This is a genomic window from Streptomyces sp. CWNU-52B (genome assembly GCF_047444975.1).
GTDB lineage: Bacteria > Actinomycetota > Actinomycetes > Streptomycetales > Streptomycetaceae > Streptomyces.
Window position 1 is genome coordinate 113,231 of record NZ_JBLFJV010000007.1, and the last position, 169,455, is coordinate 282,685.

142 protein-coding genes, 2 tRNA genes and 7 pseudogenes (1 of these 151 running past the window's edge) are annotated in these 169,455 nt (G+C 70.1%); 70 read left to right on the plus strand and 81 right to left on the minus strand.

What is annotated here, in order from left to right; all coding sequences use genetic code 11:
- The 6 genes from ACLVWQ_RS10005 to ACLVWQ_RS10030 form a co-directional block, all read left to right on the plus strand.
- Positions 1-158: the 3' portion of a YybH family protein gene (locus ACLVWQ_RS10005; protein WP_414107952.1), read on the plus strand. Its footprint begins 247 nt before the window's first position; the window shows 158 of its 405 coding nt (coding positions 248-405); its start codon lies off the left edge, out of view; its stop codon occupies positions 156-158.
- A 9-nt stretch (positions 159-167) separates the two neighbouring features.
- Complete coding sequence (locus tag ACLVWQ_RS10010; RefSeq protein ID WP_414107953.1) at positions 168-1,310, plus strand: amidohydrolase family protein; 1,143 nt, start codon at positions 168-170, stop codon at positions 1,308-1,310.
- Between the two features lie 6 nt (positions 1,311-1,316).
- On the plus strand, positions 1,317-2,126 hold the full coding sequence (locus ACLVWQ_RS10015; protein WP_414107954.1) for an arylamine N-acetyltransferase family protein: 810 nt from the start codon (positions 1,317-1,319) through the stop codon (positions 2,124-2,126).
- Between the two features lie 28 nt (positions 2,127-2,154).
- Positions 2,155-2,967, plus strand: coding sequence for an arylamine N-acetyltransferase family protein (locus tag ACLVWQ_RS10020; protein ID WP_414107955.1), 813 nt, complete (start codon positions 2,155-2,157; stop codon positions 2,965-2,967).
- Between the two features lie 94 nt (positions 2,968-3,061).
- Positions 3,062-4,087, plus strand: coding sequence for a 3-oxoacyl-ACP synthase III family protein (locus ACLVWQ_RS10025; RefSeq protein WP_414107956.1), 1,026 nt, complete (start codon positions 3,062-3,064; stop codon positions 4,085-4,087).
- Positions 4,088-4,221: 134 nt separating this feature from the next.
- Positions 4,222-4,437 (plus strand): DUF6059 family protein, encoded by a 216-nt coding sequence (locus ACLVWQ_RS10030; RefSeq protein ID WP_414107957.1) that lies wholly within the window; start codon positions 4,222-4,224, stop codon positions 4,435-4,437.
- A 61-nt stretch (positions 4,438-4,498) separates the two neighbouring features.
- Here the strand turns inward: ACLVWQ_RS10030 and ACLVWQ_RS10035 are convergent, their stop codons facing one another.
- Entirely contained in the window at positions 4,499-5,503 is a 1,005-nt protein-coding gene (locus ACLVWQ_RS10035; RefSeq protein WP_414107958.1) for a hypothetical protein, read from the minus strand.
- 381 nt (positions 5,504-5,884) lie between these two features.
- Between ACLVWQ_RS10035 and ACLVWQ_RS10040 the strand changes: the two genes are divergently transcribed.
- The 8 genes from ACLVWQ_RS10040 to ACLVWQ_RS10075 all read left to right on the plus strand — a co-directional run bounded on the left by ACLVWQ_RS10040 (position 5,885) and on the right by ACLVWQ_RS10075 (position 11,779).
- On the plus strand, positions 5,885-6,139 hold the full coding sequence (locus ACLVWQ_RS10040) for a type II toxin-antitoxin system VapB family antitoxin (protein WP_414107959.1): 255 nt from the start codon (positions 5,885-5,887) through the stop codon (positions 6,137-6,139).
- Positions 6,139-6,558 carry a PIN domain nuclease gene (locus ACLVWQ_RS10045; RefSeq protein ID WP_414107960.1) on the plus strand — a complete coding sequence of 140 codons (420 nt, stop codon included), beginning with the start codon at positions 6,139-6,141 and terminating at the stop codon, positions 6,556-6,558. Before ACLVWQ_RS10040 ends, ACLVWQ_RS10045 begins: the two co-directional genes overlap by 1 nt.
- 1,665 nt (positions 6,559-8,223) lie before the next feature.
- Positions 8,224-8,415, plus strand: coding sequence for a hypothetical protein (locus tag ACLVWQ_RS10050; RefSeq protein ID WP_414107961.1), 192 nt, complete (start codon positions 8,224-8,226; stop codon positions 8,413-8,415).
- Positions 8,412-8,618 (plus strand): hypothetical protein, encoded by a 207-nt coding sequence (locus tag ACLVWQ_RS10055; RefSeq protein ID WP_414107963.1) that lies wholly within the window; start codon positions 8,412-8,414, stop codon positions 8,616-8,618. Before ACLVWQ_RS10050 ends, ACLVWQ_RS10055 begins: the two co-directional genes overlap by 4 nt.
- Positions 8,619-9,438: 820 nt before the next feature.
- Positions 9,439-10,179: a DUF6879 family protein gene (locus tag ACLVWQ_RS10060; RefSeq protein ID WP_414107964.1), complete on the plus strand. Its 741-nt coding sequence runs from the start codon at positions 9,439-9,441 to the stop codon at positions 10,177-10,179.
- Positions 10,176-11,024, plus strand: coding sequence for a helix-turn-helix domain-containing protein (locus ACLVWQ_RS10065; protein WP_414107965.1), 849 nt, complete (start codon positions 10,176-10,178; stop codon positions 11,022-11,024). Before ACLVWQ_RS10060 ends, ACLVWQ_RS10065 begins: the two co-directional genes overlap by 4 nt.
- 87 nt (positions 11,025-11,111) lie before the next feature.
- On the plus strand, positions 11,112-11,573 hold the full coding sequence (locus ACLVWQ_RS10070) for a hypothetical protein (protein WP_414107967.1): 462 nt from the start codon (positions 11,112-11,114) through the stop codon (positions 11,571-11,573).
- Positions 11,570-11,779 carry a hypothetical protein gene (locus ACLVWQ_RS10075; RefSeq protein WP_414107968.1) on the plus strand — a complete coding sequence of 70 codons (210 nt, stop codon included), beginning with the start codon at positions 11,570-11,572 and terminating at the stop codon, positions 11,777-11,779. Before ACLVWQ_RS10070 ends, ACLVWQ_RS10075 begins: the two co-directional genes overlap by 4 nt.
- Positions 11,780-12,711: 932 nt before the next feature.
- On the opposite strand, the gene ACLVWQ_RS10080 is transcribed toward ACLVWQ_RS10075, so the two are convergent.
- The 12 genes from ACLVWQ_RS10080 to bldG form a co-directional block, all read right to left on the minus strand.
- Positions 12,712-12,785 (minus strand) — tRNA-Thr (locus ACLVWQ_RS10080).
- A 112-nt stretch (positions 12,786-12,897) separates the two neighbouring features.
- The gene (locus tag ACLVWQ_RS10085; protein ID WP_414107969.1) at positions 12,898-14,499 is read right to left on the minus strand and encodes an alpha/beta hydrolase; all 1,602 of its coding nucleotides are present in this window, start codon (positions 14,497-14,499) and stop codon (positions 12,898-12,900) included.
- 135 nt (positions 14,500-14,634) lie between these two features.
- Positions 14,635-15,840: a DNA polymerase III subunit delta' gene (locus ACLVWQ_RS10090; RefSeq protein WP_414107970.1), complete on the minus strand. Its 1,206-nt coding sequence runs from the start codon at positions 15,838-15,840 to the stop codon at positions 14,635-14,637.
- Between the two features lie 202 nt (positions 15,841-16,042).
- Positions 16,043-19,234, minus strand: coding sequence for a dTMP kinase (tmk, locus tag ACLVWQ_RS10095; protein ID WP_414107971.1), 3,192 nt, complete (start codon positions 19,232-19,234; stop codon positions 16,043-16,045).
- 137 nt (positions 19,235-19,371) lie between these two features.
- Entirely contained in the window at positions 19,372-22,209 is a 2,838-nt protein-coding gene (topA, locus tag ACLVWQ_RS10100; RefSeq protein WP_414107972.1) for a type I DNA topoisomerase, read from the minus strand.
- Between the two features lie 380 nt (positions 22,210-22,589).
- On the minus strand, positions 22,590-22,787 hold the full coding sequence (locus tag ACLVWQ_RS10105; protein ID WP_414107973.1) for a hypothetical protein: 198 nt from the start codon (positions 22,785-22,787) through the stop codon (positions 22,590-22,592).
- Between the two features lie 438 nt (positions 22,788-23,225).
- On the minus strand, positions 23,226-24,749 hold the full coding sequence (locus ACLVWQ_RS10110; protein WP_414107974.1) for a methyltransferase: 1,524 nt from the start codon (positions 24,747-24,749) through the stop codon (positions 23,226-23,228).
- Positions 24,750-24,911: 162 nt separating this feature from the next.
- Positions 24,912-25,502 (minus strand): small secreted protein, encoded by a 591-nt coding sequence (locus ACLVWQ_RS10115; protein WP_414107975.1) that lies wholly within the window; start codon positions 25,500-25,502, stop codon positions 24,912-24,914.
- 225 nt (positions 25,503-25,727) lie between these two features.
- Positions 25,728-28,133: a sodium-translocating pyrophosphatase gene (locus ACLVWQ_RS10120; RefSeq protein ID WP_414107976.1), complete on the minus strand. Its 2,406-nt coding sequence runs from the start codon at positions 28,131-28,133 to the stop codon at positions 25,728-25,730.
- Between the two features lie 63 nt (positions 28,134-28,196).
- On the minus strand, positions 28,197-28,388 hold the full coding sequence (locus ACLVWQ_RS10125; protein WP_414107977.1) for a hypothetical protein: 192 nt from the start codon (positions 28,386-28,388) through the stop codon (positions 28,197-28,199).
- A gap of 287 nt (positions 28,389-28,675) precedes the next feature.
- Entirely contained in the window at positions 28,676-29,119 is a 444-nt protein-coding gene (locus ACLVWQ_RS10130; RefSeq protein WP_414107978.1) for an ATP-binding protein, read from the minus strand.
- Between the two features lie 150 nt (positions 29,120-29,269).
- Positions 29,270-29,611 carry an anti-sigma factor antagonist BldG gene (gene bldG / locus ACLVWQ_RS10135; RefSeq protein WP_003975386.1) on the minus strand — a complete coding sequence of 114 codons (342 nt, stop codon included), beginning with the start codon at positions 29,609-29,611 and terminating at the stop codon, positions 29,270-29,272.
- A gap of 81 nt (positions 29,612-29,692) precedes the next feature.
- Between bldG and ACLVWQ_RS10140 the strand changes: the two genes are divergently transcribed.
- Positions 29,693-32,224, plus strand: coding sequence for a DEAD/DEAH box helicase (locus tag ACLVWQ_RS10140; RefSeq protein WP_414107980.1), 2,532 nt, complete (start codon positions 29,693-29,695; stop codon positions 32,222-32,224).
- Positions 32,225-32,426: 202 nt separating this feature from the next.
- Here ACLVWQ_RS10140 and ACLVWQ_RS10145 read toward each other — a convergent pair whose 3' ends face one another.
- The 7 genes from ACLVWQ_RS10145 to ssd all read right to left on the minus strand — a co-directional run bounded on the left by ACLVWQ_RS10145 (position 32,427) and on the right by ssd (position 37,878).
- Positions 32,427-32,900, minus strand: a complete 474-nt coding sequence (locus ACLVWQ_RS10145) for an Rv3654c family TadE-like protein (RefSeq protein ID WP_414107981.1) — start codon at positions 32,898-32,900, stop codon at positions 32,427-32,429.
- Positions 32,897-33,247, minus strand: a complete 351-nt coding sequence (locus tag ACLVWQ_RS10150) for a TadE family type IV pilus minor pilin (protein ID WP_414107983.1) — start codon at positions 33,245-33,247, stop codon at positions 32,897-32,899. Before ACLVWQ_RS10150 ends, ACLVWQ_RS10145 begins: the two co-directional genes overlap by 4 nt.
- Before the next feature lie 76 nt (positions 33,248-33,323).
- Complete coding sequence (locus ACLVWQ_RS10155) at positions 33,324-33,566, minus strand: DUF4244 domain-containing protein (protein WP_414107984.1); 243 nt, start codon at positions 33,564-33,566, stop codon at positions 33,324-33,326.
- Between the two features lie 76 nt (positions 33,567-33,642).
- Entirely contained in the window at positions 33,643-34,494 is an 852-nt protein-coding gene (locus tag ACLVWQ_RS10160) for a type II secretion system F family protein (RefSeq protein ID WP_414107985.1), read from the minus strand.
- Between the two features lie 14 nt (positions 34,495-34,508).
- A complete protein-coding gene (locus ACLVWQ_RS10165) occupies positions 34,509-35,393 on the minus strand; it encodes a type II secretion system F family protein (protein ID WP_414107986.1) in 885 nt (294 codons plus the stop codon).
- Positions 35,390-36,748 carry a TadA family conjugal transfer-associated ATPase gene (locus ACLVWQ_RS10170; protein WP_414107987.1) on the minus strand — a complete coding sequence of 453 codons (1,359 nt, stop codon included), beginning with the start codon at positions 36,746-36,748 and terminating at the stop codon, positions 35,390-35,392. The genes ACLVWQ_RS10165 and ACLVWQ_RS10170 overlap by 4 nt, the downstream gene beginning before the upstream one ends.
- Before the next feature lie 26 nt (positions 36,749-36,774).
- Positions 36,775-37,878, minus strand: a complete 1,104-nt coding sequence (ssd, locus tag ACLVWQ_RS10175; protein WP_414107988.1) for a septum site-determining protein Ssd — start codon at positions 37,876-37,878, stop codon at positions 36,775-36,777.
- A gap of 572 nt (positions 37,879-38,450) precedes the next feature.
- On the opposite strand from ssd, the gene ACLVWQ_RS10180 reads away from it, so the two are divergent.
- On the plus strand, positions 38,451-39,275 hold the full coding sequence (locus tag ACLVWQ_RS10180) for an HAD family hydrolase (RefSeq protein WP_414107989.1): 825 nt from the start codon (positions 38,451-38,453) through the stop codon (positions 39,273-39,275).
- A 384-nt stretch (positions 39,276-39,659) separates the two neighbouring features.
- Here the strand turns inward: ACLVWQ_RS10180 and ACLVWQ_RS10185 are convergent, their stop codons facing one another.
- Entirely contained in the window at positions 39,660-40,511 is an 852-nt protein-coding gene (locus tag ACLVWQ_RS10185; RefSeq protein WP_414107990.1) for an oxidoreductase, read from the minus strand.
- 95 nt (positions 40,512-40,606) lie between these two features.
- Here ACLVWQ_RS10185 and ACLVWQ_RS10190 point away from each other — a divergent pair, with 95 nt between their 5' ends.
- Entirely contained in the window at positions 40,607-41,593 is a 987-nt protein-coding gene (locus ACLVWQ_RS10190) for an ATP-binding protein (protein ID WP_414107991.1), read from the plus strand.
- Positions 41,594-41,689: 96 nt separating this feature from the next.
- On the opposite strand, the gene ACLVWQ_RS10195 is transcribed toward ACLVWQ_RS10190, so the two are convergent.
- Positions 41,690-43,003 carry a hypothetical protein gene (locus tag ACLVWQ_RS10195; RefSeq protein WP_414107993.1) on the minus strand — a complete coding sequence of 438 codons (1,314 nt, stop codon included), beginning with the start codon at positions 43,001-43,003 and terminating at the stop codon, positions 41,690-41,692.
- A gap of 270 nt (positions 43,004-43,273) precedes the next feature.
- On the opposite strand from ACLVWQ_RS10195, the gene ACLVWQ_RS10200 reads away from it, so the two are divergent.
- From ACLVWQ_RS10200 to ACLVWQ_RS10225, 6 genes are all read left to right on the plus strand, one after another.
- Positions 43,274-45,667, plus strand: coding sequence for a bifunctional SulP family inorganic anion transporter/carbonic anhydrase (locus tag ACLVWQ_RS10200; RefSeq protein ID WP_414107994.1), 2,394 nt, complete (start codon positions 43,274-43,276; stop codon positions 45,665-45,667).
- 285 nt (positions 45,668-45,952) lie between these two features.
- Positions 45,953-47,950, plus strand: coding sequence for an acetate--CoA ligase (gene acs, locus ACLVWQ_RS10205; protein ID WP_414107995.1), 1,998 nt, complete (start codon positions 45,953-45,955; stop codon positions 47,948-47,950).
- Between the two features lie 372 nt (positions 47,951-48,322).
- Positions 48,323-49,780: a Na+/H+ antiporter NhaA gene (gene nhaA / locus ACLVWQ_RS10210; protein ID WP_414107996.1), complete on the plus strand. Its 1,458-nt coding sequence runs from the start codon at positions 48,323-48,325 to the stop codon at positions 49,778-49,780.
- Between the two features lie 186 nt (positions 49,781-49,966).
- Complete coding sequence (locus ACLVWQ_RS10215; RefSeq protein ID WP_414107997.1) at positions 49,967-50,491, plus strand: phage holin family protein; 525 nt, start codon at positions 49,967-49,969, stop codon at positions 50,489-50,491.
- Positions 50,488-51,435: an alpha/beta fold hydrolase gene (locus tag ACLVWQ_RS10220; protein WP_414107998.1), complete on the plus strand. Its 948-nt coding sequence runs from the start codon at positions 50,488-50,490 to the stop codon at positions 51,433-51,435. The genes ACLVWQ_RS10215 and ACLVWQ_RS10220 overlap by 4 nt, the downstream gene beginning before the upstream one ends.
- Before the next feature lie 197 nt (positions 51,436-51,632).
- Positions 51,633-51,812: a hypothetical protein gene (locus tag ACLVWQ_RS10225; protein WP_414107999.1), complete on the plus strand. Its 180-nt coding sequence runs from the start codon at positions 51,633-51,635 to the stop codon at positions 51,810-51,812.
- Between the two features lie 62 nt (positions 51,813-51,874).
- Here ACLVWQ_RS10225 and ACLVWQ_RS10230 read toward each other — a convergent pair whose 3' ends face one another.
- The 3 genes from ACLVWQ_RS10230 to nth form a co-directional block, all read right to left on the minus strand.
- Positions 51,875-53,074 carry a MarP family serine protease gene (locus tag ACLVWQ_RS10230; RefSeq protein WP_414108000.1) on the minus strand — a complete coding sequence of 400 codons (1,200 nt, stop codon included), beginning with the start codon at positions 53,072-53,074 and terminating at the stop codon, positions 51,875-51,877.
- Between the two features lie 120 nt (positions 53,075-53,194).
- Positions 53,195-53,944, minus strand: coding sequence for an NUDIX hydrolase (locus ACLVWQ_RS10235; protein ID WP_414108101.1), 750 nt, complete (start codon positions 53,942-53,944; stop codon positions 53,195-53,197).
- A gap of 130 nt (positions 53,945-54,074) precedes the next feature.
- Positions 54,075-55,211, minus strand: a complete 1,137-nt coding sequence (gene nth / locus ACLVWQ_RS10240) for an endonuclease III (RefSeq protein WP_414108102.1) — start codon at positions 55,209-55,211, stop codon at positions 54,075-54,077.
- A gap of 389 nt (positions 55,212-55,600) precedes the next feature.
- Between nth and ACLVWQ_RS10245 the strand changes: the two genes are divergently transcribed.
- Together ACLVWQ_RS10245 and ACLVWQ_RS10250 are read left to right on the plus strand one after the other, a co-directional pair.
- Positions 55,601-56,275 carry a Crp/Fnr family transcriptional regulator gene (locus ACLVWQ_RS10245; protein ID WP_055515728.1) on the plus strand — a complete coding sequence of 225 codons (675 nt, stop codon included), beginning with the start codon at positions 55,601-55,603 and terminating at the stop codon, positions 56,273-56,275.
- Between the two features lie 197 nt (positions 56,276-56,472).
- Positions 56,473-57,321 (plus strand): nucleotidyltransferase domain-containing protein, encoded by an 849-nt coding sequence (locus ACLVWQ_RS10250; RefSeq protein WP_414108002.1) that lies wholly within the window; start codon positions 56,473-56,475, stop codon positions 57,319-57,321.
- Between the two features lie 51 nt (positions 57,322-57,372).
- On the opposite strand, the gene ACLVWQ_RS10255 is transcribed toward ACLVWQ_RS10250, so the two are convergent.
- From ACLVWQ_RS10255 to ACLVWQ_RS10270, 4 genes are all read right to left on the minus strand, one after another.
- On the minus strand, positions 57,373-58,212 hold the full coding sequence (locus ACLVWQ_RS10255) for an MBL fold metallo-hydrolase (protein ID WP_414108003.1): 840 nt from the start codon (positions 58,210-58,212) through the stop codon (positions 57,373-57,375).
- Positions 58,209-59,216: an NUDIX hydrolase gene (locus tag ACLVWQ_RS10260; protein WP_414108005.1), complete on the minus strand. Its 1,008-nt coding sequence runs from the start codon at positions 59,214-59,216 to the stop codon at positions 58,209-58,211. Before ACLVWQ_RS10260 ends, ACLVWQ_RS10255 begins: the two co-directional genes overlap by 4 nt.
- An 87-nt stretch (positions 59,217-59,303) precedes the next feature.
- Positions 59,304-59,771, minus strand: a complete 468-nt coding sequence (locus ACLVWQ_RS10265; RefSeq protein WP_414108006.1) for a RidA family protein — start codon at positions 59,769-59,771, stop codon at positions 59,304-59,306.
- Entirely contained in the window at positions 59,768-59,929 is a 162-nt protein-coding gene (locus tag ACLVWQ_RS10270; RefSeq protein WP_356054600.1) for a DUF4177 domain-containing protein, read from the minus strand. Before ACLVWQ_RS10270 ends, ACLVWQ_RS10265 begins: the two co-directional genes overlap by 4 nt.
- 196 nt (positions 59,930-60,125) lie before the next feature.
- On the opposite strand from ACLVWQ_RS10270, the gene ACLVWQ_RS10275 reads away from it, so the two are divergent.
- Both ACLVWQ_RS10275 and ACLVWQ_RS10280 read left to right on the plus strand, forming a co-directional pair.
- Positions 60,126-61,103: an ArsA family ATPase gene (locus tag ACLVWQ_RS10275; protein ID WP_414108008.1), complete on the plus strand. Its 978-nt coding sequence runs from the start codon at positions 60,126-60,128 to the stop codon at positions 61,101-61,103.
- A complete protein-coding gene (locus ACLVWQ_RS10280) occupies positions 61,100-62,530 on the plus strand; it encodes an ArsA family ATPase (protein ID WP_414108009.1) in 1,431 nt (476 codons plus the stop codon). The genes ACLVWQ_RS10275 and ACLVWQ_RS10280 overlap by 4 nt, the downstream gene beginning before the upstream one ends.
- A gap of 292 nt (positions 62,531-62,822) precedes the next feature.
- On the opposite strand, the gene wblA is transcribed toward ACLVWQ_RS10280, so the two are convergent.
- The gene (wblA, locus tag ACLVWQ_RS10285) at positions 62,823-63,161 is read right to left on the minus strand and encodes a transcriptional regulator WblA (protein ID WP_055515737.1); all 339 of its coding nucleotides are present in this window, start codon (positions 63,159-63,161) and stop codon (positions 62,823-62,825) included.
- A 407-nt stretch (positions 63,162-63,568) separates the two neighbouring features.
- Between wblA and ACLVWQ_RS10290 the strand changes: the two genes are divergently transcribed.
- Entirely contained in the window at positions 63,569-65,869 is a 2,301-nt protein-coding gene (locus ACLVWQ_RS10290) for a transglycosylase domain-containing protein (RefSeq protein ID WP_414108010.1), read from the plus strand.
- A 247-nt stretch (positions 65,870-66,116) separates the two neighbouring features.
- Here the strand turns inward: ACLVWQ_RS10290 and ACLVWQ_RS10295 are convergent, their stop codons facing one another.
- Positions 66,117-66,581, minus strand: a complete 465-nt coding sequence (locus ACLVWQ_RS10295) for a GatB/YqeY domain-containing protein (protein WP_414108012.1) — start codon at positions 66,579-66,581, stop codon at positions 66,117-66,119.
- Between the two features lie 141 nt (positions 66,582-66,722).
- Between ACLVWQ_RS10295 and ACLVWQ_RS10300 the strand changes: the two genes are divergently transcribed.
- The 4 genes from ACLVWQ_RS10300 to ACLVWQ_RS10315 all read left to right on the plus strand — a co-directional run bounded on the left by ACLVWQ_RS10300 (position 66,723) and on the right by ACLVWQ_RS10315 (position 70,240).
- A complete protein-coding gene (locus tag ACLVWQ_RS10300) occupies positions 66,723-67,661 on the plus strand; it encodes a metallophosphoesterase (protein ID WP_414108013.1) in 939 nt (312 codons plus the stop codon).
- 151 nt (positions 67,662-67,812) lie between these two features.
- The gene (locus ACLVWQ_RS10305) at positions 67,813-68,613 is read left to right on the plus strand and encodes a Pr6Pr family membrane protein (protein ID WP_414108014.1); all 801 of its coding nucleotides are present in this window, start codon (positions 67,813-67,815) and stop codon (positions 68,611-68,613) included.
- A 50-nt stretch (positions 68,614-68,663) separates the two neighbouring features.
- Positions 68,664-68,737, plus strand: a tRNA-Pro gene (locus tag ACLVWQ_RS10310).
- A 210-nt stretch (positions 68,738-68,947) separates the two neighbouring features.
- A complete protein-coding gene (locus tag ACLVWQ_RS10315; protein WP_079185256.1) occupies positions 68,948-70,240 on the plus strand; it encodes an HNH endonuclease in 1,293 nt (430 codons plus the stop codon).
- Positions 70,241-70,266: 26 nt separating this feature from the next.
- Here the strand turns inward: ACLVWQ_RS10315 and ACLVWQ_RS10320 are convergent, their stop codons facing one another.
- The 3 genes from ACLVWQ_RS10320 to ACLVWQ_RS10330 form a co-directional block, all read right to left on the minus strand.
- Entirely contained in the window at positions 70,267-71,772 is a 1,506-nt protein-coding gene (locus tag ACLVWQ_RS10320) for a LacI family DNA-binding transcriptional regulator (protein ID WP_414108016.1), read from the minus strand.
- A gap of 32 nt (positions 71,773-71,804) precedes the next feature.
- The gene (locus tag ACLVWQ_RS10325) at positions 71,805-72,179 is read right to left on the minus strand and encodes a helix-turn-helix domain-containing protein (protein WP_414108017.1); all 375 of its coding nucleotides are present in this window, start codon (positions 72,177-72,179) and stop codon (positions 71,805-71,807) included.
- Positions 72,180-72,305: 126 nt separating this feature from the next.
- Entirely contained in the window at positions 72,306-72,815 is a 510-nt protein-coding gene (locus ACLVWQ_RS10330) for a helix-turn-helix domain-containing protein (RefSeq protein WP_073958116.1), read from the minus strand.
- 292 nt (positions 72,816-73,107) lie between these two features.
- Between ACLVWQ_RS10330 and ACLVWQ_RS10335 the strand changes: the two genes are divergently transcribed.
- The 4 genes from ACLVWQ_RS10335 (at position 73,108) to ACLVWQ_RS10350 (ending at position 78,074) form a co-directional block, all read left to right on the plus strand.
- The gene (locus tag ACLVWQ_RS10335) at positions 73,108-74,385 is read left to right on the plus strand and encodes a DUF3631 domain-containing protein (protein WP_073958117.1); all 1,278 of its coding nucleotides are present in this window, start codon (positions 73,108-73,110) and stop codon (positions 74,383-74,385) included.
- 310 nt (positions 74,386-74,695) lie between these two features.
- Positions 74,696-75,670, plus strand: a complete 975-nt coding sequence (locus ACLVWQ_RS10340) for a DUF2637 domain-containing protein (RefSeq protein WP_414108103.1) — start codon at positions 74,696-74,698, stop codon at positions 75,668-75,670.
- Positions 75,671-75,937: 267 nt separating this feature from the next.
- Positions 75,938-76,369, plus strand: a complete 432-nt coding sequence (locus ACLVWQ_RS10345; RefSeq protein ID WP_238442208.1) for a plasmid mobilization protein — start codon at positions 75,938-75,940, stop codon at positions 76,367-76,369.
- 4 nt (positions 76,370-76,373) lie between these two features.
- A complete protein-coding gene (locus ACLVWQ_RS10350; protein WP_414108020.1) occupies positions 76,374-78,074 on the plus strand; it encodes a mobilization protein in 1,701 nt (566 codons plus the stop codon).
- Between the two features lie 153 nt (positions 78,075-78,227).
- Here ACLVWQ_RS10350 and ACLVWQ_RS10355 read toward each other — a convergent pair whose 3' ends face one another.
- From ACLVWQ_RS10355 to ACLVWQ_RS10365, 3 genes are read right to left on the minus strand one after another with little or no spacing between them, the layout of a single operon-like run.
- Entirely contained in the window at positions 78,228-79,022 is a 795-nt protein-coding gene (locus ACLVWQ_RS10355) for a WbqC family protein (RefSeq protein ID WP_079185259.1), read from the minus strand.
- Positions 78,964-79,632 carry a YdcF family protein gene (locus ACLVWQ_RS10360; RefSeq protein WP_073958505.1) on the minus strand — a complete coding sequence of 223 codons (669 nt, stop codon included), beginning with the start codon at positions 79,630-79,632 and terminating at the stop codon, positions 78,964-78,966. Before ACLVWQ_RS10360 ends, ACLVWQ_RS10355 begins: the two co-directional genes overlap by 59 nt.
- A gap of 14 nt (positions 79,633-79,646) precedes the next feature.
- A complete protein-coding gene (locus ACLVWQ_RS10365; RefSeq protein WP_414108022.1) occupies positions 79,647-80,747 on the minus strand; it encodes a helix-turn-helix domain-containing protein in 1,101 nt (366 codons plus the stop codon).
- Between the two features lie 155 nt (positions 80,748-80,902).
- On the opposite strand from ACLVWQ_RS10365, the gene ACLVWQ_RS10370 reads away from it, so the two are divergent.
- The 3 genes from ACLVWQ_RS10370 to ACLVWQ_RS10380 are packed head-to-tail and all read left to right on the plus strand — an operon-like array spanning position 80,903 to position 82,208.
- Entirely contained in the window at positions 80,903-81,331 is a 429-nt protein-coding gene (locus ACLVWQ_RS10370; RefSeq protein ID WP_073958121.1) for a hypothetical protein, read from the plus strand.
- Positions 81,332-81,339: 8 nt separating this feature from the next.
- A complete protein-coding gene (locus ACLVWQ_RS10375; RefSeq protein ID WP_073958122.1) occupies positions 81,340-81,741 on the plus strand; it encodes an ATP-binding protein in 402 nt (133 codons plus the stop codon).
- Positions 81,738-82,208 carry a hypothetical protein gene (locus tag ACLVWQ_RS10380; RefSeq protein ID WP_073958123.1) on the plus strand — a complete coding sequence of 157 codons (471 nt, stop codon included), beginning with the start codon at positions 81,738-81,740 and terminating at the stop codon, positions 82,206-82,208. The genes ACLVWQ_RS10375 and ACLVWQ_RS10380 overlap by 4 nt, the downstream gene beginning before the upstream one ends.
- A 139-nt stretch (positions 82,209-82,347) precedes the next feature.
- Here ACLVWQ_RS10380 and ACLVWQ_RS10385 read toward each other — a convergent pair.
- Positions 82,348-82,990, minus strand: a pseudogene (locus ACLVWQ_RS10385) (IS21 family transposase); the annotation flags it as partial.
- Between the two features lie 259 nt (positions 82,991-83,249).
- Here ACLVWQ_RS10385 and ACLVWQ_RS10390 point away from each other — a divergent pair.
- Positions 83,250-83,804, plus strand: a complete 555-nt coding sequence (locus ACLVWQ_RS10390) for a TIGR03086 family metal-binding protein (RefSeq protein ID WP_073958124.1) — start codon at positions 83,250-83,252, stop codon at positions 83,802-83,804.
- 154 nt (positions 83,805-83,958) lie between these two features.
- Here the strand turns inward: ACLVWQ_RS10390 and ACLVWQ_RS10395 are convergent, their stop codons facing one another.
- Complete coding sequence (locus ACLVWQ_RS10395; protein ID WP_198958465.1) at positions 83,959-84,957, minus strand: GlxA family transcriptional regulator; 999 nt, start codon at positions 84,955-84,957, stop codon at positions 83,959-83,961.
- 53 nt (positions 84,958-85,010) lie between these two features.
- Here ACLVWQ_RS10395 and ACLVWQ_RS10400 point away from each other — a divergent pair, with 53 nt between their 5' ends.
- The 8 genes from ACLVWQ_RS10400 to ACLVWQ_RS10435 all read left to right on the plus strand — a co-directional run bounded on the left by ACLVWQ_RS10400 (position 85,011) and on the right by ACLVWQ_RS10435 (position 92,668).
- A complete protein-coding gene (locus ACLVWQ_RS10400; protein ID WP_414108023.1) occupies positions 85,011-85,895 on the plus strand; it encodes a dienelactone hydrolase family protein in 885 nt (294 codons plus the stop codon).
- On the plus strand, positions 85,892-86,239 hold the full coding sequence (locus ACLVWQ_RS10405; RefSeq protein ID WP_073958126.1) for a DUF1330 domain-containing protein: 348 nt from the start codon (positions 85,892-85,894) through the stop codon (positions 86,237-86,239). Before ACLVWQ_RS10400 ends, ACLVWQ_RS10405 begins: the two co-directional genes overlap by 4 nt.
- Before the next feature lie 25 nt (positions 86,240-86,264).
- Complete coding sequence (locus ACLVWQ_RS10410; protein WP_079185260.1) at positions 86,265-86,888, plus strand: TetR/AcrR family transcriptional regulator; 624 nt, start codon at positions 86,265-86,267, stop codon at positions 86,886-86,888.
- Positions 86,885-89,206, plus strand: a complete 2,322-nt coding sequence (locus ACLVWQ_RS10415; RefSeq protein WP_241846414.1) for an ABC transporter ATP-binding protein — start codon at positions 86,885-86,887, stop codon at positions 89,204-89,206. The genes ACLVWQ_RS10410 and ACLVWQ_RS10415 overlap by 4 nt, the downstream gene beginning before the upstream one ends.
- Positions 89,203-90,975 carry an ABC transporter ATP-binding protein gene (locus tag ACLVWQ_RS10420; protein WP_414108025.1) on the plus strand — a complete coding sequence of 591 codons (1,773 nt, stop codon included), beginning with the start codon at positions 89,203-89,205 and terminating at the stop codon, positions 90,973-90,975. The genes ACLVWQ_RS10415 and ACLVWQ_RS10420 overlap by 4 nt, the downstream gene beginning before the upstream one ends.
- A gap of 25 nt (positions 90,976-91,000) precedes the next feature.
- On the plus strand, positions 91,001-91,756 hold the full coding sequence (locus ACLVWQ_RS10425) for an SDR family oxidoreductase (protein ID WP_073958128.1): 756 nt from the start codon (positions 91,001-91,003) through the stop codon (positions 91,754-91,756).
- Positions 91,757-91,844: 88 nt separating this feature from the next.
- A complete protein-coding gene (locus ACLVWQ_RS10430) occupies positions 91,845-92,219 on the plus strand; it encodes a nuclear transport factor 2 family protein (RefSeq protein WP_414108026.1) in 375 nt (124 codons plus the stop codon).
- 179 nt (positions 92,220-92,398) lie between these two features.
- Complete coding sequence (locus ACLVWQ_RS10435; RefSeq protein WP_073958129.1) at positions 92,399-92,668, plus strand: hypothetical protein; 270 nt, start codon at positions 92,399-92,401, stop codon at positions 92,666-92,668.
- 111 nt (positions 92,669-92,779) lie between these two features.
- Here the strand turns inward: ACLVWQ_RS10435 and ACLVWQ_RS10440 are convergent, their stop codons facing one another.
- The 6 genes and pseudogenes from ACLVWQ_RS10440 to ACLVWQ_RS10465 all read right to left on the minus strand — a co-directional run.
- Positions 92,780-93,298, minus strand: a complete 519-nt coding sequence (locus ACLVWQ_RS10440; RefSeq protein WP_073958130.1) for a hypothetical protein — start codon at positions 93,296-93,298, stop codon at positions 92,780-92,782.
- Between the two features lie 439 nt (positions 93,299-93,737).
- Positions 93,738-94,126 (minus strand): annotated as a pseudogene (locus ACLVWQ_RS10445) (transposase); the annotation flags it as partial.
- A 49-nt stretch (positions 94,127-94,175) separates the two neighbouring features.
- A pseudogene (locus ACLVWQ_RS10450) lies at positions 94,176-94,694 on the minus strand (transposase); the annotation flags it as partial.
- A gap of 383 nt (positions 94,695-95,077) precedes the next feature.
- Entirely contained in the window at positions 95,078-96,283 is a 1,206-nt protein-coding gene (xerC, locus tag ACLVWQ_RS10455) for a site-specific integrase (RefSeq protein WP_414108027.1), read from the minus strand.
- Positions 96,284-96,356: 73 nt separating this feature from the next.
- Positions 96,357-96,566, minus strand: coding sequence for a helix-turn-helix domain-containing protein (locus tag ACLVWQ_RS10460; RefSeq protein ID WP_414108028.1), 210 nt, complete (start codon positions 96,564-96,566; stop codon positions 96,357-96,359).
- Between the two features lie 454 nt (positions 96,567-97,020).
- Positions 97,021-97,708: pseudogene (locus ACLVWQ_RS10465) on the minus strand (ATP-binding protein); the annotation flags it as partial.
- 417 nt (positions 97,709-98,125) lie between these two features.
- Here ACLVWQ_RS10465 and ACLVWQ_RS10470 point away from each other — a divergent pair.
- Positions 98,126-98,899, plus strand: coding sequence for a DUF4231 domain-containing protein (locus ACLVWQ_RS10470; RefSeq protein WP_414108030.1), 774 nt, complete (start codon positions 98,126-98,128; stop codon positions 98,897-98,899).
- Between the two features lie 535 nt (positions 98,900-99,434).
- On the opposite strand, the pseudogene ACLVWQ_RS10475 reads toward ACLVWQ_RS10470, so the two are convergent.
- A pseudogene (locus ACLVWQ_RS10475) lies at positions 99,435-100,799 on the minus strand (IS1380 family transposase); the annotation flags it as partial.
- Positions 100,800-101,355: 556 nt separating this feature from the next.
- Between ACLVWQ_RS10475 and ACLVWQ_RS10480 the strand changes: the two are divergent.
- Positions 101,356-102,108: a hypothetical protein gene (locus ACLVWQ_RS10480; RefSeq protein WP_414108031.1), complete on the plus strand. Its 753-nt coding sequence runs from the start codon at positions 101,356-101,358 to the stop codon at positions 102,106-102,108.
- An 88-nt stretch (positions 102,109-102,196) separates the two neighbouring features.
- Here ACLVWQ_RS10480 and ACLVWQ_RS10485 read toward each other — a convergent pair whose 3' ends face one another.
- Both ACLVWQ_RS10485 and ACLVWQ_RS10490 read right to left on the minus strand, forming a co-directional pair.
- Positions 102,197-102,667, minus strand: a complete 471-nt coding sequence (locus ACLVWQ_RS10485) for a DUF5615 family PIN-like protein (protein ID WP_414108033.1) — start codon at positions 102,665-102,667, stop codon at positions 102,197-102,199.
- Positions 102,664-103,308 (minus strand): DUF433 domain-containing protein, encoded by a 645-nt coding sequence (locus ACLVWQ_RS10490; RefSeq protein ID WP_414108034.1) that lies wholly within the window; start codon positions 103,306-103,308, stop codon positions 102,664-102,666. Before ACLVWQ_RS10490 ends, ACLVWQ_RS10485 begins: the two co-directional genes overlap by 4 nt.
- Before the next feature lie 165 nt (positions 103,309-103,473).
- On the opposite strand from ACLVWQ_RS10490, the gene ACLVWQ_RS10495 reads away from it, so the two are divergent.
- The 5 genes from ACLVWQ_RS10495 (at position 103,474) to ACLVWQ_RS10515 (ending at position 112,739) form a co-directional block, all read left to right on the plus strand.
- Entirely contained in the window at positions 103,474-105,114 is a 1,641-nt protein-coding gene (locus ACLVWQ_RS10495; protein ID WP_414108035.1) for a TIGR02677 family protein, read from the plus strand.
- Entirely contained in the window at positions 105,111-106,436 is a 1,326-nt protein-coding gene (locus tag ACLVWQ_RS10500) for a TIGR02678 family protein (RefSeq protein ID WP_414108036.1), read from the plus strand. Before ACLVWQ_RS10495 ends, ACLVWQ_RS10500 begins: the two co-directional genes overlap by 4 nt.
- Positions 106,433-110,689 (plus strand): TIGR02680 family protein, encoded by a 4,257-nt coding sequence (locus ACLVWQ_RS10505; RefSeq protein ID WP_414108038.1) that lies wholly within the window; start codon positions 106,433-106,435, stop codon positions 110,687-110,689. Before ACLVWQ_RS10500 ends, ACLVWQ_RS10505 begins: the two co-directional genes overlap by 4 nt.
- On the plus strand, positions 110,686-111,957 hold the full coding sequence (locus ACLVWQ_RS10510; RefSeq protein ID WP_414108039.1) for a TIGR02679 family protein: 1,272 nt from the start codon (positions 110,686-110,688) through the stop codon (positions 111,955-111,957). The genes ACLVWQ_RS10505 and ACLVWQ_RS10510 overlap by 4 nt, the downstream gene beginning before the upstream one ends.
- 533 nt (positions 111,958-112,490) lie before the next feature.
- Entirely contained in the window at positions 112,491-112,739 is a 249-nt protein-coding gene (locus ACLVWQ_RS10515) for a hypothetical protein (RefSeq protein WP_414108040.1), read from the plus strand.
- 277 nt (positions 112,740-113,016) lie between these two features.
- On the opposite strand, the pseudogene ACLVWQ_RS10520 reads toward ACLVWQ_RS10515, so the two are convergent.
- A pseudogene (locus ACLVWQ_RS10520) lies at positions 113,017-113,386 on the minus strand (6-pyruvoyl trahydropterin synthase family protein).
- 55 nt (positions 113,387-113,441) lie between these two features.
- Positions 113,442-116,135, minus strand: coding sequence for an AAA family ATPase (locus ACLVWQ_RS10525; RefSeq protein ID WP_414108041.1), 2,694 nt, complete (start codon positions 116,133-116,135; stop codon positions 113,442-113,444).
- A 383-nt stretch (positions 116,136-116,518) separates the two neighbouring features.
- Between ACLVWQ_RS10525 and ACLVWQ_RS10530 the strand changes: the two are divergent.
- A pseudogene (locus ACLVWQ_RS10530) lies at positions 116,519-116,945 on the plus strand (hypothetical protein).
- Positions 116,946-117,142: 197 nt separating this feature from the next.
- On the opposite strand, the gene ACLVWQ_RS10535 reads toward ACLVWQ_RS10530, so the two are convergent.
- Complete coding sequence (locus tag ACLVWQ_RS10535; RefSeq protein ID WP_414108042.1) at positions 117,143-117,697, minus strand: hypothetical protein; 555 nt, start codon at positions 117,695-117,697, stop codon at positions 117,143-117,145.
- Positions 117,698-118,194: 497 nt separating this feature from the next.
- Here ACLVWQ_RS10535 and ACLVWQ_RS10540 point away from each other — a divergent pair, with 497 nt between their 5' ends.
- Both ACLVWQ_RS10540 and ACLVWQ_RS10545 read left to right on the plus strand, forming a co-directional pair.
- Positions 118,195-119,028 carry a PIG-L family deacetylase gene (locus ACLVWQ_RS10540; RefSeq protein ID WP_414108043.1) on the plus strand — a complete coding sequence of 278 codons (834 nt, stop codon included), beginning with the start codon at positions 118,195-118,197 and terminating at the stop codon, positions 119,026-119,028.
- A 569-nt stretch (positions 119,029-119,597) separates the two neighbouring features.
- Positions 119,598-120,251, plus strand: coding sequence for a DUF4232 domain-containing protein (locus ACLVWQ_RS10545; RefSeq protein ID WP_414108045.1), 654 nt, complete (start codon positions 119,598-119,600; stop codon positions 120,249-120,251).
- Positions 120,252-120,364: 113 nt separating this feature from the next.
- Here the strand turns inward: ACLVWQ_RS10545 and ACLVWQ_RS10550 are convergent, their stop codons facing one another.
- From ACLVWQ_RS10550 to ACLVWQ_RS10565, 4 genes are all read right to left on the minus strand, one after another.
- Positions 120,365-121,009: a dihydrofolate reductase family protein gene (locus ACLVWQ_RS10550; protein WP_414108046.1), complete on the minus strand. Its 645-nt coding sequence runs from the start codon at positions 121,007-121,009 to the stop codon at positions 120,365-120,367.
- Positions 121,010-121,268: 259 nt separating this feature from the next.
- Positions 121,269-122,252, minus strand: a complete 984-nt coding sequence (locus tag ACLVWQ_RS10555; protein ID WP_414108047.1) for an SMP-30/gluconolactonase/LRE family protein — start codon at positions 122,250-122,252, stop codon at positions 121,269-121,271.
- Between the two features lie 221 nt (positions 122,253-122,473).
- The gene (locus tag ACLVWQ_RS10560; protein ID WP_414108048.1) at positions 122,474-123,208 is read right to left on the minus strand and encodes a TIGR03943 family putative permease subunit; all 735 of its coding nucleotides are present in this window, start codon (positions 123,206-123,208) and stop codon (positions 122,474-122,476) included.
- The gene (locus tag ACLVWQ_RS10565) at positions 123,205-124,275 is read right to left on the minus strand and encodes a permease (RefSeq protein ID WP_414108049.1); all 1,071 of its coding nucleotides are present in this window, start codon (positions 124,273-124,275) and stop codon (positions 123,205-123,207) included. Before ACLVWQ_RS10565 ends, ACLVWQ_RS10560 begins: the two co-directional genes overlap by 4 nt.
- A gap of 240 nt (positions 124,276-124,515) precedes the next feature.
- On the opposite strand from ACLVWQ_RS10565, the gene ACLVWQ_RS10570 reads away from it, so the two are divergent.
- From ACLVWQ_RS10570 to ACLVWQ_RS10580, 3 genes are all read left to right on the plus strand, one after another.
- Positions 124,516-126,732 carry an NAD-binding protein gene (locus ACLVWQ_RS10570; protein ID WP_414108104.1) on the plus strand — a complete coding sequence of 739 codons (2,217 nt, stop codon included), beginning with the start codon at positions 124,516-124,518 and terminating at the stop codon, positions 126,730-126,732.
- A gap of 45 nt (positions 126,733-126,777) precedes the next feature.
- Positions 126,778-128,661, plus strand: coding sequence for a S9 family peptidase (locus ACLVWQ_RS10575; RefSeq protein WP_414108051.1), 1,884 nt, complete (start codon positions 126,778-126,780; stop codon positions 128,659-128,661).
- 146 nt (positions 128,662-128,807) lie between these two features.
- Positions 128,808-129,659: an SURF1 family protein gene (locus ACLVWQ_RS10580; protein WP_414108052.1), complete on the plus strand. Its 852-nt coding sequence runs from the start codon at positions 128,808-128,810 to the stop codon at positions 129,657-129,659.
- A 58-nt stretch (positions 129,660-129,717) separates the two neighbouring features.
- Here ACLVWQ_RS10580 and ACLVWQ_RS10585 read toward each other — a convergent pair whose 3' ends face one another.
- The 7 genes from ACLVWQ_RS10585 to ACLVWQ_RS10615 all read right to left on the minus strand — a co-directional run bounded on the left by ACLVWQ_RS10585 (position 129,718) and on the right by ACLVWQ_RS10615 (position 136,904).
- Positions 129,718-131,055 carry a hypothetical protein gene (locus ACLVWQ_RS10585; protein WP_414108054.1) on the minus strand — a complete coding sequence of 446 codons (1,338 nt, stop codon included), beginning with the start codon at positions 131,053-131,055 and terminating at the stop codon, positions 129,718-129,720.
- A complete protein-coding gene (locus tag ACLVWQ_RS10590) occupies positions 131,052-131,627 on the minus strand; it encodes a SigE family RNA polymerase sigma factor (RefSeq protein ID WP_414108055.1) in 576 nt (191 codons plus the stop codon). Before ACLVWQ_RS10590 ends, ACLVWQ_RS10585 begins: the two co-directional genes overlap by 4 nt.
- 488 nt (positions 131,628-132,115) lie before the next feature.
- Positions 132,116-133,165, minus strand: a complete 1,050-nt coding sequence (locus ACLVWQ_RS10595) for an aspartate-semialdehyde dehydrogenase (protein WP_414108056.1) — start codon at positions 133,163-133,165, stop codon at positions 132,116-132,118.
- A gap of 28 nt (positions 133,166-133,193) precedes the next feature.
- A complete protein-coding gene (locus tag ACLVWQ_RS10600) occupies positions 133,194-134,468 on the minus strand; it encodes an aspartate kinase (RefSeq protein WP_414108057.1) in 1,275 nt (424 codons plus the stop codon).
- Positions 134,469-135,063: 595 nt separating this feature from the next.
- On the minus strand, positions 135,064-135,723 hold the full coding sequence (locus tag ACLVWQ_RS10605; protein WP_414108059.1) for a DUF5063 domain-containing protein: 660 nt from the start codon (positions 135,721-135,723) through the stop codon (positions 135,064-135,066).
- A 74-nt stretch (positions 135,724-135,797) separates the two neighbouring features.
- Positions 135,798-136,397 (minus strand): recombination mediator RecR, encoded by a 600-nt coding sequence (recR, locus tag ACLVWQ_RS10610; RefSeq protein ID WP_055518210.1) that lies wholly within the window; start codon positions 136,395-136,397, stop codon positions 135,798-135,800.
- Positions 136,398-136,550: 153 nt separating this feature from the next.
- Positions 136,551-136,904 (minus strand): YbaB/EbfC family nucleoid-associated protein, encoded by a 354-nt coding sequence (locus tag ACLVWQ_RS10615; protein WP_414108060.1) that lies wholly within the window; start codon positions 136,902-136,904, stop codon positions 136,551-136,553.
- Between the two features lie 337 nt (positions 136,905-137,241).
- Between ACLVWQ_RS10615 and ACLVWQ_RS10620 the strand changes: the two genes are divergently transcribed.
- The gene (locus tag ACLVWQ_RS10620) at positions 137,242-137,991 is read left to right on the plus strand and encodes an SLATT domain-containing protein (RefSeq protein WP_414108061.1); all 750 of its coding nucleotides are present in this window, start codon (positions 137,242-137,244) and stop codon (positions 137,989-137,991) included.
- A gap of 179 nt (positions 137,992-138,170) precedes the next feature.
- Here the strand turns inward: ACLVWQ_RS10620 and ACLVWQ_RS10625 are convergent, their stop codons facing one another.
- Together ACLVWQ_RS10625 and ACLVWQ_RS10630 are read right to left on the minus strand one after the other, a co-directional pair.
- Entirely contained in the window at positions 138,171-139,703 is a 1,533-nt protein-coding gene (locus tag ACLVWQ_RS10625; protein WP_414108063.1) for a substrate-binding domain-containing protein, read from the minus strand.
- A 104-nt stretch (positions 139,704-139,807) separates the two neighbouring features.
- On the minus strand, positions 139,808-141,781 hold the full coding sequence (locus ACLVWQ_RS10630) for a serine/threonine-protein kinase (protein ID WP_414108065.1): 1,974 nt from the start codon (positions 141,779-141,781) through the stop codon (positions 139,808-139,810).
- 231 nt (positions 141,782-142,012) lie between these two features.
- On the opposite strand from ACLVWQ_RS10630, the gene ACLVWQ_RS10635 reads away from it, so the two are divergent.
- The 4 genes from ACLVWQ_RS10635 to ACLVWQ_RS10650 all read left to right on the plus strand — a co-directional run bounded on the left by ACLVWQ_RS10635 (position 142,013) and on the right by ACLVWQ_RS10650 (position 145,565).
- Positions 142,013-143,380 carry an aspartate aminotransferase family protein gene (locus tag ACLVWQ_RS10635; protein WP_414108066.1) on the plus strand — a complete coding sequence of 456 codons (1,368 nt, stop codon included), beginning with the start codon at positions 142,013-142,015 and terminating at the stop codon, positions 143,378-143,380.
- A gap of 124 nt (positions 143,381-143,504) precedes the next feature.
- Positions 143,505-144,236, plus strand: a complete 732-nt coding sequence (locus ACLVWQ_RS10640) for a GntR family transcriptional regulator (protein ID WP_414108067.1) — start codon at positions 143,505-143,507, stop codon at positions 144,234-144,236.
- Positions 144,237-144,389: 153 nt separating this feature from the next.
- The gene (locus ACLVWQ_RS10645) at positions 144,390-145,040 is read left to right on the plus strand and encodes a hypothetical protein (RefSeq protein ID WP_414108068.1); all 651 of its coding nucleotides are present in this window, start codon (positions 144,390-144,392) and stop codon (positions 145,038-145,040) included.
- Positions 145,041-145,073: 33 nt separating this feature from the next.
- Positions 145,074-145,565, plus strand: coding sequence for a MarR family winged helix-turn-helix transcriptional regulator (locus ACLVWQ_RS10650; RefSeq protein WP_414108069.1), 492 nt, complete (start codon positions 145,074-145,076; stop codon positions 145,563-145,565).
- A 135-nt stretch (positions 145,566-145,700) separates the two neighbouring features.
- Here ACLVWQ_RS10650 and ACLVWQ_RS10655 read toward each other — a convergent pair whose 3' ends face one another.
- The gene (locus tag ACLVWQ_RS10655; protein ID WP_414108070.1) at positions 145,701-146,987 is read right to left on the minus strand and encodes an adenylosuccinate synthase; all 1,287 of its coding nucleotides are present in this window, start codon (positions 146,985-146,987) and stop codon (positions 145,701-145,703) included.
- A gap of 190 nt (positions 146,988-147,177) precedes the next feature.
- On the opposite strand from ACLVWQ_RS10655, the gene ACLVWQ_RS10660 reads away from it, so the two are divergent.
- Complete coding sequence (locus ACLVWQ_RS10660; RefSeq protein WP_414108071.1) at positions 147,178-148,107, plus strand: diacylglycerol kinase; 930 nt, start codon at positions 147,178-147,180, stop codon at positions 148,105-148,107.
- Between the two features lie 191 nt (positions 148,108-148,298).
- Here the strand turns inward: ACLVWQ_RS10660 and ACLVWQ_RS10665 are convergent, their stop codons facing one another.
- Complete coding sequence (locus tag ACLVWQ_RS10665) at positions 148,299-148,823, minus strand: GbsR/MarR family transcriptional regulator (RefSeq protein ID WP_414108072.1); 525 nt, start codon at positions 148,821-148,823, stop codon at positions 148,299-148,301.
- Positions 148,824-148,922: 99 nt separating this feature from the next.
- On the opposite strand from ACLVWQ_RS10665, the gene ACLVWQ_RS10670 reads away from it, so the two are divergent.
- Both ACLVWQ_RS10670 and ACLVWQ_RS10675 read left to right on the plus strand, forming a co-directional pair.
- Positions 148,923-149,867: an ATP-binding cassette domain-containing protein gene (locus tag ACLVWQ_RS10670; RefSeq protein ID WP_414108073.1), complete on the plus strand. Its 945-nt coding sequence runs from the start codon at positions 148,923-148,925 to the stop codon at positions 149,865-149,867.
- Positions 149,864-151,483, plus strand: coding sequence for an ABC transporter permease (locus ACLVWQ_RS10675; protein ID WP_414108074.1), 1,620 nt, complete (start codon positions 149,864-149,866; stop codon positions 151,481-151,483). Before ACLVWQ_RS10670 ends, ACLVWQ_RS10675 begins: the two co-directional genes overlap by 4 nt.
- A 121-nt stretch (positions 151,484-151,604) precedes the next feature.
- Here the strand turns inward: ACLVWQ_RS10675 and ACLVWQ_RS10680 are convergent, their stop codons facing one another.
- The 8 genes from ACLVWQ_RS10680 to ACLVWQ_RS10715 all read right to left on the minus strand — a co-directional run bounded on the left by ACLVWQ_RS10680 (position 151,605) and on the right by ACLVWQ_RS10715 (position 160,808).
- Entirely contained in the window at positions 151,605-152,825 is a 1,221-nt protein-coding gene (locus tag ACLVWQ_RS10680) for a cytochrome P450 (protein ID WP_414108075.1), read from the minus strand.
- A 164-nt stretch (positions 152,826-152,989) separates the two neighbouring features.
- Positions 152,990-153,655 (minus strand): response regulator, encoded by a 666-nt coding sequence (locus ACLVWQ_RS10685; RefSeq protein WP_414108076.1) that lies wholly within the window; start codon positions 153,653-153,655, stop codon positions 152,990-152,992.
- Positions 153,652-155,040 carry a sensor histidine kinase gene (locus ACLVWQ_RS10690; RefSeq protein ID WP_414108077.1) on the minus strand — a complete coding sequence of 463 codons (1,389 nt, stop codon included), beginning with the start codon at positions 155,038-155,040 and terminating at the stop codon, positions 153,652-153,654. Before ACLVWQ_RS10690 ends, ACLVWQ_RS10685 begins: the two co-directional genes overlap by 4 nt.
- A gap of 118 nt (positions 155,041-155,158) precedes the next feature.
- On the minus strand, positions 155,159-155,836 hold the full coding sequence (locus ACLVWQ_RS10695; RefSeq protein WP_414108078.1) for a response regulator: 678 nt from the start codon (positions 155,834-155,836) through the stop codon (positions 155,159-155,161).
- A complete protein-coding gene (locus tag ACLVWQ_RS10700) occupies positions 155,833-157,236 on the minus strand; it encodes a sensor histidine kinase (protein WP_414108079.1) in 1,404 nt (467 codons plus the stop codon). The genes ACLVWQ_RS10695 and ACLVWQ_RS10700 overlap by 4 nt, the downstream gene beginning before the upstream one ends.
- A 10-nt stretch (positions 157,237-157,246) precedes the next feature.
- Positions 157,247-158,641 carry an acyltransferase family protein gene (locus ACLVWQ_RS10705; RefSeq protein ID WP_414108080.1) on the minus strand — a complete coding sequence of 465 codons (1,395 nt, stop codon included), beginning with the start codon at positions 158,639-158,641 and terminating at the stop codon, positions 157,247-157,249.
- Entirely contained in the window at positions 158,634-159,605 is a 972-nt protein-coding gene (locus ACLVWQ_RS10710) for an alpha/beta hydrolase (protein ID WP_414108082.1), read from the minus strand. The genes ACLVWQ_RS10705 and ACLVWQ_RS10710 overlap by 8 nt, the downstream gene beginning before the upstream one ends.
- Before the next feature lie 336 nt (positions 159,606-159,941).
- Positions 159,942-160,808 carry an alpha/beta hydrolase gene (locus ACLVWQ_RS10715; protein WP_414108083.1) on the minus strand — a complete coding sequence of 289 codons (867 nt, stop codon included), beginning with the start codon at positions 160,806-160,808 and terminating at the stop codon, positions 159,942-159,944.
- Between the two features lie 345 nt (positions 160,809-161,153).
- On the opposite strand from ACLVWQ_RS10715, the gene ACLVWQ_RS10720 reads away from it, so the two are divergent.
- The gene (locus ACLVWQ_RS10720) at positions 161,154-161,762 is read left to right on the plus strand and encodes a TetR/AcrR family transcriptional regulator (RefSeq protein WP_414108084.1); all 609 of its coding nucleotides are present in this window, start codon (positions 161,154-161,156) and stop codon (positions 161,760-161,762) included.
- Between the two features lie 252 nt (positions 161,763-162,014).
- Here the strand turns inward: ACLVWQ_RS10720 and kynU are convergent, their stop codons facing one another.
- The 7 genes from kynU to ACLVWQ_RS10755 all read right to left on the minus strand — a co-directional run bounded on the left by kynU (position 162,015) and on the right by ACLVWQ_RS10755 (position 169,074).
- Entirely contained in the window at positions 162,015-163,262 is a 1,248-nt protein-coding gene (kynU, locus tag ACLVWQ_RS10725) for a kynureninase (RefSeq protein WP_414108085.1), read from the minus strand.
- On the minus strand, positions 163,255-164,100 hold the full coding sequence (locus tag ACLVWQ_RS10730; protein ID WP_414108086.1) for a tryptophan 2,3-dioxygenase family protein: 846 nt from the start codon (positions 164,098-164,100) through the stop codon (positions 163,255-163,257). Before ACLVWQ_RS10730 ends, kynU begins: the two co-directional genes overlap by 8 nt.
- A gap of 252 nt (positions 164,101-164,352) precedes the next feature.
- Complete coding sequence (locus ACLVWQ_RS10735) at positions 164,353-164,766, minus strand: DUF3151 domain-containing protein (RefSeq protein WP_414108087.1); 414 nt, start codon at positions 164,764-164,766, stop codon at positions 164,353-164,355.
- 106 nt (positions 164,767-164,872) lie between these two features.
- Positions 164,873-166,330, minus strand: coding sequence for an MFS transporter (locus ACLVWQ_RS10740; protein ID WP_414108088.1), 1,458 nt, complete (start codon positions 166,328-166,330; stop codon positions 164,873-164,875).
- Positions 166,331-166,565: 235 nt separating this feature from the next.
- On the minus strand, positions 166,566-167,588 hold the full coding sequence (gene fbaA, locus ACLVWQ_RS10745; RefSeq protein ID WP_414108090.1) for a class II fructose-bisphosphate aldolase: 1,023 nt from the start codon (positions 167,586-167,588) through the stop codon (positions 166,566-166,568).
- A gap of 135 nt (positions 167,589-167,723) precedes the next feature.
- Entirely contained in the window at positions 167,724-168,275 is a 552-nt protein-coding gene (pyrE, locus tag ACLVWQ_RS10750; RefSeq protein WP_414108091.1) for an orotate phosphoribosyltransferase, read from the minus strand.
- 10 nt (positions 168,276-168,285) lie between these two features.
- Positions 168,286-169,074, minus strand: a complete 789-nt coding sequence (locus tag ACLVWQ_RS10755) for an aldose 1-epimerase (RefSeq protein WP_414108092.1) — start codon at positions 169,072-169,074, stop codon at positions 168,286-168,288.
- Positions 169,075-169,455: the final 381 nt, after the last annotated feature.

Genomic DNA, 169,455 nt, shown 5'->3' on the forward strand with positions numbered 1-169,455 from the left:
ACACGGCGCTGATGATCATCGACTACGTGCACGAGGGCCCCGGACCGGACGGCGAGCACGTCAGGATCGAGGGAACGGCCGCCGACGTCGCCCGGCGCGGCACCGACGGAGTCTGGCGCTGCCTGATCAGCAACCCCTCCGGCACGAGCAGGGACTGAGGACCGGGCATGCACGACAACACTCGGACACCCTCGGAGAACCCCCGGACACCCGCGGAGAACACCCGAGCACCCGCGGAGAACACCCGGCCCCCCGCGGGGGAACCCCAGCAACTCGCGGGGAAAACCCAGGCACTCGCCGGAGAGACCCGGACACCCGCCGGAAATGCACAGGCGCCCGTGGGAAAACCGTGGCTGCGCGCGATCGACGTGCACCACCACATCCTCCCGGACTTCTACCGCGACGAACTCCAGTCCCTGGGGATTCCGATCGTGCTGCCCGGCATCGACAAACCCACGTGGGATGTCGGATCCAGCCTGTCCATGATGGACCGCCATGGAATCCGGGCCGCCGTGGCGAGTGTCTGGCCGGGCGTTCCGACCTCCCTGGAGGCCAAACCGGCCGCGGAGTTCGCCCGCCGTGTCAATGAATACCTGGCCGGCCTGGTATCCGATCACCCGCACCGGTTCGGCGCGTACGCCGTGCTTCCCTTTCCCCACATGGACGCGGTGCTGGACGAGTTCACGTACGCCGTCGACGTGCTCGGCCTCGACGGGGTGGGCCTGCTCAGCAACTACGACGGCCTGTACGTCGGGGACCGCTCGATGGACCCGCTCTTCGCGGAATCGGCTCGGCGGCGCATGCCGCTGTTCGTGCATCCCACGGTGCCGGCCGGCGCCCGGCCGCTGCCGGAGCTGCCCGCGCCGTGGTACGAGTTCCCCTTCGAGACCGTCCGGGTGGCCGCCCAACTCCTCTGCAACCGGACGCTGGAGAACTTCCCGGAGCTGTCGGTGATCCTGCCGCACGGCGGGGGTGGTGTCCCCGCCCTCGCCGGACGGCTCGCCGCCGGGGCGCTCATCAGCCCGGCACTGGCCCGGCGGCTGCCCGCGGACCCGATGGACTCGCTGCGCCGGCTGTACGTCGACATCGCGATGACCGGCGACCCGCACTCCCTGGCGGCCCTGCGGTCGCTCATCCCGGCGAGCCGGATCCTCGTCGGCTCGGACTTCCCCCTCATGCCCGAGGCCGCGACGCTCGGCACCGGTCACCGCGTGCTGGCGCACGGGAGGTTCGACGCCGAGGAACGACTCCTTCTCGACCACCGAAACGCCGAGGGGCTCTTCCCGAGGCTCAGTGGAAAGGACGTGTGAGACATCGTGCTCGACGAACGGACCGTGTCCGCCTACCTGGACCGCATCTCCGCCGACGCGCCGAAGCGCCTCGACATCACCGCGCTGCGCCATCTCCACGAACGCCACGTGCTGTCGGTGCCGTTCGACAGTCTCGACTACCACTCCGGTGACGAGATCTACCTGGACGAGCGCGTCATCGACAAGATCGTGCACCAGCGCCGCGGCGGTGGGTGCTACGAGATCAACTCCGCGTTCTACCTGCTTCTCCAGGCGCTCGGCTTCGAGGTGACGGTGCATCAGGGCCGGATCCGCTTCGGCGACCGGGCCACTCCCCCGTACCACCACATGATGCTGACCGTCGCTCTCGACGGCGTCCGGTGGATCGCGGACGTCGGCTTCGGCAAGGGGAGCCGGCACCCCCTGCTCGTCGACTCCGACGACCTCTGGGACGAGGCGCACGGCGTGTTCTCCACCCGGCGGGTGGACCCCCGCAGCGTCGAGGTGGCACGGAACGGCGTACCCCAGTACCTGTTCTACGAGGAGCCCGCGGAACTGACCGATTTCGCCCAGACGATGTGGTGGTACCGGACCTTTCCGGGCTCCCCCTTCCTCCAGAACATCTTCTGTTCGCTGCCCTTGGAGAACGGCTGGGTCAGCCTGCGGGACGACCGGTTGACCGTCACCTCGGGCGAGGAGAGGACGACGGAGACGCTCGCGGACGACGACGCCGTCGTGGCCGCCTACCGGAAATGGTTCGGAATGAACCTGGACAAGCGGCCCGTGCCCAGTCCGCACACCACGAACGCGATCCGTTTCTCGTTCGAGCAAGACTGACGCATCCACTCCGCCCAAGGGACCTTCCATGCTGGACGCATCAACGACGGCCGCGTACCTGGAGCGCATCTCAGCCGCCCGACCGGACCGCCCCGACCTCGCCGCGCTGCGCCATCTCCACGAACGCCACGCGCTGTCCGTACCGTTCGAGAGCCTCGACTACCACCTGGGCAGGGAGGTCGAGTACACGGACGAGCACGTCATCGACAAGATCGTGCGCCAGGGCCGCGGCGGTGGCTGCGGCGAGATCAACATGTCGTTCTTCCTCCTGCTCCAGGCCCTGAGCTATCCGACGCGGCTGCACCACGGGCGGGTCTGGATCGGCGGCCGGCTCAACGCCCCGTACAACCACCTGGTGGTCACGGCGGAGGCCGAGGGCCGACGGTGGCTCGCCGACGTGGGGTTCGGCAAGGGCAGCAGGTACCCGCTGGCGCTGGACACCGCGGACGCACAGCCCGATCCGCACGGCGAGTTCGCCCTCCGTGCCGTGGACGACCGCTCCACCGACGTCCTGTGCGACGGGAAACCGCTGTACCGCTTCTACGACGACCCGGTGTCCCTCTCGGACTTCGACCAGGTCATCTGGTGGTACCGGACCAGTCCCGAGTCCCTGCTCCTGCAGAACATGTTCTGCCGGCTTCCCCTCGACGACGGCTGGGTCCTCCTGAAGGACGACGTGCTGACGGTCGCCAGGGGCACGGAGACGACGACCGAGAAACTCGCCGACGACGCCGCCGTCCTGGCCGCCTACGAGAACTGGTTCGGCATCAAGTTCGAGAAGAGGCCCACGCCCAGCCCCCATCGGAGCTCCTCCGTGCGCATGGCGTTCGAGGAGAAGTAGGTACCACGGCACCCCAACACCCGACACCCAACACCGCAGCGCCGGAGCCTCGGAGCACCTGAGCACCTGAGCCCCGGAGGAATGAGGAGGACGCATGCCCACCTGGGCACTCACCCCGGTCAGCCCGCGCAGTGTCGCCCTGGCACTGCCCCGACGGGTGGTCACCAACGAGGAGTTGTGCGCGTCGCTCGACACCACACCCGAGTGGATCGAGCAGCGGACCGGCATCAGGGAACGCCGCTTCCTCGAACCGCACGAGACCGTGGCCGACCTCGCGGTCGAGGCCGCGGAGAAGGCCCTGGCGGCGGCCGAGGTCCAGGCCGCGGGGATCGACGTACTCGTCGTGGCGTGCACGTCGCCCGACTGGGTCATGCCCTCGCTCGGCGTGACCATCGCCGCGCGCCTGGGCATCGCGACCCCGCGGATCGTCGACTTCACCCAGCACGCGTGCGCGTCCACCGTGTACGGCATGTACACGGCCGCGTCTCTCCTCCAGGAGCCGGGCCTGGAAACGGCGTTGATCGTCTGTGCCGAGCGCGGCTCCGGCGGCACCGATCCGCAGGACCGCGTCACACGCATCTTCTTCGGCGACGCCGCCGGGGCCACCGTGCTGCGCAAGTCGGACGGCCCTGACGGGCTGCTCAGTTACGACCTGGGCAACACCTATTCGGACGCCGTCCGGATGCCCGCGCCCTGGCGCCTGAACCAGGAGGTGCCGGGCTCTCCGACCGAGACACCGCGGACCCCGTATCTGCACATGGACGGCGCCGTGGTGCTGCGGGAGGCGATGACCCGGCTCCCGAAGTCCCTGAACGAGTCGCTGGCGTCGGCCGGCGTCACGGTCGACGAGGTGGGCGGCTTCGCCCTGCACCAGGCCAGCGCCAAACTCGTACGGCAGATCGGACGCATGGTCGGCGCCGACCCCGAACTCGTCCCCGTCACCGCGGACACGCTCGGCAACACCGCCTCGGTGTCGCCGCTGACGTCCCTCTGGCGGCTGGCCCACGAGGGCCACGCCCGGCGCTCGGACCTGCTCGTCATCGCGGCGATCGGAGCCGGCTTCCTCTTCGGCTCGCTCTGCTTCCGCCTCCCCGAGGACATCGTCGCCGCCGAGCTCTGACGGTGCCCGACGGCACGGAAAAGGTGACGGCGCCAGCGGACACCACTGGCGCCGTCCCCACCCCGACCGCCAGCCCGATCACGACTCACCCGCTCACCCGCTCACCCGCTCACTCGCTCGGAGGAACGGACCGCATGAAGTCCTTCGTACGACGCTGTGCCAGAGCAGCCTGGCGCACCCTGGTGGCCTACGGAGCCACGCAGACGGCCCTGCCCTTCCCCGCGGACCCCCTGTTCTCCAGCCCGCCGCCCGCAAACGGACCCGAACGACTGCTCCCCGACCAGCCGCTGACCGACCTCGAACGGTTCCTCACCCAGGAACTCGCGGGGCGGGGCAGGTCGGGCGCCTGAAGCGCACACCCCGCGCCCGGTCCCGCGTCCTCCCGGCAGCACCGACCAGCCGTCTCCGGCGCTACTTTCCGCCGCCGCTCCCGCTGCTGTTGTTGTTGTGCTTCTTGATGCCGGCGTGCAGGTCGTTGGGGTTGTTCGGGAACAGCAGATTGCGGCCGGGAGGACTGTGGCCGGTGGCGGCCTTGTGCACCCCGATCACGAAGTCGGAGCAGTTGTAGAGAAACACGTTGTATTCGTGGTTCAGATTCTTCTGAACGTACTTCTGTGCTTTCGCGAACTGCTTCGGGTCGAGGTCGACCGACAGCTCGGTGGTCGCCTCTGCCGGGTCGTCATAGTCCTTCCGCACCTGGCCGGGCACGCTCCGGTGCGGCGCGTCCGCATTGATCTGCCCGTTCTTGGGATAAAAGCCCGCGGAGGACTGGAACTTGTCGCCCTTGTAGAACGCAACCCAGGAGTGACCGACCCGGTTGAGGTAGTCCTCGTCACGGAAACTGGCGTTCTTCCGCACCATGACGCGAAGCGTGACGGCCTCGTCCTCACCAGCCGCCTGCCCTTGATCCTGCTGCTCCCGCCCCGCGGGCTCGGGCCGCCGGCCACCGGCCGACTCCCCGGTCTCCGGCACCGGGCCCCTGGTGTACCCGCCGTCCTCGTCCACCCGCCAGCCCTGCTGGAGTATGCGCCGGTGGGCCGCAGCGGGGTCGGGCGGCCAGGGCATCCGCTGAACGACCCGAGCGGCAGCGGGCACGCCGGCACCCGCTCGCCTCCCGGCCACAGGGACTTGGGCCCCGACGCCGACTTCCGTGGCGGGACTGCGCTGAACGGGCACTTCGGCACCCCGGGCCACCCGCCCGGCAACACCCTGCCGATGCCCGCGCTGAGCCAGCAGCCTGGCGGTACCGGAGTTACCGACCAACCGCTGGAGCGCCATCACCTCGCGCGGAGCGGGGGCAGCCCCGGCTTCGACCCCGGCGAAACTCTCGACCGCCGACGCACCACGGGCCACGACAGGCCGGACCAACCGGGCCGCTGCCCGCCCGTCCCCCTGTTGCCGCTCCTGCTCCCTCACCCACGGGCCCTTCCACTCGCACCTCAAGCCACCGCCTCGCCGTGCGGTCAGTCGCCGGAGAGAGGAAGCACCGAGTCATTCTCGACCCTCGGCACGGTCACAGACGCTGCCGCAGCACGAACACCGGACGAAAGACCAAAACCATGCACACACGGGCAGCGCCAAGGTGCCCACAGGTACCTCACCGCCGAAACCCCCGACAGGGGCGGAGCCGGCATGAAGACGACTGTCCATTTCTCACAAGGAGCGACCGCGCGACACGTCACCGTGATCACCGCAGCCTCCATCCACGACTGGACCTTCAATCAAAACGATATCTACCATCGCCAATAAATGGTATCGTTTCACTGGGGCGAAAGTATCTCCGAAAGGATCATCCACATGGCCAGAACCGTCATCGACCTTGATGAAGACATGGTCACCGAGGCCATGCGCATCTTCGGGACCAAAACGAAGGCCAAAGCCGTCCGCCTCGCCATGGAAGATGCCGTCAAGAGGCACCTGCGGCAGGAGGGCTTCGACGCCATGGAGGTCGGCGAACTCGACTTCAGTGAGATCGTCGAGAACACCGGGCCCCGCAACGCAGACGGCTCCCTCAAGCACAACGGCGACCGCGACGGAGGCCGGGCCGCCTGATGCAGGACCACTACCTGATCGACAAGTCCGCCCTCGCCCGCTGGACGAAGCCGAGCGTCAAGGAGGTGCTCAAGCCTCTGCACGAGCGCTACCTCCTCGCCGTATGCCAGCCCACCGAGTTCGAGATGATCCACTCTGCACGGGACAGCTCAGAAGCAACACGGATCAGCACCTGGCTCCACGCCTTCGACTACCTCCGCACCGACGACGACACCTTCCTACGCGCTCTCGAGATCCAGCGCCATGCCCTCAACGCGGGCTTCCACCGCACTCTGTCCCTTCCTGGCCTGCTGATCGCCGCCACGGCGGAACTGAACCGGCGAACGGTCCTCCACTACGACGGCGACTTCGACATGATCGCCTCCCTCACCGGCCAACCCGCCGAATGGGTCGTTCCGCCGGGTAGTGCCGACCGCTGAGCATGTCGGCCTTCCCCGCCTCCGATGCGTGTCCGGTGTCACTCTGGGCGATCGCTTGAGGTGTGGCAGCCGGCCTCCGTCAACGCGCCGTCGCCCCGCACAGCCTGACTCTGCGCGGATCCCTGCAGGGCCTGGTCCGGGCTCCGGGTGAGCCTCGTCGAACTGGCCTTCGCCGTCTTCTGATCGCGAGCGCTCCCTCGGCCTGTTCTACCTGCTCGGGACGGCGACGGGGGCTGTCGCCACCGGCCTGACGCTCCATACCCGGCGGACGTCCCCGACGGTGCTGGTACCGGGCCGCCCGCCTGGAGACAGAACGCGCCCAGCGCGTCCGGCTCACCGCGGCGATGGGGCGCTCACGGGCCGCACGAGAGATGCGCAACACATCGTTGGCTCAACCTCTCGGTCATGGTAGGTCTCGCCGACGGCGCCACGGACCTCGCTGCCCAGCGCGACAAGCGGTCCGCCGGGGCCCTGCGCGTCATGGCCGATTCCGGCCTCCAGCCCATGGGCGAAACTACGTCGTGCCCTCAGCGGAGTGCGCGCGGAGCAGGAGGGAGAGGGGCTCCTCAGCCCGCCTCCCAGGGCCCGTTCCTGGCCCCGTTGGGCGCAGATCGGCTGGTTGCCAGGCGGCCAGGGAAGTGTGCTGTCCGCCTGGTCGTCGCGGAGCAATTCCGCGTTCCCCATGGGGACGTCCTTGAACTTCAGCCTGGGGAATTACGTGGGGAATTACGCGAAGTTCCACGACTGGTCCTTGCCGTGTACCAGCATCGCGTGCGGCTCAGCCCGCAGCCGGGTCGCAGCGGGGGAGCCCGAGAGCGTCCGGGAAGTACTCCAGCGTGCTACTCAGAGCCGCGCTTTTGGAGTTCGCCGATAAACGAGGCCGCCATCTCCGCAGCCCCCGGCAGGCCCCGGCAGGCCCCGCGCCGCGGCCCCGGCCACACCATCGCCGGCCAGCTGCAGTACCTCACGCACGGTTCCACGCTGCAACACAGCAAGCAGCGCCACCCAGTCCTGAACGGCGAGCGAGCCAGCCCGTCCTCGTCCCATCCCTCGGCCACGGCTACGGCTACGGCCGTGACGCGCGCCACCGGGGACGTATGGCACCGGTCCGGTTTCCCCCGCCCGACGCCGTGGCCGGTGCCGGTCTCACCTGGCGCCTTCATGCGCAGGCAGTCATGCCCTGGTCAACGGTGCCGCTTGCCCAAAAGTCCGGGCCGGCACCTCGCCACTCGACCAACCCGGACTCGGCGCATACGCCTCGGCGATGTCCCGCAGCCCGTGCGCCCGGCCGAGGACCTCCCCGTCGATCCGGACGCGTCGGCCGCCTTGTTCGTCGGGCGGGTACACGACCACGGGCATCACGGAAGCCGTACAGCCGGTCTCATCCGCGAGGAAAGCTCGCGCCAGCACCCATCCGTTGAGGCGTCGGTTTCGGATCAAGGGCAAGGGATGCTGAGCGGCCTCCCCTGCTCGCTGCCCGGCCGCTGCTCAGGCTCCGGTTGGGCAGCGAGAGACACGGACGGAGGCGCTGCTGTCTGATCAAGAGACGATCCGCGTTGGGTAAAGTCGTGATCAAGAGCGGCAGTCTCCGGCGCAGGCGGGGCACGCAGCTCGTATGAAGATCACAACCCACTCCCCGAAGCACGTACCCATCGAGGTCGCCGCGTGACCCCCGAAGAGCGCCGGGAAATCCTCGGCGACGAGGTCATCGAGCAGATCCGCCAGCGCGTCGCTCTGGCCCCGGACCCGAGTCCGGAGCTGGTCGAGAAGCTTCGCAGGATCTTCGCCCGGCCCGGCGGCCCCATTCCGGCCCCGGCTGAGTCGGAGCCTGAGCACCTCACCGCGGTGCCGGCATGAGCGCCGGTGCGCTCTTCAACCGCGAAGAGATCGAACGTCGGCTCGGCCCGGCCGCAGTCGCGGCGGCGAAGCGTAATGCGGCTGCCGCGCCGCCGTTCCGGCCGGAGCAGATCGCTTTCCTACGGGCCCTGTTCGCATCGGTCCGTATCGCGGGGCCCAAGCAGGGCGCCGCAGCCGACGCCCCCTGCGGTGAGGAATCGTGAACAGCGAGCCGTTCTCCATCGCCGACTGCGAAGCCATCTTCGGGCCTGAGGCTGCGGCTCGTAAGAAGCGCGAGGCCGGCGAGGCCCCCCGGTTCACGCCGGAGCAGATCCTTGAAGGCCGACGTATCTTCGCCACGTTCCGCGTGCCAGAGGATCGGCTTACGGGTCGCGCGGGCCCGTAACAGCTATGCAGGTAACGGATATGCACTGCCGCTGAGCGCGAGAGAACGCGCCTCTCCACGACTGGGTTACTTCAAGTCGTTTCGCCACATAGCGCCAATGTCACATGGAAAGCTGACGCCCCAAACCCACAGTGAGAGGGCGAATGCACCCGCAACCACAACGCCACGTCCAGAAGCGTGGCGCGAACCACGGACTCCACATCTTCCTATCCGTGATCACCTGCGGCTTCTGGGCGATCACCGGCTGGCCGATCGCAGCCGCCATGGGCCGCAAGACCGTCACCACGTCATACGCACCGCTGCCACCCCAGCAGTACGGCTACCCGCCGCAACAGCATGGGCAGCAGCCACCTCAACAGTACGGGCCCCCACTCGGCGCCCCGTACAGCCACCAGCCGCCCCCTGGGCACAGCCCGAATACGCCCCAACCGTAGCGACCTGCCTGTGGGCGTCGCGGACAAGCACGGAAGGGGCACACGTATGGCCCCCGGTCACCTCAGCCGGGGGCCGTTCTGCGTTGCAGCAGTTGCGCACAATCGGCCCACACCAGGGAACACGCGCAATCTGCTGCAATCCTCGGGCGGAGTCCGCAAATCCTGCGCATGCTGAACCCCCAGCCAGCGCAGACGGAGGACACGATGACGCTCAGGTTCCTCGGCACGACCAGCGACGACGGAGACTGCCCCACCCTGTACGACATCGAGGGCACGGACGAGATCCTTGTGCAGGGCGACCGAGAGACCGCGCCCGAGCATCTCGCCCAGCTGCGCGACGTGAAGTCGAGCGAGACGTTCGTCCGCGTGCCCCGCAGCCTGCTGACCCGGTACGCGCCCCGCACGGAGGCCCCCGAACTTCAGCCGTTCGCGTCCGTCTCGCACCTTTTCAGCGAGTTCCGGCACACGGCCTGGCGGCTGGAGACCCGCCGCGGCTACGCCTCGGACCGCCGCTCTCCGCTCTGGCCCCGGTTCCTCGCGGGCGAGGACGTCGCCAACGGACCGGCCAACGCGTGGCGCCAGAACGTGGCCGAGCAGACCGCAGCAGGAAAGCGGTTCGAGCGTGTACGGATCGTCGACGAGCCCCTGACTCAGGGGCAGGCATTCCTCATGGCCCGAGCCCCCAGCAACGTCTCCGCGGGCGAGGACATCCGCAACCTGCCCCGCGCCCTCGCCGAGGAACTGCGGCTCCCGGATCACGACTTCTGGGTCCTCGACTCCAAGACCGTCATCCGCTTCGCTCACGACGACGAGGGCACCACCCTCGGGGTGTACGTCACCGAGGACCCGGCGGAAGTCCTCGCCACCTGCCAGGCCCGGGACGCCGCATGGCACCACGCAGTACGTACCGAAGAGTTCGCCGCGCAGGTACGTTCCACCGTGTGACCACAGACTTCCAAACCGCCAGGGAGGCCCTCGGCGCACGGCTGCGCGAACTGCGCGCCGAGGCCGGCCTGGAAGGCAAAGACCTCGCCGTTGCGCTCGGCTGGCAGCCTTCGAAGGTCTCCCGGCTCCAGAGCGGCAAACAGACCCCCACCGCCGCCGACATGACCGCATGGGCCCGCGGCGTCGGCCGTCCGGACGTCGAGGCCGAGTTGCGGGGGCTGCTCGCCGGGCTGGAGATGAAGCAGCGACACCGGTCCTGGCGTAGGCAGCTGGCCGGAGGGCACCGCGGCCGCCAAGAGATCGCCGTCCGGCAGACCGAGAACACGCGCATACTCCGAGGCCTTGAGGTCTCCCGGGTGCCCGGCCTGTTCCAGACGCCGGAGTATGCACGGACCATCTTCGACGCCAATGCGGAGTTCCGCGGTATCCCGCCGACGACCGAAGCGTCCGTCGAAGCGCGCATGCGCCGCCAAGCAGCGCTGTACGACCCGGAGAAGACCTTTCACTTCCTCGCGTGCGAGGCAGCGCTGTACCACCGCTCGTGCCCTGAAGACGTGATGGCCGAGCAGCTGGATCGGCTGTATAACCTCGTCGGGCAGCGCCGCATCGAACTCGGCATCCTGCCGTTCGGAGCGCAGCTACGCCGTACGGCCCCACACGCCTTCTGGATCTATGACCGTCGGCTGGTCATCGTCGAGACGATCAGTGAAGAGCTGTGGCTGACCGGCGAGGAGGACCTGGAACTGTACGAGCGGGCCTTCGAGTGGTTGGCCGAGTCCGCCGAGTACGGGGCGCCGGCCCGCCGCCTGATCGGGCGCGCGCGGGCGTCCCTGGACCTCGCCTGAGCAACCGTACGCAACTGCTGTGACCGCGTGCGCAATCGGGCGCAATCGGCAAGCAGATGCGCAATCGGCGGGCCTACGGTCCCGGTCATGGCCACACGGACACACAACCCGGACGCACGCCATGCGGGCCGCGACTGGCTCGCCAACTGCACCCCCACCCCGGATGCCGTGCACCGAGCCTGGTCCTCCGGCGAACTCGCGCTCGTCCCCTCCGGCGAACGCTGGCTCGCCGTCGAAGCCCCGTTCCTGCGCACCCTGGACGCGATGCAGCGGATAGCACCCGACGCTCTCGGGCCCGTGCTCGCTTATCCGGCCGCTGAGCGCGCCTGGTTGCTGGTCCCGCTCGATGCCGCCGAGCAGTTGGACGACGTCCAGCGGCTCACCGTGCACCCGCCCAAGTGGCCGCTGTACTGCCCGCCCGTCAACCGCCCGGTGCTTGGCCGCGTATGGATCGCACGGCCGCACGGGAGCGGACGCCTGACGGATCCCCTGCTGCTCGGCGCCTGCTTCGGGCCGGGCGGACGACTCCCTGCGGAGGCATTCGGATGACGCAACAGACGACTCAGGGGCGGCCTGTCACGCTGCCGGACCCGACGCGGCCACCACCGCCGGCACCCGGCTGTGACGTGTGCGCAGCGCTCGACAAGCAGCGCGTCCAGTACGAGCGTGCCCAGAACATCCGCCGCGCCACCGAGTGCGAAGTCGAGATCCGCAATCACCCTCACTCCAAGAAGGCCAGGGAGCCGAGGTCATGAGCGAAACGGCAAACGCTTCTGCTGCTGCCGCTCAGCGAGCCGACGGGGCTCCGGTCGGGTACGGATTCTGCGCATGGCATCAGGAGTTCACACGTGGCGTCCGGCTAGTCCGCGTGGAAGAAGCAGGGTCCGGGCCGAACACCGCGGGCAACAAGTTCGCGTGCGCACCGTGCCGTGAGAAGTACAGCCTGGTCCCGTTCGCAGACCGGCCGTTATGAAGGCCTACCTACGCCACGCCCCGCCACGGAGTTGAACGGGGAGCGGTACGCAGGCCGGGCCTGCTGCTACTGCGTCGCTCCACTGATGAGCGGCGCGGTGTCCGCCGGTATCTCCAAGGGGAGCATCGGCGCCCATGTCCTCGATATCGAGGTCAATGCTTGCCCTGCCTGCGCGTACCGGACATGGCGGTCCGAGGCATCATCTGGCTCCCGCCCGCCCTCTCGCACCCCAGGCACGAGAGGGCGGGCGGGACTGAGTGACATGAGGTCACTAAGTGGCCCACACGGGTGGGCGATGCACGTTTTGGCAGGTCAGTCCGCCCTAAACTCCAGGGCCCGAATCACGCGCTCGTGGGCAGCCAGGGTTCGCCCTGGCCGAAACCCCCGTCGGCCGAAACCCCCCGCGCGCAGGCTGCACGGTCGTTACGACCGTGCAGCCCCCCAGCGTTCCGCGTCAGCGCCTGGACACCTGCGTGGTCTGCTGGGCAACGCAGCTGTGGGGGACAGCCTGTCCTCCACAAATCCGTCGGGGATCGCGACGGAAACAGGGGGTGTGCCCGGCCGGCAGCCCTGCGTCTGCGGATCCTCGACGCGGACGAGCAACTGGCGCTGCAACTAGGCGGCCGACAAAATCCGAAACTCACCGGCGAATCGGGGTCACGAAAAAGCAAAAGCCCCAGGTCACGGCGAGTGAGAATCCTGGGGCTTCCACAGAGCCGCCTTCGGGATTCGAACCCGAGACCTACGCATTACGAGTGCGTTGCTCTGGCCAGCTGAGCTAAGGCGGCGCGTTGCCAGAACTATGGTGCGATCGGCAACGTCGGCAAGTCTACACAGTTTCCGGGGGTGCTCCGTACCTGCCCTGGAGGCACCCCCGGCGGGCCGGCCGTGGGGCGGGGATCAGGTCGTCGAGCAGCGCTTTCCGTTCTTGGGAGGGGTGCCTTCCAGGAGGTAGCTGTTGATCGCGGAGTCGATGCACGCGCTGCCGCGCCCGTACGCGGTGTGGCCGTCGCCCTCGTAGGTGAGGAGCGTGCCCGAGGAGAGCTGGGCGGCGAGGGACCGTGCCCAGGAGTAGGGGGTCGCGGGGTCCCGGGTCGTGCCGACGACCACGATCGGCGCCGCGCCCTTCGCCTCGATCCGGCGGGGCTCACCCGTCGGCTTCACCGGCCAGTAGGCGCAGTTCAGGGAGGCCCAGGCGAGCCCCCTGCCGAAGACCGGGGAGGCCTTCTCGAAGTCCGGGACGCCCTTCTCGACCTCCTCCGGGGACTCGAAGGCGGCCGGCAGGTCCAGGCAGTTGACCGCCGCGTTGGCGGCCATCAGGTTCGCGTACGAACCGTCCGCCTCGCGCTCGTAGTAGCTGTCGGACAGGACGAGCAGGCCCGCGCCGTCCTTCTCCTTCATGGCCATGGTGAGGGCCTCGCGCAGTTGCGGCCACGCCCCCTCGTCGTACATCGCGGCGATGACCCCCGTCGTGGCCAGCGACTCGCCGACCTTCCGGCCGTCCGCGTCACCCGCGTCGATGGGGCCCGCGTCCAGCTTCTGGAAGAAGGCCTTCAGGTTCTTGCCGACCTGCTCCGGCGACGTGCCCGCGTCGCCCAGCGGGCAGTCGGACTCACCCACGCAGTCCTTCGCGAAGGACCGGAACGCCGTCTCGAAGCCGGCCGTCTGGTCCCGGTTCATCTTCCGCGCGGGCAGGGACGGGTCCATCGCGCCGTCCAGGACCAGCCTGCCGACACGGTCCGGGTACAGCCCCGCGTAGGTCGCCCCGAGGAACGTGCCGTACGAGGCACCCACGTACGTCAGCTTCTCGTCGCCCAGCGCCGCCCGCGCGATGTCCATGTCACGGGCCGCCTCGACCGTGGACACATGGCGCAGCACCTTCGCCGAGCGCTCCCCGCAGCCCGCCGCGAACTCCTTGAAGGCGTCGACCAGTTCACCGGTCTCACGCGTGTCGTCGGGGGTCGTGTCGGTCTGCGTGTACGCGTCCATCCGCTGCCCGGTGAGGCATTCGACGGGCTCGCTGCGGGCGACGCCGCGCGGGTCCACCGCGACCATGTCGTACCGGGCACGGACCTTCGCCGGGTAGCCGATTCCCGCGTACGACTGGAGGTAGTCGACCGCCGAGCCGCCCGGCCCGCCGGGGTTGACCAGCAGCGAGCCGATCCGCTTGCCGGGGCCGGTGGCCTTCTTGCGGGCCACGGCCAGCCGGATGTCGCCCTTGGCCGGGGCCGCGTAGTCGAGCGGAGCCTTCAGCGTGCCGCACTCGAAGCCGGAGACACCGCAGGCCCGCCAGACCGGCCGCTGCTCGTAGTACGGGGCCAGCTCGGACGGGGTGGCCGCGGGCAGCGCACGCAGCGCCACCGATCCGGCCGGGCTCGCGGAACTCGTCGAACTCCCCGCGGAGCAGGCGGAGACAAGGAGTCCGGCGGCGGCGAGCAGCGTGCCGTACGCGCGGAGGGATCGGTGGGCCCGGGACGACCCGGGCCGGCGCCTGATGTACATCGGCCGAGCGTAACCCTGCGCGATGCTTCGATAGCTCAGAGTGGCAAGCGCGCCTCGTACGAGTGATGGCGTCAACTCACGGACCGCGGTCCGGACCAGCCGGGTCCGGACCGGCCGGACCGGGCCGGAGCCCCGTCACCCCGCCCGCAGCGCCATCGTCATCGCCTCCACCGCCAGCAGCGGTGCCACGTTCCGGTCGAGGGCCTCTCGGCAGGCGGCGATCGCCTCTATCCGGCGCAGCGTGGCCTCGGGCGACGACCCGCGGGCCAGCTGGTCCAGCGTGTCCTGCATCTGCGTGTTGGACAGGGCGAGATCCGTGCCGAACTGGAGCGCCAGCACATCGCGGTAGAACGTCGTGAGGTCGATCAGGGCCAGGTCCAGGCTGTCGCGCTGCGTACGCGTCTTGCGGCGCTTCTGCTTGTCCTCCAGCTCCTTCATCACGCCCGCGGTGCCACGCGGCATCCGACCGCCCTGCCCGGCGCCGAGGGCCGCCTTCATGTCCTCGGTCTCCTTGACGTCGGTCTCCTCGGCGACCTGCTTGGCGTCCTCGGAGGCCGCGTCGATCAGCTCCTGGGCCGCTCTGAGGCAGGCACCCACGTCGTCGACGCGGAGCGGCAGCTTGAGGACGGCGGCGCGGCGCGCGCGGGCCCGCTCGTCCGTGGCGAGGCGGCGGGCCCGCCCGATGTGTCCCTGCGTGGCACGGGAGACGGCGGCCGCGATGTCCGGCTCGATGCCGTCGCGGCGTACGAGGACGTCGGCGACCGCGGCCACCGGGGGCGTCCGGAGCGTGAGGTGGCGGCACCGGGAGCGGATCGTGGGCAGCACGTCCTCCAGGGAGGGCGCGCACAGGAGCCAGACCGTACGCGGGGCGGGCTCCTCCACCGCCTTCAGCAGGACGTTGCCCGCGCCCTCGGTGAGGCGGTCGGCGTCCTCCATGACGATGACCTGCCAACGGCCGACCGCCGGGGACAGCTGGGCCCGGCGGACCAGGTCGCGGGTCTCCTTCACACCGATGGAGAGGAGGTCGGTGCGGATGATCTGCACGTCCGCGTGCGTACCGATCAGGCTCGTGTGGCAGCCGTCGCAGAATCCGCAGCCGGGGATTCCCCCGAGGGCCCGGTCGGGGCTCGTGCACTGCAAGGCCGCCGCGAAGGCCCGCGCCGTGGTGGAACGGCCCGACCCCGGCGGCCCGGTGAAGAGCCAGGCGTGCGTCATCTTCGAGGCCTCGGGCGGCGGGGTGCCCGCCACGACCGCGGTGACCTGGGCGTCGGCGTCCCGCGCGGCAGCCGCCAGCTGCTCGCTCACCTTCTCCTGGCCCACCAGGTCGTCCCATACGGTCATGGGGTGCCGCCCTTTCGTCGCACCTGTGCCTGACGCGTCCCATTGTGCGGGAGGGCACTGACAACGCGAACGCGGACAGCCCTGGAGGCTGTCCGCGTTCGGCGTTCGGCGTTCTCGTTCGGCGTTCTCGTTCGGCGTTCTCGTTCGGCGTTCTCGTTCGCGTTGTCTCTACGTCAGCTCATCAGCAGTCGCAGCAGCAACGTCAGCGTCGCCTGCGCCCGCCGCCGCGTCCCTCGTCCTGCTCGTCGTCGCGCGGACCCAGCAGTTCGTCGGCCAGCGTCGGCAGATCGTCCAGCGGGGTCTCCTCCGCCCAGTCCGAACGGGGACGCCGCCGCGGCACGCCGTCCGCGTCGACCTGGGGCAGCTCACGCGTACTGTCACGGCCGTCACGGCTGTCGCGGCCGTCCGAGTGCCCATGTCCCGGCCGCTCGTCGCGGTAGTACCCGGGCGGCACCCGGTCCTCGGACCCGTTCCCCCGCTCACCGTCACGGTCGTCCCGTACCTGAGGCAGCACAGCCGTCTCGTCGACCGCTCCGCGCGGGGCCGGGGGCTGCGGCAGCACGGTCGTCTCCTCGGAGTCCGACCCCGACCCCGCACCCGCACCCGCACCACTGTGTGCCGGACCACCGGACACCGAACCACCGGGCGCGTTCGGAGGCACCACCATGGGCGTCTGCACGGTGCTCTCGTTGTCGCTCTCGGCCTCCGCGGAGGCCGCCGCCTCGGCTGCCGCTGCGGCCGCCGCCTCCGACGCGGCCGCCGCCTCGTGCGCCGCCGTCGTAGCGGCCGCCGAAGCCGCGGCCTCGGCCGCCCGCCGCGCCGTCTCGGCCTTGACCAGCGCCTCCTCGGCCTTGCGCTGCTTCTCCAGGCGCCGCTCCTCGGCCTCGGCCCGCAGCCGGGCCTCCTCCTCGGCCTGCTGGCGCCGGCGCTCCTCCTCCGCCGCGCGGACCTTCTCCTCGGCCGCGCGCACCTTCTCCTCCGCGAGCTGCCGCGCCCGTTCCTGCTCGGCACGCACGCGTGCGGCCTCGGCACGCTGACGGGCCTCCTCGGCCTGCCGCTCCGCCTCGCGCCGCTGGGCCTCCTCCAGTTCGCGCTGCTTGCGCTCTTCCTCCTCGGCGCGCACCCGCGCGAGCTCCTCCTGGCGCTCGCGCTCCAGGCGCTCCTCCTCGGCCTTGCGGGCGGCCTCCTCCTCGGCGCGCCGGCGCGCCTCTTCCTCGGCGGCCTTGCGTGCCTCCTCCTTGGCCTTGATCTCGGCCTCGGAGAGCGGCAGCACCACGTCGAGCCGGTGCCGGATCACGGTCGTGACGGCTTCGGGCTCCTGCCCGGCGTCGACGACCAGGTACCGGCCCGGATCGGCGGCGGCCAGCGTCAGGAAACCGGACCGCACGCGCGTGTGGAACGCGGCGGGCTCCGACTCCAGCCGGTCCGGCGCCTCCGTGAACCGTTCGCGCGCGGTCTCCGGCGACACGTCCAGCAGAACCGTCAGATGCGGTACGAGCCCGTCCGTGGCCCAGCGGTTGATGCGGGAGACCTCGGTCGGGGACAGGTCGCGCCCCGCTCCCTGGTAGGCCACCGAGGAGTCGATGTACCGGTCCGAGACCACGACCGCGCCCCGCTCCAGGGCGGGCCGCACCACGGTGTCCACGTGCTCCGCGCGGTCGGCGGCGTACAGCAGTGCCTCCGCGCGGTGCGAGAGCCCGGCCGACGACACGTCGAGCAGGATCGACCGCAGCCGCTTCCCGACGGGGGTGGCGCCCGGCTCCCGGGTCACCACGACCTCGTGTCCCTTGGCGCGGATCCACTCCGCGAGGGCCTCGGCCTGGGTCGACTTGCCGGCCCCGTCGCCGCCCTCCAGGGCGATGAAGAACCCGGCGTCGGTGGGCGCCTGCACCGGGTCGTCCCCGCCGCGCAGCGCGTCCCGCAGGTCGTGCCGCAGGGGCACTCCGGAGCGGTCGTCGGCCTTGGCGAGGACCAGTGCGGCCACCGGCAGCAGCAGCGCGCCGACCAGCATCAGGGTGAAGGCGGCGCCGCCGTGCGCGAACACGAACTTGCCGTTCTCCAGGCGGTGCGGGCCGATGGCGGCCGCCACCAGCGGCGCCACCAGGACGCCCACGGCCACGAGGACCCGTACGACCGCGTGCAGGTGTTCCGTCGTGCGCGTACGCCGGTAGTCCTCGGCCTCCTGGTCGAGGAGCGCGTGCCCGGTGTTCGCGGCGACGCCCGCGCCGACGCCCGCGAGACCGACGATCAGCAGCACGGTGGTGACGTCCGGGACGAGCCCGGCGGCGAGCAGCGCGATGCCCGTGAAGGCGATCGCCAGGGCGAGCAGCCGCCGGCGCGACAGGGAGGGCAGCAGCCTGGCCGCCGTACGGATGCCGATCACGACACCGCCGGTCACCGCGAGCACCAGCAGCCCGTACGTCACCGGGCCGCCGCCGAGGTCCTTGGCGTGCAGCACGGACACGGCCACGGAGGCCGCGATCGCTCCGGCGACGGCGGCGCAGGCGAGCACCAGGAGCGGGATGGCCCCCGTACGGCCCTTGTCGATGCCCGAGCCCGTCCTGGGGCGGCGCAGTCCTTCGAGCGGCGACCGCGGGCGCGGGGTGCGCGCGTCGGGCAGTTCGAGGAAGGTGAGCAGCGAGAGGGACGCGGCGAACAGGCCCGCGGCGACGTACGAGGCGAGCGCCCCCTGATGCTGGTCGAACCACGCGAGTCCGGCGCCCAGCAGGTTGTTGACGAGCCCGGCGACGACGAGCGCCGCCGCGGCGAGGGGCGCCGTGCTGAATCCCGTACGCAGCGCGAGGCGCCGCAGGGCGTCGATGTGGTCCGGGAGCGGCCGTATCGTCGCGCCCTCCAGCGGCGGCGCGGGCAGCAGCGCGGGTGCCGCGCTCTCGCGGCACACCGTCCAGAAGCGCTCGGCGACCCCGATGACGAAGGCCGTCACCAGGAGCACGGCCAGCGCGTTCTCAGGTGTCCAGTCGATCCACAGGGGCGCGATGATCAGCAGTACGGCCCGGACGCCGTCCGCGCCGACCATGGTCCAGCGGCGGTCCAGCGGGCCGTCCTGGGCGGTGAGAGTGGTGAGTGGGCCCAGCAGTACCGCCCCGAAGAGCAGCGTCGCGAGGATCCGTGCCCCGAAGACCGCCGAGACGGCGAGGGCCACTCCGCGGTAGCCGCCTCCGAAACTGCCGTCGGCCACCGCCGTCTGAAGGGCGAGCAGCACCAGGACGAGCAGTGCGAGGGCGTCACCGACGCCACCCACCAGCTGGGCGCTCCACAGCCGCCTCAGTTGGGGTACGCGCAGCAGTGCCCGCACCGCTCGCTCCCGTGAGTCTGCGACCAGAAGGTCGTCGGGGGCCGGATGGTGGGCCGTCGGCTGCTCGGCTCGCGTCATTCGGCCAGCCTATCCGGCCACGCGCCGTCCTCGAATAGGGCCCCGAACAAGCGAACGCCCTCGACACCAAGTGGTGCCGGGGCGTTCGTTCCGCACACCCAAGTGGTCCGGGACGACCACGCAGGACGGAGGGGTGGTCAGTCCTCGGCCGTCGCCTTGGCGGCCGTGGTCTTCTTGGCGGCCGTCTTCTTGGCGGTGGCGGTGGTGGCCTTCTTGGCGGTGGTGGCCTTCTTCGCCGCCGTCTTGGTGGCCGCCGCCTTCTTCGTCGCGGTCTTCTTGGCCGGTGCCTTCTTGGCGGCCTTCTTCGCCGTCTTCTTGGCCGGCGCCTTCGCCCGCTTCTCCACGAGCAGTTCGAAGCCCCGCTCGGGGGTGAGCTCCTCGACGCTGTCGCCGGACCGCAGGGTCGCGTTGGTCTCGCCGTCGGTGACGTACGCGCCGAAGCGGCCGTCCTTGACGACGACGGGCTGTCCGCTGACCGGGTCGGTGCCCAGTTCCTTCAGCGGCGGCTTGGCGGCCGCGCGGCCACGCTGCTTGGGCTGCGCGTAGATCGCCAGGGCCTCGTCGAGGGTGATGGTGAAGAGCTGGTCCTCGCTCGTCAGGGAACGCGAGTCGGTGCCCTTCTTCAGATACGGGCCGTAGCGGCCGTTCTGTGCGGTGATCTCCACGCCCTCGGCGTCCTTGCCGACGACACGCGGCAGCGACATCAGTTTGAGGGCGTCCTGGAGCGTCACCGTGTCCAGGGACATCGCCTTGAAGAGTGAGGCCGTACGCGGCTTCACGGCGTTCTTGCCGGTCTTCGGGGTGCCCTCGGGGAGCACCTCGGTGACGTACGGGCCGTAACGGCCGTCCCTGGCGATGATCTGATGACCCGACTCCGGGTCGGCGCCCAGTTCGAAGTCGCCGCTCGGCTTGGCGAGCAGCTCCTCCGCCAGTTCGACGGTCAGCTCGTCGGGGGCCAGGTCCTCGGGCACGTCGGCACGCTGGTGGTCCTCGGAGTCCTTCTCACCACGCTCGACGTACGGCCCGTAGCGGCCGACGCGCAGCATGATGTCGCTGCCGTCCACGCGGTACGACGACACCTCGCGGGCGTCGATGGCGCCGAGGTCGGTGACGAGCTCCTTGAGACCGCCGAGGTGGTCCCCGTCGCCGTTGCCCGCCTCCGCGGCGCCCCTCGCCTCGCCCACGCCGAAGTAGAAACGCCTGAGCCACGGGACGGACTGGGCCTCGCCCCGCGCGATGCGGTCGAGGTCGTCCTCCATCCTGGCCGTGAAGTCGTAGTCGACGAGCCGCCCGAAGTGCTTCTCCAGGAGGTTGACCACGGCGAAGGACAGGAAGGAGGGCACGAGGGCCGTCCCCTTCTTGAACACGTAGCCGCGGTCGAGGATCGTGCCGATGATCGACGCGTACGTCGACGGGCGGCCGATCTCGCGCTCCTCCAGCTCCTTGACCAGGCTGGCCTCGGTGTAGCGGGCCGGGGGCTTGGTCGCGTGGCCGTCGACCGAGATCTCCTCGGCGGACAGCGGGTCGCCCTCGCCGACCTGCGGAAGGCGGCGCTCACGGTCGTCCAGCTCGGCGTTCGGGTCGTCCGCGCCCTCGACGTACGCCTTCAGGAAGCCGTGGAAGGTGATCGTCTTGCCGGACGCGCTGAACTCGGCGTCCCGGCCGTCGGAGGCCGTGCCCGCGATCTTCACGGTGACGGAGTTCCCGACCGCGTCCTTCATCTGGGAGGCGACGGTCCGCTTCCAGATCAGCTCGTACAGCCGGAACTGGTCACCGGTCAGACCCGTCTCGGCCGGGGTGCGGAAGCGGTCGCCCGAGGGGCGGATCGCCTCGTGCGCCTCCTGCGCGTTCTTGACCTTCCCGGCGTACGTACGCGGCTTGTCCGGCAGGTAACTGGCGCCGTAGAGCTGCGTGACCTGAGCGCGGGCCGCGGTGATCGCGGTGTCCGAGAGGGTCGTGGAGTCCGTACGCATGTAGGTGATGAAGCCGTTCTCGTACAGCTTCTGGGCCACCTGCATCGTGGCCTTCGCGCCGAAACCGAGCTTGCGGCTCGCCTCCTGCTGGAGCGTCGTCGTACGGAACGGCGCGTACGGCGAGCGTCGGTACGGCTTCGACTCGACGGACCGTACGGAGAAGTCCGTGTTCTCCAGGGCGGTGGCGAGCGACCGGGCGTTCGCCTCGTCCAGGTGGAGCGTGTTGGCGCCCTTGATCTGGCCGACCGAGTCGAAGTCGCGGCCCTGGGCGACGCGCTTGCCGTCGACCGTGGTCAGACGGGCGATCAGGTTCGACGGGTCGCTCTGGTCGCCGGCGCGGCCGGTGCCGAAGGTGCCCGTGAGGTCCCAGTACTCGGCGGAGCGGAAGGCGATGCGCTCGCGCTCCCGCTCGACGACGAGGCGGGTCGCCACGGACTGGACACGGCCCGCCGACAGGCGCGGCATGACCTTCTTCCAGAGGACCGGCGAGACCTCGTAGCCGTAGAGACGGTCGAGGATGCGGCGGGTCTCCTGGGCGTCGACCATGCGCTGGTTGAGCTCGCGCGGGTTGGCGACGGCGCTGCGGATCGCGTCCTTGGTGATCTCGTGGAAGACCATCCGGTGGACGGGGACCTTGGGCTTGAGGACCTCCAGGAGGTGCCACGCGATGGCCTCGCCCTCGCGGTCCTCATCGGTTGCGAGGAAGAGCTCGTCGGAGTCCTTCAACAGGTCCTTGAGCTTCTTTACCTGGGCCCTTTTGTCAGCGTTGACCACATAGATCGGCTGGAAGTCGTTGTCGACGTCCACACCGAGGCGGCGGACCTCGCCGGTGTACTTCTCGGGCACCTCCGCGGCACCGTTGGGGAGGTCGCGGATGTGCCCGACACTCGCTTCGACGACGTATCCGGGGCCGAGATAGCCCTTGATCGTCTTCGCCTTGGCAGGCGACTCGACGATGACGAGTCGGCGGCCGCCGTGTGCGGTCTCGCTGGTCGGGGACAACTTCGCTCTTCTCTCCGGTCGACGCAGGGGGTCTCGCCCCAAGCCTGGGATTCGGGGGTCGGTCATGCTGACGCTGCGGAGTGTGACGGTACATCCCGCCCCCGTGTCAAACGGGAAAAGCCCGCAACGGCCACTCGAACGGTAACCCGACTCCCGCCATTCCTGCCGCCCGGAGTGCCGACCTGCCGTTTCCGGGCCATCCGGAGCGTGACTTCTCAGTTACCGGAGAGAGGGGGCAGGGCCACCGGAAGGAGAGGGTCCGGCGAGCGCCCTTCCTGCCCCACGCCCGCCGTGCGGCGGCGATTTACGGACAGCGGGGGCGGCGTTTCCCGGACAGCGGGGGCAGGCCCGCGCGCTGCCGGCGTCCGGCGCCCGCACGCTCAGAGGCGAGTGAAACACCACACGGCGAGGGACACGGCGGCCGTCCCGGCGAAGGCCGCGACCGTCAGCGAGGCGACGGGGTTCACTCCGTGGGCGACGGGTGCGCGCTGCCGCAGCCGGACCGCGGTCCACAGCAGCAGCCCGCCTCCGAACAGGGCGAAGACCGATCCCGTGAAGATCGCCGGTCCGCTCTCCATGGCTCGCCCCTTCGCGCTCGTGTGTCCTGGATCGGGACACTGGCACGTCCGGGAAACCGGGATCCCAACCCGGGGTGAACGCGAGACGGCCGGTTCTGTGCGTCCGGGCGCGGCGCACCCCACGAACCCTCCGACCACGACCGGCCCTACGCCGTGCCTGGCCGTCAGTCACACCGGCCCCACGCCGTGACTGACCCACGCCATGACTGCCGACGTCGCGCCGGCCCACGCCACGGCCGGCCCACGCCACGGCCGGCCCATGTGCGGTACGAGACATGCCGTACCGCCGCCGGCCACTTCGACCCCGCTTCGGTCCCCGCTCCGTCGACAGCGGCTCCCGCTCGCCCCGGCACCGACACCGGCACCGGCACCCCGCGCCCCGCACCGCACCGCACCGCACCGCACCGCACCGCACCCGCAAGTGCGCGGCGCCGCAGGCTACGGCGTCGCGGCAGGCTCGATGAAGCCCTGCTCGACCAGCAGCCGGATCTGCGCGGGGGTCCGGTCGCGCAGCAGCACCGGGTCCTCTCCGACCAGTTGGGCGATGGCGTCCAGGATGCGTCCCGCGCTCAGCGTGCCGTCGCAGACACCCGCGAAGCCCGCGCCGACCGTGTCCACCTTGGTGGCCCGCCGCATCCCCCGGTGCTGGCGCAGCACGACGTGCTCCGGGTCCTCGGCGCCGGGCAGTCCGACCTGCTCCTGCACGATCTCCGCGGAGAGCCTGAAGTGCCCCGCGAGCAGGGCCGCGTCATCGTGCGTCCGCAGATAGTCGACCCGCTCGAAGTGCGCGCGCACGCTGTCGCCGAGCGGCTGCTCGACGGGGTGCGGCCACTCCTCGAGGACGACCGAGGGCAGCTCGGCCGCCGTCCTGCGCAGGGTGATCCAGCCGAAGCCGACCGCCTTCACCTTCCGCGCCTCGAACTCGTCCAGCCATGCGTCGTACCGCGCCTGGTACTCCACGGGGTCGCCGTGGTGGTCGCCCGCGTCGCGCAGCCACAGTTCCGCGTACTGCGTGACGTCCTGGACCTCGCGCTGCACGATCCACGCGTCGCAGCCGCGCGGCACCCAGGAGCGCAGCCGGTCCTGCCAGTCCTCGCCCTCCACGTGCTGCCAGTTGGCCAGGAACTGTGCGTATCCCCCTTCGTTCAGCCGGTCCCCCGCTCCCTGAACGAGCGTGCGGCACAGATCGTCCCCGCCCATCCCACCGTCGCGGTAGGTGAGCCGGGCGCCCGGCGAGATCACGAAGGGCGGGTTCGAGACGATCAGGTCGAACGTCTCGTCGGCCACCGGTTCGAAGAGGGAGCCCTCGCGCAGGTCGGCCGCCGGGGCCCCGGACAGGGCGAGGGTGAGCGCGGTGATGTGCAGCGCGCGGGGGTTGAGGTCGGTCGCGCTCACGCGCGTGACGTGCTGTGCGGCGTGCAGGGCCTGGATGCCGGAGCCGGTACCGAGGTCGAGCGCGGAGGCGGCGGGGGAGCGCACGGTCATGCCCGCGAGCGTGGTGGACGCGCCGCCCACTCCGAGTACGACACCTTCGTCATGGCTGCCGATGCCGCCGGCCCCGCCGACCGCGCAGCCCAGGTCCGAGACGATGAACCAGTCCTCGCCGCCCGGTCCCCCGTACGGCCGTACGTCGACCACCGCCGCGACCTCGTCCCCACCGACGCGGGTCAGCCAGCCGGCCTCCAGGCAGTCCGCCACGGGCAGAACGTCCGCCACGCGCGCGTGCGGCACGGGCTGCTGCAGAAGAAAGAGCCGTACGAGTGACTCCAGCGGCGAGTCGCCCCGGGTGGCCCGGAGCGCGGGCACGGTCTCGCTGCGGGCCAGCGCCGCGTACGCGGGGGCGCCGAGCAGATCGAGCAGCCCGTCGGCGCTGAAGGACGCGTTCAGGAGGGCGTCCCGCAGCCGTGCGGTGACGTCGGTGCGGTCGGACGAGGGCAGCGGTGCCAGGCTGGTGTTACTCACCCGCCCATTGTGACGCGCGGCCGGTGACAGGCCACCCGCCGAGTCGTCGAGAAGCCTCACCACGGCGTGCCGCCCGCCCCGTCGTCCGGCCCGCCCCGTCGCGTCATCGGGGCGGCATCGGCCGTCGTCGGGGCGGGTTCGAGAGCCCTGAGGGGCCGGGGGTCAGCTCTTCGTCGCCGAGGCGGAGGAGGACGCGCTCTTGCAGCTCTCCTGCTCGGCCATCGCCTTGCCCACGTCACCCTCCTCCAGCTTCGCGAGGGCGTCGTTGCCGCTCTGGCTCAGCTTGTCCAGCTGGGTGGCGATCCCCTTGAGACCGTCGGCGAACTTCGCCTGGTCCTTCGTGTCGAGGTCGTCGACCTGCTTCTTGAGGTCGCCGTACGACGACGAGATGGTGTTGAGCTCCTTGACGGCGTCCTTCTGCTTCTTCTCGCCGTCGTCCACGTCCGGCGCCCCGGCCTTGTCCACGGCGCCGCCGATCGCCTTGTAGGCGTCGGACATGTCCTGGAAGGCCTGGGAGTCGGTCTTCTGGACGTCCGCCGGAGTGCTGTTGTCCGAGGTCTGCTTCTGGATGGCGGTGTTGGCGGCCGAGATCTTCCTGGCCTGGGGCTGCACGGCGTCACAGACGTCCTTGGCCCAGGAGTTGAGCTTGTCGCTGCTGTCGTCACCGCCGCATCCCGACAACGCCAGCACCAGTACCGCACCGCCGGACAGCGCGGCCGCGAGCTTCTTGTTCACCGGATTGGTCCCTTCCATGGCTCTCGGCCCCGGAACATACACGCCAAGTGGGCGACACCACCGTGACGAACATCCGTTTGGACCGTTATTGAAGCCATTTGCACCAAGCGAGATAAGGCTCACGAACAGGGCATACACACGAGCGGGCGGGCGTACGGCGCGTCAAGACGCGTCGTACGCCCGCCCGTTGGGCGGAACCCGCTCATCCGTCGAGCGGGGCCCGTTCAGGCGATCGTCCGTCGGTCACGAAACCACCGCCGGATCCGCCGACTTGGCCACCCGCTCGGAGTTGCCCTCGTCGCCCACGGCGATGCCGCGCCGCTTGGACACGTACACGGCACCCACGATGACGACGAGCGAGAGCGCCGCGATGAGGATCCGCATGCCCACACTCTTGTCCGCGCCGTAGCTGAACTTGACCACGGCCGGCGCGATGAGCAGCGCCACCAGGTTCATCACCTTCAGGAGCGGGTTGATCGCGGGGCCCGCGGTGTCCTTGAAGGGGTCGCCGATCGTGTCGCCGATCACCGTCGCGGCATGGGCCTCGCTGCCCTTGCCGCCGTGGTGGCCGTCCTCGACGAGTTTCTTGGCGTTGTCCCACGCGCCTCCGGAGTTCGCGAGGAAGACCGCCATCAGCGTGCCGGTGCCGATGGCGCCCGCGAGGAACGAGCCGAGCGCGCCGACCCCGAGCGTGAACCCGATCGCGATCGGCGTCAGTACGGCGAGCAGACCCGGTGTGGTCAGCTCGCGCAGCGCGTCCTTGGTGCAGATGTCGACGACGCGCCCGTACTCGGGCTTCTCGCTGTAGTCCATGATCCCGGGGTGCTCGCGGAACTGCCGCCGCACCTCGTAGACCACGGCTCCGGCCGACCGGGACACCGCGTTGATCGCCAGCCCCGAGAAGAGGAAGACGACCGCGGCGCCCGCGATGAGCCCGACCAGGTTGTTGGGCTGCGAGATGTCCATCATCAGGTTCATCGGAGCGCCCGGACCCGAGACCTTCTGCCCCACGTCGTTCGCGGCCGTGAGGATGGCGTCCCGGTACGAGCCGAAGAGCGCCGAGGCCGCCAGTACCGCGGTGGCGATGGCGATGCCCTTGGTGATGGCCTTGGTGGTGTTGCCGACGGCGTCCAGGTCGGTGAGCACCTGCGCGCCCGCGCCCTCGACGTCGCCGGACATCTCCGCGATGCCCTGCGCGTTGTCGGAGACCGGCCCGAAGGTGTCCATGGCGACGATGACGCCGACCGTGGTGAGCAGACCGGTTCCGGCGAGGGCCACCGCGAACAGGGCCAGCATGATCGACGTACCGCCGAGCAGGAAGGCCCCGTAGACGCCGAGACCGATCAGCAGAGCGGTGTAGACGGCCGATTCGAGACCGAGCGAGATACCGGCGAGGACGACGGTGGCCGGGCCGGTGAGCGAGGTCTTGCCGATGTCCTTCACCGGGCGCCGGGTGGTCTCGGTGAAGTAGCCGGTCAGTTGCTGGATCAGCGCGGCCAGGACGATGCCGATGGCGACCGCGATGAGCGCGAGGATCCGCGGGTCGCCGGACTTGCCGAGGATGGCCTCGTCGGTGACACCGTCCAGGTCGGCGTACGAGGACGGCAGATAGACGAAGACGGCCACGGCCACCAGCACCAGTGAGAACACCGCGGAGATGAAGAAGCCACGGTTGATGGCGCTCATCCCGCTGCGGTCCGCCCGGCGCGGAGCGACCGCGAAGATGCCGATCATCGCGGTGAGTACGCCGATCGCGGGCACGATCAGCGGGAAGGCGAGCCCGGAGTCGCCGAACGCCGCCTTGCCGAGGATCAGCGCGGCGACGAGCGTGACGGCGTACGACTCGAAGAGGTCGGCGGCCATACCGGCGCAGTCCCCGACGTTGTCGCCCACGTTGTCCGCGATGGTCGCGGCGTTGCGCGGGTCGTCCTCCGGGATGCCCTGCTCGACCTTGCCGACCAGGTCGGCGCCGACGTCGGCGGCCTTGGTGAAGATGCCGCCGCCGACACGCATGAACATGGCGATCAGCGCGGCACCGAGGCCGAAGCCCTCCAGGACCTTCGGCGCGTCGGCCGCGTACACCAGCACCACACAGGAGGCGCCGAGCAGACCGAGCCCCACCGTGAACATGCCGACGACGCCGCCCGTGCGGAAAGCGATCTTCATTGCTTTGTGCGAGACGGCGGTGAGATCCTTTTCGGGCTCACCCTCCGCCGGAGTCGCTTCCCGTGCCGCGGCGGCCACGCGAACATTGCTGCGTACGGCGAGCCACATACCGATATATCCGGTGGTGGCCGAGAACGCCGCGCCGATCAAGAAGAAGACCGATCGGCCCGCCCGCTGATTCCAGTCGTCCGCGGGCAGCAGCATGAGCAGGAAGAACACCACGACGGCGAATACCCCGAGGGTGCGCATCTGCCGCCCCAGGTAGGCATTCGCGCCCTCCTGGATCGCCACCGCGATCTTCTTCATGCTGTCGGTGCCCTCGCCGGCCGCGAGCACCTGGCGGACCAGGACACCGGCGACGACAAGCGCCGCAAGGGCGACGGCCGCGATGACCATCACGATGAGGCGGTTGTCGTCGGTGAGTACTGCGGCTGCGAAGGTAGTGGGCTGGTCAAACTGATGAGGGGTAGAAAGCCCCGCCATTCGTCCTCCTTGACGCTTGGACCGAGCTCAAGATGTGGACGGATTGTAGGTACCGGAACCTGATCAAAACAGTGCGCGGTAAGTGGAATCGGCCTTCACAGGCCCTTCAGCAAATGATCCGGGGTTCCGCACGGAACCCGAAAGTAGTAATGCCTCAAAAGCATTGACGGCAGATGACAGCAGGTCCATTGCGGTACGACGCCGTGTAAAGCTGATCGTATTGTTGATCGTCATTCGGATCGTGAATTCGTTCACGAATTACGTGTGGCTTGATCCGAAGCGGCCGGGGAGCCGACCTGGCGGTCGACGAGCCCGCGGGGCGGCCGACGCGGCCACTGCCGCACCCCGGGGGCGTACGGGGAAACGGGCCCCCGGAGACGGCGCACGGGCGGCACGACGCGGCACAGAGGCGCCAGGAGCGACCAGGGGCGACCGGGGTGGCAGAGGGTGGCAGCAGGGGGAGAGTGCGGCGGCCGGACATGCGAAAGGGCCCTGTTGAGCAGGGCCCTTTCGCACATGGTGAGGCAGTACCTAGGGGTTGATCAGGAAATGAGCGTGGCCGGCGGCGTGGTGGGCCAGCTCATCCTGATCAGTCCGCCGTTCTCACCGGCGGTCACTTCCACGTCGTCGACGAGGCCGCTGATGACCGCGAGGCCCATCTCGTCCTCTTCGGTCTCGACGTCCGCGCCGTCGGCTCCGCCCTGGGCGCCCGGCGACTTCTCACCGGGAACCGCGTGCGGCGCCTCATCGCCGACCTCGATGGAGAACTGCTTCTCCTCCTCGATCAGCGAGACCCGCACCGGAGCCGAGATTCCGGCGTTCTGGTGCAGGCCGACGGCCCGGGTGCAGGCTTCGCCCACGGCGAGCCTGACCTCGTCGAGGACGGCCTCGTCCACTCCGGCCCTGCGCGCCACCGCTGCCGCCACCAGTCGGGCGGTCCTGACGTGCTCGGGCAGCGCGCTGAAGCGGAGTTCAACGGTGGCCATGCATCCCCCTCGGAACTACGGGCGTGCGGTCGGGGGGTCGGATCGCCGAGACCCGACCCCCCTCCATTGACTTCTGCCTCCCGGGCCATTCCCGGGATCCGGCTGTGTGCGACTGACCGGCCGGTCGGGGACCGGCCGGACCACAGCCGCTCAGTCGGTGGCCGCCACCGCTTCTTCGACCGAGGTGTGGATCGGGAACACCTTGGTGAGACCGGTGATGCGGAAGATCTTCAGAATGCGCTCCTGGTTGCAGACCAGCCGGAGCGAACCCTCATGGGCACGCACCCGCTTCAGGCCACCCACCAGCACGCCGAGACCGGTGGAGTCGAGGAAGTCCACGCCCTCCATGTCGACGACAAGGTGGAAACTGCCGTCGTTCACCAGCTCGACCAGCTGTTCGCGCAACTTGGGCGCGGTATATACATCGATTTCGCCACCGACCTCGACGACCGTACGATCGCCGACGGTACGGGTCGACAGGGACAGGTCCACGGATCCTCCAGCACCTTGCTAATCGAGCGGTCATCCCAAGGGACACCTCGGCGGAGCCCCCGGGACGGTTCGCCAGCCGCGATGGCATTCAATCACTTACCGGCAGGCGTGCACGACGCCTTGGGCCTATTGTCCGTCACGCCAGTGACACACTCGATGCCGATGGCCAATAATCTCCGACCCGATCGAACCTCGACGGACACCGGATCCCGCCCCACACCGGGCCAGATCCTGGACCGGCTCGCCTCCGGGCCGAGCCGGTCTTCGCGCATCACTCATACGGAGCACTTGCCCCCACGTGAGGGTCGTCATGCCGTGTGGCCCGACCGGATCCGCCCCGAGGTCATCGCGGCCGTACAGTCCGCCGGTATCGAACACCCCTGGGCCCACCAGGCACTCGCGGCCGAGCACGCCCTGGACGGCGAGTCGGTGATCGTCTCCACGGGCACGGCCTCCGGCAAGTCCCTGGCGTACCTCGTGCCGGTCCTGTCGACCCTCCTCGACGGTTCCGAGGCACCGAACGGCCGCGGGGCGACCGCCCTGTACCTCGCCCCGACCAAGGCCCTCGCCGCGGACCAGCGCCGATCCGTGAGGGAACTCTCACATCCGCTGGGCCACGCCGTGCGTTCCGCGGTCTACGACGGGGACACCCCGGTCGAGGAACGCGAGTGGGTACGCCAGTACGCCAACTACGTCCTCACCAACCCCGACATGCTGCACCGCGGGATACTTCCCTCCCACCCCCGGTGGGCCTCCTTCCTGCGCGCCCTGCGCTATGTCGTCATCGACGAGTCCCACACCTACCGGGGCGTCTTCGGGTCGCACGTCGCCCAGGTGCTCCGCCGGCTGCGCCGACTGTGCGCCCGCTACGGCTCCTCCCCCGTCTTCCTCCTGGCCTCGGCGACCGCCGCCGAGCCCTCGGTCGCCGCCTCCCGCCTCACGGGCCTGCCCGTGGTGGAGGTCGCCGACGACGCCTCACCCCGCGGTGAAGTGGTGTTCGCCCTCTGGGAACCACCCCTCACCGACCTGCGCGGCGAGAAGGGGGCCCCCGTCCGCCGTACCGCCACCGCCGAGACCGCGGACCTCCTCACCGACCTGACCCTGCAGGGTGTCCGCTCGGTCGCCTTCGTACGGTCCCGCCGCGGGGCCGAGCTGATCTCGGTGATCGCCCAGGAACGCCTCGCCGAGATCGACCGTTCCCTGGTCCGGCGCGTGGCCGCCTACCGCGGCGGCTACCTCCCCGAGGAACGCCGCGCCCTCGAACGCGCCCTGCACTCCGGGGAACTCCTCGGCCTCGCCGCCACCACCGCCCTGGAACTCGGCATCGACGTCTCCGGTCTGGACGCCGTCGTCATCTCCGGCTACCCGGGCACCCGGGCGTCCCTGTGGCAGCAGGCCGGCCGCGCGGGCCGCTCCGGGCAGGGGGCGCTCGCGGTACTGGTCGCCCGTGACGACCCGCTGGACACCTATCTCGTCCATCACCCCGAGGCCCTGTTCGACCAGCCCGTCGAATCCACCGTCCTCGATCCGGACAACCCGTACGTCCTCGCACCCCACCTGTGCGCCGCGGCGGCCGAGCTCCCGCTGACGGAGGAGGACTTCGCCCTCTTCGGACCGGCCACCGCCGAGCTGCTGCCGCAGTTGGAGACCGCGAAGCTGCTGCGCCGCCGTACGAAGGCCTGGCACTGGACGCGCCGGGAGCGGGCCGCCGACCTGGCCGACATCCGCGGCGGAGGCGGCAACCCGGTGCAGATCGTGGAGACCGGCTCCGGACGGCTGCTGGGCACGGTCGACGCCGGTGCCTCGCACACCACCGTCCACGAAGGCGCGGTCCACCTCCACCAGGGCCGTACGTATCTGGTGGACGAGCTGCACCTGGACGACTCGGTGGCCCTGGTCAAGGAGGCCAACCCGCCGTATTCGACGGTCGCCCGCGACACCACCGCCATCTCCGTCCTGGAGACGGACGTCGAAATCCCGTGGGGCGGCGGCCGGTTGTGCTACGGCTCCGTCGAAGTCACCCATCAGGTCGTCTCCTTCCTGCGTCGTCGTCTCATCACCGGCGAGGTGCTCGGCGAGACGAAACTCGATCTTCCGCCGCGCACGCTCCGGACGCGCGCCGTGTGGTGGACCGTCACCGAGGACCAGCTCGACGCCGCCCGGGTGAACCCCGAGATCCTCGGCGGCGCCCTGCACGCCGCCGAGCACGCCTCGATCGGCATGCTTCCGCTCTTCGCCACCTGCGACCGCTGGGACATCGGCGGCGTCTCCGTCCCGCTGCATCCGGACACCCTCCTGCCCACGGTCTTCGTGTACGACGGCCACCCCGGCGGCGCGGGCTTCGCGGAGCGCGCCTTCCACACCGCCCGCGAGTGGCTCACCGCCACCCGCCAGGCCATCGCGTCCTGCGAGTGCGACGCCGGCTGCCCGTCCTGCATCCAGTCCCCCAAGTGCGGCAACGGCAACGAGCCGTTGCACAAGCGGGGCGCCGTCCGGCTGCTGACGGTGCTGCTGCAAGGGGCTCCGGAGCCCCTGCCAGGGGAGGCCCCGCCGGAGAAGGTCCCGCCGGGGGACCCGCGTCCCGAAGCCGCGGAAACCTCGGAAGCCCCCTAGGGTCCGTCGGTGGACGTGGGCCAGACCCCCGCACCCCCGCGCATCCTGAGCCCCTCCGGCACGACCGACACCGGCACCTCAGAACCACCCGGAACCACAGGCCCGGCCGAGCCCTCGGGCCTACCCGGAGCCGCATGCCTGGCCGGAGCCTCAGGTCCGGCCGAAACCACAGGCCCGTCCGAAGTCGCAGGCCCACCCGAAGTCACGGGCCCGGCCAGCTCTCGGGCGTCCCCGGCGCCGCAGGTCTGCCCGAAGCCGCGGGCTCGCCCGGAGCTGGAGGCCCGCCCGGAGCCGGAGGAACGGGTCCTGCCGAAGGCACGGGTCCTGCCGGGCCGGCCCGGGACCGCACCTCGGCCGTCAGCGGTCCCCGGCCCGCCTCGACCGTGACGTCCGCGGTATCGCCCAGGACCGCGCAGCGCACGATCCGGGTGTCCTGCGCCCGTGCCACACGGTCCGCCCCGGCGCACGCCCGCGTCTCGCCGTCCATCCAGTGGTCGGCCGCCGCGAGGGCCGCCAAATCCGCCGCACCGCCGGCTCTGTGACGGACCACCACCGCCTGCCCCATCGCGAGCACGGCGCCGAAGACCACGCACAGCACCGCGAGCGCACCCACGGTCCAGACGGTGGCCGACCCCCGGTCCCGGACCGGCCCTGCCGCTCTCCTCCACCCGCTCACCGGACCGCCCCCACCGTCTCCTCGGCCAGGGCGACGGCCTCCTGCGACACGGCGAGCGCCAGCCCGTCCGGGCCCGGTGTGTCGGCCTCGACCCGCACACGCACCAGGTCGCCCGCACGCCGGACGAAGACCCGGGCCCCGCTCGGCGCCACCTGCCGGGCGGCCTCCGTCACCGTGCCCGGCGGTTCCTGCCGGGCCGCCGCACGTGCGCCCGCCCTGGCCGCGTCCACGCACTGGATCAACGCGGCCGCGGCCAGCAACGCCCAGACGAGCACCATCGTGAACGCGACCAGCACCGGCAGCACCACAGCCGCCTCCGCTGTCACGAAGCCGCGGTCCCCGGCCATGTCACGGTCACGGCCCCCGGCCACCTCGGGCGGGCCCGGCCCCTGGCCTTCCCCCGTCCCCTCCGTCACCCCTGCCTCAGAACTGCCCATCGAGCGCCCGCCCCACGATGTCCTGGAGCGCGCCGCGCACCTGCCCGCTGGTCAGCACCTCGTAGAGCAGCGCCGCGAACCCCACCGCCGCGATCAGCCCCATCGCGTACTCGGAGGTGACCATCCCGGCGTCCCGCCGCGGCAGCCGAGCGCCGCTCACCCGCGCCCAGCCCGCCAGGGCCGATGCCCGCGCCCACACCCGCACTCGTACCCGCACTGCCTTGCCCATCCGAACCCCCGTACAGCTCTGTCCTGTTGATCTCGGTCACACGTCGCTCGTCACACGTCACTCGTCGCTCAGTCCGTCATCCGCCGCCTCCTCCCAGCACCCCGCTCGCGAGCCCGAGCACCACCGGCAGCACACCGATCGCGATGAACGCGGGCAGAAAGCACAGCCCCACGGGCGCCGTGATCAGGACGCCCGCCCGACGCGCACGCGCCGTGGCGTCCCGCCCCCGCTCCGCGCGGGCCTCGGCCGCGAGGCGCGCGATCGGTACCGCCGCCGGTACGCCCGACTCACCGGCCCGCTCCAGCAGCCGGGCCAGGCCCCGCGCCCCGGGCAGCGCGGCCAGTCCCCGCCACGCCTCCGCCGGTTCGCCACCGAGCCGCACCTCGGCGGCGCCCCGCTCCAGCCGCTCCCCCACGGGCCCTTCCAGGGCCTCTCCCACCGCCCGGGCGGCCACCACCGGGCTCGCCCCCGCAGCGACGCAGGCGGCCAGCAGATCGGCGGCAAGGGGCAGTTGCCGCGCGACCCGCGCCGTGTCGAACTCCGCCACCGGCGCCGGCCTGCGCTGCCACCGCCACATCCCGAACGCGGCCACGAGCCCCGTCACGCCACCGGCCACTCCGCCCACGACCACCCAACAGGCGCTCAGGGCCCCGATCACCGGCAACCAGCGCCGCACGACACCGGCACCGACACGGGCACGAGCACGAGCACCGGGGATCTTCGAGTCGTGTCCGACGACGGCCGGCTCCACAGTCGGCCCGAGCTCGCCGGCCGAGAGCCCCGACGACATCGACGACACCGTCAGCGCCGCCAACCGCCCGCGCGCCCTCCGCCTCCGCCGCGCCGCGCCCAGGAACCGGGCCGGCACCCACACCCCCGCCACCACGCACACCACCACCCCCAGCCTGTGGACAACCTCCGCGCTCATCCCGCTCACTCCGCTCATCCCGACTCCGCTCCCCGTACGATCCGCAGGGCCCAGCACAGGCCGGCACCCTCCAGGGCCCCGCCGACCAGCAGGCAGCCGAGGCCCGCTCCGGTGTGCAGCAGGACACGCAGCGGGGCGGCCCCGAGCGCGGTGCCCAGGAGCACCCCGAGCACCGGCAACCCCGCGAGCAGCACCGCGGTCGACCGCGCTCCCGCCAACTGGGCCCGCAGATCCGCACGCTGGTCCCGCTCCGCGCGCAACGCCCCCTCCAGCCGGTCGAGCCCGGCCGCGAGTCCGGCGCCCCGGTCCACGGCGACACGCCAGCACGCGGCGAGGCCCAGCAGTCCTTCGGCCCCGGGCCGCCGGGCCGCTTCGGTGAGCGCGCCCGGCACATCCCCGCCGAACCGTGCCGCCGCCAGGACCACCGCCCGCGCCTCCCCGAGCCCTCCCGAGTCCCGGGCGGCGCCCAACAGGGCCTCCCCCGGCTGCCGACCGGCCCGGACCTCCCCCGCGAGCACCCCGCACAGCGCGATGACCTCGGTGGCCCGCCGTTCACTCGCCCGCCGCGCCGCTCCGGACCGCCGGGCCCGCCGGACCAGCGGAACTCCGAGCGCGCCCAGGACGACCGGCAGCACGGAGGCCCCCAGCAGACCGACCACGCCCCCGGCGACCAGCGCCCACCACTCACCTCTCGTCCGGTGCGACCGCCGCAGCCACTCCCAGGCCCGCACCGCCTGCCACGACGGCGGCCCGACCCCCGCAGCCCCGTCACGCGCGCCGGCGCCCGCACACACCAACCCCGCCCGCCGCGCCCCGGGCCCCGGCCCGCGCAGCAGCCAGGCCGCCGCCCCGGCGCACGCCGCCACCGCGCCCACCGGCACCTCCGCGATCCCCGTCACAGCCCCTCCCTCCGCTCGCCCACTCGGTCACCCAGGCCACCGAGCAGCTCCCGCAGCCGCTCCCACCCGGGCCCGTACGCGAAGGCCTCCGTGCCCCACCGCAGCGCGGGAACCGTCACGACGAGCCCCGCGGGGTTCCGCTCCAGCACATGCGCCTCGGCGATCCGCCGCCGCCCGGCCCGATCGCGTACGAGGTGGAGCACCACCGACAGCGCGGCCGCCACCTGGCTGTGCAGTGCCGCCCGGTCGAGTCCGGCGGCCGTGCCCAGCGCCTCCAACCGGGCCGGCACCACCGAGGCGGCGTTGGCGTGCACGGTTCCGCAGCCCTGGTGACCCGTGTTCAACGCGGCCAGCAGCGCGACCACTTCGGGCCCTCTCACCTCACCGACGACCAGCCGGTCCGGTCGCATGCGCAGGGCCTGGCGCACCAGGTCCTGGAGCGTGACGAGTCCGGCGCCCTCCTGGTTGGGAGGTCTCGATTCCAGCCGTACGACATGGGGATGCTCTGGGCGCAGCTCCGCCGAGTCCTCGGCGAGCACGATCCGCTCGCCCGGTCCGACGAGGCCCAGCAGAGCGCTCAGGAGCGTTGTCTTGCCGCTGCCCGTGCCGCCGCTGACCAGGAACGAGAGCCTGGCGTCGAGCAGCGCCCGCAGCAGCCGGTCGCCGCCCGGCGGCACCGTCCCCGCGGCCACCAGTTCGTCGAGCGTGAACGCCCTCGGCCGTACGACCCGCAGCGACAGGCAGGTCGAGCCGACGGCGACCGGTGGCAGCACCGCGTGCAGTCGGGTGCCGTCGGGGAGCCGGGCGTCCACCCAGGGGTGCGCGTCGTCCAGCCGCCGCCCGGCCACGGCCGCGAGGCGCTGCGCGAGGCGTCGTACGGCCGCCGCGTCCGGGAAGGACACGGCCGTCAGCTCCAGGCCGCCGCCGCGGTCCACCCACACCCGGTCGGGCGCCGAGACCAGTACGTCGGTGACCGACGGGTCGTCGAGCAGCGGCTCCAGCGGGCCGCTCCCGACCAACTCCGACCGCAGCCGCTCGGCCGCACCAAGGACTTCGGCGTCCCCGAGCACCCTGCCCTGTGCCCGCAGGGCCTGCGCCACGCGCGCGGGAGTCGGTTCTCCTCCGCTCTGCGCCAGCCATTGCCGGACTCCGTCCAGCAGCCCCGGGTCGGCGGGTGGGCTCGTACCCGGCGGCCGCCCCACGAGCGAGCCGCGGACCGGGAGACGCCCACCCGGCGGCCCCGCGTGCACGGGCCCCGGGTGCACGGCCACCCCGCCACGCGGGCCCGTGCCCCTGGCCGTACCGCCGCTCGTACCTGACGGGCCGCTCGTCCTCGGACGACCACTCGTGCTCATACGGTCCCTCGAACTCGTACGGTTCCTCATACGGAGCCTCCGGCGACCGCGGCCCGCGCCCAGAACGCCGAGCAGAAGCGCGCGAGCGGTCCGCGGCCGTCCGCCCCCGGCGGCGCGCCCCGGTCCTGGGCCGCCAGCAGCCCTGACTCCATCGGCACTTCGCCCATCAGGAGCAGTCCGAGAAGCCGGGCGACCTCCTGGTCGTCCAGACCTGGTGCGTACGGCCCGCGCACCGCGACGCGCAGGTCTCTCAGGACCATGCCGACCGCGGACGCCACCCGCCCGGCCGCCGCGACGGCGCGCAGTTCGGCGGGGACCACGAGCAGTCCCATGTCGACCTGGGCGAGGGCCTCCGCACCCCCTTCGTCGATCCGGCGCGGCAGATCCACGACCACCGCCCCGCCGCGCCGCCGCGCCGCGGCCAGGACCGCCCGGACGGCCTCGGGTGCGATGGTGACACGGTCGCCCCGGTCCCAGCTGAGGACCCGCAGGGCGTGCAGCGAGGGAAGCGACTCCTCCAGGGCTCCGCCGCCGACCCGCCCGTGCGAGGCGGCGAAGGCCGGCCAGCGGAGCCCCTCGACGGCCTCGGCGCCGAGCAGGACGTCGAGTCCGCCGCCCAGGGGGTCCGCGTCCACAAGGAGGGTGCGCCTGCCCTGGCGCGCCGAGGTGACCGCGAGCGCGCAGGCGAGGGTGGACGATCCGGCGCCGCCGCGGCCGCCGATCACGCCGACGGTGAGGGCGGGTGGTCCCACCCCCTCGGCCACGTCGGCGATCCGGTCGACCAACCATTGTTCGCCATCCGGCAGCATCAGGACATGGTCGGCGCCGATCTCCAGGGCCCTTCGCCAGACCCCTGGATCGTCCTGATCCCGCCCCACGAGCACCACTCCGCGTCTGCGCGTGGCGCTCCGCACCCGTCGCGCGGCGTCGTCGCCGACGAGCACCAGCGGTGCCGTGTCCCAGCCGCCGCCGCGCTCCGGCACCCCGTGGTGGACTTCGGGCCGGGCGCCGGCGGCGGCGCACAGCCGCAGCAGGTCGTCCAGCAGATTCGCGTCCTCCGTGACGATCAACGGTCCGCTCTGCCGCCCCTCGGCGTCCGGCGGACGGTCGTGTGTGATGGCTCCCGCCACGCTCTCCAGCCCCTTCGCTGCTTCCTCGCCAAGCCCTTGTGGCCCCGCGATTCCCACCCAGCGCAAGAACCGGCAACCCGGCCCTCCATATGAACCGCCGATACGAACCGGCCATAGCCGCCGAACAATCGGAACCGGCCATGAACTTCCGCGAGCGGTACGCGCTGGAATCACGGTGCAGCGATCCCGGAAATCGTGTGGATCTTGGTCGATAACTGTGGACATCTCGATGGTTGTGAATATCGCCTTCACCCAAACCGGTGACCGATGGGCGACTTCCACAGAGCAGCAAGGCGGCTACGCACGGTGACCAATCCTGTGCGGACACAGAGAAACGCCTGGCCCCGCTGAGCGGGGCCAGGCGTTCTCAACAACGGAGGGGAAAACCCATCCGGACATGCGACGACCCCCGCCGGGGGGGAGAGCGGGGGTCGTCCCCACGGTTTGACTCGGGGGGGGAGGAGCCAAACCGGGTTGGCACGGTCGCGAACGATCCGTGACTTCCATGGTGTACCCGAGAGCCCTCTCAGGCAAACCCACACGCCCCACACTAGCCCGAATGGCGGGCGCATATGCTCAACCTTGTGGAAAACCACTCCCTGCCTCGTACAGCGGCCTTCTTCGACCTGGACAAGACGGTCATTGCGAAGTCGAGCACTCTCACGTTCAGCAAGTCGTTCTACCAAGGCGGCCTGATCAATCGCCGGGCGGTCTTGCGTACCGCATATGCCCAGTTCGTCTTCCTCGCGGGCGGCGCCGACCACGACCAGATGGAACGGATGCGGGAGTACCTGTCCGCACTGTGCCGCGGCTGGAACGTGCAGCAGGTGAAGGAGATAGTCGCCGAGACCCTGCACGACCTGATCGACCCGATCATCTACGACGAGGCGGCGTCCCTCATCGAGGAGCACCACACCGCCGGGCGCGACGTCGTGATCGTCTCCACCTCCGGAGCGGAGGTCGTCGAGCCCATCGGTGAGCTCCTGGGCGCGGACCGGGTGGTGGCGACCCGCATGGTCGTGGGCGACGACGGCTGCTTCACGGGCGAGGTGGAGTACTACGCGTACGGGCCGACGAAGGCCGAGGCGGTCAAGGAGCTGGCCGCGTCCGAGGGGTACGACCTCTCGCGCTGCTACGCGTACAGCGACTCGGCGACCGACATCCCGATGCTCTCGGCGGTCGGCCACCCGCACGCCGTGAACCCGGATCGCGCGCTGCGCCGCGAGGCCGTCGCGCGCGGCTGGCCCGTCCTCGACTTCAACCACCCGGTACGGCTGAAGCAGCGCGTGTCCGCACCGCCCCGGCCGGCCATCGTCGCGGCCGCGGCGATAGGAGCGGCGGCGGCCACGGCGGGGCTCGTCTGGTACGCCAACCGACGCCGCGCGACGGTGAACTGAGACCCTTCGGGCCGGGCGCCCGATTGATCCGCCTTTGAACCCAAAAGTAAAGAAGTACAGCGAGGGGTTCCGCTTCCTCCGGACCTGGAGTACAAAGGAATCAACGGCCCGCGAGACCAAGGACATCCGAAAGGATCACCTTCAAACGCAACCGAGGCCCCACGGACCGCGCATGGACACCGAGCACCCACGCGACGTCGACCCGTCGATTACGGGCCAGCCGCACCAGGTGACGGGCACAGTTCCCGACCTGATGGGCAACACTCCGAGGACGCTTGGTAACCCGGTGAACATGCCAGCGGCGGTACGGAACTCCGTACCGCCGCAACCCTGTTCCGGGCGCCGGGCCGCGCGGACCCACCCGGTCCACCCGATCCACCCGGCCTACGCGGCGCCCCGCTGCAGCGCCTCGCACACCGCCGTCGACTCCCTGGCGCCGAGCCCGACCGCCGTACCGCAGTGGGCGATCCAGGCCGCCATCCCCTCCGGGGTCCCCGACGCGTAGCCGTCCAGGGCGGCGGCGTAGGCCGCTCGGCCCAGTTCCGCGTGACCGACCTCCGGCGGACAGACCGACTTGGGGTCGAGCCCACTGCCGATGAGGACGATCCGCTCCGCCGCGCGCGCGACCAGACCGTTGTGGGAGCCGAAGGGGCGCAACGCGAGAAGTTCGCCGTGCACCACGGCGGCGGTCACCAGGGCGGGCGCCGAACTCCCCGCGATCACCAGCCGCGCCAGCCCGTCCAGCCGGCCCTCGACCTCGGCGGCGTCCGGCAGCGGAAGCCCGATCAGCGGCGGCCCCGCGGCGCCTGCCGCCGCGGTCTCCGCCACGGGCTCCCCGTCCCGGCGCGGACGTCCGACCGCGTCCCCCTTGTCGGCCGCGGCCACCAGATGCAGCCTGGCCAGCACCCGAAGGGGTGACTGCCGCCAGATCGACAGGAGTTCGCCCGCCTCGGCGGTCAGCCGGAGCGCCGCGCCCACCGCCCTGGCCTCGTCGTCACCGCTGAAGTCGGTCCTGCGGCGGACCTCTTCGAGGGCCCAGTCGGCGCCGGACAGCGCCGCGGACCCGCGGGAGCCGCGCAGCGCTGCCTCCCCGGTGATCTCGTTGCTGCGGCGCCGCATGATGCGGTGCCCGTAGACCCGGTCCACGGCCTTGCGGACGGACTCGACGGATTCCGCCACGCCGGGCAGCGAGCCCAGCGCCGCGAGGGGGTCGGCGTTCGCACCTGTCGTACTCATGAGTACGACCCTACGCACACCTGGCGCGCGCCCCACGAACGAGTGGTCTTCTTCACGTCTGACGGCCCTCGGACCCTGTCGCGCGACTACGCTACATGAACATGAAAATTGCTTTCGTTGGGAAGGGCGGCAGCGGCAAGACGACGCTGTCCTCGCTCTTCGTCCGTCATCTCGCGACCACCGGATCGCCCGTCGTCGCGGTGGACGCCGACATCAACCAGCACCTCGGCCCGGCGCTCGGCCTCACCGACGCCCAGGCACAGGGCCTGCCCGCCATGGGCGACCGCCTGGGCCTCATCAAGGACTACCTGCGCGGCACCAACCCGCGCATCGCCTCCGCCGAGACGATGATCAAGACCACCCCGCCCGGCGAGGGCTCGCGCCTCCTGCGGGTGTGCGAGGACAACCCGGTGTACGAGGCCTGCGCGCGACCGGTGGAACTCGACGGCGGCACCGTCCGTTTGATGGTCACCGGCCCGTTCACCGAGGCCGACCTGGGAGTAGCCTGCTACCACTCCAAGACCGGTGCGGTGGAGCTCTGCCTGAACCACCTCGTCGACGGGCGCAGCGAGTACGTCGTCGTCGACATGACGGCGGGCTCGGACTCCTTCGCGTCCGGCATGTTCACCCGCTTCGACATCACGTTCCTCGTCGCCGAGCCCACCAGGAAGGGGATCTCCGTCTACCGCCAGTACAAGGAGTACGCACGCGACTTCGGCGTCACCCTGAAGGTCGTGGGCAACAAGGTGCAGGGCCAGGACGACATCGACTTCCTCCGGGGCGAGGTCGGCGACGACCTGCTGCTGACGGTCGGCCACTCGGACTGGGTACGCGCCATGGAGAAGGGCCGCCCTCCCCGGTTCGACCAGCTGGAGGACGGCAACCGCCGTGCGCTGAGCGCCCTCCAGGACGCCGCGGACGCGACCTACGGACAGCGCGACTGGGAGCGCTACACCCAGCAGATGGTCCACTTCCACCTGAAGAACGCGCAGTCCTGGGGCAATGAGCGCACGGGCGCCGACCTGGCCGCCCAGGTCGACCCCGCCTTCGTCCTGCGGGAGGCCGAGGCCGCCACGGCGTGACCCCGTGCGTCGCGGCATGAGCCCTCATACGTGCCTGCCCCCGCCGCGCGCGGGGGCAGGCACGGACAGGGGGGCGGACAGGGGCGGGGACAGGGCTTACGGCTTCGCCGCCGGTGCGCCGGGCACTCCCTTCGGGGCCGGGGCCGGCCGGTCGGAGAGGAACGACGCCCAGTCCTGCTTCGGGCTCTGGCCCACCTTGAGGGTGCGGAGCTTGTCGAGGGTCTTCGGGTCCTGGGCGTCGAGCCAGTCCGCGAGCTGCCGGAAGGAGACGCAGCGCACCTCACGCTTGGTGCAGACCCGCTCGATGGTCTCCTCGACGGCCCGCATGTACGCGCCGCCGTTCCAGGACTCGAAGTGGTTGCCGATGACCAGGGGAGCGCGGTTGCCCTCGTAGGCGCGGGAGAAGCCCTTGAGCAGGCCGTCACGCATCTGGTCGCCCCAGTACTCGTGCTTGGCGGGATCGCCCTGGGTCGCGGTGCCCGACTGGTTGACCATGAAGTTGTAGTCCATGGTCAGCGTCTCGAACGCGCGGCCGGGCACCGGCACCAGCTGCATCGACAGATCCCACAGCCCCCCCTTCTTCTTGGGCCAGACCTGGTCGTTGACGCCACTGGTGTCGTAGCGGAAGCCGAGCTCGTCGGCGGCCCTCATGAAGTTCTTCTGCCCCTCCAGGCAGGGCGTGCGGGCGCCGATGAGCTCCTTGTCGTAGTCGAAGGGCAGCGGCGACCCCTTCGCCGTGCCCGTGTTGGTCTTCCAGGACTTGACGAAGGACTTGGCCTGGGCGATCTCGTTCTTCCAGTCCTCGACCGACCACTCCCCCACTCCGCCGCCGCTGCCGCAGAAGTGGCCGTTGAAGTGCGTGCCGATCTCGTTGCCCTCCAGCCAGGCGCCGCGCAGCTGCTTCACGGTGTCCTTGATGCCCTGCTCGTCGTTGAAGCCGATGTCGGAGCGGCCGGGCGAGTGCTGCGGCGGCCGGTACAGATCGCGCTTCTCCGCGGGAAGCATGTACACGCCGCTGAGGAAGTACGTCATGGTCGCCTTGTTGTCCTTGGCCACCTTGCGGAAGTGCGAGAACAGCCGCTGACTGTCCTCACCGGCCCCGTCCCACGAGAACACCACGAACTGCGGCGGTCTCTGACCGGGTTTCAGCCGCTCGGCCCGCGGCAGGTGCGGCTGCGCACCGGTGAACGCGGTGGAGCCGTCGCCGATCAGCCGGACCGGGCTCTTGGGCACCGAAGCACCCCCGGCCTTCTTGGCGCCGTGCGCGCCCTCGCCCTGCTCACCCTGCTCGCCCTTCTCGACACCGGCGCCCCCGGCGTGCCCGGCGTCGCCGGTTCCGCAGCCGGCGAGCGCCGCGGCACAGATCGCTGCGACGGCGACGCCCGTGGTGATCCTCTGAGTGGCGGCCATGTTCCGCCCACCTTCTTCCTTCAATCGGGACAAAACAGACGGCGAGCCCAAGATCGCAGGGGCCGAAGGAAGGGGTGGTACGACAAGCCGATCAAAATGATTAATCACTCTCTGGAATGAACTATTGCCCCATTTGCGCTATTTGTTAGCACGCATCCTTTACTCTCCATTACGATTCGTTTACCGAGCGTTGAAAGTCCCGCCGCTGTACGCCGTGACCCACGGCCGCGCCCTTGAAGCGACCGCGTAGCCCCGGAGGAGACGGGAACCATGCCTGCCTGCGTCCCCACACACACCGACGACTCTTCGCACACACCGGACGAGGGGCGGCCGCACAGCCCGCCCCGCCCCGGCCGCCGAGCGCCTCGAATCCCCCGGGTCCCACGGATCCCCCGACTCCCTCAGCCGTCCCGGATCGCGGCCGCGGACGTGTCCGCCTCGATCGCCGTCTTCCTGATCGCCCTGCCCCTGTCCCTGGGCATCGCCCTCGCCACCGGCGCGCCGCTGCAGGCGGGACTCGTCGCCGCCGCCGTGGGCGGGCTCGTGGTCGGCCGGTTCGGTGGTGCGCCGCTCCAGGTGAGCGGGCCCGCCGCGGGGCTCACCGTGGTCACCGCCGACCTCATCCAGAAGTACGGATGGCGGACGACCTGCGCCGTCACCGTCCTCGCCGGACTGGTCCAACTCGGCCTGGGGTTCCTGCGGGTGGCCCGGACCGCCCTGGCCGTCAGCCCCGCGATCGTGCACGGCATGCTGGCCGGCATCGGCATCACCATCGCCGTCGCCCAGCTGCACATCGTGCTGGGCGGCTCCCCGAGCAGCTCGGTCGTCGACAACATGAGGGCGCTGCCCGCCCAGCTGGCCCACTCCCAGGTGGCCGCGGTGGCGATCAGCGCCCTGACCCTGACCGTCCTCCTGGCCTGCTCCCGGCTCCCCGGCCGGGCCGGACGGCTGCTGCGTACCGTCCCGGCGGCGCTCGTCGCCGTCACCGCGGCCACCCTGACGGCGACCCTCGCCGGGCTCACCCTGCCCAAGGTCGATCTGCCGTCCTGGCGCAGTCACGCCCTGGCCGGGCTGCCCGAGGGTCCGGCGCTCGGGCTCGTCGCCGCCGTGCTCACCACCACGCTGGTGTGCAGTGTCCAATCGCTCCTGGGCGCCGTGGCCGTGGACAAACTCACGGCCGGGGTGCCCGTCCAGCAAGGGCGTTCCGACCTCGACCGTGAGCTGCTCGGACAGGGCGCCGCCAACATCGTCTCCGGCTCGCTCGGCGGGCTCCCCGTGGCGGGCGTGGCCGTGCGCAGCTCGGCGAACGTACGCGCCGGCGCCGTCAGCCGGAACTCCACGATGCTGCACGGCGTCTGGGTCGTGATCGTCGCCCTCCTGATGGTCCCGCTCCTGGAGCTGATCCCCCTCGCGGCGCTGGCCGCCCTGGTGATGGCCGTCGGCGTCCAGATGGTGTCCCTGCACCACATCCGCACGGTCACCCGCCACCGGGAGATGCTGGTGTACGCCGTCACCACCCTCGGCGTCGTCGTCCTCGGCGTCCTGGAGGGCGTCGCACTCGGGATCGCGATGGCCGTCGGCGTCGCCCTGCACCGCCTGACCCGCACCCGGATCATCCGCGAGGTGGGCCCGGACGGCGTCCACCACGTCCGGGTGCGCGGGCAGTTGACGTTCCTCGCGGTGCCCCGCCTCAGCAGGGCCCTGCACCAGATCCCGCCGAAGGCCGACGCGGTGATCGAGCTGGACGGCTCCTTCATGGACCACGCGGCGTACGAGTCGCTGCACGACTGGCAGAACGCGCACACCAGCCAGGGCGGCTCCGTCGAGCTGACCGGGCGCACCGGGGCCCGGCTCGCCGAACCGCACACCAAGGACGCCGACGGGCAGACGTCCCCCTGCCACTGCCGGCCCTGGACTCCCTGGCTGAACCACCACTGCGAGAGCCCCGAGGCACCGCCGCCCGGCGGGCACCCCAGCGGGCATCAACTGGCCAGCGGCATCAGCACGTTCCAGCGCAACACCGCACCCCTGGTGCGCGGTGAACTGGCCCGGCTCGCGCGGGAGGGACAGCGGCCCTCACAGCTCTTCCTCACCTGCGCCGACTCCCGGCTGGTCACCTCGATGATCACGTCGAGCGGCCCCGGCGACCTCTTCGTCGTACGCAATGTCGGCAATCTCGTACCGCCACCGGGTCAGGAGAGCGGCGACGACTCGGTGGCGGCCGCGATCGAGTACGCGGTGGAGGTGCTGCAGGTGCGGTCCATCACCGTGTGCGGGCACTCCGGATGCGGGGCGATGCAGGCGCTGATGAGCACCGAACCGGGCGGCGCCCCGACGCCGTTGAAGCGGTGGCTGCGGCACGGGCTGCCGAGCGTGGCGCGGATGGCCGCGAAGGACCGGCCCTGGACGCGGATCGCCGGACGCGCGCCGGCCGACGCCACCGAGCAGCTCTGCCTCACCAACGTCGTGCAGCAGTTGGAGCATCTGCGGGCGTACGAGGTCGTGGCGCGAGCCCTGGCGGCGGGCGCGCTCGAACTGCACGGGATGTACTTCCACGTGGGCGAGGCCCAGGCGTACCTCCTCACGGACGGCCCGTCCCCCCAGGAAGAGGGCGAGCTCTTCGACCGGGTCGCGGCGAGAGCCCTGACCCGCACACCGGTCTGACCCGCACCGCCCGCACCGCCCGCGACACCCGGACCGCCCACAGCCCCCGCATCGAACGGGTCTCGCCGGCACCGATCGGGGTGTCGCGCCGGTCGTGCACGCCCTCCCAGCAGGGCTCTCGGTCGGCGGGTCCCGCCGCGTGCCTGAACCGGCGGCCTCCGCCATCCGTGAGAACGTGTGGCCGCCCGTGTCCGCGGGCAGGCCACACGGACGCATGATCCCGCACACAGGTCTAAACCAATTGTCGGACGGCCCTTGTCACCAGGGGTCCCCGTCTGATGAGCTGTGGCCTGGGACACAACGGACACCCTGGGAAAGGGAGATGTCGTGAGCAACGAAAGCCTGGCCAACCTGCTCAAGGAAGAACGCAGGTTCGCGCCGCCCGCCGACCTGGCCGGACACGCCAACGTCACCGCGGAGGCGTACGAGCAGGCCAAGGCTGACAGGCTCGGCTTCTGGGCCGAGCAGGCCCGTCGGCTGACCTGGGCCACCGAGCCGACCGAGACCTTGGACTGGTCGAACCCTCCGTTCGCGAAGTGGTTCAAGGACGGCAAGCTCAACGTCGCGTACAACTGCGTGGACCGGCACGTCGAGGCCGGTCACGGCGACCGGGTCGCCATCCACTTCGAGGGCGAGCCCGGGGACAGCCGCGCCATCACCTACGCCGAGCTCAAGGACGAGGTCTCCCGGGCCGCCAACGCCCTGATCGAGCTGGGAGTGGAGAAGGGCGACCGGGTCGCCATCTATCTCCCGATGATCCCCGAGGCCGTCGTCTCGATGCTGGCCTGCGCCCGCATCGGCGCCGCGCACTCGGTCGTCTTCGGCGGTTTCTCCGCCGACGCCATCGCCACCCGCATCCAGGACGCCGACGCCAAACTGGTCATCACCTCGGACGGCGGCTACCGCCGCGGCAAGCCCGCCGCGCTCAAGCCGGCCGTGGACGAGGCGGTCTCCCGGGTCGACGGCGTGGCCAAGGTCCTCGTCGTACGCCGGACGGGCCAGGACGTCGCGTGGACCGAGGGCCGCGACATCTGGTGGCACGAGATCACGCAGAAGCAGTCCGCTGAGCACACCCCCGAGGCGTTCGACGCCGAGCACCCGCTCTTCATCCTCTACACCTCGGGCACGACGGGTAAGCCGAAGGGCATCCTGCACACCTCCGGCGGCTACCTCACCCAGACCGCGTACACGCACCACGCCGTCTTCGACCTCAAGCCGGAGACCGACGTCTACTGGTGCACGGCCGACATCGGCTGGGTCACCGGGCACTCGTACATCACGTACGGCCCGCTGGCGAACGGCGCGACCCAGGTGATGTACGAGGGCACACCCGACACCCCGCACCAGGGGCGCTTCTGGGAGATCATCCAGAAGTACGGCGTGACGCTCCTCTACACGGCCCCGACGGCGATCCGTACGTTCATGAAGTGGGGCGACGACATCCCCGCGAAGTTCGACCTGTCGAGCCTGCGCGTCCTGGGATCCGTCGGTGAGCCGATCAACCCCGAGGCGTGGGTCTGGTACCGCAAGCACATCGGCGGCGACCGCACCCCGATCGTGGACACCTGGTGGCAGACCGAGACCGGCGCGATGATGATCTCGCCGCTGCCGGGCGTCACCGACACCAAGCCCGGATCCGCGCAGCGGGCGCTGCCCGGTATCTCCGCGACGGTCGTCGACGACGAGGCGCGGGAGGTGCCCGACGGGGGCGGCGGTTATCTCGTCCTGACCGAGCCGTGGCCGTCGATGCTGCGCACCATCTGGGGCGACGACCAGCGGTTCATCGACACGTACTGGTCGCGCTTCGAGGGCAGGTACTTCGCGGGCGACGGCGCCAAGAAGGACGACGACGGCGACATCTGGCTGCTCGGCCGGGTGGACGACGTGATGCTCGTGTCCGGGCACAACATCTCGACCACCGAGGTCGAGTCGGCGCTCGTCTCCCACCCGTCGGTCGCCGAGGCGGCCGTCGTGGGTGCGGCCGACGAGACGACCGGGCAGGCGATCGTGGCCTTCGTGATCCTGCGCGGTTCCGCGTCGGAGACCGAGACCCTCGTGGGCGAGCTGCGCGACCACGTCGGCAAGGTCCTCGGCCCGATCGCCAAGCCGAAGCGGATCCTGCCGGTGGCGGAGCTGCCCAAGACCCGTTCCGGCAAGATCATGCGCCGGCTGCTGCGCGATGTCGCGGAGAACCGCCAGCTCGGTGACGTCACCACGCTCACCGACTCCACGGTGATGGACCTCATCCAGACGAAGCTCCCGGCGGCGGCCAGCGAGGACTGACGCGCGGCACGGCGACAAGGGCCGCACGGCGACAGCGCCACGCAACCACGCGGCCACACCGTCACCACCGTCACCACCGTCACCACCGTCACCACCGTCACCGAGAAGGGGCACCCGGCAGCGAACGCGCCGGGTGCCCCTTTCGCGTCTACCGTGAAGATCACCGGACGGGATCACCGGACGGGCCCGACGGCATCTTGGGCAGACGGAGTCATGGGTAAGCTGAGGAGCGCGTCAGACGCGACAGCGTCGACACGCGACAAGTGAGTCCGAGGACTCTGAGACCCCGGCGAACCGGGAGATCTCCATAGGTGCGCCGGGAAGTCTGGTCGGCATGTGCTCCGTCCTGCCCACCGACCGGAGGTCGTCCCCGTGTCCGCGCCCACCCCCTCACCCCCCTCCCCGTCGCCCTCCCCCGCCGGCGACCCCGGCCGCCGGGACCCCAAGGACCGCAAAGTGCTCGGGCGGCTCTCGCTGCCGGAGCGGACCTTCGTCGCGGACGCGCTGCGCACGGAGACCGTCGGCGGCATCCTCCTGCTCGTCGCCGCCGTCGCCGCGCTGATCTGGGCGAACACCCCCATCCGGGAGAGTTACGAGTCCGTCCGGGACTTCCATGTCGGGCCCGCCGCACTCGGTCTGGACCTCTCCGTCGAGCACTGGGCCGCCGACGGACTCCTCGCGGTCTTCTTCTTCGTCGCCGGCATCGAACTCAAGCGCGAACTGGTCGCCGGTGACCTCAAGGACCCACGGGCCGCCGCGCTCCCCGTCGTCGCCGCGCTCTGCGGAATGGCCGTACCGGCGCTGGTCTACACCCTGGTCGGCGTCACCGGCGGCGGCTCGCTCGCCGGCTGGGCCGTACCCACCGCGACCGACATCGCCTTCGCGCTCGCCGTCCTCGCCGTCATCGGCACCTCGCTGCCGAGCGCCCTGCGCGCCTTCCTGCTGACGCTCGCCGTCGTCGACGACCTCTTCGCGATCCTGATCATCGCGGTCTTCTTCACCGACGACCTGGACTTCGTCGCGCTCGGCGGCGCCGTCGTCGGCCTCGTCGTCTTCTGGTTCCTGCTCAGGAAGGGCGTACGCGGCTGGTACGTGTACGTGCCGCTCGCCCTGGTCGTCTGGGCGCTGATGTACAACAGCGGCATCCACGCCACCGTCGCCGGCGTCGCGATGGGCCTGATGCTGCGCTGCACCACCCGCACGGGCGAAGGTGAGGAACACTCACCCGGCGAACGCGTCGAACATCTCGTGCACCCCCTGTCCGCGGGCCTCGCCGTACCGCTGTTCGCGCTGTTCAGTGCCGGGGTCGGGGTGTCGGGCGGCGCACTCGGCGAGGTGTTCACCCAGCCCGAGACCCTCGGTGTCGTACTCGGTCTCGTCGTCGGCAAGGCGGTCGGGATCTTCGGCGGTACGTGGCTGACGGCCCGCTTCACCAGCGCGTCGCTCTCCGACGACCTGGCCTGGCCGGACGTCTTCGCGGTGGCCTCGCTCGCCGGCATCGGCTTCACCGTGTCGCTGCTCATCGGCGAACTCGCCTTCACCGACGACCCGGCGCTCGCCGACGAGGTCAAGGCGTCCGTCCTGACGGGCTCCCTGATCGCGACCGTCCTGGCGTGCGTGCTGCTGAAGATACGGAACGCCAAGTACCGCAGGCTGTGGGACGACGAGGAGCGCGACGAGGACCTGTCCGGCATCCCCGACGTGTACGAGCAGGACGACCCCGCCTACCACCTGCGCATGGCCGAGATCTACGAGCGCAAGGCCGCCGAACACCGAAGGCTTGCCGAAGTGACGGGCGGGGCAGGCGTGGAGCACGACGGTCCGGCATGATCTGACACACACGGTCCGAAACGCGCGGGTCCGGACCGGACGGGTCGGACAGGTCGAACGGGTCGGACATCGGACCTTACGCAGTACGACCAAAGCAACTAGAACAACAAAAAAGCCGGACAGCCAAATCGGCTAAACCAACTGAATCAACTAAATCAACGGCGACAAGACAACAGGGAGAACGCGATGAGCGCACCCGACGGCAGCCCGGTCGGCGCCGAACGCAGCATCGGCCAGCTGTTCGCCTCGGCGACGACCGAGATGTCCGCGCTGGTGCATGACGAGATCGCACTGGCGAAGGCGCAGCTCAAGCAGGACGTCAAGCGCGGAGCGATCGGCGGCGGCGCGTTCGGCCTGGCCGGCGCCGTACTGATCTTCTCCCTGCCGATGCTGAGCTTCGCCCTGGCCTACGGCATCCACACCTGGAGCGACTGGAACCTCGCCGTCTGCTTCCTGCTCTCGTTCGCCGCGAACGTGCTGGTCGCCCTGGTCCTCGCGCTGATCGGCCTGGTCTTCGCGAAGAAGGCCAAGAAGGGGAAGGGCCCGCAGAAGACGGCGGCCTCGGTCAAGGAGTCGGCGGCCGTCCTGGGGAACGTGAAGCCGCACCCCCGCGAGGTGTCCCCGGCGGACCGGATCGGCGACGGGGTGGGCGACCGGGCCGGTGTTCGAGTCGATGACCGAGTCAAGGCTGTGGCACGCTCGTCCTCATGACGGACCCCGCCACATCTGCCCAACCCACCTCGGTCGTACGACTCGACGTGCCCGGCGCGAAAGAGGTGATCCACCGGGACGTCGCCGCGAACGGAGCCCGCTTCCACATCGCCGAGATGGGCGACGGACCCCTGGTCCTGCTGCTGCACGGCTTCCCGCAGTTCTGGTGGACCTGGCGGCACCAGCTGACGGCGCTCGCCGACGCGGGTTTCCGCGCGGTCGCGATGGACCTGCGGGGCGTCGGCGGCAGCGACCGCACCCCGCGCGGCTACGACCCCGCGAACCTCGCACTCGACATCACCGGGGTCGTACGGTCCCTCGGTGAGCCGGACGCCGCCCTGGTCGGCCACGACCTCGGCGGCTATCTGGCGTGGACGGCCGCCGTGATGCGCCCCAAGCTGGTGCGCCGGCTCGTGGTCTCCTCGATGCCGCACCCTCGGCGCTGGCGCTCGGCGATGCTCTCGGACATGAAGCAGACCGCGGCCGGTTCGTACATCTGGGGCTTCCAGCGGCCCTGGATCCCGGAGCGCCGGCTGATCGCCGACGAGGGGGCCCTGGTCGGCCGCCTCATCCGCGACTGGTCGGGGCCGCGGCTGCCGGAGGACGACGTCGTGGAGACGTACCGGCGGGCGATGCTCATCCCCTCGACCGCGCACTGTGCCCTTGAGCCCTACCGGTGGATGGTCCGCTCGATGGCCCGCCCCGACGGCATCCAGTTCAACCGGCGTATGAAGCGGCCGGTGCGGGTGCCGACGCTGCATCTGCACGGATCGCTCGACCCGGTGATGCGTACCCGGAGCGCGGCGGGGTCCGGGGAGTACGTCGAAGCGCCGTACCGCTGGCGGCTGTTCGACGGGCTCGGGCACTTCCCGCACGAGGAGGACCCGGTGGCGTTCTCCACCGAACTGGTGAACTGGCTGAAGGACCCCGAGCCGGACCGCTGAGCAATCCCGGTCCTGGCGTCCCGGCCGCCGGGCCCGTCGCATCGCAGGTCCCACGGCTGCCCCGCAGGACCTCTCGCACCATGCGCCACACGGGCCCAGGGAACGCCTGTTCTACGAACGCCAATTGCCTCACGCATAGGCCAATTGGGAGGCGTGGGGGTGGTTATGGACCTTGGGGCAGGGGCAGACGTCGGGGTATGGGCTGGACGCACGACTACAGTGACGCAGCACGCAACCGCCGCTCGATCGGCGGGCTGAGTTCCCATCGGAGGGGCACCCCGCAGCTGCAGGGCATGGATCCCCGGCTGGGAATCCCGCACATTCTGAGGCGCAGGGCCCGCTGGGTATCGGCCCGTCTGCGCCATCCCCGCGGCTGAGCCGCTCTCGGCCACCCGCCCGACCTTCACCCGCGGACCCGGGCCGATCCGGACGAAACGCCCTAGAGAGCGCAGCTGTCGCTCTCCACCTGCTGGTTCGCGGTGCGGCCCTTGACGATGTCGTCCTGGATCTCGCCCACGGTGAGCGCGTAACCGGTCTCGGCGTCGTCGAGGGACTTCGCGAACACCACTCCGTACACCCGGCCGTCCGGGGTGAGCAGCGGGCCGCCGGAGTTTCCTTGGCGCACGATCGCGCGGAGCGAGTACACCTGCCGCTTCACGGTGCCCCGGTGGTAGATGTCCGGGCCGTTGGCGGTGATGGCGCCGCGCACCCGCGCCGCGTTGACCGTGTACGAGCCGTTCTCCGGGAAGCCCGCGACGATCGCGCCGTCGTCCCTGACCGCCTCCCGGGTGTCGAACTGCAGAACGGGCGCCCGCAGTTCGGGTACGTCGAGTACGGCGATGTCGCGCTCCCAGTCGTAGAGGACGACCTTCGCCGCGTACCGCTTCCCCTCGCCGCCTATCTGGACGTACGGCTCGTCCACGCCGCCCACCACATGGGCGTTGGTCATCACACGGCGCTGGCCGAAGACGAAGCCGGTGCCTTCGAGGACCTTTCCGCAGCTCTGGGCGGTGCCGGTGACCTTGACGATGGAGCGCTGGGAGCGGGAGGCGACCGGGCTCGTCGCGAGGGCCGGGTCGGGGGGATCCACGTCTTCGATCTTCTCGTCCGCGAAGGGGCTGAAGACCGGCGGGAAGCCGTTCTGCGCGAGGACCGAGGAGAAGCCGGCGAACCAGATGTCCGCCTGTGCGGGCAGCACCCGTGCCACCCCGAGCAGCACCCTGGAGTCGCGGACCTCCTTGCCGAGCGTGGGCAGCGTCGTACCGGCCAGGGCCGAGCCGATCAGCCAGGCGACGAGGAGCATCGCCACGACGTTGACGAGGGCGCCGCCCGTGGCGTCCAGGGCGCGGGCCGGGGACCAGGTGATGTACCGGCGGAGCTTGTTCCCGAGATGGGTGGTGAGCGCCTGGCCTACCGAGGCGCAGACGATGACCACGACCACGGCGACGACGGCGGCGGTCGTACTCACCTCGGCGTCGTCCGTCACCACGCCCCAGACGACCGGAAGGAGGTAGACAGCGACGAGGCCACCACCCAGGAAACCGATCACCGACAGGATGCCGACGACGAACCCCTGGCGGTAGCCGACGATCGCGAACCACACGGCGGCGACCAGCAACAGGATGTCCAGCACGTTCACTGCTTCAAGCCTCGCCTCATCACTTCGCGGTAGCCACGTCCTGGCCGGGGAGCCGGCCCGCCGCGCAGCGGCAGGGGGACACGGAGCCTCCCGGAAAGACACAGCACAGACGCCACCCTGTCATGCACGCCAGTCGAGCGGGACCTGCTTGTCGCGGTCCCAAGGTCGCTCCCAGTCGGCGTAGTGCAGCAGGCGGTCGATGATTCCGGCCGTGAAGCCCCACACCAGGGCGGATTCGACCAGGAATGCCGGACCTCGGTGGCCTCTGGGGTGGACCGCGGTCGCCCGGTTGGCCGGATCCGTGAGATCCGCCACGGGGACGGTGAAGACCCTCGCGGTCTCGTTCGGATCGACCGCGTCGACCGGTGACGGCTCGCGCCACCAGCCGAGAACCGGGGTGACCACGAAGCCGCTCACCGGGATGTAGAGCTTCGGGAGCACACCGAAGAGCTGGACGCCCCGGGGATCGAGCCCGGTCTCCTCCTCGGCCTCGCGGAGAGCGGCGCGCAGCGGCCCGTCGGCCGTCGGGTCGCCGTCCTCGGGGTCGAGGGCGCCACCGGGGAAGGACGGCTGTCCCGCGTGCGATCTGAGCGAGGTGGCGCGCTCCATGAGCAGCAGCTCGGGGCCGCGCGCGCCCTCGCCGAAGAGGATCAGTACGGCCGACTGCCGTCCCGCGCCGTCCTCCGGCGGCAGGAAGCGGCTCAACTGGAGCGGCTGGACCGTCTCGACGGCGTGCACCACCGGATCCAGCCAGCCCGGCAGCCCGGCCTTGGTCACGGCCGGATCGCCGCCCCGTATGTCCTGGGCGCGGCCGCTCGTCGTGTCCTGGGCGCGATCACCCGTCGCGTCCTGTGTGCGGCCGTCCGGCATGCCGTGCGTGTCGCCGCTCGGCATGTCGTGCGTGTGGTGCATGTCCTGCGTGTCGTGCGTACGGCTCGCGCGCGTCATCGCCACCCCCGTTCTGCTGCTGTCAACGCCCGCGACGCCGCAGATCGTTCCGTCATTCGGTGCCCTGAACGGGTGAGCCGGCCCCGGTGGCCCCGAGCGGCGGGGCGGGGATGCCGCCCGCGTCCAGATAGGACTGCGGAGGGTTGAGGCGCTGGCCCGGGAAGCCGCCCTTCTCGTACTTCAGGAGCTTCTTCGCCTTCTCCGGGTCGGTCTCGCCCTCCCCGTACGCCGGGCAGAGCGGGGCGATGGGGCAGGCGCCGCAGGCGGGTTTGCGGGCGTGGCAGATACGGCGGCCGTGGAAGATCACGTGGTGCGACAGCATCGTCCAGTCGCTCTTCGGGAAGAGCGCGCCGACGGCCGCCTCGATCTTGTCCGGCTCTTTCTCGGCGGTCCACTGCCAGCGTCGTACGAGTCGCTGGAAGTGGGTGTCCACGGTGATGCCGGGGCGGCCGAAGGCGTTCCCGAGGACGACGAAGGCGGTCTTGCGGCCGACGCCGGGCAGCTTGACGAGGTCTTCGAGACGGCCGGGCACCTCGCCGCCGAAGTCGTCCCGCAGAGCCTTGGAGAGGCCCATCACCGACTTGGTCTTGGCCCGGAAGAAACCGGTGGGCCGGAGGATCTCCTCGACCTCTTCCGGGTTCGCCTCCGCCAGGTCATCGGGCGTGGGGTACTTCGCGAAGAGCGCCGGTGTCGTCTGGTTCACCCTCAGGTCGGTGGTCTGCGCCGACAGGACGGTGGCGACCACCAGCTGGAACGGGTTCTCGAAGTCCAACTCCGGGTGGGCGTACGGATACACCTCGGCGAGTTCGCGGTTGACGCGGCGGGCCCGCCGGACGAGAGCGGTGTGCGACTCGTTCCGAGGGGGTGCCGCGGGGGCGACTCGGACAGGGGCCGCTTCGGCAGGCACGGCCTTCTTCACGGCCGCCTTGACCGGCGCCTTGACCGGCGCTTTCACGGGCGCCTTCGCAGGCGTGCGGCCGGCCGCGACGGCTCCGGCCGCAGGAGTCTTCTTGACGGCCTTCTTCACGGCCTTCTTGACGGGTTTCTCAGCGGTCTTCTCAGCGGTCTTCTTGGCTGCCTTCTTGGCGGTCGCCCCGGCCGGTGCGCTCTTGCGCGCGCTCTCCTTGGCGGTCCGCTTCGCGGCGGCGGCCTTCTTGGCGACCGCAGCCTTCTTCGCGGCCGCGGCCATCTCCGAGGCAGCGACCCCCGCGGCCTTGCCGGCAGCTCCCGCCGAACTCCTCACCGGACCCGAGCCTGCCTCTTTTGTCGTTTTCTTCGCTCCACCAGAGCCTTGTTCGCCCACAGCGGAATCGCGACGTACATCCACCCGCCCAGCCCCCTTGGCCTGTGCTCTCACCGGCGATTTGGACACCCGACCAGCGTAGAGCCCACCGCCGACATCTACCCCGGCCACCATAGATCGGCCCCCAATTGGCCCCCTGCCGCACTGTCGGACACGCCGGTACGGCAGACTTGTGACTGATCACACTGTTTGGACCGTCCAGCAAAACGGGGAACACGGACCCCTGGTACACCGGGGAGAAAGACCCCCTGAGCAGGTCGACAAGGAGAGAACTCGTGGACGACGTTCTGCGGCGCGCCCCGCTCTTCGCGGCGCTCGATGACGAGCAGGCCGCGGAGCTCCGCGCCTCCATGAGTGAGGTGACCCTCGCACGCGGTGACGCCCTCTTTCACGAAGGGGACCCCGGAGACCGCCTGTACGTGGTCACCGAGGGCAAGGTGAAGCTCCACCGCACATCACCCGACGGCCGCGAGAACATGCTGGCGGTCCTCGGCCCCGGCGAGCTCATCGGCGAGCTGTCGCTGTTCGACCCCGGCCCGCGGACGGCGACCGCCTCCGCGCTGACCGAGGTGAAGCTGCTCGGCCTCGGCCACGGCGACCTCCAGCCCTGGCTGAACGTACGGCCCGAGGTGGCCGCCGCGCTGCTGCGCGCCGTCGCCCGACGGCTGCGCAAGACCAACGACCAGATGTCCGACCTGGTCTTCTCCGACGTGCCGGGCCGGGTCGCCCGCGCGCTCCTGGACCTCTCGCGCCGGTTCGGCGTGCAGTCCGAGGAGGGCATCCACGTCGTGCACGACCTGACACAGGAGGAGCTGGCCCAGCTGGTCGGCGCCTCCCGCGAGACGGTCAACAAGGCGCTCGCGGACTTCGCGGGCCGCGGATGGCTCCGCCTGGAGGCCCGCGCGGTGATCCTGCTGGACGTGGAGCGCCTCGCGAAGCGCTCGCGCTAGCCGTCGCGCTGTAGCTGTGCGGCTTGTGCCGCCGTGCACAGCCGTGCAGCCGCTGTAGCTGTAGCTGAGGGGGTCCCGCCGTGGTGGGGCCCCCTCAGTCGTGCGCTTCGGCATCGTGTCAACGGCCTCGTGTCGCCGCGCCGTGTTCCGCCGGAAAAGGCATGACCGTGCGGCCCTGTCCGGGCACAGTGGTCCCCATGCCGAACAAAGGCCTCGACGCCCTGGGGTACATCGAGCGCGAAGGTTCCCCCGGGCGGGTCCCGCGGGTGTTCCGGCCCGTCGTGGCCGCGGCCCGTGACCGGGTGCTGGACGTCTTCGGGGCGCGGCTGCACAGCGCGTACCTGTACGGGTCGATTCCGCGCGGCACCGCGCGCGTGGGCCGCTCCGACCTCGATCTGCTGCTCGTCCTGCGCGAGGAGCCCACGGACGCGGACCGGGCGGACGCGCGCACCCTCGACGAGGCGCTCGACAAGGAGTTCGCCCAGATCGACGGGGCCGGGACCCTGCTGGCCGGCCGGGCACAGGTGCTGAGCGAGCTGGAGCGGCACGATCTCGGGTGGTTCGTCGCGTGCCTCTGCACGCCCCTGCTCGGCGAGGACCTCGCCGAGGAACTGCCGCGCTACCGGCCCGACACGCTCCTCGCCCGCGAGACGAACGGCGACCTCGCGCTGCTCCTGCCGCGCTGGCGCGAGCGGATCGCCGCGGCGGAGTCAGAGGCGGAGGCAGAGGCCGGGGCCGGGGCAGAGGCGGAAGCCGCTGAGAGGGCCGGACGGCCCCTGGTGCGCTACATGGCCCGTCACCTCGTCCGGACGGCCTTCACGCTCGTCATGCCCCGCTGGGAGGGCTGGACGAGCGATCTGACGGAGATGGCCGAGGTGTTCGGCGCGTACTACCCGGAGCGGGCCGCCCAGCTTCGGGAGGCGGCGGTCCTCGGGTACGAGCCGAACGGCGACCCCGCCGTCCTGCGGTCCTACGTCGACGACCTCGGGCCGTGGCTCGCCGAGGAGTACGCGCGCGTGCACGGCGTCAAGAGACCGCGTCCCTAGGAGAGACGGCGGCCCCTGCCGGTCGCTCCCCGGGAACCGGCCGGCTCGGGCTCAGTCCCGGCCGATGAGCCCGTGCTCGCGGAGGTAGTCCAGCTGCGCCCGTACCGACAGCTCCGCCGCCGGCCACAGGGAGCGGTCGACGTCCGCGTAGACGTGCGCGACGACCTGGGACGGTTCCGAGTAGCCGTCCTCGACGGCCGTCTCGACCTGGGCGAGGCGGTGGGCACGGTGCGCGAGGTAGAACTCGACGGCTCCCTGGGCGTCCTCCAGAACGGGCCCGTGGCCCGGCAGGACCGTGTGGACGCCGTCGTCGACCGTCAGGGACCTGAGCCGCCGCAGGGAGTCCAGGTAGTCGCCGAGCCGCCCGTCGGGGTGCGCGACGACCGTGGTGCCCCGGCCCAGGATCGTGTCGCCGGTCAGTACGGCCAGGTCCGCGGGCAGATGGAAGCAGAGCGAGTCGGCGGTGTGGCCGGGCGTCGGTACGACCCGCAGTTCCAGGCCGCCCGTCGTGATGACGTTCCCGGCGGCCAGGCCCTCGTCGCCGAGCCGCAGCGCCGGGTCGAGCGCCCGCACCTTCGTGCCCGTCAGCTGCGCGAACCACGCGGCGCCCTCGGCGTGGTCCGGGTGCCCGTGCGTCAGAAGGGTCAGCGCGACCCGCTTGCCCGTCTTCTCGACGGTGTCGACGACGTTCCGCAGGTGTACGTCGTCCAGGGGGCCCGGATCGATCACCACCGCCAGTTCGGAGTCGGGCTCGGCCACGATCCAGGTGTTCGTGCCGTCCAGGGTCATCGCGGACGCGTTCGGCGCCAGGACGTTGACGGCGCGCGCGGTGGCGGGGCCGGAGAGCACCCCGCCGCGCGGCTGGCCGGGGAGTGCTGCGGCGTCGGTCATGCGGAGGCTCCACCGGTCGGCTGGTTCGGGACGTGCCGGTCCAGGATCTGCTCGGGCTGGTCCGGTGTCTGCTCGTTCGGGATCGGTTTCTGCTCGTTCGGGGTCTGCTCGTTCGGGATGTGTTTGGTGAACTCGTCGTGGCCCGGCCAGCTGAGCACCAGCTCGCCGTCCTCCAGCCTGGCCTGCGCCAGCACGGGTGTCATGTCCCGCTCGGGCGCCGCCGCGAGCGCCCCGGCGGCGGTCCCGTACGCGCCGATCTGGCGCAGGGTCGCGATGGTGGGCGGCATCATCAGGAGTTCGCCCTTGCCGTAGCCGTCCAACGCGTCCGCGGGGTGGATCCAGACGGTGCGGTCCGCCTCCGTGGAGGCGTTGCGGGTGCGCTGGCCCTCGGGGAGGACGGCCACGAAGAACCAGGTGTCGTAGCGGCGCGGCTCGAACTCCGGGGTGATCCATCGCGTCCAGGCGCCCAGGAGGTCGGAGCGCAGAACGAGCCCCCGGCGGTCGAGGAACTCCGCGAAGGAGAGATCACGGGCGACCAGGGCCGCCCGGTCGCTCTCCCAGTCGTCCCCGGTGGTGTCGCCGACCACGGTGTCCGGGGCCGGACCCGCGAGCAGGACGCCCGCCTCCTCGTACGTCTCGCGGACCGCCGCGCAGACGATCGCCTGGGCGGAGGTCTCGTCGACGCCGAGCCGGGACGCCCACCACGCGCGCGTGGGGCCCGCCCAGCGGACGTGACGGTCGTCGTCCCGCGGGTCCACACCGCCGCCCGGGTACGCGTACGCGCCTCCGGCGAAGGCCATGGAGGCGCGTCTGCGCAGCATGTGCACGGCGGGCGCGCCAGCGGACGTGGACGCGGACGCCGAGGCGGAGACGGGGGCGGAACCGGTGTCCTTGAGCAGCATGACGGTGGCCGCCCGTCTGGGGGGCACCGGTGTCAGCGTGCCGTCCGCGAGCGCGCGGATCCTCTCGGGCCACTCCGGGGGGTACCACTGACCGTTCGCCATGGGCGGAGGCTATCCCGGAGTGCGCTGATGTTCGAGAGGCAACAATCGGTCCCTCCGGAGTGCCCCGCTCGCGCGACGCAGGCGGGCCTACGCCTCCGTCAGCTCCACCTGGATCTCGACCTCCACGGGTGCGTCGAGCGGCAGCACCGCCACGCCGACCGCGCTGCGCGCGTGCACCCCCTTGTCGCCGAGGACCTCGCCGAGCAGCTCGCTGGCGCCGTTCAGGACGGCGGGCTGACCGGTGAAGTCGGCGGCCGAGGCGACGAAGCCGACGACCTTCACCACGCGCGCGACGCGGTCGAGGTCACCCACGACCGACTTGACCGCCGCGAGGGCGTTCAGCGCGCAGGTGCGGGCCAGGTCCTTGGCCTCCTCCGGGGTGACCTCCGCGCCGACCTTGCCGGTCAGCGGAAGCTTGCCGTCCACCATCGGGAGCTGGCCGGCCGTGTACACGTACACGCCCGACCGCACCGCGGGCTGGTACGCGGCGAGCGGCGGCACGACGTCCGGCAGGGTCAGCCCCAGTTCCGCGAGCCTCGCCTCCACAGCACTCACGCGGTCTTCTCCCGCTTCAGGTAGGCGACGAGCTGCTCGGGGTTGTTCGGCCCGGGTACGACCTGGACGAGCTCCCAGCCGTCCTCGCCCCAGGTGTCCAGGATCTGCTTCGTGGCGTGGACGAGCAGCGGCACAGTCGAGTATTCCCACTTGGTCATGGGGCGACTGTATCCGTTGGCGCGGCACGCCCTCGGCGCAGCGGGTGCACAGCGGCGATGACTGGGCGAGGGGGTCCCTGGGCACCCGTATCCGGAACAGGGCCGACGGGTTCCCTGGTCCGGGGCCGGTGGCCGGGGCGGGGGCAACCCCACCCACGGCCGCCGCACCGTCCAGTGAGGAATTAGGCTCGAAGACGTGAGCAGGCTTCAGGTCGTCAGTGGCAAGGGCGGTACCGGAAAGACCACGGTCGCCGCAGCACTCGCGCTCGCCCTCGCGACGGAGGGCAAGCGCACCCTTCTGGTCGAGGTCGAGGGCAGACAGGGCATCGCGCAGGTCTTCGAGACCCAGGCTCTGCCCTATGAGGAGCGGAAGATCGCCGTCGCTCCCGGTGGCGGGGAGGTGTACGCCCTCGCCATCGACCCCGAGCTGGCCCTTCTGGACTACCTCCAGATGTTCTACAAGCTCGGCGGTGCCGGCCGCGCCCTGAAGAAACTGGGCGCCATCGACTTCGCGACCACGATCGCGCCCGGCCTCAGGGACGTACTCCTCACGGGGAAGGCCTGCGAGGCCGTACGCCGCAAGGACAAGCGGGGGCGTTACGCGTACGACTACGTCGTGATGGACGCGCCGCCGACCGGGCGGATCACCCGGTTCCTCAATGTGAACGACGAGGTGGCGGGGCTCGCCAAGATCGGTCCGATACACAATCAGGCGCAGGCCGTCATGCGGGTGCTCAAGTCGCCCGAGACCGCCGTGCACCTGGTGACGCTCCTCGAGGAGATGCCCGTCCAGGAGACCGCCGACGGCATCGCGGAGCTGCGGGCCGCGCGGCTGCCCGTGGGGCGGACCATCGTGAACATGGTGCGGCCCGCGATCCTCGACGAGGCCGACCTGGAGCTCACGCGCGCGGCGCCGCGTGCGGCGATCGCCAAGTCGCTGTCGGCCGCGGGGCTCGGTGGCGCGCGGCGCGGCGGGGTCGCCGAGCGGCTGGTGGAACCCCTCCTCGACCAGGCCGCCGAGTACGCCGAGCGGTACGCGCTGGAGCGCGAGCAGCGGGCGGTCCTCCAGGACCTGGGGCTTCCGCTGCACGAACTCCCGTTGCTCGCCGAGGGAATGGACCTCGCGGGCCTGTACGGACTCGCCAAGGAACTGCGTCAGCAAGGGATCTCATGAGCCAGGACCCGGCCCGCGCACACGACCCGGCCCACGTTTCCGACCCTGCCCACGTCTCCGACCCCTCCCGTGCGATCGGCTCCGCGGCCGACCTCGGCGTCGACGCGCTGATCGACGACCTCGGGACCCGCATCGTGGTCTGCTGCGGTTCGGGCGGTGTCGGGAAGACCACGACCGCGGCGGCGCTGGGGCTGCGGGCCGCCGAGCGCGGCCGCAAGGTGGTCGTCCTCACCATCGACCCGGCGCGCAGGCTCGCCCAGTCGATGGGCATCGACGCGCTCGACAACACACCGCGCCGGGTGAAGGGCGTCGACGACTCCGCGGGCGGCGACCTGCACGCGATGATGCTCGACATGAAGCGCACCTTCGACGAGATCGTCGAGGCGCACGCGGACCGCGAACGGGCGGCCACGATCCTCAACAACCCCTTCTACCAGTCGCTCTCCGCGGGCTTCGCCGGCACGCAGGAGTACATGGCGATGGAGAAGCTGGGGCAGCTGCGGGCGCGCGACGAGTGGGACCTCATCGTCGTCGACACGCCGCCCTCGCGCTCGGCCCTCGACTTCCTGGACGCCCCGACGCGCCTGGGGTCGTTCCTCGACGGCAAGCTGATCCGGCTGCTGACCGCGCCGGCGAAGCTGGGCGGCCGGGCCGGGATGAAGTTCCTGAACGTCGGGATGTCGATGATGACCGGCACCCTCGGCAAGCTGCTGGGCGGCCAGCTCCTCAAGGACGTACAGACGTTCGTGTCCGCCATGGACACCACCTTCGGCGGCTTCCGTACCCGCGCGGACGCCACGTACAAGCTGCTCCAGGCACCCGGTACGGCGTTCCTCGTGGTGGCGGCCCCGGAACGGGACGCGCTGCGCGAGGCCGCGTACTTCGTGGAGCGGCTGGCCGCCGAGGACATGCCGCTCGCCGGTCTCGTGCTGAACCGGGTCCATGGCAGCGGCGCCACCCGGCTGTCGGCCGAGCGCGCGCTCACCGCCGCGGAAAATCTTGACGAGGCCCGCATTGTGGATCAGGTGGGCGGGAAAGCTGGACTTCGTAACTCTCCCGACACGTACGGCAGTTCAGAACCACCCGCTACCCGGACCACCGCGCCCACCCGGACCAGCGCTCCCGAGACTCCCGCATCCGACGCAGGCTCCCCCGCCGCGGACCGGACCAGCACCGAAGGAGCCGGGACGGACGATCGCACCGCCGCCCACGCCGACCACCGCACCGTCGAACAACTCACCGCGGGCTTGCTGAGGTTGCACGCCGAGCGTATGCAACTGCTCTCCCGCGAGCAGCGCACACGTGACCGTTTCGCCGCGCTCCACCCCGAGGTGGCGGTGGCCGAAGTGGCCGCGCTGCCCGGCGATGTGCACGACCTCGCGGGCCTCCGTGACATCGGGGACCGCCTCGCGGCCGGACCTTCTTGAGCAGCCCGCTCAAGCGGCCCACCTGAGCAGCCGACACCGACACATACCGACGCATACGAACACGAGCGAACACAGGCGGACGCATACGGAACCACGGTGACTCCGCAGAGCCACTGTGGCTCTGGGGAACCACGGTGAGTCCGGGCGTGTGCGGTGCGTGCGAGAGCGTCCGGTGCGTTGCGTTGCGTTGCGCGAAAGCCCGGTGCCCGATCGGCCGGCTCAGTCCGCGACTCAGCCCACGCTTCGGCTCAGCCCACGGCTGCTTCGACTCGACCACGACTTCGGCTTCGACTCATCCCACCGCTGCGTAGTTCTCGTACACCTCTTCCTCGTCGAGAGGCAGGATCCCGGCCCCTCGCTCGTACTCGGTACGCGCGGTTTCGAGCAGCCTGCGCCAAGAGGTGACGGTTGGCCGCCTGCGCAGCAGTGCGCGGCGCTCCCGCTCCGTCATGCCTCCCCACACGCCGAACTCGACGCGGTTGTCCAGCGCGTCGGCCAGGCACTCCGTGCGCACCGGGCATCCGGTGCACACCGCCTTGGCCCTGTTCTGCGCTGCTCCTTGAACGAACAGTTCATCCGGATCGGTAGTGCGGCAGGCCGCCTGCGCACTCCAGTCGGTTACCCAGCCCATACCGGCGCCGTCCTCTCCCGAATCGAGGCTCCCCCACGGCGGCAGCGGCATATTCACCGCCGCCAGTTGAGGACGTTACGGAAGGTGGGCACAGTCAACCAGCCCCTTCGGGCCCAATCTTGAATGGCCCGAATGGACTATGGGTACGCGACAGATCACCCAACGGAGTGACCCGACGACATACGTGACTTTCCCGGCGAAGCGGGGCAGTTGAGTAACGTCACAACGGACGCCAGGTGACACATGAGGCGGATTCGGGCACGCCCTCAACAAAAAAGTCGAGTGGGGTCGAGACGATTCGGGGTCGCCGGACGTATTGATACGTGGCCCTACTGCTGTGACAGTTGAGAGCAGCTTAGGCCAATGCCTATACGCGTGTCCGGCGAATGAGAACGTAGGCTGCCCTCATGCCAAACAAGCGCTCGGGCGGTGGTCTGTCTCCCACGCAGCAGGCCGCCAAGTTCCTCGGTGTCAGTGTGCTCGCGGGGGCCGTCATGGCCGGTATCGCGGTGCCGGCGTTCGGTGCGCTCGGTCTCGCGGCCAAGGGTTCGGTCGAGGGGTTCGACGAGATCCCGGCCAACCTGAAGCGGCCGCCGCTGAGCCAGCGCACCACGATCCTGGACAACCAGGGCGGCCAGATCGCCACGGTCTACTCACGTGACCGCACCGTGGTCGACCTCAAGGACATCTCGCCGTACATGCAGAAGGCGATCGTCGCGATCGAGGACGACCGGTTCTACGAGCACGGCGCGGTCGACCTCAAGGGTGTCCTGCGCGCCCTCAACAAGAACGCGCAGAGCGGCGGTGTCTCGGAGGGCGCCTCGACGCTCACGCAGCAGTACGTGAAGAACGTCTTCGTGGAGGAGGCCGGCAACGACCCGACCAAGGTCGCCCAGGCCACCCAGCAGACGCTCGGCCGGAAGGTCCGCGAGCTGAAGTTCGCGATCCAGGTCGAGGAGGAGCTGGGCAAGAAGAAGATCCTGGAGAACTATCTCAACATCACGTTCTTCGGCCAGCAGGCCTACGGCGTCGAGGCGGCGGCCCAGCGCTACTTCTCCAAGCACGCCAAGGACCTGGAGGTCCAGGAGGCCGCGCTGCTCGCCGGCATCGTCCAGTCGCCGAGCCGGTACGACCCGGTCAACGACGAGGCCGAGGCCACGAAGCGGCGCAACATCGTGCTGCAGCGGATGGCCGAGGTGCACGACATCTCGCAGGCGGAGGCCGCCGCGGCCAAGAAGAAGCCGCTCGGCCTGAAGGTCAGCAAGCCGAACAACGGCTGCATCACGGCCGTCAAGGACGCCAGCTTCTTCTGCGACTACGTGCGTGAGGTGTTCCTGACCGACCCGGTCTTCGGCAAGACCCAGAAGGCGCGGGCCAAGGTCTGGAACCAGGGCGGCCTGACGATCCGTACGACGCTCGACCCGCAGGCACAGGCCTCGGTCCAGACGTCGCTCAAGGACCACGTCAACAAGTCGGACAAGGTCGCGGCGGCGTCGACGCTCGTCGAGCCCGGCTCCGGCAAGATCCTGGCGATGGGCCAGTCGAAGCCGTACGGCTACGGGAAGAACGAGACCGAGATCAACTACTCGGTGGACCACAAGATGGGCGGCTCGAACTTCGGCTTCCCGACCGGTTCGACGTTCAAGCCCTTCCTCGCCGCGGCGGCCCTGGAGCAGGGCAAGCCGCCCACGCAGGTCTACCCCGCGCCGTACGAGATGCCGTACCCCGAATCCGTACAGGCGTGCGACGGCAAGACCTGGCACAACAGCGAGAACGCGAAGGTCGAGAACGAGGACGAGAAGGAAGTCGGCCCGTACCCGCTCAAGAAGGCCATGGCGCTTTCGGTCAACACCTACTTCGTGCAGATGCTCGAAGACACCGGGATGTGCCCGGTCGCGGAGATCACCGACAAGCTGGGCGTCGTCCAGGGCAACGGCACCAAGCTCCCGCAGGTGCCCTCGTCGCTCACCCTGGGCTCCACCGGCCTCTCCCCGCTGACCATGGCGAGCGCGTACGCGGCCTTCGCCAACCGGGGTACGTACTGCACGCCGATCGCGATCGAGTCGATCAGCCAGCAGCTCGGCGGTGAGAAGAAGTCGCTGGGCGTTCCGAAGTCGTCGTGCTCACGCGCGATGTCGGAGACCACCGCGGACACGATCAACACGCTGCTCAGCGGTGTGGTCGACTCCGGTACGGGTCAGGAGGCCGGCCTCACCGACCGCGCCAACGCGGGTAAGACCGGTACCACGGACTTCCGCAAGAACGCCTGGTTCGTGGGCTACACGCCGAACCTGTCCGGCGCGGTCTGGGTCGGCAGCGCCACCCAGAAGGTCAAGATGGTGAACATCACCATCGGCGGGACATGGCACGAGAAGGTCTTCGGCGGCGCGGTACCGGGTCCGATCTGGAAGGACGCCATGACTGGCGCCCTGTCGGGCAAGGACTCCCCGGACTTCAACCTCGTCGACATCCCCGACGAGAAGAAGGACCGCGACAAGGGCCGCGACGACGACCACAACGGCGACGACCGCGGTAACGGGAACGGGGAGAACCGGGGAAATGACAATGGGGGCGGGAACAACGGCGGCCCCGGTCAGCCCGACATCCCTGCCCCGACCTTCTCGATCCCCGACGACTGGACGATCGGCGGGAACAACGGCAACAACGGCGGCGGGAACGGGAACGGTGGCGGCGGCAACTGGCCGTAGACCGCCCGTCTGACGTGCGCTTGACGCGTCGCGTGTACGCCGATGGGGGCGCCCCTTGATGCAGGGGGCGCCCCCATCGGCGTACGGCTGACTGGCTAGCTGGCTGACTACGGCGGTTGACCGCGGCGGCGGCCGGTCGCAGCGCTTGTGCGGCTCTCGGCGCGGGGTCTCTGTGCCGGTCTCCGCGCGGGCCTCCGTACAGGCCTTCCCTACGGGTCTCCTTAAGGGCCTCCGTACGGGTCTCGGGTCAGCCCGCGAGGAGCTTCTTGACCGCTGCGGCCACGCGACCGCCGTCGGCCAGGCCGGCCACCTTCGGGTTCACGATCTTCATGACCTGGCCCATGGCACGGGGGCCCTCCGCGCCGGCCGCCCTCGCCTCCTCGACCGCCTGCGCGACGATCTGCTGGAGCTCGTCGTCGGAGAGCTGCTTGGGCAGGTACTCGGCGAGGACCACGCCCTCCGCCTTCTCCCGCTCGGCCGACTCCGCCCGGCCGCCCTGCGCGAAGGCGTCAGCCGCCTCGCGGCGCTTCTTCGCCTCCTTGGCGATCACCTTCTGGACCTCGTCGTCGGAGAGCTCGCGCTTCTGCGTCCCCGCGACCTCCTCCTTCTGGATCGCGGCGATGGTCAGCCGGAGCGTCGAGGAGCGGAGCTCGTCGCGCTCCTTGATAGCGGCGTTGAGGTCTGCCTGCAGCTTCGACTTGAGCGTGGTCATGGGGTGATTGTCGCAGGTGTGATGCCACGGACGCTTATGGATTTCGGCAGGGGGATCCCACCTGGGCTCCCGTGGGATCCCGTGAGCCCCCGGGGGGATCCCGCGAGGCTCGGGACGGCCGGGGTCTGACACGATGGGCGTATGCGCGCGCGATACGGAGTACCTCTGGGAATCGCGGCGGCTGGCGCCGCCGGTCTGCTCTACTCGGCGGGGTTCGAAGCCCGCTCCTTCCGGTTGCGGCGGGTGACGGTCCCGGTGCTGCCTCCCGGGATGCGACCGCTGCGCGTGCTCCAGGTCTCCGACATCCACATGGTGAGCGGCCAGCGCAAGAAGCAGCGCTGGCTGCGCTCGCTGGCCGGACTGCGCCCCGACTTCGTCGTCAACACCGGGGACAACCTCTCCGACCCGGAGGGCGTACCGGAGGTCATGGACGCCCTCGGCCCGCTGATGGAGTTCCCCGGTGCGTACGTCTTCGGCTCGAACGACTACTACGGGCCCACGCTGCGCAACCCCGCCCGCTACCTGTTCGAGAAGACGCAGGGCAGGCACGGGCTGAACGGCAACGCGCCGGCCGTGGACGTGGCCCACAACCCGTGGGAGGCGCTGCGCGACGGCTTCGACGCGGCGGGCTGGCTGAACCTGACGAACATCCGGGGCACGCTGAAGATCGACGGGTTCGAGATCGAGCTGACCGGGCTCGACGACCCGCACATCAAGCGTGACCGGTACGCGCGCGTGGCCGGCGGTCCGTCCGACGCGGCCGACCTCTCGATGGGCATCGTGCACGCGCCGTACCTGCGGGCGCTGGACGCGTTCACTGCGGACGGCTACCCGCTCGTCCTGGCCGGCCACACCCACGGCGGACAGCTGTGCATCCCCTTCTACGGGGCTCTGGTCACCAACTGCGACCTGGACACCAAGCGTGTGAAGGGCCTGTCCACGTACACGGAGGCGGAGTCCGAGCGGACGGCGTACCTGCATGTGTCGGCGGGCTGCGGCACAAGCAGGTACACGCCGGTACGGTTCGCGTGCCCGCCGGAGGCGACACTGCTGACGCTCACGGGACGGGCCCCGGCTTAGCCCCACCGTTCCGCCCCCACCGTTCCGTCGGCTGCTCCTACTCGGGTGCTCCCGCATGGGCGCTCCTGTAGGGGCGCCCTCGGGAGGACGCGACCCCTCGTCCGGTTCAACCCGCCTCGCCCCTTTCGGGGTGGCTGCTTAGCGTGAGGGCATGACCGCCCCCATACCCGCGGACATCCCGGACATACCCAGGATCCCCGGCATCGCCGCGAGCACCGCCGCCGCCACCGCCTCCGTCGTGCCCGCGTACGCGGTGGTCCCGCGGGTACGCCGTCCCCGGGTCGCGGTGTTCCGCCTCGCCGTCGCACTGACGGCGGCCGCGGGCGTGACACTGGCCCTGCTCCTGGGCAACAGCCCGACGCGAGCACTGAGCCACTTCACGGTCCAGAGCGGCATCCTGGTGACCGCCGTGTTCACGGTCACGGCCTGGCGGGCGTGGGCGGCCCGGCACCCACTGCCGCCGTCCGTCACCGCGTGCACGCTGCTGTACGTGGTCGGCTCGGCCCTGGTCCACCACCTGGCCCCGGCGGACAACGCGACGATGTTCGCCACACCGGCCGCCACCGGAACCCTCACCGCCCAACTGCTGCACACGGTGATCCCCGTCGCGGTCGCGCTGGACTGGCTCCTGCTGACGCGCCCGGGCCCACTGCGCCTGCACAGCGCGGCCGCCTGGATGATTTTGCCGGTGGCGTATCTGGCCTTCACGGTGGCGAGGGGCGCGCTGACGGCACCGGGATCGCCGGGCACACCGGCCCGCCCCCCGTACCCCTTCCTGGACGTGTCCCGGCACGGCTGGGTCGAGGTCCTGGGCAACGTCGCGATCCTCGGCCTCGCCTGCTACGCCCTGGCCGTCCTGATCATCACCCTGGACCACATCAGACCGGGCCCACGCCGCCCCCGCCCCCCGGAAAACCGGATTTCGTCTCCGGCCACCGGTGGGCTAAAGTAAACGACGTCGCCACGGCACAACCACGAGAGTGGCCCACCGTTCAGCGACATCGGGGTGTAGCGCAGCTTGGCAGCGCGCTTCGTTCGGGACGAAGAGGTCGTGGGTTCAAATCCCGCCACCCCGACAGCTGAAACACCAGGTCAGGGGCCTGATCCACTTAGTGGATCAGGCCCCTGACTCGTTCCTGGAGATCGTTTGGGAGAAAACTGGGAGAAGATCTTGGTCGGCTTCTCCCAGCGGCCGATCGCCCGGCAAGGGAGGCACGCCTCCCACGTGTCCGCTCGCACCTGCGCGGTCGCGAACTTCAGTCGACCACTCGACCTGAGGACAGCCTGTGGACTACAGCCTCAGCAGCACCGACGACGCCGACAACAGCGCCTCTGAACGAGCGGGTCGCCCGTGCTCGGTCTGCGGCACGGTGATGGAATATTGGCGCCCGCGCAGCCAGAAGTACTGCTCCGATCCTTGCCGTAACTCGGCTGCCAAGAGGCAGCGGGTCGAACGCCCGAAGGACGCGCCGAAGGTGCGGCGCCCGATGCAGACGCTCACACCGGGGACGCCTCCGGTGCCCGACCCCGCCAGGACCCGCAAGGTTCCTGGTGATCCTTACTGGAACCCCATCCTCGCGGCTGCGGAACGTGCCACGGGCGGCGAACCTTGCCGGATCTGCGGAGTGCCCGTGCCAAAGAGCGCGCACTGGGAGCACCGCGATCGGCACGTCTGCTCGGGTCGGTGCAACACCACTCTCAAGCGGCGCACGAGGACGCGGATCGCGAAGGGTGAGATCGACTTGGCCGCCATACCTGATCGAGGTGACCGATCCTCCGCCGATGCCGACCAGCGTGTCCGGTTCGCGGCTGCACGGGAACCGCAGGTCTTCGGCACCAGGGCGGCCGACGACGACTTCCCCTACGCGTTCTACGGGCTGAGCCCCATCGAAGGCGATGTCATCGAGCGGCACGACTCCGTCACGGCGTACGCCACCGCAACGTCCCTGGGCGCTGACGAGATCGTCGCGCTGGTCCGGGCAAACTCCGAACCCCACGCAGAGCCGATGGTCGCGATCCACCAGCAGACCGGCGCGCTTCTGGCCTACACGGACCGCATCCTGTGGTGGACCAAGGTGCCCGGCCAAGAACACCCCCTCGTCCAGCAGACTTCGTTCGAGGGAGACGACGGCCGGCAGTGGCACTGGCAGAACGAGATCTTCCGTGACGTGGACGAAGGCGGGAAGACCTACGACTGGGAAGCCTGGGTCTGCGTCACCGAACCGACACCCACCCTCTGGACTCCGGCATATGCCGCCCGCTCGGAAAAGCAGCGGCGCTCCACCCGGGCCCGCAACAGCTACCAGGCCCGCATGCGCGGCTATGGCACTCTCAACGCAGGCGCTGATCAGGTGGACCCGGTCGACATCTACGATCGCGATCAATGGGTATGCAAGCTGTGCCACCGCGCCATGAACCCTTTCGCTGAGTGGCCCGACCCGTGGTCCGCCACCCTCGACCACATCCAGCCGGTCGCGGAGAGCGGCGCGCACACAGCCGAGAACCTGCAGGCAGCCCACTGGATCTGCAACATCCGCAAGGGAGACACCTGGGGACCTGGCGAGGCCCAGCCCTCCTAGGGAGGGCTGGGCCTGCCTCTGCCTCCTCAGCCGCCACCCTGCAGGAGCCGGTCCAGCGCAGATACCGGGGAACGCGGGTGCAGAGCACACCTGGCGGCGAGTGCCGCCTCCCACTGCTCGGTGAGGCCGAGCATGAGGCGTCGGCGCATTCCAGGCGTGACGTGGGCGTAGCGCGCGGAGACCGAGCCGTCGATGTGGCCCATGCGCTCGTCCATGAGGACCTTCTCCGTGCCGAGGTCCTCCATCATCGTCCTGTGCGTGTGGCGCAGGCCGTGCGGCGTGAGGCCCTTCGCGATCGGTAGCCAGCAGGCGTCAGCCCGAGCGGCTGCCCCTCGGCCTCGGGCTGGGATGCCGGGCCACGGGTCGCCGAGGATCGGCACCGGGCGGGCCTCCTGGGGCGCCTTCTTCGGGTACCAGCCGGAGGACGCCGGGGTGAAAAGCCAGGTGGCGAAGCCGTTTCGGCGCCAGTGAGCAGCATGCGCAGACGTAGCACCGCCACGTACGAACCCGAGCTCTGCGATGGCGAGCTCGACTCGTATGCGGGTCTCCTCGCGTACACGGTCGGGATGGTTGAGGACGTTCGAGACCGTGCCTGTGGAGACTTCGGCACGGCGGGCGACATCGACGAGCTTCGCGCCCTGGTGTCCGCCGGTACGCGCCACACCCTGGCCCCGGAAGACGTACGTCCTGCCGTGGCAGGGGCAGGGCATCGGCTTCGTGCGGGCAATGTGGTTGAAGACCAGGGCCGACAGCCAGTCCGCCGAGTCGATGACGCGGTAGCTGTCGTCCTTGGGCGGGCAGCGCACCAGCTCTCCGGTGTCGAGTTCGTACAGCTGCCACTCGACCCGGAAGGCATTGGGCCGCACGAACTCCGTTTCCAGGCCGACGATTTCGCCCCAGCGCTTGCCGGTGTAGCCCTTGAGGACCGTAGCGACGAACTCGTCGTCGCGGCCGGACAGTAGGGCGGCCCGCTCTGCGGTGAGCAGGATGCCGAGTGCGTCGGTGACGACCTTCTCCGGGCCGCGGTCACGGGAACGGCCGGCTCGCTTGCCTCGCCCGCGCCGACGGGCCGCCGGGTTGGACGTGAGCAGACCCTCGTCGATCGCGTCCTCGAAGATCAGGTGGAGTGTCGAGCGCCAGGTCTTGACGCTGGAGGCCGCGTACTCGGCCCGCTCCTTCTTCTCCCATGCGTCGACGTCCGTGCGCAGGATGCCCGCGAGTGCCTTGTCCTCGAAGTCGGGGAGCAGGTGCTCCTCGATGTGGCGCTTGTAGTTCTGCATGGTCGAGGCGGCCAGGTCCTGGCGGGCGTACCAGCGGTTGGCGTATGCGCCGAAGGTCTCGTGGCCAAGGCCCGGGTCGCGCCACTCACCGCGCCGAACGGTCACCTCTTCCGCGTCTGCAGCCTGCTTGGCCTCGCGCTTGGTGGCGAACTTGACCACGACGCCCGTGGAATCGGCGACGGTGCCGTACTTGCCGTCCTCGATCTTGTAGCGGCCGCGCCAGTAGCCGCCACGCTTTTCTGCGTAACCCACAGATTTCCCTCCCTTCTGCTGTGTGGGGTGCGTTAAGCCGCGGTCCCGTACTGGGGCTTGGTCGTCCGGCGTGGCGGCCGGGCCTTGAGGCGGACAGTGGGCACGGTCGTATCGGGCTGCTGCCGAGCGCGAGGCTTCCGGGGCGGCGCAGGGGTACCAGAACGCTGCGGAGTCTGGACCGGGCGCTCTTCGTGCATGCGGATGATCTCCGCGAGGTGGTCGTCCGAGAAGCGGTACGCGCGGCCGACGCGGGTGAACGGGATGAGTCGCCGACGAGCACGGTCTTTGACCCACCAGGCGGAGCAGCCGAGTACGGCGGCGACCTCCTCGGGGGCATAGAGGCACGGCAGGGCGGCCTCGGCATGCGAAGTCAGTGCGGAGGCAGGGGCTATCGCGGGTTGGCGCAAGGGATGGGTCCTCTTCTGGCGGGTATGGGGCGCGGCAACGCCGACCCGCCGGTCGATCGCTAGGGATGAGAGTGGACTGCCCGTACTGGGGGTTTGCGGGTCCAGTACGGGAGAGGGAGCAGGGGGCTATACCTCGTCAGCAGGCTCGACGTCGCCGCCAGGCGGAGGGCCGTGCATCTTCAGCATGGTCCTGCTGGCCTCCTCCGCCATGGCGTTGGAGACCATCACGTCGGCCTCCTCGCGGATATCGGGATACTCGGCGAGGTAGGCGTCGAGGGCGTCGCGCGCCTCGGTGAAAGCCAAATTGGCTCTCTGGGTCGCGCGGAACGCGTCAATGATCTCGTCGATGAGCTCCATGGCGCGGGCCTTGGCGGCCAGCTGTGGGGGGCCGACGAGGTTGCGCAGGTCGAGACCGAAGACCTCGGCGAAGCCGATGGTCTCGTCGAGGTTGATGCGACGCTTGCCGTTTTCGATCCGCCAGACCGCGGACGGATTCATCTCGAAGCCGGCCTCGTTCATGCGGTCGGACAGGGCGTTGGTGCTCCACCCGCGCGCCTCACGTTCCAGTTTGATGCGCACCGCGACGTTGCCCTCGCCGCTGAGCAGTACGCCCTGCGGCGGGTCTTCATCCGCCATGGCCACCTCCTTCCGTACGTAGCACTCCCCTGCCATTCGCAAGGACTCCACAAGAGTAGCACGTCTACTGCGAAATGCAGAACACTTCTGCGATCCGCAATTCATGTGGCATAGTGGTGGTCCCACCCGATCAACCCGAGGAGCCCGCACGACCGCACGTGACATGAAAGAAGCCCCCGGCGATGCCGGGGGCTCAAGCGCAAACCTCTCAACCGCCATCCCTAGCGATCAACCTGCGGAGACCGGGATTGCCGTCCCATATGGCCCGCAAGCAGAGGAGCTGATGCCCAGTATGACCGATCCCCAGCCGAATGCGCCATCCCGTCCCAACGGCTCCGGCACCTCATGGCCTCCAGTCGCTGTGCCCGGCCAACCGGCCGGCCCCGTTGCGCCTTCGCCAGAGGAGGACAGCGACGACTGCCCCTCGCCGCCGCCGCTGTCCGAAGGAGCGCAGATCCTGGATGCCCTTCGAGCGCAGGTCAAGCGGTACGTAGCGATGCCGAGCGAGGAGGCCGTCACGGCGGTGGCCTTGTGGGTCGCGGCGACGCATCTGCAGCGCGCGTGGCAGCACGCGCCGCGCCTGGCGATCGTCGCCCCGGAGAAGCGGTGCGGCAAGTCCAGGCTGCTGGACGTGGTGACCGAGACCGTGCACAACCGCCTGATCACGGTCAACGCCAGCGCAGCGGCGATCTTCCGGTCGATCGACGGAGACGACCCGCCGGCCCTCCTGGTAGACGAGGCCGACACCATGTTCAGCACCACCAAGGCCGCAGAGAAGAACGAGGAGGTCCGCGGCCTCATCAACGCGGGGCACCAGCGTGGTCGGCCCACTCTGCGAGTATCCGGGCCCGAGCACCTGGTGCAAGAGTTCCCCACCTTCGCCATGGCCGCGCTCGCCGGGATCGGTGACCTGCCGGACACGATCATGGACCGGGCAGTGGTGATCCGGATGCGCCGCCGTGCGGCCGGGGAGAAGGTGGCGTCCTTCCGCACCAACCGGGACACCCCTGCCCTGAACGCGATCCGCGACCGCCTCCACGCCTGGCTGCAACCCTTGTACGAGCAGGCGATGGCCACGGAGCCCCCCATGCCGGTCGAGGACCGCGCGGCAGACACCTGGGAACCGCTGGTCATCATCGCCGACCTCGCCGGGGGCGACTGGCCCGCGCTCGCCCGCACCGCCTGCCGAACCATGACCGACTACGAGGCCGGCCAGGACGAGGAGGGCGGTCTACGCACCCGCCTCCTGGTCGGGATCCGCCGCGCCTTCGCCGCTGTGGGCGACCCGGCCGTGCTGAGCACGAAGCATCTGCTGGAATCCCTGAACGCGGATCGGGAAGCTCCCTGGGCCGAGTACGGCGCCAACGGGCTGACTCCACGGGGACTGCAGCTGCTCCTGAAGCCGTACGGCATCGGCTCAGCCAACCGCCGCTTCCCCGACGGCACCCAGGCCAAGGGCTTCGCGCGGAACCAATTCCTCGACACCTGGGCCCGCTACTGCCCCGAGCCCAGGGCTGTGGCCGAGGCTGCCCGGCCGGCGGATGAGCCGCTGCCCGACACCGCAGCCTGACCCGACTCCACTCGCATCACTCGTCCCCGCGCAGGTCAGCGCGGGGACGAGTGGGAGAGCCGCAACGAGTCGAGTCGACATCACCACGCCACCCGTACCTGTCCTGACCAGGCACGCGACGAGTGGTACGAGACATCGCACCTCACGGCGGCCCCCCCTGCCCTCCCCTGCGCCAAGGCCGCCGCCCCCGAGCCCACCTGGAGTACCCCGCTTGCCTGCCCGCATCACCGCCCTCCTCGGCCGAGGCGATTCGCATCGGCATCACCCTGCTACTGCTCCACGAGATGCTCGCCGGACAGGCGCACGTACCATCCTGGTCCTCGGGCTGGTAGCCGTGGTCCTCATGGCCTTTCGGGTCTCGTGGAACGCACTGTCCGACGTGGCCCGCACCATCGGCGCGGACACCACCGCCGCCCTGCTCTACCCGATCGTGGTGGACGGCCTGATGGCCCTCGCACTGGTCGCCACGCTCGTGCTCACGGGTACGGACCGGAAGTTCGCGCTCCGGGTCCTTGCGACCTACACGCTCGCCAGCCTCCTGCTGAACTACGTGCACGGCCTCATACCGACCCTGCACACCGAGTCGACGCGGTGGGGCCGACTGGCCGACTGGGACCCCGCGAACTGGGCCCTCGTGCTGCTGGCCACCTCGCTCCCGGTCGGGTCGATCTACTTCGGATCGGACCTCGTGGCAAAGGTGCTGCACCACAACCCCGAGTCGGCCGACTCTGCCGAAATGGCCTCTGCCCAGTCGGCCGGCCGTCCAGCCATCGAGTCGGACGGCGAACGAGCCGACGTGCACGCCACTGACCAGGCCAAATCCGGCCCGGCGCAGGTACCTGAGCCGACTCCCACGAAGGTCGTGGAGGGGCTCGTGACAGGGCCGACTGAGGCCGACATGTCGGCCACCTCTAGCCGATCACGACAGTCGGCCGCCGTGTCGGCGTCGACCGGGGCTTCGCCGCGTCGGGCGGCCGGTCGGGGTCGAGCCACCGCCAAGTCGACCGCCGACCGTCCCCGCACCGACGCCGAAGTCCTGGATGAGGCACGGCTCCTGACCGCCGGCTGGAGTGACGACCGACTGACAGCCATGCGTCTGCGCAGCGCACTGGAGATCGGCCAGAAGCGAGCCCGCATCGTGCGTGACCAGCTGAGGGCCGAGCGCACGACCAACACCGAGCCCATCACGTACGGCGGCGTCGAGGCCGAGCCTCTCGGCGGACTCGACGATGCCGACCAACAGCAGGAGCAGAACCCAGCTACAGCCCTTTCCGGCGGCGCCTGATCTCTGCGCTTGCCCCGTGCCCTCCTGTGCCGACGAGCACGAGGACACGGGGCCCAGCGATCACTCCGCTCCCAGCCACCCTCGGAGAACCAGCCCGTGCACGACCAGCATCACGAACTCCCATCCCAACAGCAGGAGATGACCACCGACCCCGACAGCGCAGCAAGTTGTCGGGTAAGGAGTCCTTACCCGGCCTCCGCCCCACGGGAGGCGGAGGCGTCCGGCGCCGAGGCGGCACCGGAGTCGGCCGGCCTGGGGAGGCCGACCGTGATCGGGACCAGCAAGCAGTCGTCGACCCCGTCATCTAAGCCCGCGCATCGCCGCCGCCTGCGCGACAAGCAGCTGCGCGAGCGCCGCGTCCACCCGCGCTACAACGACGACGAGTTCACCCTCGTGAAGAACGCCGCCGCTCTGAGCCACATGGCGCTCGGCGGCTACGTGGCCGAGTGCTCGCTCGCCGCCGCCCGCGCCGAGGATCCCACCGCTTCAGTCGCCGACTACCGCACCATGATCAAGGCACTCATGGCCGCCAACGGCCAGCTCGGGAAGATCGGCAACAACCTCAATCAGCTCACCTGGCACCTCCACAAGGACGGCTCCTGGCCCCACCCCGCCGCCGTCCAACGTCTCCTCGACCGCATCGACGCGTCCGTCGCCGCACTGGACACCGCCATTGCCCAGGTAACCGAGGGGCGGTGAGCGGGTGATACCGAAGATCATCCTCAGCTCTGGCCCGAAGGCCACCCGCCGTACGATCGGCTACCTCTTCGGCAAGGGCCGCGCCAACGAACATGTCGACCCGCACCTCGTGGCCTCCTGGAACGGCTTCGCCCCTGACCCCGGCCGCAGTGCCCACCGCGATCCGAAGGACGCGATGGCCCAGCTCGTCGCGCAGCTCGACCAGCCCGTGCGGATGCTCGGCGACAAAGCGCCCAGGGACACCGTGTGGCACTGTCCCGTCCGCGCCGCTCCCGAGGACCCGATCCTCACCGACGCCCAGTGGGCCGACATCGCCCGCCGCATCGTGGCCGCCGCGGGCATCGCACCCGCCGGGGACGACGAAGCCTGCCGATGGGTGGCCGTCCGCCACGCCGACGACCACATCCACATCGCCGCGACCCTCGTACGCCAGGACGGCCGGCGTCCCGAGCGCGGCTACGACCAGCGTGCCGTCCAGCGGGAGGCCCGCAAGATCGAGGTCGACTACGGTCTCAGGCGGTTGCAGCAGGGCGACGGCACCGGCGCCAAACGCCACAGCAGCAAGGAGCACTTCAAGGCCAAGCGTCTGGGCCAGGACGCCACCTCCCGAGATCTTCTACGCCTACGGGTTCGCCGGGCCGTCGCGGCGGCATCCGACGAGGCCGAGTTCTTCGCCCTGCTGGAGGCGACGGGCGTGACCGTGCGCCTCAAGCTCGGTCCCTCCGGCGACGCGCTCGGCTGCAACTTCGCCCTGCCCGAGGACACCAACGACAAGGCCGAGCCAGTGTTCTACGCCGGCTCTACCCTCGCCCCCGACCTGTCCCTGCCCAAGATCCGCAAGAGCTTCGCCGTCACCAGCTCTGCGCCGGTCGCTGCCCGACCGGGTGACCCGTGGCATCAGGCGACAGCCGCCGCCGAACGCATCCCCCACTACCTCATACGCGGCGACGATCCGACCGCCCAGGGGCAGCTGGTCGCGCTCGGCACAACACTGGACATCCTGGCGATCACCGCGCCTGCCGCGGTGAGGGCTGAACTCGGCAAGGCTGCCCTCGCTTTCGAGCGCGCCACCCGCTCCCGCATCGCCGCCGACCTGAACAGCACCCGCGTCCTGCGTCGCAGCGTCCAAGCGATCTTGCGCGAGAAGCCCGCAAGCCGCGACGGGGCCACGTTCACCATGCTTGTGGACACCGTGCTCACGGCGGTGGTGTTCGCGATGCACTGGCATCGCACGCGCCAGCACGCCCAGCAAGAGGCAGGAGCCGAGCAGGCCCTCGTCCACCTGCAGATCGCGTACGGACAGATCGCCGAGCCGGTCCTGGCAAGCCTCGCACAACGCGCCCCCAGCCCCCAGATGCAGCAGCGCTTCGCCCGCCACGTCCAGCAGGCGGCCCCCGATCACGCCGAGCGCATCCTGAACGACCCCGCCTGGGACGCGCTCACCACCGTGCTTGCCGAAGCGGAAGCCGTCGGGCACAATGCGGCCACCGTTCTTGACCAGGCACTCGGCCAACGCCCGTTGGATGACGCCCACAGCCCCGCCCGTGCCCTGACCTGGCGTGTCCGCCGCCTCGGCGAGCGTCACGCCCCAAGCCCCCGGGCCCAGGCAGCCAACGCCCGTAGCGCGGCACAAGCGCACGGCGCTCCAGTCATTCCAGCGGCCGTCGCTCCACCTCTACCGCGGTCACCGTCGCACCGGCGCTGACCAAAGAGCGAGCGGGACATGGCCGACGGTCCCCGGTTTCCGATGCCGGGATCATCCGGAGTATTTGCGCCGCACCCCCTAGCTCCGGACGAAACCCATGTATGGCTCAGATCCAAGTCGGCTGGGTGTTTCGTGGTCGAGGAGACATCGTGGTCAAGCTGCGGGCTGCAGGACGGCATGGTCGGCGGCGAGCGCCCGGAGGCGGGCAGCCATGGCGTCCGGCCCGAGCGCGGCGAGGGCCCACAGGGCACTGATGCGGCGGCCGGAGGCCCAGATATTACAGGTCGGGGGCCGGAACGGTGTCACGTCGATGCCCTGGACAGCGAAGGGGGTCTGGTCGAGATATCCCATGCCGCCGGTCCCGCACAGATACGAGCGGGCTCCGGTTGCGGTTGCGAGGTCCGCGAGCCGCTGGGACCGGCCCGGCCGGGAGGGCAGTCGGCTGCTGGTGAGGATCTTGCCCTTCCAGCCGAGCAGGTCCAGCAGTACGCGGGTGGACGTCTCGGCGGCGGCAGCGGTCCGGCCGGTGGTGAAGGCATCCAGCACCGGGTCCAGAGCCTGGGCGAGGGCGGGCCAGTGCGGGCTGGCGCCATAGTGCTGCCGGAGCATCCCCGCGGTCCGGCGGCGGGTCCGCTCCGGCTCGGCGATCACCGCGTCCCTGATGAGGGTCGAACGTCCCTGGGGCAGGTGAGTGGGGAGAGTGAGCCACTGGTGTCGGGCCGGGTCGCCGAGGTCGGCGAGGCGGGCTCGATGCTGGTAGTCGCGGCGGGTGAACTGCACGTCGTCCAGGACGATCCAGTAGTCCGCCGCGAACAGCTTGGCCAGCGTGGTCAGCCGAGGCAGGAAATTCGGCTGGTGAACGGCACACAGCCCGCCCGGCCGGGGCAGGTCACGAGGTGATGAGGCGACTGGTGAAGCCGTCGTGGATGAGAAATTCGTACGCGGCATGCACGTCCTCCGGCACCTCCTGCTCGATGGCGAAACCGAGCTTCGGATACTCGATCACCCGCTGGAGGTCACCGACGAGCATGTCCAGGACGAGCTTCTCGTCGCCGATGGACTTTACGTAATCGTCGAACTCCAGCGGCTCCGACGCGCAGAGGATCTCGACGTCGGGCCACAGCTTGCGGGCGGTCGCGAACGACCGCCGTTCCATGTAGGGCTTGGAGACCAGCAGCACCGTCGTCGGGGTGATGCCGGCGGCGGCGAGGACCTCCCGGGAGAAGGTGATGTTCTGTCCCGTGTTGCCGGCGTTCGGTTCCAGCAGGATCGCCTCGGCGGGGACGCCGAGGTCGACAGCGTGCTCGCGGAAGTGGACGGCCTCGCCGCGCGGGAAGACCTGGGCGGTGGTCGGGCTGTTGCCGCCGGTGAACACCAGGGTCGGAAAGAGCCCGGCCTGATACAGCTCGGCGGAGTGGGCAGCGACACCGAGGTCGTGGCTGCCCAACCCGATCGCCACATTGACGGGCCGCAGCTCGTGCTGCATCTGGTGGTAGTCCCAGATCAGCTTGGCCTGGCGCCACTGGTCCTCGGTGATGCTCTGCTGGTTGTCGCTCACGCGCTTCTCCCTGGTCACCGTTGCCGGGGGCCGGTCGGCCCCTCGCTCATGGCCTTGATGCCCTCGATACTGCGCAGTTGGTGCACGAGTCCGTACTGCGCGGCCACCTTGGCGGCCTGGTCGAGGACGAGGTGTCCATCATCCCGGGTCGCCGTGTCGGAGAGCAGGATGTGGCCATGAGCGGTGTCCAGTCGCACGCGTTGCATCGGTGATTCGGTGGTCCCGCAGTGGCGGGCGATGTCGATGAAATGTAGGGCCTGGGTGAGGTCGCCGGCGCCGCGGGCGGCGAGGGCAAGCTTTTGGTGGGCCACCGACCAGTCGTCGGGTTCCTGGAGGTCTTCGAAGTCGCGGGTCGCGGCCTGCATGACGCGGCTCGCATATTCGTGGTTGCCGTCCTTGCTCAGCGCGGTACCCACCCACAGCCTCGCGCGGGCCCGGTCACGCCGCGATAGCCGGTCGTCGACGGCGAGGGTTTCGTAGTTGCGGGCGGCGCTCTCCAGCTCCCCGGACATCTCGATGACCACCGCGAGAGACAGGTCGAGCTGGGCGACCCGGCGGGGGATGTCGAGCTGGGTGAAGACGGATCGGGCGCCTGCGTAGGAGTGCTGGGCCGACAGTGGGCCCAGGACAACGCCCTGGTCGCGCTTGAGGTCGCCGAGCAGGGCGGTCGAACGGGCGAACAGATACAGGCCCTTCTCGTCCAGCTCGGGCGCCTTGAACCGGCCCAGCCACCGCGCAAGGAGGCTGTTGGCGAAGGTGAAGTTCTGCCGGGACAGGGCGACCACGACCCGGTCGAGGTCGTCGGCCCACGACTCGTACTCCCAGGCCCGGGGCCCGGAGGGGGCAATACGTCGCCGAGCGGAGGCCAAGGGGCTGGTCATCTCGGACAGGAGCGTCTCGAAGCGCAGGTGGACGGCGGCGTCCGCGCGGCCGAGCGCGGTGTCGAGGATGGCCTGGGTGTCGGGTCTGGGCTCGGTGCCGGCGAGTTTGGACTCCCACTTGGAGACCGTCGCGACGGCCAGGCCGAGCTGCTGGGCGAAGGCACGCACGCTCAGTCGCAGGGCGAGACGCAGGGCCTTGGCCTCCAGGCCGGTCCACTGGTGCACGGTCGCCACACGTCGCTCCCTTCCGCCAGCCATCGAAGCACGCTCCGTGCAGTCGGCGGGACGGAAGTGGAACGGAAGTAGAACGGGCGGCGATTGGCCCGGGGTTGGCGGGCAGCCACGCTGAAGGGGTCATCAGTTGTCGAGTATTCTGGACGGTCCTCAGCATGGAACCCCTCACGGAGCATCGCCAGGTCAACGGTCCGGTCGTCTACGGCCTCCTGCGGCTGGTGAAGGTGCCCGCGGCCCGGCATGCGGCGTTGGCCGCGTCGCTGGCCGAGTACTGCCGCAGCCACGAGTTGCAACTTTCCGGCGTCTTCACCGACCGTGACGTGAGTTCTGGGCCCGACTCGGCGGCGTTCACCGGGCTGCTGGACGTGCTGGCCCTGCCGGACGTCTATGGCGTGATCGCCCCGGCCATGTCGCACCTGGGGCCGAAGGCCATAGCCGCCCAGCGCAGACACCGGATCGAGACGGCCGGCTCCCGATTGCTGCTGGTCCGCCGCCCCCGCACCGCACACCTGCCGGTCTCCCACCACGGTCCCGTTCGCCGACGCAGCGCAGGGAATGCCCGCGTTCTGGACGCCGAGTCATGAGGACGGCAATGACCGAGACGACCCGGCGGTTCTTCACGGCCCGGCCCGAATCGATCCGCCAGGCCCGAAAGTTCGTTACGGATGCCCTGGCCGGATGGGGCCTGCACGACCGCGCCGAGGACATCCGGCTCTGCGTCTCCGAGCTCGCCACGAACGCCCTGGTCCACGGCACCGTCGCCGACCACGGCTTCCTGGTCAAGCTGGATGCCGACGAGGGAGAAGTACGGCTGGAAGTGCACGACAGCCGCCGCCGGCTCCCCGAGGTCCGCCAGGCCGCCGACACGGACCTGTCCGGACGCGGCCTGACGCTGGTGAGCGTGCTCGCCGACGACTGGGGCGTTCTGGACCGCACCCCGGTCGGGAAAGTCGTCTGGTCCTGTTTCAAAGCTGAGGGAGGGACGACGTCATGACCGTCATCCTCACCCCGTCCGGTCCGGAACTGCGGCTGTTGGTCTCGCTCGCTTCCTGGACCTGGCCGGGCACCAGTCCGGACGGCCGCGAGGTCGCACACATCCTGATCACCCACAACCCGGCCTTCACGGGCCCTGACGCTGCCGAGGCGGTCGAGGCCCGGATGCGTCGGCTCTCCGACTGCCTCGGCGGCCTGGCCAGCTCCCGGGCACCCGTTCGCGAGCTCGCCCGATGCCTGCAGGTCGTCGGCGGGCAAGTGCTGATGAGCTTTCCCGGCACCGCCCGCAAGCTACGGCTGCCCACCCGCCGGCCCTGGACCGAACTGGTCGCCCGCAACAGCGGGGCCGTCCTCCTGCTCGGATTGGACCCACTGCCGCAGACCGCTGACGCCGCCCGCCTCGACACCTACTTGGACGACGCGCTCGCCGCCGACCGGCTGCTGTTCGGACGCGCCCGCACACGCTGACCACCTGGACTTCCCCGCACGGCCCCGGACGGAACGGATGAGAGGGAACTGCCATGGAAACCTTCGAACGCGCCTGGCTGGAGGCCCACTTCGCCCGAATCGCCTCCCAGTTCACCCCGGGCGAGCAGACCGCATCGTGGGGATGCGCCTCACCCGGGGCGACGTGACGGCGCACGACTGTCTTGGTGCGGTCGTAGACGATCGTCATCGACACTCCGTTGAGGTGCGCGAATGCCCGCCGGTGGTACTCGAAGAACGTCTGCAGGTCCAGGCTGGTGGTGAAGCAGCAGAACAGATCACGAGAGTACGACAGCACCATGTGGAAGGAGTGCACCTTCGGGATGCCCAGGTGGGCGAGGAGCTTGCCCTCATCGCCCCAGTCCACCTGAGCCTGAGCACCCGGGGTCACCTCGAACCTGCGATGCATCCCTGCCAGCTCTCGCGGGTGATCCCCAGTTCCTCCGCGATCCTTGGGCGGGCTTCCTGCACGTAGAGTTTGACCCGCTGGTAGTTTCCGGGTGAACCCGTACTCCATGGCCAGCCGCTCGTGAATCACCGCGTCCTTCATCAGGACCTCGGCCCGCAGCATCGCGTCGATCAGCGGAGCGACCTCGTCGACCACTCGCTTGCGCGGCTGACCACTTGCCACCCGGCGCGGACGAGTCAGCGGACAGGTACTTGCTGACCGTCCGCCAGTTCAGTCCGGTTTCCTTGGAGACCTCCGACAGGCTCATCGCCCCGGTCTCCACCAGGCCACGGAAACGCCGAAGCTCCAGCCCCAGCGGGGTGGTCCACCACCTACTCTGGAGACGTTGACCGACCGATCGCGCTGCTCGACGGCTCCACCGAACTGCGTCCCGCTGATCGATCCTGTTGCACGCTCAGCGTGCGCCCGATAGTCACCAGAGCGTGACCAGTACGGGATTCCCTCGCGAGACGCAGCTGGTGGAGTGGAACCGGCCGAACCCTTGCCGGGGGTATGCAGGCAATTCGGGTTGGTCGCCTCCCGGACGAGCGGCTCGTGCCGCTAGCCTGTAGCACATGGAGTTGATCAGGGCAGCTTCGGCAGAGTTCGAACGAGTTGTGCGCCAATTGCCCGCAGACTCGTCGGAGCAACCGACGCCGTCGGGAGTCTCGGTACGCGAAATGATTGAGCACGTGGTGGTGGGGAATCGCTTCACCGCACTTCTGCTGGCAGGCGTTGGGCGCGACGAAGCCCACGCCATGCTCGCAGCCAAGCAGGTCGGCGATGACCCAGTCGCTGACGTGAGTGAGTCCGCACAGCGCCAAGCACAGGCATTCTTCGCGACATCGCCCGAGCAACAGGTCGCGGGCCCGAACGGAAATGTTCCCGTCGCTGCCTACGTGCGATTCCGTCTCGTCGACCTGGTAGTGCATGCGTGGGACCTCCTGCGTGCCGCGCGTCTCGACGAGACCCTTGATCCGCAGACTGTTGTCGGCGTGCTGAACACGGTCGAGCCGCATCTGGACGAAATGCTTGCCTTCGGAGCGTATGGCGCCGGTCCGAGCGGAACGCTGCCTGCTGACGCGTCACCACAGATCCGGCTGCTCGACTCGTTCGGGCGACGACCATAGCCGACATCTCCGATCGTGCGGATGACCCTCCTGCTCTGGTGACTGACGCCCTCCGGTCATTTGGTCCGCTGAAGGACCCTCGGCCGAGCCGAGTGCCGACGGCCTTCCGACGCTCTCGTGCAAAGCGATGGGGCGCGCCGGTCGCGGATGTCTTTCAGTGAGCGCGGGTGCGTTGTCCGCGGACTGTCCGGGGGCTCATGCCGAGCTCTTGGCTCATGGCCCGTCGAAGTGCCGTCGGGTCGCTGTACCCGACTGCATGGGCGACTCCGGTGACGGCGAGGTCGGTGTTGTGCAGAAGCTCGACAGCTCGCTCGACACGCAGGCGCCGTAGGAATCGAGCAGGTGACATTCCTGTGGCTTCGCTGATTCTGCGGGTGAAGGTGCGCGGACTGAGGTGTGCGGCGGCGGCCAAGTCCCTCACTCCTATGCTTGTGTCGAGGTGCTGGAGCGCCCATGACCGCGCGATTGCGACATCGCTGTCGGCGCCCTTGATTGTCTCGGGCATCACGTAGGGAGACTGCGACCGACGACGGTCAACCGCGAGGTACCTGGCGCATTCCCGGGCGAGCGCCTCCCCACCGTGACGCCCTACGAGCGTCAGCATCAGGTCCAGGTGCGCCAAGGCTGCGCCTGCGGTTGTCACCGGGCCGTCGGTGACGACGAGATCAGCAGGTGTCAACCGAACTGCGGGGTACCTGCAGGCGAACAGCGGCGCCAGCCACCAGGTGGTAGTCGCACGTCGCTGATCGAGGATGCCAGCTTCGGCGAGGAGGAACACTCCGGCGCACGAGGCTGCGATCTCGCTACCTGCTGCGGCGGCTTCCTTCAAGTAGTGCGCCCCCGCTCTGGCATCGGGCGCTGCGAGTCGGCTGCGAACCTCTTGGGTGTTTCTCATCCCGAGGCCAGGGACGACCACGAGATCCACCGGTTCCGTGGCGTCTCCATAGTCGTTGGCGACCCAGGGCTGGACGTCGAACTGATCGGCCTGTCCCGATCGGAGGGCCAGCCGGTTCGCGGTGTCGAGGACATCAGCCGTGATGGCCACGGAGGTGGCCATCGCTCCCTCGAGATCCAGTACGCGGACCGAGGTCATGTCTCGAACCGCCCGGAATATGGCCGGTCTCGCTCTCTCAAGGACTTCATCGTGATCCATCGTAGTCACCAGATCGGCCGCACTCCGCGACGATCCATCGCAGGGGGATCTCTATGACGGATCACGACGTGACTCAAGACGACGACCTCGCCGACTTCACCGTCCGGTCCATCTCGCTCCTCGGCCAGGTACGTCGCGTGTATGTCAGCGGTGACGGTCCCGGTGTGATCGTGATGCACGAGATGCCCGGCATCAGCCCACACGTCGCTCGTTTCGCCCGATGGGTCCGCGATCGTGGCATGACTGTCTACCTGCCTTCCCTCTTCGGCACCGACGGCGCCCTCGGTGACGCCGACAGCGGGGCAAAGGTGTTTCGTCGTCTCTGCGTCGCGAAGGAGTTCCGCGCCCTCGGCGGTGGCGAGTCGAGCCCCGTCACGACGTGGTTGATGGCCCTCGCTCGCTCGGCGCACCGTGAGTGCGGGGGAACAGGTGTGGGCGCGGTCGGGATGTGCTTCACCGGCAACTTCGCCATCACGATGATGCTCGAGAGCGCCGTCGTCGCGCCGGTGGCCTGCCAGCCGTCCCTGCCGTTGGATGAGCCGGGTGTCCTGGAGATCAGCGACGCCGAGCTCACCGCCGTGAAGGAACGTCTCGACCGTGACGATCTCACCGTCCTGGCCTACCGGTTCGAGGGTGACAAGGTCTGCACCAGGGCGCGCTTCGATACCTACGCGCAAGCCTTGGGCGACTCCTTCGTCAGCCGCGAACTCCCCGACACTGCCGCGAATCGTGATGCACCGCCGTTCTTCGCTGCTCACGTTCCCTATCCCCACAGCGTGGTCACCGTTCACCTCGTCGATCGCGAGGGCGAACCGACCGCCACGGCACGCGACGAGATCCTCGACTTCCTTGTCCACCGGCTTCACGGCCACGCCAACTCAGACCGCTCGACTGACGCTCACGCGAACCGACCCTCTCCAGATAGGAACCTTCTGTGACTGCCTACGCCATCGCCCATCTGCGCGACGCCGAGCCGCACCCGGACGTCGCCGAGTACATGGAGCGGATCGCCGGCACGTTCGAGCCCTTCGGGGGCCGCTTCCTCGTGCACGGCACGCCACCGGAGGTGAAGGAGGGCGCGTGGGCCGGACACGTCGTGGTGATCGGCTTTCCCGGGATCAACGAGGCCAGGGACTGGTGGGACTCTCCCGCCTACCGGGAGATCGCACCCCTCCGCTCCCGGCACATCCAGGGCGACATCATCCTCGTCGGCGGCGTTCCCCAGGACTACGACCCGAGCGCCACCGCGCAGGCCATCCGGAACGCTCCGGCATCGCGCTGAGGTCGTCCACCCTGCAAGGACGGCGGTGTCAGATTCGCACCTGCGTACGACACCTTCACCCACCCCGTCGCCCGGCGGCCTGGCCCTGAAGGCCGAGCTGGTCGACTGCGCGGTGGACGTGCTGGTAGAGCTGGGGTTCGCAGGCACGTCCGTCGCCGAGATTGCTCGCCGCGCAGGCGTCAGCAAAGGAGTGGTGACCTACCACTTCCCAACCAAGGAGGACTTGTTGAGCGAGGTGGTGACCTCCCTCTACCGCGAGGCCGGCGAGCAGATCGGCCAGGCGACGGGCGACAGCGACTCGGTGATCGGCGAGCTCGCGACCTACATCAGGAGCAACCTCACCTTCGTCGCCGACCATCCGAGGCACGTGCGCGCAGTCATGGAGGTGGCGGCGAACATGCGACCTGCGAACGGCCCCCGGGGAGGCGAGGATCCCTTGAGCGCCCACCTGCGAGAGCTGATCGAGCGAGGGCAGGCGACGGGTGAGGCCGCGGATGTGGACGCCGGGGTGCTGGCCATGACGATGCGGGCGTCGATCGACGCCGCCGCGGCCCGCGCCGCCTGCGACCCGACGGCTGACGCACGAGGCCACGCCGAGCACCTGGTCACCATCGTCCGACGTGCACTGCAGGCCACGGAGCCACGATGAGGGCCTCGAGAAGCGGTCCGGCCGCCTTCACCGGCTTCCTCCTCATCGACCTCGTCGTCCCGCTCGCGTCCTACTACGTGCTCCGCGCACTGGGCGCATCCGTCTGGACAGCGCTCCTCGCCGGGGCCGCCCTGCCTATGCTCCGCCTGAGCGCCGGCCTGGTCCTCCGGCGGCGCGTCCCCGGGGTTAGCCTCTTCGCTCTCGGGCTCATCACCGTCGGGACTGCGATCGGCCTCATGACTGCCGACTCGCGGCTCCTGATGGCCCGCGAGAGCTATCTGACCGGCTTCGTCGGAGTTTGGGTCCTGCTGTCGCTGCTGCGGGCACGACCGCTCGTCTTCACGGCGACCGTCGGTTTCATGCCACCGGCGCCGGCCGAGGACTGGCACCGGTCCTGGGAGACGAGCGAGACCTTTCGGCGAGCGATGCGGGGCATGACCTGGGGCTTCGGACTGGCCTTCCTCATCGATGCTGCGGCTCGGGTCGTGATGAGCTACACGCTGCCTCTGGACCTCGTCCCGGCGACCTCCGCCGCACTTCTCGCCGTGATGCTGGTCGTCGTGGTCCAGACGGGCAAGGCATGGGGACGCCGACCCATGCGCCGGAGCACCGTGCCGCCGACGCGACCCCAAACCCGTGGCCCGTGGTCGTACTTGGCGTGGCTCGTGTCTCGGCAGCGCGGCCGGGTCACGCTCGGAGCGGTGCTCGGCAGCGCCTGGATGGTGGGGCTCGCCCTACCGCCGTACGTGCTGTCCCGTGCGATCGACAGCCTCGCGGAGGGCCAGCAGAACGTGGTGCTGGGGTGGACGGCTGTCCTGCTCCTGGTCGGGGGCGTCCTGGCGGGCCTGAGCATCTGGCGGCATCGCACCATGACCCGGGTGCGCATGGATGCGGCGCTGCGGACGGTGTCAGAGGTGAACGCCCACGGCATCCGTCTGGGAGACACGATGGCGCGTCGCGCGCTCACCGGGGAGGTCGTGGCCATCGGAGGTGGGGACGCGTGGACGATTGGGCGCAGTCTCACCGCGACCGGGCCGGGAGTCGGTGCGGTGCTCGCCTACGTGGTGATCGCGGTGCTGCTGTTGCGGATCTCGGTGCCACTGGCTGTGGTCGTGCTGGCGGGGGTTCCGGTCCTGGCCATGGTCGTGGGCCCGGCGACGCGCCGGCTCCGGACAGTCGGTACGCCGTATCGCGAGCAGCAGGGCCGAGTGACGGGTCGGATCGTGGACATCGTCGCGGGGCTGGGCGTCCTGAACGGCTTGGGCGGAAAAGCGGTCTACGCCGACCGTTTCCGCGCCGAGTCGCAGCGGCTGCTGCAGCACGGCTATCGGGTCGGCCGCGTCACGAGCGTGATCCAGGCAGCCGGTCTGGGGCTGCCGACACTGTTCTCCGCAGTGGTGGTGTGGCTGGCCGCCCGGCTCGCGGTCGAGGGCAGCATCACGGTGGGCGAACTGGTCGCGGTCGCCGGCTACGCCGCGGTGCTGGCGGTGCCGGTGGCCTCCTTCATCGAGGGCGCGCTCGATCTCAGCCAGGCTCTCGTGGCCGCACGTCGGGTGACCGACTTCCTTGACGTGCGCCCCGACAGCACCGGCTCGGCGGTGCCCCCGGGGCGTGGAGACCTGATCGACGGGGCATCCGGGCTGCGGATCGCACCGGGGACGTTCGCTGCGGTCGCCACCGCCCAGCACTCCGACGCCGTAGCCCTCGTCGACCGGCTCGGCGGCTTCCGCCCAGGTGCCACCTGGGCCGGGCAGCCGACCTCCGAGCTCGATCCCGCCCAACTGCACGAGCAGGTGCTGGTGGCCGACAACGACGCCGCCCTGTTCGCCGGGTCACTGGCCCAGGTGGTGGCCGGTCGCCTCGACGTCACCGGCCTCGGTGAGGTTGCGATCCTGGACGCGCTGCACACAGCCACCGCCGACGACGTGGTGCGGGGCCTGCCCGAGGGCCTCGGGTCGAGGATCGACTCCGGGGGACGGAACCTCTCAGGCGGTCAACGCCAACGCGTCCGGCTCGCTCGGGCGACGATCGCCGACCCGACCGTCCTGCTCGCGGTGGATCCGACCTCGGCGCTCGACGCCGCCACGGAGGCCACCATCGTCGACCGCCTCATCCACCACCGTCGCGGCAAGACCACATTGGTCACCTCGACGTCCGCGCTCGTGCTGCAAGGAGCCGACGAAGTGCACCTGCTCGCCGACGGTCGGGTGGTCGCAAGTGGCACCCACACCGACTTGCTGGCCAACCCCGCCTACGCCGCTCTGGTCCACCGCGGACGACCGGCCACCAGCGCCCACGACCCCGAGATCCAGGCATGAGCGCGCAGCCGTTGCCGGTGGCAGAGCCTGGCGAGGTCCGCCGTGCTGCGTGGCGGCTCATCCGCTCCGACCGAGCAGCATTCATCGCCGTGCTGCTCGCCAACTGCGCGGCGGCGGGCGCAGGTCTGGTCGGGCCGTGGCTGCTCGGGCAGATCGTCAACGCGGTGCAGGCCGGGGCTGGGGTCGCGACCATCGACCGGTTGGGCCTCCTCGTGGTGCTTGCCGCGGCCGCGCAGCTCCTGATCGGGCACCAGGCCCGCCGCCTGGGCTACCGGTTCGGCGAACGGACCGCCGCCCGACTGCGCGAGCAGCTGGCCGACCGGCTCATGCGGATCCCTGCACGAGCTGTCGAAGGGGCCGGCACCGGCGACCTGACCTCACGTGCCACGACCGACGCCGGCCTGGTGTCGGTCGCTCTGCGCGACGCCGCGCCAGAGATGGTGTTCGCCCTTGCCCAGGCGCTGATCATCGTCGTCGCCGTCGTCCTGCTCTCCCCCGTGCTGGGCGCCGTCGGACTGGTCGCACTCGTCGCCATCCCCGTGGTCCTGCGCTGGTACCTGCGCCGCGCCCGGTCGGCCTATCTGGCCCAGGCAGCCGCGCATGCCGAGGTCGCCGACGTCCTGGCCGGCACCGCCGCCGGCGCCCGGACGGTGGAAGCGCTCGGCCTGCAGGAGCGGCGGGCCGCCGACTGCTCGTCCGCGATCGCTGCCGCGACAGCGGCCCAGCTGCGCACCCTTAGCCTGCGGAGCGTGTTCTTCCCGACCATCGACGCCTCCACCGCCCTTGCCGTCGGCGCCGCGTTCGGCGTGGGCGGCCTGCTCTACCTCGACCACCAGCTCAACCTCGGCACCGTCGTCGCGGTCGTCCTCTACCTGCGCCAGCTCACCACCCCGATCGACACGATCCTGATCTGGGTGGAGACTTTGCAGAGCAGCGCCGCCTCGTTCGCCCGCATCGAGGGGCTCGCCTCGTCAGCGGAACCGCCACGACGCAGCGCCGAGGGCGTCACGGCCGTCCCCACCGACCAGGACATCGTCGTTACCGACGTCCGCTACGCCTATGACGGGGCCGACGTCCTCCACGGTGTCGACCTCGACGTCCGGGCCGGCGAGCATCTCGCCGTCGTGGGGACGTCGGGAGCAGGCAAGACCACCCTGGGTCGCCTCATTGCCGGCATCGACCGTCCCCGATCAGGAAGGGTCACCGTGGGCGGTGCGGACGTCGCCGACCTCGCACCCGAGCAGCTTCGCCAGCACATCGTCCTGGTGACCCAGGAGCACCACGTGTTCGCCGACCCTCTGCGCGACAACCTCACCATCGCGGCACCTCACGCCACCGACGCCGAGCTCCTCGAGGCCCTCGACGTCCTCGGCGCAGACTGGTTCGACGACCTCCCCGACGGGCTCGACACCGACCTCGGCACCCATCGGCTCGGCGGCGCCCAGGCCCAACACGTCGCGCTCGCCCGAGTCCTGCTCGCCAATCCCCACACCCTCGTCCTCGACGAGGCCACCGCCCTGCTGGACCCGACGACCGCTCGCCGCACCGAACAAGCCCTCGCCGCCACCATCCAGGGCCGCACCATCATCGCCGTGGCCCACCGACTCCAGACTGCCCGAGACGCTGACCGCATCGCCATCATGGAAGGGGGCCGCATCACCGAGCTCGGCCACCACGACCACCTCGTCACCACCGCGACCTCCTACGCAGCCCTATGGGAAACCTGGAGTGCAGACACCAGCCACGACAGGACTGACAACCATGAGTGACACACGAAGCCGACCCGCGGGACCCATGCCACCGGCAGTCCGTCCGCTTACGATCGTCACCGGCGGGGCGCGAGGGATCGGCGCCGCCACCGTCGCGCACCTGGCGCGTGCAGGACACGACCTGATCGTCGGCTACCGCGACGACCGCGCTTCCGCCAAGAGGGCAGCCGCGGCAGCACAGGACCACGGCGTGAGAGCCGTTGCCGTGGCCGGCGACGTGACCGACGAGGATGACGTTGCCGCACTGTTCGCCGCTGCCGCGGACCTGGGCGCCGTCACCGGACTGGTGAACAACGCCGGACTGACCGCACACCTTGGAGACTTGGCGGACACCCCGGTCGCGGTGCTGCGCCGGGTCGTCGACGTGAACCTCGTCGGCGCGCTGCTGTGCGCGCGTGAGGCGGTCCGGGCAATGTCCACCACCCGCGGCGGACACGGTGGGGCAATCGTCAATGTCTCCTCGGCAGCAGCCACGCTGGGCTCGGCACACGACTACGTCCACTACGCCGCAGCCAAGGCCGGGGTCGAAGCGATGACCGTGGGACTCGCCAAGGAGGTCGCCGATCAAGGGATCCGGGTCAATGCCGTGGCGCCGGGCACGGTGCACACGAGGATCCACGCCGATGCCGGGGATCCGGACCGCGCCGGGCGCGCTGCCGCACGCATCCCGTTGGGCCGAGCCGGAGAGCCCGACGAGATCGCTCCGGCCATCGTCTGGCTGCTCGGCTCCGAGGCCAGCTATGTCACCGGAGCCAGCATCCGAGCGGCTGGTGGACTGTGACCCGCTCGGCCGCTGACGATCGCGAAGGTCGGCGACGTAGAGCCCGCAGCACCAGCGAGCACGCGTGTTCTGGCGAGAGGATGATTCAGTGCCCCATAGTGACGACAGGCCGTCGACGTCCGCCCGATCGCGGGAGCTCCGCGAGCTGTACGAGGCGTTCAACGCCCGCGAGATCGATCGGGTCCTCGCGGCTATGACCCCCGATGTCCAGTGGCCCAACGGCTGGGAAGGCGGGCACCTCGAAGGACGGGCGTCGGTCCGCGACTACTGGATTCGCCAGTGGGCTCAGCTTCGGCTGTCTCTCACGCCTGTGCAGTTTAAGGAACGGGGCGACGGCCGGATCGAAGTCGCGGTCAGACTGGTGGCTCGCGACCCGGGCGGTTCCGTCCTTGCTCGAGAGGAGGTCCGTCATGTGTACGAGTTCGAGGGTCGTCTGGTCCGTCGCATGCAGGTCGAGCAGTAGTCGACGATCGCCCGAATCGGGTCACGGTCCCAGAGGGCGGTATGCGAGTCGTTGTCTGATATCTGGCTCTGTCATGGGATTGGCGTGCAGGTCAGGGCTGGTGACGATCGCCAGTTGCATGGCGAAGGCGAAAAAGTCAGCGGGCTGTCCCAGCCTGGGCTCTGCGACATACTGCGGTCATGAGCGGAGAGGAATCTGCGCGGCTGGCGAGAGCCCTCCTCGAGTTCCGTGAGGCCGAAGGTATCTCGGAACGTGAACTCGCACGCCGTGGGTGGCTGAGTGAGGCGACCTTCAGAACCTTCGAAGGCGACCGTGGGGACCTGCCCACCTCGATTTCTGCCCGAAACTACGAGGAAGTCCTTGGCTGGGCTCCGGGCAGCAGCAAGGCCACGCCGTCCGAGGCGATGGGCCGTGAGCCATCGGCGGACTCGGCCATAGACCTCGAGTAGGCGCGCTGGGCAGGGCTGAAATACGAACGCAAGGCCGATCACTTCCTGACCTTCACCAGCATCGCCTACACACTCATCTGCTACCGCAGACTCGCCAAATGGGATGGCTTTTCAGTCCATCGGGTAGAAATCAGGATCCGGAAACGGCCTCGCGATCGAGAATGGCTCGAAATCGGGATCGGTCAGCACTCGGCAGACGAACTCGGAAGTGGACATGTTCACTTCGTGCCAGGGATACGGATCTCCCTGTGTGACGATGGGCCAGCTCGCCGGATCCTCATCCGCGGACGCCAGCCAGAAGTAGCTGCACTTCATCTCACCAAACGCCCAGGGAATGAGGCCGCGCTGACCTGGCCGGTACATCCGGTAGGGCTTGAAGGCGGGATCTGGGCCGCTCTCCGGGCCGCCATCGAGATACCTCTTCCAGATCCTGACCAGGTCGAACTGCCTCGTGGCATCGACGGTGAAAACACGCAAGAACTCCGAGAATTCGCCCTTTCCGAACGTCTCGGCAAGCTTCTTGTAATCTTCGGGCAGTTGAGTACCAAGATCTTCCTCGATGCTGTTCCAGGGAATATCGAGCCGAAGCGGCTCCCAGTGCACGGCCTCAGCGATTCGCTCGATCCACATTCTCTTCACATTCCGATCGAAGGCTTGGGCCGGGGGCGTATCCGATATACGACACGCCCCCGATCTCACTCTATGGGGTGTTGTAGACCAGCACCGAACAGCTGGCGTCGCTCGAACTGTTCCAGGTGATGTCGAACCGGTCCAGTAGCACAGGAAAACGTGGTGAGGGCTTGCACTGCTAACTGTCGCCCGAAGCAGAGTGGGTGTGGCGCGGCCGTGGCGATCCATTCGCCACCGCCGGACCTCTTGAACGACTCTTTCCCCTCTGTTGGTCTGACCGCAGAGCCTCCCCGCCCAGCGGCGAGACCTTCCCCTTCTGCGCCCGGCCAGAATGCCGTGCGCCCACGACCGGCTCACATACGGGAACTCGCTGAAGGTCCCCGTCATGAACCTCACGTGACCCGAGTGCGCGCCGGATGACCATCGCTGAGACAGAGGGCTATCGCCTGGCCCAGATGAGAATGGCAGCAAGGTGGAGTGCAGCCGGGTAGACAATGGCCAGCTTGTCCGTTCTCATTGCGAGACCACGCCACTGACGAGCCGGGCGATGCATCGCCCGACAGCATTGCGCTGCTTGTACGCCTCGGCGTCGAAGGCGGGAGGCCGGCCTCCCACATGACCGCGTCGCCGTCGGTGACCTACCTGGTCGGACGGCTGGGGAATGACGGCACGGATCCCGCGCCGACGGAGATGGCTCCGGATCGCACGGGACAAATACGCGCGGTCCCCCAGAACAGCGTTCGGCCGGACCCTCGGTCGTCCCTGCCCAAGCTGCGGGACACGAATGCCTGCCAGCACCGCTTCGAACGACGGCGCATCGCCCGCCTGGCTGCGGTCACGTGGAACGCCAACGGACGAGCGTGGCTGTCGCTGGCAAGAGCGGGTGAGGCCCGTAAGTCCTCTTCCAGGTCGGGGCCGCATCCTCCTTGTCCGAGTGCGCGACCACCAGCACACCGTCGAGGTCCACGGTCACCGTCTCGCCCGCGTCGGCCGCTTCCCTGCCGGCCAACCGCCAGACCCGCTGGCGGGCTTCAGCCCGCGCGGCACGGATTGCCCACAGGGCTTTCTCCCCGGAGGCTGCGAGGGTGTCGATGAGGCGGGAGACCGTCGGGTCGGATGCCACGGCTCCGAACACGGCCGGCTCGGCCCGCAGCATGGCGACATCCGCGAGGCAGTCCCCGCCCAGCGCGACGGCCAGCGCCACGTCCAGCAGGATCTTGCCCGGATCGTGCACCACCCGAGCCTTCCGCCACGGCGTCAGCGCCGCTGATATCGCGGTGTCCAAGCCGGCCGTGCGGACCGTCTCGACCTGCAGCACGCCCCCGGCCTGCGAGACCACCACCCGGCCCCCGCCCTCGATACGGACACGCGGGTACGACCCGATACGCGTCTTCACCTGAGAAGTGCCTCCGGCTGGAGCGGGAACAAGGACCTCGACAATCCTCATTCTTGCCGTTCAGAGGCACTTTTCGCTTACCTGACCACTCGTCGGACGGCCCGCTTCATGAAAGCGCGAGGCTAGAACCGCGCTGGGAGAATTCTGGGAGATGATCTTCGACGGGGTGCCAACCGGGCCCCCTCGGCACCGCCTCAGCCCAATCTCCTGACCTGCACGTTTACGATATGCGCAGGTACCGATCTTGCTCGAACCTCGTTCGGGACGAAGAGGTCGTGGGTTCAAATCCCGCCACCCCGACGCTGGTCAGAGGGCCAATCGCATGATCGCGATTGGCCCTCTTTCATGCCCGGGGGGCCAAACAGGGGGCCAAAGGGATTGCGTCAGGCCACCGCGTCGCCCTCGACCTGGCCCTCTGCACTCGCCTCTTCCTGATCTTCAGCGAAGATCTCATCCATGGCTTCCGCCCCTTGCGTGATCACCGGACGGAGCCGCTTGCGGTACACCGCTTCCATGGTCGTCTGGCTGCTGTGACCGACCAACAGAGCGATGCGCTCCAACGGGATGCCATGGTCCGAGAGCAGCGACACGAAGCTGTGCCGCAGCTCCCGCGGTGTCCACTCCGGCTTCAGCCCCGCCTTCTTCACGATGGCCTTGAAGTCGCGCCGGACGTTGGCCGCATCGAGCGGCTCGCCGCTCCGGGTCGTGAAGACACGGCCGGCCGGGTCCCACTCCTTCCCCTTCGACGTGCGTTCCTTCTTCTGCAACCTCAGGTGCTCTTCGAGCACGTCGACCACCTGCTTCGGGAGCGCGATGGTCCGCCGGCTCTTCCTGGTCTTTGTCTCCCCGTGCTTGCGCACCGAGCGCCACACCGCGACGTGCGGCGGAACGTCGCCCTTCGCCTCCAGGAACACGTGATCCCAGGTGAGAGGCCGCGCCTCTTCCGTACGAACGCCGCTGAGCAGCGAGAGCACGAGGTATGCGTACAGCCGTGACGGGCGAGCGGCAATGAGCACGGCTTTCGCCTCTTCCAAGTTCAGCGCCTTACTCGGTCGCCCGGGGCGTCCCTCCGGCACGGTGACGAGAAGGGCGACGTTCCGCGCTGCCTTGTCCCGCCGCTGAGCTTGCACGATGGAGCGGCGCAGGATGGCGAGCAGGTCGCGCAGGCTTCGCGTTGCGAGGAACTCGGCCCTGTCGTCCAACCAGTCGTCGACGTCGTCCGCGCTGAGTTCCTTCAGTTTGGCCTTGCCGATGAACGGAATCAGGTGCTTGTTCGCCATCGAGCGGTTCTTTCCGATGGTGCCTTTCTCGTCTCGCCCCTTGAGCCCGCGCTCCAACCAGTCGTTCACCGCGTCCGCCACGGTGTAGTTGGCCGGCGCCTTGACGCCGGTCTGTACCTCCTTCTTCAAGTCCCGGATCTTGTTGCGGACTTCGGTCTTCGTCTTGCCGTACACCTTCGGTCGGCGGCGCTTGCCGTTCGGGGCGTGACCCAGGGAAACGGCCCCCACGAAGCTCTTCTTTTTGGGGTCCCAATAGATCGTGTCCGTACCGTGGCCCGCCCTGGTGGCGCGTTTCGGGGTCTCGGTCATGCTGTGTTGTGCCTCCATAGGACAGGGCCGCGCCTTGAGTGGCGCGGCCCTGGTGTGATGGGTGGTGGGGAAATCAGGCGGTGGCTTGTGCCTCACGCTTGAGAAGTTCGACGTACTGCGCGATGTACTCGGGCGGCACGAGTCGACGTCGACCGATGCGAACGGTCTGAAGTCGTCCGAGCCGTATCTCTTCGTAGACCATCGAGCGGCCGATCCTGAGAACGATGGCCGCCTCTTCGGGCCTGTAGAGGATTTGGTCAGCAGGTGCAACGGCGGTGCTCATTGCGGGTCCTCCGTGCGCGGGCCGAGCGTGCTGGGGGCGTCGTGTGTGTCCGAGGTGGGGATTTCTGCGTCACCCGCGTCATCTGCGTCATGTGCGCCCCTGACCTGTGGTTTCGGGGTGACGCAGAAGGTCGGGCGTGCGTCATCGGTGACGCAGGTGACGCAGGTGACGCAGGTGACGCAGGTGACGCAGGTGACGCAGAGATATGCCGTCTGCGTCACCCGTGTTCGTGCAGGTCACCCGCCGTTTTCGAGGGTCGGGTGACGCAGGTGACGCAGAGCTTCCCTACTTAGGAAAAAGGAGGGGGTGTCTGTGGTCGTGGCGGTGTCGCTCAGAGAGTGAGTGAGGGGCCGCTCCGCGGCACGTCCTTGGAGCGCCGCGCGGCGGCGAACAGCAAGAGGAGCACCCATCGGCGGCGGCGTGCTCCTCTTGCTTGTTCCATGACCGGCCCCGGTCAGAACGCCGCTTCCTGCTCGTGTGCGGGCGGGGCGAGCCGGGTGATTTCGATGTAACGGCCCTCCTTCGTGCGGCCGGAGTCGATGATCACGCCCCGGGCGGCGAGGGTGGGCTGAAGACGCTTGAGACGGTCGGAGAGCACCTTGCCTGTGGTCGGCCTTGGGCAGCGCGCGCAGGTCCTCGCCCGCGTAGAGGCGGCTGAGGCAGTGCAGCCACTGCGTGGACGTCATCCGCTCCTCCGTGCCCGCCGCCATGCCGGCCGCGTGCTCGATGACGGTCTGCGCCAACAGGTCGCCCTCGATGACGTCGTCGTTCAGGTCGTCGAGACTGGCCCGGTAGGCGGCGAGCGCTCCCAGACCGGTGGCGGCATCGAGCTGCGCGCACAGGTGCGCGAAGTCCGCCATCCGCAGGTCCGTGGGCGTCTCCGCGTCCACGGCCCGTACCTTGACCGTGAGGTCGAGCAGTGAGCCGAGGACGACGGGCAGCGCCTGTGCGTACTCCGTCCACAGCTCATCCTCGGTACGCCGGACCCGGGGTCGCTCCAACCGCAGCGGCAGAAGCCGTTCCGCCAGGTCGGGCCGGATGACGCCGACGTCGATACCGGTGAGGAGCAGGGGGCGCCGGTAGCCGACACGGAACACATCCCCGTCGGTGAACAGGGCCCGCTTCACACCCGGACAGAATGTCCGGGTACCGCCCTTTCCGGGCGCAATCGCGCCTGCTTCATATCCCTGGACTCACGCCTCGGTGCGGGAAAACAAGCCATCGTGACGCGACCGGAATCCAGGATTCATTTCCAAGTTTCCGACCGAAATCGAAGGCGGACCAAGTGACCAACAGCCCTCCTCGAACAGTGGAGCGATAAATAGCCGCGGCTAATTAAGGACCTTCCAGCCGAGATTGAGCATCGACTGCATTAGAAGTCGACGATGTCAACATGGCCTCTATCTGGCCATATTTGAGGAGTTTTCACCCCCAACCTCAAACCCTGACGCAAACACCGCATACCGCTTGTACCATCTCTCTGTTGCATTTGTGATCTCCGGGGGGAGTGCGGCATGGCACATTCTGTTCCATCGAGCAGTGGCCCCACAGAACAACTCATGGCCCACAAAACGGGAATTCTTGAGCTTCAGGAGCAAATCCGAACCCGAAGAATACAGCTACGGACTCTCCACGGCACCGGATTCGCCACCCTATTTGCAGCACTCACGATCTACATCGCCACCATTTCCACGTGGAAAATAGTCGACCTCGCAAAGGTAAACAGGATCGCGATACCTCTAACCACAGTCTGCGGTATCGCTTACTTGATCCTCAGCAATAAGGAGAAGAGGCGAACGAGTCGAGAGTCTGTCCGAAAGCTTGAATTAGGCTTGGAGTTAGCCGAGGAGCGGAGACTACTCCAAGCCTCTCAGCTCGGAATCCCTGTTCACCAAAGACAGTTCAGCTACAAGGACTCACTGCCTCGCGAGTTGGACCAACTAAGGAACGAGGCTCAGTACTACCGGAGAATCCACAACGCCTTTCAGGCCATCATCATCATCGGCTCTCTCGGTACAACGACTGCCGCGAGTCTCGCCGATACCCCCTCATACCTGAAGTGGGTCACGGTCGGGCTGAGCTTCGCGGTCGGTGTCTCCGCAGGGTTCACGGGCTACTTCAAGTACCGCGAGCGAAGTTTCTACTTGCAGCAGACAGCAGATGCCATTGAACAGCACGCCAAGGCATTTGAGCTAGGAATTCCGCCATACACAGGCGAGGAAAGTGAGAACCTGACGCAGCTCACTAAAGAAGTGGAATCACTTCGCGTGGAGCAGCGGAAGAGGCAACAGCAACTAGACCAGCCTCACGAGGGACGCGATGGAACAGTGTAGAAGGGCGCAAGCTGATCCATCAACACGTACGGGAGGCTCAGTCTGATGCGGCGAACCACTAAACGTTGGCTCCTGTCGCCCGTTACACAGCGACGAGCCAGCACACTCGCGCGACAGCAGGGTACTGGCATCAATGTCGAGACAGCTTGGATTCTCGTGCGACTGAGGCGAAATCCAACTGAGGCCGACTATGCGCTATCAGTTAGCGGTCTTCCAATTAGCGAAAATCCAGGTATCCATTACGACGACTGGGATTCACTGTCAGATCACGAAAAGGCGCGACGGGAATCCTGGATCGCCAGGCATGGCCGCTCGCCGTTCCAACAGCTCGGTATAGAACACGACTTCCTCGTGCGAGCAGGTATCGAGGTGACCGACTGGGGGCAGCCTCCCACCGCCCCGGGCAACTCAGCGCCTCGCCCAGACTCGGCAGTTTGAGAATGGGCGCCACCATGGAGAACTGGGAGAAGATCTAACCTCGATCTTTCGTGACGGCTTGACGGTTCATCTGGTGGGCTGTTTCGGCTTGTTGGGTGGGGTGCGGGCAGGCCAGTGGCCCGCCTGTCGCGTCGGTGATCACGTTGGTCCATGGCCAGTGGGTCGCGAATTTCAGATGTCGGCGGCGGGTTGAAGTGACGAGCTGGGCGGCGGCGGAGAACAGGCGGATCCGCAGGCGGCGGGGCTCCCAGAGCCGCGCCTTGCCGGTCAGGGCGAGCATCGGCATCCAAGCGAGCAGGTCCAGGGCGAGCTGGACGATCTCCAGCCAGATCTGGTTCTGGGCGGTGTCGTGGAGGGGCAGGTTGCGCAGGCCGGTGGCGCGGGCGGCGCGGATGCGGTCCTCGGCTCTCGCCCGCTGGCGGTGGCGCAGTTCGAGGCCGGCGATCGCCGTTCCGGTGGTGTTGGTGGCGAAGCAGGTCAGCCGCAGTCCGTCGGCGTCGGTGAAGCGCAACTGGGCGCCGAGGTGCAGACGTTCCTTGCGGATGATCAGCCGCATGCCCTTCGGCCAGCCCTTGAGCACGTTGCCGTCCAGCTCGGCCAGCCAGGCGCCGTCACGGATCTCGCCGCCCGGCTCGACGGCCGGCGTCCAGGCGGAGGCGGGTACTTTGAGGACGGCTTCGTGGATGGTGTCGGTGATGGTCATGCCGACCGAGTACGACAGCCACCGGCCGCGCTGGGTCAGCCAGGCCACGAACTCGTGGGTGCCGCCGCCGGAATCGGTCCGGATCAGTGTCTGACGCCCGCGCCGGTACTTTTTCGGCAGCTGGGCCAGGGCGAGTTGGGCGGTGGTGATGTGGTCGGCGGCGGTGTTCGGTCACGCGTTGCCCAGCCTGAGCAGGGCCGCGACCGGTTCTCCGCTGCCGCCTCGGCCGTGGTCGACGAAGGCCGTCAGCGGGTGGTGCCCGAACGTCTTCTTCCAGGTCGCGGCGGCGTCCTGTTTCTCGGAGTGGGCCAGCACGAGCACTCCGTCGATGTCCACGATCACCTGTTCACCGGCTTCCGGGCCCGCTTGTCCGGCCAGCTTCCAGACGTGTGCGCTGACATGGGCCCGTGCGGTGCGGATCGCCGCCAGGGCCTTCGGCCCGGCCGAAGCGAGGACATCGATGAGGCAGGAGACGGTGGGACCGGAGGCCACCGGACCGAACACGGCCGGCTCGGCCCGCAGCATGCCCACATCGGCCAGGCCGTCCCCGCCGAGCGCGACCGACAGGGCCACATCCAGCAGGATTTTCCCCGGGTCATGCACGGCCCGCGGCTTGCACCACGGCGCCAGAGCCGCAGATATCGCCTGGTCAAGCCCGGTCTTACGGGCCGTCTCCACCAGCAAGACGCCTCCCGCCTGCGAGACCACCGCCCGGCCGCCCTCGACTGGGCTGTCTCGGATTTCGGGCGGGAGCGCCAGTCGTAGTAGCCGGAACTGGATGCGCCGAGTCGGCCGAACACGAACTCGACGATGTATGCGTACTTCTCGGTGTCGAGCCGCATCTCGTCGATGAACTCGTACTTGCTTGCTACAGGGGACCCTTCGCAAAGTACGCTGCGGCTTCTTTCAGGAAGCTAACTTCCATCTCCAGCTCGCGGTTGTGTCGTTCGAGTTCCTTCAGTCGCGCCCGCTCGTCCACCGTCAGTTCCCCATCGGGGGCCGGTTCCTGCTTCTGGGGACTTTCACAGACGCTCCGCACGTACGGGTTCGGGGCAGATCACGGGCTGGCAAGATCGGTCCGTGCGTCGTGTGCCCTGCTGTCCGTGCTCTCTGCAGTGCAGCTCCTGACGCCGTATCAAATCAGCAACCTCCGGCTGTCCGCTCCAGACGACACCAGTCGTCTGAAGGCCGCTTGCGGTCCAGGTCCGATCACAAGTCGTCATCCGGCACACGGGCAGCCTGCACACGGGGCGGCCACGCCAGCATGGATTCCGCGGTCGTGCACGAGAACACGGTGCAGCGGAGGGTGAAGCCCATGTCCAAGCTCACGGAGGAGCAGAAGCGACAACGAGCCGCCAAGCGTGCTCTGCGCTCAGCCCTCGATGCCGAGGCGGATGACCAGCGGCGCCGTGAGCAGGATGAGCGGTGGAAGCGAGAAGGTACGCGCCTCAGCTGGGCGGACTACGTGGCCGGTGAGCCCTGTCGGGGCTGCGAAGAGCCCATGCGAGACGGGCTGGGGGACTGGTATCCCCTCATGAAGTTGTCCGAGTCGGAGAAGCGTGAGTACGAGGAAGCCGACCGGAGGTTCCGCGAGCGACACGCCGACTGCCGGGGTGGTCGGTGGAGCATCAGCGGTTCTCGGGTGACGCATTGCGGCTTCTGTTGCCCACCACCGCCGGTGGGACCGAAGCAGGTGGAGAAGCTCGCCAGGCTCTTCGCTTCCTGGCCTTCACAGGAGGAACGCAAGAAGGACCTCGATACCTGGAACCTCACTCTCCGTTGCGACCATGTGGTGCCCCACATTCTGCATCGCGAGCACAGCCGAGTTTCCACCCGCGTCGTCGACTGCCCGGAATGTGGCGAGCGTCGCGGAGTAGTGGGCAGTGAGCGGGTAGGGCCCGCATACCGCGACGACGGGACCATCCGCGAGCGCTCGGCAGCTGATCGAGAGCGGCTCGCCCGGGAACTGGCAGCCGCTGAGGCGAAGCTGACCCGTCAGCAGAAGAGCGCGGCGGCAACCCAACAGCGCATCGCCAAGCTCCAGGATGAGCTCGGCAGTGAGTCTTGATGAGACGAAGCGCAGTCGGCGGCGCCGCGTCACTTCCCGGCATCGCTTCCCACAGGTTGCCAGCCGGGAGCCCTCGTGTGTCGAGGTGTCAGGACTCAGCGGCCGAATCGCGCCCCGGCCAGTGCTTCGGCGGGGCGACAGCCGGGTCCGTGATCCGAAGCCGGTTCTGCCGGGTCGGGTCGATCGATGTCAGAGCGACGAGACGCTGGCCGTCGGCTGTTTCGAGTTCGGACAGGGCGTGGGGAAGGGCCGCGCAGACGGTGGCGATCGCCGTGCCCAGGCCCACCAGACCGCCGTGCTTGTTGTTCTGGCGGTACTCGATGCGATGCAGGCCCGACTGTGCGATGGCCGCCACTTCGAGTGGCCGGCTGAGTTGCTTGGTGTCGTTGGTGATGACGGCGTCGAAGTTCTCGGCCTGGGCCCTGGCGTACAGCTCGATGTCCTTCGTGCCCGTCCAACCCTTGAGATCGTGGACGTGGACGACTTCATGTGCCTTCAGCAGGATGCGCACGATCTCGGCCATCGGGCGGGGCACATTCTCATCAAGCAGCAGTTTCAAGCGACGGCCTGCCGGGGCTCACTGCTGCCGTAGCTGTCGACGTACTCGCTGAAGTCGGCCGCATCGCGGGCGGCTTCGGCCGTCACGCCTGGGTAGAACTCACCGATCTGGTCCGGTGGGACGCCGTCCCTCACGAGGGCTGCGACATCTGACGCGGGGATCCTCGTGCCTTGGATGACCGGTTCGCCGCCTCGGACCGACTCGTCGACCGCCACGTATTCACGGGGGGTGAGCAGAGCGGGAATGCTTCGACCGTCCTTGTAGAAGGGCGCGAGAACATCCACCATCTGGTGGATGACCACGTTGCCCCCCTTGATCAGGTCCACAGCGTGGTCGGGCTCGGCCAGATAGATGGTGTCCGGACCTGCGACGAGTTTGTACGAGGAGAGGTGCTCCCACTCGCCGAGGTCTTCCCGGAGCGTGTTCAAGGCACGGCGGATCTTCTGCAACGAAGCCTCTTCACGCAGCTGCACACAGATGCGGAGTGCGACAACGTCGCGGAACGAGTAGAGGATCGGCCTCTCGCTGGAGATCTCGGGCACGAGCACTGCACCCTTGGGTCCGGCGGCTCGGCGCCAGTGGGACAGCTGGCGCAGCGTCGCGCCGGAAAGAGCCGCAGCAAGTTTGGGTTCGTACGACACCGCGCCTCCTTCCGCCCCTGCCGATACGTGCCTGAACGTACCCCATTCTCCTGGAAGCCACTCGGCGCAGAAGCCGAAGGACCCATTCAGGGGGCCTCGCACACGTTCGCGGGATTTTCGGCCACTCACCGGCGGCACCCGGCTGCGCCGCGTAACCTCACGAACATGGGGGCATCAGCATCCGGTGCAGGTCAGGACGCCGACGAGGAGGCTCGGCGGCGGCTGAACGCGTACACGTACCTCAGCGCGCGCGAGCGGCTGGAGCACGTCGCGATCATGCGGATCTTCTGCGGAACGCTGCTGGCGGACCTTGCCGTCCCGGACATCATGGCGAAGCTGCGCCAGAGCGGTGATTCCGTCGCAGGGCTCGACGCCGACACTCTCACGGTCCGGCTGGAACAACTGGTGACCTGGGGAAACCTGTTGCGTAGCAGCCACACGGTGAAGGCGTCCAGCATCAGTGAGTACCAGCGTTCTCGCTCGCGCTACCAGCTGTCGAAACTGGGCGAACGCATCCAGCGGGATGCTGACGGAGTCCTTGCCGAGGCCGACGCCGCCCGTGAGGTGAGCAACGAACTGCTGGCCCTGGTCGAGCGCGGGCTGCGGGAGCTGGCCGGCCTCGTGACCGCGCCGGGCGGCGTCGAGCCCCAGGACGGGCTGGAGCGGATCAGCACGCTGTTCGTGCAGTTCACCGAGTTCGCAGACTCCATACGCGACTTCTACGCCTATCTCGGCCAGGTGTTGTCCCGCTACGACCTGGACAGCGCCGAGTACCAGGGCTTCAAGGAGCTGCTCCTGGACTACGTCGAGGCAATCACGGAGGACGTGGCGTTCCGCGCGCCCCGGATTTCGGCCGCGCTGGACACCCTGTGGCCCCACATCCCGGCTCTGCTGGATCGGCTGGACGCCCACGCCCAAGGGCTCACCGGGCTATCGGCGCAAGGCGAAGGAAGCCTGGAGGTCCGGGTACAGCGCAGCCGGGGCCGCGAGCTGTCGGACTGGGAGGGCCTGCGCGGCTGGTTCAGGGACACCGACGGTCAGGGCAGCCAGGTCGACCAGCTGCGGGACGCCACGCTGCGCGCGTTGCAGTCGCTGCTCGCCAACGCCAAGCGGATGCTGCGGTCGGCCACCGGGGAAATGTCCCGTCGTAAGGATCTGCTGCGGTTGGCCCGCTGGTTCGAGGAAGCGGCACCGCAGGACGCGCACGACATCGCCGTCGGCGCTTTCGGTCTGTACGGCGCCCGCCATGTGGGCATCCCCCCGGCCACCGACGAGGTGGTGCCCGCCTACACGAGCTGGTGGACCGGTCCCGTGGTCGAGGTGCCGGTGGCCCTGCGGGAGAGGGGCAGCCGTGCCCAGCGGGGCCGGGCCTCCGCGGTGGAGGACCACTCCGCGCAGAAGGAGCGGCTGCGGGAGGCCGCCCGGCAGCGGGCGGCGGCCAGGACAGCGGCGGCGGACGAACTGCGCAGCGCGTCGGATCGGTTCGCCGACGTACGACTCACCTCGGCGGCGCTCGGGCTGCTCTTGGAACTACTGGCCACGGCACTCGGAAACGCTCAGCTCAGGCGACTCGCCGATACGGACGGTGAGGGACCTGAGGGCTTCAGCCTCGACTCGGCGCGCAGCGAGGACGCCGAACTGGGCATCCGGCTCACCGTGCTCCGGACGGCGGGCGCGCGGACGGTGCTGTACTCGGCCGACGGTGACCTGCTGCTGGACGACCTGGAGCTGGACATCAGCCGTATCGCCACCGCGACCGACGGAGAAGGCGTTGTCGACGGCGAGGCCGAGGTGAGCGTGTCATGACCCTTCCCTCGACTCACGACGTGGCCCTGGCGGCCGAACGCCGTACCGCCGCCCGGCTGCTGCTCGCACACCCCCTGATCGCGTCCAACGGCCCCCATGCCGACCTGTTCCCACTGATCCGCAGGCACGCCGACTGGCTGGGCAAACGGTTCCAGCAGGTGCTCGGCTACCGCCTGCTGGTCGACAGCTCCTTTGCCCGGCTGTTCAAGGCGGGGCTGGGGACGGGATCGGGCCACCGGCTGGAGCGCTCCACCGGCACGCCCTTCACTCCTCACACGTACGCCTGCCTCGCGCTGGCCCTGTCCGTGCTGGTCACCGCGCCCGAGCAGATGCTGCTGTCGCACTTGGCCGCCGACATCAGGGCCGCTGCCGCCGACACCGGGATCGAGCTGGAGGAGACGGGCCGGGCGGCCGGGAAGCGGACCCTGGTAGCGGCTCTGCGTCAGCTCGTCGAGTGGGGTGTCCTCGTCGAGACCGAGGGCCAAGTGGCTGCGATCGCGCAAGAGGCGGGCGGAGAAGCCCTGATCACGGTGGACCGGGAGCTGGCACGCGTGGTCGTCGCCGGCCCGCTCGCGCAGGCCCGGGACGGCGCCGATCTGGTCCGACGCGCAGCAGACCCGGGGTTCAGCGGGCCGCGCACCTATGTGCGCCGGATGCTCGTAGAGACACCTGTCGTCCACCTCGACGAGCTGACCGATGCCGAGCGCGACTGGCTGCGCACCCGGCAGCGCCGGGAAGCCCAGGCATTCTCCGAACTCCTGGGCCTGGAGATGGAGATCCGCGCCGAGGGCGTGGCGCTGGTGGACCCCGAGGAGGAGTTGACGGATCTGCACCTGCCGGGCACCGGGACCGTCGCACAGGCCGCGCTGCTGTTGGTGGAACGGCTCGTGGAACGGCTTCGGCCGCAGGAACCGGGGCATCCGGCGACCGGCGGGACGCTCGTCATCGGGGTGGCCGTCCCGGACGGCCTGGTGGACGAGGTGCTCACCGAGCTCATCGCCGAGTACGGGCAACGCAGCAACTGGCAACGCGGCTACCTGGAGGACCTTCCCTCCCTACGAGAGGCCGTGCTGGACTTGCTGGTCCGCATGCGGCTGATGGCCCGCACCGGGCGAGTGCGCGCCGAGGGAGAAGGGCTGCCGGAGGGGTACGTCGAGGAGGCACCGGAGGGACGCACGGTGACCGATGTCCATGGCGCACGGCCCGGCGGCGAGAGCTGGGTGCTGCTGGCCGCGGCGGCGCGCTACGCCACCCTCGTGACCGTGCGACCTGCTGCCAGAACTCGCCAAGGAACCGATGTACAAGAGGAGTTGCCGCTATGACCACCGACGCGCGTGGCATCGTTCCGCTGCCGCGTTCCGGCGCTGCGACAACCACCGGCCGCACGACGACCACCGGCACCCGCTTCCGACTGCACCGGGCGGGCATCCAGAACGTCTGGCAGTACGACGCTCAGGAGTTTTCCTTCGGTGACGGGCGGCTGCTCCTGCGCGGCAAGAACGGCGCGGGCAAGTCCAAGGCCTTGGAGATGCTGCTCCCATATCTTCTGGACGGCGACTCCCGGGCGCTGGACGCGACCGGCACCGGCCGCACCACGCTCCCCTGGCTGATGCTGGACGGGTTCGAGCAGACCAATCGTCTCGGGTACCTGTGGGTGGAGTTCCAGAGCACGACCGACGACGGCGGCCACCGTTTCCTGACGCTCGGTGTCGCCATCCGTGCCTCGAAGTCGACGCAGAAGGCGCTGCCGACGTTCTTCGTCACTCCGCTACGGATCGGCGAGGACCTGCACCTGGTCGAAAGCGGAAAGCCGCTGCCGGTCGACCGGCTCAAGGAGCTCGTCGGCTCCGACAACACGACCGAGCGTGCGGTCATGCACCGCTCCCGGGTTGCCCGGGACCTGTTCGGCATCACCGACGCGACGCGCTACCGCAACCTCACCCAGCTCCTCCACCGGCTTCGGCGCCCCACGGTCGGGGACCGCATCGAGCACGGAGGCTTGGCCTCCCTGCTGAGCGAGACCCTGCCGGGGCTCGACGAGGACGTGGTCGAGAAGGTGGCACGCAACCTCCACGATCTTGACGCCGTACGCGACGAACTCGGCCGCCTGGAACGCACCGACACGGCACTGCGCACGTTCCTCACCAGTTACCGCGGCTACCTGGCCGGAGTCCTGCGTACCTCCGCACAGCGAGTCAGTCACGAGCTGGGTGTCCTCGCGCAGCGGCGCCGGGCGGCCGGAGACGCCGCACATCGGACGAGCGACCTGCGGACGCAGGAGGAGGAGTCGAACGGCCGACTGGAGACCCTGCGCGAGGAGGAACAGGCAGCCCGGACCGACCTGGCCGCCCTGCACGCCAGTCACGCCTACCGCAGCCTGCGCGAACTGTCCGAACGCCGCGGCACGGTGGAGGCGCTGCACACCGCCGCCGAGGCCGCCTTCACCACCCTGCACAACGCACACGACGCGGAGGAGAGGACGGCGGAGCGGCTGGCCGAGGGGGTCGAACACCTGGGGAGTCGGCTGGCCGAGCTTGGAACCGAACACCGCGAGCTGCTGACGCAGGCGGAGAAAGCCGGGCTCCCCACCAGCCATCTCGGCGAGGCGGTGGCTCTGTCACGCACCGTCCTGTCCCAGTCCACCGAGACGGAGTCAACGACTCCAGATGGAGGGACGCGCACCGTACGGCATCGGTCGGCAACCCGCGCGGACACCGCCACCACGCGGGAAGCACTGCGGTCCTGGCAGAACCAACTGGAGGACGCCGAGACGGTCGCGAAGAACCGGACGCGGATGGTCCAGGAGGTGACCCGTCTCATCTCACGGGCGGATGCGGCCCACGCCGGAGCGGCTCAGGCCGATGCCGAGCGGGAACGGCTGGAGTACGAGGCGGAAGAGGCCGCCGGCCGTCTTGACCTCAGCCGCCAGAACGTGGCCGCGGAGAGCAGCGGCTATGCGGGCCGTGTCGCCGAGTGGACAGCGCACACACGGACCGTGCTGGGGCCCGACTGCCCGTCGCTGGACGCCGTCCATGCCACGGTCGGCCACGAGACCTCCACCGACGCACCGTTCGCGGACCGCACGCTGCCGCCCGACATCGACAGCCAGGCATGGCGAACCGCTCAGGCCACGCTCGAACCGTACGGCGAAGAACTCACCAGCCGCCGGGACGAACTGGCGCTCGGCGCCGGCCGACTCGATGAGGAACTCGACCGCCTGACGAAGCAGAAGCGGGACTGGGAACAACGTACCGACCCTGAGCCGTCGGCCCCTCACCATCGCGTCGCAGCGAGGAGGTCGGGCAGCGGAGCCCCCTTCTACCGGCTCGTGGACTTCGCGGACAACCTGGCATCGGTCGACCGGGCCGGTCTCGAAGGGGCGCTGGAAGCGAGCGGAATCCTGGACGCCTGGGTAGGCGCGGACGGCGTCCTTCTCGACCCTCGCACCCGGGACACCCTCCTCCAGCCCGGTCCCGCTCTGTCCGACGGACCGACTCTCGCTTCGGCCCTGCGCCCGGCCCCTGAAGCGGGGAGCGGTGTGACGTCCGAGCGCGTGGAGGGTCTGCTGGCCGCTATCGCGCTCACACCGGCAGCACAGACCGCCACACACAACGCGGTGTACTACGACGGCAGTTGGCGTCTGGGCGTACTCAGCGGGCGTCACGACAAGGGCGACACCGAGTACGTGGGGGCCGCCGTACGCGCCGAGACCCGGCGGCGCATCCTCGCCGAGCTGCAGGAGCGGATCACGCGGACGGAACAGCGGCTGGCTGACGTCCGCGAGGAGCTCGCCGTAATCGATGCCATGCGTCGGGCTCTCACCCTCGCGGAACGGAACTTCCCCCGGGCGCAAGATCTCGCGAACGCATGGAGCAGGGCCGAATCAGCCGACAAGACCCTGCGTGACCTGACCGTCAAGGCGGCCCGGGCGGCACGACAGGCCGAGGAGGCCCGCGCTCTCGCGGTGTCGGCGCGTGCCGAGGCCGACGCCACCGCGACCGCCCACGACCTGCCCGGCGACTCTGACGCGCTGGACCGCGTACGCACCGCACTGGCTGCCCTGCTCAGCGGGGTCGGACATCTACGCAGGGCAGTCGGCGGCACGGGCGAGCGGCTCGGCGCGAATCAGACGGATGCCGAACGGTACGAGCGGGCCCGTGAGGATCGCCTGGCCGCGGAGGAGAGCTACCGGGTTCATCTCACCGGACTGCGCACCGCGGAGCAGGACCTGCGGACCCGCGAGGAGGCCGTCGGGTCGTCCGAGGAGGAAATCCTCACCCGCGAGCAAGAGACCAAGCAGCGTATTGCGAGCGCCGTCCGCGCCTTGCCTGGGGCTGGGCGAGCCCGCGACGGCCTCCACGACCTGCGCGTGCGCGCGGAAGAGGACGAGAAGCGTCTGCGCGGAACCCTGGCGGACCAGGAGACGGAGGTCATCGACACCGGCAGCGCTCTTCGCGGTGCTCTCGGCCGACCGGAGGTGGTGCTCGGCGCCGGCCTTGATCGGTCCTCGCTGCCCGAGTACGTGTCGGATGATCCGAGCGTGGACGTCCGCAGCCGTCTGCGAGCGCTGCGGGCCCTCGCCGACGCCGTGGAACAGGCCCTCGGCCGTCCGAGGGGCGAGGTGTCGGACAGCGCTCTGCTCATCCGGCACACCGCGCTGCGAGACCAATTGGCCGGCGGATACGACGCACAGCTGGAGGAACGCGACGGGATCAAAGTGTGCCGCCTGGTCGACGACCATGGGTCTCATGACGTCGCGGCGGTGGGCGAGCGGATCGCAGTCCAGGCCACGGAGGCCCGAGGACGGCTCACCGAACGCGAACGCGAGGTGTTCCAGCGGTTCCTAACCGGCGAACTAGGCGACCATCTTTCGACACAGGTCATCACCGCGGCGAACCTGGTCGCGGCTCTCAACGACACCCTGCGGACAGTGCGCACCTCCCACGGTCTCGGCGTCGAGCTGCTGTGGAAGCTGGACGAAGACGTGGACGCGGACGTCCGGGCAGCCGTGGATCTGTTGCGCAGTCCGTCGAGCCTCCGGACGCGCGAGGAAACCGAGCAGCTCCGCGAAGTCCTGCAACGCCGTATCGAGGACGCCCGACGGGCCGATCCATCAGCCGGTTACGCCGCCCATCTTCGGATCGCACTGGACTACCGCGACTGGTTCCGCTTCCACACCTTCGTGGTTGAGGACGCGGCTCCGGGCCGCCGTAGAAAACTCACGGGCCGGACCGGGCTCAGCCAGGGCGAGCAGCGGGTGCTCTCCTACCTCGTGCTCTTCGCCGCAGCCGCCGCCCACTTCACCAGCCTCGCCGAGTCGGCACCGCACGCGCCACGGCTGATCCTCCTGGACGACGCCTTCGCGAAGGTCGACGAACCCACCCATGGGCGGCTGGGCCGTATCCTCGTCGACCTCGATCTCGACTTCGTCCTCACCAGCGAGCGGCTCATGGGCAACTGGCCCGAGGTTCCGTCCCTGCACATCTACGAGTGCCTACGTGATCCCCATGTGCGAGGCGTGGCCACCCTGCACTACACCTGGAACGGCCGCCAACGGCGTCTGGTGTCCGTGTGAGCGAACTGCCCTCCGCGACGCGCGAATGGCTGACGGGCCCCGGACTCACCCGGCTCTGGGAGAACGTACGCAAACGCCTGGAGAGCAACGGCGTACAGGCCACCGGCTCCCTCCGGCTCACCGCGATGAACCCCCAAGAACGCAACGACCTGTCACTCCTGCTGGGCAAACCCTTCACCGGTGCCGCCGTGACGGTACGGCTCGACGTGCTCGACGCACGACTTCGCGCCTCGGCCGCCGGACTCGGACTGAGGCAGACCCTGGAGGAAATCGGCCCGCCTCTCACCAACCGCCGTGCCGCCCGCGCGGACGCGACGGCGCGGCGGGAGCAGGTGTGGTCGTCTCTCGCTTCGTCACTGGACGCCTCCCTACTCGCCGACCAGGAATGGCCCCGGCAGTGGTACGACCTGTTGCGCCGGGCCGGCGTGCCGCGAGGAGTGACGCCCGAAGCGGCGGTGTGGACACTCCAGCAGGCGGTCCAGGTCCTCACCACCCTCCTCGGCCCCCAGCGGGGCGGCGCACGCGGCCGAGGTGAACTCGCCGCCATGGCGACCGGCTCCGCACACGGCCTGGACGACGGCACCTGGCTGGCACGCCTCGTCCAACGCGGTGTCGCCCTCGCCCACGGCACCGAGTTCCCCGACGACGCGGCCGGTCGACGCGCTCTGTGGCGGCTGGTCTCCGTCAGTCCGGACGAGGTCTCCAGCACGGTGCTGACGTACGGGCTGCGCCCCGACGGCGAGGGCTGGCGGGAGCGTGCTCTGCGGGAGCGAGCCGATCATCACGCCGAGGTTCACGTCACCCCACGCGACCTGCATGACCTCCGGCTACAACTCCCCGCCGCAACCCTCATCCACATCTGTGAGAATCCGCGCGTGGTGGAAGCCGCGGCGGACGCGGCCTGTGTCCAGCCCCTCGTGTGCACCTCCGGCAGCGCCGCCACCGTGGTCTTCACGCTTCTCGACGCCCTCGCTGCCACGGGCTGCCACTTCGCGTACCACGGCGACTTCGACTGGCCGGGGATCGCTCTGGCCAACCGGGTCACCCGCCGCTACGAAGCCCGGCCGTGGCGCATGGGCACTGCGGATTACGAGCACCTGGCCGCTCGCAGCCAGGCTGAGGGCATCCCTCAACTGGCGCTCGACGGCCAGCCGGTCAACGCGGACTGGGACCCGGATCTCGCCCCTGCCATGACCGCCCTCGGCGTCGCGCTCCACGAGGAGGCCACTCTCGACCTCTTGGTGGCCGACCTGTCACACCAGACGTAGAGCGACATCGACATCATGCCGAACTCGCGTGAGCCGTCAGCCCTTTTCGGCATGGTTGACGCCCATACCTGATACATCGCCGCGCTGCAGAGATGCCGGCGCGGCAGTTGGCGTCGATGCCGATCCCGTCCATCAGGGCGATGCCCTTGGCCGAGTCCAGGCCGGGAGCGCCTCTCATCGACTGGCTGACCTTGGCCTTCGACGATGACCGAGGAAGCCGAACTGGCTGGTCATGCCTGTTGCGCGGCGTGTACCGGGCATGTAGGCCACGAAAGACGAGTACGTGCAGGCCGTAGCAGCGCGGCCGGCTGATTCAACCCGTCGCGAAAATCCGGGTTCATGGCGGCATCATCACAGCGGCTGTCGGCAAACTCGTGAGAACTCGAATCGACTCCCGCGCGGTGCGGTCTCCTCTCTGTCCGGGGCACCACCGGACACAGCCAGCGGACTTGCGCGGCTAACTCCCCGCCGATCGATGGTTCCTTCGCCCAATCACCGCGTGCTGCCGCACGCACGAGAAACGAAGGTTTGCCATGCCCACCACGAACAACCACCCGGATGACCCGCAGCCGCACGGAACGCCGCCGGCCGAGCCGCGCACGCCGGACGAGACCGCCGCGGAGCACCCGCGCGCACAGAACGCCCTCGCCTGGGCCACAGTCGGGCTGTCCGCAGCCTGCTGCACCGCCGGTGTGGTCCTCTCTATGACCGGCCACGAGGGAACAGGCATCGCCCTCATCGGCGCCGGATCCTTGGGACGAGGCGTCAGCACCCGGAGGTAGGGCGGGATCGTGGCGCGGGCCTCTGCTGCCGGAACCCCGTCCGGGACCAGAGGCCCGCCCGCGTCTGGATGAACGAGTCCGAGGGGTGTCGTTGCGGTCAGTGACCGTAGGCGTTCAATGACCGCTTGCCGGATTGTCTCCCCGGTCGGGCTCTTGCCGCAGTGTCGTTCCAGATCGAGCTGTCCCTCTTAAAGGGGGCACTCGGGGAAATTGGGCATGACCGAAGCCGGCCGACCTGAACGCCGCCCTGGAGAAGCACGTCGTCGAGCGCCGCTGCTCATCGCTCTGGTCGGTACTCGGCCCATGTCTTGAGCGTCTCGGAGACCTTGACCGCCCGCAGCTCCGGAAAGCGCTCGATCCAGAGATCGAAGATCCATGTGGCCAGATTCTCGGCCGACGGAGAGATACCCCCCCATCGCCTCATTGAGGTGATGGTGGTCGAGGGTGTCATCCATCCATTTCTTGAAGGCGTCGAGCTCGCGGTAGTCGCGGACGAAGCCTGCCTCGGTGAGGTCCTCACGACGGGCGGACAGTTCCAGCACAACGATGTAGTTGTGGCCGTGCATGCGGGCGCAGGGGTGCCAGCTCGGCAGCCGGTTGAGGACATGGCTGGCCGAGAAGTGGAACTCCTTGGTGATCGTCAGCATGGCGGCTCCAGTCTGCCACCTGCTGGCAGAACCCCTCTCCGGCCGTCCAGGCTGGTCACTCGTCGACCCCTTCGCCTCGGACGATGGCGAGGTTGAGGGGCACCCGCGTACGGAAGCGGTCGCGCAGCGAGTCGTCGGTAACCAACTCCGCCTTGCGTACGACCTCGCGCCTGGCCCGCTCCAGGAGTGCGTGCGCTTCCTCCCGTGCGCCGACGGCTGCCAGTACCACGGCGGAGTGGTAGAGGACCTCCTCCGTACGGAGAGCGGGCATGTCCCCGACCTCATTCAGGATACGAACGGCCTGGCGTGCCTGCTCCTGAGCTCCAGCTGTGTCGCCCCGCCGGCGCAGGATGCGGCTGTGCAGCGAATGCGCGGCGATCTCGCTCCGGATCATGCCGCTGCGCCGGGTCTCGGCACAGGTGGCCACGGCCAGGCGGGCGGCCTGCTCCAGGAATTCCCCGGACTCGTCAGCCGCGAGAAGCAAGGTCTCGGCGTACAGGTTGCGGACGATGGGGACGAGGTTGGCCAGCCAGGTCCGCTCTGTCTCCGCCCACGCGTCGGCGATCAGTTCCAGGGCCTGGTCACGTCTCGTCGGCTGTTCGACGAGGAGACGGGCGAGGAGTGCCTTGTTGTACGCGTGCCAGCCACTGTCGCCTCCGCGGTCGGCCTCGAAGGCGAGAGCTTCGCCCAGGATCTCCTCGGCATCGTCGTAGGCACCGAGGCCCGTGTACACCTGCGCGAGGTAGTTGAGCGCGATGGGCAGCTCGGCCTTCAGCGGCTCGTCACGCAGCCGCTGGACGCACCGGCCCAGCCGGGTCACCGCCTCACTGAGGTGTCCACTGTCGAACAGAGTGATGCCGAGCTGCATCTCTCCCAGGTTGCGCGCGTGCTGGAGCACGGGATCACCGGTACCGCCGAGGCGCGGATCGGAAGCGTACATGCGCTCCGCCTCCCGCAGCTGGGCCAGACCGTCAGCCAGCCGCCGCTTCGACACCTGCCGTCCGTATTCGACCCGGGCCACGAAGAGGGGCATCGGATCCCCGTTCTGCTCGGCCAGTTCCACGGCCGCGCGCAGTTTGTCCAGGGACGGCACCAGGCCCTGGGTCGCTAGGAGAGTCTTGCCGCGCAGGAGCGTCGTACGGATCGCCAGTTCAGGTGTTCCGCAGCGCCTGGCCGCGGCTTCGGCCTCGGCGGCCAAGGCGTCGATGTCCGGTCCGCCGGCCGGCTGGTGCTGGCCCCGCCACCGCACCTCGGTCAGCGACAACAGCAGCTCCACGGCCTGGATGAGCCACCGGTCCCGGCTCTCCTCCTGCTCCGGCAGGTCCCGGACCGCCTTGATCACTTCTTCGCAGTGCCGTTCCGCCTCGGCAAAAGACAAGCCTTCCATCGCGGCGTCACGAGCAAGCCCGTAGTGCACCTCGGCCGACGCAAGCAGGCACTCGGTTCCGCCACTGCGCAGATGGAGGGCAATCTCCAGCCGACGTTCCAGCGGCATACCGTCCAGCGGCTCAGAGGTGAGCGCCGCCGCGATACGGGCGTGCCGAGACCGCATCTGCTGAGGGGTCTGTTGGTTGTACACCACGCCCCACAATGCGCTGTGCTCGAACCGATAGCAGTCGGACGCCTCCAGGCGTGCCCACCCGGGAGGCTGCGTACGCTGGATCAGCCGATGCTGGGCGGCCACGAGCCGCAGCCGCTCCATCACCTCGTCGTGCGGTACTCCCTTGACCGCGGCAACCGTACTGGACAGGAACGTCTCGCCCTGGATCGCTCCGATCATGAGCAGTTCACGATCCATTTCGGTGAGCAGCCTGAGCCGGTCCTCCACCACGCGTGACAAACTGCGCGGCAGTTCGAGGGCGGGCCCGGAGTCCGGGCGCCACTCCTCCAGGCAGAGGGCGACGAAGACGGCGTGACCGGCAGTCAGCCGGCTCAGCTGTTCCGACAGAGCCGGCGGGGCATCCGGGTGCCGGGTACGCACCAGCTCGGCGACCGCTTCAGGCGGCAGACCGTCCAGAACCCGCCGCCGCAGCAGTCCGTCCTTCGCCCAGTCGTGCAGTAGATCCTCGACCATGGATCCCGGCCCGTCGGCATATGCCCCGTCCGTGGAGTGGCTGAGCACCAGGCCGAGCGGCTCGCCGGGCAGTCGTCGCAGCAACCGGTCAAGGACCAGCAGGCTGCTGGGATCGCCGTATTGGATGTCGTCGACGAGCACGACCGTGGGCGGACCCTGTCGAAGGAGATCCAACAGAGCGTCCACGATCTGTGTGGCCGCTCCCTGCTGGAAGGGCAGCAGGCTGTCGAACGGCATTGATCCCGAGGCGAGGGATGCCTCCGCGACCTCCTTGCCCAGGGTGAACAGCGCCCCCAGCCCGGGCACCATCGCGGACAGCACCTCGGGCGCGGAGCGAACGACACCCTGACCGGTGAAGTTCAGCAGCCGACGGAAGACGCCGGGCTGCTTGACCTCCTGGTCCCGGGCCAGTTGCAGGAGCAGATCGACGATCGCTCCGTAGTGCAGACCCGACCCGATCAACGGCTGGCACCGCACGGATACAACTCGACGGAGAGCCGGCCCGCGAGAGGCGATGACCTCCGCCTCGAACGCCCGCAGCAGCGCCGACTTGCCCATGCCCGAGACGCTGTCGACCACGATCGCCCGGCCACCGCGCCCTGCGGCCACGCCCTCCATCAGCGAGCGCAGCTCGTCCATGCGCTCCACTCGGTCGACAAACCCGGTCCGCACCACAGCCTCCGCCTCAGTCGTTCGTCACAGAACTTCCGTACCTACAGCGCCACTTGTCGCCCACGGTAGATCATGTGAAGCACGTCTCCCCTGCGGTTCAATCATGGTGGATGCCGAAATGTTCGGGCACAGAAGAGTGTTTTCGACCAGCGGCTCGGAGGTGCGACCGCGAGGGGCGCGGAGGTACCCGTGCGCAACAGCCGTGTGCCGGATGCCACCTCCACACCCTCCTGAATCAGGCCAGGGGCCTGATCCTGTGAGTGGATCAGGCCCCTGCAGCCACCGTTGCGCGGTGGGGCGCATCGGCGTCTCCCGGTTGCGCGTTCGCGACGACATCGAACACCAGCGGCGCCGCGCCACCGGCAGCACAACGCCGAAGAAGCCGCGTGAAGAAACGCGCCGCTGAGCAGCAACAGCGGCCGCTCCGTGTCTTCCTACCGGACTGTGAAGCCCTCTCCCCGGCAGTACGCGGCGACCGGAGGACGATCGCCTGGCTCGACCTCGCCGGCGCGCGGGGAAGCCGAGGTGGTGACGTCCCCGATGACACTCGTCGAGGCATACAACGGGAGGACGACCGAACTGCGCTGGGACTGGGTACTCTCCCGGCTCCAGGTCGTCGACGTCGGGAAGGACGAGGCCCGCCAGACACGCATGCTCCTGGCCGACGCCAAGCTGCACGGTGACAAGTACGCGATCGGCGTCGTGCTCGGCGTCATCGCGCGACAGCAGAAGAGGCAGGTCACCGTCTTCGCCTCGGACGTCGACGACCTGGAGAAGCCGGTACCGGACACGATCGTCGTCAAGAAGGTGTGACACCGCACCGGACCGCTCCACAGCCACCACCTGACCTGGGAAAGAACGTCACCGTCCCGGTAGTGGTCCTGGTCGCGTTCGGGGGCCCGTACGGTCCGCTCAGGGGCAGGTCCGCCGCGGCGTCGAGCGCGTAGGGCAGGCGTCGGCGGTGGCAGGAGAGCCCCCGCGGGTCCGGGGGCTCGGCTCCAGCTGAAGGCTCAGTGGTCGTCCGTGATGCGGGTGGCGATGCCCTTGGTGATCTTCACCTCGGCGGAGACGCCCTTCTGTGCGGCGGCTTCCAGCTCCGCCTCGGTGCACTTGGTGGCGGACTGGCCGTTCTCGTCGCCGCAGATGTCACCCGCGCCCCAGATCTCCGTGTCGGCGGACGTGAAGAACGCCTGCTCCACACCCTTCTGGTCGCTGACCGTGTACTTGCCGGGCGCCAGGTACGACACGTTCCCGAACCACGTGCCGCTCACGGTCTTGCCCTGGCCGCCGGTGCTCTCGGGGGTGGATTCCGAGCCGGTCTTACCAGTACCGCTGGAGTCGCTTCCCGCGACCGGCGCCTCCGTGCCGGACGGGGCCGACCCGTCGGCGTCGCTGTCCGCGCCCGACGGGTCCTCGGCCTTGGCCGGCGCCTCCGTCGAAGAGTCGGTGGCCGTGGCGGCCGAGGACGCCTTGTCGTCCGTGTCGCCCTGGCAGGCCGTCAGCAGAGCGGTCCCGGCGACGAAGGCGGCGGCGAGCAGAACGGAGCGGGTACGCAGGGAAGCCATGTGGGGGGTCCTTCGAAGAGTGGGAACGGCTGACGTCTGTGAACTGCTTGTCCATGCACCATGCACCAAGTCGTACGCCGAAAACGGGATGTCCTTGATCCACGACGTTCCTGTGACCGTTCACGGACACAACGAAAGAGCAGGCAGCAGTGGTCGCCGCGCTGACTGCTGCGTTGACGGCGCGCTCCACTGTCCCTGTGCCCCTGCGCCCCCGCGCCGTGTGCCCGTGCTGCGGGCGTGACCGTGCTGCGGACATGATCGGTGACCGGTGATCGGTTCACGTGCGTTGGAACGGCGATGTCCGGAAGGCCCAGCCGCCGTGTCGGGAACAGCAGGTCCGGCTGGCAAGGTTGCTTAGATCGAGGGGCCGGCGCCGTACGGGCAGGACACGGAGAGCACGAGGTCGTCCGCCCTATCAGGCTCCGGGCCCCAGAATCGCGGTACGCACGCCGTGCACTGCACGTGGACCAGGACATATTTCCGCAGGAGGATTTTCCATGACCGACCGACCCTTGACGCTTATGGCAGTACACGCCCACCCCGACGACGAGGCCACCGGAACCGGCGGAATCCTCGCGCGGTACGCAGCCGAAGGCATCCGCACGGTTCTCGTGACCTGTACCGACGGCGGCTGCGGTGATGGGCCAGGGGGTGTCAAGCCGGGCGATCCAGGGCACGATCCGGCGGCCGTCTCCTTGATGCGCCGTCAAGAACTCGAAGCGAGCTGCGCCGTCCTGAAGGTCAGCGATCTGGAGATGCTCGACTACGCCGACTCCGGGATGATGGGCTGGCCCAGCAACGACGCCCCCGGATCCTTCTGGCAGACCCCCGTCGAGGAAGGCGCCGCCCGACTCGCGGAACTCATGCGGCACTACCGGCCCGACGTGGTCGTCACCTACGACGAGAACGGCTTCTACGGCCATCCCGACCACATCCAGGCCCACCGCATCACGATGGCGGCGCTGGAGATGACCGAGCTGACGCCGAAGGTGTACTGGACCACGATGCCCCGTTCGGGGACGCAGCGGTTCGGCGAGATCATGCGTGAGTTCCATCCCGACATGCCGGAGCCGGACCCCGCCGAGGCCGCCGCGATGGCCGAGATCGGCCTGCCCGACGACGAGATCACCACGTGGGTGGACACCTCCGCGTACAGCGGTCAGAAGTTCGACGCGCTGGCCGCGCACGCCAGTCAGGGCGAGAACATCTTCTTCCTCAAGATGGGCGTGGAGAGGTTCGGCGAGTTGATGGGCGTGGAGACCTTCCTACGGGTCAAGGACGCCACCGGCGCCGCCGTCCCCGAGAAGGATCTCTTCGCCGGGCTGCGCTGATCCGCCCGCCCGCCGGGGCGTCGGCCGGCGGCCGATGGCGTACGCGCTTGTCGGCCGCCCTGTTGCCGGTGTGACCGAGCGGGGGAGTTTCCCCCGCCGGCAGGATGTCGGCCGGGGGCCGGCGTCCTGCCGGGAGCGTTCGCTGCGGTGAACCATTCGACCGGGCACGGGACATGTCGACCAGAAGATGAACAGGCGGAACACGTCTGACGCACGCCGCCACCGCTGGCGACCTCAGACGACGGCGCCTTCGAAGATCCCGTACAGTCTCACGAGTTGCTGGCCGCATTTGCAAAATCTTCCAGCGAACGAGCCATCGGTGAATCGCGATTCGAGGAGAGCGTCGAGGGCAGCCCCGGTCGACCGGCGAAGCCGCTGGTCACCCACATCCTTTGGACCCCGTAGGGGCTCCGTGCTCCCTCGTGGCCATGTCACTGCTCTGTGACAGCGGTGTCCTGGAACGACGGCATCGGAACCCCGTCGGCCCGCAGCCCCTCCTAGTGATCAACCAAGCGCCACAAGGCCGCGACCACTGCGGTCTTCACCTACACGTTCCAAAAGGGGATTTCATGTCCGGCAACCGCCGCAAGGCTCTTCTCGTCTCCGTAGCCCTCGTGGGCGGCACCATGCTGATGACCGCCTGCCAGGAGTCGGACCCGGCCCCCGACACCGACGCCGCGAAGAATTCCTCTTCCTCCTCCACCGCCACCGACAGCCCGTCGGGCAGCACGGACGCCCCTTCCGACTCGTCGGACACGGGCGGCGGCTCGGACGCGGACAAGGGCTCCGGCGTCGACACCGGCGACGGCAAGAAGGTGCCGGTCGAGCAGACCTGCGGCACCAACGACCTCGACTGGAGCACCAAGTCCGAGAGCCAGGCCGGCGGGTACATCCTGCTCATGGCCAAGGCCAAGTCGGGCATCACCTGCTACCTGCCCGCCGCGCTTCCCATCGTGGCGTTCGGATCCGACGGCACCGAGGCCGGTCCCGCCGAGCAGAGCGTCGGTGAGCAGGTCAAGCTGAGCGGAAGCACCACCGCCTACGCCGGGGTCAACCCGCACGGCTCCAAGGAGGACGGCGGCAAGGAGCTCAAGGAGATCATCGTCGTCGCCAACAGGAACGACTCCGACCCCGTCTCCCTGCCGGTCGACACCATCACTGTCGCCGAACCGATCGTCACCAACTGGCACACGTCCCCGACCGAGGCCGTCCCCTTCAGCTGAACGGCCCGTGGACCTATGGCCAGCGGAAATCGGTCGCTTGCGAACGTCTCCGACCGATTCCGACTGATTACGACCACCTCTGAAGACCTCCGACGACCTCTGACGACCTCCGGTCACTTCCGCCAGAACAAGTGGTGGGCCACCCCGCTCGGACTGGGAACCACCTCCAGGTGGAAGCGGTCGAGCAGCTCGTCGGGGGACTCCCAGAGGCGTACGCCGGATCCGAACTTCAGCGGTGAGACCGCCACGTGCAGGGTGTCTACCAGGTCGGCGTCGAGGAACTGCCGGATCGTGGAGGCCCCGCCGCCCAGTCGGACGTCCTTGCCCTGAGCCGCCTCCCTGGCCTGGTCCAGGACCGTGGCAGGGTCTCCGTCGACGAAGTGGAACGTGGTGTCGGACAGCGTGAACGACGGACGGGCGTGGTGGGTCAGGACGAACACCGGCGTACGGAACGGGGGCTCGTCGCCCCACCAGCCCTGCCACTCCTCGTTCTCCCAAGGCCCGCGCTGCGGACCGAACTTGTTGCGGCCCATGATCTCGGCGCCGATGTTGCGGTCGTAGTCCCGGATGAGGAGGTCGTCCAGGCCCCGGCTCCCACCTGGCTCTGTACGCATCGACCAGCTCGCCGTGTCGCCTGCCCAGGCGAACAGCTTCCCGGGGTCCACATGGCCGAACGGCCTTTCGAGGGACTGGTCCTCGCCGGCGCCGATCCCGTCACTCGAGACGTTGAAGTTCTGGACCCGCAGCAACTGAGTCATACGTTCCTCCTGCTTTGTGCGTCTGAGCCGGGCCGTGCCGGGCCGGGCCGTGTGCCAGCATCGTCGACGGTGGTGTTCTTGCGAGTGATGAGACTTGCCCGACACGGGAAACTCATCGCTGAAACGGCCACCGATCGCTGCCGGCCGCGCCCCTTCAGCCTCTCAGTCGCTCAGTCGCTCAGCCCCTCTGCCCCTCTGCCCCTCCGTCGCTCAGCCCCTCAGTCGCTCAGCCCTTGAGTCACTCGGTCCTTGAGTCCGGTCAGATCGGTACCGCCACCCCCGTGAACGTCGTCTCCGGGGTCTGGGGGCTCGTGAAGCGGGCGTTGACCAGGTACAGGCGGTTGGCGTAGCGGGCCGCCGTCGTGGGGATGTCGAAGCGCGGGTCCGTGATCGTGCCGGTCAGGGTGGCCTTCGTGGACGTGGAGTCCAGGTGGAACACGCTGATCAGGTTCAGGCGGTTCTGGACCACGTACAGGGTGCGGCCTATGCGGTGGAGGCCGTCGCCGTTGGCCACGTCGGGCGTGCCCACCAGGGTGATCCTCGTCGCGTGGCCCGTCCTGGTGTTCACCTTGTACAGCTCGCCCGGCGTGCTCTTGACCACGATCAGGGCACGGTCGTCGGGGGTGCCCACGACACCGTTGGCGTTGTTGACGTCGGGGAGCTGGACCCAGTCGCCGGTCAGCGGCAGGGTGCGTACCGCTCCCGAGCGGCCGCGCGGTACCGCGTACAGCGCCGCGGCCCGTGAGTCGGTGAACCAGGCCCGGTCGCCGAGGAGCGTCACGTCGTTGATGAAGTGGCCTGTCGCTTCCGACAGTTGGTGGGTCGCCACGACATCGCCCGTACGGGAGTCGTGGGTGCGTGCCACTCCCGTGTTGCCCGCCACGTACAGCAGGCCGTCCCGGTCCAGTTTCAGGCCCACGGCCACCAGGCCCGTGTCGCCCGCGAAGAGGATCTTCCCCTTCCCGGTACGCAGGTCCGTGCGGAAGATCGCCCCGTTGGCCCGCGAGCCCATGTACGCGTACGGCTCTCTGCCGATGGCGATGCCCTCGGGCAGGAAGCCGTCGGGCAGCGGGAACTCCGTCGGCCACTTGGTGGCGGAGCCGGCGGAGGCAGCGGAGGCAACAGAGGTCGCGGAGCTTGTGGCCGCCGTGAACGCGGTGAGCGCCGCGCCGCCCAGGAGTGCGCGCCTGGAGAAGCTGGAGGAGTGGGGGTGGTCGCCGGTCGTGTGTGTCGTGCGGGTCATCGTTCCTGGCCTCCCTCGAAGGGTCGAAGAACTACAACTCCGGCTCTGTGCACGCCCGTTCGGGCACCGCCCGAGCTGTTCGCCCATCCTTGCCCAACAGCGGCGCCCCGCCCCCTCCCTTACCGGGTTTCGACAGAGGATCGACAGCTTGGGTCGACACCCCGGTCCGGCACCCCGGTCCGGCAGTCCGTTCCGGCAGTCCGGCAGTCCGGCAGTCCGGGTCAGCCGTTCCAGCTCTCGTCATACGGGTCCCTCGGCGCCGGCACCGGCTTCGCCTCGGTGACGTCCAGGAACGGGATGACGCCGTCGTTCACCGGGTCCTTGGTCTGCTTCGTGGTGTAGGTGCCGGTGACCTCCAGCCATGCGTCCGACCGCAGGACCGGAGGCATGTGGCCCGTCAGGCCTATCTTCACGGGCTGGGCGTCCGCCGCGCAGCAGCTGAGCGCCATCCGGACCAGGTAGGGCGTGCCGTCGCGGCCCACCGCCAGGAAGCCGGCCGTCCTGATACGGCGGTTGTCGAGCGAGTGCCCGCGGTCGTACGCGGCGCGGCCCGCGTAGTCGACGAGGCTCAGCCGGACGGTGTCCCCCTTGGGCAGGTCGTCGAAGCCCCACGGCTGTTTCTGCAGGGCCGTACCGGTGCGCAGGGCGCTGTACGAGCCCAGCGCCGGCGGCGCCACCAGGATCAGGGCCAGGAGCGGGAGCACCATGAGCCAGGCGATACGGGGTTCCCGGTGCGCGTGGGCGTGCGCGTGAGACTTCTCCCCCTCGACCTCGGCGGTGGCCCTGCGGTCGTACCAGACCGTCGCCACCGCCGTCGCGATCAGGACCACCCCCGCCGCGAGCAGCAACGGCCTCAACCCCGCCTTGACGTACCGCAGATAGAGGTCGGTGAGGCCCGCGTGCAGGATCGCCCCGCCGGTGAGGAGGAGCACGGCCGCCTGTGCCTGGCGGTTCACAGCAGCACCGCCCCGACCAGCGACGACACCAGGACGGCCAGCGTGAAGGTGGCCGGTGCGAAGCGCAGCGCGAACCCTCTTCCGAACGTCCCGGTCTGCATCGCGAAGAGTTTCAGGTCGATCATCGGGCCGACGACGAGGAAGGTCAGCCGGGCCGTGAGCGAGAACTGCGTGAGCGACGCGGCCACGAAGGCGTCCGCCTCCGAGCAGATGGACAGGAGCACGGCGAGGACCGCAAGGGCCAGGACCGACACCACCAGGTGGTCGGCGGCGAGACCGAGCCAGTCCGCCGGTACCACCGCCTTGAGGGTCGCCGCGGCCATCGCGCCGACCACCAGGAACCCTCCCGCGTGCATCACGTCGTGCCGTACCGAACCCCAGAACGCCGCCCCTCTGCCCATGCCTTCCCAGGACGGGCGGGCCGGTGGGCGCAACCAGTCGGCGCGGCCCAGCCGTTGCCAGAGCCAGCCCATCGCGCAGGCCACCAGCAGGCTCGCCACGAAGCGGGCCAGGACCATCTGCGGCTTCCCCGGGAACGCGACCGCCGTCGCCGTCAGCACGATCGGGTTGATCGCCGGGGCCGACAGCAGGAACGTCAGCGCCGCCGCGGGCGCGACACCCCGGCGCACCAGCGCCCCGGCCACCGGCACGGACGCGCACTCGCAGCCCGGCAGCACCGCCCCGGCCACACCGGCGACCGGGACCGCGAGGGCGGGCCGTCGCGGCAGCGCGCGGGCGAAGAACGACGGCGGTACGAACACCGCGATGACCGCCGACAGCAGCACGCCGAGCACGAGGAAGGGCAGCGCCTGCACGATCACCGCGACGAACACGGTCATCCAGCTCTGCATCACGGGCGCGGACAACGCCCCGCGGATGGGCCCCTGGAGCACCACCCCGGCGAGCAGCAGCATGGTCAGGACGAGGGGCGAGCTGAACTGCCAGCCCTTCGGTCCCTCCGGCCCCCGGTCCTCGATCCCGGTGCCCCTGGTGGCCCCGGTGACCCCGGTGACCCCGGTGGGCCCGTTCGGTGCTGTGTCGGTCGTGGTCACGGGAGTTGTGGTCACGGGAGAGGTACCTCCGGTAGGGAGGGGCTTCGTCGGTGGATCGCCCTCCACCTTCAGTACGCCCGTACCGGCACAGCGTCTCATCCGGGTTCCGGCAACTCACCTGCGGCAGCCCTCCGTACGGCTTCCCGCACGACTTCCCGTACGCCCCCTCGTGCAACCGACCGGCCCCTTGAGGCACTCTGTGATGTTGTGGCAACCCTTCCGAATCAGAGCGGACCGGACGATCGTGTCGCGCACATGGTGGTGTGCGGGGACGATGCCCTCGCGCACCGGCTGGCAGCCGAGTTGCGCGGTGTCTACGGGGAACGGGTGACACTGGTCGTGCCGTCCGACGAGCGGACCGCGAGACCACCGGTCGTCGGACGGGCCCGTGCCTCGACGCTGCTGGACCGCGTGTCGGCCGCCGTGACCCGGGCCGCCGGCAACAGCACCACCACCGGCGGCGGGAACGGCAACAGCGGCGGCACTGGCGGCAGCGGTGGCGGTGACGGCGTCTTCAGCGGTGTCTTCGGCACCTCCGGCCGTGGTTTCGGGGTCTCCGAAGGACCGGGCCCCGACCAGGTGTTGGAGGCCGCGGTCCTGACCGAGGCCGTGCTCGCCGAGGCCGGGATCGAGCACGCCGCCGCGCTCGCGCTCGTCCATGACGACGACGAGACGAACATCCGCGCCGCCCTCATGGCACGCCGCCTCAACCCGCGTCTGCGGCTGGTCATACGCCTCTACAACCGCCGTCTGGGCCAGCACATCGAGGCCCTGCTCGACCAGGCCTCCGCGCTCGCCATGGCGGGGGCCGGGGACTCCGCGGACGCGCCCGAGCCCGGTCTCCTCGACGCCTCCACGACCGTACTGTCCGACGCGGACACCGCCGCGCCCGCGCTGGCGGCCACCGCGGTGGTCGGGACCAGCAAGGTCGTACAGACCGACGGGTTGATGCTGCGAGCCGTCGAACGGCCGCCGCCGAGGCCCGGACAGGTCGCCGACCCCGGTCTGTGCACCCTGGCGCTGCTCTCGGCCACGGCCAACGACCCGGCGGGCGCGGACGGTTCGGAGGACAGCGGCGACCAGGGGCCGCGGATGCTGCCCGACGAACAGTCCGTGGCCGAGGCGACCGGCCGCGGCACCGTCGTCCTGGAGGCCGTGTCGTACTCCGGCACCCCGCTTCCCGAGGGCCGCCGCCTCCTACCCATCGGGCAGTTGTTCTCCCGAAGGCTGCGCTGGTCCTTCGCCGGTCTGGTGGCCTGCGTGGTCGCGCTCGCGGTCACGTCCATGATGGTCACCGGCGAGCATCCGCTGCACGCCGTCTATCTGACCCTCCTCGATCTCTTCGCGATCAACGAACCCGCGATCGAGGACGGCCGCGGCCGACAGATCCTCCAACTCCTCTCCGGTCTCATCGGGTTGCTGCTGCTTCCCGTGCTCGTCGCCGCGGTCCTGGAGGGCCTCGGTACGTTCCGCAGCGGGTCGGCGCTGCGCAAACCGCCCCGGGGGCTCTCCGGCCACGTCGTCCTCCTCGGCGTCGGCAAGATCGGTACGCGCGTCCTCGCCCGCCTCCGCGAACTCCACATCCCCGTGGTGTGCGTCGAGGCCGACCCGGAGGCGCGCGGGCTCGCGCTCGCACGCCGGCTGCGCGTACCCGTCGTCCTCGGTGACGTCACCCAGGAAGGCGTCCTGGAGGCCGCCAAGATCCACCGGGCACACGCCCTGCTCGCCCTGACCAGCGCCGACACCACCAACCTCGAAGCCGCCCTGTACGCGAGGTCAGTACGCCCCGATCTGCGCGTCGTCCTGCGGCTGTACGACGACGACTTCGCCACGGCCGTCTACCGCACCCTGCGCGCCACCCACCCGAACGCGCTCACCCGCAGCCGCAGCGTCTCCCACCTGGCCGCGCCCGCCTTCGCCGGAGCGATGATGGGCCGTCAGATCCTGGGGGCGATCCCCGTGGAACGCCGGGTGCTGCTCTTCGCGGCCCTGGACGTCGCGGGGCACCCGGAGCTGGAGGGGCGCACGGTCGCCGAGGCGTTCCACGCGGGGGCGTGGCGGGTACTGGCCCTGGACACGGCGGCCCAGGACGAACGGAGCGCGTCCCGCCCGGGGCCGGGACGGGGTCCGAGGCCGGGACCGGGATCCGACCCCTCCCCGTCCGCGCCGAACCGCCCCTGGCCCTCGCCCTCGCCCGCGGCTCCGACCCCGGCCCCCGCCCCGGCTCCCCCCACGCCGGATCGCGACCGGGATCGTGACCGGGATCGGGATCGGGATCGGGATCGGGATCGGGATCGCGACGCCTCGGCCTCCGACCGGCCCTCGGGGCTGGTCTGGGACCTGCCGCCCACCTATGTGCTCGGTTCCGGGGACCGTGTCGTCATCGCCGCCACCCGGCGCGGTCTCGCCGAACTGCTGGGCCGGCGCGACCGGCACCGCCCCGACCCCTCGTCAAGGTTTTCCACAGGCTGAGGGCCCCGTCGGCACGATGTCGCCCTGTGCGTGCACTATGGGGCCATGACTGAGAGCAACGGGGCCATCCCGCCCGAAGGAACCATGCCGGACTGGGAGAAGCGCTTCCGGGCGCCGCGGGTGTCCTTGCCGGACTGGGCGGAGGACGCCCCGCACCGGTCCCTGTTCGTGTCGAACGCGACAGGGACGTACGAGTTGTACGCGTGGGACCGTGACACGGGCGCCCAGCGCCAGGTCACGGACCGGCCCAACGGCACGACGGACGGCGTGCTGTCGCCCGACGGCGAGTGGATCTGGTGGTTCGACGACAAGGACGGCGACGAGTTCGGCATCTGGAGACGACAGCCGTTCGCCGGGTCCGGCACCGATGGCACCGATCACACCGACAGCGGTGACGGCAGTGGCGGCTCCGGCGGCGCGGCCGTTCCCGACGGGCCCGCCGCCCCCGGGCTCGAACCCTCCTATCCCGCCGGGCTCGCGCTCGGCCGGGACGGGCGCACGGCGATCGTGGGCCGGTCCACCGACGAGGACGGTTCGACGATCTACGTCAGCCGGACCGGTGAGGACCCCGTCGAGGTCTACCGGCACCGGGAGTCGGCCGGCGTCGGCGACCTCTCCCACGACGGCTCCCTGATCGCGATCGAGCACACCGAGCACGGTGACGCGATGCACTCCGCGCTGCGGGTGCTGCGGATGGACGGTTCGGCGGTCGCCGAGCTGGACGACACCGAGGGCGGCACGGCCGAGCTGGGCCTTGAGGTGCTGGGCTTCGCACCCGTCGTCGGGGACACCCGGCTGCTCGTCGGGCACCAGCGGCGCGGGCGCTGGGAGCCGATGGTGTGGGACGTGGCGTCCGGCGAGGAGACCGACCTGGCGCTCACCTCCCAGCTGGACGGCGACCTGAGCGCCGAGTGGTATCCGGACGGCTCCGCCCTGCTCGTCGTCAACAGCTTCGAGGCGCGCAGCGAGCTGTGGCGGTTCGACCTGGCCACCCGGCAGCTGGAGCGGGTGCGGACGCCGAAGGGCACGGTGTCCGGCGCGACGGCCCGCCCCGACGGCAGCGTGGAGTACCTGTGGTCGTCGTCCGCCGAGGCGCCGGTGGTCCGCTCGACGTCCGGCGAGATCGTCCTGGACCCGCCCGGCCCGAAGGCCCCGCGGTCGGTGGCCGTCGAGGACGTGTGGGTGGAGGGTCCCGGCGGCCGTATCCACGCCCTCGTGCAGCGGCCGGCCGGCGCCACGGGTCCGCTCCCGGCGGTCTTCGACATCCACGGCGGTCCGACCTGGCACGACAGCGACTCGTTCGCGGCGGGCCCGGCGGCCTGGGTGGACCACGGATACATGGTGGTCCGGGTCAACTACCGGGGCTCCACGGGGTACGGGCGTGAGTGGACGGACGCCCTCAAGCACCGGGTCGGCCTGATCGAGCTGGAGGACATCGCGGCCGTACGGGAATGGGCGGTCTCGTCCGGGTCCGCCGACCCCGACCGGCTGATCCTGACCGGCGGCTCGTGGGGCGGCTACCTCACCCTGCTCGGCCTGGGTACGCAGCCCGAGGCGTGGGCGCTCGGTATCGCCGCGGTGCCGGTCGCGGACTACGTGACGGCCTACCACGACGAGATGGAGGCCCTGAAGGCGATGGACCGCACGCTGCTCGGCGGCACTCCTGAGGAGGTCCCGGAGCGCTTCGAGGCGTCGTCCCCGCTGACGTACGTCGACGCGGTGAAGGCACCGGTCTACATCTCCGCCGGGGTCAACGACCCGCGTTGCCCGATCCGCCAGGTCGACAACTACGTGACCCGGCTCGCCTCGCGCGAGGCGGACCACGAGGTGTACCGCTACGACGCGGGGCACGGTTCGCTGGTCGTGGACGAGCGGATCAAGCAGGTCCGGCTGGAGCTGGACTTCGCGGAGCGCCACCTGGGCCGGTGACACCCGACCCCGCCGGCCGATCCCGCCGCCCGACCTCGCCTGCGGGTCGGTCGGCGGACCGGTGGCGGGTCGGTTCCCTTGTGGGCCGGGGCGGCTGAGGCACCCCTCGACCGCGCCTGGCGCAAGGGCCCCGTACCTTTGAGGTTGTGTACCGGTTCCTGCTGACGCCCCGCTGGTGGGGGATCAACGTCTTCGTGCTGTTGGCCATCCCCTTCTGTGTGTTCATGGGGTCATGGCAGTTGTCCCGGTTCGAGGACCGGGTCCAGGACCACCGCGACGCCGACGCGCACGCCACGGCCGCCGAGTCCACGGCGGCCAAGCCGCTCGCCCGGCTGCTGCCCGTGGACAAGAAGACGTCGGGCATGCAGGCCACGGCGACGGGCCGGTACGGGAAGCAGTTGCTCGTGCCGGACCGGGAGCTGGACGACAAGAACGGCTTCTACGTCCTGACGATGCTGCGCACCGACGACGGCCGGGCCCTGCCCGTGGTCCGCGGCTGGCTCCCCGGGGACGCCGGCACCGCGAAGGTCCCGGCGGCTCCGGCCGGCGAGGTCACCGTGACCGGCGCGCTCCAGGCGTCCGAGTCGCCCGGGTCGAACGGCGTGCCCGCCGCGGGCGGGCTCCCCGCCGGACAGACGGGTGCGATCAGCGCGGCGTCGCTGGTGAACCTCGTGCCGTACGAGCTGTACGACGCGTGGATCACGCTCGCCGATGCCGACTCGGGGATGCGGGCCGTGCCCGCCTCGGCTCCCTCGGACACCGGTCTGGATCTGAAGGCCTTCCAGAACCTGGGCTACACCGGTGAGTGGTTCGTCTTCGCCGGGTTCGTGGTCTTCATGTGGTTCCGGCTGATGCGGCGTGAGGTGGAGTTCGCGCAGGACGCGGAGCTGGGGCTCACGGAGGAGACTCCCACCGACTCCGACTCCGGCGCTGGTTCCGATACCGGCGCCAGTTCCGGCTCCGGCTCCGCGAAGGTGTCGTCCTCTTCTACCGCCTGATCGCTCGAAAGGCCGAGCGGTGGCCCGAGGTCGCGCCCCGGGCCCGCCGCGGTCGTGGTCAGGCTCCGGACAGGATCCCGGTCCGGTAGATCGTCCCGGCACACGCGTTGGCCACGGTCGCCGACGTCACGGGTGCGCCGCCCTCGGCCACATAGGTCACGCTGACGCTTCCGTCGACGGTCCCGTCCGCCTTCATGAGCTGCGTGCCCACACCGGTGGTGCCGTCCGAGGACGTACCGCCGCTGGGGTTGTCCGTGGGGGTCGGGTCGGGCGAGGGGTCTCCGCCGCCGTTGTCGCCACCGGCGGTCGGGCAGGTCTCCGAGGGCACCCAGGCGAACTGCACGGTGTACGTCCCGCTCGGCGGCAGCACCAGCGAGGCGGCGTAGGTGGACGGATCGGGCAGTCCGCCGGCCGGGTCGCCCGCCACATGGAGAGCCGTGCCGAGCCGGGACTGGTCCGCGGCGCCCAGCGCGGCCGGGGACATGGAGCCACCGCCGACGACCGTACAGCTGGCGCCCGAGACGTTGGTGATCGTGAAGGTGCCGTAGACCGCGCCGGTGGCGTCGGGCGCGCCCGCGCCCCCGCTGGACGCGGCGAGCTGGGCCGGCGCGCAGGTGGGCGCGCTCGCCATGGACACGGACGGCTCGACACCGCCGGTGCCGCCCTTGCCGCCCTTGCCCTTGTCCGACTCGTCCTTCTTGCCGCCCTTGCCCGAGCCCTTGGACGAGTCGGAGGAGTTGCCCGAGTTGCTTCCCGCGGAGGCTTCCTTGCCTTCGTTCCCGCCGCCCTGGGTCGCGGAGGCGTTGCCCGCCATGGACGGGTCGGCGTCGGAGCCCGTTGAGTTCGAGACGTGCAGGAGGGCCGGGACGGCCGTGCCGATGAAGAGCGCGGCGGCCGCCGCGCCCACCAGGGCCTGGCGCTTGCGCGCCCGCCTCGCCGGTACCGCGCGCCGCAGATGGTCCAGCGTGCCGTCGGTCGGCTCGATCTCCTCGACGGCCTGGTGCAGCAGTCGCCGCAGGCCCAGCTCGTCGGTGCCGAACACATCAGGACCGGCCCCGTCGGTTCCGGCCCCGTCGGTTCCGGCCTCACCGGCACCGAGACGCTCGGCGGGCGTACGACCAGGGGCCGCGTCCGAGTCCACGTCCGAGGCCGCGTCCGACTCCGAGTCCTTGGGCGCGTCCGGCTCGCTGCCGGCCGCGGCCTTCGCGTCCGCCGCGGCCTTCGTGACCGCCGCGTCCGTCGTATCAGCCGTGTCCGAGTGACCCGACTCCCGCGGGCCCGAGTTCTCCGAGGGGCCGTGATTCACAGTTCCGTTCCCAGCGTGCTGCTCGTGCTCGTCGGCGTCGCCGAGGCGACCGTGTTCTTCGTGCCGTTCTCGCTCGTCGTACCCGCTCATGCCGAGGCCTCCATGACGACGCGCAGCGCCGCGATGCCGCGCGAGCCGTACGCCTTCACGGAACCCAGCGAGATGCCGAGGGTCTCGGCGACCTGCGCCTCGGTCATGTCGGCGAAGTACCGCAGGACCAGGACCTCGCGCTGGCGTCTCTGGAGTCCCTTCATCGCCTTGATCAGGGCGTCGCGCTCCAGCTGGTCGTACGCGCCCTCCTCCGCGCTCGCCATGTCGGGCATCGGCTTGGAGAGGAGCTTCAGGCCGAGGATGCGCCGACGCAGCGCGGAGCGCGAGAGGTTGACGACGGTCTGGCGCAGATAGGCGAGCGTCTTCTCCGGGTCACGCACGCGCTTGCGCGCCGAGTGCACCCGGATGAACGCCTCCTGGACGACGTCCTCACAGGACGCGGTGTCGTCGAGGAGGAGCGCCGCGAGGCCGAGGAGCGACCTGTAGTGGGCGCGATAGGTCTCGGTGAGATGGTCGACGGTGGTGCCGGCCGCCAGGGCCTCGTCAGCGCCTTCACGCTGATTCGGGATGCGGGTCGACCGCGCTGCGGGCATGGGGGCGATCACCGGCATGCCGCCGCCGGACGCGCCGGACGTGCGGGGTCGGCGGGGCGGACGAAGGGCAGTGCCCCGCGTCGCCACAGTGAATTCGAGTACCTCAGCCACGCCAGTTGGACACGCGTACCCCCATTGGGGTTGTACGCGGCAGGCATCACTTTTACGTCGGACTGCATGCCAGACAGTTCGCTATGTGCCCTCATACGTAAAAGCTCATCCCCTATGCCCCATATGAACGTGGCGTCCGGTCAACCCCTGAAGGGCGACCGCAAAGACGCTCCCCAGCCCCGTGCGGTTGCAGAGAACGGGGAGGAAAATCTTCGAACGCCAGAGGCTCGGGTTCAAGTGTGGTCCGGACCACAGCACTGGCGACGGCCGGACCACAGAAGTCACACAGATCCTACAAAGGATTCAGCTTACGACCAGAGGATTTCCCGTCCGGACCCGCCCACACGCGGCGATATGTCGCGAATCCCCTGCCGGACTCCTGGATTCCGAGCAGGTCACAGCTCCGCCGCCACCAGCTCCGCGATCTGGGCCGTGTTCAGGGCCGCGCCCTTGCGCAGGTTGTCCCCGCAGACGAAGAGCTCCAGTGCCGTCGGGTCGTCGAGCGCCCGCCGCACCCGCCCGACCCAGGTGGGGTCCGTACCGACCACGTCGGCCGGGGTGGGGAACTCCCCCGCCGCCGGATTGTCGAAGAGGACGACCCCGGGCGCCGTGGCGAGGATCTCGCGCGCCCTGTTCACCGTCACCTCGCCCTGGAAACGGGCGTGGACGGTCAGCGAGTGCGTGGTGACGACCGGCACACGTACGCAGGTGACGGCGACCGGCAGCTTCGGGAGGCCGAGGATCTTGCGGGACTCGTCCCGCACCTTCATCTCCTCCGAGGACCAGCCGTCCTCGCGCACGGTCCCGGCCCACGGCACCACGTTGAGCGCCACCGGCTCCGGGAACGGCCCGGTGTTGTCCCCCACCGCCCGCCGTACGTCGCCGGGGGTCGTCCCCAGTTCCGTACCGGCGACGAGCTTCAGTTGCTGCCGCAGGGTGTCGACGCCGCGCTGTCCGGCCCCGCTCACCGCCTGGTACGAGGAGACCACCAGCTCGCGCAGCCCGAACTCGGCGTGCAGCGCGCCCAGGGCCACGATCATCGACAGGGTCGTGCAGTTGGGGTTGGCGATGATGCCGCGCGGCCGGACGCGGGCGGCGTGCGGATTGACCTCGGGCACCACGAGCGGCACCTCGGGGTCCATCCGGAACGCGCCGGAGTTGTCCACCACGACGGCCCCCTTGGCGGCCGCCACCGGCGCCCACCGCTCGGCCACCTCGTCGGGTACGTCGAACAGGGCGACGTCCGCCCCGTCGAAGGCCTCCTCCGACAGGGCCACCACCTCGACCTGCTCGCCGCGCACGGCCAGCTTGCGGCCGGCCGAGCGCGGTGAGGCGATGAGCCGGATATCGCCCCAGATGTCCGCGTGTTCGGACAGGATCCGGAGCAGGACCGTGCCGACGGCTCCGGTCGCGCCCACGACCGCGAGCGTCGGCCGCCCGGTCATCGTCGTACGCCTCCGCACGGGGGGACGGTCATCGTCCGGTGCCTCCGTAGACGACGGCCTCGTCGCTGTCGGAGTCGAGCCCGAAGGCGCTGTGCACGGCGCGCACGGCCTCGTTGACGTCGTCCTGGCGGGTGACGACCGAGATGCGGATCTCGGAGGTCGAGATCAGCTCGATGTTGACGCCCGCGTCGGACAGCGCCTGGAAGAACGAGGCGGTGACGCCAGGGTTCGTCTTCATCCCCGCGCCGACCAGGGAGATCTTGCCGATCTGGTCGTCGTAGCGCAGCGAGTCGAAGCCGATCGCGTCCTTGGCCTTCTTCAGGGCGTCGATGGCCTTGTGGCCCTCGGACTTGGGGAGCGTGAAGGAGATGTCCGTGAGGCCCGTGGAGGCCGCGGACACGTTCTGCACGATCATGTCGATGTTGATCTCGGCGTTCGCGATGGCCCGGAAGATGACCGCGGCCTCGCCCGGCTTGTCCGGGACGCCGACGACGGTGATCTTGGCTTCGGAGATGTCGTGCGCGACTCCGGAGATGATGGCGTGCTCCACCTGCGCGTCCCCTTGCGGATTCTCGTTGCTGACCCAGGTGCCCGGCAGTCCCGAGAAGGACGAGCGGACGTGGATCGGGATGTTGTAACGGCGTGCGTACTCGACGCAGCGGTGCAGCAGCACCTTGGAGCCCGAGGCGGCGAGCTCCAGCATGTCCTCGGAAGAGATCCAGTCCATCTTCCGGGCCTTCTTCACCACCCGGGGGTCGGCGGTGAACACACCGTCGACGTCCGTGTAGATCTCGCAGACCTCGGCGTCGAGGGCGGCGGCGAGGGCGACGGCCGTGGTGTCGGAGCCGCCGCGCCCCAGCGTGGTGATGTCCTTCTTGTCCTGGCTGACGCCCTGGAACCCGGCGACGATCGCGATGTTGCCCTCGTCGAGCGCCGTCCTGATGCGGCCCGGCGTGACATCGATGATGCGCGCTTTGTTGTGGACGGAGTCGGTGATCACACCCGCCTGGCTGCCGGTGAAGCTCTGGGCCTCGTGGCCCAGGTTCTTGATCGCCATCGCCAGCAGGGCCATGGAGATGCGCTCTCCCGCTGTCAGCAGCATGTCGAACTCACGCCCGGCAGGGATCGGTGATACCTGCTCGGCGAGATCGATCAGCTCGTCCGTCGTGTCACCCATCGCCGACACCACGACAACGACCTGATGGCCGTTCTTCTTGGCGTCGACGATTCGCTTGGCGACACGCTTGATGCCCTCGGCATCGGCTACGGAGGAACCTCCGTACTTCTGCACGACAAGGCCCACGTGCGCTCCTCGCTCAGTCCGTCGTACCGCACGACTGCGGTCGGCTCAGTCTAACGAGCGGCCGAATCCCACCCGGGTGATATCGCATCGTGAGATGTCCCGCTCACAGGTTGATCACTCGGGCCTGGCCGGTGTCCGGTCGTCCGATCGGTCGGCGTCCGTCGTCCGGCCCTTCGGCCGCTCCAGGACCGCATCTGCCCGGCCCGGACTCACCTCACTCGCAAAGTGCGCCGCGTCACACCTGCCGGTGGGGGCGCGGGAACGGGTGCGGGGCCCGGGGTCGGCGCCCCCGGGCCCCGCGCCATCGCCCGCAAGTCGGCACCACCCAGAGGCCGCCGCGCCGCCGGGTCACCCTCGTACCGCCGGCGGCCGTGCGGACCGCGCGCCTGCCCCAGGCCCCGCGCCATCGTCCGCGAAGCGGCACCGCCCAGAGACCACCGCCACGCCCGCCGGACCGCCCTCGCCCCGTCAGCGACCCGGCCAACCACCGCGCCGGGTCGCCGACCTGGGCCCCGCACGGGAGCGGGTTGTTCTCGTTCTGAAGTGGTGGCCCCGCCTAGCAGCCTGCTTCGGCGGGTGGTGGTGTTCGGGTGGGCTACTTGACCTCGCGCAGGCCCAGTGGGCCCGCGATCTCCTGTGCCATCACCTTGCCCGCCTCCTCCGCGAGAGCGTCCTCGCTGAGGTCCTGGTCCGTGTCCAGGCCGTCCAGCTCGTCCAGGGGCTGGTTCAGGCGGACGTGGGCCACCAAGGACTGCAGGGCGCGCAGGGTGGCCGAGGCCGTGGAGCCCCAGTTCGAGAAGTACGAGAACTGCCACCACCACATGGCCTCGGTGGTGCGGCCCGCCCGGTAGTGGGCCATGCCGTGGCGCAGGTCCGTGATGACGTCGGCCAGGTCGTCCGAGATCCGGGCCGGGACCGGGGGCTTGCGCGGCTCGTACGGGTCGAAGACCTCGGAGTAGACGTCGACCGGGTCGAGCATCTCGGCGAGCCGTTCACGCAACCCGTCCGCGTCCGGCTCCGGGCCCAGGTCCGGCTCGTAGCGCTCGTCGGGAAGAATGTCCTCGTGCGCGCCCAGCCGGCCGCCGGCCAGCAGGAGCTGGGAGACCTCCAGAAGCAGGAAGGGGACGGCCGAGTCCGGCTCGTCGCCTCTCGCGACCTCGGTCACGGCGACGAGGAAGCTCTCGATCTGATCCGCGATCTGGACCGCGAAGTCGTCGGGATCCTGAGCGGTCGCGTGCAGCGTGGCGTCAGACATCTAGAAGCCGGCCTTCCTCAAGAACTCCGTAGAGAAGTTCGTCAAGAACTTCGTTCGGTACGTCAACCAGTCGGTCAGACATCCAGCAGCCGCCTTCCCTCGAAGGCGCGCCCCAGGGTGACCTCGTCGGCGTACTCGAGGTCACCGCCCACCGGCAGCCCGCTGGCGAGGCGGGTGACCCTGAGGCCCATGGGCTTGATCATGCGGGCGAGGTAGGTGGCCGTGGCCTCCCCCTCCAGGTTCGGGTCCGTGGCCAGGATCAGCTCCGTGACCACGCCGTCGGCGAGCCGCGCCAGCAGCTCTCTTATCCGCAGGTCGTCCGGGCCCACACCCTCGATCGGGCTGATCGCCCCGCCGAGCACGTGGTACTTGCCCCGGAACTCACGCGTCCGCTCGACCGCGACCACGTCCTTCGGCTCCTCGACCACACAGATGACCGAGAGGTCGCGGCGCGGGTCGCGGCAGATGTTGCACAGCTCCTCCTGCGCCACGTTCCCGCAGGTGGCACAGAAGCGGACCTTCGCCTTGACCTCCATGAGGCACTGCGCGAGACGGCGCACGTCCGTCGGCTCCGCCTGGAGGATGTGGAAGGCGATCCGCTGCGCGCTCTTGGGACCGACGCCGGGCAGTCGCCCCAGCTCGTCGATGAGGTCCTGGACCACGCCTTCGTACACGGATTGCCTTCCTGTTCCTGCTCGTCCCGCAAGGTCGTTCGAAGTCGTTCAAGGTCGTTCAAGGTCGTTCGGTACGTACCGTGATCGCGCTTGCTCTCTTGGTACGTACGGTAGTTGGCGGTCGGCCTTCTTAGAAGGGACCGCCGGGATGACTTAGAACGGCAGGCCGGGGATGCCGCCGGCACCGGCACCGCCGCCGAGTCCCTGGGCCAGCGGGCCGAGCTTCTGCTGCTGGAGCGTCTGGGCGTTCTCGTTGGCCGCCTGGACCGCCGCGACGATCAGATCGGCGAGGGTCTCGGTGTCCTCGGGGTCGACGGCCTTCGGGTCGATGACCAGGCCGCGCAGTTCGCCGGAGCCCGTCACCGTCGCCTTCACCAGGCCACCGCCCGCCTGGCCTTCGACCTGCGTCCGCGCCAGCTCCTCCTGCGCGTTCGCGAGATCCTGCTGCATCTTCTGGGCCTGCTGGAGCAGCTGCTGCATATTGGGCTGGCCACCACCGGGAATCACGATCAGCTCCTGGGTCGTACGGCTGTTTGTACGGCTGCAACCACGACTGCGACTACGGCTGTGAGCACGGCCGTGGGTGTTGCCTCGGGTACGGCTTTCCGGCGGGGTTTCCACCTTGGCACGAGCCTACGTGGTCGACCCGGCCGTCGCTCCGGCACTCTTTCGAGTGAGAGGACAGGTTGGCCTATACCTGATCAAGGCCCACGTCTGAGCGGAAAAGCCCTGAAAACAGGGCTGCCGCCACCCGTTGGGCGGTATTAAGGGTGCGGCGCGTCAGTACCTCGCGCCACGTTACGGTCACGCAAAGTAACGATTTGTCACGATGAGGGAGCGTCGGGTGAGCCAGCCGGACATGCAGCCGGAGGGGCCGGCCCAGGACGGCCGGGACGACGGCTCGGGGCCCGGCGGGCCGGGACCCGGTGTCGACCTGACGGGGCGGGCCCTTCCGCTCGGCGACTGGGGCGAGCCCGCCGAGCGGCTCCACGAGCTGTACCGGTGGGTGGAGGAGGGGGCGCTGGCCACGGCGTCCTGGTACCTCACCGACCGGGTCCGGAAGCGGCGAGGGGCGCGGGCGCTGCGGGCCGGGGCCGCCGCGGGGGCCCTCGCCGGGGCCGCGCTGCCTCTGCTGGACCTCGCCGGGGTGCTGGGCGGGGGCGCCTCCTGGGGGTATCTGGGGCTGCTGGTGGCGGTCGCCTGTGTGGCGGGGGACCGCTTCTTCGGGCTGACCTCCGGGTGGATAAGGGACATGGCGACGGCTCAGGCCGTGCAGCGGAGGTTGCAGGTACTTCAGTTCGACTGGGCGTCCGAGTGTGTGCGGGAGGTTCTCGGGCCGACCGAGGGGACCGCGGGGGAGGCCGCCGAGCGGTGTCTCGGTGTGCTGCGCAGGTTCACCGAGGACGTGACGGAGCTGGTGCGGGTGGAGACCGCGGACTGGATGGTGGAGTTCCGGGCGGGGGTCGTGCCGTTCGCCCTCCGGGCGGGGGTGGGTGGGGGTGTGCGGGTCGATGTCGCGCCGTCCGGGCGGCCTCCGCTGCCGCCGGGGGCTCGGCCGAACATGCCTCGGCAGCGGCCGCCCGAGCCTCGGTAGGGGTTTCTCGCCCCCGCCGCCCCTGCCTTCCCTTCCCTTCCCTTCCCTTCCCTTCCCTTCCCTTCCCGTCCCGTCCCGTCCCTGGGCTGCCGCCCCCAGACCCCCGCATCAGACCCCCGCATCGCGCTGAACGCGCTCGTCCTCGAACCCCGGACGGGCTGGTGGGGGGGCTGGAGGGGTCAGCCCTCGGCGCAGACGCGTTGGCCCACCGGGGTCGCGCACGGCAGGTGGCCGTGGGTGCGGATCACGTCCTGGCCGCTTCCCCGGCTGATGTACGTGAGGAAGCTGGAGACGAGCGAGTCGGCGGGCGGCGAGCCGTAGGTGTACGCGTACTCGATCTCCCGGTACGGGTACGCGCTGTTGCCGTGCTCGATCTCCTCGACGGAGGGGTCGTGGCCGTCGAGGGTGACGCGGTGCACGCCCTCGTAGCCGGTGGCGAGGTTGAGCTCGCTGTAGCCGATGGCGCCGGGGATCCGCGCGACCGTACTCAGCACCTGGTCCGTGGAGAAGAGCTCGCAGCGGACGACCGGGGCGGTCGGATAGTCCTTGCGGGCGCAGTCGGAGGAGTAGTTGGCGCCCTCGTTGCGGCCCAGGACACGGCGCTGGAACACCTTGCGCGTACCGGAGTTGGCGTCCCGGCTGATCAGGTGGACGGGCAGGTCGGGACCGCCGAGCTGCTTCCAGTTGCTGATCCGGTCGCTGTACAGGCGGCGTACGTCCTGTGTGGAGAGGTCCTTCACCGGGAGGCCGTCGTGGGCGACGAGCACGAAGACCGAGACGGCGACCCTGGTCTCGCGCAGTTCCCGCAGGCCGCTCGGCTTGGGGCCGTCGGAGAGGGCGATCACCGGCGGGGAGCCCTTCTTCGACGCCGAGCCCAGCGTGTCGAGTTCCTGGACACCCGCGGTGGAGCCGTGCGGGTCCACCGCGATCGACGCGCCCTCGCAGTCGTCCTCGTACTTCGCGGCCAGCTCCCGCATCACCGGCTCGAACGCCGTCGAGCCGGTGACCGTCAACTCGCCCTGCTCGCAGCCGATCGGCGGCGGGGTGTCGTCACGGGCGACCACGATGACGGCGAGCGCGAGGACGCACAGCGTGAGCAGCCCGGTGATCAGCCGCGAGGCCCGGCTGAACAGCGGCGGCTTCTCGTCCGGCGTCGCACTGCGGTTGGGGTGGACCTCGCCGTCGCGGATGCCGCCTATGAGGCGTATCCGGCTGCCCACGTCACCGCCCGACAGCAGTACGAGCAGCTTGAAGTGCTCGCCGCGGTTGAGCGGGACGCGCGGGATGCGCAGGGTGTTGTCGTCGTAGGCGAGCCCGTTCGACGGGGTGAAGTGGTCCATCAGGTGGTCGGTGTCGGACGGCTGGGTGACCGACACCCCGCGGATCGTGCGGTCGGTGAACACGGCGGTCAGGCCGTGGAGTTCGCGCCCCGTGTAGTCCAGGTCGGCGATGCTCTGCGAACCGTCGTTCTCGATCCGCAGGAGGACGAGCGTCGCGTCGGACATGCCGGGCGCCTCGTCGAAGAGCCCGAGCCGGACGCTGGCCCTGCCGAGCCGGACGTCGTCCCCGATCGGGTTGTCCATCTGTACGCGGTAGCCGATGCGTTTGCGGCGCGGCACCCGGCGCTCGTACCAGACCATGATTCCCGAGGCCACGATGCCGACGGCCGCCGTGCCCACGGCCACCACGTTCTCTGCGCTGAACCACTCCACTGGGTGCCCCCCACCACTCCCGGAGCCGGACGATCCGGTCACTGTAGGTGCGGGGCCGCGGAGATCGCGGTGCCGACGGCTGAAGTTCAACTGCTGTTCAGGGGCTACTGCTTCGTGTACGTCAACGCTTCGCCGTTGCCCGTGTTCACGCGGCGCAGACTGCCGTCCGGCAGGACGGTCAGCTCCGTCGCCCCGCCCGGTGAACAGGACGAGGCCGGTTCGCCGACGCCGACCTCGGACGGGCCGATCCGCAGCGGGCCGCCGGCGCTCGGTGCCGCGGCGAGCGGCGCCCGGAACACACAGTGGTACGTGGTGCCGCCGTCCGCGGGTCCGTCCGCCGTGAGCGCCAGCACCGTGTCCCCCACCTCGCCCTGCTGGATGGCGAGTCGGCGGGTGTTGCGGCCCGAGGCGTTCTCTATGACCGCGGTCCAGGTGCCGAGGTACTTGGTGGGGACCGCGCCGTCCGCCGGGGGCGTGTCCGCCGGGGTGGACGGCTGCGTCGAGGGGCCCTGGCCGGACGGGTCCGGAGTGGTGGAGGCGCCCGTCGTCGGGTTCTTCGTGGGGTCGCCGCCGGCCCGGCCGTCCGCGTCACCCCGCATGAGCGCGTACACGGAGGCGCCCGCGCCGAGCGCGACGACCAGCGCCACGACGACCAGCACGACGGTGGACCGGCCGCCCCTGCGCGGCGGTTCCGGCGGGGGCTCCGACCAGGTGGCCGGACCGGGCTGGTACTGCTGCGGCTGCGGGTAGCCGTAGCCGGGGGGCTGGGGGTGCTGCTGGGGGTAGCCGTAGGCCGGGTGGAGGGGGGCCGGGGGTGAGGGGGGAGCCTGCTGCCCGCCGGTGCTCATCGTGGGGAACTGGCCGAAGGCGGCCGCCGCTTCCGGGGAGGCGGCCGACGGGGGCGGGGCGGAGGCGTCGGGGGTGGGGGCGTGCTCGGGGGCGGCCTCGGGGACGGGTATCGGGGTGGAGGCGGGCGTGGAGGCGGGCGTGAGCGTGGGCGTGGGCACCGGAGGTGAGGGCGGCGGGGCGTCCGGAGTCTTCCCGTCCTCGAACACCGGCCGCGTCGAGGACTCGGCCCCCTGCGCGTCCGAGGAGCCCCGGGCCTCTGGGACCTGTGGGGTCTGTGGGGTCTGTGGGACCCCAGGGTCCTCCGGGTCCTCCGGGTCCTCCGTCTCCAGCAACCGCACCGCGTGGCGGCCCAGTTGGGCCACCAGCATGCCCGGCAGCCAGGGGTCACGGCTGCGTCCGCCCATGACCGTGTCCTCCGCCCCCGTGCGCTCCAGGATGTCGTCGAGCGTCGGACGGGAGGCGGGGTCCTTGCGCAGGCACTGCCTGACCAGATCGGCTATGCCCTCCGGCACACCCTCCAGGTCCGGCTCCTCCTGCGCGATACGGAACATCAGGGCGTGCACCCCGCTGTTGGCCGTACCGAACGGAAGGCTGCCCGTGGCCGCGAACGACAGGACCGAGCCGAGGCAGAAGATGTCGCACGCGGGGGTGATCCGGTCGCCGCGGACCTGCTCGGGAGCCATGAAACCGGGCGAGCCGACGAGGGCGCCGGTACGGGTGAGGCCGCCGTCGGTGACCGTCTCCAGGGCGCGGGCGATACCGAAGTCGATGACGCGCGGGCCGTCGATCGTGACGAGGACGTTCGACGGCTTGAGGTCGCGGTGGATCAGTCCGGCCTCGTGGATGTCCTTGAGCGCGTGCGCGAGGCCGGCCCCGAGGATCCGTACGGAACGCTCCGGGAGGGCGCCGTGGTCGTGGCCGACGACCGTCTGGAGCGAGGGCCCCGCCACATAGCCCGTGGCGACCCACGGGATCGCCGCCTCCGTGTCCGCGTCGAGCACCGGCGCCGTCCAGTACCCGCCCACGCGGCCGGCCGCCCGCACCTCCTGACGGAAGCGGGCCCGGAACTCCTCCTGTTCGGCGAGTTCCTGGCGGACCAGTTTGACCGCGACGGTCCGTCCGCGGTCGGAACGCGCCAGGTACACCTGGCCCATACCGCCCGCGCCCAGCCGCGCAAGCAGCCGGTACGCGCCGATCCGGTGCGGATCCGCAAGTCCGAGCTTCTCCATCGAAACGACGCCCTCCCCCCGTGCCCGTGTGCCCCTGTGTGTGCGTGTGCGACAGCCAGCCCGAGGATAGTGCGGCGCGCCGGGGAGGAGGCAGGCGCGGTGTCTACGGTTCCGTAACAGCGAGTGCCGCTCCCGTCGCTGTCCATCCCCGTCCCCGTCCGTCCCCGTGCCCGCGCCGGAGCCACGCCGCGGGCAGGACGCCGATGTCGCGCACACCCTAGGCTCGGGCGCATGATCCCTCAGCCCGATCCCCAGGCCGGCGCCGCCGTGAAGGCGGCCGACCGCGCGCACGTGTTCCACTCCTGGTCCGCGCAGGAGCTCATCGACCCGCTCGCCGTCGCCGGTGCGGAGGGGGCGTACTTCTGGGACTACGACGGCAAACGGTATCTGGACTTCTCCAGCGGACTCGTCTTCACGAACATCGGCTACCAGCACCCGAAGGTCGTCGCCGCGATCCAGGAGCAGGCCGGGAAGCTGACCACCTTCGCACCCGCGTTCGCCATCGAGGCGCGGTCGGAGGCGGCACGGCTGATCGCCCGGCGGACCCCGGGCGACCTGGACAAGATCTTCTTCACCAACGGCGGGACCGAGGCCGTCGAGCACGCCACCCGGATGGCCAAGCTGCACACCGGCCGGCCGAAGGTGCTGAGCGCGTACCGCTCGTACCACGGGGCCACCGCGGCCGCGATCAACCTCACCGGTGACCCGCGCCGCTGGGCGAGCGACAGCGGGACGGCCGGGGTCGTGCGCTTCTGGGCGCCCTTCCTCTACCGCTCCCCGTTCCACGCCGAGACCGAGCAGCAGGAGTGCGAGCGCGCGCTCCAGCACCTGGCCGACACCATCGTGTTCGAGGGCCCGGCCACCATCGCCGCGATCATCCTGGAGACGATCCCGGGCACGGCCGGGATCATGATCCCGCCCCCGGGTTACCTGGAGGGTGTCCGCGCGCTCTGCGACGAGTACGGCATCCTCCTCGTCCTGGACGAGGTCATGGCCGGCTTCGGGCGGACGGGCCGGTGGTTCGCCGCCGACCACTTCGACGCCGTACCGGACCTGCTGACCTTCGCGAAGGGCGTGAACTCGGGGTACGTGCCGCTCGGCGGTGTCGCCATCTCCGGCGCCGTCGCCGAGACGTTCGCCCGGCGCCCCTACCCCGGCGGGCTCACCTACTCCGGGCACCCGCTGGCCTGCGCCGCCGCCGTCGCGACCCTGAACGTGATGGAGGAGGAGGGCGTCGTCGAACACGCCGCCCGGATCGGCGAGGACGTCCTGGGCCCCGGGCTGCGCGAGCTCGCGCTGCGCCACCCGAGCGTCGGCGAGTTGCGGGGCACCGGTGTCTTCTGGGCCCTGGAACTCGTACGGGACCAGGAGACCCGCGAGCCCCTCGTGCCGTACAACCCGGTGGGTGAGGCGAACGCCCCCATGGCGGCCTTCGGCGCCGCGGCGAAGGCACGCGGCCTGTGGCCCTTCATCAACATGAACCGCACCCATGTCGTACCGCCCTGCACCGTCACGGAGGCGGAGGCCAAGGAGGGCCTGGCCGCGCTCGACGAAGCGCTCTCCGTGGCCGACGAACACACGGCACGGCCGACGCCGTAGTCAGCCGTGGTCAGGGGTACGGCAGGAGATCTCCACGATCGGGGTGGCCCCGCGTCGAACGCGTAAGGTGACTGGCTCGTAGACATGAGCGAGTACTTGTCCGATCGGGGAAGGGACCCTGACCATGCCCGGCATCGGCAGCGGCAGCGGCGCCGTGACCCGCAGCACCCTGCGGCAGCAGATCGCGGACGCGCTCCGCGACGAGGTGTTGGCCGGCCGCCTCCAGCCGGGCAAGGAGTTCACGGTCAAGGAGATCGCCGAGCAGTACGGCGTCTCCGCGACCCCCGTCCGTGAGGCCCTGGTCGATCTGTCGGCGCAGGGCCTCCTGGACGCGGACCAGCATCGCGGGTTCCGCGTCCACGAGTACTCGCTGAGCGACTACCGGGGCATGATCGAGGCCCGCAGCCTGGTCACGGAGAGCATCTTCCACGGGTTACTGGACACGACGGCCGCCACCACCCGGGGCGTCCGTACCACGCTCACCGTCCGCGCCGACGACCCGCGCACCGCTGCCGCGCTCGCCGGGGTACGGCGCCGCGGCGAGGAGGCCCAGCGGGCCGCGGCCGCCGGTGACCTGAACGTCCTCATCGGCTACGACCTGCGGTTCTGGCGGGAACTCAGCGGCCTGTTCGGCAACCCCTACCTCGCCGACTTCCTGCACCGGCTGCGTGTCCAGTCCTGGGTGTGCGCGGTCCAGCACCTGCGCCGGATCGAGGATCTGCGCGGCCGTCTGTGGTCCGGGCACACGGAACTCGTGGACGCGCTCAAACGCCGGGACACCGCGGCGGCGCAGGACATCGTCACCGCGTACAACGTCCACTCACTGGCGCTCGTCGAACGGCTGGCGCAGGGCTGAGCACCGCCGGGGCCGGCAAAAGACCGGCCGTGGGGCGGCGGAAGACCGGCCGTGGGGCGGCGAGTGTGGGCCATCCGACCCGCACGGAGGGGACCGACCGCGCTCTCACCCATTACGCTGCCTTGACCACCGTGCTGAACGAGGAGCTCTCAGTTGGCCTGTGACCTGTGGCTGGTTCCGCTCGTCGACGTGTTGTGCCACACCCCCGACAACCCCTTCGCCGAGGAACTCGCTCTCTACGACAAGGTCCTGGGCGAAGCCGGTCTTCCGCCGGTACCGGTGTACGCGTACATGCCGGGGCTCTCCGGCGACGTGGCGCCGGTCGCGGGCTTCGACTACGACGCGCTGCACTTCCTGCGCCGCGCCTACCTCCTCCAGGTGTGCCAGCTGCCGGTGACGCCGGTCGGTGAACTGGGCGGCGACTACGAGCAGTTGCTGGAGATGTTCGACACGACGGCCCAGCAGTCCCACCTCGTCTGGCACTACGACCACGCGGGCGCGTACGTCCCCGTGGACTTCCCGCACCCGCTGTCGAGCGACGAACTCCTCGCGGGCGGCGGGCCGTTGGGCTCCTCCCAGCGGCTGCTGCGGGAGCTGGAGTTCGTCGCCCCTTCGCTCGGCATCGACCCGGCGAACCCGCCGGTGACACCCCAGCCCCCCATGGCCCCGACGGAGCTGGAGGAGCCGGCCGCCCCGGCTCCGTTCGACGCGAGCCCGTTCGCCCGCGAGCGGCATGTCTGGCTGGGCCTGCACGCGGCGGCGACCCGGAGCCTGGCCCAGGGCTCGATGATCGTCTTCAGCTAGGCCGACTCAGCACTCGCACCTCCTGGAGCCGCCATGTCCCACCAGGCCCCCGCGACGGCGGAGCCTCCGCCCTACGACTCGGAACTGCGGTACCTCCTGCTGGCGGCGCAGCGTGAGGGTGCCCGGCAGATGACCGCTCAGCTCCGGCCCTTCAACCTCACGCCGGCCCAGGCGGAGATCCTCCTGGTGCTGGCCGAGCGCGCCCCGCTGACGCTCGCCGAGGTGGGCCGTCTGATCGTGTGCGAGAGCGGCAGCCCCAGCCGCATCGTCGACACCCTCACCAAGCGGGGCCTGGTCGACCGCGAACCGGGCCAGGTGGACCGCCGGGTCGTCCACCTGCGGCTGACCGCACGCGGGCAGGAACTCATCCCCGTACTGCGCACCGTCGACACCCGGACCGACGCCATGGTCGTCGACTGTCTCAGCACGGAGGAACAAGCGGTCATGACCCGCGGCCTGCGCCGCATCCTGGACGGCACCCCCAGCGGAACCGCGCTGGCGGCACGCTTCGAGTACGAGAAGTAGTACGCGAAGCAGCACCCGAAGCAGTACGCGAAGTGGCCGGACACGAAAAAAGACCGCCCCTTCGTCCGCGGCACGCATTCGTCCGCGGCACGAAGAGGCGGTCACCCGCATGTCGTTCCCGCTCGGGGCAGGAACCTACCGGAGGAACGAGTTGATCTCGATCGTCTCGTTGCGGCCCGGACCGACGCCGATGGCGGAGATCGGCGCGCCGGACATCTCCTCCAGCGCCTTCACGTAGTCCTGCGCGTTCTTCGGGAGGTCCTCGAAGGTCTTGGCCTTCGTGATGTCCTCCGACCAGCCGGGCAGGGTCTCGTAGATCGGCTTCGCGTGGTGGAAGTCGGTCTGCGAGTACGGGAGTTCCTCGACGCGCTTGCCGTCGATCTCGTACGCGACACAGACCGGGATCTCCTCCCAGCCCGTGAGCACGTCGAGCTTGGTGAGGAAGAAGTCGGTCAGGCCGTTGACGCGCGTCGCGTAACGGGCGATGACCGCGTCGAACCAGCCGCAGCGGCGGTCACGGCCGGTGGTGACACCGCGCTCGTGGCCGATCCGGCGCAGCGCCTCGCCGTCCTCGTCGAACAGCTCCGTGGGGAACGGGCCCGCGCCGACCCGGGTCGTGTACGCCTTCAGGATGCCGATGACTCTGCTGATCTTCGTCGGGCCCACGCCCGCGCCCGTGCAGGCGCCGCCCGCGGTGGGGTTCGACGACGTCACGAACGGGTACGTGCCGTGATCGATGTCCAACAGCGTGCCCTGACCGCCCTCGAAGAGGACCACCTTGTCGTCGTCGAGCGCCTTGTTGAGCACGAGGACGGTGTCGGCCACGTACGGGCGCAGCTTCTCCGCGTACATCAGCAGCTCCTCGACGACCTGGTCGGTCTCGATGGCGCGGCGGTTGAAGACCTTGGTGAGCAGCTGGTTCTTGCCGTCGAGGGCCGCCTCCACCTTCTGGGTGAGGATCGACTCGTCGTACAGGTCCTGGACCCGGATACCGACCCGGTTGATCTTGTCGGCGTAGGTCGGGCCGATGCCACGGCCGGTCGTGCCGATCTTCCGCTTGCCGAGGAAGCGTTCGGTCACCTTGTCCACCGTCACGTTGTACGGCGTGATGATGTGCGCGTTTCCGCTGATGAGGAGCCTGGAGGTGTCGATGCCTCGTTCGTTCAGTCCGTTCAGCTCGGAGAACAGGACCGATGGGTCGACGACGACTCCGTTACCGATGACCGGGGTGCACCCCGGCGAGAGGATTCCGGAAGGGAGGAGGTGGAGGGCGTACTTCTGATCGCCCACGACTACCGTATGGCCGGCGTTGTTGCCGCCTTGGTAGCGCACCACATAGTCCACGGAACCACCGAGCAGGTCGGTGGCCTTTCCCTTGCCTTCGTCACCCCACTGAGCACCGAGCAGCACAAGTGCGGGCACGCGCGTACACCCCTTCCGGGCGGGGCATGTCCAAGGTCGGGGGCGTACGCCGTGGTTCTTGGTACGGCTGCGTACGCCGACGGCCACGTTTGGCCGCGACCGTCCGACCGGATGCCCCGGAATAGACGAAGCCCCTGGCGCAATAGCGCAAGGGGCTCTTGCACAAAGATGCTACCCGAGGAAGCGAGGCATGACCGAGGTGGCGACTTCCGACCAGCTCCTGGTGGTCATCGACCCGGTCGCCCGTCACGGTGACGGTGAGTCGGTACGGATCGCAAAAGACGTGCTCAGCGCGGGTGCGGTGGCAAAAATGTGCCTCCCCGACGGGCCCGAGGAATTCGATCGGGCACTGGCCCGGAGAGGGTCCAGACGGCCCGTCGTGATCGGGGACGACCGGGCACTGCTGCGCGCTGTGTCCCTTTTGCACCGGCGCCGCGAACTGGCCGGATGTGCGCTGTCCCTGGTGCCCGTGGGCGTGGGCGGCGGCACGCTGTCGCTCTCGCGGGCCCTCGGGGTGCCCCTGGGCGCCGTGGCGGCGGCACGGGCCGTGCTCGACGGGTCCGAGCGGCGGCTCGATCTGCTGGTGGACGACAGTGACGGGGTGGTGCTGGGAAGTCTGCGGATTCCGCCGTTGCGGAACGCGCCGTGGGGTGGGCGGGCCGACGGGGGCGCCGGCGAGGGTCCCGGCGGGGGTGCCGGTTCCTCGGCTTCCTCCGCGGAGGACTCCGCGCACCATCCCGCCCACTATCCCGCTCACTGGCTGCGGACCTGTCAGTCCCTCGTCCGTACGCTCGCCACGCGGCCCACCCGGGTCCCGGCGCCCGCCTCGCCCGGACCCACGCGGCTGCGGATCGAGGTCGACGGCAGGACCCTGGTCGACCTGGACCAGCCGCTGGAGGCCGTGTCGATCACCCCGGGTGGTGCCGGGGGCGGGGCGCGGGTCGAGGTGCGGCCTGCTTCCGTCGGGGCGGAGGCCGCGCTGCTGTCTGCCGTGGCGTGGACGGTCACCGTGTCCGGGGCGGACTTCCGGTATCGCGCGGACGCGGTGGTGGGTGGGCCTGTGCGGACTCGGACGTGGACGGTGCGGGAGGGGGCTTGGGGGCTCACGCTTCCTGGGTGAGCCCCCCGAAGAGCGTGCTACTGCTACTGGGTGCGGGGTCGTGGGGGCTCGGGCGGGTTTTCGCCCCCGCCGCCCCTACCCAGTCCCGTCACTGCTCAGGGGCTCCGCCCCCGAACCCCCGCTCCTCAAACGCCGGAGGGGCTGAACAGCACGCCAGCCGGGGCTGAAGATCGTGGCGGTCGGCGGCCTGATCAGTTTCCCTCGCCGAAGTGTTGTTCCCGGTGGATGCGCCAGCGGTCCATCATTCTGGCGACCTCCTCGTCGATGAACTCGAAGAACGCGAGGGTCTCGGCGAGGCGGCGGCCCGCCGGGGTGTCGCCGCCGAGGCTGTCGACTCCCTCGCGCAGGGCGTACTCCCAGCGCTTGAGGACCGCCTCGCGGTTGGTGAGCGCCTCGTACCACTGGTTGCTGTGCACGCGGTAGCGCTCGCGCCGGGAGCCTGGTTCCCGCTCGCGGGAGACCATGTGCTGCTGTGCGAGATAACGCACCGCTCCGGACACGGCGGCCGGACTGATCCGTAGCTGTTCTCCCAGCTCGACCGAGGTCATCGTCCCGGAGTCGGAGGACAGCAGGGCCGCGAAGACCCGGGCCGGCATCCGCTGCATCCCGGCCTCGACGAGCTGCGCGGCGAAGCTCTCGACGAACTTCGAGACCGCCTCGACGTCGCGCTCCGCACCTGCGCCCTCGCCCGAACCCGTCCCAGTCGGTTCTGCCATCCCGCGATCCTCTCCCTCGTACCACCCCGTCGAGTCTATCCGGCGTTTATACGTTTCCTTAACTTCACAAGTTTGTGAAAGTCACGTACGTTCTGAATCATGACGAAGGTGAAGGCAATCACCGTCTCCGGACTGCACAAGTCGTTCGGCAGGACACACGCCCTGGACGGGCTCGACCTCGACGTCGCAACCGGCGAGGTCCACGGCTTCCTCGGCCCCAACGGCGCCGGCAAGTCCACCACCATCCGCGTCCTGCTGGGCCTGCTGCGCCCCGACTCCGGCGCCGCGCGGATGCTCGGCCTCGACCCGTGGACCGACGCGGTGGAACTGCACCGCCGCGTCGCCTACGTCCCCGGCGACGTGACGCTGTGGCGCAACCTGTCCGGCGGCGAGGTCATCGACCTGTACGGACGTCTGCGCGGCGGCCTGGACACGGCGCGCCGGGCCGACCTGATCGAGCGGTTCGAGCTCGACCCGGCGAAGAAGGGGCGCACGTACTCCAAGGGCAACCGGCAGAAGGTCGCCCTCGTCGCCGCCTTCGCCTCCGACGTGGACCTGCTGATCCTGGACGAACCCACCTCGGGCCTGGACCCCCTGATGGAGGAGGTCTTCCAGGCCTGCGTCGAGGAGGAACGCGACCGGGGCCGCACCATCCTGCTGTCCTCCCACATCCTCAGCGAGGTCGAGGAGCTGTGCGACCGCGTCAGCATCATCCGCAAGGGCGTCACGGTCGAGACCGGTTCCCTCTCCGACCTGCGCCACCTCACCCGCACCAGCGTCACCGCCGAACTCGCCGGGCCGCCCGACGGGCTGGCGGCACTGCCCGGCGTCCACGACCTGGACGTCCAGGGCAACCGGGTCGGGCTCCAGGTGGAGAGCGACAAGCTGAACGCCGTACTGCGCTCCCTCACCGACTCCGGCGTACGGTCCCTGACCTCGACGCCGCCGACCCTGGAGGAGCTGTTCCTGCGGCACTACCAGGAGGACGTACGGGCAGAGGGCGTACCCGCGAAGGACGTACGGACGGAGGCGGTGTCACGATGACCGCCGTCGCCTCCGCCGCCCCGCCCGCCGTACGCGGCCGGGGCGCGCGCCCTCTCGCCGGGACCTGGCCCCTGGTGCGGCTCGCGCTGCGCCGCGACCGGGTGGTGATCCCGCTCTGGGTCGGGGTCATCGCCCTGATCGTCGTCTCCCTGCCGGGCTCGCTGGAGAGCGTGTACTCCACGGCCGCCGAACGCGCCGACGTGGCCCGCCAGATGACGACCAACGGCTCCCTGCGCGCCATGTACGGGCCGGTGTTCGGCGACTCGCTCGGCGGCCTCGTCGCCTGGCGCATCGGCGCGTACGCCGGGGTGTTCGCCGGGATCATGAGCCTGCTCGTCGTCCTGCGGCACACCCGGGACGAGGAGGAGAGCGGCCGTCAGGAGATGCTCTCGGCGGGCATGGTGGGCCGCCGCGCCCCGCTGACCGCCGCACTCCTGGCCGCCCTCGTCGCGAACACGGCTCTGGCCCTGCTCATCACGGCGGGCCTCGCCGGACAGGGCTCGTCGGGCGCCCTCGCGCTGGGGCTCGCCACGGCCGGGGTCGGCATGGTCTTCGCCACCATGGCGGCGATCGTCGCCCAGCTCACGGAGAGCGCCCGGCTCGCGAAAGGGCTGACCGGGGGCCTGCTGGGCGCGGCGTTCGTGCTGCGGGCGGCCGGCGACTCCTCGGTGAACGACGGCTCCTCCGTGCTGACCTGGCTGTCGCCCGTCGGCTGGCTGGAGAACCTGCGGTCCTTCGCCGGCGAACGGTGGTGGGTCCTGCTGCTGTTCGCCGCCGCCGTCGTCCTCCAGGGCGCGGTCGCGTACGAGCTGGCCGGGCGCCGCGATGTCGGGATGAGCTTCCTGCCGACCAGGCCGGGCCCCGCCACCGGCAGGCTCGGCGGTGCGGGCGCGCTGGCCTGGCGGCTGCAGCGCGGCGGCGTACTGGGCTGGAGTCTCGGCTTCCTCGCCGCCGGGGCGGCCTTCGGCGGGGTCACCAAGGGCGCGACGGATCTGGTCGGCGACAACGAACGGACCCGCGAGATCATCGAGCGCATGGGCGGGCAGTCCGGCATCACCGACGCGTTCCTCGCCACCATGGTCGGCATGCTCGGGATGGTCGCCGCGCTGTACGTCGTGCAGTCCGTGCTGCGGCTGCACGGCGAGGAGACCTCCCAGCGCGCGGAACCGGTCCTCGCGGGTGCGGTGGGCCGCCTGCGCTGGGCCTGCGGCCATCTGCTGATCGCCTTCGGCGGTGCGGTCCTGCTCATGTTCCTCGGCGGCCTGGGCCTGGCGGCCGGCTACGGGCAGTCCTTCGGCGCCGTCCTGGGCGCCTGCCTGGTCCAGCTCCCCGCGATCTGGACCATCGGCGCCCTGGCCGTCCTCCTGTACGGGGTGTCTCCGCAGGTCGCTCCGGGGGCGTGGGCGGTGGCCGGGGCCGCGCTGCTCCTCGGCTGGATCGGACCGGCCCTGGACCTCCCCGAGACGGCGATGGACCTCTCTCCCTTCGGCCACCTGCCGAAACTGCCGGGCGGCGAGATGACGTGGACACCGGTGCTGGTGCTGACGGGCCTCGCGGCCGCGCTGGTCGGCGCGGGCTTGGCGGCCCTGAGGCGGCGGGACCTCACGACGGGCTGAGGGCTCGCCCCGGTCCGGCCCCGCGCCGTCCGGCCCCGCGCCGTCCGGCCCCGCGCCGTCCGGGCCCGTTTCCGGTCCGCGCCGGGCGGGCGGGACACGGCGGAGAGTCGGGGCACTGGTCTCAGACCTCTACACGCAGTTCCTCCAGTCCCCGGATCACGAAGTTCGGCTTCTGCCGTGGCTCGGCCGCCAGCCTGAGCGAGGGGGCCTGATCCAGCAGCGCCCCCATGGACGCGGCGAGTTCGATCCGGGCCAGCGGTGCCCCGATGCAGTAGTGGATCCCCGCGCTGAAGGAGATGTGCGGATTCTCCCCGCGCGACAGATCAAGGGCCTCCGGCTCCGCGAACACCGCCGGGTCGTGGTTGGCGGAGCCGAAGAGCAGCGCCACCTCGCTCCCCCGTGGGATCACCGTCCCGTCGACCTCGATCTCGTCCAGCACCCAGCGCTCGAACAGCTGCAGCGGGGTGTCGTACCGCATCAGCTCCTCCACCGCCGTACCCACCAGGCTCCGGTCCGCGCGCAGTGCCGCCAGTTGCTCCGGGTGCCGGAACAGTGCCCACCACCCGTTCACCGTGGCGTTCACCGTCGCCTCGTGGCCTGCGTTCAGCAGGAGGACGCAGGTCGAGATCATCTCCTGCTCGCTGAGCCGCTCCCCCTCGTCGTACGCCGCGATCAGTCCCGAGACCAGGTCGTCCCCGGGCTCCTTGCGCCGCACCGCGATCAGTTCCCGCAGGAACTCGGTGAACTCGACCGACGCCCGTACCGCCTTCTGTGCCGTCTCCTGGGACGGGTTCAGCTCGTACATCCCGCAGATGTCCGCCGACCAGGGGCGCAGTTGCGCTCGCTCGGACTCCGGGATGCCCAGCATCTCCGCGATCACCGCCACCGGGAGGGGCTCGGCGACGACGCTCAGCAGGTCGCCGCCGCCCTCCGCGACCAGGCCGCCGACCAGCTCGGACGCGAGGCGGTCCACGTACGGTCGCAGCCGCTCGACCGTGCGGGGTGTGAACGCCTTCGACACCAGCCGCCTGATCCTCGTGTGGTCCGGGGGTTCCAGGTCAAGCATTCCGTGGTCGTTCAGCACGTGGAACGGCTCGTGCTCGGGCGGGGGTGCGGTCCGCCCGAAGTCCTCGTGCGTGAAACGGGGCTGGTAGGTCCGGCCGAGGCGGCGGTCCCTCAGGAGTGCCGACACGTCCGCGTGGTGCGGGACCAGCCACTGGTCGGTGGGCTCGTAGTAGTGGACCCTTCCGTGCGCGCGGAGTTCCGCGTACGCGGGGTACGGGTTCGCCACGAAGGTCTGGTCCCAGGGGTCGAAGGACTTCGGGGGGTCGATGGCTGCCATGACCGGACGCTAACCGGCGGTGTCCCCGTCTGCACAGGTCTCTCGCGGAGGGCTTCGCGGGGGCGCCGGTCTCATCTGCGGGTTCGTTGTGGCTGGTCGCGCCGTTCCCCGCGCCCCTAAAAGCGACGGGCGTGCCCCCGTCTCGGCTGCGGGCCCGCCTGGGGTCAGGTGGGGGTTACCAGGCGGGCCTCGTAGGCGAAGACTGCTGCTTGGGTGCGGTCTCTCAGGCCCAGTTTCACCAGGATGCGGCTCACGTGGGTCTTGATGGTGGACTCGGCCACCACCAGGCGGGCGGCTATCTCCGCGTTGGACAGGCCCTGGGCTATCAGGACCAGTACCTCCGTCTCCCGGTCGGTCAGGTCGCCGTACGAACCCTGTGCGGTTGTGGAGAGGCGGGGCGCTTCGGCGATCTTCGAGAACTCCGTGATCAGCCGCTTCGTCACGGAGGGTGCCAGCAGGGCCTCGCCGGCCGCCACCACCCGGACGCCGTCCGCCAGTTGCCGGGCGGAGGCGTCCTTCAGGAGGAAGCCCGACGCCCCGGCGCGCAGCGCCTGGTACACGTACTCGTCGAGGTCGAACGTCGTGAGCACGAGCACCTTCGCCGTGCCGTCCGCCGCCACGATCTCGCGGGTCGCCTCGATGCCGTTCATCTCGGGCATCCGGATGTCCATCAGGACGACGTCCGGTGTGAGCTCTCTGACCCGGTGGACCGCCTCGCGTCCGTTGACCGCCTCCCCGACGACCTCGATGTCCGGCATCGCGCCGAGCAGCACCGAGAACCCCTCGCGGACCATCATCTGGTCGTCGGCGATCAGTACGCGAATGGTCATGCCGGGTCCTCCGTCGATGTGGCGGTCGTGATCGGCAGGAAGACCGCGACCTCGTAGCCCCCGTCGTCCGTCGCCTCCGCCGTCATCTCCCCGTCGAGCATCGACACCCGCTCCCGCATGCCCGTGATGCCGTGCCCGGCGCCCGGTGACGGCTTGACCAGCCCGGTCGCCGGACCGTTGACCATCCGCAGCCCGAGCCCGCCGAGCACGTAGCTGACCTCCACCTTGGCCGTGGCGCCCGGCGCGTGGCGCAGGCTGTTGCTCAGCGCCTCCTGGACTATTCGGTAGGCGGACAGCTCGACGCCCTGCGGCAGTTCCCGCACCGCGCCGGTGACCGTGCTGTCCACCTGGAGACCCGCGTCGCGCACGTTCTCCAGCAGGCGGTCCAGGTCCGCGAGCTTGGGTTGCGGGGCGTCAGGGGCCTCGTAGTCCTCGGCCCGTACGACACCCAGGACGCGGCGCAGCTCGGAGAGGGCGATCACCGCGTTCTCCCTGATGACCTTGAACGCGTACTCCAGCTCGGGCGGGGGGTTCTCCACGCGGTAGGGGGCGGCCTCCGCCTGGATGGCGACCACCGACATGTGGTGGGCGACCACGTCGTGCAGCTCACGGGCGATCGTCGTGCGCTCTTCGAGGAGGGTGCGCTTGGAACGCTCGTGCTCGGTCACCGTCTGCTGGGCGGTCACCTTCCGGGCGGCGTCGTGACGCACGTGCCACACCGTGACGACCAGGAGGGTCAGAGCGCTCACGAACAGGAAGGGCATGGTGTTCGTGTAGTAGTACCCGCCGCTGAAGAAGACCTCCGCCAAGAGGCCGTAGACCGCGGTCAGTGCCCACATCCACGCCGCCGTGCGGGGCTTGGTCCGCAGCGCCACGACCGTGAGCACGACCAGGTGGGTCGCGAAGGCGCCGGGCACCCAGGGCCAGCTGTCCCAGGGGTCGCTGAACAGGGCCATGACCGGTGTCACCGCGAGGGAGACCCAGAAGGCGCCGACGGGCCTGAGCAGCGTCAGCTCGATCGTGCCCAGCGCGAGGAGGCCGGTGAGGAGCTGGACGAGATCGTCGCCGCCGTTGCCCGCGAGGGAGATGAGCAGGGCGAGCACACCCGCCACCGTCACCAGCGCGTGCGGGAGCCGGGAGGCCCGCTCACGCAGGCGCGGGGGCAGCCGGCGGGTGACGGGCCCGTCCACGTGCCTGCGGCCGAGCGGACGGAAGGCGAAAGCGTCCTGGAACAGGTCCTGCCGCAGCCCTCGCGTCGCGTCCATGGCCATCTGGAACTCGGGGCTGCGCGGCCGGCCACCGCCTGGCCTGGCCGACTGCGTCTGGGTCTGGGTCGTCTCGGTCACATACGAACCGTAGGACGAGGCGGGGGTAGCGGTCGTCACCAGTGAGAAGGGTCCTTCCGTCTCCCTCTCAGGTACTACGGGTTTCCCGGGACCACGGAAGAGCGCTCCGCGGGCCAGGGCCTCACAGGTCAGAGCCCTGCTGCCCGTTGCCCCGCCGTCAGTAGCCGGTGGGGCGCACCAGTCCGCACTCGTACGCGAACACCGCCGCCTGGGTTCGGTCCCGCAGCCCGAGCTTGACCAGGATGCGGCTCACATGGGTCTTCACCGTCTGCTCGGCGACGAAGAGCCGCTCGGCGATCTCCGCGTTCGACAGGCCCTGCGCGATGAGGGCGAGGACCTCCGTCTCGCGCTCGGTCAGTTCACCGACCCGCTGTTTGAGCGGGGCGCGGGGCGTGGAGCCCAGCCGGGAGAACTCGGCGATGAGACGACGAGTGATCCCGGGCGCGAGCAGCGCGTCGCCCGCGGCCACGATCCTGACCGCCTCCGCCAGTTGGTCCGCCGACGCGTCCTTGAGCAGGAACCCGGAGGCACCGGCCCGCAGCGCCTCGTACACGTACTCGTCGAGGTCGAAGGTGGTCAGCATCAGCACTCTGATCTTCGGGGTCTCGTCGGTGATGCGGCGGGTGGCCTCGATGCCGCCCAGTCCGGGCATGCGGATGTCCATCAGGACGACGTCCGGTGCCAGTCCGGCGACCTTCTCGATCGCGTCCAGCCCGTCCACCGCCTGGCCGACCACCTCGATGTCGGGCTGGGTGTTGAGCAGCACCGTGAAACCCTGCCGGACCATCTGCTGGTCGTCGGCGATGAGTACGCGGATGCTGCCGCCGCTCGTCATGTGGTGTCTCCGGTGGGGTTCGTGGGATCTGGGAAGTTGTCGGACGAGACACCCTCGGCACCCTCGGTGGCGTCGGTCGCGTCGGTGGCGTCGGTGGCGTCGATGGTGGTGCCTGCGCGGGGGAGGAACGCCGCCACCGTGAAGCCGCCGCAGGAGGTCTCCATGGCCATGAGCGTGCCACCGAGCATCATCGCCCGCTCCCGCATCCCGAGCAGACCGTGGCCCGCGCCCGGCGAGGGCGGGGCGGAGCTCCTCGGCGCGGAGTTGACGACGCGGATCTGCAGGCCGCGCGGGAAGTGCGTGAGCTCCACCCGCACCTCGGAGCCGGGCGCGTGCCGCAGCGCGTTGCTCAGCGCCTCCTGCACGATCCGGTACGCGGACAGCTCCACACCGGGCGGCAGCGCGAGCCGCTCGCCGGTGATCTCCGTGGTCACCGTCAGCCCGGCGGCACGGGTGTTGTCGACCAGGACACCGAGCCGGTCGAGGGTGGGCTGGGGGGCGTGGGGGGCGGCACCGGTGCCGGGCGCGCCGAGCCCGTACGGGTCGTCGGGGTTCTCCGAACGCAGCACTCCGAGGACCCTGCGCAGCTCGGTGAGCGCTTCCAGGGCGTTCTGCCGGATGCCGTCGAGGTTCTCCTTCAGCTCGTCGGAGGGGTTCTCCACGAGGTGCGGGGCGACCTGGGCCTGGATGGAGATGACCGACATGTGGTGGGCGACCACGTCGTGCAGCTCGCGCGCGATGCGGTTGCGCTCCTCCAGGAGGGTGCGGCGGGAACGCTCCTCGGCCGTCAGGGACTCCTGCTCGACGAGCTGGGTGCGCGCCACCCTGCGGCCGCGCAGGGCGGTACCGAGGAGGGCGACACCGGCGAAGAGCGTGACCGCGAAGACACCCGTCGAGGAGTAGTCCGAAGCGCCCATGAACCCCTGTGTGAGGTACGTGGCCAGCGCCGTCAGGGCGAGGGCCTGGGCGGCGACGCGCACGGGAACCCGCAGAGCCAGCAGGAACAGCACCAGCGCGTGCGCGATGATCGCGGCCGGCCCCCACGGCCAGGTGACGCCCGGGTCGGCCTGTCCGGCCATCAGCTGGGACCGTGTCGCCACGGCGACCACGACGGTGACCGTCAGCGAGAGCCACAGCGCCGGAACCGGCCGCCACAGCGCCAGCACGGGCGCCGCGGCCTGCGCCAGTGAGAGCACCAGGCTGTAGCCCACGCTCAGGCGGTAGTTGTCGTTCAACAGGCCGACCTCGACGATCGCGACACCGACGGCGGCCAGGACCACCACCCCGTGCGGCAGCCAGCGCAGCCACACCGAGGGGGGAAGCGGATCGACCCTGCCGGTCCACAGGTCGTCGCGCAGCACCCGCAGTTCACGGCTCAGCCATTTCTCCACCGCGCTCATCCGCACCACCCTAGACATGGCGCACCGCCCCGTCCCTCTCGCTTTCCGGTCGTCGCCGCCCGGCCCGCACCACCCGGGGGCCCTGCTCGCGGCCCTTCTCCGCACGGCCCAGCTCCTCCCTACGGCCGTTCTCCCCGCGGCCGTCCCTCTCACGGACTCCCTTCTCACAGACCCCCTTCTCACGAACGCCCTTCTCATAGCCGTGGAACGCGGCCCAGCAGACCAGGAGCGCCACGACGAGGACCGGGAGCCAGGCGAGGCGGAACACCACCCAGGTGACGCCGTCGGGCACGGTGTGCAGGCCGGGGAGCCGGCCGGCGAGAAGACCGGTCGCGGTGACCGACATCAGTGCCGTCTGATGCCACAAAAAGACGGTCATCGCGGAGAGGTTGACGACGGCCACGCCCGCCCAGAGCAGGGGCCGTCGCATCGCCCGCCGCAGTGGTTCCCTCAAGAGCAGCGCGAGACCGCACTGGGCCGTGCCGAAGACGACGGCGGCCAGGGTCGGCGGGTCGAGGTTGGAGATCGGGGCGCCGGGAACCCCGACCATCGACGCGGGGTAGCCACCCCACGCGACCAGCGCCGCGGTCGTCGCCGCGCCCGAGACGAGCAGCACCCAGCCGGAACGCCGGGTCAGCTCGCCCCGGGTCCAGGCCGCCCCCAGGGTGAACGGCACCAGCCAGCCGGCCGCCACGTTCACCCAGCCCAGCCAGCCCAGCCAGGACGGGCCGTCGAGCCCCAGCCGGACGAGATCCACGTGCAGGACGACGGCCAGTGGCCACAGCGGGTGCACCCGGGTCACCAGCGGAGTCAGCGCCGTCAGCCCGGCGAAGACCAGCAGGAACCACAGCGGTGACAGCACCAGCTTCAGCAGGGCATGGACGGTGTCCAGGTCCGTGCCCGTCACGAGCAGCCCGACCGCGGCCACCGTCCACAGCCCGAGCACCGCCGCCACCGGCTTGAAGAGGCGCGCGAGCCGTGTGGCCAGCCATCGTCCGTACGTCGTGCCGCGGGCCCTCGCCGATGCGTAGCTCTTGGTCGCGACGTGCCCGCCCACCAGGAAGAACACGGCCAGCGTCTGGAAGACCCACGAGATGGGCGCCAGCCACGGCATGTGCGCCAGCGGGCTCGACGTGTGCAGGGTGCCGCCGTCGGCGACCAGGGCGGTGACGAGCCAGTGGCCCAGCACCACGCCGAGTATCGCGAAGGCGCGCAGGGCGTCGACGCTGCGGTCCCTGCCCTCGGGCGTGGCCGCGTCGATCCGCTCGGCGGCGGCGACAAGGCCGGCTCCGAATCCGAATCCGGCACCGAGACCCGAACCCGGACCGAATCCGGCACCGGCTCCCGCTCCCGCTCCCACTCCCACACCGCGTACGCCGCCGGGTCCGCGTATCTCTTCACGCATGGGTCACCTCCGCCGTCCGGCCGAGCACGATCCGGGCGAGGTTCTCCAGGGACTCCGAGCCCGGCCTGTAGTAGTCGCTGTGGCCGCCGTCGCCCGCCGCGAAGACTCGGGCGCCGAAGGCCGCGGACACCGGGTCCGTGCCGAAACCGACCGTCGTACCGAAGAGATCGGCCTGGGCGTGCGGGACGCCGCCGATCCAGTCGTCCGCGCCTCGGCCGGCCCAGACCCGGGCCGTCGTACGGAGGTCCGCGGCGGACTCCGCTCCGGTGCCGGGGCTGCCGATGAACACGAGGTCGGAGACGTCGAGACCGCTCACCGCCCCGGCTCCCACGGCTGTCCCGTACGAGTGGCAGAGCAGGGAGATCCGGGCGTGGTCGTTGAGCGTCCTCAACTCGCCTATGAATGCGTGAAGGTGCGGTGCCGCCTCCTCGGCCCGGCCCATGGTGAGGACCTCGGGGCTGATCGTGCCGGGCGTCCTGTATCCGAGCCAGGCGATGACCGCGGCGCGGGCTCCGAGCCGGTGGTGCAGGGCTGCGGCGCCCTCCCGGAAGCGCTCGTAGGTGTCCAGGGTGGTGTCCGAGCCCGGCACGAGGACCGCGAGCCGGTCGGCCCGCGTCAGGTCACCGAGGACCTCGACAGCCCGGCCGGAGCCTCGGGCGTCGAAGGAGAGGAAGTGACGGGCCGGGTCCGCCATGCCACGGACGGCGGACGCGCGGCCGTGGTCGCCGTGGTCCGCTGCCAGGCGGGCGGCCTCCGCCGCGTTCGTACGGTTCGCCGCGTACGCCCTGTCCAGGGTGGTCGCGGTGAGCGTGCCGATGTGGGCCGGGGCCGGAGCCGGTATCCCCGGACGCGTCGCCGCGGCGGAGACCGGGACGACCACGGCGGCCGTGACCAGTGCGGCGAGCAGTCCGCGCCGCAGCCTGCCCCACGCCGCCGGGTAGTGGCCCGCCCAGCTGGACCGCACCCCCGGACCGGCCCACCCCGCCCGACCTGGCCGCACCGTACGAACCGGTTGCCTCGCCCGGTCCGGCGTCGGCGTCGCCCGGCCCGGCGTCGGATTCTGCGGTTCTGGGCTCGGGGGCTTCTGAAGCCTCGCCGCCGGAACCGCCGGAACCGCCGGAACCGCTCTCCCCCACCACCACGCCATGGCCCGCCCCGTCCCCATCCCCGTACCCGTGACTGTCCCTGTCCGGTGCGTCGCCTGTCGGGCTTCGCTGGGAAGGAAGTTACGAATTCGGGGTGGTCGTCGGCGTCCCGCCTGAGAGCTGACCTGGTACGTAGCTCTCAGGTATTACGGGTATCACCAGGCCAGTTGGGCGATCTCCTCCACGACCACCGCGCACGCGTCCGCCGCCGGGTCGATCAGCGGGAAGTGGCCCACGTCCTCCAGGAGCGTCAGCCCCACCACCTCGCCGGCCTTCGCCGCCGCCTCCGCGTACGCCTCGGCCACCGCCTGCGGCACGACGGCGTCCGTCCTGCCCTGCACCAGCGTCGTGGCGATCCCCGTCGGGAGGAGGAGAGCCGGGTCGGCGTACGGCTGCCGTTCCTCGAACTTGGCTTCTCCGCCCAGCAGTTGAAGGGTGGCTCCGGAGCACACGTCCAGCTTCTCCGCGACCGCGAAGTCGGCGATCGGGGCGAGCGCCACGACGCCGCGCAGCGGGGCGGGCCGCTCCAGGTACCAGGGCGCGTCGGCCGGCAGCAGATGACGGGCCGCGGCCCACAGGGCGAGCTGGCCGCCCGCCGAGTGGCCCGTGACCACCGTGCGGCGCGCGTCCGCACTCGGCAGCGCCTCCCGCGCGAGCCGCGGCAGCGCGTCCAGCGCGGCCGCCACGTCGTCGAACGTGTCGGGCCAGCGCCCCGCCACGGGGCCCACCCCGCCCTGCGCCGGAAGCACGCCGCCGCGCCGGTACTCGACGTTGGCCACGGCGAAGCCCCGCCGGGCCAGGAAGTCCGCGAACGGGGTGACGTGCCGCCGGTCGTACGGGGCGCGCCAGGCGCCGCCGTGCAGGACGACGACGAGCGGGGCCGACTCCTCGCCGCCGCGTGGCGCGTAGAAGTCGACGACCTGGTCGGGGTGGTCGCCGTAGGCGGCGGTGGCATCGGGAGCGACGGGCGGATGGGAGAAGGCCGACTCCTCCTCCGCGGCGTCGCGGGCGTCGTCCGGCATGCTCCGAGCCTCTCAGCGGTGCGGTGTACGTTCTCACGTTCTTCGGCCCGTGAGCTCCTTGGAGCCATCGGAGTCGCCGAGGCTTTCGCCAACGTGCTCCGGGGCGCGGGTCGTTGGCGGGACGCTATCAGGCGGGTGACGTGCGTCGGCACACCGCCGTAACGCTCGGTGAGGGGTAAATGGTCCTTTTGTTTCGTTACGCTGGCCTCTGATCGGCCTCTGATCGGACTCCGGTCGGCCAGCGGTCGGCCAGCGGTCGGCCACTGGTCGGCCACTGGTCGACCCCCGATCGACCAGCCATCGGCCACTGCCTGGCCGCCGTCCGTGTCCGCGAAGGAGCCTGCCATGACCGCCGAGCCCGGTACCGTCCGGCCCGGAGGGCGTACCGCCCGGGTCCGTGCCGCTGTTCTGGAGGCCGCCGGGGACGTGCTGGCCGAGCAGGGGTTCGCCCATCTCGACCTGGCCGATGTCGCCCGGCGCGCGGGGGTGGGCAAGACGACCGTGTACCGGCGTTGGGGCTCGGTCACCGGACTGGTCGCCGACCTCCTCGGTGACATGGCCGAGCAGTCGCTTCCCCGTACCGAGACGGGCTCCGTGCTCGACGATCTGCGGGCCAATGCCTCGCTGGTACGCCGTACGCTCGCCGATCCTCGGCAGGGGGCGCTCTTCCGGGCGGTGATCGCGGCCGCGGCGTGTGACGAGCGTACGGCCGAGGCGTTGCGGCGGTTCTACGAGGTGCGGGTCGCCGAGTGGGTGCCCTGTGTCGAGCAGGGGGTCGCTCGGGGGGAGTTGCCTGTGGGGACTGATGCGGGGGCGGTGGTGCGGGCGGTTTCCGCTCCGCTGTATTACGTGTTGCTCACGTCGGGGGTGGCGCCGGATGGGGTTGCTGCGGAGCGTGCTGCTGCGGCGGCGGTTGTCGCTGCGCGGGGTGGGGTGTTCGTGGGTGGGGTGTGAGTCTGCGGGTCTGTGTCTGCCGGGGGGTCCAGGGGCTTTTTTCGCCCCCGCCGCCCCTTCCCGTCCCGTCCCTGGGGGCTGCGCCCCCAGACCCCCGCCAAAAGATTGCGCCGTTCCCCGCGCCCCTAAAGACTCAAGACTGCGCCGTTCCCCGCGCCCCTGAAAACTCAAGACTGCGCCGTTCCCCGCGCCCCTGAAAACTCAAGACTGCGCCGTTCCCCGCGCCCCTCAAAGCCAAAGAAACCCCGCCCCTCAGAACATCTCCCCCAATACCCTCGCCGCCCTCTCCGCGTCCCCGAAGCCCACGTACAGCGGGGTGAAGCCGAAGCGGAGGATGTCCGGCTCTCGGAAGTCGCCGATCACGCCTCGGTCGATCAGGCGGCGCATCACCCGGCCCGCGTCCGCGCACCGCAGTGCCACCTGGCTGCCTCGCTCGGCGTGGGCCGGCGGTGTCACCGAATCCACGGCACCCTCGGGGACGTACGCCTCGACGCACTGGAGGAAGAAGTCCGTCAGGGCGAGGGACTTGGCGCGGACCTTCTCGATCGGGACGTCGTCCCAGACCTCCAGAGCCGCCTCCAGCGCCAGCATGGAGAGGATGTCGGGGGTACCGACCCGGCCACGGACGGCGCCCTCGGCCGGAGTGTGGTCCGGGGTCATGCCGAAGGGGTCCGCGTGGGAGTTCCAGCCCGGCAGCGGGGAGTCGAAGCGGGACTGGTGGTCCCGGCGGACGTAGAGGTACGCCGGTGAACCGGGGCCACCGTTCAGGTACTTGTACGTGCAGCCGACCGCCAGGTCCACGCCGTGTTCGTCGAGGCCCACCGGCAGGGCGCCCGCGCTGTGGCACAGGTCCCAGACCGACACGGCGCCCGCCGCCCGGATCGCCGCCGTCAGGGACGGCAGGTCGTGCAGGCGGCCCGTGCGGTAGTCGACGTGGTTCAGCAGGACCGCCGCCGTACGCCCGCTCAGGGCGTCCGGCACCTCGTCCGGCGCCACCGCGCGCAGGGTGCAGCCCGTCAGCCGGGCCGCCGACGCGGCGATGTAGCCGTCCGTGGGGAACGTCGTCGCGTCGACCAGGATCTCGTCCCTCGACCTGTCGTCGGACCTGGCGCCGCCGGTCGCGAGTCGTACCGCTCCCACCATCGCCTTGAACACATTCACGCTGGTCGAGTCGCCGACGACGATCTGGCCCGGGGCCGCGCCCACCAGCGGCGCGATCCGGTCGCCGATCCGTTCCGGCGCCGTCCACCAGCCGCTCTCGTCCCAGGATCTGATCCGCAGCGAACCCCACTGCCGGCGCACGACGTCCTCGACCCGTCCGGGCACCGCGCTCGGCAGCGCGCCGAGCGAGTTCCCGTCCAGGTACACCGTTTCGTCCAGGACGAACCGCGCGCGCAGCGGGCCCAGTTCGTCCACGGCGTCCAGCCCTGCCGCCTTCTCCGCATACGACCCGTGCGAGCCGTTCGGACTGCCTTCTTTTCGCTCCGCCCGCTCAGACATGGGACCGTGCCGTCCACAGCTCCGGGAACACGTTCTTGCGGGCCCGTTTCTCCAGCCAGGCCACGCCCGCCGAGCCGCCGGTGCCCGTCTTGGAGCCCATCGCCCGCCGGGTGGCGACCAGGTGGTCGTTGCGCCAGCGCCAGACCAGTTCGGCGACGTCGGTCAACGTCTCGCCGAGCCGGGCAAGTTCGGAGCTCTCGTCGCCCGCGTACAGCTCCGTCCACACGGCCTCGACCTCGGGCGACGGCTCGTAGCGTCCGGACACGTCCCGCTGGACGACCGACGGCGGAACGGCGTGCCCGCGCCGCGCGAGCAGCCGCAACACCTCGTCGTACAGGCTCGGTTCGTGCAGGGCCTTCTCCAACTCGGCGTGCACACGGGGCGCGCCCCGGTGCGGCACGAGCATGGACGCGGACTTGTCGCCGAGCAGGAACTCCATCCGCCGGTACATCGCCGACTGGAATCCGGAGCCCTCACCGAGAGCGCTGCGGTACGAGTTGAACTGGGCCGGAGTGAGCTGGCCGAGGGGCTTCCAGGAGGCGTTCAGCGCCTCCAGTTCCCGTATCGATCTCTTCAGGGCGGCCACCGCGACCGGCACCCGGTCCTCGCGCAGCGCCTTCGCCGCGGTCTCCCACTCGTGCACGATGACGGTGAACCACAGCTCCATGACCTGGGTCGTCACCAGGAACACCATCTCTCCGGGGTCCTCGGAGAGGGTGTGCTGGAGGTGGGTCAGGACGTCCGCCTGCACATAGTCCTCGTACGGAGTCGTGCCCTGGAAGTCGAGATGCGGAGTCTCGGGCTCCGAAGCCTCTGGGGGCTGAGCCTGGTGGGACATCGCTGTCTCCTGATGTGTACTCCGGGTAGCGGTCCGCCCCTGCCGAATTCCGACACGGGGGCCCCGGTCCCCACGGGCATCCTCCACAATCGTGCCCCAGAACTGCAAGGTCCGCCTGGTCACACCAGGCGGACCTGCGCATACACGCGGCCCGGCGTCAGGGGCCGGCCCGGGGTCGACCAGCCCAGGGTCTGGGCCTAAGCCCAGGATCTGGGCCTAGCCCAGGATCTGGGCCTAGCCCAGGGGCTGGTCCTAGCCCAGGGTCTGGGCCGCCGTCGGGGACGAGTCCTTCAGGAACTGCGCGCAGCGCTCGTACTCCCCCTGCTCGCCGATCGCCTGCGCGGCGCGGGCGAGACCGTGCAGGGCGCGCAGGAAGCCGCGGTTCGGCTCGTGCTCCCACGGCACCGGGCCGTGGCCCTTCCAGCCGCCGCGCCGCAGGGAGTCCAGGCCCCGGTGGTAGCCGGTACGGGCGTACGCGTACGACTCGACGACACTGCCGCGCTCGTACGCCTCGTCGGCCAGCTGCGCCCAGGCGAGCGAGGAGGTCGGGTAGTTCGCGGCGACGTCGGCGGGCGGCGTGCCGTTCGCGAGGAGCTCGCGCGGCTCCGGGTCGTCGGGCAGGTGGGTCGGGGGCGGTCCCCCGAGAAGGTTCTCGTGAATCGACATGGGTTCCAGTTTGCGCTATCCACCGCCGTCACGGGTTCGGCGGGTGGGGCCTGCCGTGCCGTTCGAGCCCCGGTCTCCGGATCGGCCCCCGGAGCAGGGCGCACTTCTACGTGAGCCGGCCCCTCGATCTGTTCGGTTCGAGCGGCGGAGCCGTCACGCTGCCGTGGGTGAGGCATTCCGGGCGCAGACAGCCGGGCGGCGGCTTGCGCACGGTCGTGAAGGCGACCAGCGCGCCCACGGCCAGGATGCCCGCGCACAGCGGCATCGCCCGCCGGAACGCGTCGTCGAAGGCGTCCGCCGACCGGTACGCGTCCTCGCCCATCCCCGCCAGCAGCGGCAGCGCGGCCACCGCGACGAGCCCGGCCGCGCGGGCCGCCGCGTTGTTGATGCCGCTGGCCAGTCCCGCCCGCCCGGTGTCCACGGAGGCCAGCACGGTCGCGGTGAGGGGCGCCACCAGCGTCACCATGCCGGTGCCGAGCACCAGGACGGCGGGCAGTACGTCCGCCACGTACGAGGCGTCCTCGCCCACTCTCAGCATCAGCAGCATCCCGGTCGCGCACAGCAGCGGGCCCGCGGTGAGCGGGAGGCGCGGTCCGATGCGCTGGGCCAGCTCCCCCGAGCGGGCCGAGAGCAGCAGCATCAGGACGGTCGTCGGCAGCAGGGCCGTACCGGCGCCGAGGGCCGAGTAGCCGGCCACGACCTGGAGCTGGACCGCGGAGAGGAAGAAGAACCCGCCGAAGGCCGCGTACACACACAGGGTGACGACGTTGACCGCGGTGAACTGGCGCGCCGCGAAGATGTCCAGCGGCATCATCGGGTCGGCCCGCCGGCGCTCCACGGCCACGAAGGCGACCCCCGCCGCGACACCGGCGGCGGCCGTCACCGCCACGACGGGCACCGAGCCGCCGGGGGCCTCGATCAGGGCGTACGTCACCAGGGCCAGCGCCAGTGCGCCGAGGCCGGCGCCGAGCACGTCGAAGCCGCGGCCGTGGACCCGCCCGTCCTTCGACTCCGGTACGTGACGCAGGGCGATCGGGGCGCACAGCAGCGCGAGCGGGACGTTGAGGAGGAAGACCCAGCGCCAGCCGGGGCCGTCCACCAGCCAGCCGCCGAGGAAGGGGCCGACCGCGGCGCCGATACCGCCGAAGCCGGACCACAGGCCGACGGCCCGCGCCCGGTCGTCCGGGTGGAACGACGCCTGGATCAGCGCGAGCGAGCCGGGCGTGAGCAGGGCGCCGCCGACGCCCTGGAGCGCGCGGGCGGCGACCAGTACGCCCGCGTTCGGTGCGAGCCCGCACAGCAGCGAGGCCGCCGCGAACCAGACCACCCCGACGACGAACACCTTCCGCCGCCCGAAGCGGTCGCCGAGGGCGCCGCCCAGGAGGATGAGGCCCGCGAGGGTCAGCATGTAGGCGTTGACGGTCCACTGGAGGCCGGCCAGGTCCGCGTCGAGGTCGCGGCCGATCGTCGGCAGCGCGACGTTCACCACGGTCGAGTCCAGCATCGCCATGCTCGAACCGAGCACCGTGGTCAGCAGGATCCACTTCCCCGTGGGGGAGGACATCCGGACGGCCGGGGAACCCTGCGAGTCCGAGGAATTCGAGGAGTCCGGCGAATCCGGATCCCGTGAATCCGGTGAATCCGGTGAATCCGGTGAATCCGGTGAATCCTGCGGTGGGGCGGTCATGCTCCGGAGCATACGGACATACGGCGGAGCCCGGCTTTCCCTGTGGAAAACCGGGCCCGAGCGGCGCTTACTTGATCTACTTGATCTACTTGATCTACTTGATCTACTTGATCTACTTGATCTTCGTGCCGGTGGAACGCAGGTGGCCGCAGGCCTGGGTGACGCGCGCGGCCATCGAGCCCTCGGCGAGCTTGCCCCAGGTGCGGGGGTCGTACGTCTTCTTGTTGCCGACCTCGCCGTCGACCTTCAGGACGCCGTCGTAGTTGCGGAACATGTGGTCGGCGACCGGGCGCGTGAACGCGTACTGCGTGTCCGTGTCGATGTTCATCTTCACGACGCCGTTCTCCAGGGCCGTGCGGATCTCCTCCTCGGAGGAGCCGGAGCCGCCGTGGAAGACGAAGTCGAACGGGGACGGCTTGTTGTACTTCGCCGCTACGCCCTCGTTCAGCTCCTTCAGGAGTTCGGGGCGCAGGACGACGTTGCCCGGCTTGTAGACGCCGTGCACGTTGCCGAAGGAGGCGGCCAGCAGGTAGCGGCCCTTCTCGCCCAGGCCCAGCGCCTCGACCGTACGGAACGCGTCGTCGACCGTGGTGTAGAGGGAGTCGTTGATCTCGTGCGAGACACCGTCCTCCTCGCCACCGGTCGGGGTGATCTCGACCTCAAGGATGATCTTCGCGGCGGCGGCGCGGGCCAGCAGCTCCTGGGCGATGGCCAGGTTGTCGGCGAGGGTCTCCGCGGAGCCGTCCCACATGTGGGACTGGAACAGCGGGTTCTGGCCGGCCTTGACGCGCTCCTCGGAGACCGCGAGCAGCGGACGTACGTACCCGTCGAGCTTGTCCTTCGGGCAGTGGTCCGTGTGCAGGGCGACCGTGACGTCGTACTTCGAGGCCACGATGTGCGCGAACTCGGCCAGGGCCACGGCACCGGTGACCATTTCCTTCTTGTGCTGGCCGCCCAGGAACTCCGCACCGCCCGTGGAGATCTGGATGATGCCGTCGCTCTCGGCCTCCGCGAAGCCGCGGAGCGCAGCGTGCAGGGTCTGCGTCGAGGTCACATTGATGGCCGGGTAGGCGAACTTGCCTGCCTTCGCCCGGTCGAGCATCTCGTTGTAGACCTCGGGGGTTGCGATGGGCATCTGTCCGCTCCTTGGATGTGCGGGTGGCGTTCTGCTTACGGCCCTGACCTGGCCCTGACCTAGGGGGTGACGTCGTCGTCGGCCCCATCTTTCCAGACTCGGCCGGATGCTCCGGCTGCCCGGACGAGAACCCGATCAGGCCAGGCCCAGTTCGTCCTTGGCGTAGGCGAAGAGGTACGGGACGCCGGCGCCCTGCTGGATCTTCTCCGCGGCTCCGGTGGCGCGGTCGACGATGGTCGCCACGCCGACGACCTCCGCGCCGGCCTCGCGCACGGCCTCGACGGCGGCGAGCGGGGAGCCGCCCGTGGTCGAGGTGTCCTCGACCACGAGTACGCGGCGGCCCGCGATCTCCGGGCCCTCGACCCTGCGCTGCAGGCCGTGGGCCTTCGCCTCCTTGCGGACGACGAAGGCGTCGAGGTGCCGGCCGCGCGCCGCGGCGGCGTGCAGCAGGGCCGTGGCCACCGGGTCGGCGCCCATGGTGAGGCCGCCGACCGCGTCGAAGTCCAGGTCCGCTGTCAGGTCGAGCAGCACCTGGCCGACCAGCGGGGCGGCGGCGCCGTCCAGCGTGACCCGCCGCAGGTCGACGTAGTAGTCGGCCTCGATGCCGGAGGAGAGGGTCACCTTGCCGTGCACCACGGCCTTGTCCTTGATCTGCTGCAGCAGCTCGCCGCGTGCGTCGTCACTCATACGGGCCAGCTTAGAGGCGCCGCCAGGTCCAGGTGGTCGCGGCTTCGAGCGGGTCGATGGGGGTGACCAGGCGGGGCAGGGTGTTGAGCCCGTCGGGCGGGCCGGTCTGCGGTTCCACGCACACCGCGGCCTCCTGCTCGTCGTACACGACGACCCACTCCTCGCGGCTGGTCACCTTCAGCTCCAGCCGGCCGGGCCAGGTGAGGGTGACGTCGACGCCGTCGGGCATCCCGAAGCAGTCGTCCCAGGGGCTGGGGAGGGGGTCGATACGGCGGCCGGTCGGCAGGTGGTCGTCGCCGCGCTCCTCCTGCCAGGCGGCGCTGAAGTCGACACGCACGTCCTGGCCGCCGAGGTCGCGGTTGAACCAGGGGTGCCAGCCGATCTGCGCCGGGAAGGAGTCGTCGGACGCCTCCACGGACATGGCGAGCGTCAGGGAGTCCTCGGTCAGCGTGACGATCTGGGTGACGCGGCCGGCGTACGGCCAGGGGTCGACGAGGTCGTACGTGATGACGGCCTCGTCGCCGCTCGTACGGGCCGTGCGCCAGGCGGCGTCGCGGGCGGTGCCGTGGATGGCGTGCGGTGGGGAGTTGAGGGGGAGCTGGTGGGGGGTGGCGCCGTTCATGAAGTGGCCGTCCCGGGTGCGACCGCACCAGGGGACCATGGGGAAGCAGCCGAACTTGTCGCCCTGGCGCAGCAGTTCGACGCCGGCGATTCTCAGGCTGCCGATGCGGCCGCCGTTGCCCGGCTGCACGGTCGCTTCCGCGTCGCCGGCGGTCAGGGTGATGTCGTCGTTACTCACGCGGGAGACCCTACGGGGTGTGCGGGGGGTGGTGGGCGCCGGCAGGCGGCCTGCGGCCGGCTGGGCGGAGGGGGGGTGCCCCTTCCCGTACATCGTCGCCCGCGGCCCGCGGGGGTTGAGCGCGCAGTTCCCCGCGCCCCTGAAAAAAAGGGGGGTGCCCCTTCCCGTACGTCATCGTCCGCGGCCCGCGGGGGTTGAGCGCGCAGTTCCCCGCGCCCCTTCGGGGCACTCTCGTGGGGCCACGGAGAACGACGCAACCAGCCCCACCCGCAGAAACAACACAACCCCAGGCCCCACCCACCCAGGGGCGCGAGGAACTGCGCGCTCAACCCCCACCGGCCCGCAGAAACAACACAACCCCACGCCCCACCAACCCAGGGG

Excerpts from the sequence above, each read along its gene's own strand:
- ACLVWQ_RS10685 (WP_414108076.1), bottom strand. The coding sequence starts at position 153,655 with ATGACCATTCGCGTACTGATCGCCGACGACCAGATGATGGTCCGCGAG.
- ACLVWQ_RS10185 (WP_414107990.1), bottom strand. The coding sequence starts at position 40,511 with ATGAGTACGACAGGTGCGAACGCCGACCCCCTCGCGGCGCTGGGCTCG.
- ACLVWQ_RS10740 (WP_414108088.1), bottom strand. The coding sequence starts at position 166,330 with ATGTCCTCCCCCACGGGGAAGTGGATCCTGCTGACCACGGTGCTCGGT.
- ACLVWQ_RS10505 (WP_414108038.1), top strand. The coding sequence starts at position 106,433 with ATGACCACCGACGCGCGTGGCATCGTTCCGCTGCCGCGTTCCGGCGCT.
- ACLVWQ_RS10545 (WP_414108045.1), top strand. The coding sequence starts at position 119,598 with ATGTCCGGCAACCGCCGCAAGGCTCTTCTCGTCTCCGTAGCCCTCGTG.
- ACLVWQ_RS10105 (WP_414107973.1), bottom strand. The coding sequence starts at position 22,787 with ATGGAGAGCGGACCGGCGATCTTCACGGGATCGGTCTTCGCCCTGTTC.
- nth (WP_414108102.1), bottom strand. The coding sequence starts at position 55,211 with ATGGCCGCGGCCGCGAAGAAGGCTGCGGTCGCCAAGAAGGCCGCCGCC.
- ACLVWQ_RS10700 (WP_414108079.1), bottom strand. The coding sequence starts at position 157,236 with ATGAGCGCGGTGGAGAAATGGCTGAGCCGTGAACTGCGGGTGCTGCGC.
- ACLVWQ_RS10140 (WP_414107980.1), top strand. The coding sequence starts at position 29,693 with ATGGCATTCAATCACTTACCGGCAGGCGTGCACGACGCCTTGGGCCTA.
- ACLVWQ_RS10225 (WP_414107999.1), top strand. The coding sequence starts at position 51,633 with ATGGGCTGGACGCACGACTACAGTGACGCAGCACGCAACCGCCGCTCG.
- ACLVWQ_RS10680 (WP_414108075.1), bottom strand. The coding sequence starts at position 152,825 with ATGGCAGCCATCGACCCCCCGAAGTCCTTCGACCCCTGGGACCAGACC.
- ACLVWQ_RS10335 (WP_073958117.1), top strand. The coding sequence starts at position 73,108 with ATGACCGATCCCCAGCCGAATGCGCCATCCCGTCCCAACGGCTCCGGC.
- ACLVWQ_RS10555 (WP_414108047.1), bottom strand. The coding sequence starts at position 122,252 with ATGACCCGCACGACACACACGACCGGCGACCACCCCCACTCCTCCAGC.
- ACLVWQ_RS10415 (WP_241846414.1), top strand. The coding sequence starts at position 86,885 with ATGAGGGCCTCGAGAAGCGGTCCGGCCGCCTTCACCGGCTTCCTCCTC.
- ACLVWQ_RS10585 (WP_414108054.1), bottom strand. The coding sequence starts at position 131,055 with ATGAGCGGGTACGACGAGCGAGAACGGCACGAAGAACACGGTCGCCTC.
- ACLVWQ_RS10705 (WP_414108080.1), bottom strand. The coding sequence starts at position 158,641 with ATGCGTGAAGAGATACGCGGACCCGGCGGCGTACGCGGTGTGGGAGTG.
- kynU (WP_414108085.1), bottom strand. The coding sequence starts at position 163,262 with ATGTCTGAGCGGGCGGAGCGAAAAGAAGGCAGTCCGAACGGCTCGCAC.
- ACLVWQ_RS10395 (WP_198958465.1), bottom strand. The coding sequence starts at position 84,957 with ATGGATCACGATGAAGTCCTTGAGAGAGCGAGACCGGCCATATTCCGG.
- ACLVWQ_RS10330 (WP_073958116.1), bottom strand. The coding sequence starts at position 72,815 with ATGGCGGATGAAGACCCGCCGCAGGGCGTACTGCTCAGCGGCGAGGGC.
- ACLVWQ_RS10255 (WP_414108003.1), bottom strand. The coding sequence starts at position 58,212 with ATGACCGACGCCGCAGCACTCCCCGGCCAGCCGCGCGGCGGGGTGCTC.
- ACLVWQ_RS10630 (WP_414108065.1), bottom strand. The coding sequence starts at position 141,781 with ATGGAGAAGCTCGGACTTGCGGATCCGCACCGGATCGGCGCGTACCGG.
- ACLVWQ_RS10715 (WP_414108083.1), bottom strand. The coding sequence starts at position 160,808 with ATGCCGGACGACGCCCGCGACGCCGCGGAGGAGGAGTCGGCCTTCTCC.
- ACLVWQ_RS10195 (WP_414107993.1), bottom strand. The coding sequence starts at position 43,003 with ATGGCCGCCACTCAGAGGATCACCACGGGCGTCGCCGTCGCAGCGATC.
- ACLVWQ_RS10570 (WP_414108104.1), top strand. The coding sequence starts at position 124,516 with ATGGTGGTGTGCGGGGACGATGCCCTCGCGCACCGGCTGGCAGCCGAG.
- ACLVWQ_RS10190 (WP_414107991.1), top strand. The coding sequence starts at position 40,607 with ATGAACATGAAAATTGCTTTCGTTGGGAAGGGCGGCAGCGGCAAGACG.
- ACLVWQ_RS10025 (WP_414107956.1), top strand. The coding sequence starts at position 3,062 with ATGCCCACCTGGGCACTCACCCCGGTCAGCCCGCGCAGTGTCGCCCTG.
- ACLVWQ_RS10170 (WP_414107987.1), bottom strand. The coding sequence starts at position 36,748 with ATGAGCACGAGTGGTCGTCCGAGGACGAGCGGCCCGTCAGGTACGAGC.
- ACLVWQ_RS10200 (WP_414107994.1), top strand. The coding sequence starts at position 43,274 with ATGCCTGCCTGCGTCCCCACACACACCGACGACTCTTCGCACACACCG.
- ACLVWQ_RS10160 (WP_414107985.1), bottom strand. The coding sequence starts at position 34,494 with ATGAGCGCGGAGGTTGTCCACAGGCTGGGGGTGGTGGTGTGCGTGGTG.
- ACLVWQ_RS10575 (WP_414108051.1), top strand. The coding sequence starts at position 126,778 with ATGACTGAGAGCAACGGGGCCATCCCGCCCGAAGGAACCATGCCGGAC.
- ACLVWQ_RS10270 (WP_356054600.1), bottom strand. The coding sequence starts at position 59,929 with ATGACCAAGTGGGAATACTCGACTGTGCCGCTGCTCGTCCACGCCACG.
- ACLVWQ_RS10150 (WP_414107983.1), bottom strand. The coding sequence starts at position 33,247 with ATGGCCGGGGACCGCGGCTTCGTGACAGCGGAGGCGGCTGTGGTGCTG.
- ACLVWQ_RS10085 (WP_414107969.1), bottom strand. The coding sequence starts at position 14,499 with ATGTACATCAGGCGCCGGCCCGGGTCGTCCCGGGCCCACCGATCCCTC.
- ACLVWQ_RS10675 (WP_414108074.1), top strand. The coding sequence starts at position 149,864 with ATGACCGCCGTCGCCTCCGCCGCCCCGCCCGCCGTACGCGGCCGGGGC.
- fbaA (WP_414108090.1), bottom strand. The coding sequence starts at position 167,588 with ATGCCCATCGCAACCCCCGAGGTCTACAACGAGATGCTCGACCGGGCG.
- wblA (WP_055515737.1), bottom strand. The coding sequence starts at position 63,161 with ATGGGCTGGGTAACCGACTGGAGTGCGCAGGCGGCCTGCCGCACTACC.
- ACLVWQ_RS10590 (WP_414108055.1), bottom strand. The coding sequence starts at position 131,627 with ATGCCGGTGATCGCCCCCATGCCCGCAGCGCGGTCGACCCGCATCCCG.
- ACLVWQ_RS10390 (WP_073958124.1), top strand. The coding sequence starts at position 83,250 with ATGGAGTTGATCAGGGCAGCTTCGGCAGAGTTCGAACGAGTTGTGCGC.
- ACLVWQ_RS10595 (WP_414108056.1), bottom strand. The coding sequence starts at position 133,165 with ATGACCGGGCGGCCGACGCTCGCGGTCGTGGGCGCGACCGGAGCCGTC.
- ACLVWQ_RS10215 (WP_414107997.1), top strand. The coding sequence starts at position 49,967 with ATGAGCGCACCCGACGGCAGCCCGGTCGGCGCCGAACGCAGCATCGGC.
- ACLVWQ_RS10075 (WP_414107968.1), top strand. The coding sequence starts at position 11,570 with ATGACGCAACAGACGACTCAGGGGCGGCCTGTCACGCTGCCGGACCCG.
- ACLVWQ_RS10515 (WP_414108040.1), top strand. The coding sequence starts at position 112,491 with ATGCCCACCACGAACAACCACCCGGATGACCCGCAGCCGCACGGAACG.
- ACLVWQ_RS10010 (WP_414107953.1), top strand. The coding sequence starts at position 168 with ATGCACGACAACACTCGGACACCCTCGGAGAACCCCCGGACACCCGCG.
- ACLVWQ_RS10480 (WP_414108031.1), top strand. The coding sequence starts at position 101,356 with ATGTCCAAGCTCACGGAGGAGCAGAAGCGACAACGAGCCGCCAAGCGT.
- ACLVWQ_RS10550 (WP_414108046.1), bottom strand. The coding sequence starts at position 121,009 with ATGACTCAGTTGCTGCGGGTCCAGAACTTCAACGTCTCGAGTGACGGG.
- ACLVWQ_RS10260 (WP_414108005.1), bottom strand. The coding sequence starts at position 59,216 with ATGGCGAACGGTCAGTGGTACCCCCCGGAGTGGCCCGAGAGGATCCGC.
- ACLVWQ_RS10235 (WP_414108101.1), bottom strand. The coding sequence starts at position 53,944 with ATGCCGGACGGCCGCACACAGGACGCGACGGGTGATCGCGCCCAGGAC.
- tmk (WP_414107971.1), bottom strand. The coding sequence starts at position 19,234 with ATGACGCGAGCCGAGCAGCCGACGGCCCACCATCCGGCCCCCGACGAC.
- ACLVWQ_RS10425 (WP_073958128.1), top strand. The coding sequence starts at position 91,001 with ATGCCACCGGCAGTCCGTCCGCTTACGATCGTCACCGGCGGGGCGCGA.
- ACLVWQ_RS10040 (WP_414107959.1), top strand. The coding sequence starts at position 5,885 with ATGGCCAGAACCGTCATCGACCTTGATGAAGACATGGTCACCGAGGCC.
- ACLVWQ_RS10420 (WP_414108025.1), top strand. The coding sequence starts at position 89,203 with ATGAGCGCGCAGCCGTTGCCGGTGGCAGAGCCTGGCGAGGTCCGCCGT.
- ACLVWQ_RS10605 (WP_414108059.1), bottom strand. The coding sequence starts at position 135,723 with ATGTCTGACGCCACGCTGCACGCGACCGCTCAGGATCCCGACGACTTC.
- ACLVWQ_RS10500 (WP_414108036.1), top strand. The coding sequence starts at position 105,111 with ATGACCCTTCCCTCGACTCACGACGTGGCCCTGGCGGCCGAACGCCGT.
- ACLVWQ_RS10055 (WP_414107963.1), top strand. The coding sequence starts at position 8,412 with ATGAGCGCCGGTGCGCTCTTCAACCGCGAAGAGATCGAACGTCGGCTC.
- ACLVWQ_RS10640 (WP_414108067.1), top strand. The coding sequence starts at position 143,505 with ATGCCCGGCATCGGCAGCGGCAGCGGCGCCGTGACCCGCAGCACCCTG.
- ACLVWQ_RS10070 (WP_414107967.1), top strand. The coding sequence starts at position 11,112 with ATGGCCACACGGACACACAACCCGGACGCACGCCATGCGGGCCGCGAC.
- ACLVWQ_RS10695 (WP_414108078.1), bottom strand. The coding sequence starts at position 155,836 with ATGACGAGCGGCGGCAGCATCCGCGTACTCATCGCCGACGACCAGCAG.
- ACLVWQ_RS10280 (WP_414108009.1), top strand. The coding sequence starts at position 61,100 with ATGAGCCAGGACCCGGCCCGCGCACACGACCCGGCCCACGTTTCCGAC.
- ACLVWQ_RS10720 (WP_414108084.1), top strand. The coding sequence starts at position 161,154 with ATGACCGCCGAGCCCGGTACCGTCCGGCCCGGAGGGCGTACCGCCCGG.
- ACLVWQ_RS10295 (WP_414108012.1), bottom strand. The coding sequence starts at position 66,581 with ATGACCACGCTCAAGTCGAAGCTGCAGGCAGACCTCAACGCCGCTATC.
- ACLVWQ_RS10735 (WP_414108087.1), bottom strand. The coding sequence starts at position 164,766 with ATGTCGATTCACGAGAACCTTCTCGGGGGACCGCCCCCGACCCACCTG.
- ACLVWQ_RS10030 (WP_414107957.1), top strand. The coding sequence starts at position 4,222 with ATGAAGTCCTTCGTACGACGCTGTGCCAGAGCAGCCTGGCGCACCCTG.
- ACLVWQ_RS10535 (WP_414108042.1), bottom strand. The coding sequence starts at position 117,697 with ATGGCTTCCCTGCGTACCCGCTCCGTTCTGCTCGCCGCCGCCTTCGTC.
- ACLVWQ_RS10440 (WP_073958130.1), bottom strand. The coding sequence starts at position 93,298 with ATGTGGATCGAGCGAATCGCTGAGGCCGTGCACTGGGAGCCGCTTCGG.
- ACLVWQ_RS10045 (WP_414107960.1), top strand. The coding sequence starts at position 6,139 with ATGCAGGACCACTACCTGATCGACAAGTCCGCCCTCGCCCGCTGGACG.
- ACLVWQ_RS10155 (WP_414107984.1), bottom strand. The coding sequence starts at position 33,566 with ATGGGCAAGGCAGTGCGGGTACGAGTGCGGGTGTGGGCGCGGGCATCG.
- ACLVWQ_RS10375 (WP_073958122.1), top strand. The coding sequence starts at position 81,340 with ATGACCGAGACGACCCGGCGGTTCTTCACGGCCCGGCCCGAATCGATC.
- ACLVWQ_RS10180 (WP_414107989.1), top strand. The coding sequence starts at position 38,451 with ATGCTCAACCTTGTGGAAAACCACTCCCTGCCTCGTACAGCGGCCTTC.
- ACLVWQ_RS10090 (WP_414107970.1), bottom strand. The coding sequence starts at position 15,840 with ATGACCGTATGGGACGACCTGGTGGGCCAGGAGAAGGTGAGCGAGCAG.
- pyrE (WP_414108091.1), bottom strand. The coding sequence starts at position 168,275 with ATGAGTGACGACGCACGCGGCGAGCTGCTGCAGCAGATCAAGGACAAG.
- ACLVWQ_RS10380 (WP_073958123.1), top strand. The coding sequence starts at position 81,738 with ATGACCGTCATCCTCACCCCGTCCGGTCCGGAACTGCGGCTGTTGGTC.
- ACLVWQ_RS10220 (WP_414107998.1), top strand. The coding sequence starts at position 50,488 with ATGACGGACCCCGCCACATCTGCCCAACCCACCTCGGTCGTACGACTC.
- ACLVWQ_RS10120 (WP_414107976.1), bottom strand. The coding sequence starts at position 28,133 with ATGGCGGGGCTTTCTACCCCTCATCAGTTTGACCAGCCCACTACCTTC.
- ACLVWQ_RS10130 (WP_414107978.1), bottom strand. The coding sequence starts at position 29,119 with ATGGCCACCGTTGAACTCCGCTTCAGCGCGCTGCCCGAGCACGTCAGG.
- ACLVWQ_RS10400 (WP_414108023.1), top strand. The coding sequence starts at position 85,011 with ATGACGGATCACGACGTGACTCAAGACGACGACCTCGCCGACTTCACC.
- ACLVWQ_RS10250 (WP_414108002.1), top strand. The coding sequence starts at position 56,473 with ATGCCGAACAAAGGCCTCGACGCCCTGGGGTACATCGAGCGCGAAGGT.
- ACLVWQ_RS10470 (WP_414108030.1), top strand. The coding sequence starts at position 98,126 with ATGGCCCACAAAACGGGAATTCTTGAGCTTCAGGAGCAAATCCGAACC.
- xerC (WP_414108027.1), bottom strand. The coding sequence starts at position 96,283 with ATGACCGAGACCCCGAAACGCGCCACCAGGGCGGGCCACGGTACGGAC.
- ACLVWQ_RS10290 (WP_414108010.1), top strand. The coding sequence starts at position 63,569 with ATGCCAAACAAGCGCTCGGGCGGTGGTCTGTCTCCCACGCAGCAGGCC.
- ACLVWQ_RS10370 (WP_073958121.1), top strand. The coding sequence starts at position 80,903 with ATGGAACCCCTCACGGAGCATCGCCAGGTCAACGGTCCGGTCGTCTAC.
- ACLVWQ_RS10660 (WP_414108071.1), top strand. The coding sequence starts at position 147,178 with ATGACCGAGGTGGCGACTTCCGACCAGCTCCTGGTGGTCATCGACCCG.
- ACLVWQ_RS10060 (WP_414107964.1), top strand. The coding sequence starts at position 9,439 with ATGACGCTCAGGTTCCTCGGCACGACCAGCGACGACGGAGACTGCCCC.
- ACLVWQ_RS10670 (WP_414108073.1), top strand. The coding sequence starts at position 148,923 with ATGACGAAGGTGAAGGCAATCACCGTCTCCGGACTGCACAAGTCGTTC.
- ACLVWQ_RS10730 (WP_414108086.1), bottom strand. The coding sequence starts at position 164,100 with ATGTCCCACCAGGCTCAGCCCCCAGAGGCTTCGGAGCCCGAGACTCCG.
- ACLVWQ_RS10665 (WP_414108072.1), bottom strand. The coding sequence starts at position 148,823 with ATGGCAGAACCGACTGGGACGGGTTCGGGCGAGGGCGCAGGTGCGGAG.
- ACLVWQ_RS10650 (WP_414108069.1), top strand. The coding sequence starts at position 145,074 with ATGTCCCACCAGGCCCCCGCGACGGCGGAGCCTCCGCCCTACGACTCG.
- ACLVWQ_RS10115 (WP_414107975.1), bottom strand. The coding sequence starts at position 25,502 with ATGGAAGGGACCAATCCGGTGAACAAGAAGCTCGCGGCCGCGCTGTCC.
- ACLVWQ_RS10635 (WP_414108066.1), top strand. The coding sequence starts at position 142,013 with ATGATCCCTCAGCCCGATCCCCAGGCCGGCGCCGCCGTGAAGGCGGCC.
- ACLVWQ_RS10460 (WP_414108028.1), bottom strand. The coding sequence starts at position 96,566 with ATGAGCACCGCCGTTGCACCTGCTGACCAAATCCTCTACAGGCCCGAA.
- ACLVWQ_RS10540 (WP_414108043.1), top strand. The coding sequence starts at position 118,195 with ATGACCGACCGACCCTTGACGCTTATGGCAGTACACGCCCACCCCGAC.
- ACLVWQ_RS10300 (WP_414108013.1), top strand. The coding sequence starts at position 66,723 with ATGCGCGCGCGATACGGAGTACCTCTGGGAATCGCGGCGGCTGGCGCC.
- ACLVWQ_RS10435 (WP_073958129.1), top strand. The coding sequence starts at position 92,399 with ATGAGCGGAGAGGAATCTGCGCGGCTGGCGAGAGCCCTCCTCGAGTTC.
- ACLVWQ_RS10020 (WP_414107955.1), top strand. The coding sequence starts at position 2,155 with ATGCTGGACGCATCAACGACGGCCGCGTACCTGGAGCGCATCTCAGCC.
- ACLVWQ_RS10495 (WP_414108035.1), top strand. The coding sequence starts at position 103,474 with ATGGGGGCATCAGCATCCGGTGCAGGTCAGGACGCCGACGAGGAGGCT.
- ACLVWQ_RS10305 (WP_414108014.1), top strand. The coding sequence starts at position 67,813 with ATGACCGCCCCCATACCCGCGGACATCCCGGACATACCCAGGATCCCC.
- ACLVWQ_RS10355 (WP_079185259.1), bottom strand. The coding sequence starts at position 79,022 with ATGCCGCGTACGAATTTCTCATCCACGACGGCTTCACCAGTCGCCTCA.